This window comes from Pseudogracilibacillus sp. SE30717A (genome assembly GCF_037071985.1).
In the GTDB taxonomy this organism is placed as follows: Bacteria; Bacillota; Bacilli; order Bacillales; family Amphibacillaceae; genus Pseudogracilibacillus.
The window spans coordinates 57,672-288,357 of sequence record NZ_JAXHDF010000005.1 but is presented as its reverse complement, the minus strand read 5'-3'; the positions used below and the strand labels follow the sequence as shown (position 1 = coordinate 288,357).

The window sequence follows — 230,686 nt, the reverse complement described above, 5'->3', positions numbered from 1 at the left end:
TGACAGGTTATTTCAATGTATTGGATATAGGTGAGACAATGGGAAGTTTAGAAATCCCAAGTATCCAGGTGAAGTTGCCGATCTATCACGGAGTTAGTGAGGATGTGTTACAACAAGGTATCGGCCATATGTCAAATTCCTCCTTTCCAATCGGAGGTGTTGGGACACATACAGCACTAACAGGGCATCGTGGATTACCGAGCTCTAAATTATTTCGTGATTTAGACAAAGTAAAACTGAATGAGCATTTTTTTATTCATACATTGGATGAGACATTAGCGTATAAAGTGAATGATATACAAGTTGTACTGCCAAGTGAGACGACTTGGCTACAGATTGATGAGACGAAAGACTATGTTACGTTAATTACATGTGAACCTTATATGATTAATACCCACCGTTTATTGGTAAGAGGGGAAAGAGTACCATACGAGGAAGAGATATCGTTAAATAAATCGCTTGACCCAATGCAAAAGGATCAAAACCGAGAAACATGGTTATTAATTAGTAGTATTGTGACTATACTTGGAATAATAGCTTTTTATTTAATTAGAAAAAGACAAATAAGAGAGTGATCGCGATGAAGAAAAATAAAGGAATTGTTCTATTGTTCATCGTTGGTTTAATCATTATGTCCTATCCGCATATTGCGCAATATATCAATAATCTAATTTACAAATCTCAAGTAGAGCAATTTAAAAATGAAACTGAAATTATGGATCCTAATAAAATATCTGAAAAAATAACGTCAACAAAAAAATGTAATCAAGCAATCTATTCTAATGAGGGAAGCTTACATGACCCATTTACCGAGGAATATAACCGAAATACATTCGAGGAATGTAAGACGGCCCCTAATGGAGAACACATCGCTTCCATCGAAATTCCAAAACTGCAATTAGAAATTCCAATTTATTTGGGAGCAACCGAAAATGAATTATCTAAAGGTATAGGGCAAGTAGAAGGTTCATCCCTTCCTATAGGAGGAGCAAATACACATACTGTGTTGGCTGGTCATCGAGGAATGGGAACAAAAGCGATGTTTCGGAATTTGGATCAATTAGAGCCTGGAGATGTATTTTACATTTACACATTAGATGAAAAATTGGAATATAAGATTTACGACATAGACGTTATTTTACCTTCCGAAACAGAGAGTTTAATTATAACGGAAGGAAAAGATTTAGCGTCGTTAATAACGTGTCACCCATATAGGGCTAACAGTCATAGACTTGTTGTTTATGGGGAACGTTACATGCCGAAAAAATAAATGAAATGGAAGTGTTCAAATGAGTGAAATGAAGATTACTATCGCGCTAATAGATCGTCAACAACTTTTCCGTGAAGGGGTTAAAAAGGTACTTGAAGCAGAATCTTCTTTCAATGTACTAGTAAGCAGCGATGATTATTCAGCCATAAAATCATTACTGCCAATACAGAATATTGATGTCATATTAATAGATGTTTCTATTTTAATAGAAAATCAAGAAAGTATAAGCAAGGATATTATTCTTAACAGTAAGGCAAAAATAATTGTGATGGCAACCGAGGGAGAAAAGACTTTTGTAACAGAGGCGATAAAATTAGGAGCGTATGGATACTTACTGAAAGACATGGATATCTATTCTTTTGTAGATGCAATCAAAACGGTTGAAACAGGAGTTGCGTATATTCACCCTCAAGCTACTCATGAATTAGTAGAGGAATATCGCAATTTAACACTTACAGAGGGTAATGAAGTATCGGCAAAATTGAATAGCCCCCCCGACTTATATACTAAACGTGAAGGGGAAGTGTTACAGCTTCTTACTGACGGGAAGAGCAATCGCCATATTGCCGATTTATTAAATATAAGTGAAAAAACAGTCAAAAATCATGTTAGCAGCCTCTTTAAAAAGATGAATGTACATGATCGAACACAAGCAGTGGTGATGGCAATCAGAAATAATTGGGTTAACTATAAATAAACACACGTTTAAAAACTAGTTTTAAATAGAACTAGTTTTTTTACTTTTTTATCCATTTAAATAGGGTATTTACCACATATACATAAAGTTGACAAACCTTTTTTAAAAGCTATAATAAATTTCATGTGATAATTATTATTTTTTTATGAATTGTCAGAAAAAATACAGATTTTAACAAAACAATAAAATGTGTAAAGTCTGAATATACTGGTAAAAGGTGGTGTGCTATTTCCGATCTAAAAAAATAATAATGAAAATCAATTATAAAAAGATAATTTAAGGGGGATATCAATGTCATTTAGGCATATATTTAATGGTTTATTGATAATGGCATTATCTATTTTATTAATAGCTTGTTCTTCTGGGTCTTCAGGAAACGGGACTTCAGACGGAGAAAAAGGTGAAAAAGAAACAGAAGCAGCCTCAGGTGGAGAAATTAGAGTCGCATATTCTGCACAGCCTCCAGTACTAGATCCTCAAGTAGGCACAGCAATTATTACAGCTGAAGTAATGGGACATGTCTTCGAATCACTTCTTACTACGGACTCCGATTATAATATAAAACCAATGTTAGCTGAATCGTGGGAACAAAGTGACGATGGTTTAACAATAACGTTTCATTTAAGAGAAGGTGTGCTTTTCCACAATGGAGAGGAAATGAAAGCGGAAGATGTTGTCGCATCTATGAACCGTTGGAAAGATGGTCCAGGTGGAAGAGGACAATTTGAAAAGGCAGAGTTTGAAGAAATAGATGAGTACACAGTTGAATTAAAAATGGAAGTGCCAATATCTACAGCACTTGTTGGAATTGCTCAAGGTACATCTTCTTTTTCGGCAATTATGCCAAAAGAAGTAATTGAGGGAGCGGATCCGACATCTGTTGAGGAATTTATTGGGACAGGGCCATTTGAATTTGTGGAGTGGAAACAAGATCAGTATGTTCATTTAAAGAAGTTTGATGATTACCAAGGAATCGATGAACCAGCGGACGGTTTATATGGCAAGAAAGAAGCATTAGTTGATGATTTGTTCTTCCAATTCGTTCTAGATTCATCTACTAGAGTTGCTGGAATCCAATCAGGTGAATATGATATTGCTCACGAAGTTCCTTATGACAGTGTAGAGCAGTTAGAGAATGATGAGAATATAGAAAATCAGATTTTGCCTGGAGCAGGTACATTAATTATGTTTACGAATAAAAAAGAAGGCAGACTCTTCCACGATGTAAAGGCAAGGGAAGCATTAGCAACATTAATTAATGCTGATGAAATTATGACTGGTGCATTTACCGATGAACGATTCTACACGCTTAACCATAATATGATGATGCCACATCAAGAAGAACAGTGGTATAGTGAAATCGGAAAAGATAAATACAATGTTAATGATCATGAAAAAGCGAAAGAACTATTTGCTGAAGCTGGATATAACGGGGAAACAGTTAAAATAATGACGTCACGTGATTATGAATTTATGTATAATGCTTCTGTTGTTTTACAACAGGAATTGGAAGAAGTCGGACTAGATGTTGAACTTGAAGTTTTTGACTGGCCGACATTGCTAGATAAAATGGTTGATGAAAATGAGTATGATTATGATATTAATATGGTATGGATTGGCTATAAACCTGAGCCAACTTCCCATCATTTCTTAGCAACTGGTATCTCTGGATGGACAGACAGTCCAGAATTAACAGAATTGGTTGAGAAGTTTAGAAGTCAGCCGACATTGGAAGATGCCATTCCGGTTTACGATGAGTTACAGGACTGGTTCTGGACTTATATGCCAGCTGCTAAAATCGGTGATTATAACCGTATTGATGCAACAAGAACATCAATTGATAACTATCAGTATTCAGATCGGATGATTCTTTGGAATGTTACGAACGATAAATAATTTTTTGCTTTACTAATTTATTAATTTACTAGATGAAAGGAGTACTGCAATGACATTTTCAATTGTCGCACGTTGTAAAAAAACAGGCATGCTTGGAATGGCTGTCAGCACAGCGAGACCTGCTGTTGGAAGTCTTGCTGTTTATGTAAAAGCACGGGTTGGTGCAATAGCAACTCAAGCTGCAGTTAATCCATACTTTGGAATAAATGGTTTAACTTATCTAGAGCAAGGTTTGTCTGCAGAAGAAGTAATGGAAAAAGTTAAAAGTGAAGATCTCGAATTTGAGAAAAGGCAGCTTGCTATTGTCGATAATGAAGGAAGAACAGCAGGATATACAGGAACGGAAACAGTACCGTGGGCAGGGCATTATTTTGGAGATGAATTTGTTGTTGTTGGGAACATGCTTGTAGGAGAACAAGTAATAAAAGCAATGGCGGAAACCTATGAGACTAGTAAAATAGATTATTTACCACTTCGTTTACTCGCAACAATAAAAGCCGGTCAAGAAGCAGGTGGCGATAAGCGTGGAAAACAATCTGCGGCTTTAAAAGTTTGTGATACACAATCATATCCAATTGTAGATATTCGTGCGGACGAACATGAAAACCCGATTGATGAACTGGAAAGAATTTATGAAGCGGCAAATATTAATTTATTCCCTTATATAGAAAACCTACCAGTTTATGACCAAGATAAGAAAATATAATTAATAATGAATTTTCATCTAAAGTGCCATTAGTATAAGTGGCACTTTAGATGTTTTAAAAGTACGGACACATAAACAGTTTTAAAACTCTAATTTGATACATTGTCTAAAAAGCAAAATTATAAACAATTGCAGAATTGCTGAAGCAACATTTATGTGTGACCGGTAAGTAGGGGTTGAATACAGAACTCTATCTGCTGGTTGATTTTTTATGACTTAATAACATGTGAAGGAGGTTTTGGTTTGATTAACTATATTGTAAAAAGAGTGTTTTCTCTTATCCCTGTATTATTCGTAGTTTCAATTGCTATCTTCTTATTAGTACATCTTACTCCAGGTGATCCGGCATCAGTAATGCTTGGAGTAGAAGCCACAGAAGAACAATTGAAAGAATTAAGAAAAGAGATGGGATTAGATTTACCAATTTATCAGCAATATTTGAATTGGATCGGAGGAGTGTTACAAGGTGATTTTGGAACATCTTATTTTATGAAGGAACCTGTAACACATTCAATTGCAGAACATGTGAAACCGACTCTTTCTTTAGCAATTATTGCTCAAATTATTACGATATTAATCGCAGTCCCATTAGGTATTGCTGCAGCGAATCGCCGTGGAACGATTGCGGATCAATCGATAATGGGAGTATCTTTACTCGGAATGTCCATTCCAAGTTTTTTATTAGGCTTATTTTTAATTTTGTTAATCGGAGTGAAGCTAGGTTGGTTACCGGTAGCAGGGTATCAACCATTAAGCAATGGATTATGGAATCATATTAAATATCTCATTATGCCTGCTATTTCATTAGGTGCAATTCAGGCAGCGCTCGTTGCTAGAATGACCCGTACATCTATGTTGGAAGTTTTAAATACAAACTTTATAAAAACTGCTCAGGCTAAAGGAGTTAAAAAGCGAGCGATTATCTATAAACATGCGCTTCGTAATGCATTTTTACCAATTTTAACTGTAATTGGGCAAACATTCGGAGTATTAGTTGCTGGTGCAGTTGTTACGGAAACGATATTTAATATACCGGGTATTGGACAATTAATTATTAACTCAGTTGAACGTAGAGATTATGCGGTTATCCAAGGAGTCGTCTTATTTGTGACATTGTCCTATGTGTTTATAAATTTAGTTATAGATTTATTATACGGTTTTGTTGATCCAAGAGTACGGCTAGATAGAGATTAAAACATAGGAGGGGGAAGGCGTGGAAACAGCGGAGAAAGAAGTACGACAACTTTCTGATATTAAACAACAATTAAAGAAAGAACAGAGACAGCTTTTTATCAAGCGGTTTTTTTCAAATAAATTAATGGTAACTGGTTCTGTAACAATGTTATTTTTATTACTCGTTACATTATTTGGTCCATTTTTAGTGTCACAGGATCCATACGAAATGGTAGTCCAAGATAGACTTTTAAATCCTAGCAGTGAGCATTTGCTAGGGACAGATGAATTTGGAAGAGATTTACTTTCAAGAATTGTACATGGATCGAAAGTTACAATGGGAGTTGGCCTGTTAGTTGCGGCGATTGCATCGTTTTCAGGAATGGTAATTGGGTTATATGCCAGTTATTATCGAATACTTGATCATATATTAATGCGTATTTGTGATGGTTTAATGTCAATTCCAGCTATTTTACTTGCGATTGCTTTAATGGCTGCGTTAGGTCCAAATACGAGGAACGTCATAATAGCATTAAGTATCGTCTTTACTCCACATATTGCTCGGGTCATTCGATCGGCAGCCTTAGTTGTGCGAGAACAGACGTATATTGAGGCGATGGAAGCTCAAGGTGCAAGTGCAACACGCATTATTTGGTTACATATTATGCCAAACACAGTTTCTCCACTCGTCGTCCAAGCAACTTTTATTTTTGCAGAAGCGATAATTGTAGAAGCCGCGCTCAGTTTTTTGGGTGCCGGTGTGCCGGCGCCCGATCCAAGTTGGGGAAATATTTTATATGATGGAAAACTTGTCATTTTTAATGCGTGGTGGATGACTGTATTTCCAGGAATCATGATCGTTCTTTCAGTACTTGGATTGAATTTACTTGGTGATGGTCTAAGAGATTTAATTGATCCTCATACAAATCACGGAAAAAAATAAGTAAGAGAGGAGGATTCAAATGGTAAAAGAAGAACAGCCTTTATTACAAGTAAAGGAATTACAAACTCATTTTTATACGGAAAGAGGAAAGGTAACTGCCGTAGACGGGGTTACTTTTCATGTAGAGGAAGGAGAAATATTAGGAGTTGTCGGCGAATCTGGCTGTGGTAAAAGTGTTACATCCCAATCTATATTACGTTTATTTGATGAGAAGAGACTAGTAGAATATGACGGTGAAATAAGTTTTAAAGGAGAAAATCTTCTCGATTTACCAGATAAAAAGATGGAGAAGATCCGCGGAAATGACATCGCGATGATTTTCCAAGATCCATTAAGTTCATTGAATCCAGTATTTACAATTGGTCATCAAATTGCGGAATCGATTATGTTGCACCAGAAGGTTTCAAAAAAAGAGGCGTATGAAAAGGCATTAGAAATGTTAAAGTTGACCGGTATACCGGCGCCTGAAAAACGAATAAATGAGTACCCACATGAATTATCAGGAGGAATGAGGCAACGAGTAATGATTGCAATTGCATTATCATGTGAACCTAAATTACTCATTGCTGATGAACCTACTACAGCATTGGATGTTACCATTCAAGCCCAAATACTTGAACTCATAGAAATTTTGAATAAAAAATTAAATATGGGTGTTATCTTTATTACTCATGACTTAGGTGTTGTAGCGGAAATTTGTACGCGGGTTGTTGTCATGTATTTAGGACAAATTGTAGAAGAGGCTACTATTGATGATATATTTGAAACGCCAATGCACCCGTATACAAAAGGATTAATGAAATCAGTTCCTCAATTAGATGGCGATCGTTCTAAAGAGCTACATGTTATTGAGGGGACCGTTCCTGCTCTGAATAATGTTCCTAAAGGATGCCGCTTTGCAACTCGATGTCCGTTTGCAGATGAACTTTGTATTAAAAAAGCACCGGAATTAAAAGAATTTAAAAATGGACAAAAAGCAAGATGTTGGCATGCTGAAAGAATTGCTTTAGAAGAGGAGGGGCAATATGCTTAATACTCAAAATAAGACTGATAAAGAGGTCGAACTACTTACACCAACGCCAATTCTTGATGTCCAAGGGTTGAAAAAACATTTTCCTATGACAGGACCTTTGGGGAGATTCGGAAAAAACAAAGGGGTTGTAAAAGCAGTTGATGATGTTTCTTTCCAATTATATGAAGGGGAAACATACGGTCTAGTAGGTGAGTCAGGTTGCGGGAAAAGTACAACGGGTAGAACAATCCTTCGTCTTATTGAACCAACCGACGGAAAAGTATTATATAATGGGACGGATATTGTCCGTCCTACTAAAAGTGAATATAAAAGAATGAGACAAGAATTACAAATGGTTTTTCAAGATCCTTATTCCTCTTTAAATCCTAGAAAACGAATTGGAGATACGATTGAAGAACCATTAATCATTCACGGAATAGGAAAAGATGCAAACGAACGTACAGAGTTGGTTATGGATATATTAGAAAAAGTGGGAATGAGGGCAGATCATTATTATCGTTATCCGCATGAATTATCTGGAGGACAAAGGCAACGAATTGGTTTAGCAAGAGCTTTAATTGTAAATCCTAAAATTGTTATAGCAGATGAACCAGTCTCAGCATTAGATGTATCAATTCAGTCACAGGTAATAAATTTATTACAAAAAATACAAAAAGATTTAGGATTAACCTATTTATTTATTGCCCACGATATTAGTGTTGTTCGTCATATTTCTGATCGGATAGGGGTTATGTATCTTGGAAATCTTGTGGAAGAAGCTTTTACCGACCAATTGATAGAGTCACCACTTCATCCATATACAAAAGCATTATTGACTTCCGTTCCTATCCCTAATCCAAAGCATAAAAAAGAACGAATTATTTTAAAGGGAGAAATACCTTCCCCATTAAATCCACCTTCTGGATGTGTGTTCCATACACGATGTCCTCTAGCAATGGATATATGTAAAGAGAAAAAACCGGTAATGAAAGAGAAGGATAGCGGTCATAAAGTCGCATGTTTTCTTTATGAGAGTGAATAAAAAAGAATCTGCTTGATATGCAGATTCTTTTTTATTTTAATTGCCTATTGAAATAGAAATTGGAAATTAACTAGTAATAAAGTATGATTAATAGTATAATAAAAGGAGAGAGACAATATAAAAAGTAGGTGTTTAGTATGATGGGGGAACAGATATCTAATAATTTGAAGGCAAGTCTCTTTGATTTAACCTACATTATTGAAAATTTTAAACGCAAACAAATTATGGATATGCTTTGTTTGCGGATTAGAAAAACTTTAGAAGCTTCCCGAGTTGTTTTTTATATGTATAATAAATGGCAGTTGGAACAACAAATGACTTATTATTCATGTACATATCCAATTACAGGAACTGAAAACTTTTCTTTACCTACGTTTATTAAATATTATAAGGAAAAACAACCCATATCAATGTTGAATACTAGTTGTCCAGTATTAATTGAACAAAAGGGCTGTTCTAATTTCTTGCTCAAATTTAAATGCCAAGAAAACTGTTACGGTTTTATCGTAATTTCTTTTGATAAAGAAAAAGTATTAACGATGAAAGATCTTGAACAATCACGAATTGTTATCGAACAATTTTTGTGTATTCTTTATACAAATAGACACCATAAAACATTACAAGATCGAAACCATTTGATGTTTCAACTCTCAACTAGACTGCATTCTGTTCATCGTACTGAAGAAGTCTTAGAAAAAATTTATGATACTATCCAAATACTATATCCATCATTTACTTATAACTTGTTATTGTCTCAGGAATTTGATTATTGTGATGTCCCAATTAAGTTAATCGAGTATTCAAAAGAAACATCTTTATCTCCAGGTTTAATTTCATTTATGAATAATAAATTGCAAATTGATCAAAAACCGGAACTTAATGAAACAAATATTTATTCCCCACTTAGTGGAAAACAAGGAGTATATGGTGTTCTTCATGTAACAATTCCACTTATGATACAATTATTAGATGAAGAAATTGAATTTATTCAAAATTTTACAAACATGGCGGGGAGAGCAATTGAACGTACAACACTGTATCAATCGTCAAATCAATTGGTTTCGAACCTTCAAACAATTAATAATGCTTCACAAGAATTAAATACGAATTTAGAACTACATGATATTACTAAAATTGTGCAAAAACATATTTTGAATTCTACTTTTGCTGAAGAAAATGCAGTTGTACTCTTTCACGAAGAGTCATCAAGCGGTTATGAGATATTAAAAGGAAGTACAAACTATTTTACTTCAATAGAAGGTCACGAATTTGCACAATTTGTTAAAAAGAAACTTTTAGCTAATCCGCGGCCGTGTTTAACAGGTGACTTCCATTCTAACAATATTCAAATTCCATTTAAATCATTAATGATGATTCCAATGAGTTCTTCAGAGAATGTTTATGGAGCTATTATCATTGCCCATCGTTCGGCCTATTATTTTAACTTCGAAAAGTATAAATTTGTTCAATCTATTGTTCAGCATGCATCCTTAGCATTTTATAATTCAATTTTAAAAGAAAAATTAAAACAAATTGCAATTACAGATTATTTAACAAATTTATATTCCAGAAATCATCTCGATAAAATTATTAAACAGCAATTGAAAGCTGGCGACTATGGAGCATTTATTTTGTTTGATGTGGATGATTTTAAACAAATAAATGATACTTATGGTCACTATATCGGTGATAAAGTACTCATCCAAGTTGCTAATATAATTAAGTCAGAGATGAATTCAGGAGAAATTGCAGCGAGGTGGGGAGGAGAAGAATTTGCTATATACCTTCCACACTATGAGTTAAAATTAGCAACAGAAAAGGCCAATACGATTAGAAAGAAAGTGTTAAACAAAACAAAGCCCCAAGTCTCTCTATCCTGTGGTGTCTCCATCTGGACAAACCAACAAGAAGAATCAGTTGAAGACCTGTTTATACGAGCGGATGAAGCACTTTATGAAGCAAAAACGTCTGGTAAAAATAAAGTAGTCAAAAAAGTATATATACCAGCAAATTAATTACTAATTTCATTGGGACAAGCTCAATAATGTTGTAGACAACTATTAACCGATTAAATTCAAAATATTTGAATTTAATCGGTTTTTTGTTACTTAATAATAAAGATTAGATTTCATACTAATGGAGATTTTGAAGAAGTTTAATTAAGATCTACTCAGCGTATTTGAAAGTAGCTCATCTTTAAGCAGAACTCGCTCATGTTATATGAAACTTGATCATCTTCAGCATTTCTACTATCGAGACTGAATCCAGTGAACTTAACACAAAGCTTTTTTAAAAAAATTAAAAAACCTAAATTTAAAATAAATTCACCCTAAAACCAATTTAATATTAATATTCGTCTTTAAAGAAAAGTACTTAATTAATTAAAATCACTTTTTATGGTTAATTTTAAAGGGTTTTTACTCTTTCTGTCGTAATAAATAAGGGAGAGGGTGTGTAATCGGTGAAAAATAATCAAACAAAACAAAAAGTAGTTGATGCGGCATCAATGCTTTTTTTTCAAAAGGGCTTTCATGGGACTTCTGTAAGAGATATTGCAAGTCGTGCATCTGTAAATGTTTCTTTGATTAGTTATTATTTTAATAGTAAGCAAGGATTGTTAGAATATGCGGTAACAAATTATTTCGAAATGTATTTAAATCGTTTAGAAGATGTATTGGAATCGAATAGATCATTAAATGAAATAGAAAAACTTAAAAAAATAATTAATGCAGTTATTGAATACAAAACTGATCATTTTCAATTGACTTCCTTTATTCACAGAGAATTATCATTAGATTCTACATTTGTAAGAGAAATGACCGTAACTTATTTAGCGAAAGAGAATTATATTATAAGTACTCTTTTCTTAACTATTTTGAGTGAACAGGAAAAACTGCAACAACCATATTTGTATATGCAATTAAAAGGGATGATTATGTCACCTTTCATATTACAGCACGAATGGAAAAATCAATTATTAGATACTCAAGCACGCAAAAATTTTATAAAAATGCATACAGAATCAATTAATAAATGGTTGCAATTTGTCGCATTCTATAGTAAAAGCAAACAACTCAGTTAGAGGATTTTCGACAACAATGTAGAAAATCAATATTTTTTTGTTTTTTTTAGCAAAAATACTCGCAAACATGGTATCATATGTATAAGAATGTACATAGATTTTAAAATATCTATATCCTTCTATAAAACCGTTTAGGAGGTAAAAGATGGAATATGTTATCGGCTTAATCTTATTAATTATCGTAGTTATTATTGTAGGACTCCTCTTAAGGAAGCGACTGTATGATTCTGTGGACTATTATGAAAGCTGGAAATTGGATATAATGAATCGAAATGTTGCGCTGGAATTGTCGAAGGTAAAGGAATTAAATCTTGAAGGAGATACAAAAGAACATTTTGAAGAGTGGAAAGATCAGTGGGACTCTATTTTAACTGAAGAATTAGCTGATGTGGAAGAATTACTGTACGATACTGAGCATGCGGCAGATCGATATAATTTTCCGGCTGCGAAAAAGAGTCTTAATAAAATAGAAGAAACATTAGTAAAAATTGAAAAGAAGATTGAAGGAATTTTATCTGAATTGAATGTACTTCTTGAAACCGAAGCGGAGAATCGTAAAGAAATTGCTGAGCTAGAACCTTTACTTCATGAGCTTCGTAAAGAGTTATCACATAATCGTTTTAAATATGATCGAGCGGAAATAAGGTTTGAAGTTGAGTTTGATGAGATTGATCATGAATTTAAAAATTATAGTGAACTCGTTGAGGAAGGAAATTATATTCAAGCAAAAGATATTGTAGCAAATGTCAAAAAACGTTTAGAAGAATTGCAAACAGAAATGGAAGAATTCCCTTCTCTCTATAAAAAATCAAAGCAAGAACTTCCATCGCAGTTAGATGATTTATCCAGAGGCTTAAGGGAAATGAAAGATGAAGGCTATTTTATTGATCATTTAGATTTCGCAAGAGAGATTAACGAATATCAATCACGTCTTCTTGATATAGTTGCATCGTTACAAAAAGAAGGTACTGAAGAAGCAAAAAAAGCATTGCCTGAGATGGAAGACCGAATTGCTGAAATGTATGAGCTGCTTGAAAAAGAAGCTATCGCCAAAAACTTCGTTGAAACGAAAATGCCTAATTATGAAAAAGGGTTAGACAATTTGGAAACCCATTTTTTAAATACTAAATTAGAAGTAGAACAACTAAGAGAAACATATTACTTTGAAGATTCAGATCTTGAAAAATATATGTCACTTGAGAAAATGGTCACACAACTTAAAGGTAAATTAGTTGAATTTACGACTAAAGTTGAAGCTAATAATTATGCGCATTCCAAATTACGAGCAGAATTAGAAGAAGCATTTCAACAACTTGATATAATTGAGGAAGAGCATGAGCAATTTAAACAACGGATTCAAACGTTACGTAAAGAAGAAATAGAAGCAAGAGAACAATTAAAAACAATTCATGACACTTTATTTAAAACAACTCGTAAATTGAGAACTAGTAATTTACCAGGTGTACCTGACTATATTTGGACAATGATGGAGGATGCAAGTGCTAAAAGTGATCGCGTGTTGGAAGCACTTGATGAACAGCCACTTGATATCCAGCGAGTCCAAAAAAATCTTTCTGAAGCTCAATCATCCGTAGAAACTGCAATTGATCAAACGAATACAATGTTAGATCATGCTTCACTTACGGAACAAGTCATTCAATATGCAAATAGATACAGAAGTACAAACCAGAGCTTAGCACAGAAACTTGCTGAGGCAGAACGGTTATTTAGAAAAGCAGAGTATGAGCACGCTTTGGAAACTGCAGCTAATGCAATTGAAGAAGTAGAGCCCGGTGCATTGAATAGAATTGAAAAACAGCAAGAAATGATCGTATCATAAATGAAAGACTGTCTAATAGATACTCATCTATTTAGCCAGTCTCTTTATTTGTTATTTTGAAAATAGAAAGGACTTTCTTATGATTTATTTAGATAATAGTGCAACAACTGAGACGAATTCAACAGTAATATCAAGTTTTAAAAAAGTTGCCGAGCAATATTTCGGAAATCCGTCTTCTATCCACGAACTAGGTGGAGAGGTTGAGAAATTGCACAACCAAGCAAGAAAACAAGCTGCACAATTATTGCAAGTAGAGCAAAAAGAAATTATTTTTACTTCGGGTGGGACAGAAGGAAATAATTTAGCAATAAAAGGAATAGCATTGAAACATCAGAAACGTGGGAAACATATTATTACAAGTAGCATTGAGCATGCATCTGTATATGAAACGTGTAAAAGTTTAGAGGAATTGGGCTTTCGAATCACATATCTTCCTGTAAATGAAGAAGGAAAGATAGACCTTGGACAATTAAAAAGAGCAATCACGGAAGAGACGATTCTTGTTTCCATTATGCACGTAAATAATGAAATCGGAACGGTTCAGCCTATCGATGATATTGGCAATATTTTAAGCGATTATCCGAAAGTATTTTTCCATGTGGATGCAGTTCAGGGAATTGGTAAAGTACCACTTTCATTAAAGAATAGTCAAGTTGATCTTTGTACAATTTCCGGTCATAAAATACATGGATTAAAAGGTACTGGATTGTTGTATGTAAAAGAAGGAACAACATTATTTCCTTTATTTCATGGAGGAAATCAGGAATTTGGGATACGTTCTGGTACAGAAAATGTGGCAGGTAATGTTTCTATTGTACGGGCTCTTCGATTAATTAAAGAAAAAGAACAAAGTCAGTCAGAGCAGCTAATGAATTTACATGATCAATTATATGAAGAACTCAGGAATATAGATGGTGTCTTTATAAATTCACCTAAGAATGGAGCGCCACATATTATTAATGTTTCTGTTTTAGGGCTTAAACCGGAAGTTGTTATTCATGCACTATATGAAAAGGAAATTATTATTTCTACACAGTCTGCCTGTTCATCTAAGCAGTCAGATAAAAGCCGTGTCTTAAGTTCATGTGGCTTTTCTGATGAACGATCGATATCTGGTTTACGCATTAGTTTATCATATGATACAACAGAAAATGAGATAAAGAATTTTATAATAAAGTTTCGTGAAACCATCGAGCAATTAAAAGAGATATTGGAGTAGATAGATATGAATTATGACCATATATTAATACGTTATGGAGAACTAGGATTAAAAGGAAAAAACATTAAACAATTTATTTTACAATTACAAAAAAATATACAACAAGCTTTAATTGATTTTCCAAAGGTTCGTGTGACTAGAAGTCAAGGTAGAATGTTTATAGTTTTAAATGGAGAATCTCCTGAACCTATTATAGATAAATGTAAAAATGTTTTTGGAATTTACAGCATGAGTTTAGCAATTAAAGTGGAAAATAACGAGGAAGCTATTAAAGAAGGAGCATTATCTGCGTTAACACAGAGTAAAGAGGCCAAAACATTTAAAGTTTCTGTTCGTAGAGCGAATAAACGTTTTCTTATTCGTTCACAAGAGCTTAATCGGATTTTGGGTGCTCATTTATTAAAAAATTCATCCGATTATACAGTTGATGTACATCACCCAGATGTTGAAGTTAAAGTCGAAATCAGAGAAAAAGCTACCTATATTACGTCAACCGTTATTCGTGGGGCAGGTGGATTACCGGTAGGAACTGGTGGAAAATCATTATTACTTTTGTCGGGAGGAATTGACTCTCCTGTCGCCGGATACTTAATGATGAAACGTGGAGTAAAATTAGAAATGATCCATTTTCACTCTCCTCCTTTCACAAGTGAACGAGCAAAACAGAAAGTGTTGGACCTAACTAAAGTATTAACTGAATTTGGTGGTACAATTAATATTCATCTCGTACCTTTTACAAAATTACAGCAAGAAATTTTTAAAGTAATCCCAGAACGATATGCGATGACTGTAATGCGTCGTGTCATGCTGCAAATTAGTGAAAGAGTTTGTGAGAAGAAAAAAATACTTGCAATGTCAACTGGTGAAAGCTTAGGACAGGTTGCAAGCCAGACGTTAGCCAGCATGAACGTTATTAATGAAGTGACCAATTTACCAGTACTTAGACCTTTAGTAGGTTTTGATAAAGAAGAAATTATTAATTACTCTAAACGAATTGGAACATATGATATTTCTGTCCGTCCATATGAAGATTGTTGTACCATATTTGTCCCTAAGTCTCCAGTTACAAACCCGACAAGAGAAAAAGTAAATTATTTAGAAAAGGATACAGATTTTAGCGAATTAATCCATGAAGCAGTTGAAAAAATACAACTAATAAAGGTCGATAATAAACCGGAGTCACAGGACAACTTTGATGAGTTGCTATAAAAACATGTTTAACAATTTATCCTTAAAATAACAACAACTACCAGTTGTATTTATGTATGATCAACCTCCAACGTGCGCATGATAATTGTACCAAGGAGGTGAAGAACATGCCAAATAGCAGCAGAAATAACTCAAACCAATTGCTAGTTCCTGGTGCAGAACAAGCGTTAAACCAAATGAAAACTGAGATTGCACAGGAATTTGGCGTACAACTTGGTGCAGATACTACATCTCGAGCTAACGGATCCGTTGGAGGAGAAATTACAAAACGCCTAGTTCACATGGCGCAACAACAAATGGGTGGAACTCAATAACAAATAAATATTGAAAACAAAAAAGAGTCATTCCTATTAGCTTAGGATTGACTCTTTTTTAAGTTACATTTTCTTAATTTTAAAAGTATTAGTGCAAGGATACTCTTCTATATAGTTTTTTAAATACTCTTTTTCTCCCTATCTTGATATTTTTAATATCAGCCCATTGAATCATTCAAAGAATTTCAAGGAAATATGTTTACCTTATATTTTTAAGGTTGACATAATGAAAATATATGATAACCTACTTTATGTGTAAACTACAAAAAATATAAGTGAACATAAAGGGGGGTGAAAAATATGAAACCTCAGAGTAAGACTTTGAAATTAACACTAGGAGCAATGTTCGTAGCACTAACTGCTATTGGAGCTAATTTTAGTTTTTTAGTAGTGGGCGGAGTTCCAATTACATTACAAACATTTTTTGCGGTGTTAGCAGGCCTTGTATTAGGGAGCCGATTAGGTGCATTTTCAATGTTCGTTTATATGATGTTAGGGTTAGTAGGAGCACCTGTTTTTGCACAGTTTAAAAGTGGATTTGGCATGATTATATTTCCGACTTTTGGTTTTATTTTATCGTTTATTCTTGTCGCATATGTCGCTGGAAAAATTGGAGAATTAAATGCGAGTTTTCCTTCTTATATAGCAGCAGCGTTAATAGCTATGGCAATTAACTATATCTTTGGTACAAATTGGATGTATGCTGCTTATAAACTTTGGTTTGAAGCTCCACCGGCATTTTCATATAAAGTTGCTTGGTTATGGATGCTCGCGCCACTTCCAAAAGATATTATACTATCCGTCTTAGCAGGTGTTTTTGCTTTTCGATTAGAAAAATACGGAATCACAATAAGAAAACCAATTACTGAACATAGCATTTAAAGTTGCATACATTCTATTATTTAACCAGGAGGGTTTTCATGTACAATTGGAGTGCAATCGCAAACAAAGTTATAAATGGGTATGAAATTAACAAAGAAGAAGCACTAGCTATATTAGAATCGTCTGATGATGATATTCTGCAATTAATGGATGCTGCTTTCAAAATTAGGAAATACTATTATGGAAAAAAAGTTAAGCTAAATATGATCATTAGTACAAAAACCGGTTACTGTCCAGAAAATTGCGGATATTGTTCACAATCCATTGATTCAAAAGCGCCGATTCAAAAATATACGATGATGACAAAAGAGGAAATTCTTCAAGGGGCCAGACGGGCACATGATCTAAATTCAGGAACGTATTGTATCGTTGCAAGTGGAAGAGGGCCAACAAATCGTGAACTTGATATCGTAACAAGTGCAGTAAAAGAAATTAAAGATCAATTTAAAGATATGCGAGTATGTGCTTGCCTTGGAATATTAAGAGAAGGGCAGGCAGAGAAATTAAAAGAAGCGGGTGTTGATCGCTATAATCATAATTTAAATACATCTAAGGAGCATCATTCTAACATTACGACAAGTCATACATATGATGATCGTGTTTCTACTGTCGGCAAAGTAAAAAACGCTGGGATATCTCCTTGTTCAGGCGTTATCGTTGGAATGAAAGAAACGTTAGAAGATGTATATGAAATGGGAAGAGCGCTTAAAGAATTAAATGCTGATTCAATTCCTGTGAATTTTTTACATGCAATTGATGGAACAGCTTTAGAAGGAACGGATGAGCTTAATCCGCTCTATTGCTTAAAAGTACTAGCTTTGTTTCGTTTTATGAATCCAACAAAAGAAATTCGAATTTCAGGCGGTCGTGAAGTGAATCTTAGAACATTGCAACCGTTAGGTTTATTTGCAGCAAATTCCATTTTTATTGGTGATTATTTAACAACGGATGGTCAAGAAAGAAATAGCGACTATCAAATGTTAAAAGATTTAGGATTCGAAATTGATTATGAAAATATAGAAGATAGAGAAAAAATAGAGGTTTAAAATTCATAACGCGAAATGATGGACAATCCAACTTAGCTTATTCATAATGTAAAGTAAATAATAATGGAAAGGTTGAGCTTTTATGGTAAAAGTCACTTTTAAAGATAGTCCCGTTACATTATTAGGTACAGAAATTCAAGTAGGAAATGATGCTCCAAACTTTACTGTTGTAGCTAACGACTTAAGTGATCGTTCTTTAGATGATTACAAAGGTAAAGTTAAATTGATAAGCATTGTTCCATCCTTAGATACTGGTGTTTGTGCACAGCAAACAAAGCGTTTTAATGAAGAAGCTGATAAATTGGACAATGTGCAACTTATTACTATCAGTATGGATTTACCTTTTGCACAAACTCGTTGGTGTAGTGCAGAGGGCGTCAAAAATATTGATATATTATCAGACCATCGTGATGCGGATTTTGGTAAAAAATACGGAGTGTTAATAAAAGAATTAAGACTGCTTGCAAGATCTATTTTCGTTATAGATAGCAATGATAAAGTCACGTACTTAGAATATGTTTCAGAGGTTACAAACCATCCAGATTACGATAAAGCATTAGAAGCGGCAAAAAATGCACAATAAACGTTTAAATGAAGATTCTTTTTATTTTTGCGGACACAATTAAATTTGTGTCCGTTTCCTTTTTCATTGACATTATAAGTAAATCAAATACAATGATATAGTTAAGACTTTTACTTTAAAACTGTAATACAGCTAAAAAGACAAGTAAACCATAAAAAAGTACAATTCAAACTTTCTTTTCGTATTTAATATTATTTTTGAGAAATTTTGCTACAATAATAAGTAATTTATTAAATGGCTAACTCAAGGAGAAGTGGAGGGGGCTAAATGAATAATTCAAAAGTAGTTGAATTATATGATTGGATAGAAGAAACTAGCGAGTTAGTTCAAGTACAAGTTGATGAACCTTTTTTAGATAGTTTAGCAATAACATTAGAAGCACTCTTCTATGGTGATATACACGAAGATAACTATGAAGGCTTAAAAGCTCAAATTCAAGAATCATTAAGAAAGGTTAATTTATCTGACTATACAACAGAAGATATTAGGAAGGCCATTCAGCTTGCGGTTTTAAAGGGGATGAAGAAAGCGACACAACATCACCATACAATGACTCCAGAAGCGATAGCATTATTTATCGGATACTTAGCAGATAAGTTAACAAACAACATGGAAGAAGTGAGAGTTTTTGATCTGGCTAGTGGTACTGCAAACTTGTTATTAATTGTAATGAGTCATTTATCGAAGCCTATAAAGGCATTTGCAAGTGAAATTGATCCTACATTACTAAAAATATCTCTACTAAATGCTAACTTGCAGAAAAAACGGGTTGAATATTTTCACCAGGATAGTTTGAGACCATTCTTACTTGATCCTGTTGATTTAGTCGTTGCGGATTTACCTGTCGGTTACTATCCTGACGATGTGCAGGCAAGTAATTTTGAGTTAAAAGCGGAAAAGGGACATTCTTATTCACATCATTTATTCATAGAACAAAGTTTGACATATACAAAAGCTGGCGGATTTTTAATATTTATTATCCCGGAGACTTTATTTGAAAGTGACCAAGCCGAACAATTACATCGTTTTATACAACAAAATGCACATATTATTGGACTTTTACAGTTACCGGATACAGCTTTTACATCAAAAGAAAACAAGAAAAGTATCTTTATTCTTCAAAAAAAAGGAGAACATACAAAAGATATAAAACAACCGTTACTAGCAGTACTTCCATCTTTTAATAATACAAAAGCTATGGAAGATATTTTGACACAGATAAATAATTGGTTCCAAAAGGAAGAAATTCACTAACCTATAAATAGATATTGGGTGACGCCTTGTTCCATTAAACAAGGCGAATTATTCTTCTTTAGTGACAACGGAAAGCAAACGTCTTATTAATTATCATGAATTCTGACTATTTCAAATATAGGTATTTCTTATTGGACAACATAAAGGAGGAGAAATAGTTGAGTAAGATTTTGGCGATTAATGCAGGGAGTTCATCTTTAAAATTTCAGTTGTTTAAAATGCCAGAGGAAGATGTTTTAGCGAAAGGGTTGATTGAAAGAATTGGTTCGAAGGGTTCTTCATTCACTCTTGAAACCGATTCCAAAAGTAATGATATAGTAAAAGACATAGCTGATCATGAAGAGGCAGTAAAACTCTTATTAAATCAATTGATTGAATCTGGTATCATTCAATCCTATAAAGAAATTGATGCTGTTGGACATCGGGTAGTTCATGGAGGAGAATATTTTAATAAGTCAATTAAAATTAACGATAATGTAATCGCTAAAATTGAAGCAGTTTCTGATTTGGCACCTTTGCATAATCCACCAAACTTAACCGGAATTCATGCATTTAAAGAGATATTACCTAATGTTCCGATGGTTGCAGTATTTGATACAGCATTTCATCAGACAATGCCAGAAAAATCCTATTTATATAGTCTACCTTATGAATATTATGAAAAATATGGAGTCAGAAAATATGGATTTCATGGTACTTCCCATCAATATGTTTCTCAGCGAACAGCGGAAATATTAGATCGTCCTTTAAATCAGTTAAGATTAATAACATGTCACTTAGGGAATGGTGCAAGTATTACTGCAGTTGAAAAAGGGAAATCCATTGACACGTCCATGGGATTCACGCCTCTAGCAGGAGTGACGATGGGTACGAGGTCAGGTGATATTGATCCTGCAATTATTCCTTATCTAATAGAGAAAACAGGAATGAATGCTTCGGAAGTTATTGATGTTTTAAACAAAAAGAGTGGTTTACTAGCGCTTTCCGGAATTTCGAATGATTTGAGAGATATACAAGCGGAAGCTGCCGCTACAAATAAACGTGCCGAATTAGCTTTGGAGATTTTTGCAGCACGCATTCACCAATACATTGGATCTTACGCTGCAAGAATGGCTGGAGTAGATGCGATTATTTTTACAGCCGGAGTGGGAGAGAATAGTAAAATTGTACGCAGCAAAATTTTAACTGGTCTTGAATTTATGGGAGTTTATTGGGATCCTGTATTAAATGATAATATTAAAGGAGAAGGATTCATTAATTATGATCATTCACCAGTTAAAGTATTAGTTGTACCGACTAATGAAGAAGTAATGATTGCAAGGGATACGATGAAATATGCGGAGGGAAAAATAAAGGTAACCGTTTGAAAAGATCAAAAGAAAGAAAAATAAGTGGAGAATACTAAAGAAAGCAACGGAGAAACAGCGTTGCTTTTTTTTACGTAATGTTCTAACGGTATATATTAAAAAATGTGTCCACGGACTCTGAACTGTCACTTATATGTAGCCAGCAATTGATTGCGCTCTAGCTCAATTTAGTGTATTAGATTTAGCTATAAGTGCAACATTATATCGTTTCATACATCCGGGATACCTTAGTCTGCTCATGATTTCATTATTCATTGTTTTGAATTCTGTCTTCTAATTCGTCGAAAATTTCGTCAGAAGTTTTCACTAATTCCTGTTGCATTTGTCTGAAAACAGCATCTTCTTGATCGTTCTGTGCTAAATTTTGATAGGCAATTTCTTGCTGATTTAGACGTGGATCTTGTCGCTGTACAAAGCTGTTCTCATTTTCACCGCGGTTATAATGATATTTAACTCCTCGGTCATGGTGAGATTTATTGTCTTTTTTCGCCAAAATACTCGCTCCTTTTTAACCTGTAATTAAGTTTTAGCATCGCCCAATTATTGAATGTTATACTGTCGCAATAGATTTTATAATTACACCTTTCGCGGGTAAATCTGATTTATTACGAAAGCTTGAAATATCTATTTACTCTACGACAGGCTTTATGTAATTCAAAAGGACTAGTGCTAATGAATTGATTATGGTAATATCAATTGTTGTATAAGTAGTTATGCTTACAACAGTTCATTGAAAACGTAGGAGGATATTTTTATGGTGAAATTGAAAAATGTAGGTTTGGGGAAAGATGTAGTAGTTGATGAAAATCCTGTTTCAAGATGGTTATTTACGAATACCACTTCAGCTTGGATTTGGTTGATTTTACGACTATATCTTGGGTATTCGTGGTTAACTGCAGGTATAAACAAAGTTACTTCGGATGTTTGGACAGGCTCTAATGCTGGTACGGCTATTAAAGGTTTTATGGAAGGTGCACTTGGAAAAGTGGAAGCTGGTGATGTCGCTAGCTGGTATGCTTGGTTTCTAGAAAACATCGTCATTCCAAACGCAGTACCTTTTTCTTATATGGTCGCTTGGGGAGAAATATTAGTAGGTCTTGGTTTAATCGTAGGAATTTTGACAGGAATTTCTGCTTTTTTTGGCGCACTTATGAATATGTCATTCCTTCTTGCTGGAACAGTTAGTACGAATCCAGTCATGTTTATGATCGCGATGTTACTTATCATGGCCTGGAAGGTAGCAGGTTGGTATGGACTTGATCGATGGGTATTGCCACGCTTAGGAACTCCATGGTCGATTAAAGATAAAGTATGACATTTAATAATTCATTATACATTTGTGTATTATCATTAAATTGGCTATCGTATAGATAAAAGAAATGGGGTTGATATGCGTGCATCGTGTTAAGAAACGGTCTGTTCATTGTTTGATTGTAACGGTAAGTGATACGAGAACGGTTGACACGGATAAAAGCGGGAAATTAATACGAGAGTTACTAGAACAAAATGAGCATAAATGTGTAAATCACGTAATTGTTCCTGATGACATGGATACAATCGAACAAATTATTCAGCAAGGCTTAATAAATGAACAGGTGGAAGCGATTCTCCTTACAGGGGGGACCGGTATCTCAGTGCGTGATGTTACCATTGAGGTTGTGGAAAAAATTATTGAAAAAGAAATTCCGGGATTTGGAGAGATTTTCCGTATGTTAAGTTATACAGAAGACATCGGTTCTGCAGCGATGATGTCTCGTGCAATTGCGGGGGTAAAAAATAGTAAAGTAATTATTGCTATGCCAGGGTCTTCGGGAGCAGTTAAATTAGCAATGGGGAAACTAATCTTGCCAGAAATCTCTCACATTATCTATGAGTTAAATAAGGATAAAATATAATTAATAGAAAACTGGATTATCGTAAAGCTTTTATGGCGAAAGTAAGACAGGACGTAGCATCGTTAGCCAGTGAGCAGTGAAGAGTTATATTTTCTTATCCGCAAATAAAAGTACCGCCTTGTCATAAGGCGGTACAGTCTGTTTTTCTAAACGTTTAACTAGCGGACAATAAGTACATCGCATTTTGCGTATCTGGCAACACTTTCAGAGACACTTCCAATTAGGAATCGCTCTACAGCATTAAGACCAGTTGCCCCAACGATGATTAAATCTGCATCATTTTCTGGAGCGATTTCTTTTGCAATTGCTACTTTCGGAGACCCATACTTAATAACTAGTTCTACATTCTCTACACCAGCTTCTTTTGCATTAGCGACATATTCATTCATTAGATCTTTAGCATATTTTTCAGCTCGTTCTGATAATGATTTGTCATAAGCTTCGGCAGTTGCAAACGTACGCGTATCTACAATGTGAGATAGGACTAGAGATGCATTATTTGCTTTAGCGATTTCAACAGATTTTTTGAAAGCTTTTTCAGAAGCTTTTGATCCGTCAACTGCAATGACAATTTTTTCATAGTTATTATTCATTTTGTTGTCCTCCTTTATTATTCTGTTTCCCTATTACACTTTAATTATAACGTAATAAAAAGCAAAATGATAAAAAATAACAGGCTATTTTTAACAAAATTAAGACAATTTTGATATAAAGAGTTACTCGTCACCTATTTGGTATAATAAAAAAGAGGATTATGTAAATAATATAATGCAATTTAAATATATCTTTGATAAAATGTAAATGATTTAAATTTTTAAAATTTACTAAGAGGTGTAAGATCGATGAAAATAGGAATTCCTAAAGAGATTTTAAATAATGAAAATAGAGTGGCTCTTAATCCTGCGGGAGTATTAACCTTAATAAATGCTGGACATGACGTGTATGTTCAGGCGGGAGCAGGGGAAGGAGCAAGTTTTACGGACTCTGAATATGCCGATGCAGGAGCGACAATTGTAGAAACTGCAAAAGAAGCATGGGCACAGGAAATGATTATGAAAGTTAAAGAACCTTTAGAAGAGGAATATGAATTTTTATATGAAGGACAAATAATTTTTACATATTTACATTTAGCATCTCATCCAGAATTAACTCAAACTTTGCTTGATAAAAAAGTGATTGGAATTGCCTATGAAACAGTTCAGTTACCAGACCGCTCATTACCATTACTTACACCAATGAGTGAAGTTGCTGGATATATGGCGACCCAAATTGGTGCGCAATATTTAGAAAAAACGAGAGGTGGTAAAGGAATTTTACTATCTGGAATATCTGGAGTAAAACGCGGAAAAGTAGCGATCATCGGTGGAGGAGTAGTCGGAATGAACGCCGCTAAAATGGCCGTCGGACTTGGTGCAAATGTTACTATGTTTGATTTGAACCCTGTACGATTGAGAGAATTGAATGATTATTTCGGAAATGCTGTCAATGTTTTAATGTCAAATCCGCTTGATATTTCCCGGGCAATCGCAGAAGCGGATCTTGCTATTGGTTCCGTCCTTATTCCAGGTGCTAAAGCTCCGGTATTAGTTTCAGAGGAAATGGTTCAATCGATGGAAGAAGGTTCTGTCATCGTAGACGTTGCAATTGATCAAGGCGGGAACTTCGCTACTAGTGATAGAGTAACAAATCATGATGAACCTACATTTGTAAAACATGGAGTTCTTCACTATACGGTGCCAAATATGCCCGGTGCTGTACCACAAACATCAACAACTGGTTTAACAAATGCTACCGTTCCATATGCTTTACAAATTGCAAATAAAGGGTATGAAAAAGCAATGAGGGAAAATGAGACGTTGTTAAAAGGTTTAAATACAATGAATGGAAAAGTTACAAACCAAGGAGTTGCAGAAGCATTAGGATATGATTATATAGAGGCATCAACAATGATTAAATAATATCATTTTCATCCCTAAAAATTCCGAACATTCCTACGTAAAATGGTCGATCCTAAATTGTTAAAATTTATCAGTGAGAAACGAATAAAATTGTTACAATCAATAATCACGTTCATGATCTAATTTTTAGCGAAAAATTCTATATCAAAAGGTTGCTCTAATGAGTTTATTCAACTTTCGTACCAAAAAAATTAAGTTTAAACAGATACGTGGATTAACTCAAAAATGCTTCTATTTGATATCTTGATAACCTTATCAATGCTGAAAATTTAAGAATGAACTAAACAACCGCTTCGGAAATATGTTTCGCTTTCCATGGGCGGCTGCCCGGCCTCCTATGTGCTACGCACTGCGTAGTCTCACCTAGGCCTATGCTCCCATAGGAGTCTCCACATATTTCCTCCGCTGGGATGGTCACTGTTTGACTGACAACAACAATGCTTTCTATTAAATACATTCGTGCTAGCGTAGGAAAAATACGAAGACTCCTGTAGGAATAGCAAATGGTTCTCGATGGGACGAACGATAGTGGCAGTCCCACGAGCCCGAAGATCCCTGTAGGTTCTCGTTAACGAGAATCTACAGAAGCTGAGGCCGTGCCTGCGGTAAAGGAGACACTGTAAAAGCAAACGATAGTGCAGCTTGAACAGATGTCGCTCTTATGCCTGTGGTGAAAGCGAAGTATTTTTCCGAAGCGGCTTCCAAAAAATAATTTGATGCATCTACTGCGCAGTTTATAGCAACTGCAATGATGAAATATCTCGGAATATAGTTGTATTTTCATGCAACCAGTAAATTTAAAATACAACTAAGGAAGTGAATCTCTAAACCTCCTAATACTACCAAGGTTTATTTATCTGCTTTCACTTAGCGAAAGTTGAGTGAGTTTATTAATAAAAAAGTACATTCTCTAACTATGAGGTGTACTTTTTTTATGAAAAATTTTGTATTTCATTTTTCTATGTTAAAATAGAATGCAATAAAATTATGCGAGGAGAGATATGTATGAAAGTATCGTATCATGGACATTCGTGTGTTCGTGTCGAAACAGATTCGCACAAAATTTTAATTGACCCATTCATAACTGGCAATGAATTAAGTAATCTCGATCCAGAAACAGTAGAAGCGGATGTGATTTTATTAACGCACGGACATGGGGATCATGTTGGTGACACGATGGCTATTGCAAAACGGACTGGCGCAAATATTGTAGCAATTAATGAGCTTGCTGTTTACTTAGGTCAAAAAGGTTTGAACGCTCATGGCATGAATATTGGTGGTGCCTATGATTTTGACTTTGGCAGAGTTAAATACACACAAGCCTTTCATAGTTCTTCTTATGAGGAAGAAGATGGAACATTTATTTATACAGGAATGCCAGCTGGTCTCTTGCTCACTATAAATGATAAAACGATATATCATATGGGTGATACGGGATTATTTTCCGATTTGAAATTGATTGGTGACATGAATACAATAGACCTTGCATTTGTTCCAATCGGAGACAACTTTACAATGGGACCAGAAGATGCGTTGATTGCTTGTGATTGGATTAAAGCAAAAAATGTTGTTCCGGTGCATTATAATACGTTTCCAGTTATCAAACAAGATGCAGAATTATTTGCTAATAAAGTGAAAACTGGTAAAGGTATTGCGCTTAAGGTTGGCGAGTCTTTACAAGTATAAATTTTTGAAGAGAGGAGTTATCAAATAAACTCCTTATCAATGAAAGATATGAAAATTGTTGGAAAAGACAACGCAAGACAGAATTAGAAGAAGAAAATCGTACTAATTATTTTGAATAACCTTCCTAAAGTACGAAAAGGTATTTGTGTGTCATTCCAACAATTTTTCCTCAAGTAACTACTCTCATTATTTTTATTTTAACTTCACTATTCCTTCTATTAAACTATTTTTGAATTTATTCCTTCATTCTCTTTTATCCAAAACCCTATAATTAATGAATAGCTTTTCGTGTAAGGAGATAGAAAAATGGTTATGTATTGGATAGGTATGTTTTTTTTATTTGGTATTGTACTAGGTTCGTTTTTTAATGTGGTCGGTATACGTGTGCCTAAAAGAATTTCTTTCCATCAGGATCGTTCATTTTGTCCAACATGCAACAACCAGTTATGTTGGTATGAATTGATTCCGATTTTATCGTATTTGATTCAGCGAGGAAAGTGTAGAAACTGTAAGGAAACAATTTCTCCAATTTATCCAATTATTGAAATATTTACGGGTCTATTATTTGCATTTAGCTATGTGCAAATAGGTTTGAAACTTGAGCTTATTACTGCATTACTTTTGATTAGTATGCTAATGATTCTTTTTGTTTCTGATCTAGTCTATATGGTCATACCGAATAAAATACTAGTGTTTTTTTTACCTTATTTCATTATAATGCGAATTATTTCACCTTTAGTTCCTTGGTATGATGCGATCCTCGGGTCAGTTGTCGGGTATCTCTTAATTGCGATCATTATACTAGTTAGTCAAGGGGGGATGGGGGCTGGTGATATGAAACTTTTTGGAGTATTAGGAATTATTCTAGGCTGGAAGCAAGTGTTACTCACTTTTTTTCTAGCAGCGTCTCTTGGTGCTATAATAGGCGGAATTTTACTTATGTTAAATAAAGTAAAAAAGAAACAACCTATACCGTTTGGTCCTTACATAGTAGTTGGTGCATTGATTAGTTATTTTTATGGTGAAGAGATTTTGATATTTTATTTGTCTTTTTTTGAAAAATTATAATTTCATAAATTACAATATTGACATACATTCTGCACATTGGTAATGGTTCTTTTTATTCAAAAACAGCAAATATTACTTTGGGGAATAATGGAGTTTTAATGGGGAATATTTTCTCTGGTGGAACAGAAATACTTTTTGAAAACAACGCGGCGGTGTCTTCACAGTTAATTTTTGCACCTAATGCGGAGGCTATTTTGAATAACGGTACGTCAATAAATGGGATCATTATGTCGGAAAGTTTAATCCTTCAAAATAATGCGCATCTATCCTATGATATTCCATTTATTCTTGACGGGCCAATTTCGTTCGCTGCTCTTGGAGGTGTAGAAGAAAATGGGGAAGAATACGATGAAGCACCGTCTATAATAAAAACACCAATAAAAGAAGTTAATAAGTAAACAGGTTCTCTTATTACATGGCGTACATAGAATAGTATAAAAGGTATGAATAGGAGGGCTTGTTTTGCATTACACAATTCTTAGGATATTACTAGCAATTTTTTTAATTTATTTTGCTTGGCCATATATTCCAGAAGCAGTTACACAAATTGAGCGGATATTTTGGGGTGCTTGGCTATTATTTTTAATTTTAGTTATAGGAGGAAATCTTGCAACACTCTTAAAAATGTCATCTCCTCCTGTGATGGAACAAAAGAAAAAAATAGTGGAAGAAGTGAAACAGCGAGCGAGAAATTATTAATCTGTTTCATAGATAAATGTATAATTGTATTGAATATGCCGATACTTCAGTTAAACATTGAGCTTATAAAGGAACGACTGTATAATATAGTTTATATTACAGACTAGTACAGTTGAAAGCTAGGTGAAGAAATTGGCAACTAAACACGAGCAAATTATACGTCATATTACGTCATTAGATGTTGGACATAAAATATCAGTGCGTCAAATTGCGAAAGAATTAAATGTAAGTGATGGAACCGCTTACCGAGCAATTAAAGAAGCGGAAAATCAAGGATTAGTAAGTACGATTGAACGAGTAGGAACGATACGAATTGAGCGCAAAGAGAAAGAGCATTTTAAACATTTAACATTTGCAGAAGTAATCAATGTTGTAGATGGACAAGTGTTAGGTGGTCGTGGTGGATTACATAAGACATTAAATAAATTTGTAATAGGTGCAATGCAGTTAGATGCGATGATGCGCTATACAGAAGCAGATTCTCTTTTAATTGTAGGTAATCGGGTAAAAGCGCATGAATTAGCTTTAAAAGCAGGTGCTGCTGTCTTAATTACCGGGGGATTTGATACAAAGGAACATATTAAAAAGCTAGCCGATGAAAAGAATTTACCAATCATGTCAACGAGTTACGACACGTTTACCGTTGCTGAGATGATTAACCGAGCAATTTATGACCAGATGATTAAAAAAGAAATTGTTTTCGTAAGCGATATTTATACACCTTACGATGAGGTTCATCACTTATACAATACAGATACGGTAGATGATTGGTATAAATTAAATGAGCTTACAAAACATACCCGTTTCCCGGTCATTGACGATACTGGAAAAGTTAGTGGAATGGTTACGTCTAAGGATGTCGTCGGAAAAGATGGGGAAACATTAATTGAAAAAGTAATGACTAGGAATCCATTTGTAGTTCAAGCGAAAACCTCCCTTGCTTATGTCGCTCACTTAATGGTGTGGGAAGGAATCGAAGTTGTTCCAATTGTTGATCAATCAAATGAATTAGAAGGACTCGTTTCTCGTCAAGATGTTTTAAAAGCACTTAATGAGATGCAACGTCAACCACAAGTAGGAGAAACGATCCATGATGTTATTTCTAGAGGATTAGATGTTGTGGAAGGGGATCCGACCTCCTTTGAAACAACAGTTACGCCACAAATGACAAACCAATTAGGAACATTATCTAATGGAGTATTAACAACATTAGTGACAGAAGCAAGTGCCAGATTGCTACTTCATTTGAAAAAAGGAAATATGGTAGTAGAAAGTTTAAATGTATACTTTATTGAGCCAGTACAGATGGATAGTAATCTTGTGATTAAGCCAGAGTTACTTGATGCCGGTCGACTATATGCAAAAATAAATATTGAGATTTATAATGGTCGAAAATTGGTATGTAAAGGCATGTTAATGGCCCAATTAATGGACAGGTAAGAAAAGGAGAAACAGTTACTTAAATGATTTGGATGGAGATATGTCGATGGAAAGTGATCTCTATCATTCCAAAGGAGAAGTATAACAGTGGCTCTAATCCCGGCGCGAAATGTAACAAATAGCATTATTTAGTCGTTTTGTAACTTAAGGTAACGATTAGCATTAATTGTACCCTAGAATCGAATTTTTGTAGCTCAAGCTCTATAAATTGAACAGGAAATAAAATTGCACATTAATTGGGTGAATAAAAAAGCGGCTGAGACTGTAGTTACCTATCGTCCCAGCCGTTTTTATAGAAGCTTAAGCAATTTAACTATCTGGATTCAGACGTTTCCACTCATTGCGATAATGTTTTGCTTCTTTAAACCCGTCGATTGTTTGTAGACTTCCTAAAATTAAAAATACGATGCTAATAAATAAGGTTAATTTTGTTTGATAAGCTATGTATTGATTTATTCCAAAAAAGATTAAAAATGCACCTAAAAATATTCTAGATTTAGCATTTATATATTTTTGAGACAGTTTATCTTTTGTTTTTAAAATTGCTACCTTATAATAAACGTACATTACAATAGAAATCATAATTAATATGGCGAATATAAACATGTTATCGTCTCCTGTATGTGGGCTACTTTCATTTCTATTGTAGCTGTTTTCAAATGAATAATCTAGAGAAAAAGATTGTTACAGATAGGAGTATTAAAAATGGCAAAGCAAAAAATTCTAAATAAAATAACCGAATATGAAACTATTATTATTCATCGTCATGTTCGTCCAGATGCAGATGCATTAGGTTCTCAGTGTGGTTTAAAAGAAATGATTCGTTTATCTTTTCCCGAAAAGGAAGTATATGCAGTAGGAGAAGAAGATCCCGCCTTACATTTTTTTGCTCGAATGGATGTGATAGATGATGCGAAATATGAGAATGCATTAGTTATTGTATGTGATACAGCAAATACGGGACGTATAAGTGATCAGCGATATACATTAGGGAAAGAAGTAATTAAAATAGATCATCATCCGAATAATGATCCCTACGGTGATACGATGTGGGTTGATACATCTGCAAGTTCCACGTCAGAAATGATCTTTGATTTTTATAAATTTGACGAACATGGAGTACTTCGATTGAATAGTCAAATTGCGAGATTAATTTATGGAGGGATCGTTGGAGATACCGGTAGATTTTTATTCCCAAGTACAAGTAATAAAACATTTAAATATGCAGCAGAATTAATTGAATATCCATTTGATCGTTCAGCCCTATATAATGGTCTCTATGATATTCAAGAAGATATCGCACGACTTAGAGGGTATGTATTACAAAACTTTACTTTGTCTCCAGCGGGGATGAGTTCGATTAAGTTAACGAAAGATATTCTAAATAAATTTAAAGTGGAGCCAATTGATACGGGAAAATTAGTTGGAGTTCTAGGTGATGTTCAAGGTATTAAGGCATGGGTGTTCTTTATCGAGGAGGATGATGTAATCCGTGTCAGAGTCAGATCTAAGGGCCCAGTAATTAACGAATTAGCTGCAAAATATAACGGCGGTGGTCATCCATTAGCAGCTGGTGCTTCTATTCAGTCATGGGAAGAGGCGAACAAGTTTGTAAATGATTTAGAAGAATTATGTGCAAAATATACGTAATCTGATAAAAAATATTATATGCTGATTTCAATTATATAATGAAATCAGCATTTATTTTTCTTCATATTTATTCATTTTCTTCCGGTATGAACCAGCAACCTCCATTAGTCTGCTCTAATTTTACAGATAAATTTTCTTTTTCTATCCCACGTTTGATCAAACGAATGAACTCCGGGGATTCTGCGTATACACTTCTACCTTCTTTTAACTGTTTAATCTTTTCATCACGCATTTGTCTACGATCAAGTACTGTCATATACTCCATCCTTTCATAATAATATAACGTAAGAAATCAACTCTTTACTTCCTGAATACTAGTAAATTGATGTACCGCGTTCGTACTTCTTTCGTTAGATGTATTCTTATTTTATTAAATAAAACATTAATTAGCTATTATTTCTCATCATAATTCATTAAATGTTCATAAAATTTTTAATCGGCTAACGTTACCAAAAGAGTGATTTTCACCTTCTCTGATAAAAAGAGCTTGTGAACATCAAATTGGTAGGATAGATCATCAATCGTAAATATTTTATTTTCAAGCAGACTTATTAATAAGTCGTCGTTTTCAGACAAACTTTGCACCTCTTTTCCTATGATGAAATTGATCTCATTTTTAATTAATTCTTCTAATTCATGAATAATCAGGCGGTCTAATTTTAACTGTTCTTTATTACTGAATATAATTTGAACTGATTGGACTGTGTTAGTTGATTTCTCTTCTAAATCTTCTTTATCTTGTAATAAAGCATTATTTTGTTGTTCTAATTCTCCGACTTTCGTTTTTAATTGCAAGTTTTCCGAGAGGAGATTTTCGTACATTTTCCCGTGCATAAAGGTAAAGGTGATATAAGCAAGGAAGGAGCCAATTAATGTACCGATAATAATGAGTTGCCACGATCTCTTTTTATGGTACGGTGAAAAATGCATTAGATTATATCCTCACTAGTAATCCAACTAATAATAATACTCGCTGCTTTTACCCCTAACATAGCGGATAGAATAATTAAGACTTGCTTGAATAAATCGAAAGTAGAACCATCTGTTAATCCTTTTTGGAAGTTTTCAATTGCATCAAATGTACCGCCAATTGCGGCAACAATCGCCCAAATTTTGATGGATTTAGCAATTCGGTTCATCGATGTTAAAGGTGCATCTCCCGTTAAAAAAGACCCTACACTTCCTATAATTGTTCCGCCAATTACGACGCCAAAAGCGATAAAAAAACAATGTATAAAAGAGACAAAAAAACGTTCTTCCATCATTCATCACTCCATTCTATACATTTCTATGTACAGGTTGGACAACTTATGATGAAATGAACTATTGGAAAGAGGCTTCAGATAGCGGTATAATTGAATGAGAATATGATTTGGCGAGTAGAAATGATCACTTAAGTAAAGGCAGGAGAAAATATGTCATTTACACATTTGCAAGTACGAAGCGGCTATAGCCTTCTTAATAGTACAATTACGATTGATAAATTAGTTCATAAGGCAAAAGAATTACAGTATACGTCGCTTGCTTTAACAGATGAAGGTGTTTTACACGGAGCAATTCCCTTTTATAAAGCATGCTTACAACAAGGTATTAAACCAATCTTTGGTCTTATCGTAACAGTGTCATTCGACGAGATCGAGTTACCTCTCATCTTACTTGCCAAAAACAATACAGGCTATGCAGAACTTATTAACATTTCTACACAGATTCAATTGCATCAAGAATATAGTATTACGATGATAAAAGAGATAGTGAATAACGTCATTATTATTTTACCGACGGAAACACCATTCCTTAAAAAAATTATCTTTCAAAAAAACTTCACACAATTGAAAACATATATAGAAAAGGTTCAAGCAGTTATAGATGTGACAGATTTTTATTTGGGAGTAGAAGCGTACGAACGTGAAGCAACTATTGTGATGGAGCATATAAAAGAATTCTCGAAACTGAATCGGACAAATATTGTTGCTCTTCATGATGTAAGGTATTTAGAGGAAAGTGATGAACTAAGTTACGACTGTTTACAAGCAATGAAATTCAATGAAAAATGGGACAATACAACGAAAAATAAACAGCTTGGAAAAAGACATTTAAGGTCCAAACAAGAAATAGAAGCAGCGTTTGCTTCATTTCCTGAATATATTAAAACAACTGAGGAAATAGTGGAAAAATGCCAGGTTACTTTTGATTTTAATCAACAACTATTGCCATCATTTCCAGTACCGACAAAGGAATCTGCACATGACTATTTGAAAAAGTTATGCATCAAGGAGATGCACGTAAAATATAATGAAGTAACGGCGGATGTGGAAGCCCGTTTAATGTATGAACTTGAAATAATAAACCAATTAAAATTTAGCGATTATTTTTTAATTGTTGCCGATTTTGTTCAATTTGCAAAAGATAATCGAATAATGGTTGGTCCCGGAAGAGGGTCTGCTGCTGGTTCATTAGTATCGTACTTACTTGGAATTACAAATGTTGATCCACTTCAATATGATTTGTTATTTGAGCGATTTTTAAATCCAGAAAGAATGTCGATGCCAGATATTGATATCGACTTTTCCGACGTACGTCGGGATGAAGTTATTGATTATGTAAGGGGAAAATATGGACAAGACCATGTTGCTCAAATAATTACATTTGGCACTTTTGCAGCAAGATCGCTAATAAGGGAATTAATGAAAACAATGGAGATTGACAGACATGACCAAGCTTATATTCTCCAACATATTCCCGTTCAAGCAAATAAGCCAATTTTATCGTATCTTCAGGCAGATAAGGAATTCGGTGAATACATTAAGCAATCTGAGAAATTAAGAATGTTATTTATGATTGCGATGAAGCTTGAAGGATTACCACGGCATATTTCAACGCATGCTGCCGGAATTGTAATCGGAAAAGATCCATTAATCGAGCATGTCCCACTTACCAGAGGAACCCATGATACGTATTTGACGCAATATGCGATGAATGAATTAGAATCGATCGGTTTATTAAAAATTGATATCTTAGGACTGAGAAATCTCTCTTTAATTGAAAGAGTTGTTCATTCCATTAACAGGGATCATAAGTTGAAGTTGGATATTGACCAGCTTCCTGATCAAGATTCCAATACATTCGCTCTTTTACAAGCAGGTAGAACGAATGGTGTATTTCAGTTAGAATCTGCCGGAATGAAAAAAGTGCTTACTGAATTAAAACCGACTTCATTGGAAGATATTATTGCATTAAATGCTTTATATCGTCCAGGGCCGATGGAAAATATACCAACTTATATAGAACGAAAACATGGACGGCAGAAAATTTCTTATTTACATCCGGAGCTTGAACCGATTCTTAATAAAACATATGGCGTATTAGTATATCAGGAACAAATAATGCAAGTTGCACATCATTTTGCTGGACTCTCGCTAGGTGAAGCCGACATATTAAGACGGGCAGTTAGTAAAAAGAATCGAAAGCAAATTGAAAGACTACAAGAAGCGTTCCTTCGTGGTTGTATAAAAAAAGGGTATGGGGAGCAAGTTGCACGAGAAGTATTTTCATGGATATTAAAATTTGCAAATTACGGTTTTAACAAAAGTCATTCCGTTGCTTATAGTAAAATCGCTTATCAGTTAAGTTATTTGAAAGCAAATTACCCTACGTATTTCTTTGCTCATTTACTAGGTACTGTATCGAATGATACAAAAAGGCTAAATATGTATGTTCGCGAAGCAAGTGAGCTTGGAATAAAAGTATTGCCACCATCCATTAATAAAAGTCATGCTTATTTCACCGTAGAAAACGAAGATATTCGAATGGGACTGATGGTAATAAAAGGTATCGGCTATGAAACAGTAAAAGAAATTATTGGTGAACGGAAAAATAAGCCGTTTTCTGATCTGTTTGATTTTTGCTTACGTGTATCTGTTAAACGTAATGCATTAGAGACACTGATTTTAGCAGGAGTATTTGATGAAACGTATTCTAATCGAGCGAGTTTACTTGCATCGATCGATCAAGCTCTCCAACGATCCGAGTTATTTGGTGATTTGAACGGACAGACTAATTTATTTAGTGAAAACATGAAAATGAAACCAGCGTATGTTGAAATAGACGATTTTAGTCTAATTCAGCGGCTTTCGGACGAAAAAGAATTACTGCATATGTATGTTACAAACCATCCAATTAAGCAATATCGGACAAAATTATCATTGCAAAAAATTGTATCGCTTCATTCTGCTAAGCAATTATCACATAACACGGTTGTTAAAGTGGTTTCTATCGTTCAAAATGTCAAAAAAATTCATACGAAACGTGGGGATTCCATGGCTTTTATTACGATAGCGGATGAAACTGAGGAAATGGAAGGGGTTATATTTCCAGCTCTGTATAGACAGGTAAATCCTTGGTTGCGTGAAGAGGAAACAATATATATAGAAGGAAAAGTCAGTGTCCGTCAAAATAATAAACAACTTGTTATCGATAAAATGACGCTTTGCAATCTTGATGAAATGATGAAAAAAAATACGGCGTACGTATATGTGAGGGTAACACCTGAAAATAAAAATGAATCATTAAACTATCTACAAGAAATTAGTTTATCCTATGCTGGTAACTCACCCATTATATTATTTGACGAAACAGAAAGAAAAACATATAAATTGGATGAAAAATACAGTATAAATGCTATAGATGAAACAATTAAGAAATTGAAACTGTACTTTGGAGACGAAAATGTTGTGTTAAAATTGTAATGATTATATCATTGCATTTAGAAAGCAATGAAATAGACTTTATATTATGAAATCTTTTGATATAATTTATAGTAGTGAAAATGTCTATAATGTCGTTATTTTGTAATCGACGTATTAAAATGGCAGTTAAATGGTAGAATTTAAGGAGCGATAAGGAATGTCAAAATTACGAGATGCAGCATTACATATGCATAAAACGAAAAAGGGGAAGTTAGAGATTCATTCAAAAGTCCCTGTAAGAAATGCAGAAGATTTAAGTTTAGCATATTCACCTGGTGTAGCGGAACCGTGTAAAGAAATTTACTCAAATAAACATGCTGTCTATGATTATACGATGAAAGGTAATATGGTAGCCGTTGTTAGTGATGGATCAGCCGTATTAGGTTTAGGTAATATTGGTCCAGAAGCTGCACTACCAGTTATGGAAGGTAAATCAGTCTTATTTAAAGCATTTGCTGGAGTGGACTCATTTCCAATCTGTTTAGATACAAATGATATCGATGAAATTGTACAAACAGTTAAATTGATGGAACCAACTTTTGGAGGAGTTAATTTAGAAGATATTGCTGCTCCTAACTGTTTTATTATTGAAGAAAGATTAAAGAAAGAAACTCGGATTCCAATTTTTCATGATGATCAACATGGAACAGCTATTGTAACGGTTGCCGGGTTAATGAATGCTTTAAAATTGGTTGGTAAGTCTTTTAAAGAGATTAAGGTAGTAGCAAATGGAGCTGGAGCAGCTGGAATTGCTATTATAAAATTGCTCGATAATTTCGGCGTAGGAGAAATTATCATGTGTGATTCCCAAGGGGCAATTTATGAAGGAAGACCACGTAGAATGAACCCGGTAAAAGAAGAAGTTGCTAAGAATACGAATCACCGTAAATTAAAAGGAAGTTTAGAAGAAGTGATTGAAGGTGCAGATGTATTTATTGGTGTATCTGTCGGTGGAGCATTAACTGCTGATATGGTTAAGAAAATGAATAAAGATGCTATTATCTTTGCTATGGCAAATCCAGATCCTGAAATTTTACCAGAAGAGGCAAAAAAAGCTGGAGCGAAAATTATCGGTACAGGTAGATCAGATTTTCCAAACCAAGTAAATAATGTCCTTGCATTTCCAGGAATTTTCAGAGGAGCACTTGATGTAGCTGCGACTCGGATTAATGAAAAAATGAAAATGGCAGCAGTTGAAGCGATCGCGTCGTTAATTACAGATGAAGAACTAAATGAAGATTATGTAATTCCTGCTCCATTTGATGCGCGTGTAGCACCTGCAGTGGCAAAAAGTGTTGCACAGGCGGCAATGGAATCTGGAGTAGCACGCACAGAAGTTGATCCAGAAGAGGTTGCGGAAAGAACAAGGCAATTGAGCCAACTTGATTAAGATTTATTAGATCCAAAATAAAACGATATTGAACTTTTTATCATATGAAATTATTTTTTTTAGTAAAAATAGTAGAAATGCGCTTTTGAATCCAGTATAGTAAGACTTGTGGTTATAATGTAACTTTATAGACTATTATCAATTGAACTTATACGTAAATTCGGATTTTTGTTGCATTATATTCTGATAGAAGTAAATTTTAAAGGAGGGGTATGGTTGCTGAAGAGAATTTTCACAAGGAATAAAAATAATACTACTATTCCAGACGAAAAGGCAAAACAGGACGTACCTGCTGGATTGATGACAAAGTGTAGTAATTGCTCTCAAATTTATTATCGCAAAGAAGTAGAAAAGAATTTACATGTCTGTCCTAACTGTGATTTTCATCATCAACAGAGTGCGTGGGAAAGAATAAACAGTTTATTTGATGAAGGTACATTTGAAGAGTGGGATAAACACTTGAAGTCAGAAAATCCGCTTCATTTTCCTGAATATATGGAGAAATTGGAACAAGATCGTAAAAAAACTGGATTAAACGAAGCTGTTGTAACAGGAAAAGGTTTAATTGGAGGGCAGCCTACTGCTTTTAGTGTAATGGATGCAGGATTTAGAATGGGGAGCATGGGCTCAGTTGTCGGTGAAAAAATTGCACGAGCAATTGAAAATGCCAGAGAACTTTCTATACCTTTTATCATTTTTACGGCTTCCGGTGGTGCGAGAATGCAAGAGGGTGTATTAAGTTTAATGCAGATGGCAAAGACTTCCGTTGCAATTGAACGTTTTTCAGATGCAGGTGGTTTAATGATATCCGTCATGACACATCCAACTACTGGAGGGGTTACTGCAAGTTTTGCCTCTTTAGGAGATTACAATTTTGCTGAACCTGGAGCTTTAATTGGCTTTGCAGGGAGAAGGGTAATTGAACAAACGACAAGAGAGAAGTTACCGAGCGACTTCCAGACTGCGGAGTTTTTGTTTAAACATGGTCAGTTAGATCAAATTGTTCATCGTCACGAAATGAAAGAGTTATTAACAACACTATTAAAAATTCACAATCATAATCAGTCGAATACGATGTCGTCTTCCGAAAGTGAACTAATATCTATAAAAGGAGGACAATCCGTATGAAGCAAGTACTTGAGTTTGAGAAACCAATTGTGAATTTAAAAGAAAAAATTAATGAATTAAAAAATATTTCTAAAGATAGTGAAATTGACTTAACAGAAGAAATTAACACACTTGAGAAAAGACTAGCCAGCTTAGAAGATGATATATACTCGAATTTAAAGCCTTGGGATCGTGTTCAAGTTGCAAGACACCAAATGCGCCCGACTAGTCTAGATTATATAAAATATTTGTTTACTGATTTTGTTGAATTCCATGGTGATCGTTATTATGGTGATGACGAAGCAATTGTTGCTGGGGTTGCATTTTATCATGGCCAACCTATTACAGTCATCGGCCATCAACGTGGAAAAAAAACGAAAGAAAATATTAGACGTAACTTTGGTATGCCACATCCTGAAGGGTATAGAAAAGCGATTAGGCATATGAAGCAAGCAGAAAAGTTTAATCGTCCCATTATTACATTTATTGATACAAAAGGAGCAGAACCTGGTAAAGCAGCAGAAGAACGCGGTCAAAGTGAAGCAATTGCATATAACTTGAAAGAAATGGCTGGACTTACTGTACCGATTGTATGCATTGTTATAGGTGAAGGGGGTAGTGGAGGAGCATTAGCTTTGGGTGTTGGAAACCATGTACATATGCTTGAGAACTCCACATATTCAGTAATTTCACCTGAAGGTGCAGCATCTATTCTTTGGAAAGATGCAAGTCTATCGAAAAAAGCTGCAGAATCAATGCGAATTACATCTTATGATTTAAAAGAGTTTGACATCATTGATGAAATTATTCCTGAACCAAAAGGAGGAGCACATCGTGACGTTGAACAGCAGGCGAAGAACATGGATAAGGTGTTAAAGCAATCCATTGACACTCTATCAAAGCTCTCCGCTGAACAACTTTTAGAAAATAGATGGGAAAAATTTAAAAATATTGGCGTTATTAACGGCGCATAGGTATAAAACCAGTTCTCTTTAGTGAGGTTGACATTTGTCAACCTCTTACTTATTTTAGAGGAATAGTATGATACGTTTGCGAGAATAACATATACGATATAGGGGAAAACAATACATTAGAATGGATTAGTGTACGAAATAATGTTGAGAAAGGATAACGTATAGTCGTTATTCTTTGATTAATACATAGTATTGATGAATTTTTAGAATGAGGTGAAAAGATGAAAAGGATTGGTGTAATTACAAGTGGTGGAGACGCACCTGGAATGAATGCTGCAATTCGAGCGGTTGTAAGAAAAAGTATTTTTCATGATGTAGCAATATCAGGTGTATATTATGGATACCAAGGGTTAATGAATGGAAATATAAAACAATTAGAAGTTGGTTCAGTTGGTGATATTATTCATCGTGGAGGAACATCGTTATATTCAGCCCGTTGCGATGAATTTAAAACGAGAGAAGGCCAGCAGAAAGCAATTGAACAGCTAAAAAATCATGAGATTGATGGGTTGGTAGTTATTGGCGGAGATGGTAGTATTCGAGGAGCACAAGCTCTTTCAGACTTGGGACTTCCTTGTATAGGTGTGCCAGCTACAATCGATAATGATATTGCTGGCATCGATTGTACCATTGGTTTTGATACAGCGCTAAATACAGTAATTGAAGCAATTGATAAGATTAGAGATACTGCGACTTCACATGAAAGAACATTTATTATTGAAGTAATGGGGAGGGATGCAGGAGATTTAGCAATGTATGCTGGACTTGCTGGAGGGGCTGAGAGTATCATTATCCCTGAAAGAAAGCATGATTTTAATAATGTGGTTGATCGCTTAAAGCGTGGTCTTGAAAGAGGCAAAAAACATAGTATTATTATTTTAGCCGAAGGAGTTGGCGAAGGGTTTCAGTATGGTAAGAAGATTGAAGAAGCTACGTCATATGAAACTCGTGTTACGGTTTTGGGGCATATTCAAAGGGGTGGAACTCCTACAGCCGCCGATAGAGTATTGGCAAGTAGACTAGGAGCGAAAGCGGTGGATCTACTTATAGAAGGTAAGGCTAGCAGAATTGTCGGACTAAAAGATAATAAATTAGTTGACCAAGATATTGAGCATGTTTTATCAAGTAATCATCAATTAAATAAAGATGTATATAATTTGGCACAAGAGCTATCTATATAAATCATCAATATAAGGAGAATTTTAAGATGAGAAAAACAAAAATTGTTTGTACGATTGGTCCTGCTTCCGAATCGATTGAGACGTTAAAGCAATTGATTGAAAATGGTATGGATGTAGCAAGACTAAATTTTTCACATGGCGATTATGATGAACATAAACAACGAATTTTTAATATAAGACAAGCAGCTAAAGAAATGGATAAGACAGTTTCCATTTTACTGGATACGCAAGGTCCGGAGATTAGAACAAAAACATTCAAAGATGGCGAAGCGTATTTAGAAAGAGGAAATACAGTTTATATTAGTATGCGTGATGTAGAAGGAACAGCAGAACGTTTCTCTGTTACCTATAAAGGATTAATAAATGATGTGAGAATTGGAACAATTATATCAATGGATGATGGTTTAATCGAGCTAGAAGTCGTTGAAATAGACCATGAAAATGAAGAGATAAAAACAAAGGTTGTTAATAGTGGAAAAATCAAAAATAAAAAAGGTGTCAACGTCCCTAATGTACGCGTTAATTTACCAGCTTTAACCGAGAAAGATAAAAACGATATTAAATTTGGCGTGGAAAATGACGTTGACTTTATCGCTGCTTCATTTGTCAGAGATCATACGGATGTTTTAACAATGAGACAATTATTAGAGGAAAACAATGCCGCACATATTCAAATCATCTCTAAAATTGAAAATAGAGAAGGCGTGGATGATTTTGATAAAATTTTGGAAACTAGCTTTGGAATTATGGTGGCACGTGGAGATTTAGGGGTTGAAATCCCACCTGAGGAAGTCCCGCTTGTGCAAAAAGATTTAATACATAGATGTAATCTTGCAGGTAAACCTGTCATTACTGCTACACAAATGTTAGATTCTATGCAGTGGGATCCGCGTCCAACAAGAGCCGAAGCATCAGACGTTGCTAATGCTATATTAGATGGAACAGATGCTATCATGTTGTCCGGTGAAACGGCTGCAGGTGATTTTCCAGTAGAATCAGTTAAAATGATGAATGTTATCGCCCAAAAAACAGAATCAGCACTGGATCATGAATCATTATTAAAAAAACGGGCAAAATCTAGTACAATGACCATTACGGATGCAATTAGTCAATCTGTTACTCATACAGCAGCAAACCTGGAGGTTAGCGCAATTATTACACCAACACAAAGTGGTCATTCAGCTCGCATGATTGCAAAATATCGACCAAAAGCTCCAATTATCGCGGTCACTTTTTCTAAAATCGTTTTTAGGCAGTTGTCTCTCGTATGGGGAGTCTATCCTGTTTTAAGTGAACAAATCAATACAACAGATGAATTACTCGATACTGCGGTTAATAAAGGGTTAGAAACAGGATTATTTACTAGAGGGTGTAAAGTAATCATCACAGCAGGAGTTCCAGTAGGGGTTAGTGGAACGACTAATTTGATGAAAGTACATGTAATCGGTAATGTAATCGCGACAGGACAAGGAATTGGTCGTCATTATGCGTATGGAAAAGCACTTGTGACGAACAATGCGCAGGAAGCAAATGAACGTCTTGAAGATGGGGACATTCTAGTCACGTCAGCTACTGATAAAGATATGATGCCTGCAATAAAAAGAGCTGGTGGAATTATTACAGAAGAGGGCGGTTTAACTTCTCATGCAGCAGTCGTAGGACTAAGTTTAGGGATTCCTGTTATCGTAGGAGTTGAAAATGGCTTAGGGATTATTAAAGATGGTGAAGATATAACGATAGATGGTGGAACTGGAAGTATTCATCAGGGTCATGCAAGTGTGCTATAAGTCGAAATATCAGTAGAACGTACGAACAAGGGATAATAGAAAGGTTGTTTGTCATGTATTGGTTAATCTTAATATTCATCCTTATACCTGCAATCGAAATCGGTATTTTTATATGGACAGGAAGTATGATAGGAGCCTGGTCAGTAGTAGGCCTTATCATACTTACTGGAATCATTGGTGCAGCCCTAGTAAAAAAGGAAGGCATGGAGACGTGGAGAAGGGCTCAGTTGGCTATGTATAATCGAGAAATCCCCCGGGAGGAGATAATTGATGGAATATGTATTATTCTTGGTGGGATATTATTATTAACACCTGGATTCGTGTCAGATCTTTTTGGATTTTTACTCGTTATTCCTTGGACAAGAACGCCATTTAAGAAGCTCATTCATTTTTTAATTTTAAAAAGTATTGCAAAAGGGAATATTGTATTTCGTAAATGGTAATTATCCATTTTTTATAAAGTTCCAAAGATAGTGTATTATCCCTGCATGATAAATTGCACTGAGGATAATTAAAATGATAGGAGTAATAAAGATTCCGAAAATGCCCAAACTCTGAATACCAATAAATAAAATGATAAGAGTGATTAAAGGATGGATCCCAATACTTGAAGCGAGGATACGTGGCTCAATTATCTGACGTACGATAATAACTACGATATATAACCCGGCTAATTGAATGGTTAATGCATATTGTTCAATAAAAAAGGTGTAGATAATCCATGGAATAAAAACCGCTCCTATCCCAACATAAGGGATAAAGTCGACTAAAAGCATAGTAAGCGTAATGATAAGTACATTGTCAATTTGAAAAATAAGTAGGCCTGTCATTACAATAAAGCTTGAGATCATCGTAATTGCAATTTGTGCTTTTATAAAACCAAAAACAGAGCTTTTTAAGTGGGCAATAATCTGTCTGCCTTTTGAAATAAACTTTGCGGGGATTAGATTTTGGATGACTGTTTTGATCTGATTCAGATCTTTTGTCATCATAAAAACGGCTAACGAAATAAAAATAAATATGGTACCTGCATATGTTATTGAAGATAAGATAGCTGAAGTAGAACTTACAATGTTCTTTAAAAAGAACGAACTGGAAGCTCCTATTTCATCAATAAAATATAGGAGATAATTATTAAATTCTAGCTCTTCGTAAGATGGAAGCAGTGTAATTTTCTCGGTAAGTTTTTCATAAGCAGGTAATAAATAAGATTGTCCTATTTCAGCTAATAAAAGTTTCATTTGATTAAACTGTTCTGGTAACGTTTCTACTAACGAAGTAGATTCTTTTAGAAGGCGTTTTAATATTAGAAAGCTTATTACAAAGAATAATGTAAAAAAAGAGAGAATTACAAAGAAGGTTGCAATCGTTCTATTGAACTTCCAACTTACTTCTATTTTTGTTACGAGCGGATGTAAAAAAGAAGCAATTAATAAAGCGATTAAAAATGGATACATGTATCCGATTGTATATTTTACAGCAAAAAACAATCCGGTTATTACTAGAATAATAGATAGAAGACGTACGAGTTTTATATAGAATACATTGTTCATAAATAACCCTCTTTTGAATAAAAAGTACGTAAAATAGAGATGTTAACACGTTAATATAACTATATGTTCAACAGTTATTATATAGACTCTATATGCATAATTTTACGTCTTAAAGGTCAAAAATCTTTCGTAAACCATGCTGTTTTTGCTTAGAAACCTAGGAAAAAACACGTTTTGTAATAGCTTTCAATTCACTTTAAGGGTAAAATCCTTTATAATAATTTTAAAGAAAAGCTTTTAGATATATATACTTATTCGTTTAATTTTTAAGAAGTATAATTATAAAAGGAGAGATTAGTTATGACAGCTACAAAAGGACTTGAAGGAGTAATCGCAACAGAGTCATCTATTTGTTCGATTATTGATGACAAACTAGCATATGCGGGTTATACAATTGATGACTTAGCTGAAAAGGCTTCTTTTGAAGAAGTAGTATACTTATTATGGAACCGTGAGCTTCCTACTGAAGAACAACTAAATGAAATTCGTCAAGAACTAGCTAATGAAATGGAAATTCCTGAAGCAGTTATTGATCACTTACGTTCATATGATTTATCAAAAGTTCATCCAATGGCAGCTTTACGTACAGCAATCTCATTACTTGGTTTATATGATGAAGAGGCTGACGTAATGGATAAAGAAGCTAACCATCGTAAAGCGATTCGTTTACAGGCGAAGGTTTCTACCATTGTAACTGCTTTCTCTCGAATTCGTCAGGGAAAAGATCCAGTTACGCCTAAAAAAGACCTTACGTTTGCAGAAAACTTTATTTACATGCTAAACGGTAAAGAAGGAGAAGACATCGAAGTTGAAGCGATTAATAAAGCATTAGTACTTCATGCAGATCATGAGTTAAACGCTTCCACATTTACTGCAAGAGTATGTGTTGCAACTTTATCTGACGTATACTCAGGTATCACTGCAGCTATCGGTGCACTAAAAGGACCTCTACATGGTGGCGCAAACGAACAAGTAATGGCAATGCTTTCAGAAATTGGGGAAGAAGAAAATGCAATTCCATACATTGAGAAAAAATTAGCAAATAAAGAACTAATTATGGGAATGGGTCACCGAGTTTATCGTTCTGGAGATCCTCGTGCAAAACATTTGAAAGAAATGTCTAAAGAGTTAACAAAACTTAGAGGACAAGAAAAATGGTATAGAATGTCTATAGAGATTGAAAAATATATTAAAGAAAATAAAGGCCTACCTGCAAATGTTGATTTTTATTCCGCTTCTGTATATCATAGTTTAGGGATAGATCATGATTTATTTACACCTATTTTTGCGGTAAGCCGGATGTCTGGATGGTTAGCACATATATTAGAACAATACGATAATAACCGTCTAATTCGCCCACGTGCAAAATATACTGGCCCAGGATTACGTGAATACGTTCCAGTAGAAAAGCGTGGATAATAAGTCAGATGACTTGTGTCAATAGCCGGGATTACCGGCTATTGTTTTGTAAATGTTTACCTGAATACATAGAGAGAGAATATTTACAAATATCTAAGTTAGTTATCTAATTACATTCCGGATGAGTAAATCGTAGTTCTTCCTTGTGAATAACTATACAAATATAACTAGGAGGTTTTGTTTAAATGACTAATAAAATTGTTGTTGAGAATGGTGAGTTACAAGTGCCAGATAATCCAGTAATTCCATTTATTGAAGGTGATGGAACTGGTCCTGATATTTGGGCTGCTGCTAGTCGCGTTTTAGATGCTGCGGTTGAAAAAGCTTACGATGGAAAAAAGAAAATCGATTGGAAAGAAGTTTACGCTGGAGAAAAAGCGTTTAATAAAACTGGTGAATGGTTACCACAAGCAACGTTAGATACAATTGAAGAGTACAAAATTGCAATTAAAGGACCTTTAACTACTCCAATTGGAGGTGGCTTTCGTTCATTGAACGTTGCACTTCGTCAGGAGCTTGATCTATATAATTGCTTACGTCCAGTTCGTCATTATACTGGAGTTCCTTCACCTGTTAAACATCCAGAAGATGTAGATATGGTAGTTTTCCGCGAAAATACGGAAGATATTTATGCAGGAATTGAGTGGCAGCAAGGAACGCCTGAAGTTAAAAAAGTAATTGACTTTTTACAAAATGAAATGGGCGTTAAAAATATTCGTTTCCCAGAAACTTCTGGAATTGGAATTAAACCAATTTCTGAAGAAGGAACAAAGCGTCTAGTTCGTGCTAGTATTGAATATGCAATTTCCGAAGGTCGGAAAAGTGTAACACTTGTTCATAAAGGAAATATTATGAAGTTTACTGAAGGTGCATTTAAGAATTGGGGATACGAAGTTGCTGAAGAAGAATTTGGTGATAAAGTATTCACTTGGGCACAATATGATCGAATCGTAGAAGAAGATGGAAAAGATGCTGCAAATAAAGCACAAGACGAAGCTGAAAAAGCTGGAAAAATTATAGTTAAAGATGCGATTGCAGATATTTTCTTACAACAAATTTTAACTCGTCCAAATGAGTTTGATGTTGTTGTTACAATGAACTTGAATGGAGACTATGTTTCTGATGCATTAGCAGCTCAAGTTGGTGGAATTGGAATTGCTCCTGGTGCTAATATTAACTACGATACAGGACATGCTATTTTTGAAGCTACACACGGAACAGCACCAAAATATGCAGGTCTTGATAAAGTGAACCCATCATCTGTTATATTATCAGGTGTTTTAATGTTAGAACATTTAGGATGGAAAGAAGCAGCTGATTTAATTACTAATTCTATGGACAAAACAATTTCTTCAAAAGTTGTAACATATGACTTTGCTCGTTTAATGGATGGAGCAACAGAAGTAAAATGTTCTGAATTTGCGGATGAACTAATCAAAAACATGTAAATCAATAAAAGTGCGTGTTTAAAAGAAATGGGGATTTTCTAATGGTTATAAAACGAAGAAAGATCTCAATTGTAGGTTCTGGATTTACAGGCGCAACTACGGCGCTAATGGTCGCACAAAAAGAACTTGGTGATGTAGTATTAGTTGATATTCCAAAAATGGAAAAACCGACACAAGGGAAAGCGTTAGATATGCTTGAAGCTAGCCCAGTCCAAGGTTTTGATGCGAATATTATTGGTACATCAGATTATGCAAACATTAAGGACTCTGATTTAGTTATTGTCACTGCTGGTATAGCTCGTAAGCCAGGCATGAGCCGTGACGACTTAGTCAATACGAATGCTAGTATTATGAAATCAGTCGCACAAGAAATAAAAAAGTATGCCCCGGAAACATTTATTGTTGTATTATCTAACCCTGTTGATGCAATGACATACACAATCTTTAGAGAAACAGGTTTTCCTAAGGAGCGTGTCATTGGTCAGTCGGGAATATTAGATACAGCAAGATTCCGAGCATTTGTTGCGCAAGAATTGAATCTTTCAGTAAAAGATATCACTGGGTTTGTATTAGGTGGCCATGGAGATGATATGGTCCCACTTATTCGTTATTCTTATGCTGGAGGAATTCCTTTAGAAAATTTAATTCCGAAAGATCGTTTAGATGCAATTGTTGAGCGGACAAGAAAAGGCGGCGGAGAAATCGTCGAACTACTAGGAAATGGTAGTGCTTATTATGCTCCTGCTGCAGCTTTAACAGAAATGGCAGAAGCTATTCTTAAAGATCAACGACGTGTTTTACCTGCAATCGCATATTTAGAAGGTGAATACGGTTATAATGATCTATATCTTGGGGTGCCTGTCATATTAGGTGGTAAAGGTATAGAAGAAGTGATCGAGCTCGAATTAACAGATAATGAGAAAGCGGAATTAGATAAGTCTGTACAAACTGTTAAAAGTGTAATGGAAGTATTAAAATAATTTGAATGAATAATGATAAGCCTTCTTTGGATGAACTCCGAAGAAGGCTTTTTCATAATTATATATGTTTACTGTATAAAATGAAGTAGAAGTTTGATTCTATACTGAATGTGGTGGTCTCCCTTACTGTACTCCGGGTTTAAAGTCTCTGTTAAAATAGACAAAAAATACACGCATATTCTATTCTCTTTTTTGGTATTTACTCGCCCACGTAAAGCGACCACCTCTATAGAGTTTATCTAGACTAAAATGCAATTGTAAATTTCATGTTAATTCGTTCAAAACCTTTTCACTTTTAATGGACTTCATTGTAGAATAGGGGTAGACACCTATTTTTATAGAAGAGAGGGTATCTTGTGGAACGAAGAATCTTAATAGTGGAAGATGAACCGTCTATTGTAACGTTAATAAAATACAATCTAGAAAAGGCAGGTTTTCAAACAGAAGTAGCTTACAATGGAGAAGAAGCAATCGAACAAACAGAGAAAGAAAATTATGATTTGATTGTATTGGATCTTATGCTTCCAAAAATGGATGGAATGGAAGTATGTAAAACGATTCGTAAAAATAATAATTATATTCCAATTCTTATGTTAACAGCAAAAGATAATGAGTACGATAAAATTTATGGGCTTGAGATGGGGGCAGATGATTATTTAACGAAACCATTCAGTCCAAAAGAATTGATCGCTAGAATAAATGCAATTTTACGAAGAACTGAAATACAAACAAATAATACTACAGCCCTTATTTTAAAAGTAGGGGAGATTGAGGTTAATCCAGAGCGTTATGAGGCTTATTTTAAAGGCGAATTAATGGAGTTAACGAGAAAAGAATTTGAATTACTCGTTTATTTACTCAAGCATGAAGGACAAATATTATCAAGAGAACAATTATTAAATACCGTCTGGGAATATGACTTTATTGGAGATACTCGAATAGTTGATGTACAAGTAAGCCATTTGCGTGACAAAATTGAAGAGGATACAAAGAATCCAAAATATATTAAAACGGTCCGTGGGTTTGGATATAAACTGGAGGACCCTTCATGAAAAATATGCTTTCTAAAAATCTAATAGGCTATTCATTATTATTGTTTTTTATATTGATCCTTTCAGGAGCAATTTTGTACACAACAGTAACAAACTTATATGTCCTTCTCGCGGTTTTAGTAATTGAGTTTATTATTTTGATATTAGCGTTATTTCATTTCTTTGAAAAATACGTGAAACCAATTGATAAAGCTTCAGAAACGATGGACAAGCTTTTACAAGGGAATTATCATGCTAGAATCCATCAACAGATGAACGGATCAATTGGTGAGTTAAGTACGAAGATTAATTCACTTGCACGTAATTTAAGTGAATTAACGATTCAAGAACAAATTCAAGCGGAACAACTGTCAACTGTAATTGAAAATTCGGAGAGTGGGCTCGTTCTGATCGATGAGAAAGGATATATTCATGTAGTAAATAGAAAGTTTATATCCATGTTTGGAAAAACACCCCAAGATTATATCGGTTATTTGTATTACGATGTTCTTGAAAATGAGCAAATACATCATACGGTACAGGAAACGTTTTTATATGAGAAACATGTGAAACATTTATTCTCTATCTCTGAAAATGAAGAAAGAACGTATTTAGAAATTGTTGGTGCTCCAATTTTCAATGAGCGAAATATGTTAAAAGGAGCGGTACTCGTTATTTATGATATTACTGAATTTAAGTTATTAGAAGTAATGAGAAAAGACTTTGTTGCCAATGTTTCACATGAATTAAAGACACCAATCACCTCAATTAAAGGATTTGCCGAAACATTGTTAGATGGTGCAGCAGAAGAACCAGAAGCAAGAGAACAATTTTTAAATATTATCTATGACGAAAGTAAACGAATTCAGCTATTGATTGATGACTTACTCATACTTTCAAATTTGGAGAAAGATGAATCGGATATTAATTTGAATCCTGTTGAAGTTGGATTTATGTTAGAGGATATTTTTCCACTTATTAAACAACAAGCAGAGAAGAAAGAAATAGAAGTTCATGTTGATGCAGATGAAGAATTGATTTTTGAAGCAGATGAAGAGAAAATCAAACAGATTTTACTAAATTTATTAACAAATGCTATTAGTTATACACCTGAAAAAGGCTCAATCTTCTTGAAAGTAAAAGATAGCGGTGATAATGTTTGCATCCAAGTAAAAGATACGGGAATAGGTATTGGTAAAGAAGCTTTACCACGTATATTTGAACGATTTTATCGCGTAGACAAAGATAGAAGCAGGGATACTGGTGGAACTGGATTAGGTCTTGCGATAGTTAAGCATATAGTTGAAGTACATTATGGAGAAATCAAAGTGGAGAGTGAATTAGGAAAAGGAACAACATTTTCCGTTTATATTCCTAAAGAAAGTCAACAATAAAATCACGATGTATAAGAATAGTAAGCAGAAAAGCTCAGATTTATTTCTGAGTTTTTTTAATGGAAAAATTTAAGGATTCGTTATTTTGTCTTCATACCATCATTTTTCTCATAATGATGATGTTTACTCTTGGTTATACATACCGTTTAATCTGTCGACTTGCCAACCAGTAAGAACAATCTATATAATAAAGAGGAATGATATGAGGAGGCAGTTACATGTCAAAAAAATTAGTGTTAATTGATGGTAATAGTATTTTGTATCGTGCTTTTTATGCACTTCCTTTACTTCATAATGATAAAGGGATATTTACCAATGCAGTTTATGGATTTACAAATATTTTATTGAATATTTTAGAAAATGAAAAACCAAGCCATATGCTTGTTGCTTTTGATGCGGGAAAGACAACATTTAGACATTCGACTTATAAAGAATATAAAGGTGGCAGACAAAAAACACCTCCAGAATTATCAGAACAATTTCCATTGTCAAGGGAATTATTAAATGCATTTCAAATACCTCATTACGAACTAGAGATGTATGAAGCAGATGATATTATAGGAACACTTGCAGGAATTGGGGAAAAAGAGGGTTTTGAAGTTAAAGTTATTTCTGGTGATCAGGATTTACTTCAACTTGTTTCAGATCATGTCACTGTCGATTTAACAAAAAAAGGGGTTAGTGAAGTTGAATCCTATACACCGGAGAAGATGTTAGAAAAAATGGAATTATCTTCGAACCAAATTATTGATCTAAAGGCATTAATGGGAGACAGCTCAGATAATATACCTGGAGTTCCGGGAGTCGGTATAAAAACAGCAACAAAACTATTGAAACAGTATAAAACATTAGATACTATTTATGAAAATTTAGAAGAAATAAGTGGGAAAAAGCTGAAAGAGAATTTACAAAATCATAAAGAAGATGCATTTTTAAGCCGTGAACTGGCAACGATCGATCTAGATTCACCACTTACCATATCTTTGGAAGAGTTAGGTTATAAAGGCTACGAATATAAAAATATTTATGAATTGTTTTCAGAATTAGAATTCCGCTCTTTATTAGATCGTCTTCATGGAGAGAAAAGTGACGAGGAAGTAGTAGTTGAATTAGAAACGTTCGATTATCAAATAGTGGATGAAATAACTGAGGATCTTTTTACTGGAAAAGATGCTTTACACGTTGAAATGATCACAGATAATTATCATGAAGCAAATATTGAAGCAATTGGAATTGTAAATGAAAATGGTAATTATGCTATTAAAACGGAACAAGCCTTAACGTCAGAAGTATTTAAAAATTGGCTTCAGGATCAATCAAAAGAAAAATATGTGTTTGATGCAAAAGGAGTAAAAGTTGCATTACTTCATCGTGGAATTAAATTAGAGGGGATAACGTTTGATTTGCAGTTAGCGTCGTATTTATTAAATCCTTCTGATAATAATGAAGAAATTACGGCAATCGGACGTCGTTTAGGAGAGAAGAATGTATTTCTAGATGAAGAAGTTTATGGAAAAGGTGCAAAACGTAAAGTCCCAGAGTTTGAGAAAGTTAGTGAACATGTTGCCAGGAAGACGCATATTATATATACGTTAAAAGACCGATTTATGAAAGAATTAATTAATAATGAGCAATTAGAATTATTTAATGAATTGGAACTTCCGTTGGCTACTATCTTAGCTGAGATAGAATATTTTGGGGTAAAAGTTGATATAGATCGTTTGAAAGAGATGGGGAAAGAGTTAACAGATCGTCTAGATACGATTGAGTCCGATATTCATGATTTAGCTGGTGAAAAATTTAATATTAATTCTCCTAAACAATTGGCAGTAATTTTATTTGAGAAGTTAAAATTACCTGTCATTAAAAAGACGAAAACAGGATATTCAACTGCTGCAGATGTATTAGAGAAGCTGGAACCAGAGCATGAGATGATCCCGAAATTACTTTTATATCGTCAGTTAAAGAAACTACAGTCAACGTATGTTGATGGACTGCTAAAAGTAGTACGAAAAGATACTCATAAAATCCATACTCGGTTTAATCAGGCATTAACTCAAACTGGGCGTCTCAGTTCTACAGAACCTAATTTGCAAAACATCCCGATCCGGCTGGAAGAAGGGCGAAAAATTAGACAGGCCTTTATCCCCTCTGAACAAGGATGGGTCATGTTTGCGGCGGATTATTCACAAATTGAATTGCGTGTACTAGCCCATATTTCCGGTGATAAAAAGTTAGTGGAAGCTTTCCAGGAAGATAAGGATATTCATACACAGACAGCAATGGATGTATTTCATGTAAGTGAATCTGAAGTCGATTCAAATATGAGACGCCAAGCAAAAGCTGTTAATTTCGGTATTGTTTACGGAATTAGTGATTATGGATTATCTCAAAACTTGCAAATAACTAGAAAAGAAGCAAAGACTTTTATAGATAAGTATTTTTCTGTTTATCCAGAAGTAAAACAGTATATGGAAGACATCGTTCAAGAGGCGAAACATAATGGGTATGTTTCCACTCTAATGAAGCGAAGAAGGTATTTACCAGAAATCACTAGTCGAAACTTTAACCTTAGAAGTTTTGCTGAAAGAACTGCGATGAATACTCCTATTCAAGGAAGTGCTGCAGACATAATTAAAAAAGCAATGATTGACTTGGACAGCAGACTTAAAAAAGAAAACTTGCAGGCGAGAATGCTTATGCAGGTGCATGATGAACTGATTTTAGAAGCACCAAAAGAAGAAATCGAACAACTATCCAAAATTGTACCTGAAGTGATGGAGAATACGGTCTTGTTAGATGTACCATTAAAGGTTGATTACTCATTTGGCGAGAGCTGGTTCGATGCAAAATAGAAAGAAGGAAAGTAAATGCCTGAATTACCTGAGGTTGAAACGATAAGAAAAACATTAGAACAACTTGTTTTAAATAAAAAGATAGAAAATATCACGATAAATTGGGCGAAAATAATTAAACATCCGGATGATACAGGCCATTTTAAACAAATATTGTTAGGGGAATCGATTAAAAAAATTGATCGACGAGGAAAATTCCTTTTATTTTATCTAGATCATTATGTCCTTGTCTCCCATTTGCGGATGGAAGGAAAATATCGACTTGCCGAGTCAGCCGAACCGGTTACAAAGCATACACATGTTATTTTTCACTTTACAGATGGGACGGATCTCCGATATAACGATGTTCGAAAATTTGGTACGATGCATGTTTTTCCAATTGGAGAGGAGTTTACAGATCGACCTTTAGATCATTTAGGACCAGATCCTTTTCAATCAGAATATACGCTAGATTATATTGCTGAACGGTTTGGAAAAACTTCACGAAATATTAAAGCTACACTTCTTGATCAGACTATTGTGGCAGGACTCGGAAATATTTATGTTGATGAAGTCTTATTTTTATCACGTGTGCATCCGGAAAAAAGGGCGAAAGATCTCTCTGAAAAAGAGGCCGAGCTAGTATGGAAAAACGCTCGAATTGTATTGAAAGAAGCTGTTAAGCAAGGTGGCACAACTATTCGTTCCTATGTAAATGGTCAAGGAGAAATGGGAATGTTTCAACAGGAATTATTCGTATATGGTCAAGAAAAGAAAGCTTGCAAGCAATGTGGTGAGGAAATAATTAAGTTGAAAGTTGCTGGTAGAGGAACCCATGTTTGCCCGTCCTGCCAGCCGAAATAGTAAGAACAAAAAGGAGTTTCTTTCGATGACATTAATTATTGGACTAACAGGAAGTATCGGAACTGGAAAAAGTTTGATCTCAAATCAGTTTCGCAAATTGAATATACCTGTTGTAGATGCAGATCTAATCGCTAGAGAAGTTGTTGAGCCGGGACAAAAGGCATATACCAAAATAGTTGAGACCTTTGGCGAGGATATATTGCACGATGATGACACACTGGATCGGAAAGCGTTAGGAAATATTGTTTTTAATGATCAAGAAAAGAGAAAAAAATTAAATGCAATTATTCATCCTGCTATTAGAAAAGAGATGCTTAAACAACGGGATGAATATGTTCAACAAGGTGAACTATGTGTTGTTTTAGATATCCCTCTTTTATACGAAAGTGGTTTAACTCATTATGTTGATAAAGTGATCGTTGTTTTTGTAGAGCCTGAAGTACAAGTGAAGCGGATTATATCTCGAGATAATAGTACAGAAGAAGAGGCAAGGAGCAGAATTAATTCGCAAATCCCCGTTGCAGATAAGGTGAATAAAGCCGATGCAGTAATCGATAACAACGGCTCTAAAGAAGAATCATACAAACAACTAGAAGATATATTAAAGCAGTGGGGTATTATATTAAGTTAAGGGTAATTGAAAAATTACCTCATCCATTACCTTAATCAGTGTATAAAAAACGGTGTCATCATAATTTATCTTGCACCCATCTTAGGTTGTAGCCAAACTTGGTAGCATGTTACGAATGCATAGAGAACAGTTAGATTTTAAAATTAATCTAGCTGTTCTTTTTATTTTGTTTACAAACATTGGAACTACATAAATGTTATATATAAATCACATTTTGCAAAAAATATTATATACACAAGATGATTAAAATTAATAATTCTTTCACATTTAGTGGCACATTTTAAAGTTAATGTGTTATACTAATTATGAAAAAGGAATGAATAAGTGTAGCATATATTGGGAGGCCATGAAATGAGTAAAACTCGTATTGCCATTAATGGATTTGGAAGAATTGGACGAATGGTATTTCGTCAAGCAATTTTAGATGAAAACATTGAAGTAGTAGCGATAAACGCGAGTTATCCTGAAGAAACGTTAGCTCATTTAATCAAATATGATAGTGTTCACGGTATTTTTGATTATGACATACAAATTTTAGAGGACGGATTTGAAATTAACGGTCAAAAAGTTTTACATGTTAATTCACGTGAACCAGAAAAATTACCTTGGTATGAAAATGATATTGATATTGTGATTGAAGCAACAGGTAAATTTAACACAAGAGAAGGAGCAAGCCGTCATTTACAAGCTGGTGCTAAAAAGGTTATCATCACAGCTCCTGGAACAGATGTAGATAATACAATCGTAATGGGAGTTAACGATTCTACTTATAATCCTGAAACAGATGATGTAATCTCAAATGCTTCTTGTACAACAAATTGTTTAGCTCCTGTTGTTAAAGTATTAGATGAACATTTTAATATCGTAAATGGACTTATGACAACAGTACACGCCTATACAACGGATCAAGTAACATTAGATAATCCTCATAAAGATTTACGCCGAGCGCGGGCATGTGGTCAATCCATTATTCCTACATCAACTGGAGCAGCAAAGGCATTGGGAGAAGTATTGCCACATTTGAATGGTAAACTACATGGAATGGCCCTTCGAGTTCCAACTCCTAATGTTTCATTAGTTGATTTAGTTGTCGATGTGGAAAAAGACGTAATGATAGAAGAAGTTAATAATGTATTTGCAAAAGCCGCGAAAGAAGAAATGAAAGGTATTATTAAATATAGTGAGGAACCATTAGTTTCGATTGATTATGCAACAACAGACTATTCCGCAATTATTGATGGCTTATCTACGATTGTAATGGAAGATCGTAAAATTAAAGTGTTAGCTTGGTATGATAATGAGTGGGGTTATTCAGCAAGAGTAGTTGATTTAACAAATTTTGTTGGGAAAGCTTTATATCAAAGTTCAGATAGTAAAAAAGTCAAAATATCATAAAAAATAAACTATTAAAAAGTTGTCTAGTTCATTGGACAACTTTTTTCTTCTTCATTTTGCTATAATGAGTTGATCTTTCAACATAATTTTCACAATCATTATGGAAATAGCTTAAAACATGATAATATATAATAATATATATATATGAACGTTAAGGAAGTTGGATATGGAAAGATGAATGGGGTTGAAAGTGATGAAATGTCCAAAATGTAACTATAAACATTCCCGTGTTCTAGATTCAAGACCTTTTGAAGATGGAGATGCAATTAGGAGAAGACGTGAATGTGAACGATGTGGGTTTCGCTTTCGCACGTTTGAACGTAAAGAAGAAACACCATTAATTATTGTGAAAAAAGATGGGACAAGACAGGAGTTTAATCGGGATAAATTAATTCGAGGGTTAATGAGAGCCTGTGAAAAACGGCCTGTAACAATTGAAGAAATTGAAAAAATTGCTTTAGAAGTTGAACAGGAAATACGTAACTCCGAATTACCAGAGGTCAATAGTCAACATATTGGCGAAATGGTACTTGATCGCTTATCAGAAATAGATGATGTTGCGTATGTTCGTTTCGCTTCTGTTTATCGTCAATTTGAAAATATAAATGTTTTTCTTGATGAATTAAAAGAAATATTACAATCAAAAAAACGCTCGTAATATAAGAGGAGAAAGGATAGGTGAATATAGTGCATCATCTAGGAAAAGTCTTACCTGTTGATGGATATAGAGTTCAGCTAATAAACAGTTTACCGACTGATTATATCCAGTCATTAACGCACTTATACCAGCCATTACTTGGGATAGAAGCGATTAGCTTATATCAACTTCTCCTTCATGAGATAGCTATTCAATCGGAGAGTCAATTACAAACACATCATACATTAATGAATTATTTAAATTTATCTTTAGATCGGATCTATGAGGCAAGGTTAAAACTTGAAGGAATTGGGTTATTAAAAGTGTATAAAAATGAAACGGAAGAAAAAACAATTTATACATATGTCATCCAACCGCCATTTAGTCCACCTTCATTTTTTCAAGATATGATGTTATCGGAATTATTGTATCGACATATCGGTGAATCGAAGTTTGTTACACTAAAAAGCCATTATACTGATTTAAACAAACAACCTGTCGGAACAAATATTACTGCTGCGTTTCATGACGTGTTTCAAACGTTTAAGCCCAGTAATAATGCTTTAAGTTCACCAACATATAAAGAACACTCACCGAAAGTACCAATCCAGCAAATGGATTTTGGCATACTTAAACAGTCTTTAAAGAGGAAAATGATACCCGCGGAAAAAGTATTAACTGAAACGAACAAGCGAATTATTTCACAACTTGTCCAATTATACAATTTAGAGTCTTATGAAATTGAAAAATCTGTTGAGTGGGCTCTCAATGAAGAAAATAGATTAGATATTGAACAATTTAAAGCCATTTGTCTGGACGTCTTTCGAACAAAAAATAATGTAAATGATATACAGTTATCTGTTAAACAAACACCACAACAGAATTTGCATCAATCCGAAAAATCATCATCGTTAACAAAAACGGAGAAACTTATTGAGCGATTTGAGTCTATCTCACCGAAAGAACTCCTTGAAGATTTATCAAGTGGAAATAATGCCTCTGAGCAAGACTTAAAATTTATAAGTGATTTAATGGTTAGTCAAGGATTGCCAATTCCTGTGATGAACGTGTTAATTCATTATGTTATGCTGCGCTCGGATATGAAATTACCACAAGGGTATACGGAGAAGATAGCAAGCAATTGGTCACGTAAAAAGTTTACAACTGCAAAAGAGGCAATGGACTTTATCCAACAGCAAGGGGAGTCAAAAGGAACCCCACGCCAAAATTACCGACCGAGGAAGCAATCGAATGAAATCATACCAGATTGGTTTAAAGAAAGAAAGAAGCAAAGTAAGAATGCGCCAGAAGATCTTTTAACAAAAGAGCAAGAACGTGAAAAAGAAGAAATGGTAACTTTATTGCAAAAGTATGCATCAGAAAATAATTAATGTTCCAAAGGGATGATACCAATGAAGCCGATCCAAACGTCGTTAAAGAGATGGATTAATGATAATGAAAGTTTTAAACAGCGACATGAAGCGATGAAAAGAGAAATATTGAGCCATCCTAATATTGTGAACTTTTTAGAGGAAAACTCAGGCATTACCGATAATGAGATTGATAAACGTTTAAATAAATTGTACGAATATATATCACAATCTATTCATTGTTCAACATGTAAAAATTATGAAACATGTACAAATATCGTGAAGGGGTATTCACCAAACTTAGAGTTTTTGAATGGAGAAATTCATATTTCTTATGAGAAATGCCCTTCCCATATCGAATATGAAAGAATGGCAGAAAAACAAAATTTAATCAAAAGTATGTATATGCCAAAAGAAATATTACAAGCACATATGGCGAATGTTTTTCCAGATCCTCATCGAGCACAAGCGGTTAGAGCTGCCGATGCCTTTATTGATAAGGCCAGAGATGAAATACCACAGAAGGGATTGTTTTTAACAGGACCATTTGGAGTGGGGAAAACTTACTTACTAGGTGCAATAGCGAATGAGTTACAGAAGTTTAATATATCGTCTACACTTATTTATATGCCAGAATTTGTGCGAGAAATGCGCGAAGCTATAAAAGATAATACAGTTCAAGAAAAAATAAATATGTTTAAGCATGCTGATGTATTAATGCTAGATGATATTGGTGCAGAGACGTTATCGGCATGGTTTCGTGATGAAGTGCTTGGCTCGATTTTACAATTCCGGATGATGGAAAGATTACCTGTTTTTTTTACATCGAATTATACAATGGTACAATTAGAGCAAATTCTAGCGACATCGACTAAAAATGGGGTTGAAGAAGTAAAGGCCGGTAGAATAATAGAGAGAATTAAACAAGTAAGTCATGAGTTAAGAATAGATGGTAAAAATCGTAGAGAATAAGCTCTTATCTGGTATAACAATCAGGTAAGAGTTTTTTTTATCTTTTTTGCTTCGAAGATAAGAAGTTTTCTCATTCATTTTTTATGTACCTTGTCCATATAATGTACTACGGAGCAAAGGATGAGGATGTGGTAGAGGTTGAAAGTCATATATTTTCGCAATGAGAAAGAGGTAATTTATTTTTGTGAAAAGTTATATCAATTGCAAGATGAAATTCACATTCAATGGAAAAAAGATCCTTATTGGGGAAATGAATTACGAATTCAAGATGACCGAGTTTCAATGGATACAGTTATTTCCTGTTTAGTAGAAGTATTTACGTATGTGCATTTAAATAAGATACTAAAACAAATTGCACGTGAAAAATATCATTATTCAGATCAGGAGGAGATTGAACGAATTTGTCATTTAACCAATTGGATTATTTTTGAAAAACATTACCAGGTAAAATTGTTTGAGGAAGAAATACATTATGGCGATTATTTATATTCCATTCTAAAACAAAATGTAGAACAAAATTATCCGATACATTTTGATTCATTGATCACCTTTAGTGCACAACCATTTCATGAAAAATTGAAAGAAGCGGTAGGATACGGTATCGATGAATTAAAGCGGGAAGAAGAACATCAAAATTTTATTCAGTCAATTCGTGATTTTACTAAGAGACAACAATCAAAATCAAAAGAATTACATATTATCCAAGGGAAAAATTTTTCTTTTTATAAATCGAATGGAGACCAGTATAGTAGGTTTGAATTAAAAACGCTTTTGCATAATGAACCTCTCTATATATTAGGTTTAGATAAAAACGAGATGAATTTATCCCCTGTAATTGCTTTGATGCCAGAGAAAATATTCATTTATGGAGACCATCCTGCAGAGGCCAAAACATTAGCATTGATTAATATTTTTCAAGAAAGAGTTACTTTTTTTCCGAAAGAACAATTCCCATTTCGTTCACATGTTAATTAATTGCCATTATACATAAATCTTGTTATAATGTATTTTACAAAATAATAGGTAAAGTGATGAAAAGGACATAATTATTTACTAAGCGATAGAAAGAGAAAGAAGTCAATGGCTGAAAGCTTCTAATATTTGCTCAAATAATTACCACCTTAGAACTCTACGATGGAAATAATAGTATATTGTAGCGACTATCCGCGTTAAGGAACAATGAAGTCGAATCATTTTAGTGTATTTATAAACGCAATAATAGCGTTTAAGAAATCGAAAATGAGGGTGGAACCACGCGTGCTAACACTCGTCCCTTTAGTATAGGGATGAGTGTTTTTTAATTTGGAAAAAAATATATATAGGAGTGTTCGTATGATTATGATAACTTTCCCAGATGGGAATCAAAAAGAGTTTGAAAAAGGAATTTTAGGCGAAGACATCGCTCAGTCCATTTCTCCTGGCTTAAGAAGACAAGCACTAGCAATTAAATTAAATGGCAATGTATTAGATCTTCGACGCCCACTTGAAGATGGTGGAGACTTGGAAATTATTACTTATAAGGATAAAGAAGGTATTGACATCATGCGTCATTCAACTGCACATACATTGGCGCAAGCAATTAAACGACTGTATAAAAATGTAAAATTTGGTGTGGGACCGGTAATTGAAGAAGGCTTTTATTACGATATTGACATGGAAGAGTCAATTACTCCAGAGGATTTACCTAAAATTGAAAAAGAAATGCAACGGATTATTGATGAGAATTTGGATATTGTTCGAACTGAAGTATCTCGAGAAAAAGCAAAAGAAATGTTTAACGAAATTGGTGACGATTTAAAAATTGAATTAATTGACGATATCCCTGAAGGTGAGCCGATTACTATTTATACACAAGGTGAATTTTTTGACCTTTGTCGAGGCGTCCATGTCCCTTCAACAAGTAAAATTAAAGCATTCAAATTATTAAGTATTTCCGGTGCTTACTGGCGTGGAGACAGTAAAAACAAGCAATTACAACGAATTTATGGAACTGCTTTTGAGAAAGAATCAGAGTTAAAGGATTATTTACGAATTCTTGAAGAAAGAAAGGAAAGAGATCATCGACGTTTAGGAAAAGAATTGGAACTCTTTACTGTTTCTCAAAAAGTAGGGCAAGGATTACCAATTTGGCTTCCGAGCGGAGCGACAATACGTCGAATTATTGAGCGCTATATTGTTGATTTAGAAGAAAAGCTTGGTTATAACCATGTGTATACACCAGTACTTGGGAGTGCTGAATTATATAAAACAAGCGGACATTACGATCACTATCAAGATGACATGTTTCCGGTTATGAAGATGGATAATGAAGAACTGTTTTTACGTCCAATGAACTGTCCACATCATATGATGGTTTATAAAAATCAACTGTACAGTTATCGAAACTTACCGGTTCGTATAGCTGAATTGGGGATGATGCATCGATACGAGATGTCCGGAGCGCTTGCTGGTTTGCAACGTGTTCGTGGAATGACATTGAACGATGCCCATATTTTCTGCCGTCCAGATCAATTAAAAGATGAATTTATCCGAGTTGTAAAATTGATTGAGCATGTGTATAAAGACTTTGCGATTGAAGATTATTATTTCAGGCTTTCTTATCGGGACCCAGAAGATAAAGAAAAATATATTGATAATGACGAGATGTGGGAAACTGCTCAAGCTGTTTTAAAAGAAACAATGGATGAGCTTGATCTCCCATATGTAGAAGCGATCGGAGAAGCGGCATTTTATGGTCCTAAGCTTGATGTACAGGTAAAAACTGCACTTGGTCATGATGAAACGTTATCCACTGTGCAGCTTGACTACCAGGTTGCAGACCGATTTGATTTATCTTATATTGGAGAAGATGGAAAACACCATCGTCCGGTTGTCATTCACCGCGGAGTAGTTTCTACGATGGAACGGTTTGTTGCATATTTAATCGAAGAGTATAAGGGAGCATTTCCAACTTGGTTAGCACCAGTACAAGTACAAGTTATTCCAGTATCTCCAACTGTGCATTTAGACTATGCAAATGAGGTAGCCGATAAATTACAACAAAATGGGGTTAGAGTAGAAGTAGATGTGCGTGATGAAAAAATAGGGTATAAAATTCGAGAAGCTCAAACAAAGAAAATCCCATTTGCCTTAGTTATCGGTGACAAGGAAATTGAGGCTAATAGTGTAAATGTTCGAAGATACGGTGAGAAAAAGAGTGAATCTGTACCACTTAATACGTTTTTAGAAGTTATTGAAAAAGAGATCGCAGATAAAACTGGACATAAATAATGAAGGAACGACCGATAAATTAGTTTTTCTAAATAGCTAGTTTATCGGTTTTGTCTTATTCAATTTTAAGCTCCTCTACGAAATCATTAATTCATTGAGTAATAAAGTTATTTTTTACTCGAATCGAAATCTTGAATATAGTTGTATTTTGATTTTATGTGCTTTATAATAAATTAGATTCAAACATTCACGTTTAATTTGACAACTAGTTTACAGCATGATAAACTATGGTAGTTAAATGGAATAATTTATATGATGATCTAAAGACAAGTAGGAGCACCCGCTTCTCACCTGACTAACGCTTTTGATAGGCAGTTGGCTGGTTACTTAAATCTTTCTACAATATGAGAGACATGTGGGTGCATTCGTGTGCCCACATTTTTTATTTTGTAAAGCTCAGCATCTTGTCATAGCGGATCAAAAATTTTCGGAGGTGGCTAGATATTAGCAAGGAAATGAATGTTAATGAAACGATTCGTGCAAGAGAAGTACGTCTAATTGATGCGAATGGCGATCAACTTGGAGTCAAGTCTCGTGATGAAGCGTTGAAAATTGCTCAGACGAGAAATCTGGATTTAGTTTTGGTAGCTCCAGGAGCTAAACCGCCAGTTTGCCGAATTATGGACTACGGTAAATATCGTTATGAGCAACAAAAGAAAGACAAAGAAGCACGTAAAAAACAGCGTGTTATTAATGTAAAAGAAGTACGATTTTCACCAGGAATTGGTGATCATGACTTTAATACGAAATTAAGAAATGCTCGTAAATTTATTGAAAATGGTGACAAGGTAAAGGCTTCTGTTCGATTCAGAGGACGTGCAATCACTCATAAGGAACTTGGACAAGAAGTTTTAGACAGATTGGCTGAAGAAGTAAAAGATATTGCTTCCGTTGAATCAAAGGCAAAAATGGAAGGTCGCCAAATGTTTATGATGCTTGCACCAACAGCGGACAAATAAAACATTAGTTTCATTGTAATAGAGGGAGGAACAAGAACGATGGCAAAAATGAAAACACATAAAGGAACACAAAAACGTTTTAAACGAACAGCTTCTGGTAAGCTAAAACGTGCTCAAGGCTACACAAGCCACTTATTTGCTAATAAGTCACAAAAGCAGAAACGTAAATTACGTAAATCAGCAATGGTATCAAAAGGCGACCAAAAGCGTATTGACCAAATGCTACCAAGATAAGAATAATAACTACAGAAAATTTGATTTGTACTTTAGGAGGTAATGACAATGCCACGAGTTAAAGGTGGAACAGTTACACGTGCAAGACGTAAACGTGTGTTGAAATTATCAAAAGGATATTATGGTTCAAAACATAAATTATTTAAAACAGCTAAACAGCAAGTAATGAAATCAGGTCAGTATGCTTACCGTGACCGTAGACAAAGAAAGCGTGAATTCCGTAAATTATGGATCGCACGTATTAATGCTGCTGCTCGTTTAAATGATATTTCTTACAGCAAATTAATGCATGGTTTAAAAGTTGCTGGAGTTGATATCAACCGTAAAATGCTTTCGGATCTTGCTATTAACGACGAAAAAGCATTCACAGCACTTGTTGATCAAGCAAAAACAGCACTTAAATAATTTAAAAGCCAAATTGACTAATAAGAGGATATTGTGTTCACTAGATGAGCACTGTATCCTCTTTTTTATAGTTATCTTTTATGATAATTATTCTGCATAAACAAATTTGAAATGAAAAGTATTTTTAGAATCGTTGACTATATTTAGATCGAAAAATAAAATTTGATGATACTGAAGTAGATAAGGACAAACAGTCATAAAGATTAGAAGGCTTGAAAAATAATTGAAGAAGAAACTAGATTTTTTATACTTGATAAGTAAATTTAGGTTTTGGATTTAACATATTCCTATTTATTTCGTATCAATCTTCCTTTTCCTATATAAATCGTTAGATAAATTGTCAAATTTAATGTTACAATGAGAATAGAACAGGGGGAATATCCAGTGAAATGGGACACACTATTTTCTATGCAGAAAAATCTTGACGAATATATTTTTCGAAATCACCATCTTGCTGAGAAAGATCTATTTGAAGAAAGATTTTTAGCATTACTTGTTGAGCTGGGAGAGCTGGCAAATGAAACAAGATGTTTTAAATTTTGGAGTAAAAAAGACAAATCCGATGCCTCAATCATATTAGAGGAGTACGTTGATAATATTCATTTTTTATTATCGCTTGGGCTTTATAAAGGATTTGAGTTTTCCGAAATTGAGTGCTCAACTACATATTCTAAAGAAACAATGCAATTTAACTATGTTTTTCAAACTTGCTTAGAATTTTATAAAAATCAAACAAAAGAAAACTATATGAAAATGTTTAAGGAATATCTACACTTAGCTAACTTATTGGGATTTACAGAAGCGGATATCCAAGAAGCATATCATAAAAAAAATGAGATAAACTATGTGAGACAGGAGCAAGGCTATTAAATGAGGAGGACTTGATACGTATGTCAAATTTGGATCCAACTTTAACCATGCTAAAAGATTTAACAGATGCAAATGCAATTTCGGGACATGAAAAAGAAGCTCGGGACGTCATGGAGAAATATATTAAACCATATGCCGATGAAGTTTTTACAGATCATTTAGGTAGTCTCATTGCAAAAAAAGCCGGGCAAGAAAATGGACCGAAAATAATGGTAGCGGGACATCTTGATGAAGTAGGTTTTATGGTAACAAGAATCGATAAAAATGGATTTGTATATTTTCAAACAATTGGCGGTTGGTGGAATCAAGTAATGCTTGCCCAACGAGTCACAATCATGACAAAAGATGGAGATGTAACAGGAGTTATAGGCTCCAAACCACCTCATATTCTTTCAGCAGAAGAACGAAAGAAACCAGTAGAAATAAAAGATATGTTTATCGATATTGGTGCTTCTAGTAAAGAAGAAGCAGAAAAATTTGGTGTCCGACCGGGTGATTCAGTCGTCCCTTATTTTGAGTTCACACAGATGAAAAATGAAAAAATGCTATTAGCAAAAGCATGGGATAACCGAATTGGTTGTGCAATTGCAATTGATGTGTTAAAAAAGTTACAAAATGAGGAACATCCAAATATTGTTTACGGCGTTGGAACAATTCAAGAAGAAGTAGGTTTACGTGGAGCGAAAACATCAGCCCATCTGATTAAACCAGATATAGCTTTTGGTGTAGATGTAGGAATAGCAGGTGACACACCAGGTATTTCGGATAAAGATGCAGACAGTAAACTCGGAAAAGGACCACAAATTATATTATATGATGCTTCCATGATTTCGCATAAAGGTGTACGTGATTTAGTCATTGAAACAGCGGAAGAAAAAGAGATTCCATTCCAATATTCATTGATGGCAGGCGGAGGCACAGATTCGGGAGCAATTCATTTAACCGCCGACGGTGTTCCAGCACTATCAATTACGATTGCAACTCGATATATCCATTCTCATGCTGCAATGCTTCATCGGGATGACTTTGAAAATGCTGTTAAACTAATCGTAGAGGTTATTAAAAAAATAGATCAAAAGAAACTAGAATCTATCCGATTAGCATAAATTTTATCAAAACATCGTTTGTTTATAGAGCAACATAAATGAACGATGTTTTTTTATTTAGGGGGATATATAATGGATAACAAAAGTACACAACCAAAATTAAATTTAGTAAAAAACAATCTGTTTTCTTCTTCTTATAATGAGAGTGAACTAAGTGATTTTTCAGAGCGTATGATTGATAAAGTATATACCTTTCAAAAAACGCATGAGTCATATTCAAAAACTCCTTTGTTTACATTATCAAACTTAGCAAAACATTTTCGGATTGCTGATTTAAAAGTAAAAGATGAATCATTTCGCTTCGGTTTAAATGCATTTAAAGTATTGGGCGGAATTTATGCAATTGGAAAATATGTTGCAGAACTACTAAACAAAGAGATAGAAGAATTATCTTTTTCTGAATTACAAACGGAAAAGGTGAAAAAGCAGCTTGGTCAGCTGACGTTTATTTCCGCGACCGATGGAAATCACGGAAAAGGAGTAGCTTGGGCTGCAAGGGAACTAGGTCAAAAAGCAATTATTTATTTGCCGAAGGGTTCCGCCGAAACACGTAGAAAAGCGATTGAAAATGAAGGAGCTACATCTAAAATATCGGATGTAAACTATGATCAGACGGTACAATTATGTGCTGATTTGGCTGAAAAAAATGGTTGGATCATGGTACAAGATACGGCTTGGGAAGGGTATGAGAAAATTCCGCTTTGGATTATGCAAGGTTATGCAACGATTGCAAAAGAAGTGATGGAAGAGATGGAAGTAATGGATGAATCTCCACCTACTCATATTTTCCTGCAAGCCGGGGTAGGGTCCTTTGCAGCGAGTATTACAGCATATTTTACAGAAATTTATCGAGAAAAGGCGCCAATGATTATACTTCTCGAGCCTCACGAAGCGAATTGTTATTATCGTTCATTCGCAAATGGAAAAGGAGATATGGAAATAGTAACAGGAGATTTAAACTCCATTATGGCAGGTCTCTGTTGCGGTGCTCCAAATACCCGAGCTTTTCGACTTTTATCCCAATATGCAACTGCATCTTTTTCGTTAGATGACCGTATCGCTGCTTTAGGAATGAGAGTGCTAGGTAATCCATTAAAGGATGATCCTAAAATAATCTCTGGAGAGTCGGGAGCTTGTACAACGATTGGACTTTTAGAATATTTAGTCAGTAATGAATGCACGGAAATTTTGGAAGAACTCGAGATTACTAATGATTCACGTATTCTATGTATAAATACAGAAGGCGATACAGATAGGGAACATTATCGAGAAATTGTATGGGAGGGCACTCATACTTTCAAAGAGTAAATATAAAGGATATCCTCTCCATCTGAAGTAGACTGATTGTAATTTGTGATTAGTTTTTGGGAAATTATAAAAAAATCTAAGGGAGCTCTAATTGTTAGGCTTCCTTAGATTAAATTCATTATTTTACGTATATAATTTTGTGTTTCTTTAAATGGAGGGACCCCACCATATTTTTTAACATTTCCTGGTCCAGCATTGTAAGATGCTAGTGCCAACTCGAGGTTTCCATTATGTTTCTTAAGCATATTACTGAAATATCGTGTACCACCAAAAATATTTTGAGTAATATCAAAGCGATCTGTAACACCGACTTCTTTGGCGGTCGAAGGCATTAACTGCATTAGTCCAGCAGCACCGGCATGACTTTTAACGTTCGGATTATAATTTGACTCTGTTTTAATAATCGCATGAATAATTTTTTCATCTACGTTATATTTTTCGGCAGCAGCTCGAATAATATCATTATATTCTGTACGTGGAACACTACTATTATTCGATGCCGGGTTGTAAGTTACAGAATTATTAGTGTATGCAGAAACAGCTTGCTGAATTGGTGTTTCAAAAGCTGAATAACGTTGACGTTGCTCCATCCCTGGTAAATATTCAGGCGAAAACATGAATGGAGAAGGTAATATGTTAGAATCAGAACCATTCAACTGACTACTTAATTGCATTGCTAGTTGCATTTTTGCTAATAAAAGTTCTCTAAAATCATTTGTTGAATTAGATACTTGTTGAGCGGGATCTGTGTTATGTAACCCAATTATTTGATTTAAAAAATTAGTATTTATTTGATTCATACAAACGCCCCATTTAGATTCTCCTTCTATCTTACGTCTAAATTCCTATTTAAGCAAGAGATAATGGGACGAAAGTTTTAATAAAGTGACTGATTCATTATTTTGAAGCTTCTTTAACGCCTTTTTCCAATGCTTCTAACATTTCAAGCTTTTCTTGTTCATCTGATTGTTTCCAAATAAGTTCAAATAATACTCCTAATCCAGGGAGAAGCTTTTCTTCGCCGTCTTGTATTGCATCCACAATTGTAGATTCTAATTGATCTTTGGAATTTTGTTTAATATTGTGCAAAATTGCTTGTCGTAAATCGAGATCCATTTAATTATCCTCCTTAATTTAAAATACCTCATATTGCTTTTAGTTTGACCGTTCTTATTTTAAATATGTATGATAGGATTAACCTTAAAAATAGGATGGATAAAAAGTTGATTACATCGATACAAAATGAACAAGTGAAAAATTGGCGAAAATTACATAAGCGAAAATTCCGAATGAAAATGAAACAATTTTTGATTGAAGGGTTTCATTTAATTGAAGAAGCATTTAATAGTGGATGGGAAATCGAAACTATCATTGTTCAAGAAGGGGTACAACCTCCTGACTGGATGTCTGATGATGGGATTGTATTTGTTGATAAACGCGTATTCAGAGAAATAACACAAACAGAATCTCCTCAAGGAATTGCTGCCATTGTCGGTATGCAATCCTTCGAAGTACAGATTGAAAACTTTATTTTACTCGTAGATGCGGTTCAAGATCCAGGGAATTTGGGTACAATGATTAGAACAGCAGATGCAGCTGGATTCTCACAAATTGTTTTAGGGACTGGAACAGTGGATGTTTATAATGATAAAGTCGTTCGTGCTTCACAAGGATCTATTTTTCACATTCCGATTGTTCAGGCATCATTAGATGAGACTATTACACGTTTAAAACAAGAAAACTATACGATATGGGCAAGTGCACTTAGAAATGCCATGAACTACAAGGAAGCCAAGATAGAGGGAAAAGTAGCGCTAATTGTAGGAAATGAAGGTGCAGGTATATCAGAAGAAATCTTACAAATGGCTGATAAGATAATAAAAATCCCTATTTACGGAAAAGCTGAATCATTAAATGTGAGTGTTGCCACTGGTATACTAATGTATAAAATGATAAATTAGTTGCATATTTAATTTGCCTTAGCTATACTAATTTGTAGTTTCATATGAAAAAAGCGTTGACGGAGCAAAGTAACAAGATGTAAAGGACAATCAAGGGATGAAATGTCTTGACTGGAAACATTTCTATTGTTCAAATTGTTATGATTCACTCGACAGAGCTGACACTTAATCGTGTTCTGGATTCATATCCATTATCAAATCTAAGTTGGATACTAAACGTATCAACAAGGGTGGTACCGCGATCACTAAACCTCGTCCCTTTTTTAGGGAGGGGTTTTTATTTTTTCCATTAATCTACCCAAATTGCGGTTTGTTAGCTTATGTTAGCTCTATAAACCGTCTCAACGTAGGTTGAAAAGTGTTCCGTGTAGATATGCACATCTTATGTAAGCATTTAGGAATTATTATGAAGGAGGGTATTCTTATGAAAGAACAACTACATTCGCTTGAGAAGGAAGCAATTGAAAAGCTAAATGAATCAAGCACGTTAAAAGATATTCAGGAAATTCAAGTGGCTTATTTAGGGAGAAAAGGGTCGATTACAGAAGTTTTACGAGGTATGGGTAAGCTTTCAAAAGAAGAAAGACCAATTATTGGTGAATTAGCCAACAAGGTTAGAACAACAATTCAAGCTACAATTGATGAGAAAAAGGAAAAGCTTGAACAAGAGGAATTAGAAAAACAACTTTTGAAAGAAACAATTGATGTTACGTTACCAGGTCGTCCCGTAAACTTTGGGGGAAAACATATTTTAACTTCGATTATTGAAGAAATTGAAGATTTATTTATTGGACTTGGATATGAGGTTAGGGAAGGTCCGGAAGTGGAAACTGATTATTTCAATTTCGAGGCGCTAAATTTACCTAAAGGACATCCAGCGAGAGATATGCAAGATTCATTTTATATCACGAATGAATTATTACTTCGAACTCACACTTCGCCAGTCCAAGCGAGAACAATGCGCTCCCTAGATGGTAATGAGCCAATTAGAATGATCTGTCCTGGAAAAGTATATCGCCGTGACAATGATGACGCTACACATTCCCATCAGTTCACACAAATAGAAGGATTGTATGTAGATAAAAATGTTCGCATGAGTGATTTGAAAGGAACGTTAAATTTATTTGCGAAAAAGATGTTTGGAGAAGATCGTGAAATCAGACTTCGTCCAAGTTTCTTCCCGTTTACAGAACCATCTGTTGAAATGGACATTTCATGTAAAGTTTGTTCAGGAAAAGGTTGCTCGGTCTGTAAACAAACTGGGTGGATTGAAATTTTAGGTGCAGGAATGGTGCATCCAAAAGTACTTGAAATGGCTGGGTATGATCCGAAAGTTTATAAAGGATTCGCATTTGGAATGGGACCAGATCGAATCGCAATGTTAAAGTATGGAATTGATGATATTCGTCGCTTTTATACAGACGACGTTCGGTTTTTAAAACAATTTCATGAAGCGTAAAAGGAGGAGTTACAAATGCTCGTATCTTTAAATTGGTTAAAAAATTATGTTGACTTTGGTTCGTTAGCTCCAGAACAGTTGGGAGAACTAATTACAAAATCGGGAATTGAAGTTGACGGAATAGAATACATCATTAATGAAAAAAGTGAAAATATTGTCGTAGGTTATGTAAAAGAATGTGAACAACACCCAAATGCAGATAAATTAAAACTTTGTCAAGTTGATGTTGGCGATGAAATATTACAAATTATTTGTGGTGCTGCGAACGTAGCACAAGGTCAAAAGGTCGTTGTCGCAAAACCTGGTGCAGTTTTACCAGGGAACTTTAAAATTAAAAAAGTAAAGCTTAGAGGAATTGAATCGAATGGGATGATCTGTTCTCTTCAGGAATTAAGTGTTGGAGAAAGATTTATTAATCCATCTTTTGCAGAAGGAATTGTCGTATTACCAGAAGATTCCGTTGTAGGTGAGTCTGTTGATGCATTGCTTAACTTAGATGATGCCGTATTGGAATTTGACTTAACGCCAAATCGTGCAGATGCATTAAGTATGTTAGGTGTAGCGTATGAAGTAGCTGCAATAGTAGATGAGAAAATTAATTTACCTGAGCCTAAAATAAATACGATCGATGAATCAGTTGCTGACTATGTAAAGGTTTCTGTTGAAGATCAAGAACTGTGCCCATATTATGGAGCATTTATTATTAAAGATGTACAAATTAAACCAGCACCATTATGGATGCAAAACTATTTACTTGCGGCTGGTATTCGTCCGATTAATAATGTCGTTGATATTACAAACTATATTTTACTCGAATACGGCCAGCCGCTTCATGCATTTGATTACGATTTACTTGATTCAAAGGAAATCCTTGTACGCCGTGCAAATGAAAAAGAAGAGATTGTTACATTAGATGATCAGACTAGAGTTTTATCTGAGGAGCATTTGCTAATTACAAATGGCGATAAAGGTGTTGCAATTGCAGGTGTAATGGGTGGAGCGAATACAGAAGTAAATGATGAGACTCGTACTATTTTACTGGAAGCAGCTTATTTTGATTCGCAAACAGTAAGAAAAGCGGTAAAAGATACTGGACTTCGTAGTGAAGCTAGTACTCGTTTTGAAAAAGGTGTGGATCCAAATCAAGTACGAGAAGCAGGACTTCGAGCATGTGAATTATTGGAAAAATATGCAGACGGTAAAGTAGTTGAAGGTATAGCTGAGTTTGATCAGTTAGATCGCAGTGAAAAAACAATTCAAATGAATTCTCAAGAAGTAAATAAGCGATTGGGTACAGAAATTTCAAATGAAGAAATCGAAGAGATATTAACGAAGTTGCGGTTTACTTTCGAACGAAATGCCGATGATTTTACCGTTTCTATACCAACACGTCGTGGAGATATCACCATTTTTGAAGATATGCTGGAAGAGGTCGCACGCATATACGGATATGACTTATTGCCTTACACCTTGCCTGCAAATGCTTCAAAACCGGGTGGATTAACAAAACAGCAGCAATTAAAACGAGATGTTAAAAATTATATGCAAAGTGTTGGTTTATCTGAAGCAATTACTTATTCTTTAACAGATGAAGAGCGAGTCCGTGAGTTAATAAGTCCGGACCTCTCGAATAATTTGCAACCAGTTAAACTAGCGATGCCGATGAGTGAAGATCATCAGTACTTGAGATTAAGTTTATTGCCTGAATTATTAAATCGCCTCACGTATAATGTCGCTAGAAAGCAAGCGGATATTGCGCTATACGAAGTTGGTTCTATATTTCTATCCGATGAAGAAAAGGTAACGAAACAACCTAAGGAACAACTCCGTTTATCCGGAGCAATTACCGGTACTTGGGTAGACCATAAATGGCAACAAGAAGTAAAACCTGTTGACTTTTATGTTGTAAAAGGAATTGTAGAAGAATTATTCCGCTACTTGAATATGGATGTGACATTTAAACAAGCTGTTGTAAAAGATATGCATCCGGGAAGATGTGCTACCGTTCATGCAGACGGTAAGCAAATTGGATACCTTGGTCAAGTACACCCGAATATTACAAAAAGACAAGATTTAAAAGAAACGTATGTGTTTGATGTCAATATGGAATATATTTTACAAACAGAACGTCCAGAACTTACGTATGAAGTAGTACCTAAATATCCATCTATCTTACGTGATATTGCATTTGTCGTAGACGAAAAAGTAATGGCAGGGGATATTGAAGAAGAAATTGAACGGATCGGCGCTCCGCTTGTAAAACATGTGGAAGCCTTTGATGTATACAGAGGAGATAACGTAGGAGATAATGAAAAATCCATTGCATACAATGTCCATTATCAAGATCCCGAAAAAACATTAACAGATGAAGAAGTGGATGCATCGTTTAAGGCGATAGTTGAAGCGGTAAGTGAGAAATTTGGAGCGTATGTGAGGTCGTAAAAATAAATATGACCCTATTATAAAAGAGTTGAGGAGAAATAAATATTTTTCCTTAACTCTTTTTTATTTAGAATTGACTTTGTCATGATATTCATAGACTTGTTTACATTTGTAAGTTAGGTATCAACTCTAAAAAAATGTTATTTCATTATGTTAAACTTTTAAAGTTCTTCCAAAGATATATATGGTATCATATCCAAAGACAAGATTAAAATTATGAAAAGAAGAATGATGAATGAAAAATATTGAATACTCAAAATACATCTCTTGGAAAATGCTAGGTTGGTTGTTTGCTATCCAACTTCTCATTGCATTAGTGGCTAGGAGTTTAGCGCCACTCGGTATAATTATCGGTGACGATTTACAATTAACAAAGTCACAAATTGGAATGTTTCCTGCGGCTTTATTTCTGGGACAATCGTTAATATCAATTCCAGCAGGTCTCTTAACAGATAAAATTGGATCACGAAAAATGATTTTTTTTATTGTCCTGCTACTTGGGTGCAGCTTCCTAATTATTTCTATTTCAACATCATTTATTCTTTTATTATTTCTGATTTCAATTGCAGGGTTTGCTTATGGGGCTTCTCATCCAGCAACAAATCGTGGAATTTTACTTTGGTTTTCAGTAAAAACGAGAGGAACTGCAATGGGATTAAAACAAATGGGTGTAACATTGGGTTCAGCTCTTGCGACTATAATCCTTTTACCTATAGCCAAAAGTTTGGGGTGGCAGTCCGCTACTTTTACAGCTGCATTAATTCTCCTTGTTGTAGGTGTTTTAATTTGCTCTATGTACAGTGAACCGAGAAGTATAGGTTATGTGCGCAATACTAACCAAACAAAACCCACTTCACGAAAAATAGACTTCAAGAACATTATACAAATGTTAAAACATAAAGGACTTATACTTATTACCTTTAGTGCGATGCTTTTAAGTGGAAGCCAAATGATTTTAAACACCTTTATCATTTTATTTGCTCATGAAAAAATTGGAATCAGTCTACTATTGTCTGGGGTATTGTTAGTGATAGCTGAGCTTGGCGGATCTTTAGGAAGAGTTAGTTGGGGAATAATTAGTGATCATTTATTCCGTGGGAAACGAATAATCGTTTTATTACTTATTTCAATTCTTGTAGCAATGATATCTTTAATTATTGCTCTTTTACCTCATGGAACCTCTTTTTATAATATAGCTTTCATTGTATTTATCTTTGGTTTTGGAACATCAGGGTTTAATGGGGTTTGGATGAATGCAACGACTGAAATAGTCCATCCATCAGTTTCTGGTTTAGCAACAGGCTTCAGTATAACATTCGGTTCATGGGGTGTGATTTTCTTTCCGCCAATATTTGGTTCCATCATTGATCAAACTGGAGAATATACAATCAGCTGGTTATTTGTTACATTTTTAATGGTATTGTCAATCATCTCTTTGTCAATCACATTAAAATCAAATGGTGGCACTAAAATACATAAATTAGATTAAAATACAAAAGTTTCACTATCTTAAATTAGGGGTTTGCTTAAAGTATAAATATTAGATATAGTTAGTAAACAATATCTATATTAGCATGAAATGTATGCGCTTACTAAGGGGGTGATAAAAACTAGGATTCGTATTGATAAGTGAATATATTCATACGAATAAGTATTAATTTTTGTTCAACTATAAGGGGGGATAGTTTGAATGATTGGATCGGTTAAAAGGGCTTGTGATATTTTGAGTTGCTTTACAATCGATGAACCAGTTTTGGGTAATGCCGAAATTGCTGAAAAGTTAAATTTAAGTAGAAGTACGACCCATCATCTAATTAAAACATTATGTAACAAAGGTGTGTTAATGCGAGATGGGAGTAGAAAGTACAGACTTGGATGGAAAATTATAGATTGGAATAACGGAGTAATGTTTCAATACGATATTTATAATAAAGCATTACCATTAGTTAAAGGCTTAACCGAGCAATTTAGAGGAACGGCACATATCGGTATGTATGATAAAGGTGATGTTATTTTTGTTTTAAGAATCTCCTCGAAGGAAGCTGACTTTGTTCCAACGTTTTTAGGTGATCGAAAACCTGCACATAGTACAAGTACAGGAAAAGTTTTATTAGCTTTCAATCGGACCTACTTACAAGAAACAATCTCACGCGGATTAAGTAAACAAGGACCTAACACGATAACTGAAGTGAATGCCTTAAAACGAGAACTGGAAATTGTTCAAGAAAAAGGATATTCCATTAGTAATAATGAAAATGATACTTCTACATACGCAATTGCAGCTCCAATTCAATCATATTCAGGTGAAACAATAGCCGCAGTAAATTTAGTTGGACCAATTAGTTACATGCAAAGCGAAAATACAAAACAAATGATATTGAATATTGTTAATACCGGAAAAGCAGTTTCTCGTGAATTAGGTTATATTGAAGTTAATTAACTAAAAAATTCTTAATATTCACAAGAATATAACTATTATATTGTTGCTTGAATAATAGAAAACAAGCCAACAAATCAATGCAAAATGTCATTTTTAAAAGATTAATAAACATTATTTTTGAAGGGGGAATTAATAGTATGTTGAAATTGAGAAATTTATTATTTTTCATCGTTTTAATAGCTGGATTAGCCTTAGCGGCATGCTCAGGTGGAGACACAGAAAAGAGTAATTCGGATGGTGATACAGCGGACGCAGAAGAGAGTGCTAACACAGAGGCAGCAAGTGATGGCGAAACGTATGAATTTAAATTAGGTCATATTGCACCTCCAGACCATATTTTCAATGAAGCTGGTGAGAAATTTGCAGAGGAACTAGAAGAGCGTTCAGGCGGTCGTATGACATTAGAACTTTATCCAGGTGGTCAATTAGGTAGTGATGCGGATATGGTTCAACAATTAGAAACTGGTTCCTTAGATTTTGGATTTATTACTAATGCGTTTTTAACATCAAAATCTGATGCGTTTAGCGCTTGGTTTGCTCCTTTTATATTTGATTCTTATGAAGCTGCACATGAAGCAAAGGATACAGAAATTGCAAAACAAATTTTAGCAACACTTGAAGACGACGGATTAAAAGCATTGGATTACTTTTTCTCTGGGCACCGCACAATGATGTTTACAGAAAAAATTGAGTCTCCCGAAGAAATCAAAGGATTAACTTTACGGGTAACACCAAGCCCTGCCTTGGAAGATTGGTATCGCTTGTTAGGCGCAAGTCCGGAATCTATTTCTTTGCCTGATGTTTACCAGTCCGCACAAACAGGATTAATTGATGGTATGGAGATGGACTTGGATGTTGCTATTGCGTCAAACTTTGACGAAGTGACGGGTTATGCAGCCATGACGAATCATATGGTATGGCCGGCGGTCATGATTATGAATAAGGACTTGTTTGATAAAATGTCTGATGAGGACCAGCAAATTGTGGTGGAGTCCATGAAAGCAGCCTCTGAATTTGCAACAACAAAAAGAGCTGGACAAGAAGATGAATTTATGGGAATTCTAACCGATCGTGGAATGGAATTATATGATATGGATGAGTCACTGTTCGATTCTTATAAAGAGGAATTTGATGAAAAATATAAGGCTATGGATCCCCTTATCGAAGAGTTTATAGATACATTCCGAGAATAATAGAAAACATTAATGTCATGAGGTAATTATCTGCTTTAGATATTACCTCATATCATTTATTCTCACGAGGAGGTTAATTCATGAAAGCTATTAGCAATATCATTGAATCAATTGAAAAAATATTATCAATTATTTTGATTATAGCAATTACACTAATCTTGTTTGTAAATGTAATTTATAGATATTTTTTACATGACCCCATATATTGGGCTAATGAAGCAAGTATTTTTATGATGGCATGGGCGACATTTTTAGGAGGAAGTTTGGGGTTAAAATATAAAACGCAGGCTTCGATCACTTTTTTAGTAGGACGGCTGTCTGAAGAAAGAAAAAGAATTATGAACATAGCAACCCATATTATTATTCTTATATTCTTGGCGATTCTTCTTTATATTAGCTATGACTGGATTTTTTCTTTATCTAATACTAAGTCTAGCTCGATGCGGATACCGATGTGGATTCCTTATTTATCTGTTCCTGTCGGATTGACATTTGCTTTTATTCATTTATTAGATCAGTTAATTGATTTCATAAAAGATGGCAGACAAGGTGGGGAATCAGTATGACATTTGGAATGATAGCAACAATTATTATATTTATTTTACTACTATTAATTGGAATCCCAATATCCCTAGTATTAATCATTACATCGATCTCTTACATATTATTGAGTGGAGATACAACGTTATTAAGCTCCGTTTCCCAGAAAATGTTTTCTGGAATAGATAACTTTGGCTTACTCGCAATTCCACTTTTTATGTTAGCTGGGGAGTTGATGAATTTTGGTGGTATTACGAGCCGTTTAATTTCTTTTGCAAAAGTGTTAATTGGACACTTTCGCGGGGGATTGGCATATGTTGCGATAATTGCTAATATGTTTCTTGCCTCCATTTTGGGATCAGCAAATGCTCAAGCAGCTATGATGAGCAAAGTAATGGTTCCTGAGATGGAAAAGGAAGGATATTCTCGTGATTTTTCTTCTGCATTAACTTTAGCATCATCTATAGTTGCTCCAATAATACCACCTAGTATGTTATTTATTATCTATGGTACGCTAACCGGCGCTTCCATAGGTGATTTGTTTATGGCAGGAATAATCCCAGGTATTTTAATTGGAGTCAGTTTCATTATTGTAATCGGGTTTCTTAATAGAAAGGAAAATTTCCCAAAGAGTGAACGGGGGACGATGAAGGAAGTTATTAATAATTTCTTATCTGTTATACCGGCATTGTTAATTCCTTTTATTATTATTTATGGAATATTGAGTGGGATGTTTACTCCAACTGAATCTGCAGCAGTTGCTTGTATCATCGCAATTATTATTGGATTTTCATACAGACAGCTAAAAGTGTCAGATTTACCGGAAATTTTTAAAAATACAGTTGTAAATACGGCAACAATTACATTTTTGATCGTGATGGCCAATGTGTTTGGATTTATTTTAGCCTATGAGCAAATACCGCAAACGCTCGCAAACAGTATGTTAAACCTTTCCGACAGCCCAATCGTATTTTTATTATTGGTAAATATTTTGCTTCTATTACTAGGAGCAGTGCTTGATGGAATAGCAGCTTTGATTATATTAGTTCCTGTATTGATCCCGCTTTTAGCAACTTATCAGATTGATCCCGTTCATTTTGGAGTCATTATTACAATTAACTTGACGATCGGTTTATTAACACCTCCGGTGGGTACTGGACTTTTTATTGTATCCTCAGTCGCGGAAATTTCAATTGAGCGTTTGGTAAGAGCACTTTTGCCATTTTTAATTGTATCTGTTCTAATGTTGTTCATAATTACTTATTGGGAAGATGCTGTTTTATGGATTCCAAGTTTAATTAAAAATTAAATAGCATAGTGGGGGAATGGAGAATGAAAAAAAGTAATGTAGATCAAATCATTGAGAGAGAAAAAGGACTACAAAAAGGTTTATCTACACGACAACTCACAATGATTGCAATTGGTGGAGCAATTGGAACAGGGCTCTTTTTAGGAAGTGGGTTAGCAATTGGATTAGCTGGACCAAGCGTTATTATAAGTTATGCAATTGGAGCCTTAATTGCTCTAATGTTAATGGGGTGTCTTGCAGAAATGACTGTTGCTCATCCAACATCAGGTTCCTTTGGAGCGTATGCAGAAAGCTATATTAATCCTTGGGCTGGTTTCGCTGTCAGGTACTCTTATTGGTTCTGTCTAGTGTTGGCAATTGGTACTGAAGTAACCGCAGTAGCAATTTATATGGGGTACTGGTTTCCGACAGTTCCAGGATTTGTTTGGATAATAATATTTTCAGTAGCACTTTTATATGTTAATGTAACTAGCGTTAACGTGTTTGGAGCGGTTGAGTACTGGCTATCACTAATAAAAATTATTGCAATTGTAGGATTTATATTATTGGCTGTATATGTAATATTTGGTGCTAATACTTCCTCATCAATTACTTTTCAAAATTATACGAATGACGGAGGGTTTTTTCCAAATGGTTTTTGGGGAATGTGGATTGCAATTTTCGTTTCATTGTTTAGTTATTTAAGTATTGAAATGATTGCAGTTAGTGCTGGTGAAGCAAAAGAACCTCAAAAAGCTGTGCCAATTGCTTTACGTTCAGCAGTTGTAAGACTAATCCTATTTTATCTATTAACATTGTCTTTAATGCTAGTTATTGTACCTTGGGGATCAGCGGGAATAGAGACAAGCCCGTTTGTAAAGGTAATGGAGATTTTAAATATACCCGGAGCAGCTGGTGTTATGAACTTTGTTATTTTAGTTGCAGCACTATCTGCCATGAATAGTCAATTATACATTTCTACACGAATGATGTTTTCGTTGTCTCGCGCTGGATTTGCACCCAAAGTGTTAGGTAAATTAAATAAAAAGTCTGTTCCTGCAACAGCGTTAGCGACTTCGGTCATTGGTATTGCCATTGCAACAGTTATTACAATAATTGCTCCGGAAACAGCATTTGGAACAATGATATCTATTTCGAGTTTTGGGGCGATGTTTACCTGGTTTATGATTTTTATTACGCATTTATTTTTCAGGAAAAAATGGGTACAAACAGGTAATAAAAAATTACCAGTACGAATGATTGGTTATCCTTATATAACAATTTTAGGTGCAACTTTATTAGTCGCTGTTGTTATCTCTACATGGTTTTCGGTTGAGTTTAAGGCAACCCTGATTGTAGGAGTTCCTTGGCTCATATTCATAACTGTAGCTTATTTCATTTGGAAAAATATTAACCAAAAACGAGATTTAGATATAGGAAATAATGAATCCCAAGAAATATCAAAATAACAAGAGCAGGAGAGTGAACAATTTTGAATTTGGATTTGTCATATGCAGAAAACCTGGATCAACAAGATGAACTTAAACATTTCAGAAATGAGTTTTATATTCCAAATGAAACGATATATTTTGATGGAAACTCTTTAGGACTCTTATCAAAAAGGTCTGAAACTAGTTTATTTAATATACTTAATTCATGGAAACAATATGCAATTGATGGCTGGAGCGAGGGAGAATATCCTTGGTTTTATTTATCTGAAAACCTAGGGGATATGACAGCTCCATTACTTGGTGCCGAACCTAGAGAAGTTATTATTACAGGATCTACAACAACTAATCTGCATCAATTAACTGCCAGTTTTTTTTCACCTAATGGAAAGAAGATGAAGATATTAGCAGATGAATTAAATTTTCCATCTGATATTTATGCTTTAAAAAGTCAATTAAGGCTAAAGGGATTAGATCCAAGTGAAAATCTCGTTAAAGTAACAAGTAGAAATGGTCATACGTTAGAAACACAAGATATCATTGATGCAATGACTGAAGAAGTTGCCTTAATTGTTCTTCCAAGTGTCCTTTACCGAAGTGGACAAATTTTGGATATGAAAGTTTTAACGAAAGAAGCACATAAGAGAGGTATTTATATTGGTTTTGACCTTTGCCACTCAATAGGAGCAATTCCACATAAGTTATCCGAGTGGGGAGTTGACTTTGCATTTTGGTGCACCTATAAACATTTAAATGGTGGACCTGGTAGTGTTGGAGGAATCTATATAAATAAAAATCATTTTGGAAAAGCTCCCGGTCTTGCAGGGTGGTTTAGTTCGGATAAATCCAAACAGTTCGATATGGAACATACACTTACAGCCGCCGCCGATGCTGGAGCATATCAAATTGGTACTCCACATGTATTAAGTGCAGCACCATTGTATGGAGCATTAGAAATATTTCAAGAAGCTACGATAGAAAAGGTAAGAAAAAAATCATTACTATTAACGGAGTATCTAATGAACTTAGTTGATGAAAAATTAATAGATTACCAATTTAACATTGTAAGTCCACGAGATGAGGAAACTCGTGGTGCTCATGTATTTTTAGAGCATCCTGAAGCGGCTCGAATTTGTAAAGCATTAAAAGCACATAAGGTTATTCCGGACTTTAGAGCCCCAAATGGAGTGCGACTTGCTCCTGTAGCACTCTACAATACATTCCAAGAAGTATGGCATGCTGTACGTATACTAGTAGAAATAATGGAAGAAAAAGAGTACAAAAAATTTGAAAATGAAAGAGGTGTTATTGCTTAGAGCATAAAACCATAATTAGTATAAACATACAAAAGTTTATCTAATTATGGTTTTTTATTAAATCATTTATACTTTTTTTACGACAATGAAATTAAATTTTATTAGTGAGGGGGATAGATATGATTTCTACTGACTTATCATGTGGTTGGGATGATTACCTTATATATGGTGAAGGACTGTTTCTTTGCTTTATTAAAACGGGAATGAAATAATAGTTTCATAAATAATAGGAATTTTCCGAGAAAAAGATTTTACAACTATGAGGTGATTTTTTGCGACCTATTTTAATAGGATTACTTGGGGCTTTATTTTTCTCACTTGTTTTTATTTTGAATCGTGCAATGGAACTTGCTGGTGGAAGCTGGATTTGGAGCGCATCACTTCGTTTCTATTTTATGTTACCGATTTTAATCCTTTTTGTTGGGAGGAAACAAGTAGCACCTGTCTTACATCATCTTAAGAGATACCCGGTTCAGTGGTTTGTTTGGAGTACAATTGGTTTTGGAATTTTTTATGCGTCGTTAACGTATGCAACAATTTATGCACCTGGATGGTTAGTTGCGGGAACATTTCAATTAAATATTGTAATCGGTTCCTTACTAGTGCCATTTATTAATAAAACAAATCGATCTATTCCAGTTCAAAGTGTGCTTATTTCATTAATTATTATTTTTGGTGTATTTATGATGCAAATTGAACATGCAAATCAAGTACCATTAACTTCAGTTGTATTTACGATCATTCCACTAATAGTTGCAGCGGTTTCCTATCCGGTAGCAAATCGGAAAATGATGCAAGTTGTTGATGGGGAGTTGACTACAACGCAACGTATTCTTGGAATGACGATTGCCTCCTTGCCTTTTTGGATTATTTTATCTGTTTATGGCGTGTTTACATATGGTGCTCCGAGTCAAAGCCAAATTTGGCAAACCTTTATTGTTGCTTTATTTGCAGGTGTTTTTGCGACCCAATTATATTTTTATGCAACAGAGTTAGTAAGACATGATAATTATAAATTAGCTGGAGTTGAATCAACTGTAACAGGTGCAGTTGTTTTTTCATTAATTGGAGAGTTGTTATTTCTTAATACACCCCTTCCCAAATTAACATCATTTATAGGAATAGGATTAGTCGTAAGTGGGATTATTTTTCACAGTGTTATATCTACATTGATTGATCGGAAGCGCGTCGTTCAAATGGATGAAAAAGCAACTCAATAAAATAATAACATCAAAACAATCTATTTAATTTTAAGGAGTTTGTCATATGATACGGCCTTTTAAACTTGGTTATGCCAATCTTGCAACGAAAGACACCAAGGCAATGGAAGATTACTATACGAACGTGATGGGACTTACATTAGTGGAAACAGGTGATGATGGGATAAGATATTTAAGTACGGGACTTGATCATCACAATATAATATTAACTCCCAATCTGGAAAGTAATTTACAAGTTTTAGGATTTCAATTGGGAAATCAATACTCGCTTCATGATGTAAAGATAAGATTGAAGCAGCAAGGCATCTCTACTCAGTTAAAATCGGATGCACAACCAGGATTACCGGAATTACTGGAATTTGAAGATCCGGATGGCTTCCTTGTTCATCTTTATACTAGTATGGAAACACCGGCACCGCATTTTAAAGAAAATGGCATTGTGCCTAATAAATTAGGACATCTGGCACTCGGGTCAATGGATCCAAAAAAGTCTGTTGCATTCTATAGAGAAGTATTGAATTTTCATTATACGGATCGAATTGGAGAACGAGCAAATTTTATCACATGTAATAGTGATCATCATGTCTTAAATATTTGTAATTTGGGACAATTCGTTGGTCGCCCAGTGATGTACCACATTGCATTTGAATTAAGAGATGCAAGTCATCAGTATCAAAGCTTAGATTTTCTTGCTAAAAATAACATACCAACTCTTTGGGGACCGACAAGACATACAGCAGGTCATAATATTGCAGCTTATCATCATGATCCGGAAGGGAATCTAGTTGAATTATACATAGACATGGATCAACTGCTCCCTGAAGTAGGGTACTTTGATCCACGTCCATGGCATGAAGAACTCCCTTTAAAAGCAAGACATTGGGAAGATAATGCTGCTTGGGGAACAGGATATGAAAATACATTGTATGAATTTGCGTTACAAAAATATAAAAAATAAGTAAATGTCCGTTAGGCTCTCCTTCGGACATTTTTTTATTAAAATTTTTGAAAAAAAATTGCTAAAAAATTAAGAAATTCATTTAAGTTTCACACTGTGAGATTCGTATATTGTTCGTTGGTAGCGTTTTCAATATAGTGTTAGTAACAAGAAAATAAATGGAGGTTGAATAAGTGGATACAAGAAATTTAAGAAATTGCTTTGGTCATTTTGCAACAGGCGTTACCGTTGTAACTTGGAACGATGATAATGGTAACCGAAGAGGAATAACGATAAATTCATTCACTTCTGTTTCTTTAGATCCTCCACTTGTGCTTATATCGATTGATAAAAATACAAAAGCATATCATGACTTAAGAAACAGACCCTTTATTATTAATGTTTTATCTGCTGAACAACAGTCAATTGCTTTCCAATTTGCAGGAAAACAACAAGATGGGTTAGTTGTGGAATGGCAAGAGGATTCAGAAATAGGTCCTAGACTTGAAAATACGGTTGCAACAATCGAATGCACACCTTGGGAAGAGTATGAAGGTGGTGATCATTTATTATTTTTAGGGAAAGTAGAAAAATTCTCATATAGCGAAAATGAAAGTTTATTATTTCATAAAGGAAAGTTTTTAAAAACAAATGCTAACTCAGTAATGAGTAATTAGGGAGGAACTTAAGATGAGTATTCGAACAGGAGAACAATATATTGATGGGATCAGAAATAGGAAACCAGAAGTGTGGCTGGGTGGGAAAAGGATAGAAAATGTGGTGGATCATCCATATTTTGCAAGCTCAGTAAAAGAAGTAGCAAAGCTGTATGACATGCAATATGATCCTAAACATCAAGATAAAATAACACATATTTGTGAGGAAAATGGTAAGCGAATAGGTAATTCATTCCTAAACCCAACGAAACCGGAACACCTTCAAATGAGAAGACAAGTATTTGAGCTATGGGCTGAATCTACGTTTGGATTAATGGGTAGAACACCAGACTTTTTAAATACTGTTGTTACTGGAATGGCAGCGAATGATTGGTTCTTTAGAAAGCATGGAGATCGATATGGAGATAATATTATAAATTATTATAAACATATAAGGGATAATGATTTATTCTTAACACATGCAATTGTTAATCCTCAAAATGACCGTAGTCAATCGTCTCATAACCAACAAGATGAATTTACACATTTAGGTGTAGTAAAAGAAACGGATGAAGGATTAATTGTCAGAGGAGCAAAAATGCTTGCTACGCTTGCACCAATAACGGATGAAGTAATCATTTATTCGTATCCAGGATTTAGACCAGGTGATGATAAATATGCAATCAGTTTTGCACTGCCAATTGATACACCAGGACTTAAATTATATTGTCGTGAACAAGCACAGAGTGGTGAACGTTCAACATGGGATCATCCGCTTGCTTCAAGGTTTGAAGAATCTGATGCACTTTTAGTTTTTGATGATGTCCTAGTGCCATGGGATCGGGTATTCATTAATCAAAATGCAGAAGCCGGAAATATGCTATATCCTAGTACAGGAATTAATCAGCAACCTTCTCATCAATCGGCAGTTAGAGGATTGGCAAAAATATCTTTTGTAGCCGATGTTGCTTGTGCAATTGCAGATGCAGTAGGTGTTGATCAATACTTAAACGTTCAGAATCAGTTATCTGAACTGATTCAATCAGCTGAAACTATCAGAGCATTGGTTAGAACTGCCGAAAGAGAATATGAAGTAACCGAGACTGGAGAAATTAGACCGAACCTTGTTCCGTTAGAGACGATTCGCGGACTCTTGCCACATACTTATCCAAGAGCGATTCAAATTTTACAAACCATTGGTGCTGGTGGATTGTTAATGTCTCCAACTGAAGCAGATTTCAATAATCCGGAAATTTCTGCAGATATGCATAAATATTATGCCGGAAGATCCGATGTTTCATCAGAACGACGTATTCGTCTTTTCAAACTGGCATGGGATTTATGCGGAGAAGCATTTGGACAGCGACTCGTTCAATATGAACGTTACTATTCGGGTGACCCAGTTAGAAAAATGGGAGTATTTTATAATGCGCATAAGAGAAATAACCCTACTTACCCTCGGGTTGAGCGTGCGATAGATGAAGCACTCGAATTAGCGGATAAAAGTAAAACAAAAGCATAAAACAAAGTAAACAGACTTGCAATAATTCGATTATTATATGCGTTGCTGTTATTGAGATTACAGAAAAAGGAGGAGGAATAGTGAAGATACATCGATCTGAAGAGCTTCGGCTAGATGGAGCTGTCATTGCAATTGGTGCTTTTGATGGGATTCATAAGGGACACCAAAAAGTAATTAAACGGACAGTCGAAAAGAGTATATCGTTAAATGTACCAAGTGTCATTTATACATTCGATATTCCCCCTAGGGCTTATTTTACTGGTGCTAAAATTTTATCAAACGAAAATGAAAAGATGAAAAAACTTCGTACATTGGGGATCGATCATACAGTAATTGCAACTTTCAATGAAGAATATTTGAATAAAACAGCTGAATCATTTATTGAAAAGTTAGCAAAAATGAAACCGCTTCATATAATCGTAGGCGAAGACTTTCGATTTGGTCATAAGCGGACTGGGGATATTCGATTGTTAAAGCATTATTTCAATGTCGAAACTATAAGCCCTGTCTGTTGTGTAAATGGAGAAAGAATTTCATCGACAAGGATTAGGGAATTAATTCTTGAAGGAAATATTGATAAAGCTATTCCTTTACTCACTTAACACTGTCTGGATGGTTTTTAATATGCATATCTTAAATAGAAGGGAGGGCTCATTTGCCTATTATTAATTTACAAATATTAGAAGGTAGACCTGAAAGTAAAGTTAAATCGCTAATTAGTGCCTTAACTGATGCAACTTCAGAACATTTAGAAGTTCCGAAAGAAAGGGTGCGTGTCATTGTACAAGAAATACCTCAATCACGCTGGGCTGTTGGGGGAGAAATAATGCAAGATCGTAAAAATTGAAATAAAACGATGTGATATTACTCGAGTTGATTCATTCAATAGAAATTTGTTTAATTTCATACTATGGAATTATCGCCTTGTTTCACATAATGTTACTTTATTATAGTAGTAATAACTGAAGAAGAGATAATTCAAATAACAAATGTTAGCGCATTCAAAAGATTAGTAGCTTTTAAAACAAGAAGTATTTTTAAATTTTGGTTTAGTGATACTTGGAAAAATAATTAAAAAAAATGGAGGTATTCATATGTCAAGAGAATTCAATGCAGTTAGTTTACAAGGTTGGATTGATGAAAATGAGGGGCAACTACAGCCACCAGTAAATAACAAGGAAATGTTTCCTGGTTCTAATATGATTGTTATGATGGTCGGTGGTCCGAATAGACGTCGTGATTTCCACATTAGCCCCGCAGAAGAGTTTTTCTATCAAATTAAAGGTGACTGCTATGTAGAAATTATTAATGATGAAGGTAAAAGAGAAGTTGTCACGGTAAAAGAAGGCGAAGTATTCATGCTTCCTGCTAATGTGCCGCATTCACCTCACCGAGTTGCAGATACGATCGGAATGGTAATCGAAGAATCACGTGGAAATGGTGTAGAAGAGCATATGGTTTGGTTCTGTGATAATTGTGACCATGAAATGCATAGAGTTACGCTTGAACTTACTGATATTGCTGTTCAGTTAAAAGAAGCGATTGATGAATTTGGTTCAAGTGAAGAACTTAGAACATGTAATAATTGTGACCATGTAATGCCAGAAGAAGTTGAGTTGTGGCAACCATGAGAGTAGACTTTCATACACATATAATTCCAGAAAGTATTCCAAACTTTGCAGGAAAATTTGGTGGTGGGCGCTGGCCGACGTTAGAAAAAACATGTTCATGTGGTGCCAATATTATGGTAGAAGGAAAAGTCTTCCGTGAAGTTACTGATCAAGTATGGAGTCCCGAAAAAAGAATTCACGATATGGATAATGAAGGTGTTGATATTCAAGTATTGTCACCGATTCCAGTTACTTTTTCCTATTGGGCTGAGCCTGAAGCAGCTGAAGAAATGTCTAGAATTCAAAATGACTTTATTGCCGAAACAGTTAAGGGAAATCCAACACGATTTATTGGTCTAGGGACAGTCCCTTTACAAGATGTTGATGTCTCCATCCGTGAAATGGAACGATGTGTGAAGGAACTTGGCTTAAAGGGAATTGAAATCGGTACCAATGTTAATGGAAAAAATCTAGATGACCCTGCCTTTACCCAATTTTTTGAAATGGCGGAAAAATGGCAAGTACCTCTATTTGTTCACCCATGGGAAACACTCGGAAGAGAAAGATTTCCACGTCATAATTTTATGTATACTGTAGGCATGCCGAGTGAAACAGCATTAGCTGCAGCCAGTTTAATTAATGGTGCAGTCATTGAAAAGTTTCCTAATTTAAAAATTTGTTTCGCTCATGGTGGAGGCTCGTTCCCGTATATTTTACCTCGTTTAGATCAGGGGTGGAATGTATGGCCAGATCTTCGAAAAATTAGTAAGCCACCTAGTTTTTATGCGAAGAACTTTTACTTTGACTCACTAAATTATGATCCGCTTAACCTTAAATATTTAATCGATCGTTTCGGCTATGAAAAAATTGTCATGGGGTCTGATTATCCTTTCCTATTACGAGAAATTAATCCTGGAAAAGTAATCGATGAAACGATTGAATTAACGGTTAAAGAGAGAAAAGCTATCTTAGGAATAAACGCATTAGACTTTTTAAATGTAGATATCAAGGAAGTGGTTGGTAAATGAGTACACCAGAGGAAAAACTAACAGAACTTGGTCTTGAATTACCTGAGCTCAGACCAGCTGTTGGAACGTACGTTAGCCGCGTTCGGACAGGAAATTTGATTTTCACGGCCGGTCAAGGTGTTGATGAATATCACGGAAAACTTGGCAGAGACTTGACAACAGAAGAGGGGTATTTAGCCGCTCAACAATCGATGCTTAATTTACTCGCTGTCATTAAAGACGAGATGGGAGAATTGAGCAAAATAACGAAGTTTGTGAAATTACTTGTCATGGTGAATTCAACAGAAGATTTTACAGAACAACCAATTGTCGCAAATGGTGCATCTGACTTACTAGGGAAATTATTTGGTGATAAAGGAAAACACGGTCGTTCAGCAGTAGGGATGGCCCAACTTCCAAATAATACAGCAATTGAAATTGAAATGGTCGTTGAGGTGGCAGATTAGGAGGGATAATAAGTGACAAAAGAAGTGCTGACAAATAAGACAGTCGTGCAAGATGCCAAACTTTTTATCGATGGAAACTATGTTGATGCTAAGTCTGGGGAGACATTTGACTCTCTTAATCCTGCAACGAATAAAAAATTAGCAACAGTTGCTAATGCGAACATAGATGATACAAAACGAGCAATCGATGTTGCTCAACGTACTTTTGCAAGCGGTGTATGGAGTAACATGCCTGTAGAGGAACGTTCCGCTATCCTTTGCAGAATGTCGGATTTAATATTGAAAAATGTTGATGAACTTGCGATGGTTGAAACATTAGATGTAGGAAAGCCAATTTCAGAAAGTCGTGGATTCGATATTCCAAGAGCGGCCGCAAACTTCAGGTTTTTTGCTGAAATGGCAAAATATTTGGTTCATGAACATTATGATATGCATAAGTTCATGTCTTATACCGAATATGCGCCTGTAGGTGTTACAAGCTTAATCATCCCTTGGAATCTACCATTTATGCAAATGACTTGGAAAGCCTCTGCGGCTCTAGCAGCAGGAAATACAATTGTTATTAAGCCTGCTTCTTATACACCGTTAAGTGCTGTTCTGTTAGGAAAAATTGCAAATGAAGCAGGTTTACCTCCTGGGGTACTTAATATTGTAACAGGTCCAGGAAGTACAGTAGGAACAGAAATGTCCACTAACTCAAATGTTCGAAGACTAGCTTTTGTAGGAGAAACTGTTACAGGAAAAACAGTGATGCAAAATGCCGCTAAAAGCCTTATTCCTGTTTCGTTAGAGCTAGGAGGGAAATCGGCTAATATTGTTTTTGAGGATGCTGATTTAGATGAAGCGGTTGAAGGTTCCATCGAAGCAATTTTCCGTAATCAAGGAGAAATTTGTTTAGCTGGTTCAAGAATACTTGTACAAGAAAGTGTTTATGATAAATTTTTAGAAAAATTTGTAGAAGCAGTTAAACAAATCAAAGTCGGGGATCCTATAGATGAACGTACAGATATGGGGGCACTTGTATCGAAAAGTCATTTAGAGACGGTCGATTATTACGTTAACCTTGGAATTGAAGAAGGAGCGAAACTAGCATACGGAGGTAAGAGAGTCGAAGGGTTTGAAGAAGGAAATTTCTATATGCCGACTGTCTTATATGATGTCGATAATAAAATGAGAGTTGCTCAAGAAGAAATCTTTGGTCCAGTTCCTGTTATTATTCCATTTAAAACAGAAGAAGAAGCAATTGATATTGCAAATGACTCTTTGTACGGACTTGCAGGGGTCGTATGGACAAATGATTTAAGACGATCGCAACGTGTTACTTCCTCCATCAATTCCGGACTTCTTTGGGTGAATTGTTGGTATGTCCGTGATCTAAGAACGCCATTTGGTGGCTCAAAAGCGAGTGGAATAGGACGTGAAGGCGGTAGGCATAGCTTCGAATTTTATACGGAAGCTAAGACAATTACGATAAAAAAATAAAATAATAGTTATGAAAGGTGAATTCAATTCACCTTTCATTTGTTTAAAAAGCATAGAAATAAGAGGTGGGAAATAATACATGACAATTAAAATAATTAATTATGCAAATGAGTTATTAGAAGCAGAAGAAAATTTAATAGAGATCAAGCCATTTACGAGTCGAGATAATAAATTGACAGTTGAAGATGCTTATCATATTCAACTCGAAATAGTAAAGAAAAAAGTGGAACAAGGAAAGACGATTATTGGGAAAAAAATAGGTCTAACAAGTAAGGCGATGCAAGAGATGTTAAACGTCGATGAACCTGATTACGGACATTTGTTTGACGATATGAAAGTGAATAATGGTGATACCGTCAATATTAAATCAATGATTGCACCAAAAGTAGAAGCCGAAATTGGTTTTATGTTGAAGGAAGATTTGACTGGTCCAAATATTACTTTTTTAGATGTGGTTATGGCAACTGAATATATCGTTCCTACACTTGAAATTATTGATAGTCGAATTGAAGATTGGAAAATAAAACTAATTGATACTGTTGCAGATAATGGCTCATCCGCTAAAGTAGTTATAGGAGATCAAGTGAAAAAATTGGAAGAAATAAATTTACGCACAAATGGAATGATTTTAAAGAAAAACAATGAAATTATTGCTACTGGTTCAGGGTCAGCAGCCTTAGGTCATCCTGCACAAGCGATCGCATGGTTAGCGAATAAACTAGCAGAATTTGATATTTCACTTAAAAAGGGCGAGTTAATTCTACCAGGGGCTTTATCAAGTGCGGTAGCGATAACATCTGGTGATGAAATCGTAGCAGATTTTGGGCCGCTAGGAACAGTAAATGTATCTTTTAAATAAGGAATTATAGAAAGGAGTTTCTAAAGTGGGAAAAGTAAAGGCAGCAATAATTGGTTCGGGTAATATAGGAACAGACTTAATGTATAAACTTGAAAAAAGTGATGTCATTGAAGTTGCGGCAATGGTTGGAATTGAACCTGACTCAGAAGGTTTAAAAAGAGCAAAAGAGAGAGGATATCAAATCTATTCAAATGGTATCCAAGGTGTAATCGATAACCCTGATATTGCAGACATATTTTTTGATGCTACTTCTGCAAAAGCACATATCAACCACGCAAAAATATTAAAAGATCTTGGTAAAATGGTGATTGATTTAACACCGGCAGCAGTTGGTCCGTTTTTTAGTCCGGCGGTTGGAGCGACAGATACAGAGAAAGAATACAAGAATGTAAATATGATTACATGTGGTGGTCAGGCAACAATTCCGATGGTATATGCAGTAAACCAAGTTGCAGATGTATCGTATGCAGAAATTGTTGCAACGATTGCAAGCCTTAGTGCGGGACCTGGAACTCGTGCAAATATCGATGAATTTACGATAACTACACGTCGTGGGATTGAAGAAGTAGGCGGTGCTGATAAAGGAAAAGCAGTCATTATCTTAAATCCTGCAGACCCACCAATTATGATGAGAGACACAATTTATTGTGAAGTGAAACATATGGATGAAGAGAAAATTACACAATCAATCAAGGAAATGGTAAAAAAAGTTCAATCATATGTACCAGGATATCGTCTGAAACAAGAGCCATTATTTGATGACAATATGGTAACTATTTTTATTGAAGTAGAAGGAGCAGGAGACTATTTCCCTACATATGCAGGTAATTTAGATATTATGACTGCAGCTGCAACAAAAGTTGGTGAAGATTTTGCCAGAAAAATAAAAGTAGTTTCATAACTTTAAAAAAGAAAGGAGTATTGTAATGGCTAATCAAAAAGGGAAAGACATTAAAATAACAGAAGTTTGTTTGCGTGATGGAAGCCATGCTGTTGCCCACCAGTTTACTGTACAGCAAGTAAGAGATGTAACAAGAGCTTTAGATAATGCGGGTATGCATTATATTGAAGTAAGCCATGGAGATGGATTGGGTGGTTCAACTGTCCAATACGGAAAATCACTTGTTAACGAATTTAAACTAATCGAAGCGGCTGTAGAAGAAGCTAAGAAAGCTAAGATTGCTGTATTGTTATTGCCTGGAATAGGAACTGTTCACGAACTAAAAGAAGCAAGAGAAATCGGAGCGAAATTAGTGAGGGTTGCAACACACTCAACAGAGGCTGATGTATCTGCGCAACATATTCAGCTTGCTCGAGAATTAGGTATGGAGGCTTTAGGATTTTTAATGATGGCACACTCTGTCCCAGTAGATAAATTAGTAGAACAAGCAAAGTTAATGGAAAGCTACGGAGCACAAGCAGTGTACGTAACTGATTCAGCAGGTGCACTACTTCCACATCAAGTAAAAGAACGAATCAAAGCACTTCGACATTCTTTGGATATAGAGATCGGTTTTCATGCTCATAACAATTTATCGCTTGCTGTTGCGAATACACTTGCAGCAATTGAAGAAGGAGCAACTCGTATTGATGGAAGTGTTCGCTGTCTAGGGGCAGGTGCAGGAAATACGCAAACAGAGGTTTTAATCGCTGTTATGGAACGGATGGGATACAATCTCTTCATTGATTTATATAAAATGATGGATCTAGCCGAAGATGTTGTCGGACCAATTATTCAAGGTAGTCAGGAAATTAAAAAAGGTAGTCTAGCTATGGGGTATGCTGGAGTCTATTCAAGCTTCCTACTTCATGCGGAGAGAGCGGGAGAAAGATTCGGTCTTGATCCACGAGACATTTTGATGGAATTAGGAAGGTTAAAAGTTGTTGGTGGGCAGGAAGATATGATTTTAGACGTTGCTGCCAAATTAGCAGAAAATCAAAAGGTGGAGGCATAAAATGACAAGTAAAACAAGTAATGATAAAGATATTATAGAATACCTACTTTATGCTGAGAGAGATGTCCATGAAGTTATAAAAATTACAGATGAATATCCAGGTTTAACAATCGATCAAGCATATGAACTGCAAGATGGATTACTTAGCCGACGAATAAAAGAAAATAATACGAAAAAAGTCGGAATAAAACTTGGATTAACAAGTAAAGCAAAACAAGAAATGATGGGTGTCAACGATGCAATTTATGGATATTTGCATGCGGATATGCTAGCCCATGAATGGGAACCGATTAATCGAAATGAATTAATCCATCCCAAAATTGAACCTGAAATAGCTTTTTTTATCGGTGAAGATATTATTGGAGAAAATATTACGGAAGAAGATATCTTACGTGCAACAAAATATGTGGCACCAGCACTGGAAGTGATCGACAGTCGGTATAAAGACTTCCGTTTCACGCTAGTAGATGTTGTTGCCGATAATTGCTCTTCCGCCAAATTTGTTGTTGGAAGTAAACTAACTTTACCTGATGCCGTTGACTTAGGTAATATTGGAATGGTAATGTCCAAGAATGGTCAGGTGCAACAAACGGGATCTAGTGCGGCTGTCTTGGGTCACCCTTTGAAAGCAATGGTTTGGGCAGCAAATCAGTTAGGAGCAAAAGGTAAAGGTTTTAAAAATGGCGATATTGTGCTTAGTGGTGCAATGTCTGAAGCGATTACGCTTGAATCTGGTGACACAGTAGTTGCCGACTTCGATAGTTTAGGAGCCGTGACTGTTTCCTGCGTTTAATAAATTGACTATTTAATTCGTATAGAGAAAAATTTTGTAAAGGAAGTTAAAATCTTATATGATGTTTACCTCCCTTGGAACTGGGATAAATACTAGTAACAAGACCAAGGGAGTGAATCATATGAAAAATGCAGATAAAAAATCTACAAAAAAAATTCCAAAGCAACACGATTATCATGAGGACGAACGAACCCCGCTAGATGATTTTGAAAATCAAAAATTTACGGACACCATTCCAATGGAAGATTTAAAGATAAATGCGGAGCAAGAAAAAAAGCAGCATAAAACACAAGACGATTCACAAAGCGAAGAAAAGTATAAAGGAGATTTTGATGAAAGAATGCGGTAAAAATTTTTAAGTAAATTTCCTCTAATTCTTTTTTATCTACAGCTTTATGAATTGAGTTTCCTAATGAACACCTTTACGTTAAAATAGATAACAAAAGGTGTTCATTTTTTAGTGGAGGTGAAGAAAATACGAACAGAAAAAGTAGTTTATTATTCTGAGACGATTCATAAATCATGGTATTTTTTTATTGGAGCAACTGATAGTGGAGTATGTTATGTAAGCATTAACAGCCATAATGAAAAAAAGCATGAAGAATCTCTTCAACAAATATGTAAAGGTTGCAAAATTGAAGAAAATGACACGATGATAAAAAACTATATGACTCAGCTTATTGAGTATGTTGAAGGAAAACGTCAGCAATTTAACGTATCGTTAGATGTACTTGGAAGTCCTTTTCAAAAAACGGTTTGGAAAGCATTGACTGAAGTTCCGTATGGGGAAACCTCTATATATAGCGAATTAGCAGAGAAAATAGGCAATCCCTTGGCTGTACGTGCGGTCGCTTCAGCGATAGGAAAAAATCCGGCGCTTATTTTTATTCCATGCCATCGGATTATTCGCAAAAATGGTGAATTATCAGGATTTCGAGATGGGGTCGAAGCAAAAAGAAAATTGCTACAGTTAGAAGCTGAACTATCTCGAAGCGCTGTTTAATTCCTTACTGAGGGAGAGATTATGTACGGAAATAATTAGTCACCCCCTCTTTAGATATCAATTATAAAACCAAATATAGGAATCTCTAATTTTCTAAATATCTGTATAGTGTAGATTTACTAATTCCTGTCTCTTCCCTTATTTCTTTCAGAGTATAGTTTTTACTTTTGTACATTAAAATAGCTTTTTGCACATTTTCATCTGGTTTTTTTGGCCTTCCTAGATTACTTCCCCTTTCTTTCGCTTTATCGATTCCTTTTTTTGTTTTTTCACTGATCACTTCACTTTGAAACTCAGCTATCTGATTAACGATATAGGAAAAAGAAAATCCTTCTTTTTTTCTTGTGTCAATATTTTCCTGGATAGAAATAAGGAATGCCTTCTTTTTCTCTAGCTCGATTAGTAATTCCGCTAAATGATGGGTAGAGTCTGCAAGAGCATAAAGTCGTGTTACGATTAATAAATCTTCAGGTTGAAGCATATCAATTACTCTTTTTAGCTCTAGTCTTCTCTTAGCTGAAGTGTGGTCTTCTTTGAAAATTTTATTACAGTTTCTTTCCTTTAATAATGTAATTTGCTGATCACATTGGAGATCTTCATATAATGGCCTAGAATACCCAATAATCATAATAAACTCCTTTATTTACAATTCATCATCACTCGTTAATTATACCATTTTATTGTTTGAAAATCCCTTTCCCAAAATTGTTCCTTTTTGGGACAGGAAATGCTATACTAGTTTTTATTGTGTCGGAATGGATTTAACAGATTAGAAAAGGAGAAACGATAAATTGATAGAAACGATTAAAAATGAATGGTTTTCAAACATTAGAGGGGATATACTTTCTGGAATCGTTGTGGCTTTAGCGTTAATTCCGGAAGCGATCGCCTTTTCCATTATAGCAGGAGTCGATCCGATGATTGGATTATATGCCTCGTTCTGTATTGCAGTAGTCATTTCCTTTGTAGGTGGAAGACCGGGGATGATTTCAGCAGCAACAGGAGCAATGGCACTTTTAATGTTACCACTTGTTCGCGATCACGGTTTAGAATATTTACTTGCAGCGACGATATTAACTGGGGTTATTCAATTAATTTTAGGTGTATGCAAAATAGCAAAATTAATGAAGTTTATTCCGCGCGCAGTCATGATTGGTTTTGTAAATGCACTTGCTATTCTCATATTCCTAGCTCAAGTGCCACACTTTGTAGGGATTTCGACATTGACTTATATTTTTGTTGCGATAACGCTTTTAATAGTCTATATTGTACCACGCTTTTTTAGAACAATACCGGCACCACTGATCGCTATCATACTTTTAACAGCTGTGGTGATTTATGGAAACATTGATCTGAGAACAGTAGGGGATTTAGGAGAAATATCCAAAACTCTACCAGTATTTTTAATCCCTGACATTCCATTTTCTTTAGAAACATTTCTGATAATATTACCATATTCATTTGCATTAGCGATTGTCGGTCTTTTAGAATCTTTGCTGACAGCATCAATTGTTGATGATATGACTGATACAGAGAGTGATAAACATAGAGAATCGAGAGGACAAGGGATCTCCAATATTATCAATGGATTTTTTAGTGGAATGGCAGGTTGTGCAATGATTGGGCAGTCTGTAATAAATGTTAAGTCCGGTGGAAGAGGCCGCCTATCTACTTTTGTTGCAGGAGCTTTTTTAATGTTTCTGATTATCGTATTGGGGGATTTAGTAGTTCAAATCCCGATGCCAGTATTAGTTGGAATTATGATCATGGTGTCGATTGGAACATTTGATTGGTCTTCCTTTACTTATTTAGTAAAAGCTCCGAAATCAGATGCTACCGTAATGCTTGTTACAGTGATTATTGTAGTGGCTACAAAAGACCTGTCCAAAGGAGTCATTGCTGGTGTTATTTTAAGTGCGATTTTCTTTGTTGCCAAAATTTCTAAAATAAAGGTGACTCAACTAGAACGTAAAGAAAAAATAGTATTTCAAGTTAGCGGTCAGTTATTTTTTGCTTCAGTTGAAAGTTTTGTAGAAGCGTTTGACTATAAAATAAAAAATCAGCATATAGTAATTGACTTTACTGATGCTCCTGTATGGGATGATTCGGCCGTATCTGCCATAGATAAAGTAGTAGTAAAATATAGAGAAAATAATAATAAAGTTAATATCGAAGGGCTAAATGAGTCCAGTAGAAAAATGGTTGATAGACTTGCTGTAAGTTAAATGATTGGAGAAATAGCAAAAAATAAATAAGGAGCGAAAATATGTATAAAAAAATCTTGCTTGCAGTTGATGGATCAGAGCACTCCTTAAGAGCAACAGAGGAAGCAATTAAAATTGCTAGTTTATCAAAAGAATGCCAAATTGATGTCATCTTAGTTGCTGGGTATTCAAAAGCAAAAGGGGAAGTCTTACACGCATCGAGTAAGGAAGAATTAGAATTAAAAAGAAAAGAAAAAATTTCCCCGGCAATAAACAAAATAAATGATACACATATTCCGTATACGATGAAAATTTTCCATGGAGAACCTGGTCCTGCAATTGTAGAATTTGCTAATAACAATTCATACGATTTGTTAGTTATTGGAAGTCGAGGATTGAATGCTTTTCAAGAAATGGTTTTAGGTAGTGTTAGTCATAAAGTTGTAAAACGAGCTAACTGTCCAGTAATGGTAGTAAAATAAATGATGATTTAATGAAAGACTAACTTCGCTAAAAGGCGATATAGTTAGTCTTTTTTAATTTTGATATAGTTAATCATATGTAATAATTCCTTTTATTGGATAATAAATAAAATAAAAGTAATGGGTAGGACCAATTAATACTAGTAAATAATTACCATTTTTCTTATTTGCTATGTGAACGTTGGATAGTTTAGCGTATAATACGTTTAGTTAAGAAAACTTAAATAAAATGTAACAATTAAAAAGGAGTTTATGCATGAATAAGAAATTATTATTAGCTATGTTAATGTCTATCTTTATATTAGGAGGTTGTTCATCTGTTTTAGATAGTATTTTATCTAGCTCATCTCCAGAAGATATTTTAAGCCGTTCGGAAAAATCCCATTCTAATGTAGAATCAGTGGAAGTGACGTTTAACGATACATATGATGATATGACAAATGAAGGTATTATAACAATTGATATTGCAAATGATCGAAGTTCTGTCACGGTTGAGGACGAAGAAGAAAAAATTTCTCTTTATTTCGAATCGGACGATATTCTAGTAGAGTACGACGATGGTGATATTGAATCTTGGGGAGATACAGATTACTTTGCTAATATTGAAAACATGGTCGAATTTGATAAAAATCCAGTAGAGTATTATAAAGCACTTGATCCTCATATTTTTAAAAAGTTTAATATGGAAGAAAAAGATGATCAATATATTTTTACCTTTACTGGGAGTGAAGAAGATATCCATGCAATGGTAGAAGAAATTGTCTTCAATGATGAAGGAGGATTAGAGGATTTTGATGTAGACTCCGATCTCGACTCTGAAGATATGAAAGTAGATAATTTTGAACTCATTCTTGTAATAAATAATTCTACTTATCTTGTAGAAAAAGTAGAGCAGAATGTAACCTTTACATTAGATGGAGAAGCGGAAACCGTAAATGGATTTGTTCACCAGTTCAGTAAGTATGATGCTATTGATGAGATTAAAAGTGTAGAACCAACTATTGCAGATGGAGAGGGACTAAAAGAAGATATTGGTGAAATGGAAGACTTCGATGAAGAAGAATTGAAGGTATTTGAAGAAGAAGCTTCCGCCTATGTAGACGCCTTAATTCAGGCTACTGTATTCCAAAATGAAGAAGAGTTTATTAAAAAAGCTCCGGATTCAATGTCAAAATCGGATAAAGAAGATGAAGCTGAAATTCAAAAACACTTTTTTAAAGAGATGTATATCGAAAATACGAAAACCAATATGGAAGGTACCGGTGTAACGGATAAAGAAATTTCGGACCTTGCAGATGCTTTTCTAAAAGCTCTTTCTAAGACTAAATATGAGATAGTTTCTGCAGAAGCATACTCTCCTGAAAATATTGTTGTTACTATATCTATTCAAGGAATTGATGATGCAAAAGTATACGACGATACGGAAGACCAGCTATATGATGCGTTCGCGGATGGGGAATTCGATGAAGAAGATGTTGTTTCTAAAAATATGGAAATTTTAATTAATAACTATAATGAAGTGGATTCTTTATTGGATGCTGTTGAGGTTGATGTTGATGTAACAAGACAAGAAAATGGAGCCTATCTAGTAATTATGCAAGATCAATTTTTAATTGGTGGATTTGTACAATAAGAAATGAAAAAGATGAGACAGATTTAGTCTCATCTTTTTTTGCATAATTGATAGAATTTACTAATACACAATAGCAATAAATTTTAATTCGTTATTCGTAACGTTCTCTATCCCGTGACTCTGACCTTTCGTTATTAAACATAAGTCACCAGTCCTAACTTCTTTTCTTTCCTCATTATGGTCAATAAACACGCCGGATCCTTCTGTAATATAATATCCTTCTGCTTCATCACGATGGTAATGATACCCGATTGAAGAATGAGGCATAAGAGTTACTTCAGCAAAAAGTTTTAATCCTTTTACTTTATCATCTTGATTAATTTTCGTGCGAATTTCAACTTTGCCGGATCCACCATGTAAATTTTCGTAAATAGTTGTTTCCATTGTATTTCTGATCATAATTCTCATCCCTTACTCAAAAAGATTCGGAATTACAGTAGATATTCCTGGTACAAAAATAATGATAAGTACAACTAGAGCAACGATACCAATAATATGTAGTATATAAGGGAAAGTATCTTCAATTCCCATATCCCTATCTGTAATACTACATCCAGCAATTAAAGAAAGACCAACTGGTGGAGTGATATTTGCTAAAGCAAAGTTCATGATCAGTACCATACCAAAATGAATTGGATCGATACCATATTGAAGAGCAATTGGCATGAAAATAGGACTAAGTAAGATTATTAAGGATGTAACCTCTGTTAATGTACCTAAAATCAATAAAATTAAAGATACAACGAGCAAAAATTGAATAGGTGTACTTGCAAATTGTAAAAAGAACTCAGAAATCATTGCCGGAACTTTATTTGCAGTTAAGACATAGGTGAAAGCATTCGCAACCGAAATAATAATTAAGATGGTTGCAGAAGTAACAGCTGAAGACACCATGATTTCTTTAAATTTATTAAACGTTAATTCTCTATAAAACATCGATAAAATAAAACCATATACAACAGCAATAACAGCTGCTTCGGTTGCTGTAACCAACCCACTAAATATTCCACCTAAAATGAATACAGGCGTTAATAACGGAAAAAAAGCTTCGCGACTAACTCGGAAAAACTCTTTCGCACTTATTCTTTCTGTTTCAACAACTCCATATCCTTTCCTTTTTGCCATAAAAGCAACATAAATACAAATAAAAAAAGTAAGTAAAATTCCCGGTAAAACTCCAGCAATAAATAATTTTCCTATGGAGATATTAGCTGTAATTCCAAGAATAACCATTGTAATACTTGGTGGAATTATTAAGCCCAACACTCCAGATGGTCCGATGATACTTGCGATAAACGAATTACTGTATTTTTCTTCTTTCAACCTAGGCACGAGGACAGAACCAACTGCATACGTTGTTGCAACAGTAGAACCTGACACGGCACCAAAAAGGGCACTTGTAACGACTGCTGTCATTCCTAATCCTCCAGAAAGCCTTCCGACCAAAGCGTTAGCAAAAGCCATTAATCTTCTTGTTAGGCCACCCTTACCCATAATATTACCAGCTAAAATAAAGAGTGGGAGAGCCAAATAAGAGAAGTTATTTACACCAGCAAACATTCGTTGTACTAAAATTTCTAATGAAACGTTCCCCATGAAGAGCATCGCAACGGAAACGAGTCCGAGAATAAAAGCAATAGGCATACCTAGAAATAATAAAGCGAAAAAGATGACTAATATTGCAATGATCATAGCTCAGGTTCCCCTCCTTTTATAGAAGGGTTTAACATATTAATAAAGAGAAAGTAAAGTGAGAATAAAGCGCTAAGCGGAATCGCTACATAGAAAATCCCCATTGGCAACTGTAGGGTAGACGAAGTCGTCGTCATCGCTGAAAAAGTCAATTTAAATCCATAAAACGCCAGGACTCCGAAAAATACCATCATAAGAAAGTGTACAAAAACATGGATTCTTTTTTGATTTTTTTCACTCGTTAGTCCGACAAAAAAATTGACAGCTAAATGCATTTTTTCGTAAATTGCTAAACTTGAGCCTAAGAACGTCAACCAAACAACGAGAAGCCTTGCTAACTCTTCTGTCCCTGGTAATGAAAACTTAATAAATCGTGAAAATACTTGAATAAAAACGATAAGCGTTAATCCTGTAATGGCAGCAATACATAGGATGTATAAAAATTTAACAATATAATCGGTTATCTTCATAAAGATCTCCCCTTTACCTAAAAAAGGTTAGGTATTTCCCTTACTATCTTAGAATGATATAAACCGGATGGTAATTACCATCCGGAAGCCTCTCTATAAATATTCATTAATTCTTCTCCAAAAACTTCTTCTTCCCACTTATCATATACAGGGAGCATTGCTTCACGGAATGCTTCTTTATTAACGTTGTCGTTAACTTCCATTCCTCGATCTTTTAATTCCTGTACATAATCATCTTCTTTTTCATCGTTAATAACTGTAACTTCTTCAGAAATGCGATTTGCTTCGTCTAAAATAATTTGTTGATCTACTTCTGAGATTTGATCCCATACATCTGTTGCTACAACCATCATAATAGTGTTATAGAAATGGCCAGTTAAAGATAAGTATTTTTGGACTTCATCAAATTTTGGTGCGACAATATTAGCTAATGGGTTTTCTTGGGCATCTAAAGCACCTTGTTGTAAAGCACCATAAACTTCACTAAAAGCCATAACTGTCGGAAGTGCTCCAAGCTGTTCAAAGGCATCTACACGAAGACTAGTCTCGGCAACTCGGATACTTAAACCTTTTATATCTTCAGGTTCTACAATTGGGCGTGAATTATTTGTAACATGTCTAAAACCCCATTCGAGATACCCAATCTTTGTCATTCCTTGTTCAGCCATTACATCAGCTAAGTAATCACCAAACTCTCCCTTATAAGCTTCACGAGCATGGTCAATATCTTTCCACATATAAGGTAGATCTTCAATTGCCATTCGCATATCAAGTGCTTGCATTGTACCAACCATAATGGCTGCTGATTCCATTGTGCCTAATTGTACCTGTTCCAGCATTTCTGTCTCCGAACCTAGTTGACTGTTTGGAAACACATCAATTGTCACTCGGCCATCAGTTTGTTCTGCTACATTATCAGCCATTTCATCAATTAAATCAGCTGCAGGTGTTCCTTCAGATAACGCGTGCCCTAATTGTAAAGTAATAGAATCGGCACTTTCTTTATTATCTCCTTCTGTTTTCGACGCTTCATTACTAGAACATCCAGTAAAAATGCCAAGTACTAATAAAGCTGTTAATATAGGGTATGTAATTCTTTTAATCATTTTTTCCTCTCCTTATTGTTCAATTTTTTATATAGTAAAAGAAGTTATCGCTTACAATAACTGGATAAAAATTGTATATTATTCACTCAAACACTACCAATTTAAAATCTATTTATCCTCTCAATTTTACAATCATTATACAACTCGTATACTGTATACTTTAATAGAATACAAGACCGTAAAATAATTGTCAATTAAATTTTGATTAGTAAAAAAATGAAACAATATACAATTAATCGTATAATTAATACAGATTTGGCGGCAAAAACATTCTATCAATCTAAAAATATTCAAATTATTTTACAAAAAATTAGATATGCCATACGATATCAAATAGTTGTATACAGTAAACATATTAAGTACGGTTAACTGAGAAGGGATGTCACGTATGCTCAATAAAATAAACAATACAGTAAAAAAAATTCAAGTTCCTGGTATCCGTGTATTTGCTAACCAGGTCGTTCAGTATAAAGATGGAATTAATTTTACAATTGGGGAGCCAGATTTTTCTACACCAGAATCTGTTAAGCGAGCTGGGATTGAGGCAATTAAAAGTAATCTAACGGGATATTCCCATAATGCTGGATTAGTGGAGTTAAGAAAAAGTGTATCTGATTTCTTTCGGGATAAGTACAATTTTTATTATCATCCTGAAGATGAAGTTGTAATAACAAATGGTGCAAGCGAAGGCATTGATTCACTTTTGAGAACCATTCTTTCGGTTGGTGATGAGGTAATCTTACCTGCCCCTATTTATTCCGGATATGAACCAAGTATTGAGTTGAGTGGAGCAAAAGTAGTATATCTTGATACTACGGAAACAAATTTTATACCTGACCCTGAACAATTAGAACGATTAATTAATGAAAAGACAAAAGCTGTTATTTTTAATTACCCATCAAATCCGACTGGGATGACGTTGTCGAAAGAACAGATGGATAGTATTGTTGCTGTTCTATCCAAACATGATATTTTTGTCATATCAGATGAAATATACAGTGAGAACACATTCGAATCAGAACATATTTCTTTTGCATCCTATCCAGAACTCCGTAATAAACTGTTTTTAGTCCACGGAGTCTCAAAATCACATGCAATGACAGGATGGAGAATCGGGTTTGTATTAGGTCAAGATGAGCTGATGAAACAAGTATTAAAAGTTCATTTGAATAATTCAATTTGCGCCTCCCTTCCTAGCCAATTTGCTGCAATGGAAGCATTAACTAATTCTCGCGTTACTCCTGAAATAATGAATGAAGCATATATGGAGCGCAGAGATTATGTGTATGATCGATTAGTTGGAATGGGTTTTACGATGAGTAAACCAAGTGGAGCTTTTTATATGTTTCCATCAATACACTTTTTGGGATTGACGTCTTTTGATTTTGCGACTCAATTATTAGAACAAGAACATGTAGCAGTAGTTCCCGGAAGTGCCTTTACAACGCATGGGGAAGGTTATGTTCGGATATCGTATGCAAATTCAATGGAAAATATTGTCGAAGGTATGAATCGAATAGAAAGATTCATTACTAAATAAATTTTACCTCCTTTAGTGTTAGAACTAGAGGGGGTATTTTTCAAAAAAGGAAATGTTTACAAATAGTCCGACATATTTTATACTATTTGTATACAGTATACTGAAATAGAAAAGGGTGAGCCATATGCAAGGTATAAAGCAGACGGAGACATTGGCCGATCAAGCATTCAATATTTTAAAGCAAGCGATTACAAATGGAACTTTAAAAGAAGAAGAATCATTACCCGAAGAAAAATTGGCTAATAATTTAGGAATCAGCCGCACTCCGTTACGGGATGCCCTTAACCGTTTAGCGGCAGAAGGATTAGTTGTTCAACAAAAAGGCCGTCCAGCGACAGTGGCCAGTTTTACCAAAGAAGATTCACTTGAATATATGGAGTTAAGAAGTTTATTGGAAGTACATAATATCGAAAAGATAATGCATACAGTTGATGAAAACTTCATTACACAATTAATGGATAATGTAGAAAAACAACGAGAGACGATTGAGAGGAATAGCTATAATGATTTTATAGAATTAGATCGTGATTTTCATTTATTATTAGCCTCTCGAAATAAAAATAGTGAATTACGAAAAATGATTCATCGAGTAAATACAGGTGTAAATCGAGCATTTTTAATTCTTTCAAATACAGTGCCTACAAGTGCTAAAGATGCGTGTGAAGAACATCAAGAAATCATTGAAGCATTAAAGAAGCAAGATGTTGTACTGGCAAGAAATAAGATGATTGTTCATATGAATAACGTAGAAAAACGATTTCTTGGATATTATTTAAACGAATCGAAAGAATAGATAGCGAGAATAATAGGATAGGAGGAATACAATGAGAGATATGTTAAAAAAGTGGAGCACACCAAAGCAACTAGAAGATTTAATTTGTGAATTAGTTAGCTGGCAAAGCCGAACTGGAACACAAGGAGAAATTGACTTTGCTTATCGAATTAAAAATAAATTACTAGAAATAGATTATTTTAAGAAGCATCGTTCCTATATTCATTTACACGATGCTTGGAAAGAAAGAAATGCAGTAACGGCTCTGTATCATAGTGGAGTAACAAATAAAACAGTAGTACTTATCAGTCATTTTGACACTGTTCATACAGAGGAGTTCGGAGCGCTCGGAGATTTAGCTTTTCAGCCACGTGCATTAACAGAGGAATTAAAAAATCGAAAGAATGAATTACCCGAAGACGCTCAAAGAGACTTAGAGTCGGGTGATTATTTATTTGGACGTGGAACGATGGATATGAAAATGGGGCTTGCTCTCCATCTGCATCTATTAGAAACAGCAAGTACGGAAGCATGGCCAATTAATTTAATGTTACTCACCGTACCGGATGAGGAAGTGAATTCTGCAGGAATGAGAGCAGCTGTTGACGGACTCATCGGTCTTAGTGAAAAATATGACTTAGAATATGAACTGTTTCTTAATAGTGAACCGTCGTTTTCCCAAAAACCATTAGACGAAAACTATTATATTTATTCCGGTACAATTGGTAAAATTATGCCTTCCGCATTGTTTTATGGACGTGAAACACATGCAGGAGAACCACTCACCGGTATTACAGGCCATTATATGGCTGCATATTTGACCAAAGCGATGGAGTTCAATAATGACTTTGTTGAAGAGGTGTATGGGGAGAGAACACCTCTTCCTATTTGTTTGAAATATAATGATCTAAAGACAGATTATTCTACACAAACGAGTCATCATACTGCTGCATTATATAATGTTTTTCTCATGAATAGAAATGCAGAAGAAATTATGGGGACTTTTAAACATACGGCTATAAAAGCAATGAGAGAGTGCGAAGAAAATTATGAAGAAATATGTAGAAGAGAGAATGTTTCACCAATTGGAAAAATAAATGTTTTAGAATATACAGAATTGCTAGCTCACGCGGAAGAAAAACTAGGCTCTGAAGCAATAGAAGCAATCAAAAATAAGGTAATTGCTGATGAAACCCTCGATGAAAGGGAGAAGTCGATTCAGATGAGCGATCAATTAATGCTAAATTGTCAAGAGTTGGCACCAGCAACCATTTTGTTTTATGCCCCACCTTATTATCCTGCAATTAATTCATCAGAAGATGTATTAGTGAAAGAACTGATTAAACTTACGCAGCATACTCTTTTAAACGAATTTCGAGTAGAAGCGAAACAAGTACATTATTTTAACGGAATTTCTGATTTAAGTTATGTGAATTATGATAAACACGATAGCGGTTGGAAAGCTTATGTTGATAATACTCCTGTTTGGGGAGAAGTGTATAATATTCCATTTGAAGGAATGCAAAAATTACAGGCACCCGTTTTAAATATTGGGCCATTCGGAAAAGATGCGCATAAATTAACGGAACGCCTTTATAAAAAGAGTGCATTTATTTATACGCCATATGTATTAAAGAAAGTAATTGAAACGTTATATATGAAAAGTGAATTAGAAGTTTAACTAAAAAAACGAGTATCTACATTTTGTAGGTACTCGTTTTTGATTAAAGTATCTAAAACTTTCCGATAATTGTTGATACTATTGCTAACGTATATTTTATCAATTGCCAAATGTTAATATATTGGATGAGACACGAAAGGAAATTAAAAAACAATTGGAAAATTATAAAACGCAAACCTTTCTTTATTTATGATGATTCATTCAATTAATTTAATTACAAACCGTAAAAGTGGCTCCCATTTTCGAATATTAGCACACATCTTCGTAAAGCAGCTCCCATATTTCGTAAAATGGCTCACCACAATAAATTATTAATTATAAACGGCTACCGCTCATTAATAGAACTCGCTTATTATCAAGAATAAATTGTATAATCCTCCAATATTTCTCTCCTGTCCGATGCCAATTGTAAATTTTATGTTAAATATAGGTGAATTCTATGTTAATTTTGACAAAATACGCTATTATTATTGAGGTGTAATTTTTGTAAGGTGGGGATAGAGCTATGATATTCAAAAAGGAAGATAAATTTTTCGATCATTTAAACAATATATCGGCAAATCTTGTAGAAAGTACTAATTTTTTTGCTGAATATAAGTTAAAGTCAGAAAAAGATATTAAGTATTTCTCAGAAAAAATGAAAGAATTCGAAACCAAGGGAGATTCATTCGTTCATCAAGTTATTCAAGATTTGAATAAGGTTTTTATTACGCCTATTGAGAGAGAAGACATTTTAGCGTTGGCAATGCATATGGATGATGTTTTGGATGGATTAGAGCATACTGCTGCTTTATTTGATATGTATTCAATATATGTGGCTGATGACTATATGTTAAAATTCGTTGAGGCAATTCAACATAGTGTCATTGAAATTGATAAATCTGTTGGTTTATTATCAAAGAAAAAATTACTTCAAATTAGACGACATGCAATAAAGATTAAAGATTATGAGTCAAAATGTGATACGGTTCACCGCGCATCTATTAAAGATTTATTTCAAGTAGAAAAAGATCCAATTCAACTAATTAAATATAAAGAGATTTATGAACAGCTTGAGGATGTTGCAGATTGCTGTGAGAATGTGGCAAATACATTTGAAGCTATCATCATGAAAAATGCTTAAGGAGCAATTTAAATAATGGATACACTACTGTTAATAACATTACTAATTGTACTTTTAGCTGTCGCTTTTGATTTTATTAATGGATTTCATGATACAGCTAATTCCATTGCAACTTCCGTTTCGACTAAGGCTTTGACACCAAGAAGCGCAATCATATTAGCTTCTGTGATGAACTTTATCGGAGCAATGACTTTTACTGGTGTCGCGAAGACTATCACAAAAGACATTGTTGATCCGTTCACATTGGATAATGGGTCTTTGGTAATTATTGCTGCATTAATCGCCGCCATTGCATGGAATCTAATTACATGGTATTACGGGATTCCTAGTAGCTCTTCCCATGCATTAATTGGTTCAATTGCGGGTGCTGCCATTGCTGCAGCAGGATTTAGTGCTTTAAACTATAGTGGATTCTTGACAATAATAGTCGCACTTATCGCTTCGCCTTTACTTGCTTTTTCTGTTGGCTTTATCGTATACAGCATTTTTAAAGTAGTCTTTAGAAATAATAATTTATCGAAGACAAACAGAAGATTTAGAAGTATTCAAATTGCTACAGCTGCTTTACAGGCATATTCTCATGGTACCAATGATGCTCAAAAAGCGATGGGTATTATTACAATGGCATTGATCGTTAATAATTATCAATCATCTGATGATATTCAAACATGGGTACAATTTATTTGTGCGCTTGCTATGGCATTAGGTACAGCAATGGGCGGATGGAAAATTATTAAAACAGTCGGCGGTAAGATTATGAAAATACGACCTGTCAACGGTGTAGCAGCGGATATTACAGGTGCAGCGGTCATCTTTGGTGCAACTTTCATTCATTTACCGGTTAGTACCACCCATGTTATTTCTTCGTCAATTCTTGGTGTAGGAACTTCCCATCGATTACGGGGTGTAAAATGGGGAACAGCCCAAACGATGCTAATAACTTGGTTTATTACGTTACCAATATCAGCAACGATTGCGGGCATTAGTTACATGATACTTAATCTGTTTTTCTAATTGATTGTAAGGTATTATTAACCCTTGTTATTTGGACAAGGGTTTTTTCTTTCGGCATGAAAGCGGCTATCCAATTCATATACTAGTGTACATGCTTAGTTAATGGAGGAGTCCATATGCAAGATTGGGTTATAGAGATGTTAGAAAAGTTTGGTTATGCCGGTGTTTTATTGATGATGGCATTAGAAAATGTTTTTCCGCCGGTACCTTCTGAAGTAATTCTGTTGTTTAGTGGATTTATGACAACCTATACAAATTTATCCGTATTCGGCGTCATTATTACCGCAACGACAGGGTCCATTTTAGGGGCAATTATTTTGTATGGCATGGGCAGACTCATTCATGTGGAAAGATTGGAAATAATTATCGAGCGCTGGCAGTCGATTATTCGTTTGAAAAAGCAAGATTTGCATATGGCAAAAGCTTGGTTTGATAAGCATGGCTATGCAGCAGTGTTTTTCTGTAGAATGGTTCCAATTGTTAGAAGTCTTATTTCTATTCCGGCAGGGATGTCGGGAATGACGTTTTGGTTATTTTTACTTCTTACAATGATTGGGACTATTATTTGGAATGCTTTGCTCGTAATAGTTGGTACTGTATTAGGGGCGTCATGGATTGATATACTCGGATTTTTAGAAGTTTATTCAAAATTTGCTTATGTTTTAATTGCTACTGGTCTTGTATTTTTGATTTTTCTCTATATTCATAAACGTAGAAAGCAAATATAAAGGAAGGCAGCTTCAAATGGACATTCTTATACTCTTTTTTCCGAGAAAATATTTTCATAGATAAAGGAAGCGAGACAGGAGTAGCATGTCTTCGAATAAGATTATGGACGTTTTAATTAACATTGTGGCTTAGCCCTTGCTCTTCAGCAGGGGCTAAGTTTTCAAAATTACAAATATCTTCTCGCTTTCTCCGTATTTGCAAAATGGACTTTCGCAATTTTAGGTAACACAGTCTCCCCTTTGGCACGGATCACTTCAGCTGCCAATTGATCCACTTTTTGAGAAGCACCTTTCAATAGATCAAATCCAACCATTTCGGATAACCGATCCATTTCTTTTACAAAGCTTGCTCTGGCAATGACTGATCCTGCAGCTACTGCAATGGAATAAGATTCAGCTTTGGTCATGAAATATGTTTTGTCAGCGAGTTTTTTCCCTTCTGTACCTAAGTGTTTTAGATAAATAGAAGGATCGCAAAATTGGTCGATTAAAATACCATCGTAGGGTGCGTCACCGATCTTATCTAATAATCGCTCAATAACAGCATGATGAAGCATCGTTTTCATTTTCCCCTGTGACCAGCCACGTGACTGGAGTACATTATATTTCTCGTTATGTAAAATCATCAAGGAGTAAGGAATATTTAGTTCCACTAACCCTTTTGATAGAAGTTCAATAGTATTATCTGTAATTTTTTTGGAATCTTGAATGCCCATTTCTTTTAATAACTCTATCTGTTCCGCATTTACGTAGACCGCGCAAGTAGTAATCGGACCAAAGTAATCACCAGTCCCTGACTCATCCGAACCAATATGGCTACTTAAAAACAATGATTGGGGTGGATGATATATCTTTGAGGCTGTATTTTTGCTCGCTTTATTTTTCATTTGCAATCCGTCTGTATCCCAATTTTCTATTTCTACTTCCGGTTTTGCACCTTGAAAAAGCACTTTTCCTGAATTATATGCAGTAATGACAGCATTTTTCGTTCGTGCACGAAAAATTGCTCCTTGGGGTGCATTCTCCAGGCAATTTTGATATGATTCTTTCATTTTTTGAATGGTTTGTTTCGTAAAACTTTGTGTAATTTGACCCATATAATTCATTCCTTTAATGATCGTATTATAAAAAATATATACCGTTTCCTAAAAGTCCTTTTTCATGTTAAAATTAATTGTACCACTTTCTAGTTGATTGTATAGAAAATTATTTAGAAGAGCTCGATCACAGCTTAGACTAGGGTGCGTTACCAGTCTTTAGCAGGGAGGAACGTTGGTGTGACTCAGGAAAATGAAGAACGTAAAAAAATTGAAGTTAAAATTAATAGAAGGAAATATACAATAGTTGGTACAGAATCTAAGGAACATATGGAATTGGTTGCTAAGTTAGTAAATGATAAAATGATGGAGATCTATGAAAATAATAAACATTTAGATACGACGAAGCTAGCTGTACTCACTGCAATTAATACGATGAATGATTATTTAAAACTAAAAGCGGATTACGAGGATTTAGAAACATTAATAGAAGAGGAAAATTAAATGATATCAATATTTATTTTACTTGTACTTATATTTGGTTTTTTTATGGGGCTTAAACGAGGGTTTATTTTACAGTTAATGCATTTAATCGGTTTTATTGTTTCTTTTATTGTAGCAATTTTATACTTCCGTAAACTTGCTGGACATCTTTCACTTTGGATTCCATATCCTGAATTGGGTTCAGATAAAGTTTGGGCAGTATTTTTAAATAGTATGCCGTTAGAAAATGCATTTTATAACGCAATTGCTTTTGCTATTATCTTTTTTGCTACTAAGATTATTTTGCAAATTGTCGCTTCGATGTTTGACTTTGTCGCGAACTTGCCGGTGTTACGCTCGTTCAATAAAATATTAGGTGCTGTATTAGGTTTTCTGGAAGTATATCTTATTACATTCCTTATATTATATATTGCTGCACTTCTGCCGATGGAGGCAATTCAAGTAAAACTGAAAAGCTCATTCCTTGCAACACTTATTATTGAACATACACCGTTTTTATCCAGTGCGATAGAAAACTTGTGGTTTACTAAAGTATTGAGTATTTTTTCATAAATAAAAAAGTAATGAAGACTGAATACGTGGTGTATCAGTCTTTTTATATGAGATGGAAAGGGGCAATACAGATGTCGCAAATAAATAAGAAGGATTTGATTCGCTTACTTGAAAAGATTGCAACTTATATGGAACTAAAAGGAGAAAATCCTTTTCGAATAGCTGCATACAGAAAAGCTGCCCAAGGCTTGGAACAAGATGTTCGTTCCTTAAATGAAATTCAAGATTTTACGACGATTCCAGGAATAGGAAAAGGGACAAATGAGTTAATCCAGGAATTTATAGAAACTGGTACGTCCGAGACATTAAAAAGTCTAGAGGCTGAAATTCCTGCAGGACTTGTACCGTTATTGAAGCTTCCAGGTTTAGGAGGAAAAAGACTAGCAGTTCTATATAAGGAACTCGATGTTATTGATGCGGAGTCTTTGAAAAACGCTTGTTTGGAAGGAAAAGTTGAAAAGGTGAAAGGTTTTGGGAAAAAATCGGCTGAAAATATTGCGGAAGCACTAAATAATCAATTGAAGCGCCCTGAACGTTTACCAGTTGCCTATATGTTGGAACTTGCTTACGTAGTAGAAGAGTATTTACAAACGATACCAGAAATTAAACAATTTAGCCTTGCAGGAAGTTTACGGCGCATGAAAGAAACAATTAAAGATATAGATTTTATCATTGCAACTGACGATTATGAAAAAGTACGTGAAGCAATAATGAAAATGGAGTTTATAAAAGAAGTGATAGCTAGCGGGGATACAAAAGTTTCTGTCACACTCGATGAACAATATGGAGTCAATGTTGATTTTAGATTAGTTAGTGAAGAGGAGTTTTATACGACGCTTCATCATTTTACAGGTTCCAAGGAGCATAATGTGAAGATGCGTCAACTTGCTAAATCACGTGGAGAAAAAATAAATGAATATGGCGTTGAAGTAGAAGAAACGGGAGAAATATTGCATTTTAATTCAGAAAAAGAGTTTTTTAAACATTTTGGTGTTCGGTATATTCCACCGGAAATGCGTGAAGATAAAGGGGAAATCGAGACTTTTATAAATAATGACGTAGAACTATTGGAAAGAGAACAAATCCGTGGAGATCTTCATATGCATACGATAGGGAGTGATGGAAAAAGGGCACGTTGATACCCATTGATACGACAGCATCCTAGGGGTATTTCATTTTTCCTGAAAATGATACGTGCCAACTTTATGCCATGTTCCTATTGAAAACGTTAGAAATCTTATGCAATTCATCTTCTTCAAATTGATTTGTAATATCTAAATAAGTATCGGCGGTTGTTTTTATTGTGCCATGTCCTAATCGCCTAGAAATATATAATAAACTTGCGCCAGCTTCAAGTGAAATAATTGCATGGCTATGACGAAATGCATGAAGTGCCTTGTATTCTATCCCGCACATATTACAATACCTTCTTAATGAATTTCTAATAGTGGAAGGAATAAGGTGTGTACCATCATGATTTTGGAAGATGGCCATATGTTTATTGCGGTGAAAATTATCATGCTTTAATATCATTTTATTTTGAATTCTTCTAAAATCCCTTAATAGTTGAGATGTTTCCTCATCTATGCGAATACTTCTATAAGATGACAGAGTCTTGGGCGAAATAATAGATAGATTATTTTTGTCGTCCCTGGAAGCTTGTTTATTAACATCGATTCGTTCCCCATCAAAATCCCCCCAGGTTAAACCGAGCGCTTCACCAATCCGTAAGCCTGTACGAGAAAGAAAATACAATAATGTATAATGTAATCTATATTCTTTATATCGATCAGGCTCATAATCCTTTAAGAAGTCCAATAACGTTTCAAGGTCATTCAAGTTATAATATTTTATTACCTTCTTAGTATCCACATCATTACGCGGAACACTAACTCTACCCGCAGGACTTTTAGACAATATTTCCATATCATAAATGGCATAATTAAAAATATCTTTTAATGTGGCCAAAATATTTAACCTTGTATTATATGCAAATTTAAAGGTGCCATCTTTATTTTTTAAATTCCTATAATGAGTTACCCAATCGACAACATCTTTCCTTCTTAACTTAAAAAGCTTCTTTTTTCCGAAAAACGGTTCGATATGCAATCTCTTTATCGCTTCTAAAGATGTCCTTGTTCTATCTTTTATTGTTCCAGCTTTTTCATCGAACCACTCATCGATAACAACCTGAAGCGGCATGTCGCGATCAATAAAACCTTCACCATAGTAAATCCTTCTCTCGGCTTCACCTGCTTTTATTTCAGCCTCTTTTTTAGTTTCGAATGTTCCAATGCTCTTATAAGTACCATCGTGAAATACTCTTGCCTGTATCCTACCACTAGGCAATTCTCTATAAGTGGCCATATATTCACCTCGTAATAAATATTGAAACGTAGAGAGTAAGCATATGCTCACTCACTATGTTTCTTTTTCATTTCTCAACTCGACTCTTTTCCTTCGTTTAAATCGTCGTAAGCTGACGATGTTGCCCCTTTTTCTTCAGCTTCTAGTTCTATGCGGTAACTTTCCAATTCTTGTTCGATAGGATCTACTTCAGAAGTTGCAGCAATTTCTTCTAAATTCATGATCTGTTTAGCGAGAGAAACCACTTCTTTTTTAATTACTTGTCGAGATTGTTCATCTAACTTTACATAGTGTTCAATAATTTTCTGATCAATTGCATCTAATTTGTATTCAGTAGATAATTCCGCAATAATAGTCGAATCGTTTTCGATAAACATTTCACCTTCACCTGTACGGAGCCAATGTTCATTTACGTTATAAATAGAGCAAATGGTTTTAATGTGTCTATCTAAAATATCTCTTTTACCAACTTCTAACATACCTAATGTAGATTGGCCAATCCCCAAAGACTTAGCAAAATCAGCCTGGTTCATACCTATTTCAGCCCGAATATCTTTTATTCTAGTGTGCAATCTATTCACCTCCTAACCTTAAATTATCACAAATGAAATAAACAATCAATAAAAATCTACAAAACTATTGACAAATATCTCATATGTGATAAATTAGTGTTAAGAGTAATCACAAATGAAATAAAATAAAACGGAAAACGAGGTGATTAAATGGACAAAGACATAAAGCGAATTGAATACTACACAAGGAAAGTCGCGCTTTATGGAAATAGGGAAACAAAAAAAGGCAAAAACAAATATCGTCATCAAAGATTACTAGATTATAAAGAAGCATTAAATAATAGATTGCGAAATCGATAGAGAGGTGAAGCGGATGATACGAAAAGATGGGCACATCACAAAAAACACAGGATTCATGATGTTGGATAATGTGGCGGATGGAAAATGCAAAGTATGTGCTACAGAGCATGACGAAAAGTTACCACACAATCAGGAAAGCCTACATTACCAATATGTATTTTACGATGAACACGGAAGATGGCCAACTTGGGAAGATGCAATGGAGCATTGCGAGGAAGATATAAAGGTGTTTTGGAAAAACGAACTCAATAAACGAGGTATTGAAATTTAAAAGGACAGAATGAGGTGAAGTGATGAAAGAAGAAATCAGCAAAGAAGCGGAATCACTAATGAGTGAAGCAAAGGTACAGTTATCAACTAATGGAGCGGCAAGAGAAATAGCGCTACAAATAGCTGAAGTTTGGAGAGCAAACGAGGTAACGGTAATTGTAGCAATAAAGTCATTAGAATATGCAAAACAAGAACTAGGAAACTTATCGATTAAATAATAATTTATTCATCATGAAAGGGGTGAGCATCTTGACTGAACAAACTGTACACCAAAAAAAGAAAGTGGATGCCAAAGAATTAGCTGAAGCACTTGAGCGCCTACCTGAAGAGGAAAAGTTTAAAATCTTCTACATGATAAAAGGCCTTGAATTAATCCAAGAAGACAAAAGCAAGCCTGTAGCTTAATTGCTGCAGGCAGGTATTAAAGGAGGGATCTTCCTATGTTGACATTAGAAATAGACCAGGAAGTAGTAGAAAAAACCTTCAAGGAAGAATTGCAGAAGCGGCTTAGTCGATTAGAGGAAAGAGTAACTATATGGGATATGAAAGAATTGCAACGACAAACAAACATGAGTGTCAACACGATCAGAGAGTGGTTTTTCTACGATGAACGATTTCCCAAGTACAAAGTCGGTAACAAGTGGTATTTCCCAGCAGAAGAATGCGCCGAGTTTTTAGTTATGTGGCTGAAGGAGCAATCACGAAGTTAAAAAAACAACATCACTATCGGATCAGCAAAAGGAGTGTTCGTTAATGAGTAAACGAGTGATAAGTAGTGACGAATTAATAGCAATGTCAAACGAAGATGTAGCAACAGAATTATTTTTCATCATCGTACAGCATGGTCAGAAAAATTTAAAGGACGTATTCCATATTACGAGAGAAATTGAAAAACATGCAAAAGAAATTGAAAAGCGAATCCAATTGCGAAAAGAGGAAGCGGAACAAAAGTGAAAAACTTAGTGCATGAATATCAGTTAATCGGCATTGAAAGCAAAAAGGTGTATATGGAAGGGAAAAGTAGAGCAGATTGCTTCAGGAAACTTCAAAAACAACATCCATATTTTATTGAACATAACGGACGTAAACAAGCAGTGCAAAGATTATATCCTGAAGCATTAGTTTTAGTTAGGGGGTGAAGTGGTGGCGATAGGCAGAGCGGAAGAAATAAAAACAGCGAGTATCAAAACGATCGGAAATGTCGGACAAACAATAAATAATTGGCTAGAAAAAAACAAAGACTTAACAATTATTGATATAAAAATATCAGAATCTAAAAAAAGAGACGACAATCCTTATAATATTCCAGGACAATGAACACCTAATGATAACAAGACCTGAAGTAAGTATTTGAAGGGAGTGAAACGGGTGAAGGGCTATGAAGCAATTGGACCATATGGAAGAAAAATATTCGATGAAACACACATTAGGCATTTATCGGCCATGGGAGAAAGTGAAAGAAAGAAATATACGCGCGACCAGGTTAAACGAGTTAAGGCAAATAACGATGAACGAGTAATTGAGGTTTATTTCAAAAACGGAGATTTGTTCAAATACACACCAAAAAGAACATGGCATTAAAGAAAGGGGAAAAACAATGGAATTAATTTATTGCACATTTGGGCTTGGAACGCAATTGAGTGAATACTATCAACCTATATTCGCGGAAAACGACGAACAGGCATACAACATAATGTTAGACAGATGGGGAAAGAACTTCGCATTTAGTTATTCAGCGAAAGAATTTGGTGAGTCGATGAAGGAGGGTAGGTTTCTAAATTTAAAGCCATTACCGATTATTTACGCAACAAAAATAATCACAGTTGGAGAAATGAAGCAATTAACGGATAGATATAACCAAATCACAAGCGCTTCACAAAATTTCAAATCGGATCGATTAGAAAACATGTTGAAAGACGTAAAAATGGCATACAAGCCCGATCCATTTGTTGACCGATTAATAGAAACAATTCGAGAGGCTATTTGAGAATGGGGAAAAAACGGAAGGAAATCATCCTAAAAAATGTCTTGATGCAATTAACAGATGAAGCAGGAGTGGCATCAAAATTAAAAGAATTAGGCATTCCGACACTCGACAAAGAAGGTAATTTCCGCGGGATTAAACCAATTTTACAGGATATACGTGAAACAGATGTTAAAAAATGAGCAATCAAAGGAGGGAAGGCATGAAAAACATCTACTTGCCTATCGAAGGACTTGCAAACGGAGAACTACAAAAAGAGATAGAAAAAGAAATAAAGAAATTGTTCGACAACATTCACAATGAAAAAACACAACCAACAGAAGAAAGAGCAATAACAATTAGGCTGAAGTTCAAGCCTGACAAAGAAAGAGAAAATGTCGAGGTGGAAAGTGAAATTTCTACTAAACTAGCAAAAATAAACGGAGCAAAAGCAAGAGTAATTACAAGAAGGAATCCGAACACAGGTCAAATTGAAGCACGAGAAGTTAAAAGTGGAATACCTGGACAATCATACCTAGATGATAACGGGCGCTTAAGGAGCGATGTAGGGGAACTTGTTGACTAGATTAAATTAGAACATTTTGAAGCGGAAGAGAGGCGAGAATATGGAGAAAACTGAACAACAGAAATGGCAAGAAGTAATGTCGTTAGCTGAAGAGTACGGATTCATTATCCAAGCATATGGCGGAGTTGCTACATTAGCAACACATGAAGTGCAACGTGAGAAATTCGGAAATGAAAAGCATGAAGAAATTCAAAAAATGAATGGCAGGTGAAGATGATTGCGCGGAAAGCGGCTAACTTTAAAAGAAAAGAAATATATAGGTTCATTAGGGTTAAAGCCCGAAAATTGGCTCATGCACAGGAAGTATGAAAATGAATGGATCATTGTTAATAAAATTTCCAAGAAACCAAGAAGAGTTCCAGCAAAATAAAAAGCCACCTAGTAGATTAGGACCTACTAAGCGGCTAACAAGAGATCGCGAATTGACTTCGCCACACATCTATATTTTATCATGTTTTTAATCGTGTGGCAATGTCAATCAGCGTCCTTGTAATGAGTATTATATTTAGGACGATAGGGGTCAGCATATGAAAGAAAAGAGACTTTACCACACAAAAGATTATGAAGAGTTATACACAATTCATGAAGATACAGTTGAACAAAAGATAGAAAACTTAAGGGATTCAAATATAGCTAAGTATAGGGTGAAATCTATTTGGAGTGGGGACATGCTAGAAGTTGAGGCTTACCCTCTATTCAAAACACCTATTGGAAAGAGAGCAAGAAAAAGTAAGTCTAGCACAGAATCCCAAAAAAGATTAAATGATAGAAATACAATAAAGCATGTTACTAGATTAGTTCACACTAATTTTACTGATAAAGATTTGTGGACCACATGGACATATAAAAATGAGAATTTACCAAGTGATCATAAAGAAGCAAAAAAAGATATGACTAATTTTATTAGAAGATTGAGATATTGGTTATCCAAGCAAGAAGAATATAAAGGTTTTGATTTAAAGTATGTGTACGTTACAGAAGTTGATGAAGACAAGAAAGTAAGAGTTCACCATCACATGATTACCAATTTTCCTGATAGGGATGTAATGGAAGATTTGTGGAACGGGGGTGGTAGATCACAGACAAGAAGGTTACAGCCTGATGATATGGGGTTAGAAGGTTTGGTCAGATATATATTAAAAGAAAATAAAAAAAAGAAAACAAAAAGGTACACCATCAGTAGAAACATGAAGCAGCCGAAAGTAACGATTGCAGATAGCAAGATGACAAGGAAACGTTCTGAAAGATTAGCTAGAGAAGAGGTTAGCGCACAGGAAATGTTTGAAAAGTGGTACCCGAATTATAAGTTCAATGATATGGAAGTGAAGTTTAGTGAGTTTATGAGTGGTGCTTACATTTACGTGAGGATGAAGCGGATAGAACCGTTAATTCAAACAAAGAAAAGGGAGTGAGTAAACATCAATCCTATTAACATCATTACCAGGATAAGAGAATCAGATCCGTATATTGAAATGATTTATTTATATGGAGGGTGTTATAAATTTCATGAGATTTTAAAGGGGATCTTCCTAGAAGCGGAGCCATACATCAATGAGGAAAAGAATCACGTAGTAACGAAGATTGATGGAAATTATTATGACATAACAGGACACGTAAAGGGAGAATACCAACCGCTTACGAGCGAGAGAGATATTAGGTTATGTGAAAGTTGGAGTTTCTCAAAGGATTATTTTTTAACGAAAGAATGCACGTATTGTGAAGAGCCATTTTTAATAAGTGTGGAATTACAGGAGAGGGAGTGCTATTCAGGTGAGAATCAAAATATATAAAGCAAGGTTTCAAACAGCAGGAAAGACAAGCGAAGAAATTAGAAGTGAATACGATGATTCAATAGGACCGCCGCCAACAACAGAAGAAATTGAGTTATGGAGAAAAACATTAATTGCGTTAGATGGAACAGAATTATTTGTTACTAATTCATTTTTATCTTCAGGTGACAGGTACACGATTATTAGTTGGCCAAATGAATCAGATGAAAAAATGATGGAGTTTGTTTATGCAGCAGAACAAGATTCAATGTTTGGGACATACCAAAATGAAAGAGAACAGTTTATAAAGGATTGGAAAACAGAAAAATATGAGCCTAGCGGTTCATTATCGGTTGGTGCATCAGATATAAAAATAATCGAAGAATTGAGGCGGTCCAATGATTGAAATGTTGTTAATTGTAAGTGTGACAGTAGCGGCAGTATGCTTCATTGTTTCAATACATTACAACGGATATAAGAAAGGCTATAAAAGTGGCTTCATGCAAGGGCGAACAAGAATAAATGAATATGCTTTAAAAGTTAACCAGGCACTGAATGAACGAGTCGCGGAATTGCAAAGTGCCAGGAATGACAAGAGAACAAAGTAAGCGAGGTGAATTAATTGCAAGAATGTTACATCAAAGATGGTGAAGATTTAATTGAAGCGGAATTTATAGGTATTTATCAACATTCAAGAGTAATAGAACCTAGCCCTATGTTAGGTGGACATCCAGGTGGAGTCATTGCACATCCAATAGCATTGGTAAGAGTAAACAACAGATTCAGACAAGTAAATCCATTCGATGTAGTAATGGTGGAAGAGGATTAAGTTCACATTATTTTAAAAGGATTGATTTCATGACGTATTACGGAAGACGAGGACAAGCATTTGAGAATTTAATAGATTACACGAACAACGTTTATAGAAACAAAGAGGCAGCACTCATCAACAAGCGACCAACACCAATGAAGATAATAGGTAAAACTAGGGGCAATCAACATATATGCACATTCGCCGAAAAATCAACAGTAGATTATGACGGAATTTACCGAGGGAAGGCAATTGTGTTTGAGGCAAAATCAGTAAATCTGAAGCGATTGCCATTAGATGTTATACCTAGGCATCAATTAAGTTACCTAAAAAAAGCAGATGAACAAGGAGCAATATCATTTCTGATCGTTGAAATAAGACCAATGAGGGATGTTTATCTTGTAACAAACAACATGCTTCAAAAGTATGTACGGGAAGCGGAAAAAGGCGGGAGAAAATCAATACCATTAGATGACTTAGAGGTATATGCCGAATTAGTGGACCAAGGCAACGGAATACCACTAGATTATCTATCGGTAGTAGACAAACTGATAGAAGAATTAGAAAGGTGACTTGCGATGGAATATTATTGTCCGAATTGCGGGGATGAAATGGAACATTGGCATCAAGAAATTTACGAATGTGAAAATTGCGAAATAATGATTGACGTAGAGTCACAGAAAGGGGATATATCATGTTAATTCAAGCGGAAAATAAAATTAAAAGTGAAATGGAAAAAGAAAAGAATGCCTATGTAAAAGTAATTGGCGAGTTCCTGATCAACTACATTAAAGAAAATGAAAGTGAAGCGGAAAAGATTGTCGCAGATGACAAGAAGTCGATCATGGGGAGCATCGAGGAAATGCGGAAAGAAGCGAATAAAAACAGAGTAGGCAACATGGCCATGCTAACACCTGAACAAGGATACGCAGTTGTATTAAAGTATTTCGGAATAAGTGAGAATAACGAAGTGAAAGTTAACTACTCATTTGACCAGGGGAAAACAGGCGGCGACTTCAATGCAAAGTTGGATGATTTCCTATGATGATAAAAGAAACAAGAGACAAATCAATTGCCAAAAAGATTAAAGACACACTAAAGCATTTTCCGAACAAAATAAATAAAAGAATTCACGATTACGTGATTAATAATGTGCTAATTGAAAGTAGATACATTTTTACGACAAGAAAAAGAGGAAAGCAATTCGGTTACTGTACGCATTGCAAAAGCGAGTATGAAACATATAAATTAAAACACAAAACTAAAATGGGATGTCCTGAATGCAGATCAATATGTGAAGTACGGGCATCAGGTTACAGCAGAAAATACATGATTGATAAAGCCTACTTCGTTTATTACGAGAAATCTAAAATAAATAAAGAAGCGGTTATTGCGCGCGGCTTTACTGTATGGATGGATTGGAGCGGGGATTACAAGAATGTGAAACCGCAATATGAAACAGATGCAAGATACCTATTTGAAATGGGAAATCCAGTATTTATAAAAACGTTCTATTCTTGGCCAGACAACGCAGTGAACTATGAATTAAGAAAATCGGTATTCACATTGTTCAAAAGAACGGGATATTTCGGTGTACCGCTAGAATTAAATCAAAAAGTAAGTATCGACAGCATCGATAGAGCAATTGAAGGAACGCAATTCCAATATTCGGAGTGGAATAAATTCACAGAAATAGACGATTACGTCGCCTATTTCGCACTGTATGCAAAGCATCCGCAAATAGAATATTTGATGAAGCTGGGGTTCAGAGAATTTGTTAATAAAAAACTACACAATGTAACGACTTTTAGGACGATTAATTGGAACGGGAGAACGTTAGATAAAGTACTAAGAGTTTCAAGGCAAGATGTAAAGGAAGTAACTAGAAATGCACACAAGATAACACCATTCATATTAGCAGTGTATCAATTAGCAAAAAAGGACGGATCGAACTTTACATTGGATGAAGTGATTGAACTGACATGGCAAGGGCTAGAAAATGAATGGGACAACTTGAAGAAAGTGCTGAAATATACGAAATTCAGAACATTAATAAATTACCTTAGAAGGCAAACGAAAAAAATCAATGAGGAACGTGAAGAAATCGATCCAGGGAATGTGGCGGGAGAACACAATAACTTAGGGCAGACGTTTATATTGTTGAATGACTATTGGAACGGGTGCAATCGACTTAATTTAAGAATAGAAAAGGATATACCTGAATATCCAAGTGATTTGCAACGACAGCACGACAACATTTATAAACAAATAAAATTCAAAGAAAACAAAGAACTTGATCAGCGCATCCAGGCAAGGTTGAAAGAATTATACGAATTCGAAAATGAACATTTTTTCATGCGGCCATTCGAAAACACTTACGAAATCATTCAAGAAGGAAAGATGTTGAAGCATTGCATCGGGAATTATTCAGAACGATATGCTCATGGAAAAACGGACCTGTATGCAATAAGAAAACACGAAGATCCTGATAAGCCATTTTACACACTTGAAATAACAGAAGGGGAAATACGTCAGTACTATGGATATGGCAATAATAGAAAAATAAAGAAGTCAAAAGAAATCATTGAGTTCGTAAATGAGTTTGAAGCGGAAATATTAAAAAATAAAAATAATAAAAAGGAGATCGCGTCATGAATGAAATAACGGTCGAAAGATCATCAGAAGTTATTGCGGTGGAAATAAACAGCATCAAAGATCAGACAAGAAGGATGGTTTTACACAATAGCATAGAAATCGGAAAAAGATTAGTGGAGGCAAAGGCTATTGTTCCTCATGGCGAATGGGGAAATTGGTTGGAGCAATCCGTCGACTACTCACAATCAACAGCGAATAACTTAATGAAAATTTACGATGAATACGGAGGCGATCAATCCCAGTTGTTTGGCGGGGATGCGAATTCGGAAGCGATTGCTAGTTTGCCATACACAAAGGCACTTGCGCTACTAAGTATTCCCAGTTATGAACGAGAAGAATTTGTTGAAGAAAATAATGTTCACGATTTATCGACAAGGAAATTACAGCAAGTAATCAAGGAAAAGAAAGAATTAGAGGAAAAATTACAGGTTTACGAGGATGAAGCAGAAGAGCATAAAGATTTAAAGTTAAAGCTATCCATGAGTGAAAGTAGAGCGGAAAAGTTAGAAGAGCAATTAAAAGAAGCAGAGGCAAACGATGATGAAGATTTGATAAATAAGCTAGAAACAGAAATCGAAGAATCAGGCAAAAAAGTTAATGAATATGATAAAAAAATCAAAGAACTAGAAGCGGAACTAAAGAAAAAGCCGATTGAAGCTACACAAATAGTCGAAAAAGTACCTAAAGAGGTAGAAAAAGAATTAGAGGATTTAAGGAAAAAGGTTGAAAACAATGCAAGTAGTGAAGCGGAAGTTAAATTCAAATACCAATTTGAAGCATTGGTTACTAACTTCCAAACATTATTAAAATCATTAGGCGACGTGGAAAGCAAAGAAACTGTCGAAAAATATAAAGTGGCCATAAAAGGGTTGATCGATAAAATGACGGATACATTGAACGGGTGATGGATATGCCGATCGATGAAAAGATTATCATCCTGGATGGATTAGACTTTTTATGGAGCAAGAAAGATATTGAGCACGTAGTAAGCATGCATAACAAAGGTTATCACATCAAAGACATATCCAAAGATATAAACAGAAACCCAGCTGAAGTCTTATTAGCATTAGTGGATGTAGCGGTGAAAGGGAAGGTCGGAATACGTCCATTAGTAAAGAGGTGAAAAGAGATTGCAATATGAACAAGCAAAGGAGCACATCAAAAAGACGATCAATAACATGTCGGGAAAATACAGCAAATACAATATATTTCGTGACTTCATTGTATTAAGTGCATGTACAATATCAAACAGTGTGGACAAGGTCCATTTTGACGAGAGGGAAAAAATGTACATGGATACGATTGCTAATTACAGTAAAGAAGAGGCTGATAAATTCGCCGAAATGCTAGCGATGATTACAATTGGTTTTAGTGGCGGAAAAATGGGAGATTTCTTAGGAGAACTATACATGTCGATGGAATTCGGAAATAAACATTCAGGGCAATTCTTTACACCTTATCACTTATCAAAGCTAACGTCGCAAATCTTAGGGGTTGAATTAGATGAAGATGGAATTGTGACATTAAATGAGCCTTCAGTTGGATCAGGTGGAATGGTTGTCGCTTATGCAGAAACGATGAAAAGTATGGACATGAACTATCAAACACAATTGAGGGTCATATGTAATGATATTGATTACGATGTAGTTAAAATGTGCTATATACAATTGTCGCTATTAGGAATTGATGCGGTAGTCATGCAGGGCGATACAATAACTTTAAAGATGAACGAGACGTGGTACACACCTATGCATATTTGGAACAGAATAAGAAAGGCAAAAGAGTCTGAAGTCAATGAGGCGAATGAAAAGACAGAAAGAATGTATGCAGATATGAAGCGGATATTAGAAATGGAAAGTGAAGAAACAGCGGAAACGAAGGAACCACAATTAGTCGGAATACCAGGGCAAATGTCAATATTTGACTACATCGAATAGGAGGACGAGTCATGTACTGGACGTTGAGAAAAAGGAACAGAGAATTAAAGGTTACAAGCAGAATGAAAGTTATTTTATTAAAGCTGATTGGCTGGAAAGTGATGTTCCACTTCACGAAAGAAGGAGTTGAGTGAATTGCCAAGCGAAGCGGAATTGAGCATTTTGAAAGAAAAGAACAAAGCATTAAGTGAAGCGAACAAAGAACTAGCCGAACAAAACAAGAGGTATCAAAAGACAATAACAAGCGCCATAAAATTATTGTCGAGACATTCACCAAGAACCGCATTAAAAACAAGTTTATCAAACCTATTAATAAAATCACTGGAAGATGAAAGGAAGTTATTGCATTGAATGAATTAGTGAAAAAAGTTGAAGAGTGGGCGAAAGATAGAGAGTTACACATCGCAGATCCGCATAAGCAAATGTTAAAAGTAGTTGAAGAGGTTGGGGAAATATCAGGAGCATTAGCAAGAAACAATATCGGTGACCTGGAAGTAGAGATAGGAGATGGAATAGTAACATTAATTATTTTATCAATGCAACTAGGGATGGATATAGAGAAATGCTTGGAACTTGCGTATAAGAAAATCGAAAAGAGAAGCGGGAAGACAGTGAACGGAATCTATATCAAAAAGGAAGATTTATAAACAAGAAATCAAGGGGTGAATCTTCATGATAAAATGCATCGATTGCAAAAAAGTGATCGATACCGAAAACGATACATTTGTTATGGAACGAGTAGAGGATTCATATGAACACATCTGTTTCAATTGTTTCAAAGACAGGAAGAGAAAATAAGTACTCAATCCTCTTCAAATAAAAAAAGCTAGACTTGCGCCTAGCAAAAAGAATATCTAAAACCATTATAACATACAGGCGGTGAGTCTATGCGATTACTATTATCTGAATATAAACAATCACGAAGAGGGTTGAGGAAGATGTTGCGAGAACTAGATAAAAGAGAAAAGATAACAAAAAAATCGATAGAAGTGAAGAAAGTTAACGAAATAGAACCAATCATAGCAGATATAGAGAAAGAATTGCGCATCATCAAAAGAGATAAAGGAATTGTTAATAGCATGATCCGCAGCACAAGTGAAATTATAGATTGGATAGAAACAGGGGTCAATCCTTATTTTAGGCAAGGAATTGATAGAAGGCACAATTACGACATAATATATTTAGGGCAGATGGATCTTATACCTGACATTTCAGAACAACTGAAAAGTGAAAGAGAAGAGTTGAGACGGTTATCAAGGGAAGAAAAAGAATTGATAACACAGGTACTCAAGACACTTACAGATAGAGAGAGGGAATGCTTCATATTACATGTTGCGGCAGGACATAGCATGTACGAAACAGGAAAGATACTCGGTATAGCCAAAACAACAGTACAGAACCACATAGAAAAAGCTAGGGTTAAAATAGAGAAGATTACATCAAACACCTAACATGGTACGGGTATGGTACGAATTCGTATATAGTGAGAGGCATTTCCTTTCGTATGATATAATTTAGGCGAAGGGAGAGATGAAGAATGAAGAAAATATTCATTACATTTTTATTAGTATTTGCACTCGTCGCTTGCAGTAATGATTCAGAGAAAGAAGAGAAACAAGTTGAAGAGCCGCAAGTAGAGGAACAGGAAGCAGAAGTAAATGAAGATGAACCAGAAGAGGAAGAGGATGAACCTGAAGCGGAAGCGGATGAAGATGATGAAGGTTCAGCGTGGGATGACTTGAAGAATCAAGATAACATCATAGGTAAAAGTGACAAAGATTACTCGGAAGTTTCAACAAAGCCATCCGAAGTAAGAAATGACAACACAGGTAATTGGCGAAAGGTGACGTTAGCGGAAGACATAGACTTCGAGGATTACGCGAAATCCTACCAAGAGTTACATATGGAAGAGGGAGAAACTCACTTTATCGTCAACTTTAACAGAAAGACGACAACAGTAATAAATGAATTCAACAGTCTTTTATACGTGGACATTCACGAATACGTTGAGAAAGAAGAGCACGATGCAAATAAGATAGGTTCAGGAATGGTACTTATCAATTATGTAATATATCCTGATGGCGACATAGAAGAATTAGAAGAGTAAATCAACAGCAACCAGGCGCTTATTAATCGTAAGCGCCTTTTCATTAAAGGAGCGCAAATGATATGGAAGAAAAACAAAGCAACCTAAACACAGTCGAGTGTAACGAATGCAATGAACAATTTATTATTAACGAAAAGATCAGGAAGCATCCGAATGCAATTGAAGAAACATATTTCGAGTGTCCTAATTGTGAGTATGAATACATTGTACTTGTCACAGATCCACCATTAAGAAAAGAAATAAAAGAAATTAAGAAACTACATGAACGGTATATCAAAAGGAGAAGTAAGGCAACAGCTAGATCTGAAGTGCTTCAAAGTAAACTTGAAACAGATAAAGTTATGCAGGATGCGCTAGAAGCGGTTGATGATGTGTTGGACGATTGGAATGAAGACATCTAAAGGGGGTAACGCAATGCTTACAACATACAAGGTTATTCTATTGATTATCCTAGTTATAAGTGCCATAGGAGTAATGGGAGAAAATAAAGACTTGAGACTTCAGAGAAACATGATGCTATTAGGTGTAGCTTCAATGATTAGTTTCATAGTAACACATGCATACTTTTGAAATTAAAGGAGTGATTACACATGGAATTAAAACCTGAAACAATCAATCCATTCAGGGATATCGGTAAAGCGCTTAGTGAGGCATTTGAATTAATTAAAAGAGACTTGATTAATTTTTTCGAACAAGTCAAAGAAGCCAGGGAGAAAATAAAAGAGCGAAAGAATAGAAGGCATAATTATTATTGGAACATTCCTAGATTAATAAGTTTGGAAGATCAGGTATTAACAAGGAAGCCAATAACAATTAATATCAGAACGAACTTATGATGTGAAGATCAATGGACCTAGAAACTATTAAGCATCTAATAAGAACAGACAACCTAATTAAGTTCTACCAATCGAGAGCATGGAGAGAACTTAGGAAGATAGTCATTCGCAACGCAAACTATGAGTGTGAACATTGCAAGGAGCAAGGAAGATTAACGACAGCAAATACTATAAACAGAAACGGAAACAAAACAAAGATGGAAGTGAACCACAAGAAACCATTACGAACGCATCCACACTTAGCATTGACATTAGGTAACCTTGAATACTTATGCATTGATTGCCACAACATAGCTGATGGCAAGGACAGATACTTACAGCAGAACAAGAAAAGATTCTTCAGCCCAGAACGATGGTAGCTGGGAATGCGCACAAGATACTCGGAAAAGAAACCATAACTAATACCCCCCAGTCAAAAGTTTCGACTTTTATTTGGGGGCCGCTGAAACGCGGGGGGGAGGTAGGAAAAAACATTTTTCGTTTTCCGCGCATGAGAGGGGGGGTACTATGCGCGTTTCGCGAGAGACTAGACGAATGAATGTTCGTGCTGATTTAAGAAAGCAGCTTCGAGAAAATGGCATGGACACCCATCTATGGCTTGATCTCATTGAAGATTACATGAAATTTTGGGACCTAAAAGAAGAGTTGCAAAAATCGATTAGAACAAAAGGTGCAATGGTTACGGTTGAAAATGGAAAGCAACGTTTTTACAAAAGAAACGATGCAGTCGTAGAGTTGCCAAAGGTTTCAAAGAGAATGACCGATATTTTAGATAAGTTAAAAATACAAGTTGCGGAAATTAAAGATGAAGGTGAAGGGGATGACGACGTATAGAAACACACACAAATTTATAGATGAATATATAAAATTAATTAAAAAAGGAAAAATGGCAGCTTCAAAAGAGGTTCACCTTTTAATAAACTTAGTCAAGAGCATACTTAATAGAGATGATGTATATATAGATCATGAAGCGGTTGATAAAAGTGTAGAGATACCAGGAAGGTATTTCCCGTTTAAGCTTTATCCTTGGCAAAAGTTCGTAAATGTGTTCATTTATGGTTTGCGGTGGAAAAGAGACGATACATTAGTATTTGATAGGTATTTTTTATACATGGGCCGCGGTGCTGGAAAGAATGGATATATATCGTGGAATAGTTTTTACATGATGACAAAGCAGCATGGAATCAGGAATTATCACATTGATATCGTTGCAACAAGTGAGGATCAGGCAAAAACATCATTCGAGGACGTTTATAATGTATTGGAGGATAACGAGTCAAGGCTAGGAAAGGCATTTGATAGAACATTAGTAAAAATAGAAAGTAAATCAACAAAAAGCAGGTTAATTTATAACACATCTAATGCGCGAACGAAAGACGGAAAGCGCGTAGGGTGTGTTATTTTTGATGAAGAGCACGAATATGAAAACTACGATTCTATTAAAGTTTTTACTTCAGCAGGTGGAAAGATTGATGATTATAGAGAGTTCCATATATCTACAGACGGAAATGTTAGGGGCGGACCATTAGATGACTTAAAAAAAGAAGCGCAGATGCTTCTTAATGGCGAATTAACAATAGAGGACACAACGTTATTTCCCTTCATGTGTAGGTTAGATGATCCGAAAGAAGTAGATAACGAAGACATGTGGACGAAAGCAAATCCATCATTGCCATACGACGAAACACTCAAAAGGAAAATGAGAAGCGAATACACGCGTATGCAAATAAATAGCGCAATTAGATTGGAGTTCATGACTAAGAGAATGAACAGGCCAGTCGAGGACGTAAGAACAGTAGTGGCAACATACGATGATGTTCTATCGACAAATAAACCATTGCCTGAAAAGTTAAAAGGAATTACCGCAATAGGTGGAGTTGACTTTGCGGATGTCAGAGACTTTTGTTCTGCAGGTTTACTTTTTAAACATGACGGAAAGCGCTATTGGATTCAACATACGTTCGTGCATCATTTGGCACTAGAATTACAAGACATTAACGAAGACATTATCGAACTAGGAAAAGAAAAAGGATTAATTTCGATAATACACAATGAAAAATCTATAAATCCTGATAGGGTAGTTAATTGGTTTTTGGAGCAACTTCGAACATTCAACATTAAAAAGGTGTCTATGGATGATTACAGGGCAGCAATTCTAGGGCCAAAACTAGAAGAGGCAGGATTTGAAGTCGAGAGAGTACGACGGGGCAGGATAACGCATGGAAAATTAGATCCATTGATACAAGATATGTTCATCAATCAAACAATCATATTCGGTGACGATCCTGTTATGCGCTGGTATGTAGGTAATGTTTATAAAGACGAACAAGGAAATGGAAACATGGAGTACAAGAAAATAGATAAAGAGCGGCGAAAAACAGATGGATTTTTCGCTTTTACGCATGCGCTAAATTTTGATGGTGAACTGAAAGATGCAAAAGCAATCACGAAGGAGAATGTAAAGAAAATCATCAGATCGTATAACTATTAGGAGGTGAGGAAATGGGATTATTAGATTGGTTCAGAAGTTTCTTGAAGCGGAAAAAGGAAGTGTCAAACAATGAATTATTTTACGAATCAGGAATCGATTACTTTTTTAAGAAGATAGCAGTAGACACATGTATTGATTTAATTGCAGGATCCATCAGTCAGTGTGAAATACAAACATTTGAAAAAGGTGTTAAAAACCGAAGCAATAACTATTATCTTTTTAATGTAGAGCCTAACCAAAATCAAAACGCAACAAACTTTATGCACGAATTAGTAACAAAATTAGTTTATGACAACGAATGTTTAGTTGTGATGATTAATAAGCAGCTATATATTACCAGTAATTTCACTCGAGAAAAACAAGCGCTAAAAGAAAACACATATAAAGATGTGACAATAGATGATTACGAATTAAGCGATGTATTCACAGAATCAGAAGTAATGTATTTTGAATTACGCAACGAAAAAATAACTTCAGTAATAGACGGAATGTACGAAAGTCTAGGAAGGTTATTGATATCATCTATGAATTATTATAAAAGGAAAAATAACAAGCGCTTATTAATTAAGGGTGATTTTCTAAGACCTCAAGATGACGAAACGCAAGAAGCGATTGACGAGTTATTCGAGGGTCAATTAAAGAATTGGTTTGATCCAAATGTCGAGGGTTCAGCATTCCAGTTGCAAGACGGATATGGTTTAGAAGATATGTCGGATGGACAAACAGGAACAAATAACGCGGGCTTAAGTAGAGATATTGCAGCACTGATAGATGATATTTTCAATTATGTTGCAATGAGATTCAATGTACCAAGAGGATTGCTTAAAGGAGACTTCGCAGATTTAGAGGACCAAATAGAAAGCTTTTTGATGTTTGCAGTGAATCCAATAAGCGAATTAATTCAGGATGAAATCAATAGAACAGTTTATACGAAAGAAGAATATCTAAAAAGAACATATGTAAAAATAGATACAACAAAAATTAAAGTTATTGATATATCCAAGATTGCAACAGCACTAGACAAACTATTTGCTATCGGTGGATTGAGCATAAATGATGTTTTAGAAGAATTGGGCAGAGAGCCAATCAGTGATGAATGGGCTAATCATCGATATGTAACCAAGAACTATCAACGTGTCGATAAGCAGGAGGATGATGAAGATGAATAATTCATTAATTGATAAGCCAATGAAAGGGGGTGGGAGTGAATGAAAAGAATGACGGTTGAGGATTTCCTAAAGAACTTCAAAAACCAACAGCACACAGAGCAATTAAAACAAATACCACAAAAATTCAATGTCGTTCATGACAACGAAACAAAGACAACGAACATAACGATTTACGGAGTTATTGGTCAATCGTGGTGGAGTGATTCGTTTTCGGCGAAAGATATTGATAACGCGCTTAATGAAGCGGGTGAAAATGATATTATTATCAATCTTAATTCACCAGGGGGCGATGCATTTGATGGCATATCGATATTCAATCGGCTAAAAAGACATAAAGGAAATGTTACTGTACATGTCGATGGTTGGGCTTGTTCGGCCGCCTCAATAATTGCGATGGCTGGTGATGAAGTTATCATGGAACTAGGGTCAATGATGATGATACACGAAGCATCTAGTGCTGTATGGGGTAGTAAAACAGACATGAGGAAAGAAGCGGATGTATTAGAGGAATTAGAGGAAGGAATAGTAGATATTTATAGTACAAAAACAACATTGGAAAGGGATGAAGTACAGGAAAAAATAAACCAAGAAACATGGATGAGTGCATCAACAGCAGTAGAGTATGGATTCGCAAGTAAAACGTCATCAGAATCAAAAGAAGACGAGGAAGACGAATCTACAAACGAGCAAACAGAATTAAGTAATATCGAAAAAAGAAATATTTTAGAGGAACTGAACACTGTATTAGGAAATGGAACACAACGAAAAAATACTATATTAGATAAATTCAAACGTCATTAATTGACGTTATTTTTATTTTAGGAGGAAATAAAATGACAAAAGGAATTGAAAACTTAGATAGAGAAGAATTACTAGAAGGAAAAGAGGAACAGATCACAGCATTGCAACAAGCATTTGAAAGTACAGATCCACGAGAGGTTGCCCAAACAATTGTAGAAAATTACGAAAGTAACTTATTACATTTCCAAGATGTAATGAATACAACAATTCGTGAAGCTAACCGCGCCAATGAACAACAATGGGATGATGCGGTTTTAGCGCAAAGGGGAGTACGTCGCTTAACATCAAGTGAATTGAAGTTCTACAACGAGGCAATTGAAGCAAAGTCATTCGATGAAGTGAGCAAGTTAATGCCGCCAACCATCTTCGAACGAGTATTTGAGGACTTAGCACTTGACCATCCTTTGCTGTCACGAGTTAACTTCCAACGTGTTGGAGCCTCAACAATGTGGATTGTTCGCAAGCCAGGACAAACCGTCGCAACATGGACAGAGGTAACAGACAAAATTAAAGAAATGATTGATCATGGATTCGAAACAATTGACCAGGGCATGTTCAAATTGTCAGGATTTTTAGTTGTCAGCAAGGCAATGTTTGAGATTGGTCCTGAATGGTTAGACCGTTACGTTCGAGCATTCTTAACTGAAATTATCGCAGCAGAATTAGAAAAAGCAATTGTTACAGGAGATGGAAACAAAAAGCCTATTGGAATGACTAGAGATTTAGACGGGGCGGTCACAGGTGGAGTATATCCTGAAAAGGAAGCGGTAAAATTAAAGGATTTGAAGCCGAAAACAATCGGAGAAGAAATTCTTGCGCCAGCAACAATTATAGAAAAAGATGAAGGCGGAAATCCAACAAAAACACGACCGTATGACGGAATCACATTCATTCTTAATCCATATAACTACGCAATGCACTTCTTTTCAGCGGGAGTAAAGCAACGCGATGATGGAACTTGGGAATTTGACAAGTTTCCTGTACCAGGATTAGATATCATTCAAACGTCGGCAGTACCAATCGGAAAAATGGTTGTCGGTCATCCAAAGGACTACTTTATGGGAACAGGAACAGACTCAACATTAGAACATTCAGATGTTGTCAGAATGATTGAGGACCAAAGACTGTATGTTGTACGTCAGTTAGCGAATGGGCGACCGTTAGACAATGACAAGTTCGATGTATTTGATATTAGCGAACTAGGAGTAGAGGAAGAAACGGAAGAAATACCTGAACCATAATTTTGATTTATAGTTTATAGGAGGATGAGCAATGAGTAAGTATAGAGTGTTAGCGACGTTCAAGGAAAACAATCACGATGGTACCGTTTATGAAAAAGACGGTACCTATCCTAAAGAGGGATACAAAACAACTAAAAAACGAATTGAAGAATTAACTTCAGACAAAAACAAGTACAAGCATCCATTTTTAGAGGAAATAAAAGAAGGAACTGAAGCGGATGCTAAAAAAGGAACTAAAGAAACTAAGAAAGAAGCGAAAAAATCTAAAGACAACAAAAAGTCTGAAAAGTAGATGATAACATGAAAAATAAATTATTGTCTCAACTAAAGAGAAAGTTAAGAATCACTTGGGAGGATGAAAATTCTGATTTAGAAGATCTGATAAAAGAAGCGGAGTCGTATTTGTTGAATTTAACAAATGCGACTTTTGACTTCGATAAAGAGGATTGGGTCAGAGGTTTGTTGTTAGAAAGATGTAGATATGATTATCACAATAGTTTAGATGAATTCGAGAAAAACTTTTCATCAGAAATAAAAAGATTAATTGCACTTGCAGCATTAGGGAGGGTGGGAACCAAAGTTGAAAAGGATGAAAAACTACCGTAAAACATACAACGACGGTTATTTGACCTATGGGACTAAAACAACAAAAAGAAAGAATGGAAAAAGAATCGGTTCCACCTTTGAACCTGAAGGAAAGTTGGCATTCAATGAATTATCTATAAGAGAACAAGATTATCAAATGGCAGATATGTCAACGTCGAAACTTGATTTAAAGGTTGAAACAATGTATCCGCCATCGTTTAAAATGAAGCGGAAAACAAAGTACACAGTAGTCATTGAGAGCATCGAATACGACGTTATTAAACTTGATACAGATTATAGTAAAAACAATTTGTATTTCTACCTACAAGAAGTAGGTGAGGCAGGTGATTCGGTTGAATAAAAGAACAAAGAAGTACATGACGGATCAAAGTGAAGGTATTTTTGATGAACTAAAGTCATTCGGTTTGTCGGTTTATGAGGATGAAGTAGCGGAAGATGAAGAGGAGCAATTATTCAATTCAGATAAATACAATTTTTTCACGATTGAATACAGCAACATTAATGCTACAGAAAGCCCGACACAGTTATCGCAAATAATTATAATCGATTATTATTCGGAAGACCGCCACGATGTATGGGAAGTTGTGGTTGATGTAATAACGAAAGTAAAAAACATCAAGGCAGTAGCATTCGACAGAGCGAGAAAAGAAAGGTTGCGAATGAGTGAATCCGAAAGATATATTGATCGTGTCTCAATTGTATTCAAGCGGGTGATAAAACTTGAGTGCTAAATATGAAATAGATTATAGCGATGTCTCGAGGTTGGAAGAAAGAATAACAAAAATACCGAATGAATCAGAAAAAATCATAAATAAAGCACTAGAAGATCAGGGTGTAAGAATGGTAGTTGAGGAAATTACTAAACTTATTAAAACAGGTGAACGTCCAGGCAGACACGCAAATCAAAGTAAGTGGGAAACAGTAGACAACTTTAATTTAGGATTCGATGTTAAATCGCGCGGAGGGGCAGCAAAAAATAAAGGGTCATTTGGATATCTTGTTTTTCCTGATCAAGGAAGAGGACCGCGAAATCCAATTGAACAACGATTTTCGGAACGCGGACTGGATGCGGCTGAACCTAGAGTCGTCGAAAGTCTAGCGAGAGACATCGAGAAAAAAATACAGGAGGTTTTATAAGATGGCTAATAACGTAATTACAGAGTTTGATTCAGTATCTATTATTAACGCAAGTATTCAATTTTTCAAAGGTGGAACAAAGCAAGACGGAACGAAATTCGGTTGTGTAGGACAGTTAGAGTCAGAAACAGAAATAATCGAAATTGTTAAACGTTGTGCTGGTGTAGAAGTTAAGAAGGTATCAAAGCCACAAAAAGCAAACGTAACAGTTTCAGCACACATACCGATTGATGTGTTTCGTAATTTCTTCGGACTTACAAATACAGGACTTAAACCTGGGATTTATTCTTACGGAACGAAATCAAAAGGACAGAATTTCGTATTTACAGCAGATGTTGTTGATGAATTCGAGGAAATAACAAAACTAATTGCATTTTCTAATTGCTCAAGTGCCACAGGGTTGAAGTTCACTATTGAAAACGGAGCGGAGGAAGTAGCATTATTAGAGTTAGAATACACAGCACTTCCTGACGACAGGCAGGAAATTTATTATGAAGCATTAGTACCTGAATTAGATGATGATGAAGTGGCGAAAGATTGGCATAAAGATTTTACACCAGAATTAGTTGAACTACCTACACCATAGTAGGTAGTTTTTTATTTTAATTAAAATGAAGGGTGATCAATATGAAAATAGCAAAAATCACATTAAAAGAAATGGAAGTTAGAGAGGAAAACGGAGAATACAAACAACACTTTTTTAACGAAAAAACATATCCAATTTTCCTAACAAACTATGCTTTAAAAAGAGGTAAAGAGCAAGGGTATATTGAAACGTCGCTATTTAGTGAATTGGCCAAGATGGTTGAAATGGAAAAGGCAAAGAAAGACGATGGCGAATTAGACGTAAGTCAACTATCGGGCTTCGATGAAGAAAAGGCGATTCAAATCATTTATTTAGGGCTAAAAGGCGCTAACAAAGGGCTTGAATTACCTTACGACGATTTTCTTGAACAGTATCATTACGACATCGAAAGCACATTAGAACTTTATGCTGAATTAATAACTAATTTAGTATCCTCAAATCCAAATCAATTCGCAAATGAATTCAAGAAGGTAACAAGTAACGATAAAAAAAAGTGGTAACACCAAAACTAAAAATTGAATGTGTAGAAGATCTATATGTTCTATATTGCATCGCTTACGGGATTGATGGCGATGTTTTTTGGCATGAACCGATTAATTCGGTCGAAAGAATATATCAAAACGTACTAGCGTTTGAGGCATGGCGAAATAATCCGAGAGAAAGGTAGGTGTTGCAATTGGCTAAAAACTCGGAAATAAAAGTAACGTTTAGGGCATTCAACAAAGATTTCAATAAGTCTGTAAACGAAATGAAGAGATCATCTACACAGTTAAGGCAAGAATTAAGATTAAAACAAACGCAATTACGATTGAATGGAACTGAACAAGAAAAGTTACAGGCCACAGTAAGCAATCTAAACAAACAGTACGAAGTGGCGAAACAAAGAACAAAAGAAACCGCGGAGCAATTGGAAAGAACAAAACAACAGTTTGGGGAAAATTCAAACGAAGCAAAACGAATGGAAACCGAACTAAGGCGGGCGCAAATTGCCGAGCAGTCAATTGCAAACCAACTTGAAATCACGACACAAAGATTAGATGAAGCCAAGCGAGCTGAAGCGGAACGTACAAGTGAAGTTGGAAAAGCAAAAGAAAACCTGAAGCAATTACAGCAAGAAGAGGAAAGGTTAGCGCAAACATCGGACAACCTTACAAAAAAGTTTGAAGCAGAAAAGGCAGCGCTAGGAAATAATGCAAGCGAAACAAGTAAGGCAAAACTAGAATATGATCATTTGCAAGAAGCAAAAAAAGTCGCAGGCGAACAAACTGAAAACTTAAGAAAACAATTAGAAAATGCAAAAACAGCCTATGGTGAAAATAGTAAAGAAGTTAGAGATTTAGAAGGAAAGCTATATGATGCGGTAAAAGCCGAACAAGAAATAATAAACAAATCACAGGAATTGCAAAAAAGAGTAGGTAATGCTTTAAAAGTTGCGGGAAGTCATGCTAAAGAGTTCGGAGACAAGATGCAAGAGGCGGGAAGAAAGGCAACCGATGTCGGAAAGAGTCTTTCTATGAAAGTGACAGCACCAATAACCGCATTCGGAGCGCTTGCAGTACGAACAGGAATGAAGTTTGAAAGTAGCATGAGTGAAGTTGCCGCAATCAGTGGATCAACAGGAAAAGACCTAGAAGACCTGGAAAAGAAAGCTAGGGAAATGGGTGCATCTACATCTTTTAGCGCGAGTGAAGCGGCTGAAGGATTAAAGTACATGGCATTAGCGGGATGGGAAAACGAAAAGATGCTATCAGGACTAGGGCCTGTATTAAACCTTGCTGAAGCAGGAAGTTTAGATTTAGGTAGAGCATCGGACCTAGTTACAGATAGTATGGCAGCGCTAGGGGTAGAAGTGGACGACCTGGAAGATTACTTGGATAAAGTTGCACAAACAGCATCAAGCGCAAACACAGATATAGATGCGCTTATGGAAGCGATGATTGTGACAGGTGGTAAGTTCCGAGAATTCAATGTACCACTAGAAGAGGCTAATGCAATGCTAGGGATACTAGCTAACAGAGGATTAAAGGGTTCACAAGCAGGTACGGCCATGAATGCAATCATGACGAGATTAACGCAATCGTCAGGGCCAGCCGCAAAAGGACTAGAAGAGTTGGGGCTTAGCGCATTTGATAGTGAGGGTAATTTCCGCGGAATGGAAACAGTGCTGAAGGATGTTAATGAGAAAATTAAAGACAAAACCGATGAGGAAAAATCGGCAATCTTAACATCTATATCAGGACAAAACCACAGTAAAGCATTATCAGCGATTTTAGCTGGATTAGGCGATGAATACGATGAATTAAAGGATAGTGTAGAGGACTCGAACGGTGCATTACAAGAAATGCGAGATGTAATGAAAGATAACTTAGGTGGAAGATTAGAAAACCTAAGTTCAGCATTTGAAGAATTGCAAATAAAAATATACGAGGCACTTCTACCAACATTAGAAAAAGTCATCGGTGCATTTCAAAAAATTGTCGATTGGATGAACAACACATCGCCAGCAGCAAGAAATGTAGTGATTGTTTTAGCGGCAATAGCGGCAGCAATAGGACCGCTTCTCATAGTATTTGGTCAATTATCGATATGGATCGGCGGGATTGTTAAATTATTTGGTGGACTTGCAAGTGTGATTGGCGGCATTTCAGGCGGAGCAGGAATGTTGGGCGGAGCACTTACAATGCTGAAGACGGTATTAGTCGCATTGACAGGACCTGTAGGAATCGTAATCGGAGTAATCACTATACTTGTAGGAATATTCGTCAGAATGTATCAAGTTAATGAAGAGTTTCGCGAAAAAGTGAATGAAGTATGGAGCGCAATCACTGAAAAAATAGGATTGGCTATTGAACATATAAAAGAATTTATCATGGAAATATTCGGGCAGGTAGTGGATTGGTGGAATGAGAATAATGAATCGATTAGACAGGCAACGGAAAATGTTTGGGAGTGGATACAAACATTTTTAGGTGTGGTATTCGATGTTATTCTAGGTATTTTCCAATTTATATGGCCATTAATAGAATTTATAATCGTCGATACTTGGAATGCGATTAAGAACGTGATTCAGGGCGCGGTTAATGTGATTCTAGGAATAATAGACTTTTTTGTAGCGCTTTTCACAGGCGATTGGGAAGGTTTATGGGAAGCAACGAAACAAATATTATCAGGAGCAGTTCAACTTATATGGGGATTAATTAATTTATGGTTTGTAGGAAAAATCCTCAAACTAGGAAAATCATTCGTTAAGTTGTTTCAAGGTGTATTTACGAATTCGTGGAAGTTCATAACAAATTTATTCACTAGATCTGTATCAGGAGTTAGAAATACGGTTTCTTCAGGATTCAACGCAGTTAGAAATTTAATATCTAACATAATGAACGGAATTAGAAATGTGATTTCTTCAATATGGAATGGAATAAGAAACACAATTTCAAATGTCGTCAACGGAATTAGATCGACAGTGTCAAATGTGTTCAGCAGCATCAGGAATACAGCATCAAACGTATTCAGCGCAGTAAGGGATCGAATGGTGCAACCGATCCAAAAAGCAAGAGATTTAATAAAGTCAGCAATTGATCGTGTGAAGGGTTTCTTTAGTGGTATGAAACTCAAATTTCCAAAAATAAGTATGCCTAAACTACCTCGATTCTCACTCGAAGGGAAGTTTAATCTAATGCCGCCTTCAGTACCTAAGCTTAAGATTAACTGGAACGCACAGGGTGGAATTTTCACTAGACCGACAATATTCAATACAGCAACAGCGGGACTTCAAGGTGTAGGTGAAGCGGGACCTGAAGCAATTATTCCATTATCTGAAAGAGTACTAGGAATGATTGGGAAGATGATTGCAATGACAATGCCGCAAATGGACCAGTACATCGAAGTGCATCCAAGTGACGTAAACATGTCGGGTGAAAAGGTAGGAAGTATAACATGGAGAGTTGTCAAAGGGAAAATAGATAGAAGTGGTAATCGAACAAGAAAGATAAGAAGAGGGTGATGATAAATTGATAAGTAAACATAATTTCATTATAAAGCACCAGGACGGTAGCGAATACAATTTACACAATTATGGAATTTGGGTACACGACTTCATAATATCATCACCTAATTTCGATACCGACACACAACAATTGCGACGTAAAGAACGAATTAAAAAAAGAGTACCAAAAAGCCGAGACGTAGATATCGAATTGTTATTACAGACAGACTCAATGGAAGAATTAGACGAAATGATCCATTTAATTTATAGGATATTCTACTCTTACGATGAAATGGAAATCATAAGAGATTTAACACCTGATAAACGAATATTCGCAGTACAAGAACAATCATATGGAATAGATAGTATAACGTGTGAAGATGGAGAAATTAATATTAACTTAAAAATGTATGATCCTTATGTGTACAGTTTAGAAAAAACAATAAACGTAGTGGAAAGTGAAACACCTTACAGTATAGGTGGACTTGAACCTACCGAATGGAAAGCTAAATCTGTTTTCACAGCAGCAACGGATTCATATGTATTAAATTCGGAAGACGGAAGATTAGTAATCAATTACGATTTTAAGATAAATGACATCTTAGAAATAGATTACAAAGAAAGGTTACTACTATTAAACGGTTATGTGATAGACGTCGGGTTATCACTAGAATCAATTTGGTTTGAACTTAAAAGTGGATTAAATAAATTAAGTGCAACCAACAAAACTGAAATATACTTTTCAGAAAGACATTATTAGGGGGTGCTAATATGGCGAGAAATGAAACAGCGGGAAGACTAAACCGCGAACAAAATCCACCACCAGGAGAAATGCCAGGATACAATCCACAGTTCTATGATGAAAGCGGACATGCGGTTGATGTAACTGAAAAAAATCCATTTCCTAGCGCTTTATATAATAAAACTGAATCAGGTATATGGTTGCCTGTATCATCGAGCAATCCGATACACACAAAAGACAACGAAGCAAAAGGCGCAACGAATCAGATAAAACAAACGATAGATAACTTAACGGAAAGTCAAAAACTTAAAACAAATGATGCTGGAACACAAGGTAAAATAGATCAACTAAAGCAATCAATAGATGATTTGAACGAAAACCAAAAGAATATTAATAAAAAGATCAACGTATTAGCAGGAGACAAAGCAATTTACGGTGTTCGATGGAATAAGGTGTCATCACCAACAATGATACGAACAGATGAAGCGCAAGGATTGGTTGCAAATGCTGGTATAGACGGGCAATCAGTCACTAACGACTTCGATAACTTGCCGATTTGGGGCGAGATGGGCGAGGTGACAGATGATATAGGAAACACATTCGTAAAAATACCTAAATTCTATATACAAAAGAAATCAGGAAAAGGGTTTTATGTATTGAGGATATCCAAGCATCATCACACAGGATTTTATCTTCCTTGGATATTTTGGGACTTCAACAATAATAAAGAATTAGATTATGCACTTATCGGAAAGTACGAAGGGTTTGTCGAGGATGTTCGCTTAACATCTAAGGCGGGAGTGCATCCGACAGTAGAACAGAACATTGTTGAGTTCAGGGGTTATGCAACAGAGAATGGGCCAGGTTACCAACAAAATGACATTCACATGATCGATGCATTGCAAGCATTATTCTTTATCGAATTCGCAACGTTAAACACTCAATCGATAATGCAAGGTCATGTAAGTGCAAATTACAGCAATAACCACACGGTTACAGTAGCTGAAAGTAATGCGAATAGAGCAATTGTATCTAATTCAACCGCATCAGGATATGAAGCGGGACAAACAATTGGAATAGGGGTTAATAATTACAGTAACAGTGTCACGGGAACATCAAGATTAATAACAAAAGTAGAGTCATATGACAGCAGCAATACAGCGATATATTTTGATGGTGATCCTGTTAGCACATCTGTAGGAGATGTAATAGCTAATAGATCTGTTATTACAGGATTTTCAAGTGAAATTTTAGCTTCAAGCGGAACAGTAAATGCAAATGATGGTTGGAATGGTATTAGTTATCGCGGCATTGAAAATCCATACGGTAATATTTATGAGTGGATTGACGGTGTAAACATTAATAGTCATCAAGCATGGGTAGCCAGGAATGCGGATGATTATGCTAGTAATGTGTTTGCGAAACCTTATGAAAAATTAGGTTATGTGAATCATGATGCAAACGGATATGTAAAGGAAATGGGGTATGATGCAAATCATCCATATGCAGAATTTCCGATAGAAGTAGGCGCAGGAACAAGCACGTATTACGCGGATTATTACTATCAAAATACAGGGCAACGTGTTGCCCGTTTCGGCGGTTATTGGAGTACTGGCTCTAGCGCGGGGTTGTCGTTATGGAACTTCACTAGCACGTCGTCGAATCGGAGCGCCACTAGTGGCGGTCGGCTTCTTAAGAAGCCTCTTTGAGGGGGTTAAGGGGGAAACATCCCCTTAGGTTTTAAGTCATTTGTTTTACAGGGTTATAGAGTGCGCGCTCTCCGTTTCGGCGGTTATTGGAGTAATGGCTCTAACGCGGGGTTGTCGTTATGGAACTTCAATAACACGTCGTCGAATCGGAACGCCAATAGTGGCGGTCGGACTCTTATTAGATAAAAAAAGATTCTTATAAGCATTTTATAATCCTTAGCCCTTGCTAAAAATTCGTTGCAAAGAGCGAGGTTTAGTAGCAGCAGTCGAAAGACCTTGAGACTAATAAGAAGGAGCAATAAACGAAGTTGAAACGTGTAGGTTATATTTACGAAAAAATATATGACATTGAAAACATTAAAGTTGCTATATGGAGATCATCAGAAGGAAAAAGAGGCCATAGACACGTTAAGAAGGTATTAGATAACGTTGATTATTATGCTTTCCAAATTCAAGAAATGATCATCAATAAAACGTTTAAACCAATCAATCCGCATCACAGGAATGTTTATGATGGGGCTAATAAAAAAGAGAGAATAATTTACAAACCAAGATTCTATCCTGATCACATAATTCATTGGGCGCTATTAATTCAATTAGAACCAATATTTATGAAGTCTATGTATGAGTACAATTGCGGGAGTGTTCCAGGGCGCGGTACAGCATACGGGCAAAAGGCATTAAGGAGATGGATTGATAATGATTGTAGAGGTACTAAGTGGTGTTTGAAATTAGATGTACAAAAGTTTTATCCATCGATTGATAACGAAAAATTAAAAGAAATGTTCAGAAGAAAGATAAAAGATAACGATTGCTTATGGTTGATCGACACCATAATCGATAGCACGGAAGGACAACCAATAGGTTACTATACTTCGCAATGGTTCAGTAATTTCTTTCTTGAAGGATTAGACCATTTTATAAAAGAGCGATTACGAATCAAGTATTACATCAGATATGTAGATGATTTAATCCTGCTAGATTCAAATAAAAGAAAATTACATAGAGCGCGAAGGGAAATAGAAAATTACCTAAGCAACATAAAACTAAACCTAAAAAATAATTGGCAGGTATTCATGGTAAATGATCGGGCTATTGATTTTTTAGGTTTTAGATTTTTTCGAGACAGAACAACACTAAGGAAAAGAAATGCATTGCGAATTAAAAGAAGAGTAAACAAAATAGCTAGGAAAGGTTATTTAAATGAAAAAGATGCCAGGGCAATTATATCTTATTGGGGCTGGATTAAACGAAGTGATAGCTATTTGTTTTATCACAAATATGTAAAACCTGTAGTGTCCATAAAGTTGGCCAAAAAGGTGGTGAGCAAAAATGACAAGATACGGAAAAATAACAAAACAGGGAATTTTGTTGCTAAGTTATACGCAAATAAGCGGATATAAAGAAGTGGTATATGAAGATATACCAAGTGAATTTGACGAATCGACACAATACATCACACAAAAAGAGCCTGAAGAAAAAGAGAATCATATTTTCATAGGAATTGAAATTCATGAACTTGAGGTAGATGAGGATGAGGGACAATGATAAAACAAACACTTATTTCGACTTAATAGAATTGATAGACAAACAAAGTAATGTAATTAAAAAGCAATCAAAAACGATTACTAAATTATTGAATGAAAATGCCGAACAAGAAAACATGATAAATGAACTAATGCGCAGTCAGTAGGAGGTGGAATGATGTCAGAGATTTATGTTTTTAATGCCGATGATGAACTGTTAACAATTCTAAGTGAAGACAACGGACTTGTTAGCGCGCCTTTTAAAGAAGAAATAAATAAAGTGCCTGATAGCCCGTTAACCATTATTGTTGATGCGGAAGCTGAATATGAACAGACTTATGATGGGAACCACAACCTTACGCAAGTTGCAGGTGCATTTGTTGGAAGGGTTGCAAGAAGCGGAGTTCATGCAGAAAATGTTGTGGCAGCTAAATATATTCAAGAAGAAAATAGAGTTGTATTCAGGGATCGTGAAAACAAGTTACGAGAATACGTCATAAAAGAAGTTGACGATGTTAGCAATATAGATGCAGCGGAAGTAACAGCTATATGTTTCCCAGCATGGATCGATGAATTAAACGATAACTATGTTTTAGATAAAAGGTATAGCGACAAAGAGGCCCAGGAAGCGCTAAACGATGCACTAGAAGGAACAAGGTACGATGGAGAAGTTACGGTTTCATTAGGAAAGGCATCTACATCATTTTATAAACTAACAAGCACTGAATGTGTTTTTAAAATCATTGATACCTGGGGCGGCGACTTAGTAGATGAAATAGAGTTGAATGATTTAGGTAGAATCGACAAAAGAAAACTTATCATTTCGAACAGAATCGGATCAGATAAAGGGTTGTGGTTTGAAGTTGGCCATAACACGCAAGAAATAAAACGGACCGTATTATCTTATCCAAAAACAGCGCTATATGGTTGGGGAGCATCCCTGCAAATTGAAGATGAGGAAGGCGAACACACAGGAGGATATACACGTTATATTGATTTCGGTGATGTCGAATGGAAGGTGTCGAATGGTGATCCTGTAGATAAACCAAGAGGTCAAAAGTGGGTAGGGAACAATGCGGCACTACAGAAGTATGGGAGAAAAAAGAAAGACGGAACATTATTACATCGGCGCGGTGAATTTAACGATCAAAACATTGAAGATCCTGAAGAATTATTATTGGCCACATACAATCACTTAATGGAAAGCGCAAGTAAAGTAGAAGTCAATTATCAATTATCCGTTCACTTGTTAAGCAAAACAGCAGAATTAGGAGATACAGCAGTAGCTAAAGATTATTCATTCGCAAAACCAATAACGATACAAACGCGCATAATCTCAATCGAATACGATTTACTAGATAAAGATGATGCAGTTGTCGAAATGGGCCAATTCTTAGACTTAGAAGACGATAGAATATCCGATATTGAAGATACGTTAGATAATAATCGGGGTAAATGGGAGCATCCTCAAATAGAGAACGAAAATTTCCCTGACAGAAAACCAAATACACCAATCAACGTTGATGCATTTGGCGGAATTAATATCATACAGGTTTATTGGGATTATGATTATGCGGTATATATTAGCCATTACGAGGTTTACGGATCGAAAGTAAAAGACTTCACACCTGATTCGCAACATCTATTGTGGCGCGGTAGAGTATCAGCATTCGCGCATGAAGTAGATGATAGCGACACCTGGTATTACAGGGTTCGAGCGGTAAACACGCGAGGAACCGCATCTGATTGGAGTAAACAAGTATCGGCAAAAGTAGCGATGAATATTAAAGATGAATTACAAGGAGCATTAGATAGTGCGGCAGATGCAATGGGCAGAGCAGATGAAGCATTCGGTGTGGCAGGTAAAGCATTTGACGAGGCAAGAGCAGCCTTTGATGAAATAGGAGCACTTAGTGAATTTGTTGGCGAGCACGAAGGGGAGATTTCGACAATAAAACATGATCTGTTAGGATTACAAACAACTGTAGGTGACATGGAAGGAAACCTAACAGAAGTCACGCAGATAGCAACAGGACTACAAACGACAGTGGAAGACATCGAAGGAAACCTAACAGAAGTCACGCAAATATCAAAAGGACTACAAATGAGGGTTTCTGATTTAAGTGCAAAAAACCTAATAACACATGATCCTGAAAATTGGATGAGTATCGTAGCTAGTCACTGGACTTACGATATGTTCAGTTTAGAGGGAGAAAAGACATACACAGTGACGGACTTCTCATCGCAAAGAATCAATGAATTACAAATATCGCTTTACAACGGAAATAGGGAACATGTGCGAAACATTGTGATAACCAACGGGCAAAGCAGAACCTTTACAACAGCATCAAATGAAGTTTATGCAATGGTATTCGTGGAAGTTGACGACTATTTTTTAGAAAAATTAGGAACGACTTACAAATTTAAGTTAGCGGCAGGAGAAGAAAGTACATCCTGGACAAATCACGATGAAGATTTATATTCGCAATATACTCAACTAAGTGATGCAATCAATTTACGCGTAATGAAAAATGATGTATTAAACGAAATCAATATATCAACTGAAGGGATATTGATAAATGGTAGTAAGCTATGGATCACAGCACAAACGATTATTGATAGTGGTGTAATCGGCAGAGCGCAAATTGCGGATTTGGCGGTAGACAATGCAAAAATAGCGAATACAACTATCACTTCAGCAAAAATAGCATCATTAAGTGTCGATAAACTAACAGGAAGTGTTGCGAATTTTGTTCGAACAGGGTTTAATAACGTAACAAGCCAGGTATCAATCACAGGAAGTGGAATGGAAACATATTCGGGCGGAGAGAGAACGTCATTGATTAATGGTTCAGGACAGCGATTCTACAGAGATAACAGATCGGTAGGCCACATCGGAACATCAAATTTCGTGAATGACAGCGGATATCGCGGATTAAGGTTCGGACTAGAAAACGATGCGGATTATATGTCATGGGGGTACAAGCAGACAGCAGGGGCTTCAAGCTACACTACATTACTAACATGGCATAGAACGAGTGCGAAAGATGAAAAAGGGTTTAATTTCAGCGATAGAGTTGTTTTCAAAGATGAGATACAAGTAACTGAAATAACCACCTACTTCGGAAGCACAAGAAGAGCAAGAGTAAATGACTTCACATGGGATGGTGTTACAGGATTCGCGATATACAGATATGCCAGTTCGAAACGCGGAGGCACATTAATTTTAGGAACATCAAGAGCAGCACTTATAAGTAGTGGTAATGCACACATTGAAGTGTTGCAGGATAGCGAAGGAAACGTAGTGAGATCACTCGATGTATATAACAGAAGATATTCAAGCGCAGCAAACATGCATGTGACTTCATATGGAACGTTTGGCATGTCCACTTCGGCTAGGAAGTACAAACGAGATATTGAGGCAATTGAAAAAGAATATGCATACAATTTTTTCGAAAATGCAACACCTGTATTTTACAGACCGAAAAACACAGCTGATGATAATAAAGAACATTCACATTATGGGTACATCGCGGATGATGTGGCACCAATAGAACCGAGATTGGTGCAATTTGACCAAGATAATAATCCATCATCATTTAGTTATGATAGAGTGCCAGTTTTATTGCACGTTGTAATGAAAAATGAAAAACAAAGAGTGGACACGATGGAGAAGCAACTAAACAACACGGATGAAAAAGTGTGTGTTTTAGAATTGAAGGTTCAAATATTAGAGCAGGAAGTAAAACAGTTGAAGGAGATGGGAGCATGAAACTCGAGATAAGAAATATAGACATTCCAAAGTGCTTAAACTTTTTAAAAGAATTAAATATAACAGGTGTTAACAGCATTAATAGAACAAAAATAACACGTTACTTGAATGAACAGTTGCAGGAATTAGCGGAAAATGAAAGAGAGATCCGCGAGACAGCTAAGAATGATATGAAGAAAATGAATGAGTGGCTAAAAGAATATTATAATCAGACGTTAACAGTAGAGGGGGCGAATTTTAAAGAGGGCTTAATTGTAATAAAAAATCAAATAGAAGAAATGGTCGCAGAAGATTCGGAACAAAAGTTTTCAGGAGACGATGCGGATGCCTTGGCCATATTGTATGAGAATCTAGTAATGGATAAGGAGGAAAAATAATGGATGCAACAATTTCGAACATTTCTCCGATACGAGAAAACGGAGAAGTTACATCAATCAAAGTAGAATTCAATGCAAGTTTGAAAGGTGGTGAAATCAACATAAGTGGCAGCTTGGTAATCGGTGATTTAGATTCAGTTATAAACTTCGAAGAGATTCACCAAAGAATAAAGCAAAAATTAGCCAGTGAGGTTATCGGGGAATAGTGCATAATGCGCTATTTTTTTATTGCAAAACGAGAGGGTCAAATTTTCCCGCATATACAGATAGGGGGTTTTGAGGTGTGGTAAAAATGCCTGTTGAAGAGAGGTTGACAGAACATGATAAACGATTGAATAATCATGGCGAGCGCATCACTCAACTAGAAAAATATGATGAAGATAAACATCGTCGGTTAAAGGAGGTGGAAAAGAATTACGGGGAGTTAAAAGAAACCATTGTCGGAGAAAACAAAGAAATGCGACAGTTTTTTCAATCCAATATGGATAAGCAATGGGACTTGATCAAGTCGCGCGATGAACAACGACATGACACAAGGCGCATGAAGCACGAACTCGATAAAACGAAAACAGAACGTTATGCTGATATCACTTTTAAATTACTAGGCACAGGCGGGATTGTTTATTTAATTTTACAAAACTTATTAGGAGGATAAAAGATGGAATATACAGACGTATTATTAATTGCAGTGATTGTTGGATTGGTGGAGTTGCTTAAAAAGTTGAACTTACCACACAAATTATTACCTGTAGCATCGCTGATATTTGGGTTAATCGGCGGTGTTTTTTATTTGTTCCCGAACGATCTTAAGGCTGGAATTTTAACAGGAATTATCATCGGATTATCGGCAAGTGGTTTATACAGCGGGGTAAAAAATACTGTAGAGGACAACGAGTGAATGTTGTTCTCTTTTTATTTAAAAATTTTAAGGAGGAATGGAAATGTTTGAGTTAAATCAATTAGTCGAAATCAAGGATAAAAACAAAATGGAGAACGATAAAACCTTGGAATCTGAAGCGCTTAAGATAATCGAGGCAAGTAAGTTCAGGGGAGAAATAACAAAGATTGAGGACGGAATCCACTTCGTTGGATTTTTAAATGATGAAGGTTGGGTAACACAAGGATTCAAAGAAAATGAAATAAAGGCGGTTGAATAACATGGCAGCAATTAACGGTGTTCCTTTTAAGAAGAATCTAGTTTCATCGAGTAAATATAACATTAAATGCCCTTACACAATGAACCCTAAAAAAATCACAATACACAATACGGATAATTCAGCAACAGCACCAAATGAAATTAACTACATGAACGGAAATAACAATCAAGTATCGTTTCATGTTGCGATCGATGAAAATGGAGTGGTGCAAGGATTGCCATATAATCGAAATGGATGGCACGCGGGCGATGGTGGCAATGGGTACGGTAACAGAAATACAATCGGTGTAGAAATGGCCAGGAGTTATGACCGTAACCGAAAAACAACAAACCTTAACGATCCACTCAAAACACAATTCGAAAAGACTTTTAATAACACGATAAAGTTTGTAGCACAATTATGTGTTGATTTAGGGATTGTAGCAAATGGAAACAACATTAAGCAGCATCGAGATTGGAGCGGAAAGTATTGCCCGCGAAAAATATTAGATGATAAAACTTGGAATGAATTATTAAATGCAATCATCAAGGAATACAACAGGTTGAAAGGAAATAAAACACCAACAAAACCTGAAGCGCCAAAAGATAAAAACGAATCAAAGCCACAAAGTACCTATAAAGGTAACTCAATTGTGAATTACCTGGTATCATTAGGTATTGATCACAGTGTGCAAAACAGAAGAAAATTAGCGGTAGAATACGGTGTTAAAAATTATGACTTATCAGCAAAGAAAAACCTAGAATTATTAAATAAAATGCGAAGTGGAAAGAAGGTGCCAGCAAGCACAAGCAAGCCAAGCACCAATAAAGACAAGAGCACTTCCACATCATATAAAGTTGGGCAAAAAGTAAAGATTAAATCATCAGCGGGGAAATATTCACGATCTAACACCAACATCCCTAGCAAGTACAAAAATAAAACATTAACTATTCAGCAAGTCGGGAAAGATGATGTACTGATTAAAGAGCTATATTCATGGGTTAAATTGAAGGACTTATCAGGACACAACAGCGGATCACCTTCAGGAAGCGGTAGCAAGCAGACAAGCACAAGTAAAACGTTTAAGGTTGGGCAAAAAGTAAAGATTAAATCATCAGCGGGGAAATATTCACGATCTAACACCAACATCCCTAGCAAGTACAAAAATAAAACATTAACTATTCAACAAGTCGGGGCTAACGATATTTTAATCAAGGAACTTTATAGTTGGGTAAAGAAAACAGATGTGCAATAACGTTTGTTATGATACAATATAAATATTCGGCCATCGTTTGGCTAGTAGAAGCGGCTTGTTCATGGCGGACAGGTCGCTTTTTCTTTTTACTTAACAATAAAAAGGACCACATAAATTGTGGCCCACATGGTTAAAGTATCGTGCCTATTTCGTGCCATGTTTACCTGAACTAACATGACTTATTTTGATTAGATTAAAAATAAAATGCTATAATAACAACGGATTGAATAGTTATGATGCGATGTGATTAGTTGAAATAGTTGCATACAACTTGGAGTGATGGCGCAGAATCACTCGAAGAAATGGTAAACCATGCCCGAGAATTTGGATATGAGTATATTGCTATTACGGATCATTCGAAATTTTTGCGTGTAGCTAATGGGCTAGATGAAAAACGTCTTCGTGAGCAACGCGAAGAAATTACTAAGTTAAATGAAAAGTATAATGATATTCATATCTTAGCAGGGGTTGAAATGGATATTTTGCCGAATGGAACATTAGATTTCTCTGATGAATTCTTAAAAGAAATGGATATAGTTATCGTGGCCATCCATTCAAGTTTTGATCAGTCCGAAGAAAAAATTATGAAAAGATTGTATACTGCATTAGAGAATCCATATGTGGATATAATTGCTCATCCAACGGGTCGCATTATCGGAAGACGAGATGGATATAAAGTAAATGTAGAAAAATTAATTGAACGAGCAAAGGAAACAAATACGGTACTAGAATTAAACGCAAATCCTCAACGTTTTGATTTAGCTACACGGTGGTTAAAAAGCGCTCAGGATACTGGCGTGACAATTGCGATTAATACAGATGCACATAAAGGTGGTACGCTACATCATATGGATTACGGTGTGAAGATGGGAAGAAAAGCATGGCTAAAGACTAATTCTGTATTAAATACATGGGAAAAAGAAAAGCTTATCGACTTTTTAAATAGAAATAAGTAAGCTCTTAAGGAGAATGCTTTTATGAACGAACGAACATTATATGTGTTGGAATTTAATAAAGTAATTGCACTTTTAATGGAAGAAACGGCCACATCTGTGGGAAGAGAATTAGCAAGTCAACTAAAGCCTTATACAGAAATGGATGATATAATCTATCTCCAAAACGAAACAGATGAAGCACTTCATATTCTTAGATTAGATAAGACAGTACCTTTTTCACAAATGTACGACATCACCGATAGTCTCAAGCGCAGTCGAATTGGAAGTACATTAGATACAACGGAATGCTTGCAAATTGCACAAACGATTTACGCTGGTAGAAACATTAAAACATTTATTGAAAAGCTTGAAGAAAACATACCTTTATTAAAAGATATTGTACTTGATATTACACCGCTTCATCATTTAGAAAAAGAGATAAAATTAAAGATAGATGATCATGGTCAAGTAGTAGATGATGCTTCACCTAAATTAAAATCAATCCGCCAAACAATTAGAACCTTTGAATCTCGGATTCGCGAAAGACTTCATCAACTGACTAGAACAAAGAGTAAAATGCTCTCAGATGCGATCGTCACAATTAGAAATAACCGGTATGTGTTACCAGTTAAACATGAATACCGCAGCGCTATTGGCGGAATCGTTCATGATCAATCTTCTTCAGGGCAAACTCTTTTTATGGAACCACGTGCGATTATTGAATTAAATAATCAGTTGCAGCAAGCAGTAGTAAAAGAAAAACAAGAAATAGAAATTATCTTACAAAAACTAACGAGTGAAATTGCCGAACATGAAGAGACTTTAATAAAGAATATAGAAGCAATTGCAAATATTGATTTCATATTTGCTAGAGCAAGACTCGCAGTAAAAATGAAGGCAGCAAAACCAACGCTAAATGAAGATGGAATTATTGATATGAAGCAAGCGAGACATCCATTAATTCCTTTAGAAAATGTAGTTGCAAGTGATATTTCAATCGGGAAAACGTATCATGCTATCGTCATTACTGGGCCTAACACAGGAGGTAAGACTGTTACATTAAAGACAATTGGTCTTTGTACACTAATGGCACAGGCAGGGCTTCAGATTCCAGCTTTTGATGGATGTAAACTAGCGGTATTTAAAAAAATATATGCCGATATTGGTGATGAACAGTCGATAGAACAAAACTTAAGTACATTTTCTTCACATATGACGAATATAGTAAACATAATGGAAGAAATAGATGAACATTCACTTGTTCTATTTGATGAACTTGGAGCAGGTACTGATCCACAAGAGGGTGCCGCGTTAGCGATGGCCATTCTTGATGAAGTGATTGACCGAGAAGCACGCGTTGTGGCTACAACACACTATCCAGAGCTAAAAGCGTATGGTTATAATCGTAAATCTGTGATGAATGCTTCTGTTGAATTTGATGTGGAAACATTGCGTCCTACCTACAGATTACTCATGGGAGTTCCAGGTAGAAGTAATGCTTTTGAAATTTCAGATCGACTAGGTTTAAGAAAAGAAATAATAACTGAAGCAAAAAGTTATCTAGGCATCGATTCAAAAAATGTTGAAAATATGATCGCTGCACTGGAAACCACGAGAAAAGATGCGGAGAAAGATTTGGAAGAAGCGGACCGCATATTAGAAGAAAGTGAAGAGCTTCGTTCAGAATTAGTGAAAGAATGGAAAAAGTTTGAAGCTGCTAAAAAAGATCTTTATCGTCAAGCCGAAGAAAAAGCTGAAAAAGCATTACAAAAGGCACGTGAAGAAGCTCAAATCATTGTTGATGAAGTAAGGCAAATGAAAGATAAAACGCTTTGGAAAGAACATGAATGGATTGAAGCGCGAAAAATGTTAGACGAAGCTCAACCGTCGCTACTGAAGACTGAGAAAATTAATGAAAAAACGACTGATAAAGAAGAATTGGAAGTCGGAGATCAGATTAAGCATCAGACATTGCAACAAATTGGTACAATAATTGAAAAAAAGAATAAACAAGAATTTGTTATTCAAGTCGGTAACATGAAGATTACCGCTAAACGAAAGGATCTAATTTTTGTTAAAAAAGCCGAAAAGGAAAAAGAAGATGCACCTTCCCGGCCTGTATCTCATATGATCACTTCTAGTGGAGGAAGTGTAAAATCGGAATTAGATCTTCGGGGTGAACGGTATGAAGATGCCATGCTCAATTTAGAAAAATATATAGATGATGCGTTAGTTCAAGGTTACCCGAGAGTAACGATTATTCATGGAAAAGGGACCGGTGCACTACGCAAAGGAGTAGAGAAATTTATTAAAACGCATCCCCTTATTAAAAGTCACCGTCTTGGAGGTGAGAATGAAGGGGGCAGTGGTGTAACGGTTATTGAATTATCGTAAAGAAAGCTTCATTTTTATTATTGTCAATGAATACTAGTAATTTTTATGTGAGTTATACTAAATTGAACGGATATTCATTATGTGATTGAATTACCATTCATAATATGGTAGAATTTGAGAAACTCACCAAATTCTTTTAACCGTTCTCTTAAAACGGAGGAAAACAATGGTTCTAGATAAACTAGCAAAAATACTAATCTCGGTAGCAGTTGTGTTTTTAATTATAGGTGTTGCTTATTGGGTACTAGCGTAAGTAACAAAATGATTTTGACAATTTTTCTCGGAGGTTGTCTCTGATCTATTACTTTAGTGTCTTTTTTGACAGCCTCTTTGAGATTAAGTTAAAATTCAATGTTTAAAAATTTAATAAGGGGGATGTATATGGATAAGCAAAAGCCATGGCTTCAACACTATCCAGAGGAAATTCCAAACTCAATTCACTATGATGAAAAACCTCTGTACAGTTTTTTATTAGAAAGTGGAGAACGTTTCAAAGAAAAGAAAGCGCTTCACTTTATGGGGAAAGAGATTTCATTTGGTGAATTGCTAACAAGAACAAAACAAATGGCTGCTTTTTTACAGTCAAAAGGATTAGAAAAAGGAGATCGTGTTGCTAGTATGCTACCGAACTGTCCACAATCAGTTATTACCTATTATGGTGCACTGTTGGCAGGCGGGGTAGTAGTACAAGTGAATCCATTGTTTACTGAAAGAGAATTAGAGTATCAAATAAAAGATTCTGGTGCTAAATTTGTTATTTGTTTAGATATTTTATTGCCTAGAGTTTCTAATATCCGTAAAAAAACGGATTTAAAGCATGCGATTGTCACAAAAGTAAGTGATTATTTACCTTTTCCAAAGAATCTCATTTATCCATTTATTCAAAAACGCCAGTACAATATGGTAGTTAAGGTAGAAGAATCAGAAGATACACATGGGTGGAAAAATATTTTTGAAAGCGCTTCCGATAATTATAAAAAAATTGACATTGATCCTAAAGAAGATTTAGCCTTATTACAATATACGGGTGGAACAACTGGTAAGCCTAAAGGAGTTATGTTGACCCACTATAATTTAGTATCAAATGTGCAAATGTGTAATGCTTGGATGTATAAATTAGAAGAAAATAGAGAGGTAGTTTTAGGAGTATTACCATTTTTCCATGTATACGGGATGACAACAGTAATGAACCTATCCATTATGTATGGTGCAAAGATGATATTATTGCCAAAATTTGATGCGGAAGAAGTGTTGAAAACGATACAAAAATTAAAACCGACATTGTTTCCCGGAGCGCCTACGATCTATATTGGATTATTAAATCATCCAAACCTTGAGAAATATGATTTGTCTTCTATTAAAGCATGTATTAGTGGATCTGCGTCTTTGCCATTAGAAATTCAACAACGTTTTGAGAAGATTACCGGCGGAAGACTCGTTGAAGGATATGGATTAACGGAAACGTCTCCAGTAACACATGCAAATTTTATTTGGGATAAACGAATTAATGGAAGCATTGGAGTTCCTTGGCCAGATACGGATGCAATGATCGTTAATGAAGGTACTACGGAAGAACTTCCGGTTGGTGAAGTTGGTGAGATTGCTGTTAAAGGTCCACAGGTGATGAAAGGGTATTGGAACAGAGAGGAAGATACTAATAAGGTAATAAAAGATGGCTGGTTATTAACTGGAGATATGGGACGAATGGATGAACAGGGTTATTTCTATGTAACAGACCGTAAATCTGATATGATTATTGCAGGCGGGTTAAATATTTACCCTCGTGAAGTTGAAGAAGTTTTATTTGAGCATACAGGAATTCAAGAAGCTGCAGTAATAGGCATACCAGATACATACAGAGGCGAAACAGTAAAAGCAGTAATCGTTCCTAAAAAAGGAGAAAAGTTAGATGAACAGCAATTAAATCGTTATTGTCGTAAACATTTAGCTCCTTATAAAGTACCGCGGATTTATGAATTTAGAGAAGAATTACCAAAGACAATTATAGGAAAAGTATTAAAAAGACAGCTAATTGAAGAATCAATTGAAGCTAAAAAAGAAGAAAAACAGGTCAATTAAGGATTACTAATACAGCAATGGATGAAGACAGATATAATTAGTTGATATGTAAGGGAGTAAAATGATCAATGCGTTTTCATTCAATAACATATCTTTATTGACAAAATAAAATGAAAACGCTAAAATAACTTATGAATGACCAATCATTCATAAGTTATTTTTTGATAAAAAAGTGAGGGGAGCCTATTGAAAGATAGACCGAAATATAAACAAATCATCGAAGCTGCGGTTGAAGTTATTGCCGAAAATGGATATCATGCCTCTCAAGTTTCTAAAATTGCAAAAAAGGCAAATGTTGCTGATGGAACAATTTATTTATATTTTAAAAACAAAGAAGATATACTCATATCAGTTTTTAATGAAAAAATGGGACATTTTATTGAGAAAGCAGTAACCGCAATTAATAAACAAAAGTCTGCAAGTGAGAAATTGCTAACATTAATTCAAATGCATTATAAGCAACTGTCAGAATCACCACATTTGGCGATAGTGACTCAATTAGAACTAAGACAGTCAAAATCTGAATTACGCTATGAAATTAATAAAGTTTTGAAATCTTATTTAGAAGTAATTGATGAAATAATCCATCAAGGAATTGAAGAAAAGGAAATTCGTAATGATATTAATCCGCAATTAATGAGACAAATGATTTTTGGTACACTTGATGAAACGGTTACTACGTGGGTGATGAAGTCTCAGAGATATGAGTTAATCGACCAAGCAGAAGAAGTACACAAATTGTTGACGGAAGGATTCTTTGTTGATCTTGAATAGTAATTCTATTCTTAAATATAAAGGAGGAGTAAGGTGAGTACGTTATCTCTTGAAATAGAAGAACAGATAGCCACTATAACAATCCAAAGTCCACCTGCAAACGCGCTTTCTACAACATTATTAAAGGACCTGGAAGCAAAACTAGATGATGTAGAATCTAATACATCTGTTAAAGCAGTGATTTTAAAAGGGGAAGGCAGATTTTTCTCAGCAGGAGCCGATATTAAGGAATTTACTTCTTTACAACAAGCGTCAGATTATGAATCACTAGCAAAAGTAGGTCAACATTTATTTAACCGAATGGAGCGTTTTTCTATACCAATCATTGCAGCAATTCACGGTGCATCTTTAGGTGGTGGTTTAGAATTAGCCATGGCTTGCCATATCCGCATTGTAACTAAAACAGCAAAATTAGGGTTACCTGAACTTACATTAGGTATCATTCCAGGCTTTGCTGGAACGCAACGTCTACCACAATTTGTTGGAAGTCCAAAAGCGTATGAAATGATACTTACAGGGGATACAATCGAAGGGGAGGAAGCGGCAAGAATTGGTTTAGCTAATTATGCTGTTAATGAGGAAGATATATTTATAGAAGCAAAGAACTTAGCTAAAAAAATTGCATCGAAAAGTAAACCGACTGTAACTAGAGTAATGGAATTAATTCCTTATGCGAAAGTATCAACATTTGATGAAGGTATTGAAGCGGAAGCCAAAGCATTTGGAGAAATTTTCGGTAACGATGATGCAACGGAAGGTATACAGGCGTTTATGGAAAAACGTCAACCTCATTTCAAAGACAAATAGATGGTTTTACATGAATAACGGAAAATAATCATTATTTTGGATAGGGAGGAACTAAGAGTGAATATTTACGTATTATTAAAAAAGACATTTGATACGGAAGATAAAATAGTCGTAACAGATGGAGAAATTGAAGATGAAAGTGCAGAATATATCATAAATCCGTATGATGAGTACGCAATTGAGGAAGCGATCGTACAAAGAGACGCACATGGTGGCGAAGTAACAGTAGTTACAATTGGTGACGAAGATTCGGAAAAACAATTGAGAACAGCTCTTGCGATGGGGGCTGACAAAGCAGTATTAATTAATACGGAAGATGATCTGGAAGAGGGAGATCAATTTACTACGGTTAAAATTTTGGAAACATTTTTTGAGGACAAAGATGTAGACTTAATCTTAGCAGGAAATGTAGCAATCGATGAAGCAAGTGGTCAAGTAGGTCCTCGTCTTGCTGAAAGACTTAACATACCTTATGTAACAACCATTGTTGGATTAGAAATTGACGGAGAAACAGCCCATATCGAAAAAGATATCGAAGGCGATGTTGAAAAAATTGACGTAAATTTACCGCTTCTAGTTACATGTCAACAAGGTTTAAATGAACCTAGATATCCGTCTTTACCTGGGATTATGAAAGCGAAGAAAAAACCATTAGAAGAATTGGAGATTGATGATCTAGATTTAGATGAAGATGATCTAGAGCCAAAAACAGAGACAATTGATATATTCTTGCCGCCAGAAAAACAAGCAGGAAGAATTTTAGAAGGCGATTTAGAGGACCAAGTAAAAGAATTAGTGTCTTTATTAAAGAACGAAGCAAAAGTTCTGTAAACTTTTAAAAGGAAAGGAGAAATAATGATGAGCGACAAAATATTAGTTATTGGCGAGTCCAGAGATGGTGCCTTACGAAATGTGAGTTTTGAATCTATAGCAGCAGCAAGGAAAATAAATGAAAGTGCGGAAGTTGTTGCATTGATTTTAAGTGATTTAGATTTAGATAAACAAGCCCAAGAAATGATTTATTATGGTGCGGATCGAGTAATTACCGTACAACATGAAAATTTGAAAAATTATACTTCCGAGAGCTTTGGACAAGTGGTCATGGAGATTATTGAAGAAGAATCACCTGACGGCATAGTTATGGGTCATACTGCTATCGGAAAAGATTTAACACCAAAAATAGCTGGACGATTAGAATTAGGATTAATCTCGGATGCAACAGAAGTGGAAAATGACGATGACCAAGTTGTATTTACGAGACCTATCTATTCGGGTAAAGCATTTGAGAAAAAAGTAATAAAAGAGGGAATTATTTTTGCAACCATTCGTCCTAATAATATTGCAAGTCTTGAGAGGGACGAATCTAGAACTGGTGAAATAGAAGTCAAAAGTATAGATGTAAAAGATTTACGGACGATTATTAAAGAAGTAATTAGAAAGCAATCTGAAGGTGTCGATATGTCAGAGGCAAGTGTTGTTGTAGCTGGTGGAAGAGGAGTTAAAAGTGAAGAAGGCTTTAAGCCTCTTTATGAATTAGCTGATGTATTAGGTGGAGCAGTAGGTGCTTCTAGAGGTGCTTGTGACGCAGAATATTGTGATTACTCTTTACAGATCGGCCAAACAGGGAAAGTAATTACACCAGATTTATATATTGCAGTAGGGATTTCCGGTGCGATTCAACATTTAGCTGGAATGTCTAACTCAAAAGTGATCGTAGCAATTAACAAGGATCCTGAAGCGAATATATTTAATATTGCTGATTACGGGATTGTCGGGGACTTATTTGAAGTCATTCCAATGCTTACGGAAGAATTAAAGCAGCTACAAAAGTCATAAATTATCAAAAAAAATCTGACTATCTTGGGTCAGATTTTTTTCATAATCGTACTTGAATGGTAAAAGATGATATTTTAGGTATTCATACTGGGAAGAATGGGCATGTACTGGATACCTGTTATACATGACGTAGTTAGGTTTGATTAAATTCATTGCGTATAAGCAAACTACTAGCAAGGTAAAACTAGTGATGATATAATCAAATTCAGAATCAACCAAGATTGAATGGAGGAGTTTTAAAAATGGCAATTGCAGATGTTAATGATCAAAATTTCGGACAAGAAACAGCAGAAGGATTAGTACTTGTCGATTTTTGGGCGCCATGGTGTGGTCCGTGTAAAATGATTGCTCCTGTGCTTGAAGAGCTTGACGGTGATATGGGCGATAAAGTTAAAATTGTTAAATTGAACGTAGATGATAACCAAGAAACAGCTGGAAAATACGGTGTTATGAGTATTCCGACACTTTTACTTCTAAAAGATGGTAATGTTGTTGATCAAGTAGTCGGATTCCAACCAAAAGAGGCATTAGCTGAATTAGTTAACAAGCATGCGTAATAAAATTTTGAAGATAATCCCTTGCTACTAAACAGAAGCAAGGGATTATCTTTGGTTATCGAGTTCTTTTGAGAGGGGGATATCGATGGATACTACAATAGAGGAAAAATTAAAAGTGTTACCTGCAAAACCTGGATGTTACTTAATGAAAGATAAACATGGAACAGTTATCTATGTAGGAAAGTCAAAACTGCTTAGAAATCGAGTCCGTTCTTATTTCCACGGTTCTAACGATGAGAAGACACAAAGGCTTGTAATAGAGATTGTTGATTTTGAATATATAGTAACTTCCTCAGAGATCGATGCACTTATTTTAGAGATGAATTTAATTAAGAAGTATGATCCTAAGTATAACGTCATGCTTAAAGATGACAAAAGTTATCCTTATTTAAAGATAACGAATGAACGCCATCCTCAATTACTTATTACACGTAAATTAAGAAAAGACGGCGGGAAATATTTTGGTCCATATACCAATGTAATTGCTGCACGAGAAACAAAAAAGTTGTTAGATCGCCTTTATCCACTTCGTAAATGTAATAATCCCCCTGGAAGGTATTGCTTATATTATCATATGGGGCAATGTTTAGCATGTAGCGAAGAAACTGTCCCAAAAGAAACATATGACGACATTGTTCAAGAAATTAGCCGTTTTCTACATGGTGGATATAAAGATATTAAAAATGATTTATACGAGAAAATGTTGGATGCTAGTGAGCAACTTAAGTTTGAAAGAGCGCAAGAATTAAGAGACCAAATCAATCATATTGAAGCAGTAATGGAACAACAGAAAGTTACGTTAAATGAAAAAGTAAATATTGATATTTTTGGTTACAGTTACAATAAAGGCTGGATGTGTATTCAAGTTTTCTTTATACGCCAAGGTAAATTACTAGAACGTGATGTTTCAATTTTCCCTTTTTATACAGAGGCAAAAGATGCTTTCATTAGTTTTATCGGACAGTTCTATATAAATCATAAAAATTTAAAACCGAAACAAATTCTTGTTCCTATCGGTACAGATGCTTCATTATTAAAAGATCTATTAGAAGTGGATGTACATACTCCATACAGAGGACAGAAGAAAGAATTAGTTGAGTTAGCAACTAAAAACGCAAAAATAGCATTAGAAGAACGATTTTCATTAATTGAACTGGATGAAGAACGGACAATTAAATCCGTAGAACGTCTTGGTGATATGTTAAACATTGAAATGCCCCGCCGAATCGAAGCATTTGATAATTCGAATATTCAAGGTACGGATCCTGTTTCAGCGATGGTCGTTTTTATTGATGGAAAAGCAAATAAAAATGAATATAGAAAATATAAAATAAGGCATGTTGAAGGTCCAGATGATTATGAAACGATGCGGGAAGTAATGCGACGAAGATACAAGCGTGTGCTCACGGAAAATCTCCCTTTACCAGATTTAATAATAGTGGATGGTGGAAAAGGTCAAATGTCGGCAGCTCGCGATGTACTTGAAAATGAATTAGGACTATCTGTACCTTTATGTGGTTTAGTCAAAGATGAACGACATAAAACTGGCGAGTTACTTTATGGTGAACCTCCGGTAGTAGTTCCTCTTGAAAGAAGATCAAATGAGTTTTACTTAGTTCAACGGATTCAAGAAGAAGTTCACCGCTTTGCTATTACTTTTCATAGGCAATTAAGAGGAAAAGGAGTCATCCAGTCTGAATTAGATAAGATTCCAGGAGTCGGGGCAAAACGTAGAAATCTTTTATTGACTCATTTTAAATCAATTCAAGCCATAAAAGAAGCTACAATTGACGAAATAACTAAATTAGGAATCCCGACAAATGTAGCGGAAAGTATTATCCAAACCTTGAATAATGATCCTAAGTAAAAAATTTATCCCTAGTTTTTTCTAGGGATAAATTTAACTAAATATAATTTAACTTTATGTAAAAAAATATAATTTCTAATCAATTCTTTCTAAGTAGAAAGATCTTATAGTTCTTGAACGGCTGGTACAAAGTCTATTAATCAGTAAAAAACAGCTTGAATTGGATCCGATATAACCTCTCGTTAATTGATTCTGTACATTCTGTAGGCCTGCCAGTTAATCGTTGAACCGCTTCAGCAATAAATCCAGCCTCCATTCTAAATTCAGTTTCAAACTGAGATTGTAGTCTTTTGACAACCTCGTCTGCCATTAAGTGAAATAGCATTTGATCCTTTTTATCTTTAATTAACTCCAAATTACCCCAACGGAATTTCTGGAATAAGTAGATCAAATCATCAAGACTATTCATTTCAATTTCCCGAGCAAGCGTTCTTCCAATAAAATATAATAGAGTTTCCTTTTCATGTCCTAAAATATTAGGTAGACTTACATATCTAAGGACATCTTGTCCAACCGTTTCTGAATCAAATTCATCCAGCATAGTGAGCGAGATTGATTTTTTGCCCATCTAAGTCATCCTTTGCTTAAAAATTTACAATTAACGTGTTTATTATATCATAGTTTAGTAGATTAAAAATTATGATGATTATTTTAGATAACTTAAAAGATTGATGAATCAGTTTGGCTATTTTAAATGCTATACTGGCAATATAAATTTGATTATTGAAAATATATGTATTCCACAAACGGGCCAGACTGTTGAACAATCAGTGTGTTATACAGAAATTATATTAATTATTATTTACGAGGAGAATAACAATGGACATAGAAAAACGATTATATGATTCGGCAGTTGAATTGATTAAAGAAAGATATCCTTCTAACTGGGGTGGTGCAGCAGCAATGGCATTAGAGGATGGTACAATTTTGACAAGCATAGCACCCGAAGTTATTGTTGCTGCTACGGAACTTTGTATTGAAACAGGAGCAATTCTAGAAGCCCATAAACTTGATAAAAGAGTAACCCATTCAATATGCGTAGTACGAGACGATGAATATTCGGATTTTAAGGTATTGTCGCCGTGTGGAGTATGTCAGGAAAGATTAATTTATTGGGGGCCAAATGTAAAGGTAGCAGTTACTGTACCAGGAAAAGATTTAGTTTTTAAAACTTTATCAGAGACACAGCCTTATCATTGGACTGCTGCTTATCCAAATGAAAATTTATTTAATGAGTAAAACTGCATAAACGGGCGCGATTGCTTTATAAATATGTGTAACTATAGAACCGTTTTGTTAAATAACATGTTTTACCGGGTGTGGCAACAACCACTAAAATAAACTTGGAGGTTTAAAAAATATGAAACAATTGGGGACGCTATACTTTTTCTGCGGGAAAATGGGCGCAGGAAAATCAACTAAATCAAAACAAATGGCAATAGATAAACATGCTGTACTAATATCTGAGGATGAATGGCTTTCATCTCTTTATCCCAATCAAATCGGATCATTTGATGACTATCTAAAATTTTCGACGCAGATCAAGCCGCTGGTGAAAAAACATGTCCAAAATATATTAAGTGTTGGTACAGATGTAGTAATGGATTTTCCAGCTAACACTCAAAAGCAGCGAAAGTGGTTTTTGGACATAGTGTTAGATGTCAATGCAAGCCATCAACTAATTTTCCTTAATTTAAGTAATGAGCAATGCTTACGTCAAATTGCACAAAGGCATAACGAACAACCCGAAAGAGCAGATTTTGACACGGAAGCGGTGTTTACTCATGTTACTAATTTTTTTGAAGTACCAGAAGCATCCGAGGGGTTAAATATTGTAGAGTTTAGTGGAAAAGAATAACAAGTGATATGTTAGCTGTACCAAAGCCATCTAAGAGTAAGAAAAAAGCGGTAAATAATAAGCCTGATACGTCAGAAGACAGGATGATTGAAATTGCTGAAAAATTAGGAGAAGCATTAGAATTCAAAAGTGAAGTCACTATTTCCACATATCAGCATGGAAACTGTAAGTAGTTTACGGGGATTATACAAAGTGCGAATGTAGATACAAAGATGATTACTTTTCAATTGAGATATAAGGAATTAAAGATTAGTGCCAATATAATAGTAGATATTGAATAAACCCATCGTTTAAACGATGGTCTTTATTTACAAAAAAAACAATTTGGTCATATTAATCTAACGTCTACCCACGTATTATTATTAGCCCCAAAAGTAGCCCCAAATACGTTCTTTTTAGAGCATTAACTTGCAAACTTTAAAAAAATCATTTTAGTATAAACACTTGCACTATTAATGTTATTAAAAAATCAATGTTATTTTTTGCATTTAGTTGAGTTTAGTAGATTAAAATTTATGATGATTATTTTAGATAACTTAAAAGATTGATGTATCTTTTATTGAATGAGTGTGCATAAACACGATCGAACATCACTTTTAGGGCTTGTTCAGGAATCGTAATCATTTTAGTGGTGCAAGTATAGCGGGGAGCTCTTTTTTCGGTGGCAGCATTAATCTCGATGGGATGTATGGCCCTAGTACACGTAAGAAGTTACAAGTTGTGCTGAAATCGAAAGGAAATTAAATAAGTGAAGTAAAATGTTTGTTTGAACGAGAAAGTTTGTCCAATCAAAATTAAAATGTTTCCATATATTATTATTGAAGTCGGCCGGCTTTAATAATTTTTTGGGGGTTTTCAGTGATGTGTTTTAGAGATGATTTTATTGGTGGAGAGGAAGATCGTAGACGGAGACGTATTAGGCTAATTTGTGAATGTCGTAGAGTAAGACGTCGCGGATGGGATGATGACTGGGATGATGACTGGGATCGTGACAGAGACCGTGACAGAGACCGCGACAGAGATCGTTTCAGATGTAGATGTAGAGAGATATAAGGATTGGTAAAAACTAAGCCCCTCAAATTATGAGGGGCTTTTCATTATTCGACACTACTTGCTTATAAATAAAACTGAGCGATAAATCGATTTATAAATAGCGAGCTCTTTATTCAGTTAATTAGATCTTGTACATACGATAAATATGTTTTTACACCCATATTTTTTTATAAAAGAGATCACTGTAGAAGCGATCTTAAATTTACTTACACTTATCCACGTATTGTTTTAGCCTCAAAAACAGCCTCAATTTAATTCATTTTAATGTTTCACTTGCAAAACAAAATAGAAAACTACCTTTAATTCTTATCCTACCAATATTATTTCATGGTCTAAGTTATTCTTTACATTTTTTTAAGTTCAGTAGATTAAATATCATGTTAATATTCAGGATTAAAATGTAGTAATAATGAGATATAAGTGTTAATTTATTAACTGTGATCATTCAATATGATACCCCTTTTCTTGACGCATTTTATTGTAAGAAGTACAATAAAGAAGACTCGTTCAATGATTTGTCAATATTATTTTAAGTTAGATAATTAAATTCTTTACAACAACATATTAAGCAAAAATAGAAGACATTTATTATCTAAGTGATTTTGATAAATTACTTATTAACTTGTTGTGCAATTTTTTTAAAAAAAATTAATATAAATTTAGTTAAGGAGGGAGTAACACATGGTGGATCATCGAGAATATTTTTACCGAAGACTGCATTCACTTTTAGGTGTTGTTCCAATTGGTATCTTTGTTGTACAACACTTAATTGTGAACCATTTTGTTGTTTATGGAGAAGAGAGCTTTAATAAGGCTGCTGGATTTATGGGTTCACTTCCATTCGTACTAGTATTGGAGATTTTTATTATTTATTTACCTATTTTGTTTCATGCCATCTTAGGGGTTTACATTGTTTTTACAGCTCGTAATAATCCAAGGAAATACGGTTTTTTCCGTAATTGGATGTTCTTATTACAGCGTATAACAGGTGTTATTACACTTATTTTTATTGCATGGCATGTATGGCAAACACGAATTCAAGTTGCATTAGGGACTGCTGAAGTGAACTATGAATTAATGGAAGGAATCTTAACTCAACCATTCTATTTCTGGTTCTATATCATTTCCATTATCGCTGTCGTATTCCATTTAGCGAATGGATTATGGGGTTTCTTAGTTTCATGGGGAATTGCACAATCTCCACGATCTCAACAAATTGTTACATATGCAACTATCGCTATTTTCTTTATAGTTTCTTATATCGGTATTAGAACAATTATTCAATTTGGTTTAGGAGCATAAATCCATTAGAGGAGGGAGTAAATCAATGAGTAACCGTAAAATCGCAATAGTAGGTGGCGGTCTTGCTGGATTAATGGCAACGATCAAAGCTGCTGAAGCTGGCGTTCAAGTAGATTTGTTTTCAATCGTACCAGTTAAACGCTCTCACTCTGTTTGTGCCCAAGGTGGAATTAATGGTGCGGTAAATACGAAAGGAGAAGGAGATTCTCCGGACATACACTTTGATGATACGGTATATGGAGGAGATTTCTTAGCAAACCAACCTCCTGTAAAAGCAATGTGTGACGCAGCGCCAAGTATTATTCATATGCTCGATCGTATGGGGGTTATGTTTAACCGTACTCCAGAAGGTTTATTAGACTTTAGACGTTTCGGAGGTACGCAACACCATAGAACAGCATATGCGGGGGCAACAACAGGGCAACAGTTATTATATGCATTAGATGAGCAAGTTCGCCGATATGAAGTGGAAGGGCTTGTTACAAAATATGAAGGATGGGAATTCCTCGGAGCTGTCATTGACGAAGAAGGTGTAGGAAGAGGAATTGTTGCTCAGAACATTAAGAGTCATGAAATAAAATCTTTCCCATCTGATGCTACTATCTTAGCTACAGGTGGACCTGGTATTATTTTTGGTAAATCGACGAACTCGATTATCAATACAGGATCTGCTGCAAGTATCTTGTACCAGCAAGGTGCAAAATATGCTAATGGAGAGTTTATCCAAATTCACCCGACTGCTATCCCGGGCGACGATAAATTACGTCTAATGAGTGAATCAGCGCGTGGTGAAGGTGGCCGTGTATGGACTTATAAAAATGGTGAGCCTTGGTATTTCTTAGAGGAGAAATATCCTGCTTATGGAAACTTAGTTCCGCGTGATATTGCAACACGTGAAATTTTTGATGTTTGTGTGAACCAAAAATTAGGGATTAATGGAGAGAACATGGTTTATTTAGATCTTTCCCATAAAGATCCTAAGGAACTTGATATTAAATTAGGTGGAATCATTGAAATCTATGAAAAGTTTGTTGGAGAAGATCCACGTAAAGTTCCAATGAAAATATTCCCAGCTGTTCACTATTCAATGGGTGGTCTATGGGTAGATTATGATCAGATGACTAATATTCCTGGAATATTTGCTTGTGGTGAGTGTGATTACTCACAACACGGTGCAAATAGACTTGGTGCGAACTCTTTACTTTCTGCGATTTTTGGTGGTATGGTAGCTGGCCCGAAAGCAATCGAATATATCGATGGATTAGATACGCATGTCACAGACATGGGTCCTGAATTATTTGAAGCCCGTGAAAAAGAAGAGCAAGAGAAGTTTGAAGCTCTCCTTAAAATGGATGGAACAGAAAACGCTTATCAATTACACCAAGAGCTTGGTGAGTGGATGACTGATAACGTAACAGTCGTTCGAGAAAATGCTCGTCTAGAAAAAACAGATGAAAAACTTCAAGAATTACTAGAGCGTTGGGAAAATATTAATGTAACTGATACTTCTCAGTGGAGTAACCAAGGTGTCATGTTTACACGCCAACTAAGAAATATGATTGAACTCGCTCGTGTAATTACACTAGGAGCATTGAACCGTGATGAAAGTCGTGGAGCTCACTACAAGCCAGAATTTCCAGAGCGAGATGACGATAATTTCTTAAAAACGACAATTGCTACATTTGATGCTCAAAATGATGAGCCAGTAATCTCATATGAGGATATAGATGTTTCATTAATCCCGCCAAGAAAACGTGACTATTCTAAAAAAAGTGAAGGGAGTAAAAAATAATGGCTGAACAAAAAACAGTTACCTTTATCATCACAAGACAAGACAGCCCTGACTCCGCTCCTTATGAAGAAACGTTTAATGTACCTTACCGTAAGAACATGAACGTCATTTCTGGATTAATGGAAATTCAAAAGAATCCAGTTAATGCTAAAGGAGAAAAGACAACTCCAGTTCATTGGGACATGAACTGCTTGGAAGAAGTTTGTGGTGCTTGTTCGATGGTAATCAATGGTACGGCTCGTCAATCATGTGCTGCTTTAGTTGATAAATTAGAACAGCCGATCCGTTTAGCGCCGATGGATACATTTCCTGTTGTACGTGATTTAATCATCGATCGTGAGCGTATGTTTGACGCATTAAAACAGATTAAAGCTTGGATCCCAATCGATGGTACGTATGATCTTGGTCCTGGACCTCGTATGCCGGAGAAAAAACGTCAGTGGGCATATGAATTATCTAAATGTATGACTTGTGGTGTTTGTTTAGAAGCATGTCCAAACGTAAATGCTAAATCAAACTTTATTGGACCTGCTGCTTTATCACAAGCTAGACTCTTTAATGCTCACCCAACAGGTGAAATGAATAAGAGTGAACGTTTAGATGGTTTAATGCAAGACGGAGGAATTCAAGGCTGTGGAAACGCACAAAACTGTGTGGAGGTTTGTCCAAAAGGAATTCCTTTAACAACTTCTATCGCTGCAATGAACCGTGCAACAGTCGTGCAATCATTTAAAAACTTTTTTGGTAGTGACAACGCACATTAATTCTTTAAATAAGCAACCCTTTTATCGATATTTCGGTAAGAGGGTTCTTTTATATTTATTAAAAGAAAATTGCGCTTTCATTTTTACCTCTTTCATATTATAATGGGTGAACAATCATTCATTTTAATGAGGTGGAAAGATGAATATACAAACAATGTCATTAAGCGAAATTTGGGAAGAAATTGAGAGAAGAGCAAATGAAAAGCCTGAACTAATCGAGGAGATGACTGCTAAATATGTTTTTCATATAACCGGCAAAGAAACCGGAAATTATGGATTATTTTTTGATGGTCAAAAAGTTGATGTCATTCCAGATGCCTCATCTGAGGAAGCAGACTGTTCACTTTTAATGAATGTGGATAACTTTAAAAAACTATTAGAAGGGAATTTAAACTCTGCTTCTGCTTTTATGACTGGTAGATTAAAAGTAAAAGGGAATATCGGTTTAGCTTTAAAACTTGAAAACTTATTAAAGAAATTTGATATTTAAGGAGGTTTTACACATTGAAACATATTTCGTATATAGAAGATTTTAAAAGTTGGAAAGAAGAATTCACTTTTTTTATCGAGATATCCATTCGTTTTTCGGAGACAGATATGTTCGGTCATGTAAACAATGTCTCTCCCTTTATTTATTTTGAAGAAGCAAGAACGGAATATATGAAAGAAAAAGGCCTTTTTACTGATTTGAAGAACCCTACCTCTGTACCTGTTGTTGCTGATCTACAATGTGATTATCACCAGCAGATATATTTCGGTGAAAAAATTAAAATGTATGTGAAGCCAAACTCAATCGGAAAAACGTCACTTGATTTCCATTATATGGCGATAAATGAAGCGGGGGCGGTCTGTCTAACTGGAAGGGGAAGGATTGTAAATGTTGATCCAAAGACAGGATCTCCGACTCCTTTACCAAAAGAAGCTACAGCAGTATTAGTAAACTAAGAAAAATCTTCTGCTGGCATAGATGCTCTGATCACTGGTATAATGTAAAGGAGTTTTCAACGTAGAGGTGAACACAGTGTCAGAAGAAGAACTTAAGAAAATCGCAAGTGAATTTTTATCCAAAAATTATAATATAGAATTAAATGTTCCAGTTTTACGTAATAATCGTCTTCGTACCACATTAGGAAGGTTTGTTATCTCTTCTGATAAAAAAACTCCGTTACGTATTGAAATTGCAGGAAATACATTAGATTATGGGACAGATAAGGCAATAATTGGTGTATTAAAACATGAATGTATCCATTATGCTTTACATTTAAAAGGGGAGTCCAGTACTGATGGACACCCTTATTTTGAGTCTGAATTGAAAAAACATGATGCGCCGAGTACACGATCGACAAGGATCGGAAAAAATTATGTTTTTACTTGTAATGCATGCGGAAAAGAGAATGAAACTAGAATTAAGCAGTTAAACCGCACTCCGTATCGTTACCGTACCACTTGTTGTAATGCTAAATTAACTATCATTGGTGAACGAATATATGATGGCACAAATTGAATTTTAAGTGGACTTTAACGAATTCAAAACAAAACTGGTCACACATTGGTGACCAGTTTTTTATACTGTATGGAGTACAACAATTAATATATGTCCTAGCAAATAGTAAAGAAGAAATTTAATTTATAACTTTAACTCTCCCATCCGAATAAGTTCGATTACTGCCTGGGATCTTCCTTTAACACCTAGTTTTTGGATTGCGTTGGAAATATGGTTGCGGACTGTTTTTTCGGAGATGAATAATTCGGCTGCTATTTCCTTTGTTGTTTTATCCTGAACTAGTATCTCGAATACTTCTTTTTCCCTCTTCGTTAATATTTTGTTTTGCTTGTATTCGTTTGAGTTGTTCAAATGGTACCCCTCCTTGCTGTCGTCTTGAGATGCGAAATGAAGGGAATTATTTAGTCATTATAGCTTATGAAAAGGAATGAAAACAAGTGCGTATAAAAGCCTTAGACGGACAACTATTTTACAAAAATCTACAATCCTATGGTAAAATAAATACGTTTCCATATATAGAAGAGGTGAAAAATTGAATCGAGCAATAGGAGTACTTGACTCAGGGGTTGGAGGACTTACTGTAGTATATGAATTAATGCGGCAATTGCCAAATGAAAAAATAATTTATGTAGGTGATACACTACGTTGTCCTTATGGCCCCCGTCCACAACATGAAGTAAAGCAGTTTACACTTGAACTAGTACAGTTCCTAATGAAGAACAATATTAAAATGATCGTTATTGCTTGCAATACAGCAACCGCATATGCGTTGGAAGATTTAAAGAAAACCTTACCGATTCCAGTAATAGGTGTGATTAAGCCGGGAGCAAGAGCGGCGATAAAATCAACTAAAAATAAGAAGGTTGGCATTATAGGTACAGAAGGAACAATTAAAAGTAACGCCTACCCAAATGCCTTACACCAAATAAACACCGAGCTAGAGGTAACTACATTAGCTTGTCCTTTATTTGTTCCCATGGTTGAAAAAGGAATATTACAGGGAAAGAAAGCTAAAGAAGTAGTTGCAGACACATTAACTCCATTAAAAAAAGCAAAAGAAATTGATACGTTAGTTTTGGGGTGTACTCACTATCCATTATTGGAGGGTACGATTAAAGCAGTAATGGGGGAAGAAGTACAAATTATTTCATCAAGTGAGGAAACGGCTAGAGAAACGAGTACTATTTTAGAAGTACATCAATTATTACATAAAAACCCAAGAAATATTGAACATCATTTTTATACGACTGGTGATCTAAATATTTTTATGAAAATTTATCGTTCTATTTTTAACAGGAATGTTGGCGAACACCCAAATATCCATATTGAAAATATAATCATTTAAACTCCTTATATTCTGTCCCATTCCATTGGTATTATTTGAAAGGTTGTACGTATATATAGTAGTACAACCATCAATGGGAGGGTGTTTTTATGCAAAAGAAAGGATTATTGCTGGTACAATTTCTGATTGTTTTAAGTCTTCTTTTAGGGGGCTGTTTAAAGGGGGAGCAGACTTTTGAAGAAGTGGATGTTCCTGAGGATGTGACTATCGTAGAGGAAGGAAATGAGGAGGAAGAAGGAGAAAATCCTATTGAAGAAGAGGAAGTCATTGAAACGGATGAGACGGTTTTAAGGGAAATTTATTTAATCGATGTTAGTGGAATGGTTGTTTCCCAAACGCTTGAGTTACCGAAAACAGAGTCCGCTGCAATGCAAGCGTTAGAATATTTAGTAAAAGATGGTCCAGTAACGGATTTGTTACCAAATGGGTTTCAAGCCGTATTACCTGCAGGAACAGAAATTCTTGGTTTAAATCTTCAGGAAGATGGTACATTAATTGTTGATGTATCAGAGGAGTTTAAAAATTATGAAGCAGAGGAAGAATTAAAGATATTACAAGCAATGACTCATACGCTAACACAATTTGATAGTGTAGATCGTTTAAAACTATGGATAAATGGAGAAAACCTTGATGAAATGCCTGTAAATGGAACTCCGATATCAGAGGGTTTTTCAAAAAATAACGGTATAAATATATATGCAAAAGACCAACCTAGTTTAATGCATAGCAAGGTTGTAACCGTCTATTATCCTAAACAGCATAATGATAATTTTTACTTTGTACCAATGACTCAATATATCAATGACAATAATGACGATGTTTTTACATCAATCGTTGAAGCTTTAATGGAAGGACCATCTTATGAAGTAGAAACAATGGATGTATTTAATGATCATGTTACATTAGTAAATAAACCTGTTTTAACAGAAGGTGTGTTACAATTAGAATTCAGTCAAGATATTTTGAAAGATGAGCAAAAAGCAGTTATTGCTGATGACGTAGTTGAAACATTAGTGAGAACGTTAACGGAACAAGAAGATGTAGAAGCGGTGGAAATAAAAGTCCAAAATACAGAAAAAGTTGTGAGTGAAAATGGGACTGCCTATGACAAGCCAGTTACCAAAAATGATTTCATTAACTCAGAAAAGATGTAAAACTAGTATTTTTTTAAATTTAGGAGTGTAAAAAATGAATGCCAATAATCTAGAAATCAGACCAACAACAATCACACCAAATTATATTACTCATCCAGAAGGATCTGTGTTAATTGAATTCGGAAATACGAAAGTAATTTGTAATGCCAGTATCGAAGACAGAGTGCCTCCGTTTATGCGTGGGCAAAATAAAGGATGGATTACAGCCGAATACTCCATGTTACCAAGAGCTACAGAACAAAGAAATATCCGTGAATCATCTCGCGGGAAGGTTAGTGGAAGAACGATGGAGATTCAACGGTTAATTGGCCGTGCATTACGTTCTGTTGTTAATTTAGATGCAATTGGTGAAAGGACTATTTGGATTGATTGTGACGTAATTCAGGCTGATGGAGGCACAAGGACTGCTTCGATTACTGGAGCTTATGTAGCGCTAGTACTTGCTTGCGGAAAATTACTTGAAGAACAAAAGGTAGAACAATTTCCTGTTACGGGATTTTTAGCTGCTATTTCAGTAGGAGTTTCTCCTGAGGAAGAGCTTATGCTGGATTTAAATTATGAACAAGATTCCACAGCGAACGTTGATATGAATGTAGTGATGACTAGTGCAGGTGAATTTGTAGAGATTCAAGGTACAGGAGAAGAAGCTACTTTTTCTTATACTCAGTTACAATCAATGTTAGCTGCTGCTGAAAAAGGTATAAATCAATTATTCACTGTACAAAAAGAAGTTCTTGGAGAGTTAGCTCAAAAGGTTGGATCTGAAAAGAGTAAAGAAGGGCATGAAAGTTGAAGAAATTAATTATTGCAAGTAAAAATAAGGGTAAAATAAAAGAATTCAAGCAATTATTTAGTAAGTATGGAGTTGAAGTTATCTCTTTATTCGATTTTGAAAAGGAACCCCCAGATGTTGAAGAAACAGGAACTACTTTTTACGAGAATGCTCGACTTAAAGCTGAACAGATCGCTGAAATAGTAAATATGCCTGTGATTGCCGATGATTCGGGATTACAAATTGATGCTTTGGATGGCAGACCTGGTGTCTATTCGGCGAGATATGCTGGAGAACCTACTGATGATATACGAAATTATGAAAAAGTATTAAATGAAATGAGTCATGTGCCAAACGAGGATCGCACAGCACGCTTTATTTGTGTTTTAGCGTTAGCTATTCCAGGAGAAGAAACACTATATAAAGAAGGGGTTTGTGAAGGAATAATTACTACAGAACCAAAAGGTATGAATGGATTTGGATATGACCCAATTTTTATACCAAATGGCTTTACGAAAACTATGGCACAACTTGAAGACAATGAGAAAAATAGTATCAGTCATCGCTACCATGCATTAGAACAGCTTGAGAGTTGGCTTATGAAGCATCAGAATAAAGGTGAGTAAGAATGAATAATGTTTTAATTGTAAGTGATAGTCATGGTCTAACAAAGGAATTGGAAGCTATAAAAGAGCGACATCAAGTGGAAAAGAGAATCCATTGTGGAGATTCAGAGCTCCCTTCAGATGCCGCTTCTTTACATGGCTACCTCACTGTGAAAGGGAATTGTGACTGGCAAGCGACTTTTTCAGAAGAACATATTATTGAAATTGGCGGTTTGCGTTTTTTAGTAACGCATGGCCATTTAAATGATGTTAAATCAACTCTATTACCTTTGCAATATCGTGCACAAGAAGTACAGGCTGATATCGTTTGTTTTGGACACACACATATAGCATATGCTGAAAAAATAGGGGAACAATTATTTTTAAATCCCGGCAGTTTACGACTTCCAAAATATTTTAATATACCTAGTTATGTAATTGTAAGCTGGGAGTATCCAACAGATGTAACGATTACTTTTTATTACTTAAATGGTGATGTGATTACCAAATTTCCGTATGAAAAATATTTTTTTATAAAAAAATAAATATAGTGTTGACAAAAAGATTTATAAGTCATATAATAATCTTTGGTTGCAAAATTTGAAAGCAAAAATGCGGGTGTAGTTTAGTGGTAAAACTCCAGCCTTCCAAGCTGATGTCGAGGGTTCGATTCCCTTCACCCGCTCCATATTTGTCCCAGTAGCTCAGCTGGATAGAGCAATAGCCTTCTAAGCTATCGGTCGGGCGTTCGAATCGCTCCTGGGACGTAACAAACATAAACGCTGTACCCTTTGTCATGAAAGGAGTACAGCGTTTTTTATTTTCTTTAAATATAATTATAATTATCACTGAAAATTATTGATTTAAGACACTCATCTTTAACATATTTAAGTAATCGAGGGCTAATAATCATCAGCATTACTTCTTTTGGTAATGGTAAAAACCTACCCTGTCATTCTTCGTTCCTTTCAATATAACAACTACACCTTTTTTGACTTACGCATCACCATCAAATACCTTACCATCTGTTCGCAGTTGGATTCTTAACTCGTCACCAGCGTCAGTAAAGATTTTTGTCCTTGCCTCATAGGTTTTTCGGTAACTACATGATACCAAAAAGTTTATTAGATGCAGAAATGTGGGCTAATTCATTTATAAATAGTAGTAGAAAAGTATAACAGTAGGTGTCTATTTTTATGTCTAAAACAGGAGGTAATTATGGAAACATTTCTTTACAGCAAACAACGACTCTGATTTAGGCATTTCTATTTCCCCTTTCATAAAATTAAAAAGAGCAACGATTACTCGCTGCTCGTTGATTTTCCATTTAAAGTATCAACTGCTTTTCGTGAGCGACTTGTACGAAACAGTAAGGAAAGATATTCCGCATTTCGTGGGTGTGTATATTAACGGTAACTACTCTATAGCTAGAGCCGAAATGTTGATTTGTTAAAAGACTCACTAATTCGATCACTCTCAAGAGAATGTCAAAAATCTTTCAAAAGTTTGGACGCTGAAATTATGAAATGGGTAGAACGATAAATCGAAAAGGCATGGAAAGAAAACCGTAAACTTAACAAAAAGATGTAAACAGCAAACACTTTGTTCGTGATGATAAGAAGAGGATATTCACTAGATGAAATGAAAGAGTTTGCTGAAAAATTTTGCTAGGAGATTTTTGGAGATATGAATATCCTTGAACACCTTGCATAGTTAAGAATTTGATTTTTTTAGTCGATCATATTCATTCAATACAACATCTAATTTTTGATTCATTTCAATAACTTGTGAGTGAGTTGGCCCTTTTGCTTCGACAAGATCATTTACTTTTACTCTTAATCGTTCGATTTCGTTAGATAGGTTTTCAAGTTGATTTTACAAAGTATTTACCTCCAAATTTTTTCTTTAGTTTTCACTATGGAAGATGAAAATATTCAAAGGAAGTGAGGATGTGAAAGATCCAAAGGTATTCGGAAATCTATGTCTTATTTGTAAGAAGCAAGAATCAACACAACTGTGTGAGTATGCAGTTCATTATGACAACGGAATTATTTTCTATAGAAATAGACTTGAATAAAAAAGAGCGAATGCACGAACAAGAAACACTACATGTGATTTACCTTTATGCAAAGAGTGTTTCTATGAAATAGGGCACAACGTAGGTGTTTGCCCACATCATTATAAATTGCACCAACAAGCAGATATTTACGCTTGAAACGCAATAAGGGGAGATGAGATTATCCTCCCCTTACCAACTTTATTCTTTTTCTGGAGTATTCAAACGGAGAACTAAATACACAAGTTTATCAATTGGGAATGTCAGTTTAGTTTTCATGAGGGTCCGCTTGATAAAAATAGTTAGGTGTTAAAATGTCATTGTTATATGGTTTATGATAAATGTGAGTTGTGGCTGGTGATATTGGTGGAATAAGCCAAGCCCAATTTCCAGTGATAGGTCGACCATTTTTTATTTCATTTTCTTCGAATTTCTTATATTGTTTTGCTGCTGTATGATGGTCAACAATGGTTATACCAGCTTTTTGATAAGAATGTAATACCGCGACATTTAATTCAATTAAAGCTCTGTCTATCCAAAGTGATCGTTTTGATTTAATATCTAATCCCATTATTTCTGCAACTTCTGGTAATAAATTATAGCGGTCATGATCTGCTAAGTTTCTTGCTCCAATTTCGGTGCCCATATACCAACCATTAAATGGAGCCATAGGATAATCAATGCCGCCTATCTCTAAACGCATGTCTGAAATAATAGGAACAGCATACCATTTTATGCCCAGCTTACTAAACCCTTCTAGTTGTGGGTGAATGATTGGTACTTCTTTAACAATTTTATTAGGAATTTTAAATAGTTTAGGCTTTTTTCCTAATTCTTGGATCACTAGAGGGAGAATATCGAAGGATGTTTTGTTCCCTTGCCAACCCATTCTTTCGCACATCTTTGTCAATTTAATAGATGTTGAATCACCAATTACATTATCGTCATCATCGTAACCAGCATATCGGATTAATTGATGGTTCCAAATTCTTATAGGATCTTTTCCATCTTTTCGAGGTGCAAAGATTGTAATTGTAGGTTGGATTTTACCATCATTTGTAGCAAAATCAATATGTTTAATTAATTTATTATAAGCATCTTCAGCAGTAATTACATCTCGCGCATCAAAAACATGTAATGTATCCCATAGTAATCGTCCTATACAACGATTACTATTACGCCAAGCCATTTTTGCTCCTTGTGTTAATTCAAAAGGTTTATGAAAGTATGTTTCAGTAATATTTATTTCATTTTTTATTTCTTCAATTCGTTTCAATTGTTCTGCTTTAGAAATTCCGAGTTCATCATAACTACTTTTTATAAATCGTGTTGCTTCCAGTAGCAATTTATTAGTTTTAGTAGAATGAACCATTAGCATCAACTCCATGAATTAAGTATATCATTAATGTACGAGTGTATTAATTATACAATTTGTAGATTTATTGAATCTTTTTTGAAATAGATGCCAACGGGAATAGGAGGATTCCAACAACCTCAGAAGACGATTAAGAGGAGTAAATACGCGCAAATCACTATTGAATGAGTGGACAGCAGAATGAAATGATAACTAATTGGGCCGATGGAATTGATAGATCAATATAAAGAGAGTTTAGGTGCTTGATGATCGCTATAATAGGCGTTACTTTTGTTTTAAAGAGGAATTCTCCCTCCTTTTGTCGAAGTATGTAGGCGAGGAGGGACTACTTTTATGGAAGAACATGTTACCGAAGCAATTGATTTTTATTTGTCACATGGCTTTGTTACAGAATGTGATTTTTCTTTTATTGGGTCAAGACCTTTATTTAAAAATTTTGGACACCAACTGGAAAGTCGGAGGATAGAGTATATGGATTCAGCCATTGAAATAAAGGGACAGTTCCTGTATTTTATATATAATCCATCTGAATTTCCTGTTTTTTCGGAAATGAAGGACTTTATTACACAATATATGGAACAACGTAGTTATTATTAATAAGGAAGCAGGCAAATCAATGCTTCTTTATTTTCAACGATTACACGAGCTTTACTTCATGGTTAAATTTCCCTTCTTGTCGTATGATGGTGGAAAACATAAGGAATAGAGGGATTCGGTGGAACGAGTAAAGTTTTATAGATGATAGTTTTAAATGTGATGTAAAGAAATCTTTTACTTCTCAAAAAGCTCTCATTCAAGAGCTTATTCCAGGTGCAGATATACAGCACGTTGGTAGTACCACCATACCAAACAGCCTAACTAAAGGAGACTTAGATATACAGGTTCGTATTTTTAAAAATCAATTTATTGAAGCTGTTGAAGCGCTATCTAAGGTTTATGAACTAAATGATGGAAGTATAAAAACGAATAAGTTTAGGGCATTTAAAGATGACTCAAGTACTCCGCCTTTAGGAATTCAATTGACTGTTATAGACTCAGAATTTGATTTCTTCTGGCAGTTTCGAGATGTTTTACTGAAAAATGATCAATTTAGGATAGAGTATGATGAATTAAAAAGAAAGTTTGATGGAAAGAGTATGGAATCTTATAGAAAAGCTAAAAATGACTTTGTTAATAAGATAATGCAAACAACTGAATTCAAACAATTGAAAGAAATAAATTGATAATATAAATTTGAATTAATGCACTGTTAGAAGGTTAAAAAATGGAAATCCTAACTTAATATATAATCGAGCAAGCACTGATTGTCATTCTAGTGCTTTTAATTTTGGGAAAATATTAGGGAAAACCTAAATTAAAAGATTGGTTGATCCAGTATGTCTTACTAATTATAGTGTAGCATTTACTGTAGCAATGATTGGATTTAATATTGATGTGGGATTAAACCGATTGGCGCAATTAATATTGTACACATGAATAACATATAAATTTTAAAAAGTTTATACACCAAAAAGATAATGATGTGGACTCTTAATTCAAGACCTCCAAAGAGTAAGTCAATAATCGAATCATAAATTATAGTCGCGAAGGGGAATAAGATTGCACTTGAAACTATAAAGATTTTTACCGATGTCGAACCGCCTTCGAATATGTAATTCCATGAAAAATAAGTGCATGCTATACCAATGATATAGATTTTGATTAAGTATTTTAAATTAAATTGACTATAAATGTTCTTAAAAACACTCACAATTCTTTCACCTCCATAAGGTACATTATAGTAAAGGAAGTTATTTTTGTTAAATTTACATATTTATTGAAAGGAGATTATATGGTTGTCTATTCGAAAACATAAAATCTTCATATAATAGTATTAAAGTCGGCCAACTTTAATCTTAATGGGGAGGTTTTGACTTATGTGTTCTCGGGGTCGTTGCAGAAGGTGTCGTCGCTGCTTTTGTTGCTGTAGATGTGGATGGGGATGGTAAAGACACTGTAAAACTAAAATAGCGACTATTCGTAAAAGCTAGTGGTATTTATTTTGTAAAAAATAGCCTCTCACTCTTGAGGGGCTATTCATTATTTAATACTGATTCTCGTTCCTTTAATAATTCTTTTAATGCCCCAATATCTTCCATGATTTACTCCTTAATCTTTAATTCTAAGCGCTCACGTAAGTGTTATTGTTTATGGTTAAATTTCCTTTTTTGACGTATGATGGATTTAATATGATGAGGAGAGGGACTTCAAAAAGAGAGCCCATTCGTTGAAAAAGGAAAAGAATTACAGGATAATAAATCAAAGTATATTTATGAGATAGGTGATTCAGTGGAAAATAATGCGATTATTATAAGGGCTAGACAATTTGTTCAAGAGCAACATCAGAACGATTACAGTGGGCATGACTGGTGGCATATCATGCGGGTAACCGACACGGCTAAAATAATATCGGTTCAGGAAGGTGGAAACGATTTTGTTGTTGAACTTGCAGCACTTATGCATGATCTGGCAGATGAAAAAATAAGTGGAAGTGAAAAAGAAGGCCTGAAAAAAGTGAATAAATGGTTAAAAGAAAATGGCGTAAAGGAGGATGAAATCTTAGAGATTAACGAGATTATTACAACAATGTCATTTAAAGGTGGAAACCGTAAACCTATGAGTACTATTGAAGGTAAAATTGTACAGGATGCTGATCGTCTTGATGCATTAGGAGCTATTGGTATTGCACGTACGTTTGCTTATTCTGGTGCCAAAGGTCAGCCTATTTATGACCCAGAGCTTCCACCTAGAGTCGGGAGTATGACTTATAAAGATTATCGTCATGGAAAGAGTACAGCTATTAATCATTTTTACGAGAAACTTTTAAAGCTAAAGGATTCTATGAATACTGAATACGGAAAAAAACTTGCTGAAGAGCGCCATAATTATATGATGCAATTTCTTGAACAATTTTTTCTTGAATGGAAAGAAAGTGAAAAATAAGGTTAACAGTTAAATATTACAAGAGTATTATCAGGTGTTTTTTCTATCATTACTCACATCCGTGGGTGTTTTTTCATGTCTACATACAAGAAAGTCAAAACTTAATAGGAGTTGATGATTATGAATTTAGAACATTAAGAAGCAGCAAAGCTTTTCTTGTTTGTAGACGTTAAATTTTTACACTTACTATTATTGCTTATTTTACTAGATATGATTTAAGTTAAGTAAGTCGTTGCAGATCGTGTACATGGATTATAAAGGTAATATCACAAAAAGAAAAATTCAATACTGCTACCTTTACAGCTTATTGTTATTTTCGTGGATCAAGACGGACTTTTAAGATAAAGAATGCTATGTTGTTGAAAAAGATGCGAGGGAAATAGATAATTAAATATAACGATTTATTTAACTAGCCTGCAGGTGTCAAAAGCTTGCGGGCGATTTGTTTTTAAATAAAAATAGGTCCCATGACGGGACCTACTATTAAAAGGGGGGTAAATCTATATTACCCCTTATAATTTATATCAAACTAAATTAGTTGTGAACAATTTATGAATTAAAATCCACCTTATAATATCTGCAGAGAAATAACCCCAAAAAATAATATAAATACTATCTTGAGTGAGTGTTTAAAATTGGAAAATTACAATGAGTTTATTAAGGAAGATAAGGAGATTGGAACCAATATATCCGGGTGAGTGCCAAAAACTCTTTCAACTGGTTCACTTAAATAGAAATTCGATATACAAAAGAGGGCTTAATTGCCCTCTAGTAATTCTCTCATTATTTGCTTCACATTCTTCTTTTATATTCTTTTTCCATTACCAGTATATTCGCGTACCTTATCCTCTTCATTTAAAGGGTCAATCGTATGCTTGAATGAATACCCTTTGGAAATCGTTAATAAGGTTAACAACAAAGTAGCTACAGTTAATACTACACCAACGACAAGTGATGTCATTACCATAATTATTCTCCTTTTTCCACTAATGAATTTTAAATAATCTTATTTTAATGCGGTATTTGATATGTTAAGGTAAGTAGGTTTCTCTTAAATCTATTATAACATTAAGGCTGAATTGATTTGTGAAATGTTTTTAACAATTGGGCCTTACATTTGAATCGTGCATGTGTCAAACAGCTTGAAAAAGAGAGCTTGGTTGCACTCAATGAATAATTAAAGAATATAATGATAAAATATAGTTATTATATACTGCTTATAAGCTGCTAATCTCCGATGGTAAAGGATAGCAGCTTATTTTTTGGTGTTCTATTCTCGAGGAATTATTGGTCAATATTTTCTTCATATAATTCTTTCATATAAAATTCATCAATTTAAAAGTATGATCCAGCTTCATATTCCTATTTTGGATTTACTATCGTATAATCTCTTAATGTTGTTTGAGCGATGCCTCTCTTTGCTAATTTTACAATTACTTATCTCTTATTTATATATAACGAATACCAAATAACCAATGCCGATCCACATAACTATTATAGTTATTTATTCAATCCATATTATTGCGGGGCACGAAGGTGAAGTTTAGGTAGTTTATGCTATAGATATTTGTTCTATATAATTGTATAATAACTAAAATTATATAATGAATTGGGGCGTGGCAGATGATTTATAAAGTTGGCCAAATTATGTTGTATGTAAACAACCAAGACGATGCAGTAGATTTTTGGACGAAAAATTAGGATTTAGTGTCATTTCTGACGATAATAACGGTCAAGGAATGAGATGGATTGAAATTTCTCCAACGAAAGATGCAGAAACAAGTATCATTTTGCACGACAAGGAATTCGTTGCTAAAATGTCACCTGGATTAAAATTTGATACACCCTCTTTATTATTTTTTACAGAAAATCTTGATGAACTAAGAAGTGACTTGTCTCAAAAACATGTCAAGGTCGGAGAAATTGTAAACATGCCTTCTGGTCGAACTTTTAATTTTGCTGATAATGAAGAAAATTATTTTGCTGTCATGGAGAAATAAAAATTTTATAATTCAATTTGTATTAGCATCTTTATAGATGCTTTTTTATTTTAAAGAAAGAAGGAAAGCAAATCAATCGGACTTGAAAAGCCTTACTGGTAGAGTATCAAGTGCAGAAGATAAATTGTCTGTGTTGCCTGGTTTTGAATTGGAAATTTATAGAATACTCGTAGCGAAACGTGTTAAAGAGGAATTACCCTTCCTTTTGTAGAATTGTAGTAAAAGGAGGGAATTGGAAAAGGAATTCAAATACTCTAAACAAATGTGCCAATTATTGAACAAATTACTGGAGGTGGATTTATGAAAAATAGACATCTTTTTTTGTTTGGTGGAAGTCCACCGTTCAGTAATAATTTCGGAAAAAAGTTTGCGGACCTTGCATTAAATGAAAATGGTAAGATTGCAATCTTATTTTTAGAGAGGGATGGGTGGAAAAAATATACACATGTTATAGAACAATATGATATGAAGGAGTTTGTTTATTTACCACTCAATTCTAAAACAGAAAATAGAACCAAAAAAGAGTTAACTTCTTGTACCGGAATAATTATTGGGGGAGGAGCAACAGAGCTTTATCAAAATTATATTGTTAATACATCAATTGGTGGATGCATAAAACAGCTTTACAATCAAGGTGTTCCAGTGGCAGGATTTTCAGCAGGAGCATTAATTAGTCCTTTTATTTGTGTGATCCCACCTATTGATAACTCAAAAAATAGGCATCTTTTCCTAAATGGGATAGGTCTCATTAATGATTGCATCATAAGTGTACATTTTTCAAAGTGGAACGAAGAAAAAAATTTAAAGACCGCTTTAGAAAAAGTCAACGTACCAATTGGATATGGGATAGATGATGGAACTGGTTTATATTTTGAAAATGAGAGCCTTTCCGAATCAGAAGGTGGTAATTTTTATACATTCAAACAATAAAATTGGTAGAAGTTCAGTATCGGCTACTTCCTGCTTGAATTCTTCATCCTAAATACCCATAAAAACAACCCTGAGGTTAAATTTTAGGTCTAATTTCAGAAGTGCATATCATAAATGAGATGTTTTGTTGACATTCAGTTTATATTTTTAAATTTTTCAACATGTAACTATAAAGTTTCTTATTTTTGAACTCAACGTCAAAGCTGCTTATACTTGTAATATATATTGGGACAAAGATGCTATCTATATTCAAAATCACTCGCCGATCCAACATGACGGTTGATATTAGACGAATTATCCGAATGCAAATAGCTGACGCTATATGAATTTACGGCGCGTCTCATTATAAAGTACGACATTTCCATTCCACGACAAGCGGATGCTACATTGGAAGAAGCGGAGCTCGTAAAATCAAAACGAAAAGGAAAGTATCGTGTACTAATGTTTCATAACGAGCCCTAAAAAATTTACTAAAGGGATGGATAGAGTAATGTTATAAAGATCAATGTATGAATTTTTCTGTTTAGATACAAATTGTTAAAGGTGCATCCTAGATTGCAATATTAAAGGAGATAAAAATCTTATGAAAATCATTGTTACCAGTATATTTGTTCAAGAACAAGACAAGGCATTAGCATTTTATACGGAAAAGCTTGGATTTGTAAAAAAACATGATGTTCCTGCTGGAGCCCATCGGTGGATAACACTTGTTTCTTCAGATGATCAGAACGGTACTGAGCTTGTGCTCGAACCAAATGAACATCCCGCTGCTAAAGAGTATCAAGAGAAACTATTTGCTGATGGCATCCCAGTCACAATGTTTGGTGTTACAGATATTTACAAAGAACACAAACAATTAGTGGAAAAAGGCGTGAAATTTACTACCGAGCCGACTGAAATGGGAGGAATTACAATAGCTGTCTTCGACGATACATGCGGAAATCTTCTCCAGATTATACAGCAATAACTTAATGACAAAAGTATCGCTTTATGGACTGGCTTTTATCCATAATTAAACAAAAACAACCTGACCCGTACATGGCGATGCCTCTTAGAATGATGTTGTCATGGTGAAATTCTAAAATCCTTCAATAATCATACAATAAAACTCCTATATAAAAGTGTCGCACAACCATAAGTTTGCTCACTAATTATATAGGGGTTTGAGTTGGTTACAGTAGGCAAGGTAATAAATTTTTATGGTTGTAATAACTTCTTTACTAGCCTTGTCATCAATTCTATTATTTGAATTTTTAGTGGGTCAGGGAGTTTATCATTCTTTTGATAGTAATTAGTATAATTTTCCTGCATCTTCGAATTATTGTGGATTCTTCCTACAATATCTGGATGCCCTTAAGTTTTTCCTACCTCACTAATTTCATCTTCCTTTAGTGATTTACCTTCATTTTCGAATACTTTCACACATATGTAATGTTTCATATTAACATCGCCTTTTTTCCAACTACTAAATCTTTTACCGATTTTCCATTTCGCTTATACATGATTATCCAAAGTTAAAAATGCTATACAATTTGAGCATAGCATTTTTGAGCAATGAAAAGTATTTTTTAGCTAGATAGTCTCAATAATTAGGCACTCTGATCCTCTCTTTAATAATAATAAGGAGAGACAATAATAGGAAAAACTCCGCATACTATCTTCTAATGAGACTATTAACTTTAATTGAGGCGATTATTCATGTCATAGTTTGGTAATCAGCTTTTCCAAGATGTGATGCCTAATCTCTCTGGTCAAACAAATAGTAGTTGTTTTTTTGGTGTATTACAGATATAATACGTTTAACAATATTTTACTTTTGTAACAGATAATGGCCATGCGAAATATTGTGTGAAGAGACAGAATTTATCAAAAGATAAAAATTTAATTGGATTTTTAGTGAGGGGGTTTGTAATGAATTTTATTAAGCGTGGATTTTTAAGTATTATAAGAAAAAAAGGGAAATCATTAATTTTATTAGCTGTTATTTTCATCCTAGGAAATTTAATAGCAGGAGCAATTTCCATTCAACAAGCAACTGGTAATGTAGAAAAGAATATTAAAGAAAAACTGGGAGCCGCGGCAACGGTTGAGCTCGATTATGAAACATTGGATTCGTTCAGTGATGAAGAGTGGGAAAGTGTAGAGATTGAAGATATAGACCTTAACTTAATTAAACAAATTGGTGAGCTTTCCTATCTAAAATACTATGATTATAGTATGGCTACTAATCTAGGATCAGAGAGCATTGAGAGTTATCAAGGTGAGGAGATGGACGGGGACGTTGTAATGATGGGTCCCAGTATGGACTTTATGTTGAAAGGAATCAATTATGCTCCTGTGATTGATTTCGAAGAACAAAAGGGCAAATTAATCGATGGCCGTGTTTTTACACAGGAAGAGATAGATAATGGCACTTCTGTAGCGATTATTTCAAAAAAATTGGCAGAAAAAAATAACCTACATGTAGGAGATACGTTTACATTAGAGAATCAAGTCTATGATTATGATGATGAGACTGGAGAGGAAGAGTTAATTGATTCCAGGGATGTTGTATTAGAAATCATCGGATTATTTGAACCACAATCCGTTAAAAAAGATCAGGAAGAAAAAACGGATGACTATATGATTGATTGGATGGATATAGATTATCAAAATACAGTGTATGTTCCAAATGAAATCGTCGCCAGTGAAAATAAATATTATTGGGAAGCATATATGAAAATGGATGAAGAATATGCAGCAATGGTGGAGGAGGAAGATGAATCTTTCGAATATTACACACCAGTATTTGTCCTAAATAACCCTGAAGATATTGAAGCATTCGAGGAAGAGGTAAATCCGTTACTTCCAGAATACTATACAGTAATCAGTGCTACGGATCAATATGATAGCATTGCAGGGCCAATGGAGTCGATGTCTAAACTATCAAAATATATATTGATTGTCGCAGTAATTGCAACGGTGCTGATAACTGGTTTAGTAGTTTTACTATTCTTAAGGGACCGGAAACGTGAATTGGGCATTTACTTATCCTTAGGGGAACGACGGAGCCATGTTGTCGGGCAAATCCTAAGCGAAATAATGGTTGTTGCGCTAATTGGTATTACTTTATCCGTATTTAGTGGAAGCTTCTTAGCTAGCCAGATCTCTGATACGATGATTAAAGCGGGCGATAAAAATACGTCTTATGAAGAAGTTATATATTATAATGAGCTTCATACAAATTTGACAACAGAAGATGTTTTAGATTCTTATGAGGTAAACTTAAATTCAAGTTATATTCTAGGTTTCTATGGAATTGGTCTATTAACTATTTTAATATCTACAGTTATTCCACTAATGTATATTGTAAGGTTAAATCCGAAAAAAATACTGATGTAATAGAGAGGTGAGATTATGATATTAGAAGCGAAAGATTTAAATTATTATTATCAAGATGGCGAGCAGCGTCGTTATATTTTAAAAGATACATCTGTTTCTTTTGAGAAAGGGAAATTTTATACGATTTTAGGGCAGTCTGGTTCAGGCAAAACCACCTTGTTGTCATTACTCAGTGCCTTGGATTCGCCACATAGTGGAACTGTATTATTTAAAGAAGAAGACATTAAGAAAATTGGGTATGAAAGGTATCGCCGGAATAACGTCGGAATTATCTTTCAAAGTTATAATTTAATTCCGACTTTTACGGCTGTGGAAAATGTACTGGTTCCTATGTCAATTACCGAAAATGAAATTCCGGAAGATACAAAAACAGTAGCCTATAATTTACTAGATTACATCGGAATTGTAAAAAGCAAAGCAGATCGTTTAGTTAATAAACTTTCTGGTGGAGAGCAGCAGCGTGTAGCAATTGCCCGCGCGCTGGCGACCAATGTGGAATTAATTCTTGCAGATGAGCCTACAGGAAATCTGGACGAAGAGATGGAGCAAGAAATCATTGATATTTTTAAAAAATTGGCACATGAGCACGAGAAATGTGTCATTGTGGTAACACACTCTAATGAAATCGCATTGCAGTCCGATCAAGCTTTCCAGTTGAGGAAGGGTGTACTATCTTCCTATGAGTGATTTTTTATCGAAATTTAATAAAGATAAGTACCAAGATATGGTGAATGAGCAAGAAGACAAAAATATAAAAGATGAGAAAGTAAAGAAAACAGAGAATCAAGAAGAAACAGATTCGCAGCATAAGCAGGAAGAACAAGCTTCTGCTGCGGATTTAGAAAAAACAGTACCTGAGCTTGATACTTCACCTAAATTAAAGCCTACCTTTTCTAGGAGTAGCCGTCGACAAGATGCAGAAGAAGAAGTGGAGATTGATCTTGATTATCAAAAGAAAAAAAGATTTCGGATGTGGCTAATCATTGCAGGTTCGGTCTTAGCTTGTCTATTGCTCTTTTTCATTTATCATTTACTTGTCCATGTAAAGGTAGAAGATTTTGCGGACAAGCCTGTTTCAGATGCTCGTGCTTGGGCGAAAGAAAATGATGTAGAAATTGAACTAGAACAAGAATATAGTATGGAACATGATGCAAATGATATTATTTCACAAAGTGTTCCTCCTGGAAAGAAAATCCGAAAAGGAAAGACACTCCAATTAGTTAGCAGTTTAGGTCCTGATCCAGAAGAGAATATTCCACTTGCTGATTTTTCAAAAATGAACCGAGAGGAAGCAGAAACATGGATTGATGAGAATAAAGCGGAAAACCTGCAACTTGTCGCGGAGTATAGTGATGATATTAAAGAAGGAAAGTTTATTAAGTTTACCATTAAAGACAGTGATATTGATGAATCTGAATACAAACGTAAAGACAGTGCTGCTGTCTATTATTCAAAAGGGAAAGAAGTGTTCGAAAAGAATATCACTATACCTGACTTTACAGGAACTCCCAAAGAAGAAGTGGAAAAATGGGTAGAAACCAATGAAATTGATATGACGTACAAAGAAGCGGGTTCTGACGATATCGAAGCAGGTCATATTATTAGTCAAAGTGAGAAAGCAAATGAAATGATTGCAAAAAGGGATAAGATGGAAGTTGTTGTATCTTTAGGTGAAGCCGTAGTAGTTCCGAATTTTTGGGGACTAACTGCCGAGGAAGCTACTAGCAATTATCCTGATTTAGATGTGACAGTTAAGCATGTATTTAACGCAGAAGCTCCTTATGGAACACTTATTTCCCAATCTGTTAAGGCGGACACAAAGTTAACGGAGAAAGATAATAAAAGTGTGACAGTTACTTATTCGCAAGGCAGACCTTATTTACATGATTTTCGTGGACAACTAGAAGGGGATTTGCCAAGATTATTTTATGAAGAATATCAGTCAAAAGGTGCTAATATCAAATACATTGTTAAGTTTGTCGATTCACCCGAGGTAAAGGGAACAGTGGTCGGTATGAGTAATTTTAATGAATTTGTACCAATGACTTACACCGTCGAGATTCACATTAGCAAAAATGCCTCTGCACCTCCTAATCCACCAGATTTTATTGATGATGAACCAGGTGGAGCCGTGGAAGTGGAGGAACCAGATCAACCTATAGAAAAATAAGCATTTTTCTGTATCTATTCTATTCTGCACCTACATATTTACAACTGGATAATTTTTCTAAACAAAGATTTTTAAACAAAGACGGAAAGAAGAAAATGTCTTTCTCTTTCCATTCTACGATCCGCTAGTTTTTCAATCTTTATATAATAAAAAAATATTTAAACAGTTGAAATTATACTGAGTAATTTGTTGGTAGAGATGGAAAGCGTAGGGAAGAGAAGCATATATGCATACGAAGAAGAATATCCTATTGATAAAACCATTTTTCTAAGGAGGAATCGTTATTGGGTATTTTGTTCGTGTAGAGTTAGGTGTAAATCTATTTGTTGAAGATCTTAATCCGGAGGGGAACAAGGCTATAGTATTTATACATGGCTGGCCGTTGAGCCATAAACAGTTCGAATATCAATTTGATATTCTTCCGGCAATGGGTTACCGATGTATTGGCATAGACTGGAGGGGATTTGGTAATTCGGATAAACCATTCAATGGCTACACCTTGGATAGACTGGCTGATGATATCCGTACTGTTGTTGGTACACTTCAATTAGAAAATTTTGCGCTTGTGGGTCACTCAACGGGTGGATCCATTGCGATACGATATATGTCTAGATACAACGGTTATGGGGTATCACAGCTTGTTCTTGTTGACGCTGCGGCTCCTACAGGCTTTTCAGCAGAGACAGCTAATAGATATCTGATGCAAGCTTTAAATGATCGCCCTAAAATGATGCAGGATGTAATAGATGGCTTTTTCTTTCAGTACATAACTGGCCCATTTTCGGATTGGTTTTTTCAAATGGGAATGCAGGCTGCAGGTTGGTCGACCGCGGAGGTCATCGTATTATTAAGAGATGAGACTTTGTATGAAGATCTTCCTAAAATAGCTGCCCCCACTTTAATAATCCATGGTATTCATGACAAAGTTATTCCATTTTCACAAGCAAAGGAACTAAATCAAAAAATACCAAATTCTCAGCTAGAACCATTTAAATATAGTGGGCATGGACCATTCTGGGAAGAACGCGATAAGTTTAACCGTTTATTGACAGAATTTATTCATTAGAAATTTTACTAATCACATAAACGTAGAACGGATTGTATAATAGTTTAGTGCTTTTATAAACTAAGTTCAGAACAATAAAAATAATTGTTATTTTACGACCCGCGCAGGGTTATTTTTTATGAGAAAAATACTACTGGAGAAGTGATCTCGTATGACAAACTAGTGAAAAATTAATTTTATTAAAAAACTAATGAGGTGGCTAGCGAGTTATAAGTATTATTTAGGTATATTTTAAATAATTTGATTTGCTTTATCGATTTGTTATAATAAATTTCGATAAATATTTCACACGCCGTAAGCCTTGGAAAAGCTTACGGCATTTTTTATATGAAAAAGGCTTTTTAATTAGATAGTTTGTTTACTCAACTTGTAAAAATCCCCGTATATTAATATGGAAATTAGCCTGATTTAGGATATATGGGGAGCGAGAATTAATTGATTAGACCGACATTTGAGTGAACTAATAATTATAAAATGACTAGCAAAGACAATCTACACAATTTGCTAAGCGATCGGTTGGGCGTTCGAATCGCACGTAGGACAACATGAATAAACTGTTAATCTCCTTCTCTTATAAGACAGAAACTAATACAAGATAAGCTTTCTGTAGCTGATATTTGTCCAGTGATATCCGAAGACTATAACAGTAATAATTCATACTATTGTAAGCCTTGTTATTTATCTAATATTTCAATTAAGGGCCTATTTTTTATGTTATACTGAGGGAAGTGTAATAAGGCTTTCAGGGGTGGCGGCTCGCTTCTTTCCTTAGGTTGTTAAAGGGAGGGGGTGGTGCCTGATGACAGTTTTTGAGTCATTAATTATTTATATGGACTATACTAAAGAACAGACCATAACGTATTCATCGTTATGATCTGTTCTTTTTTTATATCTATATAAATCTATTAATAGTACTATAAATATATAGTATTCATAGATTATAAAGATATATTCCAAAAGGAAGTGATTTATTGAAAGTTCAGGAAGTACAGGTAGCTGGAAATATCAGATATATACTAATAGATTCCAATGGAGGCCCTGTTGTTACAGTTGCAAAGTATCTAAAATACTTGGATCTTATTGGGAAATCAACTAATACTCTCAAAGCCTATTGTTATCACTTGAAATTGTATTATCAGTTTTTAGAAGAAATAGATCTTGATTATAAAGAAGTTGATCTAAGTGTTTTAGCCAATTTTATTGGTTGGTTAAGAAACCCTCATCAATCCACCAACGTAATAAATATAAGGGAAGTAAAGGCAAGGAGATCAGAAAGCACAGTAAATGTCATTTTAACGTGCATAATGGGTTTCTATGATTATTTATCAAGGTTAGATTACTACAATAATGAGCTTTCCAAAAAGACAAAGGCAGAACTACCTTCACGCTTTAGGAATTTTAAGCCTTTTCTACATCATATAACAAAAGGTAAGCACATCAGTAAGAATATTCTTAAGTTAAAGGAACCTAAGAGACAAGTTAAGGTTTTAACAAAATTACAGGTAAATAAAATCTATGAAGCTTGCACAAATATTCGTGACCAGTTGCTAATTCGTATACTTTATGAGGGAGGAATTCGAATTGGAGAAGCATTGTCATTATGGATTGAGGATTTGGATATCGGAAAAAATGCAATTATTGTTAGGAAGTCTAAAACGATAAATGGGGAATTTAGAAAAGTTTACATATCATCAGAAACAATCAATATGTTTCAAGATTACCTAATAGACTTCCATTCAGAAGATATTGATTCGAATTTTCTCTTCATTGCTTTAACAGGGGAAAACAAGGGGCAACCTCTTAGCAAGGAAGCTGTATACTCTCTTGTCAGAAGATTGAAAAAGAAAACAGGTATTGATTTTACGTTACATATGTTTAGACATACATTTGCTACGGAGATGTATGAGAATGGGATGGATGTTGGCTCACTTCAGCGATTACTTGGGCATGCCCAGGTACAGACAACAATCCAAACATATATGCACCCATCCGATGATACTCTTAGGAAAAACTATGATAAGGCTACAAGCAGGAAGGAGAATAAGGATGGATAAACCTGATTTACTGGTCAAGCCATCTAGGAATCATATTGAAAAAATGGAAAGGGTTTTAGTTGGTTATTGGGGAAGTGATAATTGGGATGCAGAATTATGCCCTGTCTTGGATAAACCATGGAACAGAAATAATAAATACTTAAAATTCGATTATATATCGAACTCTCATTTGAAAAGGGAAATAAAATACTTTTTTGCGAAGCGACTATTAGAACGCTCGTGGAATATTCGCAGTGCTTGGAGAGGACATATTGTCAAACCTTTGATATCGTTTATGGATAATAAGTATCCAAATATTACTTCTTTTATAGATGTACCCAGAGATACCCTCTTAAAGGATTATAAAAAATATTTGATTAATAAAGGGAAACCTTTGCGAAAAAACAATTTGAAATCAAATAGTGATTGGGTTAGATTTTTTTTGACGCTATACGACTTCCTCTTTGATTTTTATGACGAAAGGGAGGAAACAGATAAAGATGTATGGAATATAAATAATTTAAACATTGAATATAATGAAGTATCAACAGCGCGGATATTAAGCTTCGAACGAGTCCCCGTTCATTTTAAGCAAATGCTAAAGAAATATATTAAAGAGTGTTTAATAATACATCAAACATTAAGTTGGGGATCGATTCGTAACCACCTTACGGTTATTAATCGCTTTTTAACTTTTTTAACAATACGTCATCCAGGTTGGAAAGACATAACCAAATTATCTAGAGAGGATATTTTAGAATATATCTTTTTCTTGCGTTCCACTCCTATGGGGGGTGTAAGTAACAATAAATCATTTTATGAAGGGCATTCTCCATCGGCTAACCATGTATACACAGGAATTCAATATATAAAAAGGTTTGTAACGTATCTTCAAAGATTCGAGTGGCTCGAAGCACCAGTTACTTCAGCAAGTAAATTATTTATTAAAGAAGATTTGCCTAGATTATCTTGGCGTGAGGAACGAGATAAGATTAAGTATATCCCGGATGAAATATGGGAACAGGTCATAAATAATATCGATAAATTACCTTCAAAATACATACCGATTTTGATTATTCTTGAGGCTTCTGGATTTCGCATATCGGATGTCTTATCCTTAAAAATCGATTGTCTTTTAAAAAAAGAAGATGGTTATTGGCTAGTAGGTGACCAAGGAAAGGTCAAGTACAAATCCCATAAGGTACCTGTCTCCGATGAAGTAGCAAAGGTAATTAAAGCCCAACAAAGTCTCATCATGGATATAGCGTCAAAAGAGACAAATCCTAATAATTATTTGTTTCCGACTCTTAGTGGTTCAAGAGTGAGAAAGCCAATTTCATCAGTTTCTTTATCCAGAAACCTTAATGATTTCGCTGTAAAATGTGGTATTACCGATAGGAATGGGATTTTGTTTTACTTTAATAATCATGCTTTTCGTCATCGGTATGGAGTAAATCTTATTAATAATGGTATGAAGCTTCTGCATGTACAAAAATTAATGGCCCACGCCAGTCCAGAAATGACATTAGTATATGCAAAAATACATGACAATACACTACGAAAGGAATGGGAAAAAACAAGAGACTTAGGAGCCATTAGATTGGATGACAAAGGTAAAGTTGTGTTCGCCGATTTAAACGAACAGGCTGAACAAAATGGGTTGGAGTTGGAATGGATACGTCATAATATGGACTCTATCCGATTGGATCATGGATTTTGTGTAAAAAGTCCAAAGTTGCATTGTGACTTTCTAAGCCAAACGCTTGAACCACCTTGTATTAAAAATAATTGCCGCAGCTTTCATGTGGATCAAACATTTCTTCCTTATTATGAAGAACAAATAGAGAAAATAGAGTCTGATATTGAAATATATCGGAAATCCGGAAGAACTCGATCCATCGAAATTATTCAACCTAAACTCAGTAGATATAAAGAAATTGTGAATGGATTAAAAATAGAAGATGGGATTTTTGGCTTATCTAAAGTGCGAAGAGAATATACCGATAAAGAACGTGAGGAGGTTAAAACAGATGGCCAATAAAGCTCCCAACATGGATGGTATTAAGTACTATTCTAAGTTAAAGACTGAAAAATCTATTAAGAAAGCTGAAGATGCATTAAAATATATGATAAAGAAACAGTTGACGATTAACTTCAATTCGGTTGCTGAACAAGCAGAAGTATCCAAAGCGTTTTTATATAAAAACCAAGAATTACGTTCAAGAATAGAGACTCTAAGAGGTCAACAAAAAGGATTATTATCTCCTAAACAAGTGAAACGAAATATAAGCGACTCATCGAAAGATGTTATTATTGCTTCATTGCGACAACGATTGAAAAAACTAGAAGGGGAAAACAAGGAACTGAAAGAAATATTAAAAATCCAATTCGGAAAAATCTACGAGGAAATATAAAAGTCATAAAAAATAAAGAGTAATACGCATTACAATGACTAATATGTATTACTCTTTTACTACCTGTTCCGCAATCGTACCCATTCTATGGTCTTTTTAATATTATTCTGGATATACCACCATTTCTGCAAATTGCTTAATCCGTTCATTAATTTCATCACGGACACGCTGAAATTCGCACCATTCTTTTCCGGCTGGATCATCAAATCCCCAGTGTTCATGTTTAACATGTTGCGGTGTAGTTGGACATTTATCAGCAGCATCTCCACATAATGTAACCACCAAATCAGCATTATTTAGAATCTCAAGGTCAATAATGTTAGATGTTTGATTTGAAATGTCAATTCCAACTTCCTTCATAGCTTTTACTGCATTCAGATTTAAACCGTGAGCTTCAATTCCAGCACTGTGTACATTCCATTCGTCACCTAAGTGTTTTTTAGCCCATCCTTCAGCCATTTGACTTCTACAAGAATTACCAGTGCATAAGAAATAAATTGTTTTTTTAGACATATTGTTCAATCTCCTTTTATAAAATTAATGTTATGTATAGCCCTAGTAATGTCATAAATAGGATAGGGATGGTTAAAACGATTCCTGTTTTAAAGTAGGTCCCCCATGAAATTTTAATTCCTTTTTGGGATAAAACATGTAGCCATAATAAGGTGGCAAGTGAACCTATTGGGGTGATTTTTGGACCTAAGTCAGATCCAATCACATTGGCATAAATAAGTGCTTCTCGTATAACACCGGAAGTGTCTGTTTCGGCAATAGCTATCGCATCAATCATCACTGTCGGCATATTATTCATAATCGAGGATAATACTGCAGCTATGAAGCCCATTGCTATGGTAGCAACGAATAAACCTTGTTCGGCACTTGCTTCGATAACACTCGCTAACACATTTGTAAGCCCAGCATTTCTTAGACCGAATACTACAACGTACATACCAACCGAGAAAAAGACAATTGCCCATGGTGCGCCTTTAATAACTGCTTTTGTATCTACAGCCTTACTGTTTCTCGCCGTCACTAAAAAGAAAATCGCTGTAATACCTGCAACAATAGAAACAGGGATATTTATAAATTCGCCTAAAAAGTATCCGATTAATAGTACTGCAAGAACAAACCATGAAAGGCGGAATAGTTTTGGATCTCTTATAGCCTCTTTCGGTTCCTGTAGTTGAGATACATCGTAAAATCTCGGAATACTTTTTCTAAAATAAAGTAGTAATACTACAATAGTCGATACCAGTGAAAATATGTTTGGGATAATCATTCTGGAGGCATATTCCACAAATCCTATTTCAAAAAAATCAGCCGATACGATGTTAACCAAGTTACTTACAACTAATGGTAAGGAAGTTGTATCAGCAATAAACCCACTTGCCATAATAAAAGGAAATACCATTTTTTCTTTAAAATTTAAATTACGAACCATCGCAAGCACAATAGGTGTAAGTATTAATGCAGCACCATCATTTGCGAAAAATGCGGCTACAATTGCACCCAAGATACTTACATAGATAAACATCTTTATACCATTGCCTTTGGCGATTCTAGCCATATGAAGGGCTGCCCACTCGAACAATCCAATTTCATCCAATATTAATGAGATGAGAATAATCGCAACAAATGCTAACGTTGCATTCCATACAATTTCTGTCACTTCTATAACATCACTAAATCCAACGACACCAACTAATAAAGCGATAATAGCTCCGCCACATGCGGACCATCCGATCGATAACCCTTTTGGTTGCCAAATTACTAAGACCAGGGTTATCAAGAAAATTAACGATGCGAGTAAAACTGATGATGTCAAATCCTTTTCCTCCAATCATTCACACTGGACCCGAGTACCTTTTAATTCCAATTCTTTTAATTTTTCATTTTGCTGAGGCAAAAGATTAAGTAGTTGTATAATAAATGGATAAAACTCACTGTATTCATTTATAGAATAAAAAATCCATTGCCCTCTTCTTTCTTCTTTAACTAATCCAATATCTCTTAACTTACGAATGTGCTGGCTTATTGAAGGTTGACTTGCCTTAAAAATTTCAACAAACTCACATACACAACAGTCATGGTCATCAAGTATTTTTAGCATGGTTAAACGCGTTTCATTACCCAACAACTTAAAAATTTCTGCTGATTTATCCATTTCAATGGTTGTTTGTAACACTATATTACCTCCTCTCTAATTCATCATAATATAAGTATATAATTATTTGCTTATATATATAATATAAAAGCTAACATTAAATATAATATTTAACATTTTTTTGCTAACAATATGGTCTTTTAATGGAATAGGTCTTGTAGTAAATGCTGTTTATAAATCAGAAGAAAATAGGATTCTAACTACACATCCGTTAAAAATAAATTAGAAATAACAAAAGTGCATATTATGTAGTTTTTAGATTCTTTTTTATATCGTCGAACACATGTAAACAGTGAAAGAGTATAGTTTTATTAGACTTTTTTAGAAGAAGGTATTGATAAAAAGAAAATGCTCACTTTTGGCGCTCTCGTTGTGTCGATCCTGTCAGAGAAAAGAAAATAACCACCCATTAAGCCTAGCGAGCAAATAGAATGGTTATTTCCAAATTGTTTGCGAGTTGCCCCCTTGAAGGGCTATTGCACGAGAGACCGTTCCATATGTCCAGTATGGGCGGTCTTTTTATGTTGCTATTTTCTATACATATTATACCTTATTATGTATTTAATTTAAACATGATTTTTAAACTCAGGTTAGTAATTTTAATATTACTGTATATAAAACAAATTAGATATTATTCCTTTTGCACTTTATTTTACTTTAAACATAGCATAGAAAATAAGGATGGGGGTGAATGTCTTGGGTGTTGTTCCAGCGACTGAAGAAGATGTTAAATTACTTGCACGTCTAATTAGAGCAGAAGCCGAAGGAGAAGGAAATCTAGGTATGTTAATGGTTGGAAATGTTGGGGTCAATCGTGTCCGTGGTAGTTGTTTAGATTTTCAACAGCTATCTTCAATACGGGATATGGTGTTTCAATCTCCAGGAGGTTTTGAAGCCACCCAAAAGGGATATTTTTATCAAAGGGCTCGCCCGAATGAAATACGTTTGGCAAGAAGGATTATCAATGGAGAACGTTTTGATCCTGCAACTTTCGCTTTATGGTTTTTTAGGCCGGCAACCGAAGAATGTCCAGCGCAATGGTATAATCAAGCAAATGCCGGAAGATTTAAATCACACTGTTTTTTTCAACCTACGCAAGCTGATTGTGCAGGAGTTTATTCAACATTTTAAGGAGGAAATTAAATGAACAATCAACAAATGCTACCGACATGTTGTACACCTGTCTGGCACAATATGATGTGTCCCAGGTCTTTATCAAATATGAATAATTATTTAGCTGGTATGCAAATGCAAAATCAAGGAAATCCTATGCCGGAAATGTCACAAACTACTCCTGTATCACCAAGTACTTCTGCTACATTGCCGGGACAGCTTCCTATTGAACAGTCATTTGTTGAAAATATTTTACGATTAAACAAAGGAAAATTGGCAACAGTATATATGTCTTTTGATGGTGAAAATAATTCAACGCAAACGGTATTTACAGGCATTATTGAAGCGGCTGGTAGAGATCATCTTATACTTAGTGATCCACAAACTGGTACTAGATATTTACTATTAATGGTCTATCTAAATTACGTTACTTTCCAAGGAGAAATTGAATATAGTTACCCAGCTGGCCAGCTGGCGACCTATTCACCAAGATAGATTATACTAGTTTGTCAATCAATTAAAATGATTAACATTTTCCTTAAGCCAAAGATTGTTCCTTATAAGGAGTATACCTTAAGTCCGTAAGTTGGAATAAACTACGGCTTTTTTTGTTTTTTTCGAAAACGCTCCGATTATAAGTTAAATATCTAGACGGTCTTTACATTTCATCCAAGGTTAATAAAATTAACCTATATAGAATGTATACACCTAGTAAAGCGCCAGTGATCAGGAAAAATGGGTTTAGAAAAACCGCATGAATTGCTGTCATAAATACAGTGTTATCGCGGATTATTTGATAAATTGATATAGCTGAAATATTTCCAAATATTAGTGCAGAGATGATCGCTATACTATTAAATACTATTTTAATTTTATCGTTGAAGGTATTTAAATAAATCATAATGATGGGGATTAAGATACTTAAAATTACTAATATAATTTTCATCAGGCCAACTCCTATGATGTTTGAATGTAAAAGTATCATATGTATTTTTTGTCTAAATATTAGTGAACGTCAAAAAATAGTTGAATCTAAATATGGATATCTTGTCGTTCCAGCATTTATGGGCTAGTGAGTATTTATCAATTTGGTTATGGTTTAAGGGAAGGGGGATTATGAGAGAAGATTGTTATTTACTACAAATTTAAAAAAGACTTTTTAATCAGACGGTTTGTCCGAACAGATACAATATCCTTTCATATATTATTAGTGAAGCCAGCCGTTTTTACTTTAAATTTGGAGGGATTAGTCTATGAGTTTTGAACGAGATCGAGATAGAGTTAGACTTATTTGTAGGTGTAGAGAAACTAGAAGACATGATCGTGATCGTGAACGTGATCGGTTTATTTGTCGATGTCGCGAACGTGATAGAGATCATGACAGAGACCATCATAGAGATTGTGACAGAGACGACTTTAGAGGTGGTTATAGCGATTGGTGTGGCTGTGATAGATGTGAGCGATGGAGAGAACGTAATCACAGATTCATTTGCCGCTGTAGAGAAAGATGGTAAAATACTATGAGCCCTAATTTTTTAGGGCTCTTTTTATCGAGGATTCATTCTTGTAAATTTACGCGTAAAGTTAAGTGAAAAGAAAAATATATAGTTAAAAATCTCGAATACGTATCCACGAAACAGCAAAATATTTGCTCAATTGTATATTTTGCGCTGCATTTGTTTTTCTCCATTGAATGAAAAGACTGTACTCTTATTTTCTACTACTGTTTCTATATGAACAGTTCTTCCCCATAACTCGTAAATATACTTGAGAACATGTTCTAAATAAGCGAGATCAAGCTCCGTATTTTCATAACCGTGGACTAAATATAGTTCACCATTACGTGAGTAATCTCCATTTTCTACATATATATAAGGAAAACCTCCATTAACTCTCGTTGTAATTAATTGATTTCTTATTTCCTCAAAATCTTTATCTGTGATACGGTAAGCGTTGTTTTGTTTTTGAAAAAGATACAGATCTTCTTGTTCAACTAAATCTTTTGTTAGAAAATTACGGATAAAAGAAATATCTGATTCAATTTCACGTACTTCAAATATCATTTCTCGACCAGAGTGAGGTTTGATTCCATTTTTTCTCATTTCTTCTGTAGGATTATCATATATTCTTTCAATATCCTCAAACATCTTTAAGCCTAGATAGTAAGGGTTAATAGATGTTTTAGATGGTTGCACGACCCCGGAATTTAGCTTTGCGAATTCAATTGTTTCATCCGTTGTCAAATCCATTTCTCTTAGTATTCGCTGGTGCCAGTAGGAGGCCCATCCTTCATTCATTATCTTAGTTTCTAACTGTGGCCAAAAATAGAGCATTTCTTCTCGCATCATCGTTAATATATCCCTCTGCCAAGGTTCTAAATTACGACTATACGTTTCGATAAAGAGCAATAAGTCCTTTTCAGGTTGTGGCGGTATTTTTTTCTCCCGATTCTTCGTTAAATCATTAGTTATTTTAGAATCTAAATCCCATAAGTCATCATACGGTGTTTTATTTTGACTTGGGGCAATTTCGTCATATTGGTCTGTTCGATGTTTAAATTTTGCCTTTGTAATTGACGGATCGATATGCTCTTGAATGGATAGAATAGCATCCAAAAACTTTTCAACTTCCTCTTTTCCGTACGTTCTTTCATATTGTGAAATTCGTTCTGCAGTAGCAGCCATGCTTTCAACCATGTCTCGTCTAGTATTGGAAAAGCGAATATTATTTTTAAAAAAGTCACTATGGGCTAATACGTGAGCGATAATTAATTTATTTTGAATAAGACTATTTGTATCAAGTAAAAAAGCATAACAAGGATTTGAATTAATAACTAATTCATAAATTTGACTTAGACCAAGATCATAATGGAGTTTCATTTTATGAAATTGTTTACCAAAACTCCAATGAGTGAATCGAGTAGGCATTCCATAAGCTCCAAAAGTATAAATAATATCGGCTGGGCATATTTCATAACGCATTGGGAAAAAGTCAAGTCCAAATCCGGTTGCTATTTCAGTAATTTCTTCAATGGCTGTATGGAGTTTATTAAAATCATTCAACAAGATCCCTCCTTAATAAAAAGACTGAATATAGCATTTACGTAGCAATCATTTCTTTGCGAAAAAAGCTTTTTAATGCATGGTACACATCTTGTTTTTCTTTTAAAATATAATGACGAAATTTTGGATTTTCGATTCTACGGTAAGCGCTCATTAAAGTGGAATATCTTCGATACGCATTTACTTCGCCATACCCAAAAATATTGGCAACTTTCATAATCTCTTTTATGAGAGTTAAACAATTTGGATTATCTGAAGTTAAGTTATCACCATCTGAAAAATGAAACGGATAAATATTATATTGGCTTGGTGGATATCTTTCATCTATTAATTCGAGTGCTTTTTCATATGCAGATGAACAGATCGTTCCTCCACTTTCTCCTTTATAAAAAAACTCCTCTTCTGTTACTTCCTTCGCTTTCGTATGGTGGGCAATAAACGCAATGTCGACAGATTCATATTTTGTTCGTAAAAATCGAGTCATCCAAAAGAAAAAGCTTCTAGACATATACTTTTCAAAGTTTCCCATTGAACCACTAGTGTCCATCATTGCTAAAACAACTGCATTTGATTCATATTTTATTTCTTCATTCCAGGTTTTAAAACGTAAGTCATCGTTCATTATCGGGGCTATGGTAGCTTTTCCATCGGTTGCATTCCTTTTTAAAGCAGTTAAAATAGTTCTTTTTTTGTCAATATTGCCCATTAACCCTTTTTTTCTGACATCATTAAATTCGATATTACTCGTTTTGATTTCTTTTGAATCTTTTTCTTGTAAATTAGGAAGTTCTAACTCATTAAAGAGAACATTTTCAATTTCAGCAATGGATATTTCTGCTTCATAATAATCAACTCCAGGTTCCTCTCCGGCACCATTTCCTTTTCCTTGTTTAGATGCCTGGTTTGGGTCTTGAGCGATGACATCTCCAACACTACTGTCTCCATCTCCTTGACCAACATGTTTAGTTTTTTCATGATTGTAGCGAATTTTATATTCATCTAAAGAACGGATTGGTATTTTAATGATATCTTGACCGTCAGAAGTAACGATACTTTCTTCACTGATTATTTCAGGTAAATTGTTTTTTATCGCTTCTTTAACTTTATCCAGATGACGTTGTTGGTCTTGATACCCTTTACGATGGAGGGACCAGTTATCTTGCGAAATCATAAAACTTTTGTTTTCTTCCACTCTCTTTCCCTCCTAAACAAATAATTACTTAAAGTTGTTATATTCTATGCATAAGGCAAGAATTAATTGTCTAATACTCCTTTGATACGAAGTCGAATAAAAAAAAACAAGACTAAAAAACTAGCCTTGTTTATCCACTGTTTTATCGATTTAATAAGCTACCAACGTATTGTAATAGTTCGTTTGCAGAGACAGAATTATACCCATGCTCATCAATTAATCTTGCTATTACATCATTAATCTTTTTTAATTGAGATTCATCAGGCGTTTTTGATGTAGTAGTAATTTTTACTACGTCTTTTAAGTCAGCAAAAAGCTTTTTCTGAATAGCTTCTCGTAATCGTTGATGAGAATTGTAGTCAAATTGCTTTCCTTTTCTTGCATACACGGAAATCCGGATTAAAATTTCTTCTCTAAATGACTTTTTCGCATTTTCAGAAATTCCAATCTGTTCCTCAATGGAACGCATTAATTTTTCATTTGGATTCATTTCATCTCCGGTGAGCGGATCTCGTAATTTATTATTGTGACAATAAGCTTCTACATTATCCAAATAATTATCCATAAGTGTTTTTGCAGATTCTTCATACGAATAAACAAATGCTTTTTGGACTTCTTTTTTTGCAATTTCATCATATTCTTTACGGGCTAATGAAATATAGTTTAAATAGTTCTCTCGATCTTCTATAGAAATAGAAGGATGCTGGTCTAATCCTTCTTTTAACGAACGTAACACATCTAAAGCATTAATCGATTTTGTATCCTTTCGAATAATTGCCGATGAAATTCGATTAATAACATATCGAGGGTCGATACCACTCAATCCTTCATCTGGAAATTCATTTTTTAATTCATCAATATTAATTTTATTGCCGTCCTCAATATTTTCTCCGTCATATAAACGCAGTTTCTTTATTAAATCAATACCTTGTTTTTTTGGTTTTTTCAATCTGGTCAGAACGGAAAAGATTGCTGCGATTTTTAGAGCGTGTGGTGCAATATGAATGTCTCTCATATCACTTTGACGAATCATTTTCTCATAAATTCTTTTTTCTTCACTTACTTTTAAATTATAAGGGATTGGCATGACAATAATCCGTGAGTGCAGTGCTTCATTCTTTTTATTGGAAATAAAGGTTCGATATTCTGCTTCGTTTGTGTGAGCCACGATTAATTCATCCGCGCTTATTAAAGCAAATCTTCCCGCTTTGAAGTTCCCTTCCTGTGTTAGGGATAATAAATGCCAAAGAAATTTTTCATCACATTTTAACATTTCTTGAAACTCCATCATCCCTCGATTTGCTTTATTTAATTCTCCATCAAATCGATATGCTCTTGGATCGGATTCTGACCCATATTCTGCAATGGTAGAAAAGTCAATACTACCAGTTAAATCTGCAATATCTTGTGATTTTGGATCAGAAGGACTAAAGGTCCCAATTCCTACTCGTTTATCTTCTGAGAAAAAGATCCGTTCGACCATTACATCTTCAATTCTTCCATTATACTCAGTCTCTAATCTCATCGTGTTTAAAGGGGATAAACTGCCTTCAATTTGAATACCGTATTCTTCATAAAAATCTTTTCGTAAATGATTTGGTATAAGATGAAGCGGATCTTCATGCATTGGGCATCCTTTGATTGCATATACTGCACCTTGTTCAGTTCGAGAAAAGTTTTCTAATCCTCTCTTTAATAAGGTTACGATTGTTGATTTACCACCACTAACTGGACCCATTAATAATAAAATTCTTTTTTTGACATCAAGTCGTTTGGCTGCAGGATGAAAGTATTCTTCCACTAATCTTTCCATCGCATCTTCTAATCCAAAAATCTCTTCCCCAAAGAAGTGATATGTTTTTTTACTATCTTTTTCGGTGATCCCTCCACTTTTAATCATATTATATACACGTGAATGGGCCGTTTGAGCAACTTCTGGACGTTGTTTAACAATTTCCAAATATTCGGTGAACGTACCTTCCCATTTTAATCTTTCTTCTTCATGACGATAACTTTTTAGCTTATCTAAAATATCCATTCATTCTCCCTCCATCTAATCGAGGTTTATACAGCTTATGCAAAGGTATAGTTATTGATGCAAGTAACCATAGCTAATTCATTCCTAGTTTTCTAAAAAATATTATATTGTTTTGCTAGTCTCGTATAGGTACAATATGTATAAACAATAAATTAGGTGAGATAAGTGGAAATCGAATTTACCAAAATGCATGGTTGCGGTAATGATTTTATTATGATTGATAATCGAAAAGGCGTTTTAAAAGATATACCATTACATGATTTTGTTAAAAAACTATGCGAAAGAAAATTTAATATTGGTGCAAATGGGCTTATGTTAGTCGAAAATTCATCTGTTACTGACTTTCGAATGCGCTATTTTAATGCAGATGGATCTGAAGGAGAAATGTGTGGGAATGGTGCAAGATGTATTGCGAAATATGCATGGGTAAACGGTATCGTAAGTAAGAAAATGATGAGCTTTGAAACGTTAGATGGTAATTATCGAGCAAAAGTGTTAGATAATGGACAGGTTGAAATTTATTTTCCTGAAGTAATGATTAAAGATGTCTGTTTACAACAAAAATTGCTGTATAAAGGAAAACCACTTATTTATCATTACGGCTCAGTAGGCGTTCCGCATACGGTATATTTTAGTGAAGATATAGAAGAGATGAACGATACAGACTTTAAGAATCTTGGTCGGTCTATTCGGTACGATAAGGCATTTTCAAGGGGAACCAATGTAAATGGTGTACGAGTGCTTAATCAGAATGAGATAGCTGTCAGAACATATGAACGTGGTGTAGAGGAAGAAACTTTGGCATGTGGATCAGGTGCTACAGCGTCAGCTATTATCTCTTCTTTACTTCACTATACTAAGCCTCCAATACATGTAAAAACAAGAGGGGGATATGTAATAATCGATTTTAAAATTTGTTCTGAATTAGTGGAATTCATCACATTAACAGGAAATGCAGAAATAGTTTTTGAAGGTACAGTAATATACAAAACTAGTTAATAGATAAGGAGAAATGATTATGCAAAAATTGAAAGCTTACCGTTTCCCAATTATTTTGCTCATATCCATAATAATTGGTTCTATTATTGGACTCGTTTTTGGAGAGAAAGCAAATGTTATCAAGCCTTTAGGGGACATATTTATTAATTTATTATTCATGGTTGTTATTCCTTTAGTCTTTTTCTCTATTTCTTCAGCAATTGCAAATATGGACAGCATGCGAAGATTAGGGAAAATCATGGGGTCAATGATGACTGTTTTTATCGTAACGGGAATTATTGCTTCTGTATTTATGTTAGCTGCGACCGTGCTGTTTTCGACAGGGACAGAGGCAAATATTCCACTTGAAACACCTGACGATGTAGAAGAAGTGACAATATCGGAACAGTTAGTAAATACATTCACTGTGCCTGATTTTGTAGATTTATTTTCTCGTTCAAATATGCTCGCACTTATCATTTTCTCTGTACTAGTTGGGGTATCAACTGGACTAATAGGAGAGCAAGGAAGACCGTTTGCGAAATTTTTATCGGGCGGATCTGAAGTGTTTATGAAAGTAGTTCAAATTATTATGTATTATGCCCCAATTGGTTTAGGTGCCTATTTTGCATCATTAATAGGTGAGTTTGGAACAGCACTTATTGGAGATTATGCAAAAGCAATTATCGTCTATTATCCTGTTTCTATTTTATACTTTTTTATCGGTTTTACTTTTTATGCATTTTTGGCCGGTGGCAAAGTAGGAGTTACCCGTTTTTGGAAAAATATATTAGCCCCGGCTGCAACAGCTTTAGGTACTGGTAGTAGTGTGGCTACATTACCGGTAAACTTACAAGCTGCGCAAAAAATAGGCGTACCAAAAGATATTCGTGAAACCGTTTTACCGTTGGGGGCAACCATTCATATGGACGGTTCTTGTTTATCAGCCATGTTAAAAATTGCATTTGTGTTTGGAGTTTTTAATATGGACTTTTCAGGTATCGGTACATTTCTTACAGCAATTGGGATTTGTCTCCTATCTGGAATTGTTATGAGTGGTATTCCAGGTGGTGGATTTATAGGAGAAATGATGATTGTTACTTTATACGGCCTACCAATTCAAGCTTTACCTATCATCTCGGCTATCGGAGTTGTCGTTGACCCACCTGCAACAATGGTAAATGCTACCGGTGATACAGTTGCAAGTATGTTAGTAACAAGACAATTGGATGGAAAGGAATGGATAGAAAATCCAATAGTGAATGAATAACAGATAGATTCAGGATTTTCGTACAACTGAAAATAAAATAATAGTACTATTTCGCTCACTTTTTACTCTAGAGTTATGATTCTTATATGAAGAGATTTTACATAGCTTTGTACAGTTTAAAGTGGGCGATTACTATTTGGTATGAGTTTACATTGAATAGGGATCTCGAATTAATCCTTTGATCCATTCGAAAAGCATAAATAATCAAAAGCTCGTTTGAATAATATTCATTTTTATGTTATGTTCATAGTAATGTTCCAATCTATTAATATATTTACAGCTTGGTTTGCAGATTCATAGGTAAAGATTATTTATCTGAACCTTCGTGCGAAAAGTAACTAGCTATCGCATAATCTGTCAAAAAATTAAAAAAAATGGAGGAGATTTTATTACATGGTACAACCAAGATATATTACAGATATTGATCAGATTACCCAAATTCCAAAAGAAGAAAGAGAAAAATTAAAAGCGATTACAGACAAGTTTGTTTTTCGAGTAAATGACTATTATCTAGGATTAATCGATTGGGAAGACCCTGAAGATCCTATTAAAAAACTAGTTATTCCTAACACAAATGAGTTAGCCGATTATGGTCGCTGGGACGCCTCAGATGAAGATACCAATTATGTTGTTCCTGGATGTCAACATAAGTATACAACTACTGCTTTACTCATCTGTTCCGAAGTTTGTGGGGCATATTGCCGCTATTGTTTTAGAAAGCGTTTATTCCGAAATGATGTTAAAGAAGCAATGATTGATGTAGAACCTGGAATTAAATACATAAGCGAACACCCAGAAATAAATAATGTCCTACTTACTGGTGGAGACCCTCTCATTTTAGCCGCAAGAAGATTAGATATGATTTTCGAACGTCTCCGTGAAATTGATCATGTTAAAATCATCCGCGTAGGATCCAAACTACCCGTTTTTAACCCAATGCGTATATATGAAGACAAGGAATTACTTGATGTGATTAGCAAGCATTCAAAAAATGATAAAAGAATCTATATAATGGCACACGTAAACCACCCACGCGAAATAACTAAAGAAGCCTACAAAGGTTTTCAAGCATTGCACGATGCAGGGGCGATTGTAGTCAATCAAACTCCAGTTTTAAAAGGAATTAATGATGACCCGGAAGTATTAGGAGAACTGATGGATAAGCTATCATGGGCAGGCGTAACCCCTTATTATTTCTTTATTAACCGTCCAGTAAGAGGGAATGAAGATTTTGTACTTACTTTGGAGGAAGCATACAATATTGTTGAAGAAGCGAAAGCTAAAACATCTGGACTAGGTAAGCGTGTTCGTCTCTCTATGAGTCATACAGCCGGAAAGGTTGAAATCTTGGCAATCGAGGACGGAAAAGCATATTTAAAGTTTCATCAGGCAAGAGATGGTGACTATGGAAGGTTTATGGTATTAGATTGTCCAAAAGATGCTGCTTGGTTTGATGACTTACCAGGTAATGAACAATTTTGGACACCTCCTCAAAAGAAAGTGGAAGAAGTAGTCTCTGTTAATGAAATGAGTGACATACCTGAAAAACATAGGCGTCGTCGATCTCCTGCACTAAAATAAGCGGCAAACTTAAAGAAGCTCTTTCTAGACCTTATTATTATAAAAAGGAAGTTTAATGCTCTGTAGATGCTGAAGCGTTTCCTTTTGAGAAGCGACTATTCGCAGTAGAGAAAACACCTGTTGGTAGACCAACTATTAGCTAAACTACTGTATAGTCTATTAAAAGATCCGAACTGTTTCATGTAGAACTGTCTTGAAACAAAGTTCGGATTTTTTCTATGAATAAAACTATTTTGTTTAGTCTCTTTTATTTATTAGGGTAAAATAGATTTGTGTGAGGGAAGTACATAAGAAAGGAATATGTCTGATGTTAGAATTATTGAAAGCTCATTCTTCGGTTAGAAAATATAAAGATGAACCGATTTCTGATGAAGTTTTTCATCGATTATTGCATGCAGGACAACATGCTGCAAGTTCCCATTTTGTTCAAGCCTATTCTGTTATCCAAGTAAAGGATTCACAAAAAAAAGAGGCATTGGGAAGATTATCGAATAATGAAAAGCAATTTAAAACCGCTGCTTTATCTTTATTATTTTGCGCAGATCTAAAAAGAGGACAAAAAGCGGTTGAATTACATGAAAAAGATATAGTTGGCGACACTGTGGAAGATTTTGTAGTTTCAATTGTTGATACAGCCATCTTTGCACAGAACTTTGTGATCGCAGCAGAATCAGAAGGATATGGAATATGTTATATTGGCGGAGTAAGGAATAATCCGGCAGCAATTAGTGATTTATTTAATTTACCTGATTACGTATTTCCACTATTCGCTATGACAGTGGGAGTTCCAGATGAAAAGAATGAAGTTAAACCGCGATTGCCTGTTGAATCTGTTTTGCATGTGGATGCATATCATGAGGATAAGTATGAGGACCAATTAAAAGAATATGATGCTATATTTAATGAATATTATAGAAAAAGAACAAATAATAAAAAAGATTTAACTTGGACAGAAACAATGGCCGATTTCTTACCGAAAGAAAGAAGGGCTCATTTGGCTGAGTTTGTTAAATCAAAAGGATATTTGAAAAAGTAAATCATATTATTTTTAAAGCCGGTGCTCTGTACTAAGTGCGTATAGAGCATACCGGCTTTATTAGTAAAGACTATATTAACTTATTTATTCAATTGGCTAATAAAGAGTTTCATAACTCCAGGTAAATCAGGCCATGCATGCCCGGAAATTAGGTTACCATCTTCATGTAACATTTCATCAATGTATTTACAACCCGAAGCTTCTACCTCAGGTTTACATGCGATATATGCCGTCATTTCCCTTCCTTTTATATGTTCTGGTACTGTTGTCAGAACAAGACTTCCATGGCAAACGGATGCAATTGGTTTGTTCGCTTCAAAGAAGTGACTGACGATCGAAGGAACATGTTCATTCATTCGAATATGTTCTGGAGAACGCCCTCCCGGGATAAATAATCCATCGTATTCTTCAGGTTTTACATCTTTAAAAGCAATATGAGCATCGATTAAATAACCAGGCTTTTCTGTATACGTTTCCCAGTCTGTAAAGTCATGTACAACCGTATGTATTTTTCTTTCTTCAGAGGCAGCTATTGTAGTGTCAAAACCTTCTTCTAAACAGCGGTAGTATGGATAATAGATTTCTAGTGATTCGACTGCATCTCCAATCAAAATAAGCACTTTTTTTGTCATACTATTTCCTCCTAACAAAGTGAAAGTTTTTTAATACTTTAATATCTATTCTACGCTACCTATGCAAAATATCAACTGATTTTTTAATTATTAAAATCTTAACTTTTCCAGCGTGAAATAGATTAATAAACCATGTTAGTATTAGAGAATTTGAAACTTCAGATCTTAGTTAATTTTTGAGTAATTGGTTGCTTGAAAAATTTGTACACAACTATATTCCAAGAATTTTTCATCGGCATATTTAATATAAACTACGTAGCAACTAAAATTTAGGGATAAACTGATTTACCGCTGCGGAATATGCTTCGCTTTCACCGCGGGCATAAGAGCGACATCTGTTCGAGCTGCGCTTACGCTTGCTTTCACAGTGTCTCCTTTACCGTGGGCGGCTGCCTGGCCTCCTATGTGCTACGCACTTCGTAGTCTCACCGAGGCCTTTCCTCCCACAGGAGTCTCCACATATTTCCTCCGCTGGTATGATCACTGTTTACTGAATTTGGGCATCAACAACAATCTTTCTGTATACTGAATAAAATTTACATGCTAGCGTAGGCAAAATACGAAGACTCCTGCAGGAACAGCGACAGGGGAACGCAGACTAAGTACGCCACGTCCTGTGGCAACGTCTGCACTAGTACATCCTGTACGTCGGAAGATCCCTGTAGCTTCTCGTTAACGAGAAGCTACAGAAGCTGAGGCCGTGCCTGCGGAAAGCGAAGTATTTTTCCGAAGCGGCTTCCCGAATAAAGTTGAAGCCATTAAGTCGCAGTTTATTTCTTTTATGCAAAACAGCTTTTTCATAATCAAGGTTGTCAAGATAATGATTAGAATGCTTTTTCAGTTAATCTAAGTTTTTGTTTGAACTTAAATTCGTTGGTACGATAAGTTAAAATCTATTGATTTATGTTTCTGTCAAAAGAAATGAGTAGAAAAAGTAGTTTGTACGTGAACTGAACATTAATTTAACGTACAATATTAAAAAAGTAGAAATGAGGTGGGAACAATGGGTGATTCAAACAATATTATAATTTTCCCAACACTAAGAGATTCACTAAAAGAGATTGAACGTGAAAGTTATGAGGCAATCCAAGAACTAGATTATGAAACTGCCTTACATAAACTTAACTATTTATTGTCCCATCAATATTGCTCTTATGATATTCATGTAAGTAAGTTGATTTGTCACATTAAATTAAATGACTTAGCTGAAGCTGAAAAATTTTGTGAAAGTCTAGTAATCGATTCAAATGATCCTTATTATTACGATTATTTAGAGTATTATATAATGATTTTATACGAGCGAGAAAAATATGCATATTTAATAGAATTGATTGACCGAGAAGAGCAAGAGGGGAAGATACCTGGAAAAAGCAAAAAAAAGTTCAGAGATATCTACCGTCTTGCATATCAAATGAATCTTCTTCGCTCCGACGAACTAATGCGAGAATTTAAAATTTCAATAAAAGAGGAAAATCATCAAAGACAGTGGTATATAATAAATAAATGGAATGAGTTGAATGCTGAGCCACCTGAGTTACTATTTACTATTTTAAAAGAGCCTAAAATTCATCCGATGATAAAAACATTAATAATCGAAAGTCTTAGAAAGATGAATATAAATAAAACAGTAGAAGTTGAAAAGTTTGGGGACAATATTAAGGTTCAATTAGATAGTCTGCCAATAGTAGAAGACCACCCAACATTTAAACATATTTTAAACCTTTTACTTGATACAGAGCAGGAGAACCCAACTTTGTTTCTATTAATAAAAGACTTGCTTTATCAGTTTAATTATATACAATATCCTCATATGTATACGGAAGAAGAAATGAACAATATTGCAAATGCCCTACTATTAATAGCTAGTGAAAATTTAGCTTTAGATAATAAAAAACAAGAAGTAAATAGCAACATAAAAAATTATAAAAATATGATTCAATTATGTAATGAAATGTATTTAAATATTAGTTTACACTGATTGTAATATAAATTATTTGAAAGGTAGTATCATTATGTTATACTGAAATGGTTGAACAAACGTGTGAAATAATGACTATGAAAATGAATGAATAGATAGTTTGAAATCAGTTGGAGGGAATAAAATGGCAGTAACAGCAAAATGGGAAAAAAAAGAAGGAAATGAAGGAGTTTTAACGATTAATGTCTCAGCGGATGAATTCGATCAGGCATTAGATCAAGCATTTAAAAAAGTGGTAAAAGATGTTTCTGTACCAGGATTCAGAAAAGGTAAAATACCTCGTAATATTTTCGAAAATCGTTTTGGAGTTGAATCACTTTATCAAGATGCGGTAGATCTTATTTTACCGAAAGCATACGGTGAAGCAGTTGATCAAACAGGTATTTTCCCTGTAGACCAGCCTCAAATCGATATTGAAGAAATCGAGCGTGGTCAAGAACTCGTATTTACTTGTGAAGTAACAGTAAAACCAGAAGTTAAACTTGGTGAATATAAAGGCTTAGAAGTTGAGGAAGAATCTGTAGAAGTAACAGATGAAGACGTTCAGAAAGAAATGGAATCTTTACAACAGAGCCAGGCCGAACTCGTATTAAAAGAAGAAGGCGCTATTGAAGAAGGAGATACAGTTGTAATCGACTTTGAAGGGTTCTTAGATGGAGAAGCATTTGAAGGTGGTAAAGGCGAAAACCATCCACTTGAAATTGGATCTGGTCAATTCATTCCAGGCTTTGAAGAGCAGTTAATCGGGAAAGAATCAGGAGCAGATACTGAAATCACTGTAACTTTCCCAGCAGATTATCATGCTGAAGATCTTGCAGGAAAAGAAGCACTATTTAAAGTGAAGATTCATGAAGTAAAAGAAAAAGAAGTTCCTGAGTTAGATGATGATTTTGCTAAAGATGTTGATGAAGAAGTAGAAACACTCGAAGAATTGAAAGAAAAGAAAAAAGCAGAATTACAAAAAGAAAAAGAGCAATTAGCTGAGAATAATAAACGTGAAAAACTTATTGAGTTAGTTTCTGATAATGCGGAAGTTGATATTCCAGTAGCGATGATTGATACTGAATTGGATCAAATGATGCGTGAATTCGAACAGCGTTTGCAAATGCAAGGTATGACAATTGATAACTATTACCAATTCTCTGGCCAATCAGAAGATGAGTTAAAAGAACAAATGAAAAATGATGCTGAAAAGCGTGTGAAAACTAATTTAACGCTTGAAGCTATTCTAGAAGCAGAAGAAATCGAAGTAAGTGAAGAAGATATTGATAAAGAGCTAGAAGAAATGGCTTCTATGTACAATATGGAAAAAGATCAAATCCTAGGTATGTTAGGCGGCAATGCAGACGTATTAAAAGAAGACTTAAAGATTAAAAAAGCAATTAACTTTATCGTAGATGAAAGTAAAGCTTTATAAAATCTTATACAGATGTATGACTGACATTGCACGGAATAACATTATTTAATGGATCTACCGAGCAAATTAATTAAAAGAATTAAAAAACTTCAAAGAACAAGGTGCATAATAAGTTGCACCTTGTTTTCACTTATTAAAAACAATTTTTGACTAAATCAATGTCATAATTTAAATTTAAGTTTAAAATCAGAATAAATAACTTAAATATCAATTGCTACTCAAGTTGGTCGCTTTCCGTAGAGACGTTAAGTCTTTCCACTTACGCCCCATAGGACGTGACTGTTTGTAGCCGACTAGGAAGCAAATCATCACTTATTCCAACCATCAGTTGTTTATGTTAAATAGCGAATGGAAGGACGACTTTATTTGAATAAGTTCGAATTTATTTTCATAATGACCATTTATGAAATTGATTCAACTAATAAACATATTGATACAATCAAGAATATATTTATAAAAAATTAATAAAATGGAACAATAGAGGAATGTTATTATTCAGATGGATTGGAAAAAAATAAACCTTGACTTGTCGGAATATTACAAGGGTGTATTATTTTATTTTCCAATATGTATCTGATATGATTGCTATAACGCTTGGATTTTAATGAGTGAGTTAAACGTTTAGGGGTGAAAATATGTTTAAATTCAATGAAGAAAAAGGACAATTAAAATGTTCATTTTGTGGTAAAGATCAAGAATCTGTTAGAAAATTGGTCGCAGGACCAGGTGTATATATATGTGATGAGTGTATCGAATTATGTACTGAAATTGTAGAAGAAGAAATCGGAATGGAAGATGATGTAGAAATTGATGAGATTCCAACTCCAAAAGAAATTTGTGAAACACTTGATAACTATGTGATTGGACAAGAAAAAGCGAAGAAGAACTTATCAGTAGCAGTGTATAACCACTATAAACGAGTTAATTCATCGAAAAACGCTGATGATGTTGAATTATCAAAAAGTAATATTGCAATGATCGGACCAACAGGTAGTGGTAAAACGTTACTTGCACAAACACTTGCAAGAATTATAAACGTACCGTTTGCAATTGCGGATGCTACATCATTAACAGAAGCAGGATATGTTGGAGAAGATGTAGAAAATATTTTATTAAAGTTAATTCAAGCCGCAGATTATGATATTGATAAAGCGGAAAAAGGAATAATTTACATTGATGAAATTGATAAAGTGGCCAGAAAATCGGAAAACCCTTCCATTACACGTGATGTATCTGGAGAAGGGGTTCAACAGGCTTTATTAAAAATCCTTGAAGGAACAGTAGCAAGTGTACCTCCACAAGGTGGCCGTAAACATCCGCATCAAGAGTTCATTCAAATTGATACAACGAATATTTTGTTCATTGTAGGTGGAGCTTTTGACGGAATTGATCAAATCATTAAACGTCGACTCGGTAAGAAAGTGATTGGCTTCGGTGATCATAATAAACATGAAGACATGGAAATGGGCGAATTGTTGTCAAAAGTATTACCGGAAGATTTACTAAGCTACGGGTTAATTCCTGAATTTATCGGGCGTTTACCAGTAATTGCTAGCTTGCAACCGTTAGATGAAAAGGCATTAATTGAAATTTTAACAACGCCAAAAAATGCGCTAGTTAAACAATACGAAAAATTATTCCAAATGGATAATGTTGAATTAGAGTTTGAAGAAGAGGCATTAGTTGAAATAGCAAAAAGTGCGATGGAACGTAAGACAGGTGCAAGAGGTTTACGTTCTATCATCGAGAATATTATGTTAGATATTATGTTTGAACTTCCATCTCGAGAAGACATAGAGAAATGCATCATAACAAAGGATACAGTAACAAGGGAAAATATGAGGCCAAAACTTCTCTATACAGATGGAACGATCGAAGAAGATAAAAGCATTCCAAAAGAAAGTGCTTAATGTGTAAAAATGCACTAAAGTTCTCATAAGGAACTTTCTATCTGGGCTGTTGCTATCTATAATTAGTACATTGTTTAAAGCAGCTCGACAAATGCAAAAAATGTAACAAACTTCTTTAAACCTGCCGTAGGTTTAGTTTGTTACTTACCAGAATTAAAAAAAGACTGACTACCTGTGCACATTTACCTCTTTAAATATAGGGAGTAGATGCTGACCGTTACAGTCAGTCTTTTCTTATTGGTATAGTTCGTTTAAGCTTATCCTTTATAGGAAATACTATTAATTAGAATCTGAAATAGATGTATATGTTGGAGGTACGAATATGTCAATCGATTCAACCCAAACTCCTCTATTAGCCTTACGTGGAATTCTCGTATATCCTTCTATGGTACTCCATTTAGATGTTGGAAGGGAGAAGTCTGTTGCCTCCTTAGAAACAGCAATGATGGGCGATCAGACAATTTTTCTTGCTTCTCAAAAAGAGGTAGCAATAGAGGCCCCAAAACCTGATGATATTTATCGCATTGGAACTTTGGCTAAAATAAATCAGATGTTAAAACTTCCAAATGGAACAATACGGGTACTTGTTGAAGGCTTGTATCGGGCGGAGATTATCCGTTATGTAGAAGAAGAAAAAGAATATAAAGTTGAAATCAATAAATTAGAAGATATATCGGACAATTCTCATGAAGAAGAAGCGTTAATGAGGCAGTTAGTGTCTCAGTTTGGTCAATATATTAAAGTTTCAAGAAAAATAACGAAAGAAACACTTGCAACCGTATCAGATATAGATGAACCGAGCCGACTAGCATTTATGATTGCTTCACATTTACCTATTAAAGTAAAAGAGAAACAAGAATTATTAGAAAAAGATAATGTGAAGGAACGGATGCAACATTTATTAACCATTATTACAAATGAAAAAAAAGTATTAGATTTAGAAAGGAAAATTGGCAAGCGTGTTCAAACGTCTATGGAACAAACGCAGAAAGAATATTATTTACGTGAACAACTGAAGGCAATCCAAAAAGAGTTAGGTGAAGGAGACGGAAAGCTAAGTGATGCGGATCAACTTAGAGAAAAAATAACTGAACGAAAAATGCCTGAGCGTATTACAGAAACAGCATTAAAAGAACTGGACCGTTTTGAACGAGTTCCACAAAGCTCAGCGGAAAGCTCTGTTATTAGAAATTATATCGATTGGTTAATCTCATTACCTTGGAATGAAAGAACAGAGGATACAATCGAAATTGAACAGGCTGAAAAAATCCTTGATGCCGACCATTATGGTTTAGATAAAGTGAAAGAAAGAATTTTGGAATATTTAGCAGTACAAAAACTTACTAATTCAATAAAAGGTCCAATTTTATGTTTAGTAGGACCACCAGGAGTAGGTAAAACATCGCTCGCAAAATCTATTGCTCGTTCCATTAATCGGAAATTTGTCCGTATTTCATTAGGGGGAGTGCGAGATGAAGCGGAAATAAGAGGACATAGACGAACATATATCGGAGCTATGCCAGGTCGCATTATCCAAGGGATGAAAAGAGCTGGTACCGTTAATCCAATCTTTCTGCTTGATGAAATAGATAAAATGGCGAATGATTTTAGAGGAGATCCTGCTTCAGCGATGTTGGAAGTACTTGATCCTGAGCAAAATCATAATTTCAGCGATCATTTTATTGAAGAGACGTACGACTTATCGAATGTATTATTTATTGCAACTGCTAATTATGTGAACAATATACCTGGTCCACTTTTGGATCGTATGGAAATGATTTCAATTGCAGGTTATACAGAAGTTGAAAAACTTCATATTGCCAAGCAACATTTAATACCGAAGCAATTAAAAGAAAATGGATTGAAAAAAGGTAACTTACAAATCCGAGATGACGCTTTATTAACTGTAATTAGAGAATATACACAAGAAGCAGGAGTAAGAGGATTAGAACGAACAATTGCCACACTCTGTAGAAAAGCAGCTAAAATAATTGTTTCTGGCGAGCAAAAAAGAGTGATTATAACGAAAAATCGAATTGAAGAATTACTCGGTAAGCCGATGTATCGTTATGGAAGAATGGAACAGGAAGATCAAGTAGGAACAGCAACTGGTCTTGCTTATACAGCAGTCGGTGGAGATACTTTAGCAATCGAAGTTTCTCATTATCCTGGAAAAGGTGAATTGATCTTAACAGGTAAACTTGGTGATGTTATGCGTGAGTCGGCCCAAGCAGCCTTTAGTTATATTCGGTCAAGAGCAGATGAACTTCATATTCCACAGGACTTTCATAAAAAGTATGATATTCACATTCACGTCCCGGAAGGTGCTACTCCAAAAGATGGATCTTCAGCCGGAATTACCATGGCAACCGCGCTAGTATCTGCTTTAACTGGTAGGGCTGTAAAACGTGATGTAGGAATGACTGGAGAAATTACATTACGAGGACATGTTTTGCCTATTGGTGGATTAAAAGAAAAGTCATTAAGTGCCCATCGAGCTGGAATTAGTACAATTATTATTCCAGCCGACAATGAAAGGGATATTGAAGATATACCTAAAAGTGTTCGCGATGATTTAACATTTATTAAAGTAAAACATTTAGATGAAGTATTAAAACACGCTCTAGCGGAGGAATCAAATGAAAGTAACGAAAGCTGAAATTGAAATTAGCGCTGTTTCACAAGCACAATATCCGAAATCGAATCTCCCAGAAATCGCATTAGCTGGGAGATCGAATGTCGGTAAATCCTCCTTTATAAATAAAATTATTGGGAGAAAAAACTTAGTACGAACCTCGTCAAAACCGGGGAAAACACGCACTCTTAATTTTTATACGATAAATGAAGCCTTTTATTTCGTCGATGTTCCAGGATACGGATATGCAAAAGTTTCGAAAACGGAGCGAGAAAAATGGGGTAGAATGATGGAAGAATACTTCGAAACAAGGGAACAATTACAACTTGTTATCCAAATCATCGATATTCGACATAAACCTACAAACGAAGACATTCAAATGGTAGACTATATTAATTATTTAGATATTCCATTACTGATCATCGCTACTAAATTGGATAAAATTGCAAAGAACAAGAGAAGTCAACGTCTGAATCAGATTAAACAAGTGTTTGCTGATGTAGAGGGTCTGACCATTATTCCTTTCTCAGCAGTGACGAATGAAAATAAAGATCTTATCTGGAATGAAATAAAACGATATGTATAAAAATAAACCACTGGAATATTATATGATTCAGTGGTTTATTAGCATGGAATTACTTTTTGAATTTTAATAAATATACTCCAATCACAATCAGTGCAACTGGCCAAAATGTTTCAATAAACTCTGCTACTCCATAAATCCATTGGAACCATTCTGGTAGAGTAACCGAAAAAATCATTAATAAAGATACGCCAATTAATACAACGGATGGAATTAGACCGGTCTTTGTTTTAAGAAATTTTATGAAAAAAGCTATCCCGACAATTAAAGCGTAAGCAGACCAGTGATCAAGCCAAAATGAATAGTTTTCTAAGCCATGAAAATGAATGCCTAAGCCTAGTAACAATACCCCGATAAAAAGATTATTATATTCATTGTTGGAATAACTGTGTATCAAAAAGGCAATACCAATAATAATTAAAAATGTTGGCCAAGAATAAAAATTTTCAAACCAAGATAAATTTAGTTGTTTAATTAGGTAGTATATCCCTATACCGATTAATATGTAAGCAGAAAGAGCATGTTGTTTTTTCATCTTTAATCCCCACTTTTAAAGGTAAAATACATGTACTATCATAATATACTCGATCAAATTCAACAAGTACCATTTTTCTTTATATTTATATACTGAATCACACCTTATTGTCCATAATCTAGATAAAAGGTTACAATTGTCAAAGTTATTTCAAATCTATAACAGGAAATAATTTATACTTAATGATATAATTAGATTAGAATTATTATAATCTTATCGAAATTATATGCTTAAAGGAGCATGAAACGTGTATATTTTACAAGTAGGCTTTAATTATAAAACAACACCAGTAGAGATTCGTGAAAAGCTTGCTTTCTCTGAACATACGATTGAGGATGCAATTGTGGAATTAAACCAAAGAAAGAGTATCTTGGAGAATATTATTATTTCCACATGTAATCGGACCGAAATTTATGCAGTAGTTGATCAAATCCATACAGGTCGGTATTATATTAAAAAGTTTTTATCAGACTGGTTTGAACTACCAATAAAAGAATTTGGTCCATACTTAGAGATTAATGAGAATGATGATGCAATTGAACATTTACTTCGTGTTTCTGTAGGTCTCCATTCTATGGTACTTGGTGAAACTCAAATACTCGGCCAAGTTAGAGATGCGTTCTTAACTGCGCAAAAATTAAAATCAACTGGAACGATCTTTAATGAACTATTTAAACAAGCAGTTACCTTTGCAAAACGAGCTCATAAAGAAACTGCAATAGGTCAACACGCTGTTTCCGTAAGTTATGCGGCTGTTGAATTAGCAAAGAAAATTTTTGGAGATATAACCGATAAACATGTTGTTATTTATGGTGCTGGAGAGATGGGCGAACTTGCTGCAAAGAATTTATACGGAGCAGGTGTAAAAAATATTACAGTCGTTAATCGAACGCTTGAACGAGCTGAAGAATTAGCAAGTCATTTCAATGCAAAAGCAAAACAAGCAGATGAATTAGATACTGTATTAAAAGACGCAGATATATTAATAAGTTCTACATCGGCGAAACAGCCTGTATTAACAAAAGAAGATATTGCACCAATTCAACGAGTTAGAAAAGGAAAACCACTTTTTTTAGTTGATATTGCTGTGCCACGTGATTTAGATGCGAATATTAGTGAATTAGATAGCGTGTTTTTATATGATATTGATGATTTACAGTTTATTGTCGATAAAAATTTAGAGGAGAGAAAAGAAGCTGCCTCTGTTATAGAAATGCAATTAGAGGGAGAAATAGACGAGTTTAAGGAATGGGTTACAACGCTAGGAGTCGTTCCAGTCATTCGAGCTTTGAGAGAAAAAGCATTAGACATACAGGGTGAAACGTTTGCGAGTATTAAGCGAAAAATCCCTGATTTAACTGAGCGTGAACAAAAGGTAATTAGTAAACATACTAAAAGTATTATAAATCAATTATTGAAGGAACCGATCATACAGGCAAAAGAAATGGCTGGGAAGAAAAATGCAGATGAGTTGCTATCCTTATTTGTTGATGTGTTCGGAATTGATGAGAATGTTAAGAAAGAAGCAGAAAAGAAATCAAACAAGACAAAGGCCATTATTTCTGGAGCAACAAACAACGCCGCGCCCCCAATTGCGGATTAAGTTTGATTTAAGAAAGGGTAAGTAGATGTTTGCTTCAAAATGGATCTATGAGCTAATGCTTTTCATTTATGGTGTTAGCATAATTGGATATTTCATGGATTTTATTAAAAGTAATAACAGAGTAAATAAACTATCGTTTTATTTACTCTGTATTGTTTGGTTTATGCAAACAATTATTTTATATAACCAAACGTTTATCGAGAAAAATTTCCCTATTTTAACTTTAAACGATGGTTTGTTTTTTTATTCATGGGTATTAATTTTATTTTCAGTTTTATTAAATCACTTTTTTCATGTACATTTTGTTGTGTTTTTTACGAATTTATTTAGCTTTTTTTTATTGTTATTATCTTTATCAATAAATGCAATGACTGGATCGTATGATCAAGGGAGTCAATTTGTTCATGAGATTTTAGTAATCCATATTACGCTAGCAATAATGTCATACGGGTTTTTCACTATCTCCTTCACTTTAGCACTTATGTACTTAATTCAGTATTATTTTTTAAAGGAGAAAAAAGGGTTAAATTGGATGTGGCGCTTTACTGATTTGGGAAAATTAGATGCTTATTCCTATTTTTCAATCGTCCTAGGAGTACCCTTATTATTAATAGGTTTAATTTTTGGTCTTGTATGGGCATATGTTTCAAAAGCGGAATTTTATTGGTTCGATGTGAAGACAATCGGATCGATATTAGTTTTAATCGTTTACATTATTTACCTTTTACTACGTATCCTAAAAGGATATAGAGGTAAACCGATTTCAATTTATAATTGTGCTGCATTTTTATGGTTGTTAATTAACTTTTTCTTATTTAGTACATTGTCCGGTTTTCATTTTTGAAGGAGGAGAGAAGGATGCGAAAAGTTATCGTCGGAACAAGAGAAAGCACTTTAGCTGTAACCCAAACCAAGCAAATAATTCAAAAATTAAAGGACTTACAAGTTCCATATGAATTTGAGCTTAAGTATATTTCAACAAAAGGAGACAGAAATCAAAAAGTTTCACTTTCAAAAGTTGGCGGAGTCGGAATATTTATACAAGATATTGAAGATGCTTTACGAAATAAAGAGATTGACTTCGCTGTACATAGTTTAAAAGATCTCCCAGCCTATTTAGACGACGAGTTCACCATTGCTGCCATTCCTAAAAGAGAGGATCATCGGGATGCATATATCGGACGAAATAATATCCCATTGGGTGAACTTCCAGAAGGTGCGATCATAGGAACGAGCAGTGCAAGACGGGCCGCTCAAATTAAAGCTAAGTACCCGTATTTGAAAACGCAGTGGATTAGGGGAGCAGTTGATGCTCGTATCCAACAATTGCAAGACGGAAAATATGATGGAATTATTTTAGCAGTTGCAGGATTGAAGCGCCTTGGAATCACAGATGTTATTACGGAATATTTACCCGCAAATGATTTTACCCCGGCAGCTGGACAAGGAGCTCTTGCTATAGAATGCCGTAATGAAGATGAAGATATGATCGAATTATTAACAAAAATAAATGATTCAGATTCAGAAATCGCAATTAAAACAGAACGAGAGTTTGTCAATCTACTGGATGATGAAGATAAAGCCCCGATTGGAGCATATGCGCATTTAGATAATGGAGAAATTGTTCTATATACATCGGTTGCATCGATGGATGGCGAACAAATTTTAACTTGTACATCAAAAGGTGATACGATTAAGGCTGTAGCAGAATATGCGGCTAATAAACTAATTGAAGAAGGCGCAAAATCAATGGTAGAAGCCGCTAAAGAGGAGTTAGACAAAGAATGACATTGTCGCTTCGGGGGAAAAAGATATTAATAACAAGAGAAGCATCTCAAGCAAAGCAGTTTTCAGTTAATATTCAGCGAGCTGAAGGTATTCCAATAGAAGTTCCATTATTAAAAATATCTTGTCAAAAAGAAAGTGGAAATAGGATCGATTTAAGTCAATATAAATGGGTGTTCTTTACTAGTGCACATGGTGTAAGATGCTTTTTCCAAGGATTGGGTCCAAACCAAGAACTCCTTTCTAACTGTTTTTTCGCTACGGTAGGTCATAAAACAGAAAATGCTTTAAAAGAATTTGGGTACGAGGCAGATTTTATCCCGAGCATTTACAATGCGGAAGTAATGGCAGAAGAATTTTTTACTCGCTTTCCAGATGCGAATCATATTTTACTTGTAAGAGGGAATCTTTCCAGAAAATTGTTAGTAGAGGAACTAACGAAGAGAGGGCTTACCTTTGAAACAGTTGTGGTCTATGAAACTAATCCTTATTTAGAAAATAAAGGATTATTGTTAAATACATTGGAAAATGAGGAACTTGATTTTCTGACTTTTACAAGTCCATCAACTGTAAAAACGTTTATGCAGATGGTAGAGCAGTCTCCTTTTAAAGAAAAAGTTTCGCAGATCCCATGCGTTTGTATCGGAACAACGACTGAACGAGTAGCTAAGTCATTTCACTTTGCTCAAACAGTCGTACCGCAAACTTTTACAATTGAAAAAATGGTTGAATGTATGGTTGAATTTGTTAATACGGAGGATGAATAATATGATAGAAAATCTCAAATTTAAACGGCATCGACGGTTACGTACTTCCGCATCCATGCGCTCCTTGGTAAGAGAGACTCATTTAACAACAGATGACTTTATTTACCCACTTTTCATCGTTGAGGGAGAAAATAAAAAAAATGAAGTCAGCTCCATGCCAGGTGTTTACCAATTATCATTGGATCAACTAGAAAAAGAAATGGAAGAACTTAGCGAATTAGGAATACGTGCAGTCATGATCTTTGGGGTACCGGAAGATAAGGATGATGTAGGTACAGGAGCATACATTCCAGAAGGTATCGTTCAACAAGCGACAAAATTAATTAAAGAAACTCATCCCGAGATGTTGGTAGTTGCTGATACATGTCTTTGTGAGTATACTTCTCACGGGCATTGCGGTGTGATTCATGGTGAAGATGTAGATAACGATGAGTCTCTTGCACTTCTTGCGCAGACAGCCGTATCCCAAGCAGAAGCTGGTGCAGATATTATTGCTCCGTCAAATATGATGGATGGATTTGTAATTGCTATTCGCCAAGCTTTAGATGAAGCCGGATTTTCCCATATACCTATTATGTCGTATGCGGTTAAATACGCATCGTCTTTTTATGGACCATTCCGAGACGCAGCTGACAGTACTCCACAGTTTGGAGACCGGAAAACATATCAAATGGATCCTGCAAATCGTCGTGAGGCATTAAAAGAGGCATTAACAGATGTTGATGAAGGAGCAGACATGCTCATCGTAAAACCAGCTCTTGCATATTTAGATATTGTTCGTGAAGTAAAAGACGCGACCAATATTCCTATCGTAGCTTATAATGTGAGTGGCGAGTATGCAATGATTAAAGCGGCAGCACAAAATGGTTGGATTGATGAAAAGCCATTAGTACTCGAAATGTTTACTAGCATGAAACGTGCAGGCGCTGATTTAATATTAACGTATTATGCAAAGAATGTAGCAACATGGTTAAAAAATAATTAATGGTGGTGCATATAATTGTCAAATTTTACTCACTCAGAAGAAGCATATAAAGAAGCGGTTTCGCTTATGCCTGGAGGGGTTAACTCTCCAGTAAGAGCATTTAAATCGGTTGGAATGGATCCAATTTTTATGGAATCAGGCAAAGGAGCAATCCTAACTGATATTGACGGTAATGAGTACATTGATTATGTATTAAGTTGGGGACCCCTTATTTTAGGACATGCAGATGATCAAGTAGTTGAAAGTTTAAAAAAGATAGCAGAAAAAGGAACGAGCTTTGGAGCGCCGACGACGTTGGAAAGTAAATTAGCTAAATTGGTTATTGATCGCGTTCCATCTGTTGAAATGATAAGGATGGTCAATTCAGGAACTGAAGCAACGATGAGTGCTTTGCGATTGGCGAGAGGTTATACAAATAGAAATAAAATTCTAAAATTTGAAGGTAACTATCACGGCCATGGGGACTCCCTATTGATTAAAGCAGGTTCAGGTGTAGCCACTCTTGGACTACCTGACAGTCCAGGCGTACCTAAATCAGTAGCAGAACATACAATTACTGTTCCGTATAATGATAAAGAAAGTGTTACATATGCATTTGAGCAATATGGTGAAGATATTGCTGCAGTAATTGTAGAACCTGTATCTGGAAATATGGGTGTTGTGCCACCACGGGATAACTTTTTGCAACATTTACGTTCAATTACTGAGGAATATGGATCATTGCTTATTTTTGATGAAGTGATGACCGGTTTTCGAGTAGGATATACTTGTGCTCAAGGACACTTCGATATTATCCCAGATATTACTTGTTTAGGTAAAGTAATTGGCGGGGGACTACCAGTAGGCGCCTATGGCGGTAAAAAGGAAATTATGGAAAGAGTTGCTCCTATAGGTGATATTTATCAAGCAGGAACATTATCAGGTAATCCATTAGCAATGACTGCGGGATATGAAACGTTGTCACAGTTAACGGAAGAAACGTATGATGAAATAAATCGTAAGGTGGATAAATTAGTTGCAGGCTATAAAGAAGCTGCAGAAAAGTATCAAATCCCATTACAGGTTAATCGTGTTGGATCTATGGTTGGTTTTTTCTTCACTGAGCAAGAAGTAATAAATTATGAAACGGCACAAACGTCGGATCTCGACCGTTTTGCTAAGTATTACCGTGGGATGATTAACGAAGGAGTATTTTTACCGCCTTCTCAATTTGAAGGATTGTTTTTATCAACTGCACATACAGATGAACTTATCGAAAAAACTATTCAGTCAGTTAATAAAGTATTTTCGACTTTATAAAACAAGAAGACGAGCGAAATGTATCGCTCGTTTTTTGTTGCTCTAAAGATCTACTGATTCTGTACTTATTTACAATACTTAGCCAAGTTAAGTTCTATTTTCTTATATACTCAACTTTCGTAGCCTGAAATAGATAAATAACCCTTTGTAGTATTAGGGTATTTAGAGATTCACTTCCTTAGTTGTATTTTCAATTAACTAGTTGCTTGAAAACACCACTATATTCCAAGATATTTGATCGTTGCATTTGATATAAACTGTGCAGTAACTAAAATTAGGTGTAAGCTGATTAACCCGCTGCGGAAATATGTTTCGCTTTCCATGGGCGGCTGCCCGGCCTCCAATGTGCTACGCACTGTGTAGTCTCATCTAGGCCTATGCACTAAGTATGCCACGTCCTGTGGCAATGTCTGCACCAGTACATCCTGTACGTCGGAAGATCCCTATAGCTTCTCGTTAACAAGAAGAAGCTACAGAAGCTGAGGCCGTGCCTGCGGTAAAGGAGACACTGTGAAAGCAAGCGATAGTGCAGCTTGAACAGATGTCGCTCTAATGCCTGTGGTGAAAGCGAAGTATTTTTCCGAAGCGGCTTAACGGAAATTAATAAAATTGATGTCATTACGTCGCAGTTTACGTAATTATGCAAAGCTATTTTATCATGATAAGGTTGTCAACATATCAAATATAAGCATTTTCGGTGAGAAAGTTGAGTTATATATAAATTAATACCTTCTCTTTCCTCCTTCAACCTTTCCATTAAAATATGAAATAAACAATATTTATTCTGAGAAAGGTTATATTACGTATTTTGAGTACATATATTTTTATAACGTGAGCAGTTCGAAAAGTGATATTTTACGTAAAAGGAGGACTAATGTTGAAACAAAATAATGACATGATTGAATTTGAGTTAAATGAGACATTGCACTTCGAAAGCGGACAAGAGATTGCTGAGATGATATCAATTTCGTTAAATCCAGATATTGCTATCCAAAAATTTGATAGTTATATACAAATTCGTGGTTTAATTATTTTACAGGGAGAATATAACAAGGCCAGTGATTCCACAAATAATAATGTTGAATCTTCATATGACGGAAAGACAAAAGCTTTTATAGAGAAAGTGATGGAAACAAATGACCATAAAGCACAATTCTCGCATCGATTTCCAGTAGAAATATCTGTCCCTTTATATCGAGTAGAAAACTTGAATGATATTACTGTATCTGTAGATTCGTTTGATTATGAACTTCCAGATCTTAATCAGTTAAATCTAACGGCTTTGATACATATCCATGGGATAAAAGGGGATACGGACGTCGGTCAAAGTACACAACAAACAGAAACTTCTCAGTCAGAGGGGGAGGAGCAAATGGCAGAAGCCGAAAAATCTTCAGTAGAAGGCGAATCAAAAGAAAGTGTAAATAATAAACCTGAAGAACATGAACAGGAAAAATCCGTTGACATTAGTGAGGTAACTTCAAAAGAAACAGAAGAAGAGCCGGTAAGTAAAATGGAGGAAACAACTAACACAGAAAGTGAAGAGGTAATGGAAGAACCGGATAAAATAGAGGAAGAAGCAGAAATAAGTGAAACAATTGACGAGGCAGATATAATCGAAGTGAACTCTACTGAAATTGAATCAAGTGACGAAAATGAAATTGATATACAGTTAAGTAAAAATAAAGAAGAAGACAATGAAGAAGATGTAAAAGATGTACGATTTTTAACAGACTTATTTGGTGGAGAAGAAGAGGAAGAGTATTCCAAGATGAAAATATATATTGCACAGGAAGATGATACCATTGAATCGATTGCTAAACGATATGAGATGTCTACATTGCAATTGATTAAAGATAATAATCTAACAGAAGAAGGGCTTGAGGAAGGCCAGTTACTATATATTCCTGTAAAAGTGAGGCAATAGTTTTGAACAGTTAATTGATAAATCCGGATGATGATTCAAAAACTTTGAATCAACTCGGATTTATCTTTTGCTTTTAATATAGTGTTCCATTTCTATAGAGGAGCATTTCAGTAAAATGTTTTTTTACTATAATAAAGACTGCCTTGATATTGGGTATGTTTCCCAGCGAGTCTCTCCCATATTTTTCGGTCACCCCCGTATATATTCTCCCCAGTGCTGCTACTTTACTTCTTTTGATCACATATCTTTAAACTCATTTATATTCCCCTCGGAATACTATCTTCTTCTGAGGGAAGACATATATAATCGTATGAATGTAACGATATTCGTTTGGAATTAAAAGTTTTGAACGCTATGCCTCACTCTTGTTAACTTTTAGTAACCGAATGTTTACAGCCATCGTAAGTAAAACATAATAAAAATACCGATAAAGATACCTAGTAATATCAGGTCAAATGTAGTTGTGATGAATAATGTACGAATTAATTGGAAAATCAAAATCGGTAATATTGCTTTCTCTAAGACACAAACACACTTATTCAACCAGGGATGTAACCGATAGCGATAATGCTTTGTCATCGTTGATATCACCTCGCTTACGGTTAATATATGTATAGAATAGATATAAACGTGCTAAAATAGATAAAAAAGTTGCAAAGTTATAAGAAAAATAATAAACTACAAGTAATTAAATAGTTATACAGTGATGAGAGGGAAGAGTATAAAAAATATATTTTTCTAGAGAAGAAAACATTTGGTGGAAGTTTTCTAAAATATTTTTTTAGAAGGTCGCCCTTGATACTATTTCTTTGAACTGATAGTAAAAGAAATCGCTTCATACACGTTACGTACAATGAGTGTGCAAGTATAACTTGTAAAATTAGGTGGTACCACGGAAATAAACTTTTCGTCCTTATTAGAGGATGAAAGGTTTTTTTGTTTGTTTTTAAAAGATTATTGACTTTTGCTTTGTACAGTAGATATAAACTGTGCAGTAGATGCATCAAATTAATTTTTGGAAACCGCTTCGGAAAAATACTTCGCTTTCCGCAGGCACGGCCTCAGCTTCTGTAGGTTCTCGTTAACGAGAACCTACAGGGATCTTCGGACTCGTGCTGTTCCTGCAGGAGTCTTCGTATTTTTCCTACGCTAGCATGAATGTATTTAATAGAAAGCATTGTTGTTATCAGTCAAACAGTGACCATCCCAGCGGAGGAAATATGTGAAGACTCCTATGGGAGCGTAGGCATAGGTGAGACTACGCAGTGCGTAGCACAAGGAGGCTCAACAGCCGCCCATGGAAAGCGAAACATATTTCCGCAGCGGTTGTTCAGTTCATTCTTAAATATTTACTACTGAACAGTTTACGTTTATTGTAATAAATTAATAAATCTTTTAAAATCATTTTTTAAAACATAAGGAGGAAATGTTATGACAGAGAATAATAAGCAACAATTACCACCAAAATATGATCATAAAGCAATCGAAGAAGATCGTTATGGATTCTGGTTGGAAGGAAAATATTTTGAAGCAACTGATGATGAAAAGAAGGAACCTTTTTCCATCGTTATTCCTCCACCAAACGTAACTGGAAAGTTACATTTAGGCCATGCATGGGATACGACAATGCAAGATACAATTTCTCGAATGAAACGGATGCAAGGCTATGATGTTCTTTGGCTTCCGGGGATGGACCATGCTGGGATTGCGACACAAGCTGTAGTTGAAGCTAAACTAAGAGAAAAAGGAAAATCTCGCTATGATATGGGAAGAGAGAAGTTTATAGAAACTGTTTGGGAATGGAAAGAGGAATATGCAGATTTCATACGCGAACAGTGGGGTAAGTTAGGTTTAGGTCTCGATTATACGAGAGAAAGATTTACTTTAGATGATGGATTATCTGACGCTGTGCAAGAAGTCTTCATTAAATTATATGAAAAAGGTCTCATTTATCGAGGAGAATATATTATAAATTGGGATCCGAAGACTAAAACAGCATTATCCGATATAGAAGTAATTTATGAAGAGGTACAAGGAAAGTTTTATCATATGCGCTATCCAATAAAAGATAGTGACGAAACAATAGAGATTGCTACAACACGTCCCGAAACAATGCTAGGTGATACTGCAGTTGCCGTTCACCCAGACGATGAACGTTACCAACATTTAATCGGTAAAAAAGTAATTTTGCCAATAGTTGGGCGTGAAATCGAAATTGTTGCAGATGATTATGTCGATATGGAATTTGGATCTGGTGCAGTGAAAATTACTCCAGCTCATGACCCTAATGATTTTGAAATTGGAAATCGGCATAACTTAGAGCGTGTACTTGTTATGAATGAAGATGGAACAATGAATGAGAATGCTGGAAAATATAAAGGCATGGATCGATTTGAGTGTCGTAAATCGATCGTAAAAGATTTACAGGAACAAGGCGTGTTATTTGAAATTGAAGACCATACACATCAGGTCGGCCATTCAGAGCGAAGTGGAGCAGTAGTAGAACCGTATTTATCGACTCAATGGTTTGTAAATATGCAACCTTTAGCTGATGCAGCAGTAGAGCTTCAAAAAACAGATGAAAAAGTTAATTTTGTACCGAATCGCTTTGAAAATACGTATCTACACTGGATGGAAAATATTAGAGACTGGTGTATTTCTAGACAGTTATGGTGGGGACACCGAATTCCGGCTTGGTATCATAAAGAAACAGGAGAAGTGTATGTAGGTAAAGAGGCACCAAAAGATTTAGAGAACTGGGAGCAAGATAAAGATGTTTTAGATACATGGTTCTCGTCTGCATTATGGCCGTTTTCAACAATGGGCTGGCCAGATAAGGATAGTAAAGATTTCAAACGATATTTCCCAACGGATGTACTCGTTACCGGATACGACATTATTTTCTTCTGGGTTGCGCGTATGATTTTTCAATCGTTAGAATTTACAGAAGAAAAACCGTTTAAAGATGTACTCATTCATGGCTTAATTCGCGATGCCGAAGGTCGTAAAATGAGTAAATCACTCGGCAATGGCGTTGATCCAATGGAAGTAATCGATAAATACGGTGCAGATTCCTTACGTTATTTCTTATTAACTGGTTCGACACCAGGTCAAGATATACGTTTCCATTGGGGAAAAGTAGAATCTACTTGGAATTTTGCTAATAAAATTTGGAATGCTTCACGATTTGCATTAATGAACATGGAAGATATGGCCTATGAAGATATTGATTTATCAGGAGAACTAGCATTACCAGATAAATGGATATTAACTCGACTAAATGAAACGATTGAGCATGTTACTATGAACACAGGTAAATATGAATTTGGTGAAGCAGGTCGTTACTTGTACAATTTTATATGGGATGATTTCTGTGATTGGTATATTGAAATGGCTAAAGTCTCTCTTTACGGAGAAGATGAAAATAAAAAGCAAACTACAAGATCTGTATTAGCACATGTTTTGGATCAAACTTTACGTATGCTTCATCCGTATATGCCATTTATAACTGAAGAGATTTGGCAACAATTACCACATAAAGGAACCTCGATTACAGTTGCATCATGGCCAAAAGTAAACGCTGAGTATCATGATGAAGCAGCCTCTGACCAAATGAAAAAGATAATGGATATTATTAAAGCTGTAAGAAATATTCGAGCAGAAGTAAATACACCAATGTCCAAACAAGTAAAAATGTATGTGAAAACGTCAGATCATAGTGTGACAACACAATTAGAGGGGAATCGTCATTTTA

General features: G+C 34.9%; 239 protein-coding genes, 2 tRNA genes, 3 pseudogenes and 2 other annotated features (2 of these 246 only partly in view). Of the genes and pseudogenes, 212 read left to right on the top strand and 32 right to left on the bottom strand.

The genetic code is table 11. From position 1 onward, the window contains the following. The 20 genes from SPD48_RS10255 to SPD48_RS10160 all read left to right on the top strand — a co-directional run. Positions 1–575 carry the 3' portion of a class C sortase gene (locus tag SPD48_RS10255; protein ID WP_336258006.1) on the top strand. Its footprint begins 253 nt before the window's first position, so only the last 575 of its 828 coding nucleotides appear in the window; its start codon lies off the left edge, out of view; the stop codon is at positions 573–575. Between the two features lie 5 nt (positions 576–580). Continuing rightward, positions 581–1,270, top strand: a complete 690-nt coding sequence (locus tag SPD48_RS10250) for a class C sortase (RefSeq protein WP_336258005.1) — start codon at positions 581–583, stop codon at positions 1,268–1,270. A gap of 19 nt (positions 1,271–1,289) precedes the next feature. Next, complete coding sequence (locus SPD48_RS10245; protein WP_336258004.1) at positions 1,290–1,967, top strand: response regulator transcription factor; 678 nt, start codon at positions 1,290–1,292, stop codon at positions 1,965–1,967. A 291-nt stretch (positions 1,968–2,258) separates the two neighbouring features. Next, positions 2,259–3,863 carry an ABC transporter substrate-binding protein gene (locus SPD48_RS10240; RefSeq protein ID WP_336258003.1) on the top strand — a complete coding sequence of 535 codons (1,605 nt, stop codon included), beginning with the start codon at positions 2,259–2,261 and terminating at the stop codon, positions 3,861–3,863. 49 nt (positions 3,864–3,912) lie between these two features. Further along, the gene (locus SPD48_RS10235) at positions 3,913–4,569 is read left to right on the top strand and encodes a DUF1028 domain-containing protein (RefSeq protein WP_336258002.1); all 657 of its coding nucleotides are present in this window, start codon (positions 3,913–3,915) and stop codon (positions 4,567–4,569) included. Positions 4,570–4,812: 243 nt separating this feature from the next. Beyond that, positions 4,813–5,763, top strand: coding sequence for an ABC transporter permease (locus SPD48_RS10230; protein ID WP_336258001.1), 951 nt, complete (start codon positions 4,813–4,815; stop codon positions 5,761–5,763). 19 nt (positions 5,764–5,782) lie between these two features. Continuing rightward, positions 5,783–6,685 (top strand): ABC transporter permease, encoded by a 903-nt coding sequence (locus SPD48_RS10225; RefSeq protein ID WP_336258000.1) that lies wholly within the window; start codon positions 5,783–5,785, stop codon positions 6,683–6,685. A gap of 19 nt (positions 6,686–6,704) precedes the next feature. After that, positions 6,705–7,718: an ABC transporter ATP-binding protein gene (locus SPD48_RS10220; RefSeq protein ID WP_336257999.1), complete on the top strand. Its 1,014-nt coding sequence runs from the start codon at positions 6,705–6,707 to the stop codon at positions 7,716–7,718. Beyond that, positions 7,711–8,739, top strand: a complete 1,029-nt coding sequence (locus SPD48_RS10215; protein ID WP_336257998.1) for an ABC transporter ATP-binding protein — start codon at positions 7,711–7,713, stop codon at positions 8,737–8,739. Before SPD48_RS10220 ends, SPD48_RS10215 begins: the two co-directional genes overlap by 8 nt. Before the next feature lie 140 nt (positions 8,740–8,879). Continuing rightward, on the top strand, positions 8,880–10,754 hold the full coding sequence (locus tag SPD48_RS10210; RefSeq protein ID WP_336257997.1) for a sensor domain-containing diguanylate cyclase: 1,875 nt from the start codon (positions 8,880–8,882) through the stop codon (positions 10,752–10,754). Between the two features lie 446 nt (positions 10,755–11,200). Next, positions 11,201–11,821 (top strand): forespore capture DNA-binding protein RefZ, encoded by a 621-nt coding sequence (gene refZ / locus SPD48_RS10205; protein ID WP_336257996.1) that lies wholly within the window; start codon positions 11,201–11,203, stop codon positions 11,819–11,821. A 145-nt stretch (positions 11,822–11,966) separates the two neighbouring features. Next, positions 11,967–13,661 (top strand): septation ring formation regulator EzrA, encoded by a 1,695-nt coding sequence (gene ezrA / locus SPD48_RS10200; RefSeq protein ID WP_336257995.1) that lies wholly within the window; start codon positions 11,967–11,969, stop codon positions 13,659–13,661. A gap of 79 nt (positions 13,662–13,740) precedes the next feature. Further along, complete coding sequence (locus SPD48_RS10195; RefSeq protein ID WP_336257994.1) at positions 13,741–14,880, top strand: cysteine desulfurase family protein; 1,140 nt, start codon at positions 13,741–13,743, stop codon at positions 14,878–14,880. Between the two features lie 6 nt (positions 14,881–14,886). Beyond that, positions 14,887–16,089, top strand: coding sequence for a tRNA uracil 4-sulfurtransferase ThiI (gene thiI, locus SPD48_RS10190; RefSeq protein ID WP_336257993.1), 1,203 nt, complete (start codon positions 14,887–14,889; stop codon positions 16,087–16,089). A 107-nt stretch (positions 16,090–16,196) separates the two neighbouring features. Further along, a complete protein-coding gene (locus tag SPD48_RS10185; RefSeq protein WP_336257992.1) occupies positions 16,197–16,403 on the top strand; it encodes an alpha/beta-type small acid-soluble spore protein in 207 nt (68 codons plus the stop codon). 300 nt (positions 16,404–16,703) lie between these two features. Beyond that, positions 16,704–17,285 (top strand): biotin transporter BioY, encoded by a 582-nt coding sequence (locus tag SPD48_RS10180; RefSeq protein ID WP_336257991.1) that lies wholly within the window; start codon positions 16,704–16,706, stop codon positions 17,283–17,285. 38 nt (positions 17,286–17,323) lie between these two features. Beyond that, positions 17,324–18,331 carry a biotin synthase BioB gene (bioB, locus tag SPD48_RS10175; RefSeq protein ID WP_336257990.1) on the top strand — a complete coding sequence of 336 codons (1,008 nt, stop codon included), beginning with the start codon at positions 17,324–17,326 and terminating at the stop codon, positions 18,329–18,331. Between the two features lie 82 nt (positions 18,332–18,413). Continuing rightward, positions 18,414–18,914 (top strand): thiol peroxidase, encoded by a 501-nt coding sequence (tpx, locus tag SPD48_RS10170; RefSeq protein WP_336257989.1) that lies wholly within the window; start codon positions 18,414–18,416, stop codon positions 18,912–18,914. A gap of 267 nt (positions 18,915–19,181) precedes the next feature. Further along, positions 19,182–20,168, top strand: a complete 987-nt coding sequence (locus SPD48_RS10165) for a class I SAM-dependent methyltransferase (RefSeq protein ID WP_336257988.1) — start codon at positions 19,182–19,184, stop codon at positions 20,166–20,168. 158 nt (positions 20,169–20,326) lie between these two features. Further along, positions 20,327–21,535, top strand: a complete 1,209-nt coding sequence (locus SPD48_RS10160) for an acetate kinase (protein ID WP_336257987.1) — start codon at positions 20,327–20,329, stop codon at positions 21,533–21,535. A gap of 247 nt (positions 21,536–21,782) precedes the next feature. On the opposite strand, the gene SPD48_RS10155 is transcribed toward SPD48_RS10160, so the two are convergent. Further along, a complete protein-coding gene (locus SPD48_RS10155) occupies positions 21,783–22,028 on the bottom strand; it encodes a hypothetical protein (RefSeq protein ID WP_336257986.1) in 246 nt (81 codons plus the stop codon). Between the two features lie 261 nt (positions 22,029–22,289). Between SPD48_RS10155 and SPD48_RS10150 the strand changes: the two genes are divergently transcribed. Together SPD48_RS10150 and SPD48_RS10145 are read left to right on the top strand one after the other, a co-directional pair. Next, on the top strand, positions 22,290–22,850 hold the full coding sequence (locus tag SPD48_RS10150) for a DoxX family protein (protein ID WP_336257985.1): 561 nt from the start codon (positions 22,290–22,292) through the stop codon (positions 22,848–22,850). A gap of 64 nt (positions 22,851–22,914) precedes the next feature. Further along, a complete protein-coding gene (locus SPD48_RS10145) occupies positions 22,915–23,430 on the top strand; it encodes a MogA/MoaB family molybdenum cofactor biosynthesis protein (RefSeq protein WP_336257984.1) in 516 nt (171 codons plus the stop codon). Positions 23,431–23,588: 158 nt separating this feature from the next. Here the strand turns inward: SPD48_RS10145 and SPD48_RS10140 are convergent, their stop codons facing one another. After that, a complete protein-coding gene (locus SPD48_RS10140) occupies positions 23,589–24,023 on the bottom strand; it encodes a universal stress protein (protein ID WP_336257983.1) in 435 nt (144 codons plus the stop codon). Between the two features lie 249 nt (positions 24,024–24,272). On the opposite strand from SPD48_RS10140, the gene ald reads away from it, so the two are divergent. From ald to SPD48_RS10110, 6 genes are all read left to right on the top strand, one after another. Beyond that, on the top strand, positions 24,273–25,388 hold the full coding sequence (gene ald, locus SPD48_RS10135) for an alanine dehydrogenase (protein WP_336257982.1): 1,116 nt from the start codon (positions 24,273–24,275) through the stop codon (positions 25,386–25,388). Between the two features lie 1,005 nt (positions 25,389–26,393). Then, on the top strand, positions 26,394–27,074 hold the full coding sequence (locus tag SPD48_RS10130; protein WP_336257981.1) for a metal-dependent hydrolase: 681 nt from the start codon (positions 26,394–26,396) through the stop codon (positions 27,072–27,074). 306 nt (positions 27,075–27,380) lie between these two features. After that, on the top strand, positions 27,381–28,142 hold the full coding sequence (locus tag SPD48_RS10125) for a prepilin peptidase (protein ID WP_336257980.1): 762 nt from the start codon (positions 27,381–27,383) through the stop codon (positions 28,140–28,142). 98 nt (positions 28,143–28,240) lie between these two features. Then, positions 28,241–28,540: a hypothetical protein gene (locus SPD48_RS10120; RefSeq protein ID WP_336257979.1), complete on the top strand. Its 300-nt coding sequence runs from the start codon at positions 28,241–28,243 to the stop codon at positions 28,538–28,540. A gap of 64 nt (positions 28,541–28,604) precedes the next feature. After that, complete coding sequence (locus SPD48_RS10115) at positions 28,605–28,841, top strand: hypothetical protein (RefSeq protein ID WP_336257978.1); 237 nt, start codon at positions 28,605–28,607, stop codon at positions 28,839–28,841. Positions 28,842–28,973: 132 nt separating this feature from the next. Further along, positions 28,974–30,281, top strand: coding sequence for a DRTGG domain-containing protein (locus tag SPD48_RS10110; protein WP_336257977.1), 1,308 nt, complete (start codon positions 28,974–28,976; stop codon positions 30,279–30,281). A gap of 309 nt (positions 30,282–30,590) precedes the next feature. Here SPD48_RS10110 and SPD48_RS10105 read toward each other — a convergent pair whose 3' ends face one another. Beyond that, positions 30,591–30,887, bottom strand: a complete 297-nt coding sequence (locus SPD48_RS10105; RefSeq protein WP_336257976.1) for a YtpI family protein — start codon at positions 30,885–30,887, stop codon at positions 30,591–30,593. Positions 30,888–30,986: 99 nt separating this feature from the next. Between SPD48_RS10105 and SPD48_RS10100 the strand changes: the two genes are divergently transcribed. After that, a complete protein-coding gene (locus tag SPD48_RS10100) occupies positions 30,987–31,931 on the top strand; it encodes a DHH family phosphoesterase (protein WP_336257975.1) in 945 nt (314 codons plus the stop codon). Positions 31,932–31,998: 67 nt separating this feature from the next. On the opposite strand, the gene SPD48_RS10095 is transcribed toward SPD48_RS10100, so the two are convergent. The 3 genes from SPD48_RS10095 to SPD48_RS10085 form a co-directional block, all read right to left on the bottom strand. Continuing rightward, positions 31,999–32,187: a hypothetical protein gene (locus SPD48_RS10095; RefSeq protein ID WP_336257974.1), complete on the bottom strand. Its 189-nt coding sequence runs from the start codon at positions 32,185–32,187 to the stop codon at positions 31,999–32,001. 176 nt (positions 32,188–32,363) lie between these two features. After that, entirely contained in the window at positions 32,364–32,861 is a 498-nt protein-coding gene (ytrI, locus tag SPD48_RS10090) for a sporulation membrane protein YtrI (RefSeq protein ID WP_336257973.1), read from the bottom strand. Beyond that, entirely contained in the window at positions 32,861–33,193 is a 333-nt protein-coding gene (locus SPD48_RS10085; protein WP_336257972.1) for a YtrH family sporulation protein, read from the bottom strand. Before SPD48_RS10085 ends, ytrI begins: the two co-directional genes overlap by 1 nt. A 153-nt stretch (positions 33,194–33,346) precedes the next feature. On the opposite strand from SPD48_RS10085, the gene dnaE reads away from it, so the two are divergent. The 7 genes from dnaE (at position 33,347) to SPD48_RS10050 (ending at position 43,558) form a co-directional block, all read left to right on the top strand. Next, positions 33,347–36,676: a DNA polymerase III subunit alpha gene (gene dnaE, locus SPD48_RS10080; RefSeq protein WP_336257971.1), complete on the top strand. Its 3,330-nt coding sequence runs from the start codon at positions 33,347–33,349 to the stop codon at positions 36,674–36,676. Between the two features lie 157 nt (positions 36,677–36,833). Further along, positions 36,834–38,066, top strand: a complete 1,233-nt coding sequence (locus tag SPD48_RS10075; RefSeq protein ID WP_336257970.1) for an NAD(P)-dependent malic enzyme — start codon at positions 36,834–36,836, stop codon at positions 38,064–38,066. A 216-nt stretch (positions 38,067–38,282) separates the two neighbouring features. Then, complete coding sequence (gene accD / locus SPD48_RS10070; RefSeq protein ID WP_336257969.1) at positions 38,283–39,194, top strand: acetyl-CoA carboxylase, carboxyltransferase subunit beta; 912 nt, start codon at positions 38,283–38,285, stop codon at positions 39,192–39,194. Continuing rightward, positions 39,191–40,147, top strand: coding sequence for an acetyl-CoA carboxylase carboxyl transferase subunit alpha (gene accA, locus SPD48_RS10065; RefSeq protein ID WP_336257968.1), 957 nt, complete (start codon positions 39,191–39,193; stop codon positions 40,145–40,147). The genes accD and accA overlap by 4 nt, the downstream gene beginning before the upstream one ends. Positions 40,148–40,368: 221 nt before the next feature. Further along, entirely contained in the window at positions 40,369–41,328 is a 960-nt protein-coding gene (gene pfkA, locus SPD48_RS10060; RefSeq protein WP_336257967.1) for a 6-phosphofructokinase, read from the top strand. A gap of 26 nt (positions 41,329–41,354) precedes the next feature. Then, positions 41,355–43,115 carry a pyruvate kinase gene (gene pyk, locus SPD48_RS10055; RefSeq protein WP_336257966.1) on the top strand — a complete coding sequence of 587 codons (1,761 nt, stop codon included), beginning with the start codon at positions 41,355–41,357 and terminating at the stop codon, positions 43,113–43,115. A 53-nt stretch (positions 43,116–43,168) separates the two neighbouring features. Next, entirely contained in the window at positions 43,169–43,558 is a 390-nt protein-coding gene (locus SPD48_RS10050) for an FxsA family protein (protein ID WP_336257965.1), read from the top strand. Here the strand turns inward: SPD48_RS10050 and ytvI are convergent, their stop codons facing one another. Continuing rightward, a complete protein-coding gene (gene ytvI / locus SPD48_RS10045) occupies positions 43,559–44,668 on the bottom strand; it encodes a sporulation integral membrane protein YtvI (RefSeq protein ID WP_336257964.1) in 1,110 nt (369 codons plus the stop codon). A gap of 300 nt (positions 44,669–44,968) precedes the next feature. Between ytvI and citZ the strand changes: the two genes are divergently transcribed. The 20 genes from citZ (at position 44,969) to dpaL (ending at position 67,795) form a co-directional block, all read left to right on the top strand. Continuing rightward, on the top strand, positions 44,969–46,087 hold the full coding sequence (citZ, locus tag SPD48_RS10040) for a citrate synthase (protein ID WP_336257963.1): 1,119 nt from the start codon (positions 44,969–44,971) through the stop codon (positions 46,085–46,087). Between the two features lie 185 nt (positions 46,088–46,272). After that, positions 46,273–47,535, top strand: coding sequence for an NADP-dependent isocitrate dehydrogenase (gene icd / locus SPD48_RS10035; RefSeq protein ID WP_336257962.1), 1,263 nt, complete (start codon positions 46,273–46,275; stop codon positions 47,533–47,535). Between the two features lie 41 nt (positions 47,536–47,576). Continuing rightward, on the top strand, positions 47,577–48,515 hold the full coding sequence (gene mdh / locus SPD48_RS10030) for a malate dehydrogenase (RefSeq protein WP_336257961.1): 939 nt from the start codon (positions 47,577–47,579) through the stop codon (positions 48,513–48,515). Between the two features lie 356 nt (positions 48,516–48,871). Further along, on the top strand, positions 48,872–49,567 hold the full coding sequence (locus tag SPD48_RS10025) for a response regulator transcription factor (protein WP_336257960.1): 696 nt from the start codon (positions 48,872–48,874) through the stop codon (positions 49,565–49,567). Beyond that, positions 49,564–50,940 (top strand): two-component system histidine kinase PnpS, encoded by a 1,377-nt coding sequence (pnpS, locus tag SPD48_RS10020; RefSeq protein WP_336257959.1) that lies wholly within the window; start codon positions 49,564–49,566, stop codon positions 50,938–50,940. Before SPD48_RS10025 ends, pnpS begins: the two co-directional genes overlap by 4 nt. A 218-nt stretch (positions 50,941–51,158) precedes the next feature. Next, positions 51,159–53,795: a DNA polymerase I gene (gene polA / locus SPD48_RS10015; protein WP_336257958.1), complete on the top strand. Its 2,637-nt coding sequence runs from the start codon at positions 51,159–51,161 to the stop codon at positions 53,793–53,795. Between the two features lie 15 nt (positions 53,796–53,810). After that, positions 53,811–54,638: a DNA-formamidopyrimidine glycosylase gene (gene mutM, locus SPD48_RS10010; RefSeq protein WP_336257957.1), complete on the top strand. Its 828-nt coding sequence runs from the start codon at positions 53,811–53,813 to the stop codon at positions 54,636–54,638. 25 nt (positions 54,639–54,663) lie between these two features. After that, a complete protein-coding gene (coaE, locus tag SPD48_RS10005; protein WP_336257956.1) occupies positions 54,664–55,269 on the top strand; it encodes a dephospho-CoA kinase in 606 nt (201 codons plus the stop codon). Between the two features lie 351 nt (positions 55,270–55,620). Then, on the top strand, positions 55,621–56,664 hold the full coding sequence (locus SPD48_RS10000; protein ID WP_336257955.1) for a glyceraldehyde-3-phosphate dehydrogenase: 1,044 nt from the start codon (positions 55,621–55,623) through the stop codon (positions 56,662–56,664). Positions 56,665–56,857: 193 nt separating this feature from the next. After that, positions 56,858–57,322, top strand: coding sequence for a transcriptional regulator NrdR (gene nrdR, locus SPD48_RS09995; protein ID WP_336257954.1), 465 nt, complete (start codon positions 56,858–56,860; stop codon positions 57,320–57,322). Between the two features lie 20 nt (positions 57,323–57,342). After that, positions 57,343–58,692: a replication initiation and membrane attachment family protein gene (locus SPD48_RS09990; protein WP_336257953.1), complete on the top strand. Its 1,350-nt coding sequence runs from the start codon at positions 57,343–57,345 to the stop codon at positions 58,690–58,692. Between the two features lie 21 nt (positions 58,693–58,713). Continuing rightward, complete coding sequence (gene dnaI / locus SPD48_RS09985) at positions 58,714–59,643, top strand: primosomal protein DnaI (protein WP_336257952.1); 930 nt, start codon at positions 58,714–58,716, stop codon at positions 59,641–59,643. 138 nt (positions 59,644–59,781) lie between these two features. Next, on the top strand, positions 59,782–60,618 hold the full coding sequence (gene ytxC, locus SPD48_RS09980) for a sporulation protein YtxC (RefSeq protein ID WP_336257951.1): 837 nt from the start codon (positions 59,782–59,784) through the stop codon (positions 60,616–60,618). Positions 60,619–60,975: 357 nt separating this feature from the next. Next, complete coding sequence (gene thrS / locus SPD48_RS09975) at positions 60,976–62,913, top strand: threonine--tRNA ligase (RefSeq protein WP_336257950.1); 1,938 nt, start codon at positions 60,976–60,978, stop codon at positions 62,911–62,913. A 262-nt stretch (positions 62,914–63,175) separates the two neighbouring features. Further along, positions 63,176–63,304: a sequence feature (ribosomal protein L20 leader region), on the top strand. A gap of 64 nt (positions 63,305–63,368) precedes the next feature. Next, on the top strand, positions 63,369–63,872 hold the full coding sequence (infC, locus tag SPD48_RS09970; RefSeq protein WP_336257949.1) for a translation initiation factor IF-3: 504 nt from the start codon (positions 63,369–63,371) through the stop codon (positions 63,870–63,872). A 39-nt stretch (positions 63,873–63,911) separates the two neighbouring features. Next, a complete protein-coding gene (gene rpmI, locus SPD48_RS09965; RefSeq protein WP_336257948.1) occupies positions 63,912–64,106 on the top strand; it encodes a 50S ribosomal protein L35 in 195 nt (64 codons plus the stop codon). Between the two features lie 48 nt (positions 64,107–64,154). After that, positions 64,155–64,511, top strand: coding sequence for a 50S ribosomal protein L20 (rplT, locus tag SPD48_RS09960; RefSeq protein WP_336257947.1), 357 nt, complete (start codon positions 64,155–64,157; stop codon positions 64,509–64,511). A 384-nt stretch (positions 64,512–64,895) separates the two neighbouring features. Continuing rightward, on the top strand, positions 64,896–65,381 hold the full coding sequence (locus SPD48_RS09955; protein WP_336257946.1) for a dUTP diphosphatase: 486 nt from the start codon (positions 64,896–64,898) through the stop codon (positions 65,379–65,381). A gap of 20 nt (positions 65,382–65,401) precedes the next feature. Beyond that, positions 65,402–66,487, top strand: coding sequence for a M42 family metallopeptidase (locus tag SPD48_RS09950; protein ID WP_336257945.1), 1,086 nt, complete (start codon positions 65,402–65,404; stop codon positions 66,485–66,487). Positions 66,488–66,559: 72 nt separating this feature from the next. Then, positions 66,560–67,795 (top strand): diaminopropionate ammonia-lyase, encoded by a 1,236-nt coding sequence (dpaL, locus tag SPD48_RS09945; RefSeq protein WP_336257944.1) that lies wholly within the window; start codon positions 66,560–66,562, stop codon positions 67,793–67,795. 104 nt (positions 67,796–67,899) lie between these two features. Here the strand turns inward: dpaL and SPD48_RS09940 are convergent, their stop codons facing one another. Together SPD48_RS09940 and sspI are read right to left on the bottom strand one after the other, a co-directional pair. Beyond that, on the bottom strand, positions 67,900–68,595 hold the full coding sequence (locus SPD48_RS09940; protein WP_336257943.1) for a lytic transglycosylase domain-containing protein: 696 nt from the start codon (positions 68,593–68,595) through the stop codon (positions 67,900–67,902). A gap of 97 nt (positions 68,596–68,692) precedes the next feature. After that, complete coding sequence (gene sspI / locus SPD48_RS09935) at positions 68,693–68,911, bottom strand: small acid-soluble spore protein SspI (protein WP_336257942.1); 219 nt, start codon at positions 68,909–68,911, stop codon at positions 68,693–68,695. A gap of 107 nt (positions 68,912–69,018) precedes the next feature. Between sspI and SPD48_RS09930 the strand changes: the two genes are divergently transcribed. The 26 genes from SPD48_RS09930 to SPD48_RS09805 all read left to right on the top strand — a co-directional run bounded on the left by SPD48_RS09930 (position 69,019) and on the right by SPD48_RS09805 (position 95,393). Continuing rightward, positions 69,019–69,756, top strand: a complete 738-nt coding sequence (locus SPD48_RS09930) for a TrmH family RNA methyltransferase (RefSeq protein WP_336257941.1) — start codon at positions 69,019–69,021, stop codon at positions 69,754–69,756. A 424-nt stretch (positions 69,757–70,180) separates the two neighbouring features. Next, positions 70,181–71,215, top strand: coding sequence for a phenylalanine--tRNA ligase subunit alpha (gene pheS, locus SPD48_RS09925; RefSeq protein ID WP_336257940.1), 1,035 nt, complete (start codon positions 70,181–70,183; stop codon positions 71,213–71,215). Positions 71,216–71,230: 15 nt separating this feature from the next. Then, complete coding sequence (pheT, locus tag SPD48_RS09920; RefSeq protein WP_336257939.1) at positions 71,231–73,657, top strand: phenylalanine--tRNA ligase subunit beta; 2,427 nt, start codon at positions 71,231–71,233, stop codon at positions 73,655–73,657. A 235-nt stretch (positions 73,658–73,892) separates the two neighbouring features. Then, positions 73,893–75,146, top strand: coding sequence for an MFS transporter (locus SPD48_RS09915; RefSeq protein WP_336257938.1), 1,254 nt, complete (start codon positions 73,893–73,895; stop codon positions 75,144–75,146). A gap of 201 nt (positions 75,147–75,347) precedes the next feature. Next, positions 75,348–76,097, top strand: a complete 750-nt coding sequence (locus SPD48_RS09910; protein WP_336257937.1) for an IclR family transcriptional regulator — start codon at positions 75,348–75,350, stop codon at positions 76,095–76,097. Between the two features lie 137 nt (positions 76,098–76,234). Continuing rightward, positions 76,235–77,290, top strand: a complete 1,056-nt coding sequence (locus SPD48_RS09905) for a TRAP transporter substrate-binding protein (RefSeq protein ID WP_336257936.1) — start codon at positions 76,235–76,237, stop codon at positions 77,288–77,290. Between the two features lie 80 nt (positions 77,291–77,370). Then, positions 77,371–77,856, top strand: a complete 486-nt coding sequence (locus SPD48_RS09900) for a TRAP transporter small permease (RefSeq protein ID WP_336257934.1) — start codon at positions 77,371–77,373, stop codon at positions 77,854–77,856. Continuing rightward, positions 77,853–79,139, top strand: a complete 1,287-nt coding sequence (locus tag SPD48_RS09895; protein ID WP_336257933.1) for a TRAP transporter large permease — start codon at positions 77,853–77,855, stop codon at positions 79,137–79,139. Before SPD48_RS09900 ends, SPD48_RS09895 begins: the two co-directional genes overlap by 4 nt. Positions 79,140–79,162: 23 nt before the next feature. Next, positions 79,163–80,587, top strand: a complete 1,425-nt coding sequence (locus tag SPD48_RS09890; protein WP_336257932.1) for an amino acid permease — start codon at positions 79,163–79,165, stop codon at positions 80,585–80,587. Between the two features lie 23 nt (positions 80,588–80,610). Then, positions 80,611–81,882, top strand: coding sequence for a kynureninase (kynU, locus tag SPD48_RS09885; protein ID WP_336257931.1), 1,272 nt, complete (start codon positions 80,611–80,613; stop codon positions 81,880–81,882). A gap of 272 nt (positions 81,883–82,154) precedes the next feature. Then, on the top strand, positions 82,155–83,102 hold the full coding sequence (locus SPD48_RS09880) for a DMT family transporter (protein WP_336257930.1): 948 nt from the start codon (positions 82,155–82,157) through the stop codon (positions 83,100–83,102). 46 nt (positions 83,103–83,148) lie between these two features. After that, complete coding sequence (locus SPD48_RS09875; protein WP_336257929.1) at positions 83,149–84,060, top strand: VOC family protein; 912 nt, start codon at positions 83,149–83,151, stop codon at positions 84,058–84,060. Positions 84,061–84,233: 173 nt separating this feature from the next. Continuing rightward, on the top strand, positions 84,234–84,716 hold the full coding sequence (locus tag SPD48_RS09870) for a flavin reductase family protein (protein ID WP_336257928.1): 483 nt from the start codon (positions 84,234–84,236) through the stop codon (positions 84,714–84,716). 13 nt (positions 84,717–84,729) lie between these two features. Next, a complete protein-coding gene (locus SPD48_RS09865; RefSeq protein ID WP_336257927.1) occupies positions 84,730–86,217 on the top strand; it encodes a 4-hydroxyphenylacetate 3-hydroxylase family protein in 1,488 nt (495 codons plus the stop codon). 80 nt (positions 86,218–86,297) lie between these two features. Continuing rightward, positions 86,298–86,819 (top strand): FAD synthetase family protein, encoded by a 522-nt coding sequence (locus SPD48_RS09860; protein WP_336257926.1) that lies wholly within the window; start codon positions 86,298–86,300, stop codon positions 86,817–86,819. A 53-nt stretch (positions 86,820–86,872) separates the two neighbouring features. Next, positions 86,873–87,064 carry a 2-hydroxymuconate tautomerase family protein gene (locus SPD48_RS09855; RefSeq protein WP_336257925.1) on the top strand — a complete coding sequence of 64 codons (192 nt, stop codon included), beginning with the start codon at positions 86,873–86,875 and terminating at the stop codon, positions 87,062–87,064. A 247-nt stretch (positions 87,065–87,311) separates the two neighbouring features. Continuing rightward, entirely contained in the window at positions 87,312–87,848 is a 537-nt protein-coding gene (locus SPD48_RS09850) for a 3-hydroxyanthranilate 3,4-dioxygenase (protein WP_336257924.1), read from the top strand. Next, positions 87,845–88,855, top strand: a complete 1,011-nt coding sequence (locus tag SPD48_RS09845; protein WP_336258078.1) for an amidohydrolase family protein — start codon at positions 87,845–87,847, stop codon at positions 88,853–88,855. The genes SPD48_RS09850 and SPD48_RS09845 overlap by 4 nt, the downstream gene beginning before the upstream one ends. After that, positions 88,852–89,301: a RidA family protein gene (locus tag SPD48_RS09840; RefSeq protein WP_336257923.1), complete on the top strand. Its 450-nt coding sequence runs from the start codon at positions 88,852–88,854 to the stop codon at positions 89,299–89,301. The genes SPD48_RS09845 and SPD48_RS09840 overlap by 4 nt, the downstream gene beginning before the upstream one ends. A gap of 12 nt (positions 89,302–89,313) precedes the next feature. Then, positions 89,314–90,783, top strand: a complete 1,470-nt coding sequence (locus tag SPD48_RS09835; RefSeq protein WP_336257922.1) for an aldehyde dehydrogenase — start codon at positions 89,314–89,316, stop codon at positions 90,781–90,783. A 79-nt stretch (positions 90,784–90,862) separates the two neighbouring features. Continuing rightward, the gene (locus SPD48_RS09830) at positions 90,863–91,642 is read left to right on the top strand and encodes a 2-keto-4-pentenoate hydratase (RefSeq protein WP_336257921.1); all 780 of its coding nucleotides are present in this window, start codon (positions 90,863–90,865) and stop codon (positions 91,640–91,642) included. 25 nt (positions 91,643–91,667) lie between these two features. Continuing rightward, complete coding sequence (locus SPD48_RS09825) at positions 91,668–92,543, top strand: acetaldehyde dehydrogenase (acetylating) (RefSeq protein ID WP_336257920.1); 876 nt, start codon at positions 91,668–91,670, stop codon at positions 92,541–92,543. A 25-nt stretch (positions 92,544–92,568) separates the two neighbouring features. Then, a complete protein-coding gene (dmpG, locus tag SPD48_RS09820) occupies positions 92,569–93,597 on the top strand; it encodes a 4-hydroxy-2-oxovalerate aldolase (RefSeq protein WP_336257919.1) in 1,029 nt (342 codons plus the stop codon). 1 nt (position 93,598) lies between these two features. Beyond that, positions 93,599–94,390: a 2-keto-4-pentenoate hydratase gene (locus SPD48_RS09815; RefSeq protein WP_336257918.1), complete on the top strand. Its 792-nt coding sequence runs from the start codon at positions 93,599–93,601 to the stop codon at positions 94,388–94,390. Between the two features lie 121 nt (positions 94,391–94,511). Continuing rightward, positions 94,512–94,739 carry a hypothetical protein gene (locus SPD48_RS09810; protein ID WP_336257917.1) on the top strand — a complete coding sequence of 76 codons (228 nt, stop codon included), beginning with the start codon at positions 94,512–94,514 and terminating at the stop codon, positions 94,737–94,739. Between the two features lie 111 nt (positions 94,740–94,850). Beyond that, entirely contained in the window at positions 94,851–95,393 is a 543-nt protein-coding gene (locus SPD48_RS09805; RefSeq protein ID WP_336257916.1) for a methylated-DNA--[protein]-cysteine S-methyltransferase, read from the top strand. 85 nt (positions 95,394–95,478) lie between these two features. Here the strand turns inward: SPD48_RS09805 and SPD48_RS09800 are convergent, their stop codons facing one another. Then, positions 95,479–96,021: a recombinase family protein gene (locus tag SPD48_RS09800; protein WP_336257915.1), complete on the bottom strand. Its 543-nt coding sequence runs from the start codon at positions 96,019–96,021 to the stop codon at positions 95,479–95,481. A gap of 163 nt (positions 96,022–96,184) precedes the next feature. On the opposite strand from SPD48_RS09800, the gene SPD48_RS09795 reads away from it, so the two are divergent. From SPD48_RS09795 to SPD48_RS09785, 3 genes are all read left to right on the top strand, one after another. Continuing rightward, positions 96,185–97,618 (top strand): SulP family inorganic anion transporter, encoded by a 1,434-nt coding sequence (locus SPD48_RS09795; RefSeq protein WP_336257914.1) that lies wholly within the window; start codon positions 96,185–96,187, stop codon positions 97,616–97,618. Positions 97,619–97,659: 41 nt separating this feature from the next. Then, a complete protein-coding gene (locus tag SPD48_RS09790; protein WP_336257913.1) occupies positions 97,660–98,079 on the top strand; it encodes a universal stress protein in 420 nt (139 codons plus the stop codon). A 256-nt stretch (positions 98,080–98,335) separates the two neighbouring features. Further along, a complete protein-coding gene (locus tag SPD48_RS09785; protein ID WP_336257912.1) occupies positions 98,336–99,712 on the top strand; it encodes a DUF6612 family protein in 1,377 nt (458 codons plus the stop codon). 60 nt (positions 99,713–99,772) lie between these two features. On the opposite strand, the gene SPD48_RS09780 is transcribed toward SPD48_RS09785, so the two are convergent. The 4 genes from SPD48_RS09780 to SPD48_RS09765 all read right to left on the bottom strand — a co-directional run bounded on the left by SPD48_RS09780 (position 99,773) and on the right by SPD48_RS09765 (position 102,980). Continuing rightward, positions 99,773–100,111, bottom strand: coding sequence for a cupin domain-containing protein (locus SPD48_RS09780; protein WP_336257911.1), 339 nt, complete (start codon positions 100,109–100,111; stop codon positions 99,773–99,775). Between the two features lie 12 nt (positions 100,112–100,123). Continuing rightward, a complete protein-coding gene (locus tag SPD48_RS09775; RefSeq protein WP_336257910.1) occupies positions 100,124–101,404 on the bottom strand; it encodes a TRAP transporter large permease in 1,281 nt (426 codons plus the stop codon). Further along, the gene (locus SPD48_RS09770; protein ID WP_336257909.1) at positions 101,401–101,874 is read right to left on the bottom strand and encodes a TRAP transporter small permease; all 474 of its coding nucleotides are present in this window, start codon (positions 101,872–101,874) and stop codon (positions 101,401–101,403) included. Before SPD48_RS09770 ends, SPD48_RS09775 begins: the two co-directional genes overlap by 4 nt. A 74-nt stretch (positions 101,875–101,948) precedes the next feature. Further along, positions 101,949–102,980, bottom strand: coding sequence for a DctP family TRAP transporter solute-binding subunit (locus SPD48_RS09765; RefSeq protein WP_336257908.1), 1,032 nt, complete (start codon positions 102,978–102,980; stop codon positions 101,949–101,951). Between the two features lie 388 nt (positions 102,981–103,368). Between SPD48_RS09765 and SPD48_RS09760 the strand changes: the two genes are divergently transcribed. The 6 genes from SPD48_RS09760 to SPD48_RS09735 all read left to right on the top strand — a co-directional run bounded on the left by SPD48_RS09760 (position 103,369) and on the right by SPD48_RS09735 (position 109,838). Beyond that, positions 103,369–104,520, top strand: coding sequence for an aminotransferase class I/II-fold pyridoxal phosphate-dependent enzyme (locus SPD48_RS09760; protein WP_336257907.1), 1,152 nt, complete (start codon positions 103,369–103,371; stop codon positions 104,518–104,520). 124 nt (positions 104,521–104,644) lie between these two features. After that, positions 104,645–105,313 (top strand): GntR family transcriptional regulator, encoded by a 669-nt coding sequence (locus SPD48_RS09755; RefSeq protein WP_336257906.1) that lies wholly within the window; start codon positions 104,645–104,647, stop codon positions 105,311–105,313. Between the two features lie 31 nt (positions 105,314–105,344). Then, on the top strand, positions 105,345–106,973 hold the full coding sequence (locus SPD48_RS09750; RefSeq protein WP_336257905.1) for a M20/M25/M40 family metallo-hydrolase: 1,629 nt from the start codon (positions 105,345–105,347) through the stop codon (positions 106,971–106,973). Positions 106,974–107,478: 505 nt separating this feature from the next. Further along, entirely contained in the window at positions 107,479–108,096 is a 618-nt protein-coding gene (locus SPD48_RS09745; RefSeq protein ID WP_336257904.1) for a DUF47 domain-containing protein, read from the top strand. Positions 108,097–108,111: 15 nt separating this feature from the next. Beyond that, positions 108,112–109,110 (top strand): inorganic phosphate transporter, encoded by a 999-nt coding sequence (locus SPD48_RS09740; RefSeq protein WP_336257903.1) that lies wholly within the window; start codon positions 108,112–108,114, stop codon positions 109,108–109,110. Between the two features lie 116 nt (positions 109,111–109,226). Continuing rightward, on the top strand, positions 109,227–109,838 hold the full coding sequence (locus tag SPD48_RS09735) for a DedA family protein (protein WP_336257902.1): 612 nt from the start codon (positions 109,227–109,229) through the stop codon (positions 109,836–109,838). 167 nt (positions 109,839–110,005) lie between these two features. Here SPD48_RS09735 and rnhC read toward each other — a convergent pair whose 3' ends face one another. Further along, the gene (rnhC, locus tag SPD48_RS09730) at positions 110,006–110,935 is read right to left on the bottom strand and encodes a ribonuclease HIII (RefSeq protein WP_336257901.1); all 930 of its coding nucleotides are present in this window, start codon (positions 110,933–110,935) and stop codon (positions 110,006–110,008) included. A 180-nt stretch (positions 110,936–111,115) separates the two neighbouring features. Here rnhC and zapA point away from each other — a divergent pair, with 180 nt between their 5' ends. The 3 genes from zapA to polX all read left to right on the top strand — a co-directional run bounded on the left by zapA (position 111,116) and on the right by polX (position 113,070). After that, positions 111,116–111,379, top strand: a complete 264-nt coding sequence (zapA, locus tag SPD48_RS09725) for a cell division protein ZapA (RefSeq protein WP_336257900.1) — start codon at positions 111,116–111,118, stop codon at positions 111,377–111,379. Next, on the top strand, positions 111,380–111,931 hold the full coding sequence (locus SPD48_RS09720) for a CvpA family protein (RefSeq protein ID WP_336257899.1): 552 nt from the start codon (positions 111,380–111,382) through the stop codon (positions 111,929–111,931). It begins immediately after the preceding gene. 71 nt (positions 111,932–112,002) lie between these two features. Continuing rightward, complete coding sequence (gene polX / locus SPD48_RS09715; RefSeq protein ID WP_336257898.1) at positions 112,003–113,070, top strand: DNA polymerase/3'-5' exonuclease PolX; 1,068 nt, start codon at positions 112,003–112,005, stop codon at positions 113,068–113,070. 64 nt (positions 113,071–113,134) lie between these two features. Here polX and SPD48_RS09710 read toward each other — a convergent pair whose 3' ends face one another. Both SPD48_RS09710 and SPD48_RS09705 read right to left on the bottom strand, forming a co-directional pair. After that, the gene (locus tag SPD48_RS09710) at positions 113,135–114,298 is read right to left on the bottom strand and encodes a tyrosine-type recombinase/integrase (protein ID WP_336257897.1); all 1,164 of its coding nucleotides are present in this window, start codon (positions 114,296–114,298) and stop codon (positions 113,135–113,137) included. Between the two features lie 74 nt (positions 114,299–114,372). Beyond that, on the bottom strand, positions 114,373–114,870 hold the full coding sequence (locus SPD48_RS09705) for a helix-turn-helix domain-containing protein (protein WP_336257896.1): 498 nt from the start codon (positions 114,868–114,870) through the stop codon (positions 114,373–114,375). A 150-nt stretch (positions 114,871–115,020) separates the two neighbouring features. Here SPD48_RS09705 and SPD48_RS09700 point away from each other — a divergent pair, with 150 nt between their 5' ends. From SPD48_RS09700 to uvrC, 67 genes and pseudogenes are all read left to right on the top strand, one after another. Beyond that, on the top strand, positions 115,021–115,170 hold the full coding sequence (locus SPD48_RS09700) for a hypothetical protein (protein WP_336257895.1): 150 nt from the start codon (positions 115,021–115,023) through the stop codon (positions 115,168–115,170). Between the two features lie 13 nt (positions 115,171–115,183). Next, positions 115,184–115,441, top strand: coding sequence for a hypothetical protein (locus SPD48_RS09695; protein WP_336257894.1), 258 nt, complete (start codon positions 115,184–115,186; stop codon positions 115,439–115,441). Between the two features lie 22 nt (positions 115,442–115,463). Further along, the gene (locus tag SPD48_RS09690; RefSeq protein ID WP_336257893.1) at positions 115,464–115,658 is read left to right on the top strand and encodes a hypothetical protein; all 195 of its coding nucleotides are present in this window, start codon (positions 115,464–115,466) and stop codon (positions 115,656–115,658) included. 31 nt (positions 115,659–115,689) lie between these two features. Then, on the top strand, positions 115,690–115,845 hold the full coding sequence (locus tag SPD48_RS09685; protein WP_336257892.1) for a hypothetical protein: 156 nt from the start codon (positions 115,690–115,692) through the stop codon (positions 115,843–115,845). Positions 115,846–115,880: 35 nt separating this feature from the next. After that, entirely contained in the window at positions 115,881–116,150 is a 270-nt protein-coding gene (locus SPD48_RS09680; RefSeq protein ID WP_336257891.1) for a helix-turn-helix domain-containing protein, read from the top strand. Positions 116,151–116,193: 43 nt separating this feature from the next. Then, positions 116,194–116,394: a hypothetical protein gene (locus SPD48_RS09675; RefSeq protein WP_336257890.1), complete on the top strand. Its 201-nt coding sequence runs from the start codon at positions 116,194–116,196 to the stop codon at positions 116,392–116,394. Then, the gene (locus SPD48_RS09670; RefSeq protein ID WP_336257889.1) at positions 116,391–116,579 is read left to right on the top strand and encodes a hypothetical protein; all 189 of its coding nucleotides are present in this window, start codon (positions 116,391–116,393) and stop codon (positions 116,577–116,579) included. The genes SPD48_RS09675 and SPD48_RS09670 overlap by 4 nt, the downstream gene beginning before the upstream one ends. Before the next feature lie 4 nt (positions 116,580–116,583). Beyond that, positions 116,584–116,757 carry a hypothetical protein gene (locus SPD48_RS09665; RefSeq protein ID WP_336257888.1) on the top strand — a complete coding sequence of 58 codons (174 nt, stop codon included), beginning with the start codon at positions 116,584–116,586 and terminating at the stop codon, positions 116,755–116,757. A gap of 51 nt (positions 116,758–116,808) precedes the next feature. Next, positions 116,809–117,021 (top strand): hypothetical protein, encoded by a 213-nt coding sequence (locus tag SPD48_RS09660; protein ID WP_336257887.1) that lies wholly within the window; start codon positions 116,809–116,811, stop codon positions 117,019–117,021. A 16-nt stretch (positions 117,022–117,037) separates the two neighbouring features. Next, the gene (locus SPD48_RS09655) at positions 117,038–117,427 is read left to right on the top strand and encodes a hypothetical protein (RefSeq protein WP_336257886.1); all 390 of its coding nucleotides are present in this window, start codon (positions 117,038–117,040) and stop codon (positions 117,425–117,427) included. 2 nt (positions 117,428–117,429) lie between these two features. Then, complete coding sequence (locus SPD48_RS09650) at positions 117,430–117,606, top strand: hypothetical protein (protein ID WP_336257885.1); 177 nt, start codon at positions 117,430–117,432, stop codon at positions 117,604–117,606. A 20-nt stretch (positions 117,607–117,626) separates the two neighbouring features. Further along, positions 117,627–117,989 (top strand): replication terminator protein, encoded by a 363-nt coding sequence (locus tag SPD48_RS09645; RefSeq protein WP_336257884.1) that lies wholly within the window; start codon positions 117,627–117,629, stop codon positions 117,987–117,989. A 40-nt stretch (positions 117,990–118,029) separates the two neighbouring features. After that, positions 118,030–118,200 carry a hypothetical protein gene (locus SPD48_RS09640; RefSeq protein ID WP_336257883.1) on the top strand — a complete coding sequence of 57 codons (171 nt, stop codon included), beginning with the start codon at positions 118,030–118,032 and terminating at the stop codon, positions 118,198–118,200. Positions 118,201–118,206: 6 nt separating this feature from the next. Further along, a complete protein-coding gene (locus SPD48_RS19955; protein ID WP_442962137.1) occupies positions 118,207–118,359 on the top strand; it encodes a DUF6906 family protein in 153 nt (50 codons plus the stop codon). Positions 118,360–118,516: 157 nt separating this feature from the next. After that, positions 118,517–119,401, top strand: coding sequence for a rolling circle replication-associated protein (locus SPD48_RS09635; protein WP_336257882.1), 885 nt, complete (start codon positions 118,517–118,519; stop codon positions 119,399–119,401). 6 nt (positions 119,402–119,407) lie between these two features. Then, positions 119,408–119,779, top strand: a complete 372-nt coding sequence (locus SPD48_RS19950) for a hypothetical protein (protein ID WP_442962141.1) — start codon at positions 119,408–119,410, stop codon at positions 119,777–119,779. Further along, positions 119,760–120,164, top strand: coding sequence for a hypothetical protein (locus SPD48_RS09630; RefSeq protein WP_336257881.1), 405 nt, complete (start codon positions 119,760–119,762; stop codon positions 120,162–120,164). Before SPD48_RS19950 ends, SPD48_RS09630 begins: the two co-directional genes overlap by 20 nt. Then, positions 120,157–120,366, top strand: coding sequence for a hypothetical protein (locus SPD48_RS09625; RefSeq protein WP_336257880.1), 210 nt, complete (start codon positions 120,157–120,159; stop codon positions 120,364–120,366). The genes SPD48_RS09630 and SPD48_RS09625 overlap by 8 nt, the downstream gene beginning before the upstream one ends. Before the next feature lie 14 nt (positions 120,367–120,380). Next, positions 120,381–120,587, top strand: coding sequence for a hypothetical protein (locus SPD48_RS09620; protein ID WP_336257879.1), 207 nt, complete (start codon positions 120,381–120,383; stop codon positions 120,585–120,587). 29 nt (positions 120,588–120,616) lie between these two features. Beyond that, positions 120,617–121,141 carry a Holliday junction resolvase RecU gene (locus SPD48_RS09615; RefSeq protein ID WP_336257878.1) on the top strand — a complete coding sequence of 175 codons (525 nt, stop codon included), beginning with the start codon at positions 120,617–120,619 and terminating at the stop codon, positions 121,139–121,141. A gap of 122 nt (positions 121,142–121,263) precedes the next feature. Beyond that, positions 121,264–121,614, top strand: a complete 351-nt coding sequence (locus SPD48_RS09610; RefSeq protein ID WP_336257877.1) for a hypothetical protein — start codon at positions 121,264–121,266, stop codon at positions 121,612–121,614. Further along, entirely contained in the window at positions 121,611–123,224 is a 1,614-nt protein-coding gene (locus tag SPD48_RS09605) for a PcfJ domain-containing protein (protein WP_336257876.1), read from the top strand. Before SPD48_RS09610 ends, SPD48_RS09605 begins: the two co-directional genes overlap by 4 nt. Then, on the top strand, positions 123,221–124,129 hold the full coding sequence (locus SPD48_RS09600; RefSeq protein ID WP_336257875.1) for a DUF3102 domain-containing protein: 909 nt from the start codon (positions 123,221–123,223) through the stop codon (positions 124,127–124,129). Before SPD48_RS09605 ends, SPD48_RS09600 begins: the two co-directional genes overlap by 4 nt. Further along, positions 124,129–124,347: a hypothetical protein gene (locus SPD48_RS09595; RefSeq protein ID WP_336257874.1), complete on the top strand. Its 219-nt coding sequence runs from the start codon at positions 124,129–124,131 to the stop codon at positions 124,345–124,347. Before SPD48_RS09600 ends, SPD48_RS09595 begins: the two co-directional genes overlap by 1 nt. A gap of 7 nt (positions 124,348–124,354) precedes the next feature. Then, complete coding sequence (locus SPD48_RS09590; RefSeq protein ID WP_336257873.1) at positions 124,355–125,161, top strand: N-6 DNA methylase; 807 nt, start codon at positions 124,355–124,357, stop codon at positions 125,159–125,161. Positions 125,162–125,172: 11 nt separating this feature from the next. After that, positions 125,173–125,295: a hypothetical protein gene (locus SPD48_RS09585; RefSeq protein WP_336257872.1), complete on the top strand. Its 123-nt coding sequence runs from the start codon at positions 125,173–125,175 to the stop codon at positions 125,293–125,295. A gap of 1 nt (position 125,296) precedes the next feature. After that, the gene (locus tag SPD48_RS09580) at positions 125,297–125,512 is read left to right on the top strand and encodes a hypothetical protein (protein WP_336257871.1); all 216 of its coding nucleotides are present in this window, start codon (positions 125,297–125,299) and stop codon (positions 125,510–125,512) included. Continuing rightward, positions 125,509–125,808, top strand: coding sequence for a MazG-like family protein (locus SPD48_RS09575; protein ID WP_336257870.1), 300 nt, complete (start codon positions 125,509–125,511; stop codon positions 125,806–125,808). Before SPD48_RS09580 ends, SPD48_RS09575 begins: the two co-directional genes overlap by 4 nt. 291 nt (positions 125,809–126,099) lie before the next feature. Continuing rightward, a complete protein-coding gene (locus SPD48_RS09570; protein WP_336257869.1) occupies positions 126,100–126,612 on the top strand; it encodes a sigma factor-like helix-turn-helix DNA-binding protein in 513 nt (170 codons plus the stop codon). An 86-nt stretch (positions 126,613–126,698) separates the two neighbouring features. Continuing rightward, on the top strand, positions 126,699–127,268 hold the full coding sequence (locus SPD48_RS09565; RefSeq protein WP_336257868.1) for a hypothetical protein: 570 nt from the start codon (positions 126,699–126,701) through the stop codon (positions 127,266–127,268). Positions 127,269–127,330: 62 nt separating this feature from the next. Further along, positions 127,331–127,669: a hypothetical protein gene (locus tag SPD48_RS09560; protein WP_336257867.1), complete on the top strand. Its 339-nt coding sequence runs from the start codon at positions 127,331–127,333 to the stop codon at positions 127,667–127,669. Between the two features lie 189 nt (positions 127,670–127,858). Beyond that, a complete protein-coding gene (locus SPD48_RS09555; RefSeq protein WP_336257866.1) occupies positions 127,859–128,104 on the top strand; it encodes a hypothetical protein in 246 nt (81 codons plus the stop codon). A gap of 11 nt (positions 128,105–128,115) precedes the next feature. Next, positions 128,116–128,463, top strand: a complete 348-nt coding sequence (locus SPD48_RS09550; RefSeq protein ID WP_336257865.1) for an HNH endonuclease — start codon at positions 128,116–128,118, stop codon at positions 128,461–128,463. 148 nt (positions 128,464–128,611) lie between these two features. Beyond that, positions 128,612–128,938 carry a P27 family phage terminase small subunit gene (locus tag SPD48_RS09545; protein WP_336257864.1) on the top strand — a complete coding sequence of 109 codons (327 nt, stop codon included), beginning with the start codon at positions 128,612–128,614 and terminating at the stop codon, positions 128,936–128,938. Further along, complete coding sequence (locus SPD48_RS09540; RefSeq protein ID WP_336257863.1) at positions 128,925–130,595, top strand: terminase TerL endonuclease subunit; 1,671 nt, start codon at positions 128,925–128,927, stop codon at positions 130,593–130,595. Before SPD48_RS09545 ends, SPD48_RS09540 begins: the two co-directional genes overlap by 14 nt. 11 nt (positions 130,596–130,606) lie before the next feature. Further along, positions 130,607–131,764, top strand: a complete 1,158-nt coding sequence (locus tag SPD48_RS09535) for a phage portal protein (protein WP_336257862.1) — start codon at positions 130,607–130,609, stop codon at positions 131,762–131,764. A gap of 39 nt (positions 131,765–131,803) precedes the next feature. Then, the gene (locus tag SPD48_RS09530; protein WP_336257861.1) at positions 131,804–132,565 is read left to right on the top strand and encodes a head maturation protease, ClpP-related; all 762 of its coding nucleotides are present in this window, start codon (positions 131,804–131,806) and stop codon (positions 132,563–132,565) included. Positions 132,566–132,597: 32 nt separating this feature from the next. Next, positions 132,598–133,806 carry a phage major capsid protein gene (locus SPD48_RS09525; protein WP_336257860.1) on the top strand — a complete coding sequence of 403 codons (1,209 nt, stop codon included), beginning with the start codon at positions 132,598–132,600 and terminating at the stop codon, positions 133,804–133,806. Between the two features lie 31 nt (positions 133,807–133,837). Further along, positions 133,838–134,098, top strand: coding sequence for a hypothetical protein (locus tag SPD48_RS09520; protein ID WP_336257859.1), 261 nt, complete (start codon positions 133,838–133,840; stop codon positions 134,096–134,098). 8 nt (positions 134,099–134,106) lie between these two features. Beyond that, positions 134,107–134,412, top strand: coding sequence for a phage head-tail connector protein (locus SPD48_RS09515; protein ID WP_336257858.1), 306 nt, complete (start codon positions 134,107–134,109; stop codon positions 134,410–134,412). Next, positions 134,396–134,752 carry a head-tail adaptor protein gene (locus SPD48_RS09510; protein ID WP_336258077.1) on the top strand — a complete coding sequence of 119 codons (357 nt, stop codon included), beginning with the start codon at positions 134,396–134,398 and terminating at the stop codon, positions 134,750–134,752. Before SPD48_RS09515 ends, SPD48_RS09510 begins: the two co-directional genes overlap by 17 nt. Further along, on the top strand, positions 134,745–135,143 hold the full coding sequence (locus tag SPD48_RS09505; protein WP_336257857.1) for a hypothetical protein: 399 nt from the start codon (positions 134,745–134,747) through the stop codon (positions 135,141–135,143). Before SPD48_RS09510 ends, SPD48_RS09505 begins: the two co-directional genes overlap by 8 nt. Continuing rightward, complete coding sequence (locus tag SPD48_RS09500; protein WP_336257856.1) at positions 135,133–135,549, top strand: hypothetical protein; 417 nt, start codon at positions 135,133–135,135, stop codon at positions 135,547–135,549. The genes SPD48_RS09505 and SPD48_RS09500 overlap by 11 nt, the downstream gene beginning before the upstream one ends. 1 nt (position 135,550) lies before the next feature. Beyond that, positions 135,551–136,135: a phage tail protein gene (locus SPD48_RS09495; RefSeq protein WP_336257855.1), complete on the top strand. Its 585-nt coding sequence runs from the start codon at positions 135,551–135,553 to the stop codon at positions 136,133–136,135. A gap of 41 nt (positions 136,136–136,176) precedes the next feature. Then, entirely contained in the window at positions 136,177–136,635 is a 459-nt protein-coding gene (locus tag SPD48_RS09490) for a hypothetical protein (protein WP_336257854.1), read from the top strand. Between the two features lie 176 nt (positions 136,636–136,811). Then, a complete protein-coding gene (locus SPD48_RS09485; protein WP_336257853.1) occupies positions 136,812–140,138 on the top strand; it encodes a phage tail tape measure protein in 3,327 nt (1,108 codons plus the stop codon). Positions 140,139–140,145: 7 nt separating this feature from the next. Further along, positions 140,146–140,880 carry a phage distal tail protein gene (locus SPD48_RS09480; RefSeq protein ID WP_336257852.1) on the top strand — a complete coding sequence of 245 codons (735 nt, stop codon included), beginning with the start codon at positions 140,146–140,148 and terminating at the stop codon, positions 140,878–140,880. 11 nt (positions 140,881–140,891) lie between these two features. Beyond that, positions 140,892–142,571 carry a hypothetical protein gene (locus tag SPD48_RS09475; RefSeq protein ID WP_336257851.1) on the top strand — a complete coding sequence of 560 codons (1,680 nt, stop codon included), beginning with the start codon at positions 140,892–140,894 and terminating at the stop codon, positions 142,569–142,571. A 308-nt stretch (positions 142,572–142,879) separates the two neighbouring features. Beyond that, positions 142,880–143,974, top strand: a complete 1,095-nt coding sequence (locus SPD48_RS09470; protein WP_336257850.1) for an RNA-directed DNA polymerase — start codon at positions 142,880–142,882, stop codon at positions 143,972–143,974. Between the two features lie 4 nt (positions 143,975–143,978). Continuing rightward, a complete protein-coding gene (locus SPD48_RS09465; protein ID WP_336257849.1) occupies positions 143,979–144,119 on the top strand; it encodes a hypothetical protein in 141 nt (46 codons plus the stop codon). Continuing rightward, positions 144,106–144,264: a hypothetical protein gene (locus SPD48_RS09460; protein WP_336257848.1), complete on the top strand. Its 159-nt coding sequence runs from the start codon at positions 144,106–144,108 to the stop codon at positions 144,262–144,264. Before SPD48_RS09465 ends, SPD48_RS09460 begins: the two co-directional genes overlap by 14 nt. 11 nt (positions 144,265–144,275) lie before the next feature. Further along, the gene (locus SPD48_RS09455) at positions 144,276–147,869 is read left to right on the top strand and encodes a phage tail spike protein (RefSeq protein WP_336257847.1); all 3,594 of its coding nucleotides are present in this window, start codon (positions 144,276–144,278) and stop codon (positions 147,867–147,869) included. Further along, positions 147,866–148,246, top strand: a complete 381-nt coding sequence (locus tag SPD48_RS09450) for a hypothetical protein (protein WP_336257846.1) — start codon at positions 147,866–147,868, stop codon at positions 148,244–148,246. The genes SPD48_RS09455 and SPD48_RS09450 overlap by 4 nt, the downstream gene beginning before the upstream one ends. Continuing rightward, entirely contained in the window at positions 148,246–148,452 is a 207-nt protein-coding gene (locus SPD48_RS09445; RefSeq protein WP_336257845.1) for a hypothetical protein, read from the top strand. The genes SPD48_RS09450 and SPD48_RS09445 overlap by 1 nt, the downstream gene beginning before the upstream one ends. Before the next feature lie 77 nt (positions 148,453–148,529). Then, the gene (locus SPD48_RS09440; RefSeq protein WP_336257844.1) at positions 148,530–148,901 is read left to right on the top strand and encodes a hypothetical protein; all 372 of its coding nucleotides are present in this window, start codon (positions 148,530–148,532) and stop codon (positions 148,899–148,901) included. 3 nt (positions 148,902–148,904) lie between these two features. Then, positions 148,905–149,144: a hypothetical protein gene (locus SPD48_RS09435; protein ID WP_336257843.1), complete on the top strand. Its 240-nt coding sequence runs from the start codon at positions 148,905–148,907 to the stop codon at positions 149,142–149,144. 43 nt (positions 149,145–149,187) lie between these two features. Beyond that, positions 149,188–149,403 carry a hypothetical protein gene (locus SPD48_RS09430; RefSeq protein ID WP_336257842.1) on the top strand — a complete coding sequence of 72 codons (216 nt, stop codon included), beginning with the start codon at positions 149,188–149,190 and terminating at the stop codon, positions 149,401–149,403. Between the two features lies 1 nt (position 149,404). Continuing rightward, positions 149,405–150,637 carry a peptidoglycan recognition protein family protein gene (locus SPD48_RS09425; RefSeq protein WP_336257841.1) on the top strand — a complete coding sequence of 411 codons (1,233 nt, stop codon included), beginning with the start codon at positions 149,405–149,407 and terminating at the stop codon, positions 150,635–150,637. 260 nt (positions 150,638–150,897) lie between these two features. Next, positions 150,898–151,593, top strand: a pseudogene (locus SPD48_RS09420) (PHP domain-containing protein); the annotation flags it as partial. Positions 151,594–151,614: 21 nt separating this feature from the next. Next, positions 151,615–153,966 (top strand): endonuclease MutS2, encoded by a 2,352-nt coding sequence (locus SPD48_RS09415; protein WP_336257840.1) that lies wholly within the window; start codon positions 151,615–151,617, stop codon positions 153,964–153,966. A gap of 381 nt (positions 153,967–154,347) precedes the next feature. Next, the gene (locus SPD48_RS09410) at positions 154,348–156,045 is read left to right on the top strand and encodes a long-chain-fatty-acid--CoA ligase (protein WP_336257839.1); all 1,698 of its coding nucleotides are present in this window, start codon (positions 154,348–154,350) and stop codon (positions 156,043–156,045) included. A 186-nt stretch (positions 156,046–156,231) separates the two neighbouring features. Then, positions 156,232–156,819, top strand: a complete 588-nt coding sequence (locus SPD48_RS09405) for a TetR/AcrR family transcriptional regulator (protein ID WP_336257838.1) — start codon at positions 156,232–156,234, stop codon at positions 156,817–156,819. Positions 156,820–156,852: 33 nt separating this feature from the next. Further along, positions 156,853–157,626, top strand: a complete 774-nt coding sequence (locus tag SPD48_RS09400; protein WP_336257837.1) for an enoyl-CoA hydratase — start codon at positions 156,853–156,855, stop codon at positions 157,624–157,626. Positions 157,627–157,683: 57 nt separating this feature from the next. Beyond that, positions 157,684–158,457 carry an electron transfer flavoprotein subunit beta/FixA family protein gene (locus SPD48_RS09395; RefSeq protein WP_336257836.1) on the top strand — a complete coding sequence of 258 codons (774 nt, stop codon included), beginning with the start codon at positions 157,684–157,686 and terminating at the stop codon, positions 158,455–158,457. A 27-nt stretch (positions 158,458–158,484) separates the two neighbouring features. Further along, the gene (locus SPD48_RS09390) at positions 158,485–159,462 is read left to right on the top strand and encodes an electron transfer flavoprotein subunit alpha/FixB family protein (protein WP_336257835.1); all 978 of its coding nucleotides are present in this window, start codon (positions 158,485–158,487) and stop codon (positions 159,460–159,462) included. A 242-nt stretch (positions 159,463–159,704) separates the two neighbouring features. Beyond that, positions 159,705–160,019, top strand: a complete 315-nt coding sequence (gene trxA, locus SPD48_RS09385) for a thioredoxin (protein WP_336257834.1) — start codon at positions 159,705–159,707, stop codon at positions 160,017–160,019. An 85-nt stretch (positions 160,020–160,104) separates the two neighbouring features. Further along, on the top strand, positions 160,105–161,886 hold the full coding sequence (gene uvrC, locus SPD48_RS09380) for an excinuclease ABC subunit UvrC (protein ID WP_336257833.1): 1,782 nt from the start codon (positions 160,105–160,107) through the stop codon (positions 161,884–161,886). Positions 161,887–162,022: 136 nt separating this feature from the next. On the opposite strand, the gene SPD48_RS09375 is transcribed toward uvrC, so the two are convergent. Further along, positions 162,023–162,454: a DUF2507 domain-containing protein gene (locus SPD48_RS09375; RefSeq protein WP_336257832.1), complete on the bottom strand. Its 432-nt coding sequence runs from the start codon at positions 162,452–162,454 to the stop codon at positions 162,023–162,025. 251 nt (positions 162,455–162,705) lie between these two features. Here SPD48_RS09375 and SPD48_RS09370 point away from each other — a divergent pair, with 251 nt between their 5' ends. The 10 genes from SPD48_RS09370 to SPD48_RS09325 all read left to right on the top strand — a co-directional run bounded on the left by SPD48_RS09370 (position 162,706) and on the right by SPD48_RS09325 (position 170,159). Continuing rightward, positions 162,706–163,125 (top strand): cytidine deaminase, encoded by a 420-nt coding sequence (locus SPD48_RS09370; RefSeq protein WP_336257831.1) that lies wholly within the window; start codon positions 162,706–162,708, stop codon positions 163,123–163,125. A gap of 121 nt (positions 163,126–163,246) precedes the next feature. Next, the gene (locus SPD48_RS09365) at positions 163,247–163,744 is read left to right on the top strand and encodes an AAA family ATPase (RefSeq protein ID WP_336257830.1); all 498 of its coding nucleotides are present in this window, start codon (positions 163,247–163,249) and stop codon (positions 163,742–163,744) included. A gap of 8 nt (positions 163,745–163,752) precedes the next feature. Next, complete coding sequence (locus SPD48_RS09360) at positions 163,753–163,917, top strand: YolD-like family protein (protein WP_336257829.1); 165 nt, start codon at positions 163,753–163,755, stop codon at positions 163,915–163,917. A gap of 685 nt (positions 163,918–164,602) precedes the next feature. Continuing rightward, positions 164,603–164,797, top strand: a complete 195-nt coding sequence (locus tag SPD48_RS09355; RefSeq protein WP_336257828.1) for a hypothetical protein — start codon at positions 164,603–164,605, stop codon at positions 164,795–164,797. Between the two features lie 681 nt (positions 164,798–165,478). After that, on the top strand, positions 165,479–166,099 hold the full coding sequence (locus tag SPD48_RS09350; protein ID WP_336257827.1) for a succinate dehydrogenase cytochrome b558 subunit: 621 nt from the start codon (positions 165,479–165,481) through the stop codon (positions 166,097–166,099). Between the two features lie 25 nt (positions 166,100–166,124). Further along, positions 166,125–167,891, top strand: a complete 1,767-nt coding sequence (gene sdhA / locus SPD48_RS09345; RefSeq protein WP_336257826.1) for a succinate dehydrogenase flavoprotein subunit — start codon at positions 166,125–166,127, stop codon at positions 167,889–167,891. After that, positions 167,891–168,655 (top strand): succinate dehydrogenase iron-sulfur subunit, encoded by a 765-nt coding sequence (sdhB, locus tag SPD48_RS09340; RefSeq protein WP_336257825.1) that lies wholly within the window; start codon positions 167,891–167,893, stop codon positions 168,653–168,655. The genes sdhA and sdhB overlap by 1 nt, the downstream gene beginning before the upstream one ends. Positions 168,656–168,794: 139 nt before the next feature. Continuing rightward, entirely contained in the window at positions 168,795–169,145 is a 351-nt protein-coding gene (locus SPD48_RS09335) for an SCP2 sterol-binding domain-containing protein (RefSeq protein ID WP_336257824.1), read from the top strand. Between the two features lie 14 nt (positions 169,146–169,159). Beyond that, the gene (locus SPD48_RS09330) at positions 169,160–169,600 is read left to right on the top strand and encodes an acyl-CoA thioesterase (protein WP_336257823.1); all 441 of its coding nucleotides are present in this window, start codon (positions 169,160–169,162) and stop codon (positions 169,598–169,600) included. A gap of 76 nt (positions 169,601–169,676) precedes the next feature. Then, positions 169,677–170,159 carry a SprT-like domain-containing protein gene (locus tag SPD48_RS09325; protein ID WP_336257822.1) on the top strand — a complete coding sequence of 161 codons (483 nt, stop codon included), beginning with the start codon at positions 169,677–169,679 and terminating at the stop codon, positions 170,157–170,159. 123 nt (positions 170,160–170,282) lie between these two features. Here the strand turns inward: SPD48_RS09325 and SPD48_RS09320 are convergent, their stop codons facing one another. Beyond that, on the bottom strand, positions 170,283–170,477 hold the full coding sequence (locus tag SPD48_RS09320) for a helix-turn-helix domain-containing protein (RefSeq protein ID WP_336258076.1): 195 nt from the start codon (positions 170,475–170,477) through the stop codon (positions 170,283–170,285). A gap of 214 nt (positions 170,478–170,691) precedes the next feature. Here SPD48_RS09320 and racE point away from each other — a divergent pair, with 214 nt between their 5' ends. The 7 genes from racE to SPD48_RS09285 all read left to right on the top strand — a co-directional run bounded on the left by racE (position 170,692) and on the right by SPD48_RS09285 (position 174,802). Continuing rightward, the gene (gene racE, locus SPD48_RS09315; protein ID WP_336257821.1) at positions 170,692–171,504 is read left to right on the top strand and encodes a glutamate racemase; all 813 of its coding nucleotides are present in this window, start codon (positions 170,692–170,694) and stop codon (positions 171,502–171,504) included. An 89-nt stretch (positions 171,505–171,593) separates the two neighbouring features. Further along, a complete protein-coding gene (locus SPD48_RS09310; protein ID WP_336257820.1) occupies positions 171,594–172,658 on the top strand; it encodes a GerMN domain-containing protein in 1,065 nt (354 codons plus the stop codon). A 34-nt stretch (positions 172,659–172,692) separates the two neighbouring features. Further along, positions 172,693–173,451 (top strand): ribonuclease PH, encoded by a 759-nt coding sequence (gene rph, locus SPD48_RS09305; protein ID WP_336257819.1) that lies wholly within the window; start codon positions 172,693–172,695, stop codon positions 173,449–173,451. Next, positions 173,448–174,056: an XTP/dITP diphosphatase gene (locus SPD48_RS09300; protein ID WP_336257818.1), complete on the top strand. Its 609-nt coding sequence runs from the start codon at positions 173,448–173,450 to the stop codon at positions 174,054–174,056. Before rph ends, SPD48_RS09300 begins: the two co-directional genes overlap by 4 nt. Before the next feature lie 2 nt (positions 174,057–174,058). Beyond that, positions 174,059–174,580, top strand: coding sequence for a metallophosphoesterase family protein (locus SPD48_RS09295; RefSeq protein WP_336257817.1), 522 nt, complete (start codon positions 174,059–174,061; stop codon positions 174,578–174,580). Positions 174,581–174,649: 69 nt separating this feature from the next. Further along, positions 174,650–174,723 (top strand) — tRNA-Gly (locus SPD48_RS09290). Between the two features lie 5 nt (positions 174,724–174,728). Continuing rightward, positions 174,729–174,802 (top strand) — tRNA-Arg (locus tag SPD48_RS09285). Between the two features lie 946 nt (positions 174,803–175,748). On the opposite strand, the gene SPD48_RS09280 is transcribed toward SPD48_RS09285, so the two are convergent. After that, a complete protein-coding gene (locus SPD48_RS09280) occupies positions 175,749–175,883 on the bottom strand; it encodes an aspartyl-phosphate phosphatase Spo0E family protein (RefSeq protein WP_336258075.1) in 135 nt (44 codons plus the stop codon). Positions 175,884–176,359: 476 nt separating this feature from the next. Next, entirely contained in the window at positions 176,360–177,463 is a 1,104-nt protein-coding gene (locus tag SPD48_RS09275; protein ID WP_336257816.1) for a nitric oxide synthase oxygenase, read from the bottom strand. Between the two features lie 336 nt (positions 177,464–177,799). On the opposite strand from SPD48_RS09275, the gene SPD48_RS09270 reads away from it, so the two are divergent. The 3 genes from SPD48_RS09270 to SPD48_RS09260 all read left to right on the top strand — a co-directional run bounded on the left by SPD48_RS09270 (position 177,800) and on the right by SPD48_RS09260 (position 180,448). Further along, complete coding sequence (locus SPD48_RS09270; protein WP_336257815.1) at positions 177,800–178,063, top strand: hypothetical protein; 264 nt, start codon at positions 177,800–177,802, stop codon at positions 178,061–178,063. 137 nt (positions 178,064–178,200) lie between these two features. Continuing rightward, positions 178,201–178,689 (top strand): GrpB family protein, encoded by a 489-nt coding sequence (locus SPD48_RS09265; protein ID WP_336258074.1) that lies wholly within the window; start codon positions 178,201–178,203, stop codon positions 178,687–178,689. A 1,105-nt stretch (positions 178,690–179,794) separates the two neighbouring features. Continuing rightward, a complete protein-coding gene (locus SPD48_RS09260; protein WP_336257814.1) occupies positions 179,795–180,448 on the top strand; it encodes an HD domain-containing protein in 654 nt (217 codons plus the stop codon). An 805-nt stretch (positions 180,449–181,253) separates the two neighbouring features. On the opposite strand, the gene ytzI is transcribed toward SPD48_RS09260, so the two are convergent. Further along, entirely contained in the window at positions 181,254–181,415 is a 162-nt protein-coding gene (gene ytzI, locus SPD48_RS09255) for a YtzI protein (RefSeq protein WP_336257813.1), read from the bottom strand. Between the two features lie 656 nt (positions 181,416–182,071). Here ytzI and SPD48_RS09250 point away from each other — a divergent pair. The 11 genes and pseudogenes from SPD48_RS09250 to SPD48_RS09200 all read left to right on the top strand — a co-directional run bounded on the left by SPD48_RS09250 (position 182,072) and on the right by SPD48_RS09200 (position 194,442). Further along, positions 182,072–182,448: pseudogene (locus SPD48_RS09250) on the top strand (VOC family protein). Between the two features lie 300 nt (positions 182,449–182,748). After that, complete coding sequence (locus SPD48_RS09245) at positions 182,749–183,378, top strand: Type 1 glutamine amidotransferase-like domain-containing protein (RefSeq protein ID WP_336257812.1); 630 nt, start codon at positions 182,749–182,751, stop codon at positions 183,376–183,378. Between the two features lie 279 nt (positions 183,379–183,657). Further along, a pseudogene (locus SPD48_RS09240) lies at positions 183,658–183,869 on the top strand (transcriptional regulator). Positions 183,870–183,961: 92 nt separating this feature from the next. Further along, positions 183,962–184,345 carry a VOC family protein gene (locus tag SPD48_RS09235; protein WP_336257811.1) on the top strand — a complete coding sequence of 128 codons (384 nt, stop codon included), beginning with the start codon at positions 183,962–183,964 and terminating at the stop codon, positions 184,343–184,345. Between the two features lie 944 nt (positions 184,346–185,289). After that, entirely contained in the window at positions 185,290–186,759 is a 1,470-nt protein-coding gene (locus tag SPD48_RS09230; protein ID WP_336257810.1) for an ABC transporter permease, read from the top strand. A 15-nt stretch (positions 186,760–186,774) separates the two neighbouring features. Beyond that, positions 186,775–187,446, top strand: coding sequence for an ABC transporter ATP-binding protein (locus SPD48_RS09225; protein WP_336257809.1), 672 nt, complete (start codon positions 186,775–186,777; stop codon positions 187,444–187,446). After that, positions 187,439–188,929 (top strand): PASTA domain-containing protein, encoded by a 1,491-nt coding sequence (locus SPD48_RS09220; RefSeq protein WP_336257808.1) that lies wholly within the window; start codon positions 187,439–187,441, stop codon positions 188,927–188,929. Before SPD48_RS09225 ends, SPD48_RS09220 begins: the two co-directional genes overlap by 8 nt. 283 nt (positions 188,930–189,212) lie before the next feature. Continuing rightward, on the top strand, positions 189,213–189,995 hold the full coding sequence (locus SPD48_RS09215; RefSeq protein WP_336258073.1) for an alpha/beta fold hydrolase: 783 nt from the start codon (positions 189,213–189,215) through the stop codon (positions 189,993–189,995). 971 nt (positions 189,996–190,966) lie between these two features. Further along, entirely contained in the window at positions 190,967–192,049 is a 1,083-nt protein-coding gene (locus SPD48_RS09210; RefSeq protein WP_336257807.1) for a tyrosine-type recombinase/integrase, read from the top strand. Next, positions 192,042–194,069, top strand: a complete 2,028-nt coding sequence (locus SPD48_RS09205; protein ID WP_336257806.1) for a tyrosine-type recombinase/integrase — start codon at positions 192,042–192,044, stop codon at positions 194,067–194,069. Before SPD48_RS09210 ends, SPD48_RS09205 begins: the two co-directional genes overlap by 8 nt. Then, positions 194,059–194,442: a DUF6262 family protein gene (locus tag SPD48_RS09200; RefSeq protein WP_336257805.1), complete on the top strand. Its 384-nt coding sequence runs from the start codon at positions 194,059–194,061 to the stop codon at positions 194,440–194,442. The genes SPD48_RS09205 and SPD48_RS09200 overlap by 11 nt, the downstream gene beginning before the upstream one ends. A gap of 102 nt (positions 194,443–194,544) precedes the next feature. Here SPD48_RS09200 and arsC read toward each other — a convergent pair whose 3' ends face one another. The 3 genes from arsC to SPD48_RS09185 are packed head-to-tail and all read right to left on the bottom strand — an operon-like array spanning position 194,545 to position 196,627. Continuing rightward, positions 194,545–194,955, bottom strand: a complete 411-nt coding sequence (gene arsC / locus SPD48_RS09195; protein WP_336257804.1) for an arsenate reductase (thioredoxin) — start codon at positions 194,953–194,955, stop codon at positions 194,545–194,547. Between the two features lie 16 nt (positions 194,956–194,971). Next, positions 194,972–196,267, bottom strand: a complete 1,296-nt coding sequence (locus SPD48_RS09190; RefSeq protein ID WP_336257803.1) for an arsenic transporter — start codon at positions 196,265–196,267, stop codon at positions 194,972–194,974. Between the two features lie 15 nt (positions 196,268–196,282). Next, positions 196,283–196,627 carry an ArsR/SmtB family transcription factor gene (locus SPD48_RS09185; protein WP_336257802.1) on the bottom strand — a complete coding sequence of 115 codons (345 nt, stop codon included), beginning with the start codon at positions 196,625–196,627 and terminating at the stop codon, positions 196,283–196,285. 675 nt (positions 196,628–197,302) lie between these two features. Here SPD48_RS09185 and SPD48_RS09180 point away from each other — a divergent pair. Both SPD48_RS09180 and gerQ read left to right on the top strand, forming a co-directional pair. Next, positions 197,303–197,737 carry a cell wall hydrolase gene (locus SPD48_RS09180; protein WP_336257801.1) on the top strand — a complete coding sequence of 145 codons (435 nt, stop codon included), beginning with the start codon at positions 197,303–197,305 and terminating at the stop codon, positions 197,735–197,737. 12 nt (positions 197,738–197,749) lie between these two features. After that, positions 197,750–198,214, top strand: a complete 465-nt coding sequence (gerQ, locus tag SPD48_RS09175; RefSeq protein WP_336257800.1) for a spore coat protein GerQ — start codon at positions 197,750–197,752, stop codon at positions 198,212–198,214. A 163-nt stretch (positions 198,215–198,377) separates the two neighbouring features. Here the strand turns inward: gerQ and SPD48_RS09170 are convergent, their stop codons facing one another. Beyond that, positions 198,378–198,665, bottom strand: coding sequence for a transposase (locus SPD48_RS09170; protein ID WP_336257799.1), 288 nt, complete (start codon positions 198,663–198,665; stop codon positions 198,378–198,380). A gap of 431 nt (positions 198,666–199,096) precedes the next feature. Between SPD48_RS09170 and SPD48_RS09165 the strand changes: the two genes are divergently transcribed. Beyond that, entirely contained in the window at positions 199,097–199,243 is a 147-nt protein-coding gene (locus tag SPD48_RS09165; protein WP_336257798.1) for a hypothetical protein, read from the top strand. Between the two features lie 128 nt (positions 199,244–199,371). Here SPD48_RS09165 and SPD48_RS09160 read toward each other — a convergent pair whose 3' ends face one another. From SPD48_RS09160 to SPD48_RS09150, 3 genes are all read right to left on the bottom strand, one after another. Then, positions 199,372–200,781 (bottom strand): SpoVR family protein, encoded by a 1,410-nt coding sequence (locus SPD48_RS09160; RefSeq protein ID WP_336257797.1) that lies wholly within the window; start codon positions 200,779–200,781, stop codon positions 199,372–199,374. Between the two features lie 37 nt (positions 200,782–200,818). Then, a complete protein-coding gene (gene yhbH / locus SPD48_RS09155) occupies positions 200,819–201,952 on the bottom strand; it encodes a sporulation protein YhbH (protein ID WP_336258072.1) in 1,134 nt (377 codons plus the stop codon). A gap of 163 nt (positions 201,953–202,115) precedes the next feature. After that, positions 202,116–204,011 carry a PrkA family serine protein kinase gene (locus SPD48_RS09150; protein WP_336257796.1) on the bottom strand — a complete coding sequence of 632 codons (1,896 nt, stop codon included), beginning with the start codon at positions 204,009–204,011 and terminating at the stop codon, positions 202,116–202,118. A 165-nt stretch (positions 204,012–204,176) separates the two neighbouring features. Here SPD48_RS09150 and dapF point away from each other — a divergent pair, with 165 nt between their 5' ends. The 4 genes from dapF (at position 204,177) to nfsA (ending at position 208,876) form a co-directional block, all read left to right on the top strand. Continuing rightward, positions 204,177–205,010 carry a diaminopimelate epimerase gene (dapF, locus tag SPD48_RS09145; protein ID WP_336257795.1) on the top strand — a complete coding sequence of 278 codons (834 nt, stop codon included), beginning with the start codon at positions 204,177–204,179 and terminating at the stop codon, positions 205,008–205,010. A gap of 16 nt (positions 205,011–205,026) precedes the next feature. Further along, positions 205,027–206,259 (top strand): dicarboxylate/amino acid:cation symporter, encoded by a 1,233-nt coding sequence (locus tag SPD48_RS09140; RefSeq protein ID WP_336258071.1) that lies wholly within the window; start codon positions 205,027–205,029, stop codon positions 206,257–206,259. Between the two features lie 393 nt (positions 206,260–206,652). Continuing rightward, positions 206,653–207,840: a KamA family radical SAM protein gene (locus tag SPD48_RS09135; RefSeq protein ID WP_336257794.1), complete on the top strand. Its 1,188-nt coding sequence runs from the start codon at positions 206,653–206,655 to the stop codon at positions 207,838–207,840. 307 nt (positions 207,841–208,147) lie between these two features. Continuing rightward, positions 208,148–208,876 carry an oxygen-insensitive NADPH nitroreductase gene (gene nfsA / locus SPD48_RS09130; protein WP_442962136.1) on the top strand — a complete coding sequence of 243 codons (729 nt, stop codon included), beginning with the start codon at positions 208,148–208,150 and terminating at the stop codon, positions 208,874–208,876. Between the two features lie 80 nt (positions 208,877–208,956). Here the strand turns inward: nfsA and SPD48_RS09125 are convergent, their stop codons facing one another. Next, the gene (locus SPD48_RS09125) at positions 208,957–209,508 is read right to left on the bottom strand and encodes a DJ-1/PfpI family protein (RefSeq protein WP_336257793.1); all 552 of its coding nucleotides are present in this window, start codon (positions 209,506–209,508) and stop codon (positions 208,957–208,959) included. A gap of 1,003 nt (positions 209,509–210,511) precedes the next feature. On the opposite strand from SPD48_RS09125, the gene SPD48_RS09120 reads away from it, so the two are divergent. The 5 genes from SPD48_RS09120 to yihA all read left to right on the top strand — a co-directional run bounded on the left by SPD48_RS09120 (position 210,512) and on the right by yihA (position 218,034). Beyond that, positions 210,512–211,486, top strand: a complete 975-nt coding sequence (locus SPD48_RS09120; protein ID WP_336257792.1) for a hypothetical protein — start codon at positions 210,512–210,514, stop codon at positions 211,484–211,486. A gap of 124 nt (positions 211,487–211,610) precedes the next feature. Then, positions 211,611–212,903 (top strand): trigger factor, encoded by a 1,293-nt coding sequence (gene tig / locus SPD48_RS09115; RefSeq protein WP_336257791.1) that lies wholly within the window; start codon positions 211,611–211,613, stop codon positions 212,901–212,903. A 635-nt stretch (positions 212,904–213,538) separates the two neighbouring features. Continuing rightward, positions 213,539–214,813: an ATP-dependent protease ATP-binding subunit ClpX gene (gene clpX, locus SPD48_RS09110; protein ID WP_336257790.1), complete on the top strand. Its 1,275-nt coding sequence runs from the start codon at positions 213,539–213,541 to the stop codon at positions 214,811–214,813. A gap of 322 nt (positions 214,814–215,135) precedes the next feature. Continuing rightward, positions 215,136–217,472, top strand: a complete 2,337-nt coding sequence (gene lon / locus SPD48_RS09105; RefSeq protein WP_336257789.1) for an endopeptidase La — start codon at positions 215,136–215,138, stop codon at positions 217,470–217,472. Continuing rightward, entirely contained in the window at positions 217,453–218,034 is a 582-nt protein-coding gene (gene yihA, locus SPD48_RS09100; RefSeq protein WP_336257788.1) for a ribosome biogenesis GTP-binding protein YihA/YsxC, read from the top strand. Before lon ends, yihA begins: the two co-directional genes overlap by 20 nt. A gap of 49 nt (positions 218,035–218,083) precedes the next feature. On the opposite strand, the gene SPD48_RS09095 is transcribed toward yihA, so the two are convergent. Next, the gene (locus tag SPD48_RS09095; protein ID WP_336257787.1) at positions 218,084–218,566 is read right to left on the bottom strand and encodes a LiaI-LiaF-like domain-containing protein; all 483 of its coding nucleotides are present in this window, start codon (positions 218,564–218,566) and stop codon (positions 218,084–218,086) included. A gap of 247 nt (positions 218,567–218,813) precedes the next feature. Between SPD48_RS09095 and hemA the strand changes: the two genes are divergently transcribed. From hemA to spoVID, 7 genes are all read left to right on the top strand, one after another. Next, positions 218,814–220,169, top strand: a complete 1,356-nt coding sequence (gene hemA / locus SPD48_RS09090; RefSeq protein WP_336257786.1) for a glutamyl-tRNA reductase — start codon at positions 218,814–218,816, stop codon at positions 220,167–220,169. A 25-nt stretch (positions 220,170–220,194) separates the two neighbouring features. Continuing rightward, positions 220,195–221,013, top strand: a complete 819-nt coding sequence (ccsA, locus tag SPD48_RS09085; protein ID WP_336257785.1) for a cytochrome c biogenesis protein CcsA — start codon at positions 220,195–220,197, stop codon at positions 221,011–221,013. Positions 221,014–221,027: 14 nt separating this feature from the next. Beyond that, entirely contained in the window at positions 221,028–221,957 is a 930-nt protein-coding gene (gene hemC / locus SPD48_RS09080; protein WP_336257784.1) for a hydroxymethylbilane synthase, read from the top strand. Beyond that, positions 221,954–222,721, top strand: coding sequence for a uroporphyrinogen-III synthase (locus SPD48_RS09075; RefSeq protein WP_336257783.1), 768 nt, complete (start codon positions 221,954–221,956; stop codon positions 222,719–222,721). The genes hemC and SPD48_RS09075 overlap by 4 nt, the downstream gene beginning before the upstream one ends. 1 nt (position 222,722) lies before the next feature. Next, complete coding sequence (gene hemB, locus SPD48_RS09070; RefSeq protein WP_336257782.1) at positions 222,723–223,706, top strand: porphobilinogen synthase; 984 nt, start codon at positions 222,723–222,725, stop codon at positions 223,704–223,706. A 15-nt stretch (positions 223,707–223,721) separates the two neighbouring features. Next, positions 223,722–225,005 (top strand): glutamate-1-semialdehyde 2,1-aminomutase, encoded by a 1,284-nt coding sequence (gene hemL, locus SPD48_RS09065; RefSeq protein WP_336257781.1) that lies wholly within the window; start codon positions 223,722–223,724, stop codon positions 225,003–225,005. Between the two features lie 877 nt (positions 225,006–225,882). Continuing rightward, positions 225,883–226,932 (top strand): stage VI sporulation protein D, encoded by a 1,050-nt coding sequence (gene spoVID / locus SPD48_RS09060; RefSeq protein ID WP_336257780.1) that lies wholly within the window; start codon positions 225,883–225,885, stop codon positions 226,930–226,932. Positions 226,933–227,322: 390 nt separating this feature from the next. Here spoVID and SPD48_RS09055 read toward each other — a convergent pair whose 3' ends face one another. Continuing rightward, a complete protein-coding gene (locus SPD48_RS09055) occupies positions 227,323–227,511 on the bottom strand; it encodes a hypothetical protein (protein WP_336257779.1) in 189 nt (62 codons plus the stop codon). A gap of 118 nt (positions 227,512–227,629) precedes the next feature. Continuing rightward, positions 227,630–227,850: a binding site (T-box leader), on the top strand. Positions 227,851–228,363: 513 nt separating this feature from the next. Between SPD48_RS09055 and SPD48_RS09050 the strand changes: the two genes are divergently transcribed. Next, positions 228,364–230,686: the 5' portion of a valine--tRNA ligase gene (locus tag SPD48_RS09050; RefSeq protein ID WP_336257778.1), read on the top strand. 323 nt of this gene lie beyond the right edge of the window; 2,323 of the gene's 2,646 nt are visible here — the first part of the coding sequence; the start codon lies at positions 228,364–228,366; the stop codon falls past the right edge of the window.

What these genes read in the sequence shown, in the direction of transcription:
- SPD48_RS09525 (WP_336257860.1), top strand. Translation starts at nt 132,598, where the DNA reads ATGACAAAAGGAATTGAAAACTTAGATAGAGAAGAATTACTAGAAGGA.
- SPD48_RS09875 (WP_336257929.1), top strand. Translation starts at nt 83,149, where the DNA reads ATGATACGGCCTTTTAAACTTGGTTATGCCAATCTTGCAACGAAAGAC.
- SPD48_RS09735 (WP_336257902.1), top strand. Translation starts at nt 109,227, where the DNA reads ATGCAAGATTGGGTTATAGAGATGTTAGAAAAGTTTGGTTATGCCGGT.
- SPD48_RS09650 (WP_336257885.1), top strand. Translation starts at nt 117,430, where the DNA reads ATGGGGAAAAAACGGAAGGAAATCATCCTAAAAAATGTCTTGATGCAA.
- SPD48_RS09565 (WP_336257868.1), top strand. Translation starts at nt 126,699, where the DNA reads ATGAAGAAAATATTCATTACATTTTTATTAGTATTTGCACTCGTCGCT.
- rph (WP_336257819.1), top strand. Translation starts at nt 172,693, where the DNA reads ATGAATGCCAATAATCTAGAAATCAGACCAACAACAATCACACCAAAT.
- SPD48_RS09375 (WP_336257832.1), bottom strand. Translation starts at nt 162,454, where the DNA reads ATGGGCAAAAAATCAATCTCGCTCACTATGCTGGATGAATTTGATTCA.
- SPD48_RS09495 (WP_336257855.1), top strand. Translation starts at nt 135,551, where the DNA reads ATGGCTAATAACGTAATTACAGAGTTTGATTCAGTATCTATTATTAAC.
- SPD48_RS09535 (WP_336257862.1), top strand. Translation starts at nt 130,607, where the DNA reads ATGGGATTATTAGATTGGTTCAGAAGTTTCTTGAAGCGGAAAAAGGAA.
- SPD48_RS10075 (WP_336257970.1), top strand. Translation starts at nt 36,834, where the DNA reads ATGTCAAAATTACGAGATGCAGCATTACATATGCATAAAACGAAAAAG.
- sdhB (WP_336257825.1), top strand. Translation starts at nt 167,891, where the DNA reads ATGGCTGAACAAAAAACAGTTACCTTTATCATCACAAGACAAGACAGC.
- SPD48_RS09810 (WP_336257917.1), top strand. Translation starts at nt 94,512, where the DNA reads ATGAAAAATGCAGATAAAAAATCTACAAAAAAAATTCCAAAGCAACAC.
- ccsA (WP_336257785.1), top strand. Translation starts at nt 220,195, where the DNA reads ATGTTTGCTTCAAAATGGATCTATGAGCTAATGCTTTTCATTTATGGT.
- SPD48_RS09165 (WP_336257798.1), top strand. Translation starts at nt 199,097, where the DNA reads ATGACAGAGACCATCATAGAGATTGTGACAGAGACGACTTTAGAGGTG.
- SPD48_RS09550 (WP_336257865.1), top strand. Translation starts at nt 128,116, where the DNA reads ATGGACCTAGAAACTATTAAGCATCTAATAAGAACAGACAACCTAATT.
- thiI (WP_336257993.1), top strand. Translation starts at nt 14,887, where the DNA reads ATGAATTATGACCATATATTAATACGTTATGGAGAACTAGGATTAAAA.
- SPD48_RS09780 (WP_336257911.1), bottom strand. Translation starts at nt 100,111, where the DNA reads ATGATCAGAAATACAATGGAAACAACTATTTACGAAAATTTACATGGT.
- pheS (WP_336257940.1), top strand. Translation starts at nt 70,181, where the DNA reads ATGAAAGAACAACTACATTCGCTTGAGAAGGAAGCAATTGAAAAGCTA.
- SPD48_RS09900 (WP_336257934.1), top strand. Translation starts at nt 77,371, where the DNA reads ATGAAAGCTATTAGCAATATCATTGAATCAATTGAAAAAATATTATCA.
- SPD48_RS09275 (WP_336257816.1), bottom strand. Translation starts at nt 177,463, where the DNA reads ATGGTTCATTCTACTAAAACTAATAAATTGCTACTGGAAGCAACACGA.
- SPD48_RS09200 (WP_336257805.1), top strand. Translation starts at nt 194,059, where the DNA reads ATGGCCAATAAAGCTCCCAACATGGATGGTATTAAGTACTATTCTAAG.
- bioB (WP_336257990.1), top strand. Translation starts at nt 17,324, where the DNA reads ATGTACAATTGGAGTGCAATCGCAAACAAAGTTATAAATGGGTATGAA.
- SPD48_RS09310 (WP_336257820.1), top strand. Translation starts at nt 171,594, where the DNA reads ATGCAAAAGAAAGGATTATTGCTGGTACAATTTCTGATTGTTTTAAGT.
- SPD48_RS10185 (WP_336257992.1), top strand. Translation starts at nt 16,197, where the DNA reads ATGCCAAATAGCAGCAGAAATAACTCAAACCAATTGCTAGTTCCTGGT.
- pfkA (WP_336257967.1), top strand. Translation starts at nt 40,369, where the DNA reads ATGAAAAGGATTGGTGTAATTACAAGTGGTGGAGACGCACCTGGAATG.
- SPD48_RS09905 (WP_336257936.1), top strand. Translation starts at nt 76,235, where the DNA reads ATGTTGAAATTGAGAAATTTATTATTTTTCATCGTTTTAATAGCTGGA.
- SPD48_RS09445 (WP_336257845.1), top strand. Translation starts at nt 148,246, where the DNA reads ATGGATGCAACAATTTCGAACATTTCTCCGATACGAGAAAACGGAGAA.
- SPD48_RS09415 (WP_336257840.1), top strand. Translation starts at nt 151,615, where the DNA reads ATGAACGAACGAACATTATATGTGTTGGAATTTAATAAAGTAATTGCA.
- SPD48_RS09220 (WP_336257808.1), top strand. Translation starts at nt 187,439, where the DNA reads ATGAGTGATTTTTTATCGAAATTTAATAAAGATAAGTACCAAGATATG.
- SPD48_RS09095 (WP_336257787.1), bottom strand. Translation starts at nt 218,566, where the DNA reads ATGAAAAAACAACATGCTCTTTCTGCTTACATATTAATCGGTATAGGG.
- SPD48_RS09610 (WP_336257877.1), top strand. Translation starts at nt 121,264, where the DNA reads ATGTTAATTCAAGCGGAAAATAAAATTAAAAGTGAAATGGAAAAAGAA.
- SPD48_RS09765 (WP_336257908.1), bottom strand. Translation starts at nt 102,980, where the DNA reads ATGATTAAAAGAATTACATACCCTATATTAACAGCTTTATTAGTACTT.
- SPD48_RS09245 (WP_336257812.1), top strand. Translation starts at nt 182,749, where the DNA reads ATGAAAAATAGACATCTTTTTTTGTTTGGTGGAAGTCCACCGTTCAGT.
- tpx (WP_336257989.1), top strand. Translation starts at nt 18,414, where the DNA reads ATGGTAAAAGTCACTTTTAAAGATAGTCCCGTTACATTATTAGGTACA.
- sdhA (WP_336257826.1), top strand. Translation starts at nt 166,125, where the DNA reads ATGAGTAACCGTAAAATCGCAATAGTAGGTGGCGGTCTTGCTGGATTA.
- SPD48_RS09710 (WP_336257897.1), bottom strand. Translation starts at nt 114,298, where the DNA reads ATGGCCACTTATAGAGAATTGCCTAGTGGTAGGATACAGGCAAGAGTA.
- SPD48_RS10245 (WP_336258004.1), top strand. Translation starts at nt 1,290, where the DNA reads ATGAGTGAAATGAAGATTACTATCGCGCTAATAGATCGTCAACAACTT.
- nrdR (WP_336257954.1), top strand. Translation starts at nt 56,858, where the DNA reads ATGAAATGTCCAAAATGTAACTATAAACATTCCCGTGTTCTAGATTCA.
- SPD48_RS09720 (WP_336257899.1), top strand. Translation starts at nt 111,380, where the DNA reads ATGATATCAATATTTATTTTACTTGTACTTATATTTGGTTTTTTTATG.
- SPD48_RS09615 (WP_336257878.1), top strand. Translation starts at nt 120,617, where the DNA reads ATGACGTATTACGGAAGACGAGGACAAGCATTTGAGAATTTAATAGAT.
- SPD48_RS09450 (WP_336257846.1), top strand. Translation starts at nt 147,866, where the DNA reads ATGAAACTCGAGATAAGAAATATAGACATTCCAAAGTGCTTAAACTTT.
- pnpS (WP_336257959.1), top strand. Translation starts at nt 49,564, where the DNA reads ATGAAAAATATGCTTTCTAAAAATCTAATAGGCTATTCATTATTATTG.
- polA (WP_336257958.1), top strand. Translation starts at nt 51,159, where the DNA reads ATGTCAAAAAAATTAGTGTTAATTGATGGTAATAGTATTTTGTATCGT.
- SPD48_RS09785 (WP_336257912.1), top strand. Translation starts at nt 98,336, where the DNA reads ATGAATAAGAAATTATTATTAGCTATGTTAATGTCTATCTTTATATTA.
- lon (WP_336257789.1), top strand. Translation starts at nt 215,136, where the DNA reads ATGTCAATCGATTCAACCCAAACTCCTCTATTAGCCTTACGTGGAATT.
- SPD48_RS09475 (WP_336257851.1), top strand. Translation starts at nt 140,892, where the DNA reads ATGGCGAGAAATGAAACAGCGGGAAGACTAAACCGCGAACAAAATCCA.
- SPD48_RS09335 (WP_336257824.1), top strand. Translation starts at nt 168,795, where the DNA reads ATGAATATACAAACAATGTCATTAAGCGAAATTTGGGAAGAAATTGAG.
- SPD48_RS10130 (WP_336257981.1), top strand. Translation starts at nt 26,394, where the DNA reads ATGAAAGTATCGTATCATGGACATTCGTGTGTTCGTGTCGAAACAGAT.
- accA (WP_336257968.1), top strand. Translation starts at nt 39,191, where the DNA reads ATGAAGCAAGTACTTGAGTTTGAGAAACCAATTGTGAATTTAAAAGAA.
- SPD48_RS09435 (WP_336257843.1), top strand. Translation starts at nt 148,905, where the DNA reads ATGGAATATACAGACGTATTATTAATTGCAGTGATTGTTGGATTGGTG.
- mutM (WP_336257957.1), top strand. Translation starts at nt 53,811, where the DNA reads ATGCCTGAATTACCTGAGGTTGAAACGATAAGAAAAACATTAGAACAA.
- rplT (WP_336257947.1), top strand. Translation starts at nt 64,155, where the DNA reads ATGCCACGAGTTAAAGGTGGAACAGTTACACGTGCAAGACGTAAACGT.
- SPD48_RS09815 (WP_336257918.1), top strand. Translation starts at nt 93,599, where the DNA reads ATGACAAGTAAAACAAGTAATGATAAAGATATTATAGAATACCTACTT.
- SPD48_RS10250 (WP_336258005.1), top strand. Translation starts at nt 581, where the DNA reads ATGAAGAAAAATAAAGGAATTGTTCTATTGTTCATCGTTGGTTTAATC.
- icd (WP_336257962.1), top strand. Translation starts at nt 46,273, where the DNA reads ATGACTAATAAAATTGTTGTTGAGAATGGTGAGTTACAAGTGCCAGAT.
- SPD48_RS09950 (WP_336257945.1), top strand. Translation starts at nt 65,402, where the DNA reads ATGTCAAATTTGGATCCAACTTTAACCATGCTAAAAGATTTAACAGAT.
- SPD48_RS09520 (WP_336257859.1), top strand. Translation starts at nt 133,838, where the DNA reads ATGAGTAAGTATAGAGTGTTAGCGACGTTCAAGGAAAACAATCACGAT.
- SPD48_RS09230 (WP_336257810.1), top strand. Translation starts at nt 185,290, where the DNA reads ATGAATTTTATTAAGCGTGGATTTTTAAGTATTATAAGAAAAAAAGGG.
- yhbH (WP_336258072.1), bottom strand. Translation starts at nt 201,952, where the DNA reads ATGATTTCGCAAGATAACTGGTCCCTCCATCGTAAAGGGTATCAAGAC.
- SPD48_RS09360 (WP_336257829.1), top strand. Translation starts at nt 163,753, where the DNA reads ATGTTAGCTGTACCAAAGCCATCTAAGAGTAAGAAAAAAGCGGTAAAT.
- SPD48_RS09790 (WP_336257913.1), top strand. Translation starts at nt 97,660, where the DNA reads ATGTATAAAAAAATCTTGCTTGCAGTTGATGGATCAGAGCACTCCTTA.
- SPD48_RS10210 (WP_336257997.1), top strand. Translation starts at nt 8,880, where the DNA reads ATGGGGGAACAGATATCTAATAATTTGAAGGCAAGTCTCTTTGATTTA.
- SPD48_RS09170 (WP_336257799.1), bottom strand. Translation starts at nt 198,665, where the DNA reads ATGAAAATTATATTAGTAATTTTAAGTATCTTAATCCCCATCATTATG.
- SPD48_RS10235 (WP_336258002.1), top strand. Translation starts at nt 3,913, where the DNA reads ATGACATTTTCAATTGTCGCACGTTGTAAAAAAACAGGCATGCTTGGA.
- SPD48_RS09865 (WP_336257927.1), top strand. Translation starts at nt 84,730, where the DNA reads ATGAGTATTCGAACAGGAGAACAATATATTGATGGGATCAGAAATAGG.
- yihA (WP_336257788.1), top strand. Translation starts at nt 217,453, where the DNA reads ATGAAAGTAACGAAAGCTGAAATTGAAATTAGCGCTGTTTCACAAGCA.
- SPD48_RS09270 (WP_336257815.1), top strand. Translation starts at nt 177,800, where the DNA reads ATGGAAGAACATGTTACCGAAGCAATTGATTTTTATTTGTCACATGGC.
- SPD48_RS09425 (WP_336257841.1), top strand. Translation starts at nt 149,405, where the DNA reads ATGGCAGCAATTAACGGTGTTCCTTTTAAGAAGAATCTAGTTTCATCG.
- SPD48_RS09800 (WP_336257915.1), bottom strand. Translation starts at nt 96,021, where the DNA reads ATGATTATTGGGTATTCTAGGCCATTATATGAAGATCTCCAATGTGAT.
- SPD48_RS09625 (WP_336257880.1), top strand. Translation starts at nt 120,157, where the DNA reads ATGATTGAAATGTTGTTAATTGTAAGTGTGACAGTAGCGGCAGTATGC.
- SPD48_RS09915 (WP_336257938.1), top strand. Translation starts at nt 73,893, where the DNA reads ATGAAAAATATTGAATACTCAAAATACATCTCTTGGAAAATGCTAGGT.
- SPD48_RS10145 (WP_336257984.1), top strand. Translation starts at nt 22,915, where the DNA reads ATGGGGTTGATATGCGTGCATCGTGTTAAGAAACGGTCTGTTCATTGT.
- ytzI (WP_336257813.1), bottom strand. Translation starts at nt 181,415, where the DNA reads ATGGTAATGACATCACTTGTCGTTGGTGTAGTATTAACTGTAGCTACT.
- SPD48_RS09675 (WP_336257890.1), top strand. Translation starts at nt 116,194, where the DNA reads ATGAGTAAACGAGTGATAAGTAGTGACGAATTAATAGCAATGTCAAAC.
- SPD48_RS10105 (WP_336257976.1), bottom strand. Translation starts at nt 30,887, where the DNA reads ATGTTTATATTCGCCATATTAATTATGATTTCTATTGTAATGTACGTT.
- SPD48_RS10050 (WP_336257965.1), top strand. Translation starts at nt 43,169, where the DNA reads ATGTATTGGTTAATCTTAATATTCATCCTTATACCTGCAATCGAAATC.
- polX (WP_336257898.1), top strand. Translation starts at nt 112,003, where the DNA reads ATGTCGCAAATAAATAAGAAGGATTTGATTCGCTTACTTGAAAAGATT.
- dpaL (WP_336257944.1), top strand. Translation starts at nt 66,560, where the DNA reads ATGGATAACAAAAGTACACAACCAAAATTAAATTTAGTAAAAAACAAT.
- SPD48_RS09690 (WP_336257893.1), top strand. Translation starts at nt 115,464, where the DNA reads ATGAAAGAAGAAATCAGCAAAGAAGCGGAATCACTAATGAGTGAAGCA.
- SPD48_RS09150 (WP_336257796.1), bottom strand. Translation starts at nt 204,011, where the DNA reads ATGGATATTTTAGATAAGCTAAAAAGTTATCGTCATGAAGAAGAAAGA.
- dnaE (WP_336257971.1), top strand. Translation starts at nt 33,347, where the DNA reads ATGTCATTTACACATTTGCAAGTACGAAGCGGCTATAGCCTTCTTAAT.
- ezrA (WP_336257995.1), top strand. Translation starts at nt 11,967, where the DNA reads ATGGAATATGTTATCGGCTTAATCTTATTAATTATCGTAGTTATTATT.
- SPD48_RS09845 (WP_336258078.1), top strand. Translation starts at nt 87,845, where the DNA reads ATGAGAGTAGACTTTCATACACATATAATTCCAGAAAGTATTCCAAAC.
- SPD48_RS10220 (WP_336257999.1), top strand. Translation starts at nt 6,705, where the DNA reads ATGGTAAAAGAAGAACAGCCTTTATTACAAGTAAAGGAATTACAAACT.
- infC (WP_336257949.1), top strand. Translation starts at nt 63,369, where the DNA reads ATGAATGTTAATGAAACGATTCGTGCAAGAGAAGTACGTCTAATTGAT.
- SPD48_RS09295 (WP_336257817.1), top strand. Translation starts at nt 174,059, where the DNA reads ATGAATAATGTTTTAATTGTAAGTGATAGTCATGGTCTAACAAAGGAA.
- SPD48_RS09695 (WP_336257894.1), top strand. Translation starts at nt 115,184, where the DNA reads ATGATACGAAAAGATGGGCACATCACAAAAAACACAGGATTCATGATG.
- SPD48_RS09370 (WP_336257831.1), top strand. Translation starts at nt 162,706, where the DNA reads ATGGACATAGAAAAACGATTATATGATTCGGCAGTTGAATTGATTAAA.
- SPD48_RS10150 (WP_336257985.1), top strand. Translation starts at nt 22,290, where the DNA reads ATGGTGAAATTGAAAAATGTAGGTTTGGGGAAAGATGTAGTAGTTGAT.
- SPD48_RS09910 (WP_336257937.1), top strand. Translation starts at nt 75,348, where the DNA reads ATGATTGGATCGGTTAAAAGGGCTTGTGATATTTTGAGTTGCTTTACA.
- SPD48_RS09760 (WP_336257907.1), top strand. Translation starts at nt 103,369, where the DNA reads ATGCTCAATAAAATAAACAATACAGTAAAAAAAATTCAAGTTCCTGGT.
- SPD48_RS10240 (WP_336258003.1), top strand. Translation starts at nt 2,259, where the DNA reads ATGTCATTTAGGCATATATTTAATGGTTTATTGATAATGGCATTATCT.
- SPD48_RS10165 (WP_336257988.1), top strand. Translation starts at nt 19,182, where the DNA reads ATGAATAATTCAAAAGTAGTTGAATTATATGATTGGATAGAAGAAACT.
- tig (WP_336257791.1), top strand. Translation starts at nt 211,611, where the DNA reads ATGGCAGTAACAGCAAAATGGGAAAAAAAAGAAGGAAATGAAGGAGTT.
- SPD48_RS10000 (WP_336257955.1), top strand. Translation starts at nt 55,621, where the DNA reads ATGAGTAAAACTCGTATTGCCATTAATGGATTTGGAAGAATTGGACGA.
- SPD48_RS09895 (WP_336257933.1), top strand. Translation starts at nt 77,853, where the DNA reads ATGACATTTGGAATGATAGCAACAATTATTATATTTATTTTACTACTA.
- pheT (WP_336257939.1), top strand. Translation starts at nt 71,231, where the DNA reads ATGCTCGTATCTTTAAATTGGTTAAAAAATTATGTTGACTTTGGTTCG.
- SPD48_RS09125 (WP_336257793.1), bottom strand. Translation starts at nt 209,508, where the DNA reads ATGACAAAAAAAGTGCTTATTTTGATTGGAGATGCAGTCGAATCACTA.
- SPD48_RS09830 (WP_336257921.1), top strand. Translation starts at nt 90,863, where the DNA reads ATGACAATTAAAATAATTAATTATGCAAATGAGTTATTAGAAGCAGAA.
- SPD48_RS09455 (WP_336257847.1), top strand. Translation starts at nt 144,276, where the DNA reads ATGTCAGAGATTTATGTTTTTAATGCCGATGATGAACTGTTAACAATT.
- ytvI (WP_336257964.1), bottom strand. Translation starts at nt 44,668, where the DNA reads ATGAACAATGTATTCTATATAAAACTCGTACGTCTTCTATCTATTATT.
- SPD48_RS09745 (WP_336257904.1), top strand. Translation starts at nt 107,479, where the DNA reads ATGATATTCAAAAAGGAAGATAAATTTTTCGATCATTTAAACAATATA.
- SPD48_RS09235 (WP_336257811.1), top strand. Translation starts at nt 183,962, where the DNA reads ATGAAAATCATTGTTACCAGTATATTTGTTCAAGAACAAGACAAGGCA.
- SPD48_RS09510 (WP_336258077.1), top strand. Translation starts at nt 134,396, where the DNA reads ATGAAAAACTACCGTAAAACATACAACGACGGTTATTTGACCTATGGG.
- ytrI (WP_336257973.1), bottom strand. Translation starts at nt 32,861, where the DNA reads ATGCATTTTTCACCGTACCATAAAAAGAGATCGTGGCAACTCATTATT.
- SPD48_RS09600 (WP_336257875.1), top strand. Translation starts at nt 123,221, where the DNA reads ATGAATGAAATAACGGTCGAAAGATCATCAGAAGTTATTGCGGTGGAA.
- SPD48_RS09770 (WP_336257909.1), bottom strand. Translation starts at nt 101,874, where the DNA reads ATGAAGATAACCGATTATATTGTTAAATTTTTATACATCCTATGTATT.
- SPD48_RS09940 (WP_336257943.1), bottom strand. Translation starts at nt 68,595, where the DNA reads ATGAATCAAATAAATACTAATTTTTTAAATCAAATAATTGGGTTACAT.
- uvrC (WP_336257833.1), top strand. Translation starts at nt 160,105, where the DNA reads ATGGATACTACAATAGAGGAAAAATTAAAAGTGTTACCTGCAAAACCT.
- SPD48_RS09740 (WP_336257903.1), top strand. Translation starts at nt 108,112, where the DNA reads ATGGATACACTACTGTTAATAACATTACTAATTGTACTTTTAGCTGTC.
- SPD48_RS09540 (WP_336257863.1), top strand. Translation starts at nt 128,925, where the DNA reads ATGACGACGTATAGAAACACACACAAATTTATAGATGAATATATAAAA.
- SPD48_RS09515 (WP_336257858.1), top strand. Translation starts at nt 134,107, where the DNA reads ATGAAAAATAAATTATTGTCTCAACTAAAGAGAAAGTTAAGAATCACT.
- SPD48_RS09545 (WP_336257864.1), top strand. Translation starts at nt 128,612, where the DNA reads ATGCGCGTTTCGCGAGAGACTAGACGAATGAATGTTCGTGCTGATTTA.
- nfsA (WP_442962136.1), top strand. Translation starts at nt 208,148, where the DNA reads ATGTTAGAATTATTGAAAGCTCATTCTTCGGTTAGAAAATATAAAGAT.
- citZ (WP_336257963.1), top strand. Translation starts at nt 44,969, where the DNA reads ATGACAGCTACAAAAGGACTTGAAGGAGTAATCGCAACAGAGTCATCT.
- SPD48_RS09585 (WP_336257872.1), top strand. Translation starts at nt 125,173, where the DNA reads ATGTACTGGACGTTGAGAAAAAGGAACAGAGAATTAAAGGTTACAAGC.
- SPD48_RS09655 (WP_336257886.1), top strand. Translation starts at nt 117,038, where the DNA reads ATGGAATTAATTTATTGCACATTTGGGCTTGGAACGCAATTGAGTGAA.
- SPD48_RS09390 (WP_336257835.1), top strand. Translation starts at nt 158,485, where the DNA reads ATGAGCGACAAAATATTAGTTATTGGCGAGTCCAGAGATGGTGCCTTA.
- SPD48_RS10180 (WP_336257991.1), top strand. Translation starts at nt 16,704, where the DNA reads ATGAAACCTCAGAGTAAGACTTTGAAATTAACACTAGGAGCAATGTTC.
- SPD48_RS09410 (WP_336257839.1), top strand. Translation starts at nt 154,348, where the DNA reads ATGGATAAGCAAAAGCCATGGCTTCAACACTATCCAGAGGAAATTCCA.
- SPD48_RS09750 (WP_336257905.1), top strand. Translation starts at nt 105,345, where the DNA reads ATGAGAGATATGTTAAAAAAGTGGAGCACACCAAAGCAACTAGAAGAT.
- SPD48_RS09075 (WP_336257783.1), top strand. Translation starts at nt 221,954, where the DNA reads ATGACATTGTCGCTTCGGGGGAAAAAGATATTAATAACAAGAGAAGCA.
- SPD48_RS09530 (WP_336257861.1), top strand. Translation starts at nt 131,804, where the DNA reads ATGAAAAGAATGACGGTTGAGGATTTCCTAAAGAACTTCAAAAACCAA.
- SPD48_RS09640 (WP_336257883.1), top strand. Translation starts at nt 118,030, where the DNA reads ATGGAGAAAACTGAACAACAGAAATGGCAAGAAGTAATGTCGTTAGCT.
- SPD48_RS10140 (WP_336257983.1), bottom strand. Translation starts at nt 24,023, where the DNA reads ATGAATAATAACTATGAAAAAATTGTCATTGCAGTTGACGGATCAAAA.
- SPD48_RS09700 (WP_336257895.1), top strand. Translation starts at nt 115,021, where the DNA reads ATGGACAAAGACATAAAGCGAATTGAATACTACACAAGGAAAGTCGCG.
- SPD48_RS09460 (WP_336257848.1), top strand. Translation starts at nt 144,106, where the DNA reads ATGAGGGACAATGATAAAACAAACACTTATTTCGACTTAATAGAATTG.
- SPD48_RS09890 (WP_336257932.1), top strand. Translation starts at nt 79,163, where the DNA reads ATGAAAAAAAGTAATGTAGATCAAATCATTGAGAGAGAAAAAGGACTA.
- dmpG (WP_336257919.1), top strand. Translation starts at nt 92,569, where the DNA reads ATGGCTAATCAAAAAGGGAAAGACATTAAAATAACAGAAGTTTGTTTG.
- SPD48_RS09365 (WP_336257830.1), top strand. Translation starts at nt 163,247, where the DNA reads ATGAAACAATTGGGGACGCTATACTTTTTCTGCGGGAAAATGGGCGCA.
- SPD48_RS09850 (WP_336257924.1), top strand. Translation starts at nt 87,312, where the DNA reads ATGTCAAGAGAATTCAATGCAGTTAGTTTACAAGGTTGGATTGATGAA.
- SPD48_RS09490 (WP_336257854.1), top strand. Translation starts at nt 136,177, where the DNA reads ATGAAAATAGCAAAAATCACATTAAAAGAAATGGAAGTTAGAGAGGAA.
- SPD48_RS09350 (WP_336257827.1), top strand. Translation starts at nt 165,479, where the DNA reads ATGGTGGATCATCGAGAATATTTTTACCGAAGACTGCATTCACTTTTA.
- SPD48_RS09570 (WP_336257869.1), top strand. Translation starts at nt 126,100, where the DNA reads ATGTTGCGAGAACTAGATAAAAGAGAAAAGATAACAAAAAAATCGATA.
- rnhC (WP_336257901.1), bottom strand. Translation starts at nt 110,935, where the DNA reads ATGGGTCAAATTACACAAAGTTTTACGAAACAAACCATTCAAAAAATG.
- SPD48_RS09560 (WP_336257867.1), top strand. Translation starts at nt 127,331, where the DNA reads ATGGAAGAAAAACAAAGCAACCTAAACACAGTCGAGTGTAACGAATGC.
- SPD48_RS10195 (WP_336257994.1), top strand. Translation starts at nt 13,741, where the DNA reads ATGATTTATTTAGATAATAGTGCAACAACTGAGACGAATTCAACAGTA.
- SPD48_RS09775 (WP_336257910.1), bottom strand. Translation starts at nt 101,404, where the DNA reads ATGATCATTGCAATATTAGTCATCTTTTTCGCTTTATTATTTCTAGGT.
- SPD48_RS09595 (WP_336257874.1), top strand. Translation starts at nt 124,129, where the DNA reads ATGGATATGCCGATCGATGAAAAGATTATCATCCTGGATGGATTAGAC.
- SPD48_RS09840 (WP_336257923.1), top strand. Translation starts at nt 88,852, where the DNA reads ATGAGTACACCAGAGGAAAAACTAACAGAACTTGGTCTTGAATTACCT.
- thrS (WP_336257950.1), top strand. Translation starts at nt 60,976, where the DNA reads ATGATTATGATAACTTTCCCAGATGGGAATCAAAAAGAGTTTGAAAAA.
- SPD48_RS09430 (WP_336257842.1), top strand. Translation starts at nt 149,188, where the DNA reads ATGTTTGAGTTAAATCAATTAGTCGAAATCAAGGATAAAAACAAAATG.
- clpX (WP_336257790.1), top strand. Translation starts at nt 213,539, where the DNA reads ATGTTTAAATTCAATGAAGAAAAAGGACAATTAAAATGTTCATTTTGT.
- coaE (WP_336257956.1), top strand. Translation starts at nt 54,664, where the DNA reads ATGACATTAATTATTGGACTAACAGGAAGTATCGGAACTGGAAAAAGT.
- SPD48_RS09605 (WP_336257876.1), top strand. Translation starts at nt 121,611, where the DNA reads ATGATGATAAAAGAAACAAGAGACAAATCAATTGCCAAAAAGATTAAA.
- dnaI (WP_336257952.1), top strand. Translation starts at nt 58,714, where the DNA reads ATGAAGCCGATCCAAACGTCGTTAAAGAGATGGATTAATGATAATGAA.
- ald (WP_336257982.1), top strand. Translation starts at nt 24,273, where the DNA reads ATGAAAATAGGAATTCCTAAAGAGATTTTAAATAATGAAAATAGAGTG.
- SPD48_RS09205 (WP_336257806.1), top strand. Translation starts at nt 192,042, where the DNA reads ATGGATAAACCTGATTTACTGGTCAAGCCATCTAGGAATCATATTGAA.
- SPD48_RS10120 (WP_336257979.1), top strand. Translation starts at nt 28,241, where the DNA reads ATGGGGAATATTTTCTCTGGTGGAACAGAAATACTTTTTGAAAACAAC.
- SPD48_RS10095 (WP_336257974.1), bottom strand. Translation starts at nt 32,187, where the DNA reads ATGACAGTACTTGATCGTAGACAAATGCGTGATGAAAAGATTAAACAG.
- SPD48_RS09755 (WP_336257906.1), top strand. Translation starts at nt 104,645, where the DNA reads ATGCAAGGTATAAAGCAGACGGAGACATTGGCCGATCAAGCATTCAAT.
- SPD48_RS10085 (WP_336257972.1), bottom strand. Translation starts at nt 33,193, where the DNA reads ATGGAAGAACGTTTTTTTGTCTCTTTTATACATTGTTTTTTTATCGCT.
- SPD48_RS10100 (WP_336257975.1), top strand. Translation starts at nt 30,987, where the DNA reads ATGGCAAAGCAAAAAATTCTAAATAAAATAACCGAATATGAAACTATT.
- SPD48_RS09635 (WP_336257882.1), top strand. Translation starts at nt 118,517, where the DNA reads ATGAAAGAAAAGAGACTTTACCACACAAAAGATTATGAAGAGTTATAC.
- gerQ (WP_336257800.1), top strand. Translation starts at nt 197,750, where the DNA reads ATGAACAATCAACAAATGCTACCGACATGTTGTACACCTGTCTGGCAC.
- sspI (WP_336257942.1), bottom strand. Translation starts at nt 68,911, where the DNA reads ATGGATCTCGATTTACGACAAGCAATTTTGCACAATATTAAACAAAAT.
- SPD48_RS10215 (WP_336257998.1), top strand. Translation starts at nt 7,711, where the DNA reads ATGCTTAATACTCAAAATAAGACTGATAAAGAGGTCGAACTACTTACA.
- SPD48_RS09120 (WP_336257792.1), top strand. Translation starts at nt 210,512, where the DNA reads ATGGGTGATTCAAACAATATTATAATTTTCCCAACACTAAGAGATTCA.
- arsC (WP_336257804.1), bottom strand. Translation starts at nt 194,955, where the DNA reads ATGTCTAAAAAAACAATTTATTTCTTATGCACTGGTAATTCTTGTAGA.
- pyk (WP_336257966.1), top strand. Translation starts at nt 41,355, where the DNA reads ATGAGAAAAACAAAAATTGTTTGTACGATTGGTCCTGCTTCCGAATCG.
- SPD48_RS09645 (WP_336257884.1), top strand. Translation starts at nt 117,627, where the DNA reads ATGAAAAACATCTACTTGCCTATCGAAGGACTTGCAAACGGAGAACTA.
- hemC (WP_336257784.1), top strand. Translation starts at nt 221,028, where the DNA reads ATGCGAAAAGTTATCGTCGGAACAAGAGAAAGCACTTTAGCTGTAACC.
- SPD48_RS10125 (WP_336257980.1), top strand. Translation starts at nt 27,381, where the DNA reads ATGGTTATGTATTGGATAGGTATGTTTTTTTTATTTGGTATTGTACTA.
- SPD48_RS09225 (WP_336257809.1), top strand. Translation starts at nt 186,775, where the DNA reads ATGATATTAGAAGCGAAAGATTTAAATTATTATTATCAAGATGGCGAG.
- SPD48_RS09135 (WP_336257794.1), top strand. Translation starts at nt 206,653, where the DNA reads ATGGTACAACCAAGATATATTACAGATATTGATCAGATTACCCAAATT.
- SPD48_RS09055 (WP_336257779.1), bottom strand. Translation starts at nt 227,511, where the DNA reads ATGACAAAGCATTATCGCTATCGGTTACATCCCTGGTTGAATAAGTGT.
- rpmI (WP_336257948.1), top strand. Translation starts at nt 63,912, where the DNA reads ATGGCAAAAATGAAAACACATAAAGGAACACAAAAACGTTTTAAACGA.
- SPD48_RS09555 (WP_336257866.1), top strand. Translation starts at nt 127,859, where the DNA reads ATGGAATTAAAACCTGAAACAATCAATCCATTCAGGGATATCGGTAAA.
- trxA (WP_336257834.1), top strand. Translation starts at nt 159,705, where the DNA reads ATGGCAATTGCAGATGTTAATGATCAAAATTTCGGACAAGAAACAGCA.
- hemB (WP_336257782.1), top strand. Translation starts at nt 222,723, where the DNA reads ATGATAGAAAATCTCAAATTTAAACGGCATCGACGGTTACGTACTTCC.
- mdh (WP_336257961.1), top strand. Translation starts at nt 47,577, where the DNA reads ATGGTTATAAAACGAAGAAAGATCTCAATTGTAGGTTCTGGATTTACA.
- SPD48_RS09680 (WP_336257891.1), top strand. Translation starts at nt 115,881, where the DNA reads ATGTTGACATTAGAAATAGACCAGGAAGTAGTAGAAAAAACCTTCAAG.